Here is a 182,736-nt window from a genome sequence, read left to right as displayed (position 1 = left end):
CGACAAGGCCCGCGACCACATCCAGGACCTCGGCCTCAACCACGAGCGCAAGATGCGGTGCGACATCGTGGTCAACCTCGCCGAGGGCGACTACCGGGTCGCCGAGACCATCGAGTTCACCGAGATGGACTCCGGCAACAACGGCCACCAGGTGATCTACCGCTCCGCCGACGGGCCCGGCAAGGCCAACCTCGTCGGCGCCGAGCCCGTCACCGGCTGGGAGCCGTACCAGGACGGCATCTTTAAGGCCGACGTCGACGTCGACGTCGACGCACCGTTCTACACGCTCTTCGTCGACGGCGACCGCGCCACCACGGCGCGCCACCCGAACCGTACGAGCGAGGACACCCATGCCCCATATCTCTTCTCGCGGCTCATCGAGCCCGAGAAGGAAGGGGTGCGCGACCAGATCGGCTACAACCCGGGCGAGTGGGACGAGACCGCGGACCTCGGCTCGTCCACGAGCTGGCCGGCGCAGGTGACGATCTGGTCCGGGGGGTCCTGGAGCTGGTTCACCGACACGGTGCCCATCAAGAACGCGGACATCAAGGACACCGACAACAAGATCATCCTCGACCACTGGACCCGCTACGCGATGATCAACAGCCGCAGCGGCTCCCGGTACTTCCTGCAGAACTCGCTCGACTTCCTCGACCAGGCCGGGGAGTACTACCTCGACCACGAGGCGGGGGAGGTCTACTACAAGCCGGCCGAGGGCTCGATGGACGGGCTGACCGTCATGCGTCCGACGGTGACCCAGCTCGTGGACATCAAGGGCCGTTCCGCCGAGGACAGGGCGCACGACATCACGTTCGACGGCCTGGGCGTGCAGTACTCCGACTTCGTCGGCTGGTACCGCGCCGGCTGGACGAGCGCCGGCGACGCCGGCGTCCCGCACGAGTATCCCGAGTACGACCGCCAGATCGAGATGCCACGCAACCGGTTCGGTGCCGTCACCCTCGAGAACACCTCGCACATCACCCTCACGCGCATGCACGTCCGCGACACCGGGTTCACGGGCGTCTACGCGCTGTTCGCGAACGACCACCTGACGGTCGAGGACTCGCTGCTGGAGAACATCGGCGCGGACGGCATCAAGGTCGAGGGCGGCTGGCCCGGCGAGGGCGACCTGACCCACCAGCACACGTTCCGCAACCTGTTCATCGACCACGTCGGCGAGCTCGTGCCCGGCGACGCCTCCGGCATCGAGCTCATGGGCACGGGCGACAACACGGTGGAGCACGTCCACGTCAAGCACTCCGCCCGCTACGGCATCAGCCTCGAGTCGCGTCCGGAGGTGGTGGACGGCGAGCAGTACACCGACAACAACGCGTTCCGGTACATCCGCATCGACCAGGCGGGGCTCGACTCCGGCGACATGGGCGCCTTCTACACCTACGGGGTGGACAACCAGGAGCCCCACCCGGTGCAGAACACCGTGGACCAGATGGTGATCGGCGACGTGATCCCCGACCCCGCCGGAGCGATGCCCGACTCCGGCACCCGCGGCGTCCACATGGACGCCGGCGGCTGCGGCTTCGCCTTCTCCAACATCGAGGTCGGCGAGACCACCGACCAGTCCTACCAGTCGTACCAGTGCAACGAGGTCACCAACGGCAACTGGGAGGACGACTTCGACGCCTCGCAGATGCAGTACGACCAGATCGGCGTCACCGACGACTTCCCCTTCGACGTCGAGTAGTGCTCGGGGCCGTGCCGCGCACCACGCGCGGCACGGCCCCTCCCTTTCACACACCTTGTGAGCGCTCACACCGAGGAGCAGGCCATGACCGACCACCACCCCATCACCCGAGCACCACGCGGCGCCCGAACGCGCCGCCGCGTGCCCGTCGTCCTGGGCGCCGCGGCTGCGCTGCTCGCGTCCGTCGCGGTCCCGGCCGGGGGCGCGACAGGCGCGGACGGACCGCCCGACACCGACGTCGGGCTGCAGCGCCCCTTCGCCCTGCCCGGCTACGTCGAGCGGGACGACAACGGCGCCCTCCTCGTCGGGGAGGGCGAGAGCCGCTTCGCGCTCCGCGTCGACCTGCTGACCTCCGCCGGCCGGCTCGTCCGCGAGAACCAGGGCCTGCTCGCCCACGTCGCCCACGTCGGGCCCGTCACCGTGGACGGCTCGTACTACGAGGTCGAGATCAGCAGCGACGACCGGAGCATCACGCCGGACCGGCTCGGCGCGCTGCGCGAGATCCTCGCCCACCCCGACGAGTGGTCGGCCGAGCAGGTCGCGGAGGCCCGCGACCAGCTGCCCACCCTGCAGGCACGCTACGACCAGACGCAGCGCGACAAGCAGACGATCGTCCTGCGGTTCGCCCGCACCGCGCCGAACACCCTCGTGGGCTCGGTCACGGCTCGCGACGCCGACGCGACCGTCTTCCTCGAGGCGGCACCGCCGTGGGGCGAGGAGAACTCCTACGAGGTGACCGACCGCGGCGTCCGCGCCACGGGAGCCGGGCTGGACGACCCGTCCGCCGTCGGCCACTTCGCGCTGCTCCCCACGCAGGCGCCGGACGACGCCGGGGCGTACGCGTCCGTGGACGACATGGTCGCGGCGATGCAGGGCGAGGCGGGGGCCGACGGCGACGCCGCGGCTGCCCTGCGGTACACGCTGGAGGAGGACGAGACGATCACGTTCACGACGAGCGTGTCGGACGAGCCGCCGACGGCGGGCCCCGGCCACGGGGGCATCCTGCGCGCGCTGGCACGGGCCCGAGCGCAGGCCGACGACGACACCCTCAGCGGCAGCGGGCCGGCCGGTCGCGCGGCGACGGCGATGCGCACCGCCATGGCCCTCAACGCGAACTACGACGAGCAGTCGCGGCAGAGCTTCCTCGTGTGGGGCTGGGGCCGCGGCGGGGCGGAGAACGACTCGATCTTCACCGGCTGGGACTCCGCGTGGGACGCCGTCACCGCGCTCACCGTCGACCCCGACCTGGCGCGGCAGCACGAGCGGGTGCTGTTCGCCTCCGGCGGGCCGCGCTACGACCAGCTGCACGCGGGCCCGATGCACGCCTACGCCGTCAAGCGGATCTACGCCGCCACCGGCGACCGCGCGCTCGTCGAGCTGGCCTACCCGTCGCTCGTGGAGTTCTTCGACAAGCTGCCCGAGTGGGACGTGAACGACGACGGCCTGCTGGAGGCGCCGTACGACGGCGATCCGAGCAAGGTGGGCAACCACCTCGGCCTCGACGACCTGCCCGTCTACCTGGCCGCCGACCGCATCGCCAAGCAGGGTGGCAGCGGCGACGAGCGCGACAACACCGACCTCACCGACGTCGCGCTGACCTCGTACTACGCCCTGATGGCGGAGTCGTTGGCCGACCTCGCCGACGCGCTCGACCGGCCCGACGACGCGCGCCGGTTCACCGCCGTCCTGGAACGGACCAAGCAGGCCGCGAACGACACCCTCTGGGACGACGAGCGGGCCATGTACCTCGACCGGAACCTCGACGGCACGTGGGGGGACGTCATCACGCCGACGGTCTTCTACCCGCTGTTCGGCGGGCTGGCGACGCCCGAGCGGGCGCAGCGCACGGTCGAGGAGAACCTGCTCGACCCCGAGCAGTTCTGGGGCGAGTACGCCATCCCGAGCATCAGCCGGGACGACGCGGAGTACTGCGCGAACGGCGACGCCTCCGCGACGTCGTCCCCGGAGTACACGTACTACCTGGGCTGGGGCGAGGAGAACACCTGCGAGCAGTGGCGCGGCGCCGTGTGGCCGCCGATGAACGCCACCGTCTACGACGGCCTCAAGCGGTACGGGCTCGACGAGGCCGCGGGGACGCTGGCGGCGAAGAGCACGGACATGTACCTCGACAGCTGGGACGAGAACGGGTTCTTCCCCGAGTACTTCGACCCCGAGCCGGGCCAGGTCATCAACGCCTCGGCGGTGGACAGCGCATGGCGCTACTACACCTGGTCCAACGTGATGCCCCTGATGGCGGTGCACGAGCTCGTCGCCGAGGACGCGTGGGGCCGGCCCGGTGCCGTCACCTTCGGCTCCCTGGCCTTGCCCGGCCGCAACGCCGTCGACGACGTGCGCGTGGGCGGGCACACCTGGGCGGCGACGGTCAGCCCCACCGCGACCACGCTCGAGCGGGACGGGCGCACGGTCTTCCGCGCGACCGGGGGGCGCGTCGTCGTGCGCGACTTCGTGCTCACCCGCGGCGGCGCGTGCTTCGACGTCAACGTCGGCTCGGACGCACGCCTGCAGGTGACGCCGCGGCCCGGCACCACCCTGCGCACCACGGTGCGGGAGGGCAGCTCGCACGTCTGCCTGTGACGCCGTGCTCGTGCTGCGCCGGCGCCCGACCGTGACCACCCGTCACGGCCGGGCGCCGTCGTGCTCCGCGCCGTCGCCTGTCCTCTCGTCGTCGCCTGTCCTCCCGTCGTCCGCCGCGGCACCGTGCGCCGCGACGAGCTCCGCGCCCAGCCGGGCGAGCTCCGCCCGGACCTCGGGCGGGCCGACGACGTCCGCCTGCGCTCCCCAGCCGGCGAGGTGCCGCGCGAGGTCCAGCGGCGTGGGCGCGGCGACCCGCACGCGGACCCGCCCGGCGGCTGCGGCGCCGGGATCGTCGTCGTCCTCCGCCACGACCGTGTGCCGCCCGAACTGCGCGCGCAGGACTTCGACGTGCTCGGCGGCGACGCGCACGGTCGCCCAGGTCGCGGAGCGCTTGCTCTCGACCTCGCCGACGACGCGCTCCCACTCGGCCCCCAGATCGACGTCGTCGGGGACGACGGCGGCCTCGTCCGTGACCTCCAGGGCACCGATGCGGTCCACCCGGAACGTGCGCGGCCCGCCCGGCGTCCCGGCGATCAGGTACCACGCGCCCTCCTTGTCCACGAGGCCCCAGGGGTCGACGTCGCGCCGTGACGACCGCCCGGTGGCGCCCGTGTAGTCGATCCGCACACGACGCCGCTCGACGACGGCCCGCTGCAGCGCGTCCACCTCGGGGGGCCGGGCGCGCCCGACCGCGCTCCAGGCCTCGCGGTCCACGACCACGGCCGCAGCGGCCGCCTCCGCCTCGGCGCGGAAGGTCGCGGGCAACGCCCGTACGAGCTTGCGCAACGCGGACCGCGCGTCGTCGGACGATGCCACCCCGGGCCCCGCGAGCAGGAAGAGCGCCCGGGCCTCGGGCGCGGTCAGCCCGCTGAGGTCCGTGCGCGACCCGCCGAGCAACGACCACCCCCCGCCGCGGCCGGGTTGCGGGTAGACGGGCACGCCCGCGGCGGAGAGCGCCTCGAGGTCCCGGCGGGCGGTCGCCACCGAGACCTCGAGGTCCGCCGCGAGCTGGGCCGCGGTCACCCGGGGTCGGGACTGCAGGTGGAGGAGCACCTGGATGAGCCGGTCGGCGCGCATGCTCCGAGACTCCCACGGAAAGTGCTCAGTAGATGATCACTTTGACCGGAAGAGTGGTGCTCACGAGGTCACCGGACCTCGTGAGCACCGGCCACGACGGCCGCACCGAGCACGAGGAGCCGACATGCTGCGCGGACTGACCACCATCACCTACCTGGCCGACGACGTCGCCGCCGCCCGCGACTGGTACGCCGAGGTGCTCGGCACCGACGCCTACTTCGCCCGCGAGGCCGGCGGCGGCCTCGCCTACGCGGAATTCCGGATCGGCGACTACCAGCACGAGCTGGGGATCATGGACCGGCGCTTCGCTCCCCCGCAGCCCGACGGCGCCGCGGGCGCCTTCGCCTACTGGGCGGTCGACGACGTCCGCGGCGCCTGGGAGCGGCTGCTGGAGCTCGGCGCCACTGCGTACCAGGAGCCGATCGAGCGCGGCCCCGGCTTCGTGACCGCGGCCGTCGTCGACCCGTTCGGCAACGTGCTCGGCGTGATGGAGAACTCCCACTACCGCGAGGTGCTCAGCTCCCTGACGTCCTGACCGCTGCCGAGCCGCGAGCATCGTGCCAGCATGGTGTCGGCCCACGACGAGGAGGTCCGTGATGGCGGAATCGGCCGACGACCCGACGGACGACGCCGAGCTCGCGCGACGCGTCCTCGACGACGGTCGCTACCTGGTCCTCGCCACCGCGGACGGCGACGGGAACCCGTGGCCCACCCCCGTGTGGTTCGCCCGCGAGGGCCGGGAGCTCGTCTGGGTCTCCCGCCTCGGCACGCGCCACTCGTCCAACGTCGTTGCACGCTCCGCGGTGGGGGTCGTGGTCTTCGAGACCCCGGTGCCCGTCGACGGGCGGCCCCGCGCCGTGTACGCGGAGGCGTCGGCCGGCGAGGTCCCGGAGCCCGACCGCGAGCGCTGCCTCGCGATCTTCGACCGCCGCTCCCGCGCCGAGGGGCTGGGTCCGTGGCCCGTCGAGCGCGTCGTCGCGCCCGCCGAGCTGCGCCTCTTCCACGCCGTCGTGTCGCGGTTCTTCGTGCTCGAGCCCGATCGCGACGTCCGCCGCGAGGTCGAGCTCGACCTGTAGCCGGTCAGCGGCGGCGCCCGGGCAGCCGCATCGTGAGCAGCCCGGCGCGGGGTGCGAGCCGGCCGGCGAGGTCCAGGACGCCCTCGGTCCGGGCGCCGTCGGGGTCGATCACCGAGAAGAGGTTGGCACCGAGGTAGAAGGTGATCGCGGCGTTCGCCACGTCGCGCGCGGGCAGCAGGCGGGCGAGTGGGGTCCCGCCCACGACCCGTTCCCACTGCTCCTCGACGAACGCCACCCACGCCTCGGCACGGCCGCTGATCTCCTGGCGCAGCGCGGGCTTGGTGACGGCGGCCGCGACGAGCTCGCTGAAGGTCGCGAGATAGCCCTGCTCGACGTCGGTGCGATAGATCGTCGCCGCCGCGGCGGCGAGCTCCTCGAGCGTGCCGGCCCGCTCCGCAGTCGCACGGTGCCGCGCGAGCCGCACCTCGCTCGCGCGGTCGAGCGCGGCCAGCAGCAGCGGGTCCACGCCGCCGTAGTGGTAGAAGATCAGCGCCGGGTTCACCCCGGCCTCCGCGGCGACCGTGCGCGCCGACGTCCCGGCATACCCGTGGTCGCGCAGCACCCGGTCGGCGGCGTCCAGCAGTCGTCGCCGCGTCTCGTCGGCGTTCCGGCCGCGCCCGCCCGCCGCCGGGCCTGCTTCCACCATGGCGCGATCCTATGCTTTGATCGATCGACTTAACCGACTGATCAACATAGCGATCGGCAAGGAGCGCACGATGACCGTCCCCTCCCCCACGCCCGGACCCCGACGCGCAGTGGTCGCCGCCTGGACCGGCTTCCTCGGCACGGCCCTGGCCGCCGACCTCGCCCGGCGCGGGTACGACGTCGCGCGCGTCGGTCGGACCGGGCCCGACGCGCGGTGGGACGACGCCGCCGCGCTGGCCCGCGTGGTCGACGGCGCCGACGTCCTCGTGAACCTCGCCGGGAGGAGCGTCGGCTGCCGCTACACCGACGCGAACCGGGACGAGATCCTTCGCTCCCGGGTGGAGACCACGCGCGCGCTGCGCACTGCCGTCGCGGAGGCCTCCGCGCCGCCGCGCCTGTGGCTCAACGCCAGCACGGCCACGATCTACCGGTACGCCCTCGACCGCCCGCAGGGCGAGGACGACGGCGAGCTCGGCACCGGGTTCTCGGTCGACGTCGCGCGCGCCTGGGAGGCCGAGCTGTTCGCCGGCGACCTGCCCGGCACCCGCCGGGTCGCGCTCCGTCTGGCCATCGTGCTGGGCGGCCCCGCGTCCGACCTGCTCGCGCGCGTCGCGCGGCTCGGCGTCGGCGGGCCGCAGCTCGACGGCCCGTGGTTCGGCCACCGCCGGTACCGCGGCATCGGCGACGCGCCCACCCCCGCGGCGGCGGCGGCGCACCGCAGCCGGGGACGGCAGAAGTTCTCGTGGGTCCACGTGGACGACGTCGTGCGCGCGGTGCGGTTCGTCGACGAGCACGACCACCTGTCCGGACCGGTCAACGTCGCGTCGCCGCACACGGCTGACAACCGCTCCCTCATGGCCGCGCTGCGCCGCGCCACGCGAGCACCGTTCGGGCTGCCCGCGCCGCGCTGGCTGCTGGAACCCGCGATGCTCGTGCTGCGCAACGAGTCGGAGCTGCTGCTCAAGAGCCGGTGGGTGGTGCCGCGCCGGCTCGAGGACGCCGGCTTCACGTTCCGGTGGCCCGACCTCGGCCCGGCGATCGACGACGTCGTCGGCCGCCCCTGAGGGTCACGCCGTCAGCACGAGGACCCCGAGCGCGACGGCCAGCAGCACGTCGAGCACGCCGCAGAACTCCGCCAGGGACAGGCTGACCACCCGCCCGGTGCGGTGGTGGTGGAAGTCCCAGGCGGCGTGTCCGAGCAGCGCGACGGCGACGACCAGTCCGCCCGCGGTGGCGTCCGCCCGGACGGCGACGAGCGCTGCGGCGGCGAGGACGAGCATCGCCGCCGCCTGCAGCGGCAGCGACCATGCCGGCCGCGCTCGCCCGCGGGCGAGGCCCACGACCGCGAGGACCAGGGCCAGGGCCAGCAGCCACACCGTCGGGTCGAGGTCGGTGACCTTGGCGACGCCGATCAGCACGAACGTCACCCCGAACGCGGGCCACGCCGCGCCGGGGCGGCCGAGCGCGGCCGCGACCAGGTAGACGAATCCGGAGGCGGCGAGCACCGGGGCGACGTCGCGCGCGTCCGCGAGCCCGATCATCGTGCCCGCCGCGACGAGCACTCCCAGCGCCGCCGGCCACACCCGACCGAGCGTCGACCGCGCGGTGCCGCTCGTCCTCGAGGTGTCACGCACCTGGTCCTGGGTCATGGTCTTCTCGCTCCCCTGTGAGTGCGAACCGCCTGGGGCTACCGCTGACGCCCCAGCGCATAAACTGTACGTCGGTGTTCGAGTTATGGGAAGAGTGGCCGATGGAGACACCGATGAGAGGCGAGCTCCGGCCCGCGACGCCGGAGGACACGGATGCCGTCGCGCAGCTGTACCTCGACCGGGCCGCGCGCGGCGGCGGCCTCGGCGGGGCGCTGCTCCGCCGCGCGGAGCAGGCCGTGCGGGCGTCCGGCCACGCCCGCGCCTGGCTCGCCGTCGCGACCGGGAACACGGCCGGCCGGCGCTTCTACGCGCGGCAGGGCTGGGTCGACGAGGGCCGGTTCGCGCACCGGGCGCCCGTCGACGGCGGAACCGTCGAGGTCGACTGCCACCGGTTCCTCGGCCCGGGACGTTAACCTGGACATCCCTGTACAGGCTTGGAGGAACCTCGTGACCACGACACCGGCATCGACGGCAGCGGCGAAGCGGTCGGCCGGGGCGGCCGACGGCGGCCGGGACCGCGCCAAGCGCGCCGACGCCCTCCGGAACGTCGAGTCGATCGTGGCGGCGGCCACCCGGGTGCTGGCGACGGACCCCGACGCCAGCATCAACGAGATCGCGAGGGCCGCAGGCGTCGGCCGGGTCACGCTCTACGGGCACTTCGACTCCCGGGCGACGCTCGTGCGCGAGGTCGTCGACCGCGCCATCGCGCAGACCGACGCGTCGCTGGCAGAGGTGGACCTCGACGGCGACCCGCGCGAGGCCCTGGCTCGCATGCTGGAGGCCACCTGGCACCTCACCCACCGCTTCGGGGCGCTGGTGGTCGCCGGGTCGCAGGTGCTACCGCCCGAGGAGATGCGGCGCGCCCACGACGGACCCATGGCGCGCGCACGCGACGTGCTCGAGCGCGGCCGAGCGGCCGGGGAGTTCCGCGCGGACATGCCGGTCGAGTGGCAGCTCAGCGTGTTCCAGGCGATCCTCCACGGCGCGTCCGCCGCCGTGCACCGCGGCGAGATCACCGCCGACGACGCACCGGCCCTCGTGCGCGACACGACCCTCGCCGCCCTCTCCGCCTGACGGAATCACCCGCACGACCCTCTTGTCGTACACGCCTGTTCGAGTTAACTTACCCGAACAGGCGTGTTCGACTTATCCGGGATCGATCGATCGAGGGACCGTGCCATGACCTCACCAGAGAAGCCCGCTACGGCGAAGACCGCCCAGGACCGGTCCGCCGCGCCCGACCCCCGGCGCTGGCGCGTCCTCGCTCTGCTCGGCGTCGCCCAGCTCATGCTCATCGTCGACGTCACGGTGGTCGCGATCGCCCTGCCCGACATGGGCGCCGACCTGGGGCTCGACCGCGCGGGCCTGACCTGGGTGGCGAGCGTCTACGCCCTGGTCTTCGGCGGGCTGATGCTGCTCGGTGGCAAGGCCGCCGACGTCGTCGGCCCTCGCCGTGTCGTGCTCGCGGGCCTCGGGCTGTTCACCGTCGCCTCGCTGCTCGCGGGGTTCGCGGGCTCCGCGGAGCAGCTCCTGGCGGCCCGCGCACTGCAGGGCGTCGGTGCGGCGGCGATGTCGCCGGCTGCGTTGTCGGTCGTCGTGCGCACGTTCGCCGGCGCCGAGCTGCCCCGGGCGCTCGGCGTGTGGTCGGCGCTCGGCGGCGCGGGCGCCGCCGTCGGCGTCCTCCTGGGCGGGCTCCTCACCTCGGGACCCGGTTGGCCGTGGGTGTTCTGGGTGAACGTCCCCGTCGGGGTGGTCCTGCTGCTGACGCTGGTCCGGACGGTGCGGCCGTGGCCCGGCTCGGGCGGACGGCTCGACCTGCTCGGCGCCGCCCTCGCGACGCTCGCGACCGCCGCCGTCGTCTACGGGCTCGTCGCCGCCGGCGACCACGGCTGGCTCGGCGCGCAGACCCTCGTCGCCCTCCTGGTCGGCGTGGCGGGCTACGTGCTGCTCGCGCTGCGGCTGCGCTCGGCCGCCGCGCCGCTGCTCGACCCCGCGATGCTCGTGCGGCGGCCCGTGGCGCGCGGCCTCGCCCTGATCCTGGTCGCGACGGCGCTGATGATCTCCGTGTTCTTCCTCGGCTCGTTCACCCTGCAGCAGCTGCACGGCTTCAGCCCCCTGGACACGGGCCTGTGCTTCCTCCCCGTCGCGGTCGGGACCATGCTCGGGGCGAACCTCGCGGGTCGGGCACTCCCCCGGTGGGGCGTGCGCGCGATCTCCGTCGTCGGGCTGCTCGTCGCCGCAGCCGGGCTCGCGGCCGCCGCGGGGATCTTCTCGATGACGGTGCTCGTCGTCGGCATCACCGTCGCCGGGTTCGGCGTCGGCTCCGTGTTCGTCGCCGCCTCGGGGAGCCTGTTCTCGGCCGTGGCGCCGCAGGAGGCAGGCGTCGCCTCGGGCGCACTGAGCACGTTCCACGAGTTCGGCGCGGCGACCGGCGTCTCCGCCGTCTCGAGCGTGGCCGCCGCGGCCCTCCTGGACCCGAGCTTCGAGACGTTCGCCGCCGGGTACTGGTTCGCCGCCGCCGTCGCCCTCGTGGCCGGCCTCGCGTCCCTCGCCCCGGCCCGCGCCGCCCGCTGACCGCGCGGCCGCGGACCCGGCGGACCGGGTGATATCTCGCCCTTCCGATGGCCCGCTGCCGTGCCGAAGGGGACCCTGAGGTGCTGCCACGCCCGCCCTCCGCGGGCACATACTGGCAGGACCACACCCAGGCGGAGTCACCGATGAAGAGTGCACACGAGCCGGGGGCGCCCGACCTCGACGCCTCGACCCCGGGCCGTCGCGACCTGCTGTCCACGGTCTCGCAGGCGAAGCTGCGCCCGGCCGTCAACCCGGGGTACCTCGTGCCGCGACCCCGGCTCGTCGGGCTGCTCGACGACGCGGTGCAGGCGCCGCTCACGCTCGTCGTCGCACCGGCCGGGTCCGGCAAGACCTCCCTGGTGCGCGACTGGGCCGCCCGGACGACGCTCCCCCACGCCTGGCTGTCCGTGGACGAGCCCGACCGCGACCCGGCCCAGCTGTGGCGCGGGATCCTCGCGGCCCTCGAGGGGATCGCACCGGGGTGCTCCGACACGGCGTCCCGGGCGATACGGCAGCAGCGACCGCTCGCCGACGCCCTGGCGGTGCTGCTCGACGACCTGGAGGCGCGCGCCTACGACCCGCGCGTGCTGGTCGTCGACAACCTGGAGCTCGTCGACGACGAACCCGTGGCCGCGTCCTTGCGAACGTTCGTGCAGCACCTTCCCCGCTGGCTGCACGTCGTGCTGGTGAGCCGGCGCGTCCCGCAGCTCCCGGTGGACCGGCTGCGGGCCCGCGGGCTGCTCGGCGAGGTCCGGTTCACCGAGCTCAGGTTCTCGGACGAAGAGGCGTCCGCGATGCTCTCCCGGCTCGCGCCCACGATGCCGGCCGACCAGGTGGACGAGACGTCACGGCAGGCCGAGGGCTGGGCCGCGAGCATCCAGCTCGCCGCGCTCGCCGCCCGGGCTGCGGAGGCCCGGGCGGACGATGACCGGGCCGCCGAAGACCGGGCCGCCGAGGACCGAGTGGCACCGGACGCCCTGCGACACGACGACGGTGCCCGCTACCTCGAGGACTACGTGTGGCACGAGGTGCTCCGGGGCGAGGCGTCGGACGTCGTGGAGGTCCTGACCGACACCGCCGTCATCGACCGCGTCGCCCCGCACCTCGCCCAGGTGCTGGCCGACCGCGACGACGCCCCGGACCTGCTGGCGCGCGCCGAGGAGCGTGGCCTGTTCGTGGCCCGCATCGAGCCGGCGGGGTCCTACGAGCTGCACGGCCTGGTCCGGGGGGCCCTGGTCGCGCGGCTGCGTCGGCAGAGCCCGGAACGGGTCGCCCGGCTCCACCGGCTCGCCGCCCGGTGGTACGAGGAGGACGGGCAGCCGGTGAACGCCCTCGAGCACCTGCTGCTGGCGAGGGAGCACCGCGAAGCGCTGCGACTCCTCGCGTCCTGCGTCGCCGCCCTTCACGAGAGCGGGCGCGGGTCGACCGTGCTGCGCATGCTCGCCGCGATCCCGGAGGACGTCGCGCTGGCCGACCCGGCCGCCATGACCGACCTCGCGTGGTGCCGGCTCTACGTCGACCGGGCGAACTTCGTCCAGACGGTCGACGGGCTGGACGCCCGGGCCCACGACGCCGTCCCGGACGTCGCCGGCGGCGGGATCGAGGCGCCGGCTCGCGCCCGGATCGAGGTGCTGCACGCGGTCGTCGCCGCCATCCGTGGCGACTGGGCCGGGGGCGCCGGGCTCGCCCGGTCGGGGCTCGCCACGACGGGCGACTCGTGGCCGCTCGATCCCGTGGTGCGGTACGGCTGGAACCTGGTCGCCCGCGAGGTCGCGCTCGCGGAGCGGTGGGACGACGCCAGCGCCGAGGTGCGCAAGCTCGCGCTCACGATCGCCGCGGCACCCGAGCGGCGGCTCGCGCTCGAGGGGACGCGGGCGCTCGGCGCGGCGCTGGGCGGGCACCCCGTCGACGCCCTGCGCCTCGTCGCGGGCACGCGGAAGGCCTCCGACCAGGCCGGCATGACGATGCTCCGTACCGAGCTCCTGACCGCCGAGGGGATCGCGGACCGGGAGATCGGTGACCGGGCGGCCGCCCTCCCGCTGCTCGCGCGCCTCGCCGACGCGGACTGCGACCCGCTGCCGCACTGCCGCCTGCTCGCCTGCCTGGAGCTGACCCGGACGCACCTCGACCAGGGCGACCTCGACGCCGCAGGACGGGCGTTCGCCCGGGCCACCGAGATCGTGGACACCGACGTCACCGGGCCCGGCGGGCGAAGCCTCCTGGCGAGGACGGGCTGCCTCGTCGCGCTGGCCCGGGGCGGGACGGACGAGGCGCGACGCTGGGTGGCCCAGATCGACGACCCGTTCTGGTCCGCCGTCAAGGGCGCGCTCGTGCTCGTCGCGGAGGGAGAGCCCGGGGCCGTCGGCGACCTGCTCGAGGACGCCGAGCCCCGCAACCCGCGCCACCGCGTGGTGCGCGACCTGCTGCTCGGCCGCACCGCCGCGGGCCCGGCCGAGGCCGAGGAACACCTGCTGAGGGCCGTCGAGCTCGCTTCCGCGCACGGGCTCGTGCAGACCGTCGCGAGCGCGGGCCCCGAGGTCGTCGAGGCGATCGAGCGGCTGGCGTGGCGCGTGCCCCCGGCGTGGCTGGCCCGGCTGCGCCGCGTGCCCGTGAACGGGGCGGCCCTCTCGAACGCCGCGGTGCGCGAGCTCACCCGGTCGCTGACGGACCGCCAGCTCGGCATCCTGCGGATGCTCCCGAGCCGGCTCACCCTCAGGGAGATCGCCGACGAGCTGTACATCTCCGTCAACACCCTCAAGTTCCACCTCAAGACCATCTACCGCGAGCTCGGCTGCGGGTCGCGTGCGGAGGCGGCGGAGCTGGCACGCACGCTGATCAGCCGCGGGCGAGGTCACCCCTCGAGCACCCTGCGACGCTGAGCCTCGTACTGGTCGAACGTGAGGACGCCGCGCTCGACCAGCTCGGCGAGGGTGCGCAGCTGCGCCGCGGGGTCGACGGCGAGCTCGGGGTGGAGGCCCGTCGCCGGGCCGCGGACCAGCAGGTCGGCTGCCCCGCGGCGACCGGCGGCGGCCCCCGTGACGTCCCCGGCGGCGACGACGCGGACGCGGGCCAGCCGCTCGCCACCGACGATCCGTCCGCCGGCCGCGCGCGCGGCGGCGGCCAGCGCCGTGGCCCAGCGGTCCTCGATCAGCAGCAGGAGTGCCGCCGCGTCGGGCTCCACCGCCACGGCGGCCAGCGCGACGTCGTGTGCACTGAGCCGGACCCGGGGATCCTCGAGCGCGGCGAGCGGGGCCAGCTGCTCGACGTCCCGCAGGGTGTGAGCCGTGACCGACGCCTGGTCGGGCGCCCGGCGCAGCAGGACGACGTCGACCAGCCCGAGCACCCCTGACCGGACCAGCCGGGCGACCGACGCGACGACGCCGGCCAGGAGCTCCACCGCCGGGACGGCGATCAGGAGGTACTCGAGGAGGTCGTCGTCGGGCCCGTGCGCCGCGCTCGCCCCCGGCACGTCGGTCATCGGACTCCCTCCCGCGCAGTCGTGTCGTGCCCCGCCAGGCTGGCCCGGTCGCGGGTGGGCCGGCACCACCCCGCGACGGATGGCTCGCGCCCACCCGCACACGACGGATGCTCCGACACGACGGATGCGCCGACCACGACGGGTAGGGCGACCGCGCCAGGCGGTGCACGGCGGGCGGCCGGGAGAGGACGACGATGGCGGAGGGACCGGCGGCCGGACGCACCAGCAGCACCCGCGGGGTCGTGCTCCTCACCCTGGCGTCGGGCCAGTTCCTCATGACCCTCGACAGCTCGGTCATGAACGTCTCGATCGCCCAGGTCGCCGAGGACGTCGGGACCACCGTGACCGGTGTGCAGACCGCCATCACGCTCTACACGCTGGTGATGGCCACGATGATGATCACCGGCGGCAAGATCGGCACGATGATCGGGCGCCGCAGGGCGTTCGCCATCGGCTGCGTGATCTACGGGGTGGGGTCCCTCACGACCTCGCTCGCGCCCAGCCTCGGAGTGCTGGTCCTCGGCTGGTCGGTGCTCGAGGGCCTCGGCGCGGCGCTCATCATGCCCGCCATCGTGGCGCTCGTGGCGGCGAACTTCCCGCCCGCGGAACGACCCCGGGCGTACGGCCTCGTCGCCTCCGCGGGGGCGATCGCGGTGGCGGCCGGCCCCCTGATCGGCGGTGCGGTCACGACCTACTGGACGTGGCGGTACGTGTTCGCGGGCGAGGTGGTCGTGGTCCTGGCGATCCTGGTCCTGACCCGCCGGATCGCCGACGCCGAGCCCGCCGCCCGGTCGCGGATCGACCTCGTGGGGGTCGTGCTGTCGGCGCTGGGCCTGGGAGTCGCCGTGTTCGGCGTGCTCCGTTCGAGCGAGTGGGGCTGGGTCCGCGCCAAGCCCGGCGCCCCGGCCCTCGCGGGCGTGTCCGCCACCCTGTGGCTGATCGTCGCGGGCCTCGTCGTGATCCGGGTGTTCCTGTGGTGGCAGGGGCGGCGGGTGGCCCACGGTCAGGAACCCCTGGTCGACGTCACGCTGCTGCGCAACCCGCAGCTGGTGGGCGGCCTCGTCATGTTCCTGTTCCAGTTCCTGCTGCAGGCGGGCCTGTTCTTCACCATCCCGCTCTACCTGTCGGTGGCCCTCGGGCTCAGCGCGTTCGAGACCGGCCTGCGCCTGCTCCCCCTGTCGGTGGCGCTGCTCCTCGCGGCGGTCGCCGTCCCGAAGATCTGGCCCGAGGCCTCGCCGCGGCGCGTCGTCACGATCGGCCTGGTCGCGCTGCTGGCCGGCATCGTGTCCCTGGTCCTGGCTCTCGACGTCGGGGCCGGACCCGAGATCGTGTCGCTGCCGCTCCTGCTCGCCGGGATCGGGGTGGGCGCCCTGTCGTCGCAGCTCGGCGCGGTGACCGTCTCCGCCGTCCCCGATCGGCTCAGCGGCGAGGTCGGGGGCCTGCAGAACACGTCGACCAACCTCGGGGCGTCCCTCGGCACGGCCCTCGCGGGGTCGGTGCTGGTCGCGTCGCTCACCGCGAGCTTCCTCGCCGGGATCCGGGACGACCCCGCCGTGCCGGACGAGCTGGCCGAGACCGCCACGGTGCAGCTCGCCGCGGGGATCCCGTTCCTCTCCGACGCCCAGCTGGAGGCAGGGCTGGTCGAGGCCGGGCTCCCGGCCGAGCAGGTCGACGCCGTGGTCGAGAAGAACGAGGCGGCGCGCATCGACGGCCTGCGCACCAGCCTGGCGCTGCTGTCCGTGCTCGCCGCGGTGGCGGTGCTGCTGACCCGCCTCCTGCCCACCCGGGCGGTCGGCGCCCGGAAGCCTCCGGGATGACCCCGGCCCGGCCACCCCGCCGTCGGCGGCGGCGTCAGGCGCGTGTCCGGGGGCGACGCCGTCTGGACACCAGCTTCCACAGCTCCTCGACCACCACGAGGGAGAGGGCGAGGCCGGCGGCGACGCACCACTGCCCGAACGACAGCCCGGTGGTGCCGAAGATCCGCGCGAGCAGGTCCACACCCGTCACCGCGACGATCGCGAGCAGCGCCAGGCCGTACCGGCGCAGCTGGACCGCCCCGGGCAGGGCGTCACGGTCGAAGATCGTGCCCACCGGGTCGCGGGAGAGCAGGGCCCCGGCGAGGTGGAACAGCGACAGCGTCGTCAGGAGCATGGTCGTCGCGACGACCGGGCCGCCCTGCCGGTCGCCGACCTGGTAGGCGAGCAGGGAGCCTGCCGTCATGACGAGGCCCTGGGCACAGAGCCGTACCCACCCGGCGCGCGAGATCACCGGGGCGGACACGGGCCGGGGCGCCCTCGACATCAGCCCCGGCGCGGGCCGGTCGAAGCCCAGGGCGATCGCGAGCGGGATGTCCACCACCATGTTGAGCCACAGGATCTGCAACGGGTCGAGGGGTACCCCGCCCGCGATCCCGAAGGTGCCGGCACCGAGGAAGATCGCGATGTAGGCCACGAGGGTGGACATCTGGAAGCGCAGGTACTTGACCAGGTTGTCGTAGAGCGCGCGACCGTACGACACCGCTCCGACGATGGTGGCGAAGTTGTCGTCGGTGAGCACCATGACGGCGGCCTCCTTGGAGACCTCCGTGCCGGTGATGCCCATGGCGACGCCGATGTCGGCCGTCTTGAGCGCCGGGGCGTCGTTGACGCCGTCCCCCGTCATCGCGACCACCTCGCCCCGCTGCTGGAGGAGGCGGACCAGGCGGACCTTGTCCTCCGGTGCGACGCGGGCGACGACGCCGATCTCGTCGAGCTCGCGGAGCAGGCGCTCGTCGCTCATCGCCGCGAACTCGCCGCCGGTGACAGCCCGGCCCTCGATGCCGAGCTCCGCGGCGATCGCGGCGGCCGTCGTCGCGTGGTCCCCGGTGATCATCCGGACCCGGATGCCGGCCTCGCGGCACTCGGCGATGGCCGCCCGCGCCTCGGGGCGGGGCGGGTCGACGATGCCGACCATGGCCAGCAGGGTGAGGCCGTCCACGAGCTCGACGAGGTCTCGGCCCCGGAGCTCCCCGGGCTCCAGGTCGCGCTGGGCGACGACCATCACGCGCTCCCCCGCGGAGGCGATGGCGTCGTTGGCCGCGAGCGCGCGCCCCCGCTCGTCGTCGGTCAGGACGGTCGTCGTCCCGTCCGGTCGCAGCACGCCGGTGGACCTGGCGATCAGGACGTCCGGCGCACCCTTCACGTAGCAGCGGACGAGGCGCCGCCCGTCGTCGCCGGTCGCCTCGTGGAACGTCGCCATGAACTTGTATGCGGAGTCGAAGGGCACCTCCGCGACCCGCGGGACGGCCGCGCGCGTGCCCTCGACGTCGAGGCCGCCCTTCGCGCCGAGCACGATCAGCGCCCCCTCCGTGGGGTCACCCACGAGGTTCTCGCCGTCCAGGACGGCGTCGGCGCACAGCACCATCGGCAGCAGGTAGGGGTCGAGGTCGATCCGCTGCCCCCCGACGTGCCGGATCTCCCCGTCCGTGGCGTATCCCTCGCCGGTGACCGTGAAGCGACCGTGGCCCGGGACGACGAGCTGCCGGGCGGTCATCTTGTTGAGCGTCAGGGTGCCGGTCTTGTCCGAGCAGATCGCCGACGTCGACCCGAGCGTCTCGACCGCGGGCAGCCGCTTGACGATGGCGTGCCGGCGGGCGATCTCGCGGGTGCCCATCGACAGCAGGGCCGTGACCACGGCGGGCAGGCCGGTCGGGATCGCGGCCACGGCGAGCGCGACGCCGGTGACGAACAGCGTGTCGAAGGGCTGCCCCTGGGCGAGGCCGAGCATCACGACCAGCACGAGCGCGACGCCCGCGACCGACGCGATGATCCGGGACAGCGAGTCGAGCTGGCGCTGCAGCGGCGTCCTCGCGATCTCGGTGCCCGCCAGCATGTCGGCGATGTGCCCGATCTCGGTGCCCATCCCGGTCGCCGTCACGATCAGCTCGCCGCGCCCCCGGGTCACCGACGTGTTCATGAACACCATGCAGACCCGGTCCCCGAGGGGGACCTTTTCGCCGGGGACGGGGTCGACCGTCTTCGCGGCGGGCAGGCTCTCGCCGGTCAGCGCGGCCTCCTCGACCTCGAGCGCGGCCGCCACCCACAGGCGGCCGTCGGCGGGCACCCGGTCCCCGGCCTCGACGAGGACGACGTCCCCCGGCACCAGCTCGGCCGCGTCGATCTCGACCGCCTGGCCGTCGCGCCGCACCCGGCAGACCGTCCGCATCATCTGCGCCAGCGCCCGGACGCTCTCCTCGGCCTTGGCCTCCTGCCGCAGGCCGATCACGGCGTTGAACACCGTGAGGCCGGCGAGCACCGCGGTCGTCCCCGTGTCCCCGGTGACCACCTGGTTCACGGCGGCGGCGACCAGCAGCACGATCTGCATGAAGTCCTCGTACTGGCGCACGAACGCCCGCCAGCCGGGCTCCCGGGCCCGCGCCGCCAGCTCGTTCCGCCCGTGCGACGCGAGCCGCGACCGCGCCTCCTCGGCCGCGAGACCGCGGTCGGGGTCGACGCCGGTCGCGCGCGCCACGTCCCGGGCCTCGGCGGAGACCGGGTCGACCGAGGCCGGTCCGGGGTCGGTGCTCGTCATGCTCGGCTCCGAGGTCGGCGGGACAGGACGCGTGCACGGCGGTTGCCGTCGGGACCGATGCTGCGGGCGACCCGGGTGGGCACGCTCCACCCCGCCCGGGGTGGGGTGCGACCACCCGCCGCGGTGCCAGCCTGTGCATCGCGGCCGCACGGGCCGCGACCGACAGGCCCGCACCGTCGCAGGAGGACCCCGATGACCGCGCAGCAGGTGGGACCGATCGACTACCTCGTCCTGGAGTTTCCCGGTGCGAGGCTGCAGGGCAAGGGGCTGCCCGCGCTCCTGGACCTCGTGGAGCGCGGGATCATCCGGATCCTCGACCTGCGGGTCGCGAAGGTGACGGACACCGGCGTCGTCGGGGTGGCGCTCACCGACCTCGACGACGACGGGGAGCTGGACCTCGCGGTGTTCGAGGGGGCGACCTCCGGGCTGCTCGACGACGACGACCTGGCGCGCGGCGCCTCCCTCGTGGAACCTGGGAACGCCGTCGGGATGATCGTGTACGAGAACACGTGGGCGGGGCCCTTCGTCACCGCCATGCGCGAGGCCGGCGCCGAGGTCGTCTCCAGCGGCCGCATCCCGGTCGACGACGTCGTCGCGGCGCTCGACGCGCTCGAGTCCGCGCCACCCGCCTGAGGCTCGGAAGGCCACGGCGACGACGACTACAGGGACGACGACTACAGGGACGAGTTCGAGGAGGAGCGAGATGGGACTGCTACGTGGCGTCGCCCGGACCGCGGTGGTCGCGGGCACCGCGACCGCCGTGTCGAACCGGGTGTCACGACGCCAGGCCGGCCGCTGGGCGTCGCAGGAACAGCAGTACGCGCCACCACCGCCGCAGGACTACGCCCCGCCGCCGCCGGCGGCGCCCGCACCCGCGGCGGCCTCCGGCTCCGACGTGATCACGCAGCTGGAGAAGCTGGGCAGTCTGCGGGACAGCGGCGTCCTCACCGACGAGGAGTTCGCCGCGCAGAAGGCCCGCATCCTCGGGTCCTGACCCGGGTCGACGGGAGACGGTGTCGGGACGAAAGGGACCACGATGAGCTCCACGGACACTCCCCGGCCGGCCGTGGCCGAGACCCGGGCGAAACCGCCGGCGACGGCGTGGATCTCCTGGGTCGCGCTCGCCATGATGACCACCAGCTCGGTGGCCAGCCTGCGGGCCGCGCCGACCATGGCGGTCTACGGGCTCGCGTGCGTCTTCCTCTACCTGCTGCCCGCGGTCGTCTTCCTGCTGCCCACGTCGCTCGTCTCCGCGGAGCTCGCCTCCGGCTGGAAGGGCGGCGTCTACAACTGGGTCGCGCTCGGTATCTCCAAGCCGATGGGCTTCCTGGCGGTGTGGTGCCAGTTCGCGATGACGATCTTCTACTACCCGAGCCTGCTGGGCTTCGTCGCGAGCACCCTCGCCTATGTCTTCAACCCGGCCCTGGCCAGCAGCGGCGTCTGGACCGCGCTCGTCATCATCGTCGTCTACTGGAGCGGCGTCTGGGTGTCCGCCCGCGGCACCAAGGGGGTGGCCGGCCTCGCGAGCGGCGGCCTCATCATCGGCACCCTGATCCCCGGCGTCGTGCTCGTGACGCTCGGCGCCGTGTTCCTCGGCCAGGGCAACGAGTCGGCGGCGCCGATGACCGGCGACCACCTCTTCCCGGCCTGGGCCGGGCTCGCGAGCCTCGTGCTCATCGTGAACAACTTCCTGTCCTACTCGGGCATGGAGATGAACGCGGTGCACGTCTCCTCGCTGCGCCGCCCGGCCAAGGAGTACCCCAAGGCGATGTTCCTCGCCATGGGGATGGTGATGCTGATCTTCATCCTCCCGGCGCTCGCGATCAGCTGGGTGGTGCCCGCCGAGGAGCTGTCCCTCACCGCCGGAGTCATGCAGGCCTTCGACGCGGTGTTCGCGAACTTCGGCTCGCAGTGGCTGACCCCGATCGTCGGGGTCATGCTGGTCACCGCCTCGCTCGGCGGCATGCTCACCTGGCTCGCCGGCCCGTCCAAGGGCCTGCTGCTCATCTCACGGCAGGAGGGCTACCTGCCACCCTTCCTGCAACGGCTGAACAAGCACGGCGTGCAGCAGAACATCCTGGTGGTCCAGGGCGTGGTGACGACCGTGATCGGCCTGATGTACGCCCTGATCCCCGACGTCTCCAGCGCCTACTGGATCTTCTCGGTGATCACCACGCAGGTGTACCTGATCATGTACCTGCTCATGTTCGTGGCCGCCGTCGGCCTGCGCCGGCGGTTCCCCGACCACCCGCGCGGCTTCCGGGCACCGCTGCTCGTGTCGCTGTGCGGCGTCGGGTTCGCGGCCTCGCTCGCGGCCCTGCTGGTGGGCTTCGTCCCGCCGTCCCAGTTCGCGGGCGGCAACACCGGCCTGTACTTCCTGATCGTGGGCGGCGGGGCGCTGGGGCTCGGTCTCCTCGTCCCGTACCTCTTCTACCGGTTCCGCAAGCCGTCGTGGCGGCAGCCCGCGGTCCCGGGCGACGACGAGGGCATCGACGTCGAGAGCACGGGGGCGAACGAACCATGAGCACCGTCGACGAGACCCAGCCGCCCCGCGAGCGCCGCGTCCTGTACGTCGTCGTGGCCGTGGTCGTCGTCGCGCTCGTCGTCCTCGGCCTGATCTTCTACCGGTCGGGAGAGCAGACCCGGGACGCCGAGGCCAAGGCCGACCAGCTCGTCGCGGCCCTCGACGCCGCCGGCGCCCGCACGCCGTCCCAGGACCAGGTGATGCGGGTGCTCGCGGACGACGGCGGCGCGGTGTGCGCGAACCCGAACGACGCCCTGAGCAGGTCCGTCTACCTCGCCCAGCTCGCCAACGGGGCCACCGGGCCGGGCTCGCGGCCCGTGATCGCGGACAGCCGGGTGGTGCAGGGACAGCTGCTGATCATGGGGATCTACTGCCCCGACGAGCTGGCGGAGTTCCGGCAGTTCGCCGACAGGCTGACGACGGACGACCTGACCACGCCCTGACCGGCGGGCCTCCCGTCCGCCCCCGCCCCGACCCGCCGTGCGCCTCAGCTCAACGGCCTGCCGCCCCGCGCGCCGCGAGCTCCTGCAGGAACGTCGGGATCCGGCCCACGCCGAAGTCGTAGTAGCGCGCCCAGCGCGGCACGATCGCGATGCGCGCCATCCGGTCGTACAGCTCACGGCAGGCCTGCTCGAACTGCGCGGCTGCCTCGTCGTCCATGCCCTTGCGGGACGCGGCGAGGTATTCCTCCACGACGCCGTCGACGATGGTGATCTCGGCGCGCCCCCGGACCGACAGCTGGCGTGCGCCCGCCGGCCCGTCGCTCGCGTCGATCGTCACGGCGACGTCGGGGTGCGCCTGCAGCGCCGCGACCTTGGGGGCCGTCGCGGCCGTGGCGATCACGAGCTCCGTGCCGGTCCACAGGAAGCCCGCGGGGACCACGCGCGGTGTGCCGTCCAGCGCGGTGTAGGCGACGTGGAGGGCCGACGGCGAGGCCAGCAGCTCCCCCGCGTCGGTCAGCTCGCGATCGATGTCCAGCTGGTCCATCAGGGTGTCCCTCCGTCCGTAGCGGCGCCGGTCGCCGCCGTCGCCCCTGGGACGGAGCGGACCGCGCACCCTCGACATCGAATCGCACTCGGCGTCGCGCCGCGACCGACGGCGCGGCCGAGCTCCCACGGGGTGCCCTGGTGGTGCACGTCTCCCCAGGGACTTCCTCCCGCGCCGCCGCGGGCGTTCACTGGGACCTGAGCCGGCCCGACCGGGCCGCCCACCCTGCGGGAGGAACGACATGACGACACTGGCCATCATCGGCGCCGGCCCCGGGCTGGGGCTGTCGGTCGCGCGGCGTTTCGGCCGCGAGGGATTCTCCGTCGCGCTCGTCGCGCGGGACGCCGCGAAGCTCGACGCGCTCGCCTCAGCGTTGCGCGACGACGGCGTCACCGCTGCGGGCTTCGTCGCCGACGCCCGCGACCGCACCGCCCTGGGCGACGCCCTCGACCGGGCGGCCGCCGAGCTCGGCCCCGTCGAGGTGCTGCAGTACAGCCCGGTGCCCGCGCGCGAGTTCATGAAGCCCGTGCTCGACACCACCGCCGACGACCTCGTCGGCCCGCTCGAGATGTCCGTGCTCGGCCCGGCCGCCGCCGTGCAGCGCGTGCTGCCCGGGATGCGCGAGCTCGGCCGCGGCACCGTCCTGTTCCCGAACGGCGGCAGCGCCGTCCGCCCGCGCGGGGCCGTGACCGGCACGTCCGTCGCCTTCGCCGGCGAGAGCGCCTACGCCCGGCTGCTGCACGAGGCGCTGGCGCCCGAGGGCATCCACGTGGCGCAGCTCATCATCCCGCTCGGCATCGGTGGCGGGGAGCCCGACCACGAGCCCGACGCCCTCGCCCAGCGGCTGTGGGAGCTGCACACCGAGCGCGGCGAGTTCCGGACGTTCGTGCGCCCGCTGGACTGACGCCTCGCGGGCCGCCGGGCCGCAGGCCGTCAACCGCCGTTCCCGCCGTCGTCGCCGTCCGGGAAGGAGGAACTGACCAGCGGGTCGGAGTGCATGTGCACGATCCGCCAGCCGTCCTCGCCGCGCCGGTAGACCTTGGTGACGCGGCGCTCTCGGACCTCTCGTTCCCCGGTCGCGGACCGGGAGTGGATCTCCTCCACGTGCACCATCCAGGCCGTGTCCCCGTGGACGTGCTCGTCCAGCTGGTCGAGCCGCCGGTACACGCCGTTCCCGTACGTGACTGCCACGGCGGCGAGGCGGTCGCGCACCTCGTCCCAGCCGCGCGCGACGCCGCCGAACGCGCCCAGCAGCGAGACGTCCGGGGTGTGGTCCCACAGCTGCTGGAAGCCGTGCGGGTCGCCGGCCACCAGCGCGGCCAGGGCGGAACGCTGCGCGGCCTGGAAGCCGGCCCACGTCGACACCATCGTCCATGACCTCTCGGGGTGAGCGATGAGGGCCGCGGGGCGGTCGCCGGCGACCTCGGAGCCCCCACGTCACCACACCGGCAGCGGTGCTTCAACCCGTGCGCTCGCCCGGCGGCGGCGCAGCCCCGCACGACGCCCGCACGGTCGGCCGCGGCAGCAGGCTGAGATGCCGCGGCGGCCGGCGCCGGCCGCCGGATCCCCTGCTGGATCAGCCAGGACAGGAAGAACCAGAGCTGCCGGTGTCGTCGCTGAACCCGTACAGGGCCGGGTCGTGGGCCGTCGACCCGATCATTTCCGATCGCCGGGCAGGACGTACGACGTGCACCGATGACGTTGTCCACAGACTCCCGGGCAACCATCTGGCGATCTGCTCTACAGTGACGCCCGACGTCACCGCTGACAGGGAGCCCCGTCATGACCCGCAACCGGGCCATCCTCGCCGCCACCTCCATCGCCGCTGCTGCCGCGCTCCTCGTCGCCGGCTGCGGCGACGACAAGCCCGCGACCCCGTCGCCCGAGCCGACACCCACCAGCGCCAGCCCGTCGGCTTCCCCGTCGCCCAGCTCCACCGCCGTGGTCGTCGCGCCCGAGCGGCCGAAGGAGATGGACGACGACGGCCCCGCCGGCGCCGAAGCCGCGGCCGTGTACTTCCTCGAGCTCGACGACTACATCATGAAGACTGGCGACACCGCCGAGTGGGAAGCGATGTCGCACAAGAGCTGCGAATACTGCGCGAACCGTCTCGACCAAGCCAAAGAACTCGCTAGCAACGACCTCACCTGGCAGGGCGGCAAAGTCGCGGCACGCGTCACGCACACCTACGAACAGGACGCGGGTACGGGCATCTGGCCCGTCGACGTCAAGGCGACTATCTCCGCAGTGTCAGTGACCGATTCGTCTGGTGACGAGGTCTTCGCCGATCCGCGTACGAACACGAAATACCGGGTTGAGGTCGCTCGGGCTAACAACCAGTGGCGAATCGTCGGCGTGGCGGACCAGCCGAAGTCATGACTGTCATCAAGAGTGGATTCGCGTGCGCTATAGGAGCAGCTCTGGCATTTTCGGCTTCAATGGAGGCCGCAGCGGCACCTCCACCGACCACAAAGCCTCCGGTGACGATCACCGGAGCAGCCGACGATGGGCGTGACTCTGTTGGTGTCGGCGGTGATGGCACCGCCTGGCAACACGGTCCTGATGGACGTGAACCTGCTGACAACAAGCCAAAGGACCGCTACGTCCGCACCGACGCAGTGACCTGTGCGGAGCTGGGCGGCGAGCTGGACTCTCTCAGCGGGATCGTGACAGCACAGGGCGCGTGCCCGGAGGGCACGGACGTCGCCGAGATCACGATGCCGTGCGAGGAGGGCGAGTACGCGCTCGACGCACTCTGGGTCCAGCGCGTGCGGGACGACGGCTCGTACGACGAGGCGGAGCAGCTCACCGACGACGAGTGCATCACCCCCGCCGACCTCGCGGCCCAGGCCCGGCGCGAGTTCAAGACGATGAAGATCGAGGCACCCGTGGCGACGATGCAGGGCAACCCGCCCATGATCGTCAACGTCCACTACCCCGCCTACACGTCGGCCACGGCGCAGGACCGCACCGTCACGCTGCTCGGGGTGCCGGTCGTCATCCGCGCCGACCCAGCGGAGTTCACCTGGAACTTCGACGACCCGTACTCCGGCGGCGACACCCTCACCACCACCGACCCCGGTCGTCCGTGGCACGAGGGCGACCCGACGCCGGACAAGTCCTGGGTCGGACACACCTACAGCCGTCTCGGCACCCCCGGCGAGGACGCGGGGACCGCCGTCGACGACAACGGCAACGCCTACCGCACCGGCGTCGCCGTCGCGCTGACCACCACCTGGCAGGGCCGCTTCCGCGTGCAGGGCACCAGCACCTGGACCGACATCCCCGGCACCATCACCACGACCAGCACTACCGGGCCCACCACCGTCACCGAGGCCCGCACCCGCTTGGTCTGCGACGACCTCGACGGCAACACCGTCTGCTGACTTTGCGCCGGAGCATCGGCGCTCGTCACCCGACGGTGTCGCGGACCCGGCCTCCTTGCGGAACCTGATCGGCCGCCGCCAGACGGTGGAAACCATTGCCGCAGACCGCCTCGGCTTGGTTGGATGTCGACATCGTCGAACAAGGGAGTTCGTCATGCCGCAGCTGTCCCGCCGTCAGGTCCTCGCGCTGGTCCCCGCGGGAGCGTTCGTCGCGATCGCGGCGCCCCTGCGCGCCCGCGCGGACACCCCGTCGGATCACACCCGCCTGCTGGCAAACGCCCGGGCGATCTTCGCCGGCACGGCGGAGTCGAACGGCCGCCCCGAGGCTGCGGCGCGGCTGGCCGCGATCCACGCGGCCGCGCGCTCCCATCTGGCCGGTCTGGACGCCGCCGGCCCCGGCGAGCTGTTCGCCGGTGTCCCGCTGGGCACGAGCGACCCGAACCTCAGCACCTCGTTCCTCCGGCTGTACGAGATCGCCCTGGCGACCTGCACCCCGGGCTACGCGTCCGACCTGGTAGGGAACACCGCCGTCCAGCGCCGCGTGCTCGACGGGCTCGAGTGGCTCCACGCCCACCACTTCGGCGACCAGGCCGCCGGCTACTACGGCAACTGGTTCCACTGGGAGATCGGCATCCCCGCGAGCGTCAGCAAGACGTTCGCCCTCGTGACGGACCTGGCCGCGACGGAGCGGCCGGACCTCGTCACCACCTACGTCGCGTCGATGGACGCGTACCTGCGCAACGGGATGGACGGCGACGTCGACCTCGACTCCCGCTTCCACACCGGCGCGAACCTCGCCGACATCACGACCAACCGCGTGCTGCAGGGCGCCGTCACCGGCGACGACGCCCGCGTCTCCAAGGCGATCGCCGACCAGTCCACGGTGTTCGCGACGATCGACCCCTACGACATCCAGCACGGCAACACCGACGGCTACTACGCGGACGGCTCGTTCATCCAGCACCACTCGGTGGCCTACACCGGCTCGTACGGGCGCACGCTGCTGACCCGCGTCGTACAGACGATCAAGCTGCTCGACGGCACCGACGCCGCCCCCGGGACCGACCTGCCCGACGTCGTGCACGGCTGGGTCCGCGACGGGTTCGCGCCCGTGATCGTCGACGGCTGGATGATGGAGATCGTCAAGGGCCGCGCCGTGTCGCGCACCGGCACCGGGTACGCCGACGTCGCCACCGTGCTCGAGGCCGCCGTCGATCTCACCGACTACACGAGCGGTGACAACGCCGCCGCGCTGGGCGCGTACGTCCGCCATCTGGCGACGGCGTCGCCGACGCCGCCCGACCCCGCCCGCTTCGTCTCGCCCGTGAGCGCCGTCCGCTACGCCGACCTGCTCGCGGACGCGGGCGCGCCCGCCGCGGACCTCAACCCGCCGGCGCGCTCGGTCGCCTTCAACGCGATGGACCGCACCGTGCACCGCCGACCCGCGTTCACGTTCGCGCTGGCGCGCAGCTCGGACCGGATCAGCAGGTACGAGTACATGAGCGGCGAGAACCTCCTGCCGTGGTTCCAGGGCGACGGCGCGTTCTCCCTGTACCTCGCCGGCCAGGACCACACGCAGTCGTTCGGCGTCGACTTCTACACGACGGTCTCGCCGTACCGCCTGCCCGGCACCACCGTGCCGGTCGAGGAGCGGCGCACCGTCCCCGAGCTGTACGGGCAACCCTGGTACGAGAACCCCGGCCACCCGCTCGGCTTCACCTCGTCGTCCGAGTCGCAGAACACCTACGTCTACTTCCCGCGCGCCACGAACTCGTTCTCCGGCGGCGCGACGCTCGGCGCGTACGGCGCGGCGGGCATGGTGCTGTCCGACGACGTCCCCTACGTCGACGCGCAGGCCGGCGTCCTCCCCGACGACTTCGTGGTCTACGCGAACGCCCGCGCGGTGAAGTCGTGGTTCCTGCTCGACGACGAGGTCGTGGTGCTCGCGGCGGGGATCCACGACCAGCACGGCCGCGACGTCGTCACGACGCTCGACTCGCGCATCGCGTCTCCCGCTGATGGTGTCGTCGTGACCGGGCGCCGCCGCGACGGAGGCCCCTGGTCGTCGGACGGGGCGCCCGCCCGGCTCGACTGGCTCCGGTGGGACAACCCGGGGCAGGGCGTGGCCGTCGGGTACGCCGTCCTCGACGCCGGGCCGGTGACCGTGACGCTCGAGGACGTGACGCGCAGCCGCCGCACGGTCCGGACGTCGAACCCCGACACCGCCGCGACGAAGCGGGTTTTCACGGCCGCGGTCGAGCACGGTCGCCGCCGGTCGGCGCTCGCCTACGCGATCGTGCCCGGCGCCACCGAGGCGCGGCTCGCCGAGTACGGACGCCAGGGTCGGATCGCCGTGCTCGCGAACGACGAGCGCGTGCAGGCCGTTCGCCACTCCGGCCTCGGGCTCGTGGCCGCGACCGTGTTCGAGGGCCGGGCGCAGGTTCGGAACCTGGCGATCGACGGCCCGGCGTCGGTCCTCGTGCGCGAGGGCGACGACGGCCGCACGACCGTGGCGCTGTCCGACCCGACGATGCGGCGCGACGCCGTCACCGTGACCATCCGCGGCCGGCACCTCGACGTCGTCTCCGCGGACGACGGCGTCGAGGTGCGGCGCGTGCCGGGAGGCACCGAGGTGCGCGCCCGCACGCACGAGGCCTACGGCGCGAGCCTCACCGCGACGCTGCGGCGGCGCTGACGACGACCACGCCCGCGCGGGACCACGTCGACCGCGTTCTGCACCGCCCATGGACCGTGGTCGGCCGTGGTCGGTCGACGGTGCCAGGATCGGTCGATGACCACCACCGTCGGTGCCTCGTCCATGCCCTGGCTCACGGAGCTCTACGCCCTTGCGCAGGAGACTCTCGACCGCAACGTCGTCCGCGACGACGCCGGCCCGTTCATCCGCGCGGGCGGCGGCTACGCCGACCCGTGGACGCGCGACGCGGCGCTCAACTGCTGGGGTGCCGCCACCCTGCTGCGGCCCGACGACGCGCGCGCGACCCTGCTGCGCGTCTGCGAGCGCACGCCGGACGGGCGGCTCGTCGTCGCGCAGGACGACCAGTGGTGGGACCAGATCGTCTGGGTGCTGGCCGCGACCGACCACGCGTGGGCGACCGGTGACGACGAGTTCCTCGCGACCGCCTGGCAGGTGGGCCGCGACTCGCTCGAGATCCTGCACCGCGAGAGGTTCCGTCCCCGCTGGGGTCTCTACGCGGGCCCGGCGCTGATGCAGGACGGCATCTCCGGGCTGCCCGCGGGGCCCGCCACGGCGGACGAGCCCACCTCGTTCGTCCTCGACTACCCCGACGCGCACGAGGTCATGACGCTGTCGACCAACGTCGTCTACGTCGCCGCCCTCCGCTGCCTCGAAGCGGCCGCCCACCGGCTCGGCCACGACGCGTCGGCGCTCGCCGCCCGGGCCGACGACCTCGCGGCGGCGATCGAGGAGCACCTGCGCGACGGCGACAACTACGGCTACCTCCTGCACGGCTCCGGCCCGCGGGCGGGCACCCTCGACCGCCACCGCGAGGCCGCCGGCCTCGCGCTCGCCGTCGTCGTCGGCCTCGTGCCTCCGGAGCGGAGCCGGCAGGTGATCGCCTCGATCGGCCGCGGGCCGGCGGGCGTCGTCAACGTCGCCCCGCACTTCGACCGGTACGACGACGACCGCTCGGGTCGGCACAACGCGATGTGCTGGCCCATGGTCATGGGCCTGGCCGGGCTGGCGTCGGCCGTCTCCGGCGACCGGGCGGGCACGGTCCGGACCCTCGAGGACCTCCACCGCCTGGTGGGCGCCCGCGGCGGCCGGTTCGACGAGCTGTACGACCCCTCGACCGGCCTGGCGCACGGCGGCTGGCAGTGCGGCCACGTCTGGCCGAGCGAGCCCGACCAGACGTGGTCCGCGACCTCGCTGCTCCGGCTCGTCCACCTGGGGCTCGTCGGGCTGGTCCCGTCCGCCGAGGGTCTGCGGTTCTCGCCGGTCCCGCTCGACGTCGACGAGTCCGTCGAGCTCCGCGGCCTCCCCTACGGCGCGGCGACCCTGGACGTCACCGTGCGCGGCGTCACCGAGGTGCGCGGCGGCCCCGTCGTGCTGGTGGACGGTGCCGACGTCTCGGACGACTACGTCCACGTCCCGGCCGGCGCCACCGGCGCCCACCGCGTGGAGGTGCTCGTCGGCACGGCCGGCTGAGACGTCTGGGGTGCCCTGAGAGAGCCTCCCCCGCCCGGCGCGGAGCGCATACGGTGGTCGCCGCACCACCGACGAAGGAGAACTCTCTTGCGCACCGTCAACGCCTACGCCGCCCCGTCCGCGACCGAGCCCCTGGTCCCCACGACCATCGAGCGTCGCGACGTCGGCCCGAAGGACGTCCTGATCGCCATCCGCTACGCCGGGATCTGTCACTCCGACATCCACACCGTGCGCGGCGACTGGGGCCCGATCACCTATCCCCAGGTCGTCGGACACGAGATCGTCGGCGAGGTCGTCGAGGTCGGCTCCGCCGTCACCAAGCACGCCGTGGGTGACCGCGTCGGCGTGGGCTGCATGGTCAACTCGTGCCGCGAGTGCGAGAACTGCCGCGCCGGCATGGAGAACTACTGCCTCGCGGGCAACACCGGCACGTACGCCGGCACCGATCGGGACGGCACCATCACCCAGGGCGGCTATTCGACCCACGTCGTCGTCGACGAGGACTTCGTCCTCCGCGTCCCCGCCGCCCTCGACTACGCGGCGGCCGCGCCGCTGCTGTGCGCGGGCATCACCACCTACTCGCCCCTCGCGCACTGGAACGCCGGCCCCGGCAAGCGGGTCGCCGTCGTCGGCATGGGCGGCCTCGGCCACATGGCCGTGAAGATCGCCGCCGCCATGGGCGCCGAGGTCACCGTGCTCTCGCGCACGCTGGCGAAGAAGGACGACGGCCTCGCCTTCGGCGCGACCGACTACTACGCGACCGACGACGACGCCACGTTCGAGGCGCTCGCCAACCGGTTCGACCTCATCGTCAACACCGTCAGCGCGCCGCTCGACCTGAACCTCTACCTGCGGCTGCTGCGCCTCGACGGCACCATGGTGAACGTCGGCGCCCCGCCGGAGCCGCTGCCCATCCAGGTGTTCTCGCTGTTCAACAACCGCCGGTCGTTCGCCGGCTCCAGCATCGGCTCCATCGCCGAGACCCAGGAGATGCTCGACTTCTGCGCCGAGCACGGCATCGCCCCCGAGACCGAGCTCATCGGCGCCGACCAGATCAACGACGCCTACGAGCGCGTGCTCTCGAGCGACGTGCGCTACCGGTTCGTCATCGACACCGCGACGCTGTAGCGGCAGTCCGGAGCGCCGGCGACCCCGCTCCCGTCGGCAGGCGGGACGGGGTCGCCGTGCGTCAGAAGAGCGGCCAGGGCACGGCCGGCATGTCGCCCTCGGGCGACGGGAAGACGGCGGTGCGCAGCAGCCGCTCGCACCGCTCGGCCAGCGCGGCGAGCTCGGCGACGTCGAGCACCGCGGCAAGGCGGCCACCGAGCCCGCCGTCGCCGCGCTCCTCGAGGTCAGCGCGGATCCGTCGGACGCCGTCGAGCTCGTCGGCCTGCAGGGGTTGGCCGACCCAGCCCCACAGCACGGTGCGGAGCTTCGGCTCGACGTGGAACGTGACCCCGTGGTCGACCCCGAGGCGTCTGCCGTCGCTCAGCGGCAGCACGTGACCACCCTTGCGGTCGGCGTTGTTCACCACCGCGTCGAAGACGGCCATCCGGCGCAGCGACGGCGAGTCCTCGTGCACCAGGCAGACCGGCTCGTCGTCGGCGCCGCTGCCCTCCAGCGCCACGCGCCACCCGTCGCGCCTCGCGAGGTGGGACGGGACGACGTCGACGGGGTCCTGGTCGGGGTCCTGCTCCTGCCAGAGCTGGACCATGCCGGGGCCGAGCGGCCCGTCGCGCAGCCAGGTCCGGGGCACGAGACCCCAGCCGAGGGCTTCGGAGACGAGGTAGGCCGCGACCTCGCGACCGGCCAACGTGCCGTCCGGGAAGTCCCACAGCGGCTTCTCGCCGGCCACGGGCTTGTAGACGACGGTGGTGGCGCCGATCCGCCCGACGTATGTCGCGTTCGAGGCCGTCTGGATGCGGCCCACGACCTCGAGGGCCCCCGCCTCGAGATCGACCTGCTCCGTCACGGCGCGCCCGTCGGGCCGCTCGGTGGTGTCACGCGGTGACATCCGGGGGGCACTCGTGGCCGTCCTCGTCCATCGGCATGCCGCAGTCCGAGCAGGTCGGGCGACCCGACGCGACGACGCGGCGGGCACATTCGGCGAAGGCCCGCGCGGTGCCGACGGGGATCCGCACCACCAACATCTCGCTGGGCTCGGGCTCGTTCTCGCGCACGACGAGCGCATCGTCGTCGGCCGGCAGGTCCTCCTCGACGGGGAAGGCCTCGATCACCATCTGCGCGGTCCGAGGGTCCCAGCCCAGGCGCATCGAACCCGTCCGGAAGTCCTCCTCGACCGGCTGCTCCAGCGGCGCGTCGTCGACGAGCTCTGCCGGGGCCTCGGCGGGGATGGAGAGCGTGTCGTCCGCGGTCACCAGCTCGTCGAGCATCCCGTCGATCATCTCCGCGAGCACGGCCGACTGCTGCTTCTCCATGGCGATGCTCGCGGTCCGCTTCCCTGCGCGGGCCTGGAGGTAGAACGTGCGCTCACCGGGGCGGCCGACCGTCCCGATCACGACCCGGTCGGGCCAGTCGAACTCGTGCACCACAGTGGTCATGCCACCACTCTAGGAGGCACCCGGGCCGGCACCGCCGCCGACGGCCGCGTCACCGGCCGGCGCGGCGCCCCGCAGCCACGAGAGGTCGCCAGCGTCGGTGTTGACGGCCACCACCTCCGGTCGGTGCGGCCCGTATCGCACGATCGAGACCGACCCCGGCCCCACCGCGATGCGCTGGAAGAGGTCGAGGTGCATGCCGAGGGCGTCGGCGAGCACGGACTTGATGATGTCGCCGTGCGCGACCGCCGCCCAGACCGCGCCCTCGCCGTGCTGCTCCCCGAGCGCGGCGTCGTGACCGCGGATCGCCGCGACGGACCGCGACTGCATCGCCGCAAGCGACTCGCCGCCGGGGAACGTCACCGCCGACGGCTGCGTCTGCACCTGTGACCACAACGGCTCCTGGGCAAGGTCGCGCAGCGCTCGCCCCTGCCACTGCCCGTAGTCGCACTCGCTGATGCCATGCTCGACGAGGGTGGCCGCTGCGGCGCCATCAGCACCCCGCTGGTGCTCGATGACGACGCGAGCCGTCTGCCGGCACCGCTCCAGCGGGCTCGTCACCACCGCGGCCAGGGGCGCCCCCGCCAACCGCGTCGCAGTGCGCAGCGCCTGCTCGCGCCCGACCGCGTCCAGCCGCACCCCCGCCGTCCTGCCTGCGAGCACGCCCTGCACGTTCGCGGTCGTGCGGCCATGGCGGACGAGCAGCACGGTGGGCATGCCCGGAGCCTAGACCTCGCCACCTGGCCTTCGTCCTGGTGCGCGCACGTCGCCGCGCTGGTCCGAAGGCTTGCCCGACCACGCCCGGCCGGGCGTGTAGCTGCTCCGGGCCAGTTCATCGGTCGGAAGTTGATCGTGTAGTCCGAGGTCCCGGGATCGTTGAAATTCCGCGGTTGCTGCACGCGTTCCGAACCGGCGTGCAACCCGCGTGCCACTCGAAACGGGGGTGCGGACATGTTCGCGACATGTGTCCCGTCAAGGCTACGACAGCGCCGGTCACAGCACCCATCTGCCCCTCCCAACGAAGCAACGTCGGGCGCACACACCTCGCTCCGCCTACCTTGGTCTCGATGACGCCAGTGCGCCGCCCAGAGCGAATCACCCACGGATGCTGGGCACGATTAGGGCCTTTTCACCCGGTGATGGCCCGCTGGTGGCCTTTGTCCGAGGGACGGTCTAGATACGATGACCTGGCCGCTGACCTGGGGAGACTCGGCACCGGCTCATCGTTGTGCAAGGGCTGTCTAGGTCACCGCGGGTGTGAGAAACCCGGGGCGCGGCAAGGAGATGAAGGGCACGTGGCGTTCGGAGTTGGCAGCGTCGTCAGTGTCCGCTGTGTGAACGGGATCTTGCAGACCAAGGCGCAGCCGTGACTGAAGACGTGATGCGGTGCCCGCTCTGCGAGTCACCCATGCAGATTCGTTTCGCCACGCGCGGGGCGAACGCAGGCCAAACCTTCTGGGGCTGCTCACGCTACCCGCAGTGCCGAGGCCTGCGCGATGCGGATGGCAACGTCCCCAGTCCGCGCAAGCCGCGCGAGGCACAGACACCGAGGAAGTCAACCGCGAATGCGGCCGGGCCGCGCGGCAGGTCACTCGCGCGGGGCGATTTGCTGGTCTCGTCGGAGAACACGCTCGGCCCCGGCAAGTTGGTTGCTCGCGATGGCGAGCGGTTGGTCCTTGAGTACTTCGACTCGCCTGGACAGGCTCCTGATGAGCGATACCGCGAGGCCGTGACACGCGTCAACCTTTCACGGCTGACGCTCTCGCCAGAGTTGCGGGTCTTCTGGACGGACGCGCAGAACCGCTGGCGATCTGGTCGGATCCTCGAGACCAACCAGCACCACGACATCTATGTGCGCGGTCATGAGTGGGAGGGCTTCGTTGCGGAGGCCGACCTTCACGTCCGCTGGGGCAAGCCGCTCCTCGATCCTGTTGGCTTCGCCGAGGCAGGCATGCTGGAGTCGCCCCTACTCGCCGGACTTCGGCTGCCCTTCCTGCAGAGCATCCTGGAACAGCGGTCGGCGTCGCATGGAATGCGAGCTGCACTCTCGAGTTCCATCGAACTACACAGCCACCAGGTCGAGACCGCCTGGCGGGTACTCCAGGATCCGGTCCAGCGCTATCTCCTCGCGGACGAAGTTGGCTTGGGCAAGACCGTCGAGGCGGGCATCGTCATCCGACAACTGCTTCTCGACAAGCCGGATCTGACCCTGCAGTTGATCCTGCCACCGTTCCTCATCGAGCAGTGGCGCGGTGAACTCACACAGAAGTTCAGGATCGACGAGTTCCGGCGCGCCACCATCCGTTTCGGACGCGACGATGATCCGGCTTCCTGGAGACCGGCCGACCTCATGGTGGTCGACGAGGCACACAACCTCGCGCGCATGTCCACGAGTAACGACCCACTGCTGACCGCCCGCTTCGAAGGCCTCCGTACGGTGGCGTTGGCAAGCCCGCGCCTGTTGATGCTCTCTGCAACGCCGGCACTGCACAACGTCGACGCGTTCCTCGCCATGTTGCGCATGCTCGACCCTGCCGTCTACGCGACTACCACGGCAGATCAACTGAGGGAGCGCCTCGAGGCTCGCGCGGAACTTGGGCGGGTCTTCCTCGGCCTGCAGCCGAGCCTTCCCGGGGTCTTGCTCAAGGGTCGATTGACGCAAGTCGAGACGGCATATCCCGACGATGCAGATGTCGCGGAGATTGTTGAGCAGACCAGAGTTGCCATCTCGCGGCAGGACAAGCCGGAGGTTGCCTCGCAGATCCACGCCCTTCGTACGCATGTCGCTGAGGTGTATCGCGTTCACCGCCGCATGCTTCGAACGCGCCGAACTGCCGCACTCGAAGGCACGTACCGAGTCTCCGGGCGACGCGCGCCAGAGAGCATCAACTTGGCCTCGTCGAGTTCCGACGACGTCACCGACGCGCTTGAGAGATGGAGGGAGCACGTGCTGGCAGTCGCCGAGGGCGACACCGCGGCCATGACGTCGGCGGGTCGCGCATTTGCGGACGCCGTTGCGCTCACCCTGGATCCCGACGCTCTGCGGGTTTGGGCGACGGCCCGGGCCGCCTCAACCACAAGCACGGCAGAACGCACAGCGTTGCAACGCGTGCACGCGGACCTCGGGTTTGGTGATCGTCGTGGCACGGTCAGTGGGCCGTTCGCCGATGAACTCACGGATCTCATGACGCTCAAGGAACGTGCGGTCATCTTCTGCCCCACTGCGGCACTGGGCGAGGAAGTGGCGAGGGAACTCGAGGCTCGACTCGGCTCCGCCAGCGTCTTCAGACACCTGCACACGGCGCCCAGCGATCGGAACGAGCGAGCAGTGCGGTCGTTCGAGGCGGCGCGACGAGCCGCCGTTCTCGTCGCGGACTCCTCCGCCGAGGAGGGGCGCAACCTTCAGTTCGCCGATGTCCTCGTACACCTGGGGCTGCCGAGCAGCGCCAACCGGCTCGAGCAGCGCATCGGGCGATGCGACAGGTGGTCACCAGGTGACGCGACGCAGTGGCGCTCATACACCATCTCTGCCAGTGCGCAACGCACCTACGCGGACGCGTGGGCTCAAGTGCTCGCAGACGGCTTTGGCGTGTTTGACGCGTCCATCGCAAGCCTCCAACGAGTCGTCGATGTGGCGACCGATGAGGCCTGGACCCTGCTGCTTGAGCGAGGGCTCGACGGCACCGCCTCCGCCATCACCCGTGTACGGGAGTTACTGACGGCCGAGAGGGAGCGAGTACGCGAGCAGGACGCGCTCGACAGTCTCGAAGCAACGAGCGATGACCGATCCGTCTATGCACGCGTCGCGGCGGTCGAGTCCCGCGCTGCCGACTTCGCCGAAGTAAGCGATGCGCTGCTCACGGCGGGTCGTGTACCGGGAAATCTCCGCTTCGACCGAACCGGCGACCCGGTCATGAGCACGGGTGGATACGAGATCGTGGGGCGTCTCTCAGGCCGCCAGGCGCAAACGCCGCTCATCCCCACGACACGCCTACTTCGTGATTTCGTACCGCTCAAGGGACACCGCGGCTCGTTCGTTCGCGAGGTCGCCCTCCAGCAGGAAGGCGTCCGTCTCTATCGCTATGGCGACCAGTTCATCGATGCCGTCAGCGACTTCCTGTGGCATGACGACCGTGGACGGGCGTTTGGCATGTGGAGATGGCTTCCGGACTGGGAACGCGACGACACGCCTGTCTACCGGTTCGACTATGCGGTTGAGGCAAACCCACTCGAGGTGCCCACCGCTGGCGACCCTCGCGACGCGTTGCGTTCGTTGAGCGCAGGCTTTGACCACCTCGCCCTCGCCAGGCGGGCTGATGGCATCTTCCCGCCTCTCATCGTGAGCGTATGGATGACGGCAGAGGGGCACGAACTGAACTCTCAACTGCACTTGGATGCACTGCGCGCGCCCTACGCGAAGGCGAACGGTGCGGTCACTGGTGGTGACTTCTCGCTCAACCGAAAGCGAATCGAGCACGCCTACGAACTGATCCCCGCTCAGTCATGGGGAGGTTCGTGGCGCCACGTTGAAGGAGCCGCACAGCGCCTCGCACGAGGTCGAGAAGATGTCCTGACGGCGGTGCAGCGAGCGTCCGCGACGGCGGACCAGGACGCCGAGACTCGACTACGCCAACTACATCTGCGAGCTGCGCGCAGTTCGAGGTCGGAGGCGGCGGTGCTCGAGGACGAGATCCGGCGCGAGGAGGTTGTCGCACGGGCCATGGCAGCCGCGGTCGCGACGCCATCGCTGCGGCTCGACAGTACGGGACTTGTGGTGTTGTCGGGCCGACCTCTTTCGGCGGACGCATGACGAGTCAATGGGACCTTGCGACCGCAACCCTCGCGAGCACCGCAGATCACCGGACGACACTACGCGGTCCATACCGTCGTCTCGTGGACACGTGGTTCTCCAGCCATGACGGTCAGGCGATAGCGGGTGATCTTGGCGCTCTGCTGGGGCAAGTCCTTCGACACCGGCGCGGCGTCACAGGCCAGGGCAACCACTCGCTGGTGCTCTCACTGAATGATCGCGGCGTCCCAGAAGGCTCACTGCGAAAGGCGCACCTACGGGTGACGCGGTTCGGGCTCGACCAACATCGCATCGGACTCGGAGACGCCTGGGCACCCCCATGGCTTCGTGGCGATCCTCGCTGGGTTGACGTCGCCAGCACGAGTCCTGACAGCTTCATGGGGCCGGACGGACTGATCTCGACCTCGGCGCGACACAACATCGCGGTCACCGTGGATCCGGCGGTCGGCACGATTGCCGGCGTGGAGGCATACCGGTCGCGTACGCAGGCGAGCGCGTTGCGGGCGGCAGCCCTCGCAGTACCCGACAGCACGGTGCACGTTGTATTGCCGACGGGAACCGGCAAATCCCTCGTCGGCGTTGCACCCGGGCTGCTGAAGAACTCGGGGGTCACGGTCGTCGTGGTTCCGACGGTTGCACTCGCGCTCGATCAGGAGCGGCAGACGCGAATGCGGTTCGCCCAGCAACCGCTCCCCGCGGAGCTTGCGTACTACAGCGATCGACCCGAGTCTGAACGAGAGGCGATCAAGACACGGCTCCGTGACGGCACCCAGAAGGTCCTCTTCGCCTCGCCAGAGGCTGTCGTGACCGGCCTTGCCCACGCATTGCGGCAGTTGGCATCGCGAGGCCAGATCAGCCACATCGTGGTGGATGAGGCACACCTGGTTCGTTCTTGGGGCTTGAGTTTTCGGCCGGACTTCCAGGTGTTGGCCTCTCTGGTCTCCGAACTTCGCGACATTGCGCGCGCGCGGGACGTCGATCCCCCTCGTGTCGTAATGCTGACGGCGACCCTTTCTCCGCAGAGCCTTCTCCTGAACGACGAGTTGTTCGCGGGCTCTAGCCCTTCCCTGTTCGTCGGGTCGACGTTCCTTCGCAGTGAGTTGCGGTACTTCCTGGCACCCCCAGTTGCGGAGACCCACCGGCTAGATCGGGTCGTAGACGCCGTCCGCCACCTGCCGCGCCCGGCCATCGTCTACACGACAAAGAGGGAGGCAGCTGACCAGATCGCGGCGCGCCTTCGCGAGGAAGGCTTCGGCCGCACTGCCGTCTTTCACGGCGACGTTCAGTCCGACGAACGGTCGCGCATCCTGCGATCTTGGTCAGGTGACGGGGAACCGACGTCAATCGACGTCGTCGTCGGAACGAGCGCCTTTGGCCTCGGCGTGGACCAGAGTGACGTTCGCACCGTGATCCACGCATGCGTTCCCGCGTCGGTTGACCGCTTCTATCAGGAGGTCGGGCGTGGTGGCCGCGACGGTCACGCCGCTCTTTCAGTGTGGCTGCCGAGTACTACCGACGAGCAAGAAGGTCGGCGAATCGAGAACGCGACGGTTCTAGGCGACGCCAAGAGTTGGGGCCGATGGCAGGCCATGCGAACCGCTCAGCGTACCGCAGACCCCACACGTCGGGAGATGGTCCTCGACACCAGTACCGTTCCCCCGTGGCTCACCCATGCCTCCGATAGCAACAGACTTTGGAACCGCAACACTCTGGTTCTGCTGCAACGGGCGGGCCTCCTCGACATCATCGACACGCCTCCGCCGGCTCTCGAAAGACAGCCTGACGAGCCGGAAGCGCGTTGGACCGCCCGCCTTGAGACCGCATGGACCGAGTACGCGAAACTGGCGACCGTGCGCATCCGACCTGGCGTGGGCAATGTCTCTGAGTCCACGGTGAGTCAGGCAATTGAGACCGTGCGATCGGGGATCCGGGACGCAGAGGCGAGTTCACGGCGGCGCATCGAGAGGCTCTTTGCACTGAAGGAGTGCTGGGGTTCCGTACTTAGCGAGGAGTACGAGTACGCCGCCATCGGTGCAATGCATGCCAACCAGGTCGTTGCCCCAGCGTGTTCAGGGTGTCCGGCGGAAGGCCACGCTGCACTGCCGTCACTGCGAGCAGCGCAACCAACTGTCTCCGAGGCTTCGCTGCCTGACCTTCAGCGTTCGGTGAGTAGCACTCTAAAGGAAATGTCCAACGGGAGTCGCACTCTGGTCGTCACCTACCCCGAAGGCGGACTGAGGCTCCACCTTCCTGAACTCGTGACTAAGTCGGTAACTCACGGCATCCGGGGAATCCTCGCGTCAGCAAGCCTCGCAGCAACCCCAGCGGTAATCGGCGCAAGCCGCTCCGCACAAGAGGGATTGGTGACCCTGGATCCCATCGTGGCGAGACCGCCAACACCGATCTCGGTTCCTACGCTCATCCTTCTGGACCCCGCGGATCCGCCACGACTGACCTGGCTGCGCGGTGAGAAAGGAGCACTCCGGATCGTGGTCGTCCCGGAGGGGACTCCCGATCCCGAGTACCCAGATCAGGCCGTCAAGAACATCCGCGTCCCTCACTGGTCTCTGTCGTACTTCCTGAGGAGTCTGTAGTGGCAGTACTCAATCCACCCCGCACGCTTCCCGGTCTGGGCCGCGCAATCGTCAACCACCTCCTGGAAGCACGACGCGCTCCCACCGAGGACGAACTGCTTGCGACGTTCAAGCCCGAGGGCCTAAACCAGGGCGCTCAAGCGAGCGGTGGACTGCTCAACACGATCTCGTCGCTCCGCGCCATCAACGTCCTCAAAACCGCCGGCGACGGCACGCTTCAGCTCGGTGATCGCCTTCCCAGCACCAAGGTTCCCTTCGACAGAGCACAGTTCCGTCGGGTGCTCCAGGAGCATGTCTTTGATCTGCGTCGGGACGGTGACGTGTGGGCCGGTCAGCCAGGCGAGGGACACACGAGCGGTGCGCGGGACCTGAACCGTGCGCTGACGTGGGTGCTCGCGCAGGATGCGCTTGGCCAGCCGTTGTCGTGGACGGACAACGTGCAGACCCTTCAGGCTCAACAGTTCCTTACTGGCAGCAACGCGTCATGGGCGATCACCAACGACACACGATGGTTGGCAAACGTCCGATGGGCGCTGGCACTAGGACTCGCCACGACCTCAATGATGAAAGACAAGAACGGCATTGTGCCATTGCCCGTCGTTGCGGTCGCGGACGCGGTATCGCGCGTTCCCGCGGATCGGTACTCGGTGCACGACTTCCTGGTGAGTCTCGGCCGGGCTGTGCCGGTGCTCCATGGCGGGTCATTGCGCTCGGGGCTCGTCTCCGTCCTCGGCAGCGACCCTGACCCCGGTGTGACCGAAGACTGCGCGGACAGTTCCGTGGGCCAGTCACTGCGCATCCTCGAGGACCAAGGGCGACTGCAGTTCGAGACGCTGCCCGACGCGGAAGGCATTCGCCTCTCCCGTTCCGATGCGACACGCCAGACGCACGTGATCGTGAAGCAAGGGGGCAAGAAATGAGTTGGCGCGGAACGCTGCCGGCAACCTGTTGGGACGCCGGCGAGGCCTCTGCCATCATCCCTGTCGAGGCGGAGAGCACGTCCGTCGGCGTCTTCCTTGCTACGCACAGCACCATCCCGATCACGCAGCGCGACCAGGTGGAGAACGTCCGGGGCGGCATGGTCGTCGATGAGCGGGCCCTCCTTCGTGCCGTCCAAGACCAGCCGGCCGACCAGCCCATCATCCCCATCTTGGGCAAGTCTGGGACGGGAAAGTCGCACCTGGTGCGCTGGCTGCGTGCGAACCTCGAGACGAAGCCGTCCACGAGGCTGATCTTCGTTCCGAAGCACCGGATGTCTCTGCGTGGCATCCTTGAACTGATCCTGGAGCATGCAAGCGGTCCGCGGGCGGACGAACTCCGTGTGAAGGTAGCGACGGCAGTCGATGCCGCGGCCGATGAAAAGACCGCTCAACTCAAACTGCGCGCGGCCCTAGCAGTCAACATCGAGACGCGCGGGTCGCGAAGCGAAGGTACGGCCGAGGAGATAGAACTTCGCCAGTACCTTGCTTCGCCGGAAGGACTCCCCGCACTATTCGGCGACGACGTCTTCCGGAGCCGGCTCTTGACGGAGCACGGCCCCATCGCCCGACTTGTGCGAGAGAAACTATCCGGCAAGGGGGACGGCGACAAGGAGGATGCCTTCGGCTTCACTGCGGACGACCTGAACCTCTCAGTCGATGACGTCGCTCGTGCCGGCCACGCGGCCCGAGAGGTCGCCGGGGCCTTGACCAGCGAACCCAGCCTCCGCGAACTCGCGGCGAAGATGATCAACGAGCAACTCGGACCGTCCGTGAGCGAGGTATTCGGTCTCGGAGGTGACGACCTCAAGCAGATCCTGACCGACGTACGCGTCGAGATGGAGCAGCAGGGCCTCGAGTTGCTGGTCCTCATCGAGGACTTCTCAATCTTCCAGGGGATCCAGGGCGGTCTCATCGACGCGATTACCCTGATCTCCACGGAGACCCAGCAACTCTGCCCGATGCGCGTCGTGATGGCGGTGACAACGGGTTACTTCGTCAACCAGATGCCCGAGACTGTCTACACCCGAACCTACCAGGTGTTCGACCTCGATCTCCCCGAAGGCAGTGCGTCGGCCTTTGACCCAAGAGGGTTTGCGAGCCGCTACCTCAATGCGGTTCGAGTCGGCGCGTCGACATTGGACAAGGCTCACACGCAGGGGGACGAACTGGTCAACGCGTGCGAACAGTGCCCTGTCAATGCCGCCTGCCATCAGGCATTCGGCCAGGTCGACGGGTACGGACTTTTCCCCTTCAATGGCCCTGCCCTTGAGCGTGCGATTGCGAGCCAATCCGCCAATGGGGGCTTCGTAGCCCGAAACGTGCTCACACGCGTCATTCGACCGGTTCTGAGCCGCGATAATGCGGAAATCGAGAACGGCCGTTTCCCGAGCGAAGGTTTTGCCGACGATTTCCGGGCGGGAGTCGAGGACCGCCTGACCAGCATCGAGGAGCAGTTCAAACTCCGCTCCCCCGGTGACGACGAACTGAGCGAGCGCCGCGTGCGCCTAGTCAAGTTCTGGGGCACCGGCACCGGGGCGGAGAACCTCGCGTCGCCGATACATGACGCTTTTGGCGTGCCGCCGGTCGAGGGACTGACCCGCAGGAGCGAGCCTGCGCCCGTTCCGGTTCCTTCCCTCGAACCCGAACGGGACCCGACAACGCGGTCCGCGCAGGCCCGGCCGCCGTTGCCGACGCCATCTCCGCAATCGCCTGCGCCAGAGCCTCGCCTCGTCAAGGCCATTGACCGTTGGATTGCCACGCAGAACATTCTCCAGGGCGACCTCAACGAACTGCGCAATATCATATTCTCAGCGGTCCGACCGCGGCTCAACCTCGAGGATGGGTACGGAGGCGAGAACCTTTGGCGGAATGAGAAGGCACTGGCCCCTGGTTTTGAGGCCAAGTCCGTCGAACTCAACCAAGCGAACCTTGCAGCCGCGGCCGCTGTCTTGCCCATCGACCGCTCGAACCAACGCGACATGCGTGCGCTCAGAGCTCTCGCCTGGGCGAACCAGAAGGGCTCCTGGGCAGGCGTGCCGGATGGTGAGGCACTGCAGCGAGTCGCGGAAGAAGCGGTTGGCGAGTGGGCCCGGATCGTCGCGGCGAAGCTGCTCCCGTCATCGAGCGCGGAGGACGACCACGAACTGGCGCTTCTAGCTAGTGCGCTTCTTGAGGCGTCGCGAGCGCTGGGCATCGCCGACGCGTACAAGACGGACACGGCTAGTAAAATCAGGGCGTTGTTCGCCCCGGGCCCACCGCGTGTAGATGCGGTGGCCAGGCCTCAACTGCAGTCGCTTCACAACTACATTCTCGACGGCGCGCCCACTCGTGTGGGCCGCGCACAACTGCAGCAACGACTCCTTCGTCACGCGTCGTACACGCAGGGCGCGGGCGATCCCCTGGCGCTGAACGTCACGAAGTTGGCTAAGGCGATTCGAGCCGGCACAACTGCGGCACAATGGCCGGACTCGACTCCCGATCTAATCAAGACCTCGGTCGCGACACTGGGCAACCGGTTGACGTCGCTCGAACCGCAGTGGCAGGAGGCGCAGGCGCTCGTCCCCGACCTCGCTGATCTTGGCGGCGACATCAAGGACGTCGCAGCCGAACTCCTGGTGCTCGTCAACGAGCGATCGGCAGCAGGTGGATTGCCTGGGGGAATCAGCCCCGAGGCCCTGCGGGTTGCGGCAAGGGCCCTGAAGCAAGGGGACCAGCGCAGGGTCGACGAGGCGTTCGCGGATCTGAGCAGGTGGGATGACCTCAGTGGCGTTGAACGCCTCCAAGTCCTCAACGGTGACTGGTTTGAGGCCGCTCAGCGCGTCAGGACCTGGCTGGACGGCGCGACAAGGGCCGTCGCGTTGCTGCAATCAAGCCTTGGGCAGGGTGGGACAACGAGCGTGCAGGCCGAGTACGCCGTGGGCCGCGACCGGCTCGTAGGGAACCTGAACGCGGCAGCCGACTCCATCGCTGGCCTTCTCCCGACGGCACCAACCGCTGAGGACATCGCATGACGTTGCGAAGCACAATCCAGGGCCTTCGGGCGAGCGCCGAGGTGGCGAACGACGAGCACAAGGTCAAAATGCGCACGGGCGAGTTCGTGGAACTTGCCGACCAACTCGAGCCACTGCTCTCCAAGCTTCCCGACCTGAGGATCGGGCTAGCCGAGGTGAGAAACCTCGACGTCGGCCTTCCTCCGGGACTCGCGCAGGAGATCACGCTGTTCACCGCGGGCCTTCGCGCGCTCGCAACCGAGCTTCCCAGCGTCGGGGTCGATCACAACCTGCAGACGACCAAGATCCAGGTTCGCTCTGCGGTAGCCCAAGTCGCCGCCATTGAATCGCTCGTTGCGGACGCATGGCACGAGTTCAGGAGCCAGCAACCGCCGCCCGTCAACCGCGACCTCGTGGACACCTTGGCCCGCGGCGGCGTCGACGTCGAGGACATCCGCAAGGAACTCGAGACCGCTCAGGCACGGTTGCTCATTGCGAGCACCACACGAATTCCCTCGCTGGGTGCGGTCCAGCGGTTTCGAGAGGCGATCGAAGCCATCCGTCGCTGCGGCAAGCGCCTCGGTGAGGTCGTTGACGCCGACATCGCGAAGGGAATCGTCGGGTCACAGGAACCGTCCGGCGTGCCGCTTGCGTGGTTCACGCCCGATCGCCTCGAGAGGCTGCGGAGTCTCGGTGTTATCGATCGCTTCCAGGTGCATCTGCGATGAGCACCGAACTGGTTTTGAGGATCCTCGACCGTCTCGAGGCCTTGGAGGACCCACTACTGTGCTGGGGCGTCGTCGACGGTGGCTTCAGCACCGACGAACTGCGCCACGAAGTCGCGGATGAGTTGGTGCGGTCCCAGGTATGGGACCTCGAAGCGGACGACCTGATCGAGGAAATGTCGTCGCGTGGCCTGATTGTGCATGACTCGAGCGCGTCGCCGGCACGGTGGCGCACGCGCAATGGCGAGACGGTTCGACTGCTGGCTCGCCTCAAGCAAACCTTCCCGGGACAGAATTGGCGGTCGGGCACGAACCTGGTGTCCGATTTTCGGTATGCGCGACGCCCGCGGTTCTACCCAAAGCGCAACCATCACTGGGACTCGCCGCTTGAGGGGTTGGAGGGACCGTCAGCGTCCGCCTACCGCGGGGTCCTCGAGGTGATGACCTTGCGCGGCACCAACCACGACCTTCTCAGCGGATTCCAGGTGCGTGCGACGCGTCAGATCCTCACGGCCCTTGAAGCCCGTACCACCACGGCTACGGTCGTCGGCGCGGGCACCGGTAGCGGGAAGACCAATGCCTTCTACCTGCCGGCTTTCGCGTACCTCGCTAGCATCCGCGACCCCTCCGCTTGGACGCGAGCGCTCGCTGTCTACCCCCGCACGGAACTCCTCAAGGACCAACTCGGGACCGCATTCGCCCACGCGCGCCGCCTGGACGGAATGTGGACCACGCAGGTGGGTCGCCCCTTGACGATCGGCGCGCTATACGGCAGCACCCCCACTACTGCCAGGGATGTGCGCAAGCCCTACCGCGGTTGGAGCAAGCGCCCGAACGGGTTGGCGTCACCGCAGATGTGGTGTCCCGGCGACGGCCACGCCGAGTGCGGTGGCGAACTGGTTTGGGAGAACGCGGACATCGACAAGGGTGTCGAGCGCCTAACCTGCAGTTCCTGCAAGCGCGTCTTCGGCCCCGAACAGATCGTCCTCACCCGCCAGAGCATGCAGAAGACGCCGCCCGACGTCTTATTCGTCACGACCGAGATGCTCAACCGTGGCCTTTCGGACCTGAACCTGTCCCGACCCTTGGGTGTAGGAGCCGCCGAGCACCAGAAGCCCCGGATGATGCTCCTCGACGAGATCCACACCTACGACGGAACCACTGGTGCCCAAGCAGCGATGGTCCTGCGTCGCTGGCATCACAGCCTTCAGGCCCCGGTGACGTTCGTCGGACTCTCCGCAACGCTCTCGAACCCTGTTCGGCATGTGGCGGACCTCACCGGCGTTCCTGACGACCAGGTCACGAGCATTACTCCGGAACCTGCCGAGCTCGAGTACGAAGGGGCCGAGTACCTGCTCGCTGTCCGCAGCGATCCCACGAGCGGGGCATCCGTACTGTCGACGACCATCCAGGCGTCAATGCTGCTCCCTCGCACCCAGGATGTCGCGGACTCCCGCATCTCATCGGGCGTATACGGAACGAAAGCGTTCGTCTTCACCGACGACCTGGACGTCACCAACCGTCTGTTCTCCTACTTGCTGGATGCTGAGGGTCAGAGGTACGCCAAGGGACGCACCAACTCCGTGAAGCCACCGCTAGCAGCTCTGCGTTCCGCACCAACCGGCGGCGACACCACACTGCAACGGCGGGCTGGACAACTGTGGGACCTCCCGATCGCAATCGGACACAGGTTCACGGCAAGGGGAGAGGGGCTCCGCGTCAGCCGGACGACTTCCCAGGACTCCGGGGTCTCGGCTGACAGCCAACTCATCGTGGCCACCGCATCACTTGAGGTCGGGTTCGACGACCCGGACGTTGGCGTCGTCATTCAGCACAAGGCGCCTCGAGGAGTCGCCGCCTTCCTCCAGCGCAAGGGCCGCGCGGGACGAAAGCGCACGATGCGTCCCTACACCGCTGTCATCCTTTCGGACTACGGGCGCGACCGAGCCACATACGAAGCGTGGGACGCACTGTTCGACCCTGTACTGCCCGAACTCGTACTTCCCATCCGCAACCGAGCCGTGCTACGGATGCAGGCAACGATCGCGATGGTCGACTGGCTGACCGACCAACTTCGACGACAAGGAGTCCCTAAGACAACCGCTGCCTGGAGTGCCCTCGCCAAGCAACCGACAGGGGACTTCGCGAAAGCCGGCCGAGAGACGCAGGTCAAGGCTGCGGAGATTCTTGAAGAGGTCCTGCGGCGCCCGGAACGCCAGCGCAGCCTCCACACGTGGGTGCAGGGAGCACTGGGTCTGACGGCTGCGGAGACCAACGAGGTGCTTTGGCACCCGCCGCGCCCCCTTCTGTTGGCGGCGATCCCGACACTTCGCCGCCGACTTCTGTACGACTGGGCAGTCGCAGGGACGACTGCAGTCCGGCGGTTCGCAGATCGGATGGGTGGCAATCCCCTACCCGACTTCTTCCCGATGAACCTGTTCAGCGAACTCGCGTTGCCCGAAACGCAGGTGAGTCTTCCGCCTCAACTGGACTGGGAAAAGGATCGCGAACTGCAACCGATGGCTCTGGGCCAGATGCTCCGCGAGTACGCACCAGGCCGTGTGTCCCGCCGGTTCGCGACCCGCAACCTTGAACACCGCCACTGGATCCCGATTCCCCTGGAAGACTCTGAGCCCACCCTGGAACTCACAACCTTCCTGCCAGTCTTCGGCGTTGAGGAGTCCTGCACCGTCGAGGTCGACGGCCAACCCATCGTGACTACCGTCGTGCGTCCAGACGAGGTTCTCGTGACGCTGCCCCCAGACGACATCAAGGACTCGTCGAACGCAACGATGCAGTGGCGATCGCAGTTCGCCGAGACCGGTTCCGGGATGGCCATTCGCATGCCGATGGCCGACGCAGTGGGACGCCACATCAAGGACGCGCGCTTCTTCCTCCACGCTCAGAACGCACACGTCAACGTTCACCGCGCCGCCCTCAGCGCCGACGCGACGTTGACCATGTCCGATGGCTCGGAACGGCGCGCGCTGTCCAGTTTCACCCTGAATGGCGAGCGAGCAGCGCTGGGCTCGGCCTTCGACGTAGACGGACTCCGCCTGCAACTGTCACTGCCAAGCGAGATCGCCATCCCTGATCACCTGATGCCAGGCCTCCGGAGTGCCTGGTTCCGACACGTTCTGACAACAGACGGGCAGCTGCTTCGCCATCTCAACCGCTTCCGTCTTGACTGGCTGTACCAGTGTCTCGAAGCAATGCTCCTCACCACCGCGGTCCGCGATCAGGTGAGCCTTGCCGACGCCTACGGCTCGGTACACAAGTCCCTCGACCGGAACCTCGACGAGACCCTGGACGCCATGTTCAGGAGTTCGGACGTCGCTGAGTCCGACACTGGCACGATGACGAAACTCGGCGCACGCCTCAAGGCCGCCCTGAGGGAGCCCGAGATCGTCACTCGTCTCGATGCACTCGCACCGCAGTACTGGGAGCCGGATCAGGAGCCCTTCCTGCGGTGGGTCCGCCAGCGTGCCCTGTCGACGATCGGCCACGCCGTGCTCGCGGCTGCACGACAGATCTGCCCCGAGCACGACCCTGAGAGCGTGATCGTCGACGTCGAACCAGGTTTCGATCCCGCAGGCAACTCTCGAAGGGACGAGGTCTGGCTTTCAGAGAGTTCCGTCGGAGGTGGCGGCTTCATCGAAGCGCTCGCCGCTCGGGTGCGTCCTGATCCCCGACGCTTCCTTCGTCTCGTGGTGCGCGCGGTGCAGCCAAGCACCGATGAACTCGTCGATGTACACCTACAGCGCGTCATCGGGCTGATCAACACCGACGCCGCATGGACCACGCTGGTAAACGACTTCCGTTCGGCTTCGACCCAGACCGACCGGGTCGCCGCACTCGCGCAACTTCGCGGCGCACTCCGCCAGTCAGGCATCTATGGCGCGGAGCAGTCCGTGGTGACCTCACTTGCAAGTCGTGTTATGCGCCCCGGTTCAACGGCCGCGACAGACAAGACGCTATTTGCGGTGACGAATGGGTGGAAGGCCGAGGAGCAACGCCTCGGCGTCGAGATCCCTGCTCGGACGTGGGCGTACCTCATGCGGGGCCGATCCGACCTGGACTCAGGTCTCGTGCTCGCGGGCGGCGCCACCGAACGACAGCGGATGGACGCGATCCAGAGCCTGCTCTGGCCGCGTGGATGGCAGGTCGCCGCGGATCGCCTTTACGCCTGGAACCCCTTTGCGGAAAACCCGGCCGCAACCCCGGGGGTCCTGCGGGCTCTCGCAACGGACGGAGAGTCGCCACGAGCCGTCAGGGATGCCAGTCGAGTTCGGGACGAACTGGCAAGGCGCGGCTCGGTACAGGTGCTCGCGACTCCGGACGAGGCTCCCCACCTCGCGACACTTCTCGTCGACCTGAGCACCGAGCCTGTCGTTACGGAGTTCCTCAAGGTCTACCCGCGGGTCGCCGAGATCGATCACCGACCCAATGGCGATGTGATCGTAGCCATTGAACTCGCCGAGGTGTCGGAATGAGACGTATCACCACCGCTGGCCGTGGGCACACGCGCGTGCTCAACGACTTAATGCAGAACTTGCTCGTCACCGAACTCCTGGTGCCGTCAGATCAACTCTGGGTCCTATCGCCGTGGATCTCCGACATCGACGTCATCGACAACACAGCAGGTCAGTTCGCGGCGATCCTGCCGGGATTGCCCTCGCGAAAGGTCCGCTTGACCGAAGTACTGATCGAACTCGCGAGACGAGGCACCGAAGTGCGCGTCCTGACACGCGACGTCGAGAGCAATCTGGTTGCGCGTCAACGACTCGAGAACGTAAGCGGCCTCGGCGCACGGCCCACGGTGCGGACCCATGCCAACCTCCACGACAAGGGAATCTTGGGCGACCGCTTCCATCTTCAGGGTTCGATGAACTTTACGTTCTTCGGCCAAGCAGTCAACGCCGAGGGCGTGACGTTGACGAACGACCCACATGCCATTGCGGAGGCGCGTCTCACGTACAACACCCTCTACACGAAGGGGGTCGGTCATGGGAGCGCATGAGGAGTTCTTCGGCCCTGGTAACGACATTGACCCCACGAACCTGCCGCCAGAGCAGGAGACTTCGATCGAGTCTTGGCTCGACGACATTGGGAGGAAGCGGATCGCATTCCTTCCCCGCGCCGCCGGCGGCAACCTCTACTGGTACGCATTCGCGCCCACCGCGCGCGAGCAAAGGGAACTACTCTTCCTGCTCGACGCGTGGATTGGCCCGACATTCAGCGACCTGCCGCGAAGTCGCGGACGTCTCTACCCGCGTGACCGGTTTGACACCGCACTCGCGCAGAGTGAAGTCCCACCACTCCGGTTTGAAGTCCTTCCGCGCAAGAGCCCCTTTGCTCGTGACACGGTGCGCCAGACACTCATCGTTCTCTCGAAACTCGTACGGAAGCGTCCGCCGTCTGAGTTCGATGCGCCACGCACGACCGTCGAGATCCTCGACGACCTCGGACATGCCATCAGTGCCGGAGACCAGCGAGTCGCGCTGGATTGCCTGCGCGAACTGGAAACCATCGCCGACCTTGAGCCCGCTAACTTGGCGTTCCTGCGCATCCGCGTCAACGCAGGTCTTGGGGATGTCGACGCGATCCTTCACGACCCTGACCTCACACACGTCCTGCAAATGCGCAGGCCCGCGGGCGTCACGCGCCTTCTCCAAGGCGCGGTCTACAACCGATACCTCGTCGAGGCCGACCGGGCGCGTGACCCGGACGAGTTGGCGCGCGCTGCAGCCGCTATTCCGTCCCACCTCCGCTTGCTCACCGGTGTCGCGCAACCGACGGACCGCGCCTCGGTAATGGTCGAGTTCCTGCTGGCATTCCTCCGGAGCGGTCCGGCAGAAGCCCTTGCGCGGATGGCAGAGGAAGCGCGCTCCATCTCAAACGACCTCAGTGATCTGCTCGCAACCCTCGTGCCAGTGATCCCCGAGCCTGCGGATGACTCGACATCGACAGCGGAGCCCCAAACCGAACCGTCGAAGACTAAGGTCACGCCGGACGATCAGTTACACCAACTCATCGAGCAGGGCGAGTGGGCCAACGCTGTTGCCTTCGGACTCAAACTACCTGCTACACCTCCCGTGGCTGCCCTGTTGCTCTCGTGCGTCCGAGAATTCTCTGACGCGGCGACCGCCGCCGACGTCGCTGCGTTTGTGGACAACGCCGGACTTCGCGCCGACGTCGATGTGAACGACGCCGTCGTCCGTGCCGACCTGGAATGGCTCGAGCAATTCCTGAGCCCATCGCGAGCTCTGGGTTGGAACAGTTGGTTCGACGCCCTCGAAGCCGGGGACGCCACCGCGGCCGCCGCCGACTTCAATGTCACTGCGGACTGGGCGCAACTCGACCGCTCCGTCGTGGCCGAGCGCCTCGCGACACTCAGCGACGAGGCGCTAGCACGCATGGGCGAGCACGGTGGCGCGTTCCTTGCCGCACACTCCTCACTGTTCTCCGCTGCGGACGGTGCAGAACTGTGTGAGCGAGTCCTAGCTGGCTTCGCTGTAAGCGGCAAGAGTTCCCTGGGCGTGCGAGTCCAGACCGTTGCCCTGCTCGAGTACATGGCTGCCGGTTCGCCGTCCGCAGACGTCGTGGCGGCCGCGCTCGAGTGGACTCGGCTGATCGTCGAGGCCGCGACATCAGCTGTTACAGCGAACTGGGCCGTCGACGTGCTGCAAGCAGCGACAACAAGCCCACAGCCTCTGGCTCTCGATGCAAAGCACGGACTGCTTTTCGGAGCACTGGACGTACTCCGACCCCTGCAGTCAAGCCTTAGCCTCGCGGATCTCGAAGGGCTGCGCCTGGTAGCCGAGGAACTCGATACCGCACTTCCGGGTGACTTCGTTGTCGATGATGCACACGGCGACCCAGCGGCGCCCTTCCTCTACTTGAAGGATGCCGTCGTTGTGCTCTACTCCTTGACCGAGTCGGCGACGACCCGCGCGGCTCAGGTTCTTCGGCGCCTGATACCTGGCATTGACGTCCGTACGACGGCCGAACATGACGGGAGCCCACAACTCGCCGCACTCAGCGCGAACGCGGACATATTCGTCATGGTCGCTGCGTCCGCGAAGCACGCTGCGACCGAGTTCATCAAGGCAAACCGGAGAGGCCGACCCGTTATCCAGGTGAACTCTCGAGGGAGTTCCGCGATCCTGCGCGAACTCGCTGAAGGCTGAGATCAGTGACTTTGGGACGATCCTTCGGTTCGTTCGAGTGGGGGCTATACGACCCGTAATGCGCCCACCCGGACACCTTCAGGCGGCCGGCCAGACCCCCGATCGTCGCGTGCTCACGACGCAGTATGCCCGATCGCCCAAGCCACCGCACGCGTGGTGAAGCGGCATGGCTCCACGAGGCCGGGACCTGCTCGACGAATATTCCCCTCGAGGACGACGGATCCGGACGATCAGGTTGGGTTACATCAAGCACTTCTCCGCCGTGTCGAGGGAAGGTTTCGCAAGAGGAAGTTGGTGAGGCGCCGCACATCGTTAGGCGTATTCTGGAGCGAGTTCCACCTCGGCTGATCAGTCTCCGTGAATCGCCACGCGCCTTCGGTCCAGGCCGAAACTCGGCGGAGATGGAGGAAGGCATCGTAGTACCAAGGCTCATCAATAAATTCCTTGGCCGTGCGGTCCTCCGTCAGATTATCCATGACATAGCCCAGCGAGACGATCCCTACACCGTGCGTGAGACGTGATCGGCGTGGCGGTTGCTCCCACGCCAGTTCCCAGTTCGACTTCACAGTGCCCCAAAACACCTTCAAATGCAGCACCATCTTCTCAACATCTCCGGTACCAGTCGCCGGGTCGCGGTACTGATAGAGTGCACCCTCATAGAGACTGTTCTCGATCATCTTGAGAACACTATTGTCCTTGATGTATCCGTCTGGAGCCGTGGGCATTGAGATGCGCCCCGCAAATGGGCTGTCTGAGTCGGTGTTCAGCCGCATCATGATCTCCGCCGGCAACTTTCGCCGCGCATAACGCACCGGCAGTTCTCCGGAAGTTCCGGGGAGGAGTTCGTTGATCAGCCCTGACGGCAAGGGCTTAGTGTTGTTGACCAAGATGAACTGCGATCGCTGATCTTCCTGAGTGTGAGCGATGAATCCGACGGCCGCTACCGGGAACGACGAAAGTTCGGCGTCGCGAATCGCGGCCGAACGTTGCTGACCGTCGACGATCAACGCTGGCCGCTCGTCGTCCGCGAGGGCAGGGTTCACTGGAATGACCAGTTCGCCCATTGACGAATGGTCGTTTGCAGCGAAACGCTGTTCAAAGGTGACGCCGCGGTCGAAAGCGAACACGATCGCGTTCGGCAACATTGCATCGTCAGACTCCAGATACCGCCGAATAGCCCGGACATGAGTCAAGACCTCGGGGCGCTGATACCCATCTAGCCCATGCTCGTCCCGATGCACGCGCGACACAGCTGCGAAATCGTGGATCGTCTTGCCCTCGACGGCAAACGTGTAGATTCGGCGGGCACCTTGCATGATCTCGATTGCGGGCAGTCGGAGTTCATATTGGCCGCTCATTGGCGCTCCCAGTTCGGTGTCAATTCAACTTCCGCATCTTGCGCTCGAGCACCGAAAGATTGTGGAACCCTCGGCGCTTATTCCGCTCTGTCCCTCTAAAGATGATGATCTCAACCCCGAGCGTCGTACAAAGGGTGCAAGGACACGACCGCCACGGGGAATCGCCAAGCGTTCGAGCGTAGCGATCGATATAGGACTTCTTCTTGCTACCCGCCTGGCAGAGTGATTCGTACTCGTCGAGGGCCTGGAGGGCGTCGTCGGCGGTGTGGCTTCCGGCATCGAAGCCCCGCAATGCGATCAGTACCTCGCGCTCTGCCGCGACCGCGTCACGCCCCGAAACCTTGCCGGCGAGGATCGCACGCTTCAGTGTCGGGTTTCCGTCGACCTGCGGCACCCTGATTGCGACATAGGCATCGTCGTCAGTGTGGTAGTTCTTCCGATCGTCCATAAAGCTCTGCCGAAAGGGGCTCGTGCTGTCGAGGCTCGTGACGCCGTGCCGCGCGAACTCCGTCATCGCTTCAACGCGGGTTATCCCGAGGAGATGGATCTCAGTGCCCGGCGCACGGACATTGTCAATCTCATGGAGACACTCGAGGATATCGTTGGTCTTTAGCGGAACCATACCCCCTAAAGCGATGCGCTTGTAGCCCATCGACTGAAGTTCCTTAACAGAACGCGCGTAGCTCGCTGGGGACCAGCCTTGTGCCGCTCCCACGGGTTCGAACTCTGAAATGTACGATTGACTCGCGGCGAGAAACTTGTCGCCAAACTCCAGGGAGATCGATTGGCGTCGCTTCCACTCAGACTCGGCGGATATCTCTGTGGCGTCGCGGTCGTACGCCAGGATCACATGGTCGATGCTCACCCCGGCTTGGAACCCACAGCCGATGTAGAAGTCAAGGACCTCCTCGACTGTGTACGGAGGTTGGTCCTCGTCGACATAATTGAATGCCCCGCAGTCACCGAGTGTGACGACGTCTTCCGGGAGACGAAAGAATTTCTGGACGCCAAGTCGATATAGACGGTTCCGCTGGGACTCGCTGTACTTACCCGTCCCCTTCACCGACCCGTCGACGATCGCCTTGGATACCAGCATCCCATCGTAAGGCTTTTCGTCCAGGACTTCGTGGGCATATCGGTCGTCACGTTGCCGTACGCGAAACGGGCTGTACTCGTCGTGGATGAAGTCGTACGTCGGCGACACGAGGTCTTGACTGTCTGGGAAGTAGAACCTCATCGCTCCAAACTCCGGGACTCGAGGTACTTGCGAATGAGGAAGTTTGACAGAGCGGTGATGTGCCGCGGAACGTTCTGAAGTTCATCCCACTTTAGACCGAGTTCCTCCCACGATCCTTCGGTCCAGTGGCAGTACGGAGCAATCCGCTCCAACTCCTTGCGGATCTCAGCGCGCACTTCGTCGCTTTCGGGACGCACATGCGCCACCACTCGATCGAGCAGTCGTGACATGGACCGAATCCCGACTCCACCCATTAACCGCGACTCGGTCGCGGGCAGCCCCCATGCGTCCGGAAACAGGTCCTTGACCGCACCCCAGTACGCCACTAAGAGGTGTCGAATCGCCTCAGTGTCGGTGTTACCGGATGAGTAGTTGCGGTAGGCGAAGAGCGCTCCCGATGGTGACTCGAGCGACTCCCTGAGAGCCTCAACCAGGCCATTATCCTTCACCCGGGTCTTTGTATCCCCGGTCTCAGTTGAGGCCCGTCTGATCAATCCGAAGAACGGCGAAGCAGGATCTTGGTTGAGCATATCTACAAGCGCGGACGGGAGTTTGCGCGTTGCTAGGCGTGGGGACGGCGCCGCCACGATCTCCGGGAGCAGTTCCGTCACGAGGCTGCTTGGAAGGGGCTTGACGGTGTTCACGCGCAGGAACTGGTCGCGCTGCAGGTCAAGCGAGGGCGCCACGAAGCCAGCAACGAGCACCGGTAGGCGCGTGTGCCGTGTCTGGGCGAGCGCGAGGCTGCGCTGCTGTCCGTCGACGATCCATGCCGGTCGTGGAGCGTTGGGGTCGGTCGGGAGCGAGATCTCAAGGGTCCCGCTCGTTGCGAGTCCGTCCGTCGTGGCGGGGCCTCGCGAAGAGCGGAATTTGACTGTGTCGGGTAAGGCGAGGATGACGGCATTCGGGAACAGAACCTCGTCGGAGTCGAGATAGGCAAGGATCTGCTTCACATGCTGCCGGGTCTCGGGCCGTTGGTAGCCGATAAGTTTCCCGGCCTCGTCGCGGGAGATTCGCGCGACGTCAGCGACTTGTGCGAGTTCCTCTGCAGCGAGAGCGAACACGTAGAGCGGCACCTGCTCGCTCTGGTGGATCTTTAGGGCTCGCCGCTCAAGTACAAAGCCGTCGCTCATCGAGTTACCTCCATTGCGCGTGCGAAGAGCCTCCCGAACCGTGACTGCTCACACGCAAAGCCACTGCTACGCAGCGTACGGAGCGCCTCTGATCGAGAGAGCCGTGGGTTCGCTGTTCGCATCGACCGGATGGCTGTCATCACAGAATCATCCGACATCGGGCGACGATCCCAAACCTCGGGCTTTGCGACCTCGGCCTCCCAGGCATACCACTCAGGGAACGCGTCCTCGGCCAGCAGGTCGCGCCCATCGAGTCTCTCGAGCCACGCGGCCGCGATCCGCTGGTTGAGACTCATCATGGTGCCGCCGAGCTCGGTGCGTAGCGAACGGTTCCCTGGGAGACGACGAGCACCTGCTACCTCGCCCTCACCGCCGACGACGAGCACGTTCGGGTTCGACTGGGCGAGGCGCGAGATGTCTCCCCGAAGCGGGGCTGAGTAGGCCGCCGACATGACCACCATGGTCGGCGCGCTCGGAAGCTCAGCGATCGTCGTCGCTCCTGCATCAACGCAACGCTCCGCCCACCATCGCTCAGCGTCCAACCGCGTGCGCGCGACGGCGTCTTCATGCGTCAGCGTAAAGGTCGCGGCGTACCCGGGAGCCTCGGATTCAACGTGGCGGAGGCCGAGGCCAGCGCTCGCTACGTAGAGTGTCGGTCGGAAGCCCACCGAGGCAGCGTGGCGCTCCAGCAGGATCGAGCGCTTCCATGCATCGCCCTTGTACAGGTCACGCAGCCGACGGCGTGGCCCCGGCGCCCCGAGAACCCGGTCACGCCAGATGTCAGACCGTCGAGCAAGACTGACGCCTGGAAGGTCGCGAGCGCTCAACCCAGGGCCTGGCACCAACGTCTTCCGCCCGGTGCACGTCACGATGATCGACAGTTCCCGCAACCTGCACCTTCCTCGACCTGGAAACTACATCCCTCGGCGCGTTGAGTGCGCTCGCAGTTTCTCCGTAGACGTAGGGTACCGTAACTGCAGACCCACGAGGAGGCGCCATGACCAAGCCCGCAGTCGTCCTGCTCTCCGGAGGACTCGACTCCACCACGACTCTCGCCTTGGCGAAGGACCAGGGGTATGCCCCGTACGCGCTGTCCTTCAGCTACGGCCAGCGCCACGCCACCGAACTGGAGGCGGCCAAGAGAGTCGCTGCCGCTCAGGGCGTCGAACGGCACGTCGTCGCCGAAATCGACCTTCGTGTCTTCGGCGGTTCAGCCCTGACCAGCGACGTCGCCGTGCCGAAGCACGACTCCGCCGACGAGCTCGCGGCCGACATCCCGGTCACCTACGTGCCCGCCCGCAACACGATCTTCCTGTCATTTGCCCTCGCGTACGCCGAAACCGTCGGCGCCAGCGACATCTTCATCGGGGTCAACGCGCTCGACTACTCGGGGTACCCAGACTGCCGGCCAGAGTACATCCGCTCATATGAGGTGATGGCCAACCTTGCGACACGCGCAGGCGTCGAGGGTTCGAAGCTCGCGATCCACACCCCACTCATGGAGCTCACGAAGGCGGGCACCATCCGGGCCGGCCTTGCCCTGGGAGTTGACTACGGGCTGACCTCGTCGTGCTACGACCCCGACGCCACCGGTCACCCCTGCGGCCACTGCGACTCCTGCCTTTTGCGCCTGAAGGGCTTTGACGAAGCCGGCGCCGTCGACCCTCTCGAGTACCAAGCCTGAGGCCTCCAACGTGAGCTACAAGGTCAAGGAGATCTTCTACACCCTTCAGGGTGAGGGGACCCACGCTGGGCGCCCCGCCGTCTTCTGCCGCTTCGCCTCGTGCAATCTTTGGACGGGACACGAAAAGGACCGAGCACGGGCAATCTGCCAGTTCTGCGACACGGACTTCGTCGGCACTGACGGACCGGGTGGTGGCAAGTTTGTGACTCCCGCCGAACTCGCCGCCGCCGTGGCAGACAAATGGCCACTTGAGTCGCGAGCGAACCGCATGGTCGTCTGCACGGGGGGCGAGCCGCTTCTTCAGTTGGACGAGGCAGCAGTCGATGCCCTTCACGCAGAGGGTTTCTACGTCGCCGTCGAGACCAATGGAACCCAGGCGCCGCCCCCGGGGATCGATTGGCTGTGCGTGAGCCCGAAGATCGGGGCCCCGCTCGTCATCGACGGTGGGCACGAACTGAAACTTGTCTACCCGCAGGACGGCGGCGACCCTGCGCAGTTCGAGCATCTCGCGTTCGAGTCGTTCCGGCTCCAACCGATGGACAGCCCCGACGTTGCCGAGAACACGAAGGCGGCGGTCGGGTACTGCATGGCTCACCCAAACTGGAACCTCAGCATGCAGACCCACAAGTACCTAGGGATTCGGTGATCATGGAGCTCTTTAAGGAGTTCACCTTCGAGGCGGCACACCGTCTGCCGAACGTGCCGCCCGGGCACAAATGCTCACGACTCCACGGACACTCATACAAGGTGCAGGTCGAAGTCACGGGGCCCGTCGATACCGATCTGGGATGGGTCATTGACTTCGGCGACATCAAGGCTGCTTGGGGGGATCTCGACGACGCCCTTGATCACCGCTACCTGAACGAGGTCCCTGGGCTCGAGAACCCCACGAGCGAGCTCCTCGCTGTCTGGATCTGGGACCGGCTTTCCGCCGCACTCCCCAACCTCCTCTCTGCCGTCACGGTCAAGGAGACCTGCACCTCGGGGAGCACCTATCGAGGGACGGCATGAGGACGCAGCAATCAACGAACGTGGAGGCCTGAGATGACGGACCACACCAAGCCGAAACCTCGCGACGAAACCTCGACCGAACTCGCCCCTGGAGCCCGGAATTACCGCAGCGGGGTCGGCCTTGCGGTGGCTCTCATCGCTTACATTGGCGCGGTCGTGACCGCCAACGTTGTGACTGCGCGAATGGGTCTGGTACCTGTCGGATTCGGCCTCCTCGTTCCCGCGGGCACCTACGCGGCCGGAGCGGCCCTCCTCGCGCGAGATTTCGTGCACCGGCACGGCGGACGCCGCTGGGCCCTCGGTGCGATCGGCGTCGCGGCCATCCTGTCGTGGTTCATGTCTACACCCGAGATCGCAATCGCTTCTGTGGCAGCGTTCCTCATCGCCGAACTCGTCGACCTCGTGATCTTTTCTGCCGTGCGGCGCCGTGGTTTCATCCGCGCGGCGCTTACATCGAACCTCGTTTCTGCCCCCCTCGACACGATCGTCTTTCTCGTTCTTGCCGGCTTCCCGCTGACGGTGGACACGGTGCTGGGACAGATGGTGGGAAAGCTCTTGTGGGCGACTGCTCTGCCCCTCGCTGTCTATGCCCTTGTGCGCTGGATCCGTGAACGCCGCCAAGCAGTCTGAGAGGCGAACTAGCTGTGATGTCCAGGGAGGTTGTCCCGAACCCGTGATGACGACACGGAGTCGGGTTACCGGATGACGAAGGCCTCCGGTTGTGAAGTGGAGCTGTCGAGGAACCGCTTCGCACCAACCGGAGGCCTTCGTGTCCCACGCTAACGCCCTGCTCACCCCGAGAACACGACTGCGCCTGGCGCAACTGATCGTGGAGTCCGGCTGGACGTACTCAGCTGCGGCGAAGATGTTCATGGTCTCCCCGCGCACCGCGAGGAAGTGGGCCGACCGGTACCGGGCCGAGGGCGTGGCCGGGATGGCCGATCGCAGCTCGCGCCCGCATCACAGTCCGTCCAAGACGCCGCAGCGTCTCGTCAAGCAGATCGTGCGGCTGCGCTGGAGGCGCCGCCTCGGCCCGGTCCAGATCGCCGGGATCCTCGGCATGCTGGCCTCCACGGTGCACGCGGTCCTGGTGCGCTGCCGGATCAACCGACTGTGGCGCCCCCTACCGGCCGCAGACGAACGGGAAGATCGAACGGCTCCACCGCACCCTTGGCGATGGCTGGGCCTACGCCCGCTTCTACGCCTCAGAAGCCGAGCGCCGCGCCGCCCTGCCCGGATGGCTGCACTTCTACAATCACCACAGGCTCCACAGCGCGATCGGCAACCATCCGCCGGTCAGCCGGCTGACCAACCTCCCTGGACATCACAACTAGCTCCCCTGCCGCACCTCACGCGCTCCGGATTCTTCTAGGGATTGCAGGGTCTCGCTACTGCGGAGCGCACTGCCGTGCACGCACCGCGGCGCTACCCGTTTGATGATCTCAGGGCACGAACTGCCGAGCAGCTCCTCATTTCGGGGCGCGCACGTAATCGTGGGATTCTGCAATTTGCACTTGTTCTAGAGTGCAGGCCTCGGCAAGCGGCACGATGAACTCTGCTCCGACACCTGCAAGTTGGGCACATTTCACCCGACCATCTGGATCCAGGCTTGGAGCAGCCCAGGCAAGAGAGTCGGCGCTCTAGCACCTTCCGGAAAACCGGACGCGCGGGACCGTAAGGACAGGCACCCGCTGCCCCGAGGCGGATCGGATTAGGTTCACCCACTCGAGTTCAGCGCACGTTGGTCCGAACTCCCCTAGCGTTGTTACATGACGTTCGGGCATCTCTTCGTGGTCAACGGCCGGCTCGACTCGCTGAGCGCAGACGCCGTCGTCATTCCCACGGACGCGTGGTTCGCCGTCGGGAACTGGTGGCGCGACACCCTCGGCCTCGGTCCAGGCAACACCTGGGACGAGCTACGACCCGAGGGCTGGGCCCGCGGCGCTGCATTGCCCGCACGTCAGAAGCCGTCAGACGACTCCGTGCCCGAGGTGTGGTTCCTCGATGTCGTCGCGGGCTCGCCGTCCGAGGTGGGCCAAGCGGCACTCCGCGTCGTCGAGGCGATCGTCGAGCACTCGGGCGAGAGCCTGATCCGGTCCGCGTACTCGGCCGGTCGCGACCTGCCCCTCATCGCCATGCCCGTCGTCGGGACTGGCGCTGGGGGCCTCGGCCGGCGACGAGGACAGGTCATCGCCGCGCTGGTCTCCACCTTGCGCGACGCCGCAGACCGGCTCGGCGTCGATGTCGCCCTCGTCGCCTCAGAGCGTTCCGATTACGCGGCGCTACAACACCGGCGTCGAGACACCGGGGCCCCTGTGACCCTGATCGACGCCACGGTCGCCGAAGAGCTCGGGCAACGCGTCCGTCGGGGCGAGGTGGCGTTGTTCTTCGGTGCCGGTGTGAGCATCGCGGCGGGCCTCCCGTCGTGGAACGGGCTCCTGACCGAGCTCGTCCACCGGCTGGGCCTCGACGAGATTAAGGACAAGATCGAGAAGCTCGGCCCCCTCGAGCAGGCCGAGCTCGTCCAGGTGACTCTCGCGGCGGCCCGCGGGGCCGAATCAGCTGGCTCGCAGGCAGAGCTCGGCCGGCTGGTGGCCGATGTCGTACAGGACCACGCGGCACGGCCGAGCCTCGCCCACGCCCTGCTCGCGAGTCTCCAGGTGCGGGAAGCCGTGACCAGCAACTACGACCGGCTGTACGAACGCGCCGTCGCAGCGGCCCACGGGACCGGGACCGAAGACGACTCCGCCGTCGATGTTCTTCCGTGGGCCAGGACGTCGAGCGAGCGACCCTGGCTGTTGAAGATGCACGGCGACGTCGAGCACCCGGAGTCGATCGTCCTGTCGCGCAGCTCGTTCGTGCACTACGACAGTCGCTGGAAGCCGGTCGGCTCGCTCGTGCAATCACTCATGCTCACCAAGCACCTTCTCGTGGTCGGGGCGTCGATGACGGACGACAACCTGATCCGGTTCGCCTATGAGGTGGCGGGCCTCCGGGAGACGATCGAGACGACCGGTCACGGGCGGCCCGAGATCGGTACGGTGATCAGTCTCGCCATGGACGATGCGTTCAGTCGGCTGTGGGAGGGGCGGTTCAAGGTCGTCGCTCCCCAGCTGGGTGTTGGCGTCGATGGTCCGGAACCCGTACCGCGCGCCGAAGGACCGGCGAAGGCGCGCGAGCAGCGAGAAGCACTCGAACGGCGACGAGCCGCCCGCGCGCTCGCTGTCTTCCTGGACGTGATGGCGATGCACGCTGTCCGCGAGTCGCCCTACCTCCTGGACCATCGCTACGCCGACGGGCGGGACGACGAGACGGCGCGACTCGTCGACGACGTCAATGCGGTCGCCAGTCGTGCGAGGACACAGGTCTCTGACGACGCCTGGCGCCTGCTCGTGCAGGCTCTTGAAGCGTTCGGTGCTCGACACAGCGGCCCGTCCACACCCCGAGCGGCGTGCCCGCCTCCGTCAGGTACAGCGTGAACGCCGACATCTGCGGCTCGTTCCCGTCACCGTCACCGTCACCGTCACGACCGAAGCAGGTAGGCACACCCCCGCCCGGCCGAGGTCACCCGCAGCGAAATCGTCACACCTGACAGGTGTACGGCGGACACCACGAACGGTCCAGACGGGAGAGTCGCCGCCAATCTGTGCCGATCGGCCGCCTACGTCAGCCGGCGTACGCCGTCGCGGTGGCCCACCTTGTGCGGGGCTTCCACGGCATCTCGAGAAGAGAAGCAAACGCACCCCTCGCGCTGTCTTCCATGACCGTCCCGTCGGGCATCACGACTCGGTACGAGCGCACCTTGCGACCGGTTCCGACCTCGACCCGACCGGCCACTGCGGCATCGATGATCGTGAGGAACACGTTCACGCTCGACGGCGTCCGAGGGAGCTGCCACCCCGGGCATCTGTCGAGCCCCACGATGACGCCGTCCGCATCGTGCATCAGCCAGACTTCCACCGAGCCGTCCGTCTCAGATCGCACGGAGAAGCCTTCGACGTCGCCGTCGACGGTGGGGCCTGTGATCTCGGCCCTGGCGCCCAGGTCGCTGCGCAGTGCGGACACCAGTCGGTGCAGTTCAGTCGTCACCCGATCGTTGGGTACTTCGCCACCCCGCGCTCTTCATGGACGGAACGATGCCGCACCTGCGCCTGTTCGTGACCGCTCGATCTGGACTCGGCCCGCCTCGGGTGCCAGACGTGTAAACGCGGAGTCCTTCCTCGTAGGTCATCCGTCGAGGGATCGGCGGTCACGGCCGCTGGCGGAAGCTGATGCGCATCAGCCGACTGTCAGCCCAGTCGTCGAGCCGAATCGGCCGGATGGTGCCGGGGTCGTGGGGCTGGTTGAGGTCCGCGACGATCGCCGTCAGCACGGCCTGTCGCTCAGCGGGGTCGGTGACAGGCGTGGCCCGGGCGGGCAGGTCTGCGCGGATCCCGTTCTTGAGGTGGACGGTGAAGTGGGGATCGGCGAGAAGGTTCGCATGCCAGCCGGTCGCGGCACCGCCGGCGCCGCTGCACAGGTAGGTCGCGCCCGCAGCTCGGTAGAAGAAGATCTCGATGCGGCGCGGCCGGCCGGTGCGGCGCCCCCGCGTCGTGATGTCGATGATCCGCCCCCTGGTGCCCGCGGCGGGGGTGATCGCGATGGCACGCCGGACGTGGTCGGGCCGGTGGGACAGAGACGCGTCCCGTGCGGAGTCGTCCGACCCGATCGTGTCGGCGGAGCTCATGCGGCCTCGGCCTGGAGGGCCGGGCCGAGGAGGAGCCCGCCGTCGATGACGTACTCCGACCCCGTGACGAACGACGCGTCCGAGGACGCGAGGAACAGGAGGAGCCGGGTGACGTCGGCCGGCTCGCCGAGCCGGGGGACGGCGAACGGCTCGGGTGAGTAGAAGTCGGCGATCGCCGCGGTGGCGCCGGCTGCTGGTTCGTGGATGAAGGGGGTCGCGACCACGCCGGGGTGGATGGTGTTCACCCGGATGTTGTCGCGGCCGAGCTCGAGCGCTGCCGTGCGGGTGAGCCCTCGCACGGCCCACTTGCTGGCGACGTACGGCGCATAGTGCGCTGTGCCGCCGAGGGCCATGGTCGAGGCGATGTTGACGATGGCGCCACCTCCCGCGCGGCGCAGTGCGGGAGCAGCGACCTTGATCCCGAGGAAGGTCCCCGTGAGGTTGACGTCGAGGATGCGCGACCACGTGGCCTGGTCCGTGTCCTCGATCGTCGCCGGCGGGTTCTGCACGCCCGCGTTGTTGACGAGCACGTTCAGGGCGCCGAAGGCGCTCTCGGCGGCGTGCACGGCGGCGGACCACGAGCGCTCGTCCCTGACGTCGAGGCGCGCGAAGCGAGCGCGGGTCCCGAGCTCGTCGACCAGCGCGGCACCACGGTCGGCGTCGAGGCCGCCGATCACCACGTTCGCCCCCTCCGCGTGGAAGGCGCGCACGTGGCTCGAGCCCTGGCCGCCGGTCCCGCCGGTCACGAGCACGGTCTGGTTGTCGAAGCGAGGCATCAGATGGTCCTTCGGCACGGGGGTGGTCGACCGGGATCACCTGCGGTGAACCGCGGCCAGTGGTGAGTCGGTCGACTCGCCATCACGTCGACGCTAGGTCGGTTGCAGTGGTGAGTCAAGCCACTCACCTCGTAGGCTCGTGCCCCATGAGCCAGGTCGTGACGACGTATCACCAGCGCGTCGCCCAGGAGAAGCGCGCGCTGATCGTGACGGCCGCGACCGCGCTGTTCCTCGAGCTGGGCTACGACCGGACGTCGCTGGCGCGGATCGCCGAGCGTTCAGGCGTCTCGCGCGCCACCCTGTTCAAGCAGTTCCCGACCAAGGCCGCCCTGTTCGACGCCATCGTCACCGAGTCCTGGTCGACCGCCGACGAGGAGGATCCTCCGCCGGCAGGCAACCTCGTCGACGGGCTCACCGTCATCGGTCGCCGTTACGCCGAGCTGCTGAGCCGCCCGCAGATGAGCGACCTCTTCCGGATCGTCATCGCCGAGCTGCCGCGGTTCCCGGAGCTGGCCCAGGCGCAGTTCTCGCACGGGAAGATGCCCTACTTCGAGTCCGTGCGCAGATACCTCCTGGCCGAGCACGAGGCGGGAACGGTGCGGGTCGAGGACGTGGACCTCGCGGCCACCCAGTTCCTGGGCATGATCTCCAACTACGTCTTCTGGCCGGCACTCCTGGTGCCGGGCTGGGAGGTGAGCGCCGAACGCGTCGCCCAGGTGGTCGACGAGGCCGTCCGCACCACCGCCGCCCGGTACGCCGTCGCCGGACCAGGGGCGTCCGCCAACGGCTGAGTCCCGCCGTCGAGACCCCGCAGCCCACCACTGCGAGCGCTTGAGCCGGCCGACATGAATGGCGGATCGCGCGGGCCCGGTGCCCGCGCGATCCGCCTTCGCCGTGACCGGCTCACGCACGCTGCGTGCAGCGGCCGAAGAACCTGAGGGACTACGCCCCCGTCACCTCGCGCAGCACGCGCACGTCCCAGTCGCCGAGGGTCAGGTCGGTGCCGGCGGCGAGCACGGGCCGCTTGCCGCCGGCGCCGCGCTCGGCGAGGAGGTCCTCGACGTCGACGGGCAGGGTGACGGTCGCCGTCCCCCACGCCCAGTGGTGCACGAACCGCACGGGTCCGTGCGCGCCCTCGCGGTCGAGGCCGCCCGTGACGGTCACGGACTCGGGCCGGTCGGTCGCGGCGACCCAGGCGTCGGCGGCCCCCGCCGGCACGACCCAGCGCACGAGCGCCTCGCCCAGGGCGGGGTCCGGGTGCGTGCCCACCACGGTGATCCGCCCGTCGCCGTGCGCGTGGGTCGTCGCGGCAGGCCAGCGGCCGAAGTGCGGGTGCTCGTAGGACGCCAGCACCTCGGTGCCGTCGTCGACCACAAGACCGTCGATCCACCGGGTGGCGGTGGCGCCGTCGGGCAGGTCGAGGACGCTGCTGCGCACGGGCAGCGCATCGACGGTGGAGTACTCGTCGTAGGACACGCCCGCCGCGGCGGCGAGCCGTGCGGGCTGGCGGTCCTCGCGAGCGCGTGCCTCGGTGTCCGCGTACCCGGTGCGGATGCCGAGCACCAGGTGCCCGCCGGCGGCGGCGTAGTCCCGCAGCCAGTCGAGCTGCTCGTCGGAGGCCACGTAGAACCCGGGCACGACCAGCGCGGGCAGCTCCGCGACGACGTCGGCGGGCGTCCGCGCGAACAGGTGCCGCGGGTGGATGACCCGCGCCTGCCGCCTCGCGTCGAACGCCGCGCGGTACCAGGCGTCGACGATGCGCTCGTAGGAGCCGCGGTCGGGCTGTGTGCCGCCGAACGGCGGCTGGAACGCGAGCGCCCACTTGGAGTCGTTGGCGTAGAGGATGCCGAGGTCGGCCTCGGGGGTCAGCCCCACGACGTCGTCCCCCGCCTGCTGCAGGTCCTCGCCGAGCTCGGCGATCTGGTGGTACACACGGCCGGGCTTATTGCTGTGCGGCAGCACCCCGCCCCAGTAGGTCTCCGTGCCGTACGGGAGCGTGTGCCAGTGCCAGTACTCGATGGCGCACGCGCCGCGGGAGACCAGGGCCCAGGCGGCCTGGCGCCACTGGCCGTCGTAGGCGGTCTCGTGGAGGCTCGACCCCCAGATCGACGACGCGTCCGTCTCGGTGACGAGGAACGGCGCCTGCCGCGACGACCACATCCGGTCGGCCGACCGGTACACCGACCACGCGCCGGTGGTGAACCACTCCTGGTCGGTGCGCGCGTGCGCCTGGTCGGGCAGCGCGAGGTGGTGCTGCATCCGGTAGTACGGGTTGCCCGCGGTCACGTCGAGCCCGTCGGCCAGCGCGTCGTCCTCGAGCGCCGGCCGGGCGTACGCCATGCAGGTCGTGACGAACTGGCCGGGGCGCGCGTACTCGCGCACGACGTCGGCCTGCCACGCGATGAGCTCCGTCGTGAGGCGGGCCTGGAACCGGCGCCAGGCGAGGTCGTACTGCGGCTGGGCGTTGTTGTCGGGCGTCCACAGGTCGGCCCAGGTGGACAGGCGGTGCGACCAGTAGGTCAGGCCCCACTCCTCGTTGAGCCGCTCGACGGTGCCGTACTCGCGGCGCAGCTCGTCGACGAACCGCTGGAAGACGCCGTGGTTGTGGAACAGCTCGTTGCCGGGCTCGTTGTCCACCTGGTAGCCGATCACCGCGGGGTGGTCGGCGTACCGCTCGACGACGCGGCGCACCACGCGCTCCGCGTGGAAGCGGAACGCCGGGTGCGTGAAGTCGGCCTCCTGCCGCGCGCCCCAGCCGATCCGGTCGCCGGTGGACCGCTCCCCCGCGATCTCCGGGTACTTCCGCGCCAGCCACATCGGCACGGCGTACGTGGGGGTGCCGAGGATGACGGAGATGCCGCGCTCGTGCGCGCCGTCGAGCACCGGCTGCAGCCAGTCGACGTCGAACCGGCCGTCCTCGGGCTCCCACGTCGACCAGACGGACTCCCCCACGCGGATCACGGAGAAGCCGGCCTCGACCATGAGGTCGAGGTCCTCCTCCAGCCGCGGGGTGCGCTGGTACTCGAGGTAGTAGGCGGCGCCGAAGAGGACCTTCGCAGGCAGGTAGTCAGTCATGGTGTCCTTCGGGTCGGATGTGCGGGTGGAACAGCGGGAGCGGGGGCGTCAGCCCTTGACCGCCCCGGCGGACAGGCCCTCCAGGAGCTGCTTGCGCAGCAGGAGGAAGACGATGATCATCGGCACCGACGCGAGCACGGCGCCGGGCAGCACGAGGTCGATCGCGCGGTTCTCGGACGAGAACAGGATGTTCAGCCCGAGCGGCAGCGTGTAGTGGTTCACGTCGGAGACGATGACCAGCGGCCACAGAAAGCTGTTGTACGACTGCAGGAAGCTCCAGACGGCGAGCGCCCCGAGCGACGGGCGAAGCAGCGGCAGCACCACGCTGAGGAAGGTGCGGAACTCCGAGCAGCCGTCGATCCGCGCGGCCTCGAGGATCTCGTCGGGCACGGACTGCACGATGTACTGCTGCATCATGAAGATGCCGAAGGCGGGCGCCACCCAGGGCACGACCAGCGCGAACCACGGCGTGCCGAGCCCGGTCTTGACGAGCAGCACGAACAGCGGCACGAGGATGACGGCGAACGGCACGGCGAGCGAGCTGAACATCACCGAGAACAGCACCCGCTTGCCGCGGAACCGGTACTTGGCGAAGCCGAACCCGGCCAGGGCGCACACGAAGACGGAGACGACGGTGGCCACGGTGGCGACGCCCACGCTCATGGCGAACCAACTCCAGAACGGCTGGCTGCTCAGCAGGTTCGTGTAGTTCTCGAGCGTCACGGACGACGGGATTAGCCGCAGCGGCTCGCCGAAGATGTCGGCCCGCGGCTTGAAGGAGCCCGACAGCGCGAACAGCAGCGGCAGCACGAACACCGCGAGCAGCACGACGAGGACGCCGTACAGCGCGACGCGGCCCGGGGTGAGGCGGCTGGTGCCGCGCGGCCGGCGCCGACGGGCCGACGACGGCGCTCCGGCGGGCGTCGCCGGGCGGGCAGGGCTGGTGACGGTGGCGGCGGTCATGCGGCCCTCCCGATCTGCAGCGCCCGGTTGAGCAGCTGGCTGACGGCGAACACGAGGACGAAGAGCAGGACGCCGGCGGCCGCGGCGTACCCGAACTGCTGGCGCTCGAAGGCGGCGCGGTAGACGAACATCGCGAGCGAGAGGGTCGACTCGCCCGGGCCGCCCCCGGTGAGCAGGTACGGCTCGTCGAAGAGCTGGGCCGCGCTGATGAACGACGTGACGACGACGAACGCGGTGACCGGCTTGATCGCCGGGAGCGTGACGGTGGTGAAGCTGCGCACCGGCCCCGCGCCGTCGAGCTCGGCCGCCTCGTAGAGCTCGCGCGGCACGGCCTGCAGCCCAGCGAGGAAGAAGATGGTGAGGTAGCCGACCCAGCGCCACAGGAGCACGAAGCTCACCGACGCCCTGGCCCAGCTCGGGTCGGTGAGCCAGTCCACGCCGGGCAGGCCGAAGGCCGCGTGCAGGAAGCTGTTGAGCAGGCCGTACTCGGTGTCGAGCAGCATCGAGAAGATCAGCGCGACGACGATGGGCGAGACGACCATCGGCACGAAGTAGGTGACCCGGAACAGGTCGCGTGCCCGCAGCCCCCGGGCGTTGAGCGCCTGGGCGATGAGCAGCGAGCACGGGACCACGAGGACGACTGCGACCAGCACGTAGAGGCCCGAGTTGCCGGCCGCGGTCCAGAAGCTGGAGTCGCCGAGCAGGTTCCCGTAGTTGGCCAGCCCCACGAACTCCGGCGTCCCGAGCCCGACCCAGGAGGTCAGGCTGAGGAACAGCGCGGCGACGATCGGCACGATCATGAACAGCACGTACAGCAGGTAGAAGGGCGCGATGAACAGGTACGGCGCGCGCTGGGTCGCCGCGGACGGCAGGGTGCGTCGCGCGGCGGCGCCGGGCGGCGTCGTCGTGCCGCGGACGACGGCGGTCGGTGCTGCTGAAGCGAGAGACGACATCGATGTCCCCTATCGGTCGGCCTGGCTGCGGAACGTCTCGGCCGCCTCCGTCAGCGCCTGCGCCGGCGTGCTGCGGCCGCGGTAGGCGTCGACGAGAGCTCCGGCGAGGACGGTGTTGAGGATCTGGATGTCCGGGCTGAGGTAGACGGCGGGCGCCTCGTCGACGAGGTCGGCGAAGACCTCGAAGGCCCGTTGCCCGCCCAGGTACTCGTCCTCGAGCGTGAGGAGGCGCTGGTCCTGGTACGCCGACCGGCGGGTGGGTAGGTAGCCGAGGTCGGTGAAGCGGCGGACCTGCTGGTCGGGGTCGAGGTAGGCGGAGGCGACGAAGTCCGCGGACGCGGCGGTGTGCGGCGACCCGGTGACCGCGGCGAAGCCGGTGCCGCCGCCCACGCTGGTGCGCCCGCCGCCGCCCTCGAAGGGCGGCAGCGCGCCGATGCGCCAGGCGCCCGCCTGCTCGGGGACGTTGGGCTTCAGGCCGTAGGACTCGTACCAGCTGGGCATCGAGAGCCCGATGATCTTGCCCTGCTTGAGGGCCGCCTGCATGGCCGGCCCGTAGACGTCCGAGACGGTCGACAGGAAGCCCGACTGCACGCCGTCGACGAGGAACCTCAGCACCTCCTCCGCCTCCGGGGTCTCGATGCTCAGCTCGCCGTCGGCGTCGAACAGCCCGCCGCCGCGCTGGAGCAGCGGGATCCAGAACTGCTGCACGACCTGGCCGAGGTCGGTCCCGGTCACGACCGTGCCGAGCGACCGCCCCGTCTGGTCGTGGACCTTCGCGCCGATCCGCGCGAGCTCCTCCCACGACTCGACCTCCGTGGGGATGCCGAGCTCGGTGAACAGGTCGTCGCGGCGGTAGTACACGGCCATCGGCACGTCGGAGTCGAGGGCGTACAGGTGACCGTCGCGCGAGAACGGGGCGAGGCGCGCCTCGATGAGGTCGTCGCGCACGTCGGCGACGGCGTCGTCCAGCGGCTCCAGGAGCTCGGGCGCGAGGTCGCCGCGCAGCAGGCGGGCGAAGTTGCCGATCTCGAGGCCCGCGACGTCGGGCATCCCGCGGCCGGCGACCGCCTGCGCGATGAGCTTGGTGACGAGGTCGTCCGCCGCGATCTGCAGCGACCTGAGCGCGTACCGGTACGAGGTCGCGCGGTCCGCGAGCCCGACCGCGCCGGAGAAGAAGTCGATGTAGCCCTGGTCGTGGGTCCAGAACAAGAGGTCGACGTCCCCGGACCTGACCGAGGGAGCGGCGACGGAGCTCGTCGCGCAACCGCCCAGGGCCGGGCCGAGGGCGGCCGCGGAGCCGAGGACGAGCGCGCTGCGGAGCAGATCGCGCCGGGAGATCGTCATGTGGAGTCCTCCTCGTTGAGGCTGCCGTGCGATGGGGGTACCGCTGGGTGGTGCTCAGGTCGTGGGGTCGCCCTCCCCTCCCCGGCCGCCGGGCGCGGCGGCACGGGCCGGGTGCGGCGGGGCCGTCGACTCGCGCACCACGAGCTGGAGCGGGACGGCGGTCTGCCGCTCGGGCACGGCGCGGCCCTCGATCGTGGCGAACAGCAGGGCCATGCCCTGGCTCGTGATCTGCGCGAAGTCCTGCCGCACGGTGGTGAGCGGCACGTGCTGGTACGCGGCGGTGGCGACGTCGTCGAAGCCGACCACGCTCACGTCGCGCGGCACGGTGAGGCCGGCCGTCTCGAGCGCACGGACGACGCCGACGGCCATCTCGTCGTTGGCGACGAAGACGGCGGTCAGGTCCGGCACGTCCGCCAGGACGCGGCCGGCCTCGAAGCCGGAGGCGGGGCTCCAGTCGCCGCGCAGCACGTCGGGGAGCGGTCGGCCGGCGGCGCAGAGGGCGTCGGCCCAGCCGAGCCGCCGGTCGCGGGTGGTGCCCCACCCCTCCGGCCCCGCCACGTGCCAGACCGTCTCGTGGCCCAGCTCGAGCAGGTGCTCCACCGCGGCCCGCGCCCCCGAGCGGACGTCCGCCCCGACGAGGAGCCACTCGTCGGGCTCGTCGGGGCGGTGCTCGAGGGCGAGCACGGGGACGCCCGCCGGGGCGTGGCCGAGCGGGCGGAGGCTGTCGGCCGGCTCGGACACGACGATGCCGTCGACGCCGCGTCCCGCGAGCTCGTCCAGCGCCGCGCCCACCTCGGCCGGGTCGCCCGAGCGGGTGTGCACGACGACGACCGTGTACCCGGCCTCACGGGCCGCCTGCTCCACGCCCACGGCCATCTGGCTCGGCCCGTACAGCGCGCTGCCGGTGGACACGAAGCCGATGACGCGGGACCGGGCGGTGACCAGGGCGCGCGCCGCGCTGTTGGGGCGGAAGCCCAGCTCGTCGATCGCGGCCAGCACGCGCTCGCGAACCGCCGACGAGACGTTGGGCTCGCCGTTCACCACGCGCGACACGGTCTTCTGCGAGACCCCCGCATGCTGCGCGACGTCGACCATCGCCGGCGGGCGGTGCGCGCCTCGTCGTGCTCTCTCGGACATTCCTGGCTCCTTCGCCGGACGGCCTGACTACGTAGTCAACTCGCGGTCGGGAAGGAGCCTCGCACCGACTGACTACGTAGTCAAGAGGTCGAGCCACACCTTGGCCGCCATCGAGCGAGGACCGGGCCGCGGTTCGCCGCAGGACCCCGCGCCGGCCGCTAGGGTATTTCGCATGCGAAGTGACAACCCGGCGACGGTGGACTCCGACGAGCTGCGGATCCAGATCCCGGCGGGCGGATGGGTCGTCGGCACGGTGCGGAAGCCCGCTGACGAGTCGCCGCGCGGCGTCGTCGTGATCCACCCCGCGACGGCGGTGCCCGAGCGTCTGTACACGGGGTTCGCAGAGTTCCTCGCCGCCCACGGGTACGTGGCCGTGACGTACGACTACCGCGGCACCGGCCGGTCCGGCAGCCCACGCGAGCACCGCGGGCCGCGCATGCGGGACTGGATGGCAGACGACGTCCCTGCGGTCGCCGCGTGGGCTCGCCCGCGGTTCGGCGACGTGCCGCAGCTCGCCGTCGGGCACAGCATCGGCGGGCACGCGCTGGCGCTGGGCCACGGGTCGCGAGGCCTCGCCGGGTTCGTGACGATCGCGTCGCACGCCGGCGTGACGGCCACGATCCCCGCCCGCCGCGAGCGAGCGCGTGTCGCGCTGATCCTGCGGGCGCTCGGCCCCGCAGCGGCCCGGGTGCTGGGCTACGTGCCCGGCCGCCGCATGGGCCTCGGCGAGGACATGCCCGCCGCCGCGATGCTCGAGTGGAGCCGGTGGTCGCGGCTTCCCGGGTACTTCTTCGACGACCCGAGCATGAACGCCGCCGCGGACGCCGCGCGCGTCACCGGCGACGTGCTCGCCGTCGGCTTCACCGACGACCCGTGGGCCACGCCCGCGCAGATCGAGGCGATCACCGACCACCTGACCGCCGCCCGGGTCGAGCGCCGCACGTGGAGCCCGGCCGACGGCGGGGTGTCGACCATCGGCCACATGGGGTTCTTCCGCCGTGGTCTCCGCGACACGCTCTGGCCCCAGCTCCTCGACTGGCTCGACGCACGAGCCGAGAGCGCCCCCGCGCAGCAGGACGGGAACGTCAGCCTCCGCGCCAGGAAGCCGCGCCGATGACACGCCGTCCGCCGCGGCTCGTCTTCCTCACCACCGCGGCGGAGCGCCAGATGCGGCGATGGATCACGCGGCGCGACGGCGGGCAGACCGGCGGCGCCGGGAACGGTCACGGCATCGGCGCCCCCGCCGCCGGGGTGCTGCTCCACCTCGCCGACCACCCGGGCGCGACGATCGGCGAGGTGACGGCCGCGCTGGCGGCCTCCCCCGCCGGCGTGAGCGGACTGCTCGCGCGCATGGAGCGCGCAGACCTCGTGCGCCGTCGCGCCGACCCCGACGACCGGCGCACCGTGCGCCTGGACCTCACGGCCGTCGGCACCGCCGCGCTGGACGACGTCCGCGCCGCGCTGGCCGAGCTGAACGACCGCCTCACCGAAGGCTTCACCCACGACGAGCTCGCCACCGTGAGCCGCTGGCTCGAGCACGTGACACGTACCCTTCCCTAGCCGCTTGAGATATCTTCGGGATCGGTCGGACGGAGGCGGAGACCACACGGGTCCGCCAGATCCACAGAGACCTTCTCAGCACAGACGCGACCTGTAATCGAGCGATACGGTGCACGCCAAGGCTGGTTTGTTGAGAACGCGGAGGCATGCGTGGTCAAGGCGACGGAGACGAACTTCGCGGGCGTGCTGGAGGGCAAGAAGCAGTATCAGGTCCCCCTCTATCAGCGCACGTATGCGTGGGGGAAGAAACAGCTCGACCAGCTCTGGAACGACATCGTCGAGCTGGCTCAGGCGCGGCGCTCCGACCCGGCCGCGACGCACTTCATCGGGTCGCTGGTCCTCGCCGCCAGCCCGGACTTCGCCGTCGTCGGCGTCGCGAAGCTCCTCGTCGTCGATGGTCAGCAGCGGTTGACCACACTCACCTTGCTCCTTGCGGCGCTCCGCGACCATCTCATCGAGACAGGTGACCGGGACCGCGCTGACGGCGTGCACGCGCAGTATCTCGCTAACGTGTACGACAAAGGCAAGCCGTCAAAGGTCCTTCCGACACAGGCTGACCGCCCCTCCTACCTCGCCGTCGTGCACTCTGCGCCGGAGGCCGGTGGAGGCGACGCGGTGGGCGAGGCGTACAACCACTTCCGGGCCAAGATCGCGGCGGCCGATGACCCGGACGATCCTCACGACCTCGAAGAGATCGAGAACGCGGTCGTGCGCGGCCTTGCCGTCGTTGTCGTCACGGCAGAGCCCGGTGACAATGCGCATCGTATCTTCGAGTCGCTGAACAACACCGGCCTGCAGCTCAACCAGTCCGACCTCCTTAAGAACTACCTGTTCATGCGGCTCGGCGAGAGGGCAGACCTCGTCTACGAGAACGTGTGGCTGCCGCTGGAGAAGAAGCTCAGCGCCGACAACCTCGAGCTCCTCTTCTGGCTGGACCTCGTCCAGACCGACGAACGTGCCAAGCAGTCCGACACGTACGTCGGCCAGCAGAAGCGGCTCGAAAAGCTGAGGACGGCCCAGGAGATCGAAGACGAGGCCGTCCGTATCGCCAAGCTCGGCGAGGTGCTCGCGACCATCCTGGATCCCTCCCGTGAGGAGGACGCTGAGATTCGCCGGCGTCTTCACAGGATCAAGGCCTGGGGTTCGACGACGGCGTACCCGGTCGTGATGCGACTCCTCGACCGCCGCTCTACGGGGGCAGCGACCGCAGAGCAGGTGGCCCGCGCTCTGACCTGCCTTGAGTCCTATTTCGTGCGCCGCATAGTCATCGGGCGGGCAACGGCCAGCCTCAACCGCACGCTCCTGCAGGCGGTCGGTGCGATCTCGGGCGACCAGTCGGTCGACGCGGCCTTGCGTGACTATCTCTCCCGGGGACGAAAGTACTACGCCACCGACCGGCAGGTGCGAGACGCAGCCGGCATGGTCCCGTTCTACTGGCAGGGACGCGCCGCACAGAAGAAGCTCATCCTGCAGTGGATCGAGGAATCGTACGGCTCCAAGGAGCCCATCGATCCGACCAAGCTCACGATCGAGCATGTCCTTCCCCAGACGCTCACCGAGGCCGTCCGGGACGACTTCGCGGCGGGGCTCCCCGATGATGCCGATATCACCTACGAGCACGAACGCATCGTTCACACGTTGGGCAATTTGACCCTCAGTGGCTACAACAGCGAGCTCAGCAACAAGGGCTTCGCGGCCAAGCGACGGATGCTCGCTGAGAGTGGCCTGCGGCTGAACCGGGAGGTTGCGGCCCACAGCACGTGGGGCCAGAAGGAGATTCTGGCGCGCGGCGCGGCTCTTGCGGAGAGAATCATCGAACTCTGGCCCGGGCCGGACGAGAACCTCGTCGGTGCCGCGGAAGCCGAACCATCCACGACGAGGGCGGCGGTAGCGTCGATCGTCGCGGAGATCCCGTCAGGTAGGTGGACCACCTACGGCGAGGTAGCCATCGTTGCGGGGACCTACCCTCAGCCCGTCGCTGCCATCATCAGTGCGCACCCGATGGCCAACGCGTGGCGAGTCCTCCAGGCCGGGGGATCCGTCTCGCCTGGCTTCCGTTGGTACGAAGCGGAGCGCAAGGATGACCCCGTCGAGTACCTCAAGTCTGAGGGCGTGACGTTCGATGAGGCGGGTCGGGCCTCCGCAGACCAGTTCATCGCAGCCACGGAGCTGGCGGCACTCGTCGGACTCGACATCGACCAGGGCGGCCGGCGGGCCAATGGCCAGGCAGTCGGTGCTGCAGCGAACAGCGACCTGAGCGCTCAGCAGCAACGCTTCTTCACGCTCGTCCGCGACCTCGGCGAGGCCAACAGCACCCTCGTGCAGTCCTGGCCCAAGGCGCCACCGCGCTATTGGATGGACGTGAGCATCGGGTCAAGACGCGCGCACATCAGTTTGACGGTGAGCTCGCGGGCCCCGACTGCTGACTGCGAGCTGTACATCGTGCATGACAAGAAGCTCTTCGCCGCACTGTACGCCCGCAGAGCCGAGATCGAGGAGGCGGTGGGTTCACCACTCGAGTGGCTGGAACTCCCGACGAAGAAGGCGAGCAAAGTCATCGCGCGGGGCGCGGGGGACTTTCGCGACCCCGATCAGGCCCCGCAGCTCGCTCAGTGGCTCGTCATGATGGCGGAGAGGTTTGCGGCTGTCTTTCCTCAATACCTGTGAGGCTCCGAACGACGAGGGCCAGACCTCTTCCCCAGCGGTCACATCGTCCAGTCTGCGTGTGCCTCCATCGGTCCCCTGCACTCGGCCGTCCCGCCCACGCGCACCCAGCCGACGTCCACCTCCGTCCGGGCGAGCACGTCGCCGTCGTCGTCCAGCGCACGCAGCATGATCGAGCGCGGCGAGGAGAAGAGCGTGAAGGTCCACGTGTCGCCGTCGTGCGACGTCGGGATCGCGGGCACCTCCGCGTCCGGCGGATACGGCGGCTGCCACTGCTCGCCGTCGCGCACCTGGAGGACGGCCACCTCGGACGTGTCCACCTCGAGCGTCACCTGGAGCAGGCTGGAATAGCCGATCGCCGGGCATGCCTGTTGCAGTCCGGGCACGTCCGGGCGCACGACGGCGGCGAGAACCGTGAGTGCGACGATGCCCAGCGCAGCCACCGTCGCCCAGAGCGGCATGCGTACGAGACGCCGACGCTCTGGTGCCGGAGGCCGGTCACTGGCGGACGGCGGCATCGCTCAGCTCCTTCCGGTGCGGTCCGGTCACCGACATCATGTCGCCGGGCGAGGCGTTCTTGCAGCCGCCGCCCCTCCGCGCCACACACCGTTGACAGTTAGATCTCTAATGGTTAGAGTTCTCATCATGACCGAGCAGCGCATGCCCACCAGCCTCGAGCTCGTCCGCTGGATCGGCTGGGCGCAACGCAAGGCCGGCGAGGACTGGATCCGCGAGCGCGAGATCAGCCACGAGCAGGCCTTCGTGCTCGGCTACCTGGTGCAGAATCCCGGCACGATCCAGCGCGACATCGCCGCGGTGAGCCGCACCAGCGCCGCGAGCGTCACGAGCCTCCTCAAGGGGCTCGAGCAGCGCGGCCTCGTCGAGCGCCGCGCGGCACCCGACAACGCGCGCGTCAAGCGCGTCCATGCCACCCCGGCCGGCGCCGAGCTGGTCGCCGGCTTCCCCGACGCGATGGCCGCCCTCGACGACACGATCCTCGCCCCGCTGGACACGGCGGAACGCGCCACCCTGCAGCAGCTCCTCACCAAGATCGTCGCGGAGCTGCCGCAGCCCACGCGGGACTGACCCGACCAGCCTGACCTGACCTGACCCGACCGACCCGCGCACCCGCGCGTCGGCCACTCCCCCACACCCTGTTCCGCTCCGCCGCGCCGGCGTCCCGTCGGCGTGCGCTCGAGCCTGCCCGACAAGGAGCAGCCGCCATGAGCACCACCGACCTCACTCCCACCGCCCCGTCGTCCGCGGACGCCGTCGGCACCAACCGCTGGTACCTCGCCTCCGCGCCGATCGTCCGCGCCCTCGTGCACCTGTGCGTGCCGATGGCCGCGGCGATGATCGTCGGCGCGGTCTACAACGTCATCAACGCGGGCTTCATCGGCTCGCTCCACGACAACGCCCTGCTCGCCGCGGTCACGCTAGGCACCCCGATCCTCGGCCTCGTCATGGCCGTCGGCGGCGTGTTCGGCGTCGGCGGCGGGGCGCTCGTCTCGCGTCTCCTGGGCGCGGCCGAGAACGACCCCGCGCAGGCCGCCCAGGTCAGGCACGTCTCGTCGTTCGCCGTCTGGGGTGCGGTGATCACCGGCGTCGTGCTCGGCGTCCTCGGGCTGATCTTCCTCGGCCCGCTCGTCTCGCTGCTCGGCGCGGACGCCGCCGCGACGTCGGCCACCACGACCTACGTCGCCGTCATGCTCGCCTTCGTCCCCGTGCTCACGGCGGCGTTCTGCCTGGAGCAGCTCGTCCGCGCCGAGGGTGCCTCGCGTCAGGTCATGGTCGGGCTCATCGCCTCGACGGTGGCGAACCTGCTGCTCGACGTGCTGTTCATCCTCGTCCTGCACTGGGGTGTCGCGGGCGTGGCCCTCGCGACCGGGTTGGCCAACCTCGGCGTCGTCGCCTACTTCGCCACCTGGCTGACCCGGCACAGCGAGCACATGAGCCTCGCGCCGCGGTGGTTCACTCTGTCGGGCGACGTCATCAAGCCCGTGTTCGGCGTCGGCGTCGGCGAGCTGCTGCAGGCGTCGTTCCTCATCGTCACCTCGCTGGTGCTCAACAACCTCGCCGCCGCCTACGGCGACGGGCCGCTCGCCGCGATGGGCGTCGCCGTCCGCATCGCGCAGGTGCCCGAGTTCCTGCTCATGGGCGTGACGCTCGGCATCCTGCCCCTGCTCGCCTACGCCTACGGCAAGGGCGACCGCGGCCGCCTCACGGCCGCGCTGCGGGTCGCCGCCCTCACCGTGGGCGGCCTCGGGGTGCTGTTCTCCGCGGTCGTGATGCTGTTCCGCGACCGGGTGTTCTCGGCGTTCGTCGCGGACCCCGCCGTCCTGACGATCGGCGCGACGATCCTCACCGCACAGCTCGTCGCGATGATCGCCAACGGCTTCGCCGGGCTCATGACGTCGCTGTTCCAGGCGACCGGCCGGGCCACCCCGGCGATCGTCATGTCGGTCTCGCAGGGCGTGCTGTTCATCCCGATCGTGATCCTCGGCAACCTCTGGTTCGGGCTCGCCGGCATCGTCTGGGCGCTCACCGTCAGCGAGGTGCTCGTGTGCCTGATCGGCGCCGGGCTGCTGGTCGCGTCGCGGCGCGCGATCGAGAAGGGCCTCGCCGAGGGCAGCCCCGAGCGCGCCGAAGGGACACTCGAGCAGGCGGAGGCCTGATCACGAGCGTGCGACAGGCGCTGTGCCGTCGACGCCGGCCGGGCTGGACGCAGGGCAGGGCCCCTCGTCAGAACGAGAGCAGGACCTTGGAGGACGACGTGGGGTCGGCCGCGAGCGCGAAGGCCTCCAGGGCGCTGTCGACGGGCACGACGTGGCTCACGACCGACCCCACGGCCAGGGAGCCGTCGGCCATCGCGTCGAGCACGTCGTCGATCTCGTCGTTGAAGCGGAACGAGCCGACCAGGTCGAGCTCTCGCGTGACGACGAGGGACAGCAGCGCGGGCTGCGGCCCGCTCGGCATGAGCCCGACGAGGACGACCGTCGCGCCGCGCGCCGCTCCCCGCACCGCGGACTCCAGGCCCGGCGACGAGCCGGAGCACTCGAGCACGACGTCGGCCCCCACGGCCGCGATCCCCTCGGCCGCCGTCGCGGGCAGCACCTCGTCCGCGCCGAGCGCGCGCGCCGTCGACAGCGCGTGCTCGTGCAGGTCGACCGCCACGACCCGCGCGGCGCCGTGGTGCTTAAGCACGGCGACGGCGAGCGCGCCGATCGGGCCGGCCCCGACGACGAGCGCCGTCGCGCCCCGCACGTCCCCGGCGCGCTCGACGGCGTGCCAGGCCACGGCCGCCGGTTCCGCCAGCGCCGCCGTGCGCAGGTCGAGCCCCGCCGGCAACGGTCGGAGGAGCCGCGCCGGGATCGCGACGACCGACGCGAACGCCCCGTCGGTGTGCGGCACGTGCGCTGCGCTGCCCAGGTAGGAGGCCCCGGGCGAGATGTTCGGTCGGTCGTGCGGGTACTTCTCGGGACCGGTGCCACGGGTGGCAGGGTGCACGGCGACGTCGCTGCCCGCGGCCGGGCCGGTGCCGTCGGCGGCGGCGCGCAGCACCGTGCCCGACACCTCGTGACCGAGGCGCATGGGGGCGCGCAGCACCGACTCGCCGGCGGCGCCGTGCCGCCAGTAGTGCAGGTCCGAGCCGCAGATGCCGCCGTACGCGATCCGCACGAGCGCCTCGTCGGGCGCCGGGGCGGGCAGCGGCTGCTGCTCGACCCGGAGGTCCCCGGCCGCATAGGCGGTGACGGCGGTGGTCGTGGTGGGCAGGTCGGTCATGGTTCTCCTCCGGACGCCGGCTCAGGCGCGCGCGGGCGCGGGCTGCGGGACGTCGATGGCGTTGCGCGGGTCGGTGAGGTCGCGGTTCAGGGTCTCGGGCGCCTTGAGGGCGGCCACGAAGGCGAGCAGCATCGCGAGGGACATGTAGATGGCGACGGGCAGCCACGAGCCGGAGAACGCGGTGACGAGCGAGGCCGCGATGAGCGGGGCGAACCCGCCGCCGAGCACGGCGGCGAACTCGCGGCCGAGGGTGACGCCCGCGTAGCGGTAGCGGCTCCCGAAGAGCTCCGGGAAGTAGCTCATGGTGATCGCGACGCCGCCCTGACAGGCCAGCATGAAGCCGACGATCATCGCGACGTAGATCCAGCCGAGGTGGCCGGAGCTGAGGGCCATGAAGGTCGGGTAGGGGATGACCAGCAGCGCTCCGGCGACGGCGAGGAAGAGGCCGCGGCGGCCCCAGCGGTCGGACAGGGCGCCGAGCACCCAGGCGGCGATGCCGCCGAAGACGGCGCCGACGAGCAGGATCTGCGGGACCTTCGCGGCATCGATCTGGACGGTGTCCTTGAGGTAGGACGCCATGAACACCTGGTAGGTGTACGACTGCACGCTGAAGCCGACCGTCATGAAGGTGACGATGGCGAGCAGCCGCTTGCCGTTGCGGAACACCTCGCGCACCGGTGCGGCGGCCGTGACCTTCGCCTCCTTGGCCTCCTCGAAGACGGGGGTCTCCTGGAGCTTGCGGCGGAAGACGTACGCGGCGATGGTCACGAGGATCGACGAGGCGAAGACGGCGCGCCAGCCCCACGACATGAGCTGGTCCTCGGGCAGGAGCTGCACGAGCGCCCACGCCCCGGCACCCAGGACGGTGCCCGACGCGGCGCCGACCATGACGAACGATGCCATCCGCCCTCGCTTGCCCCGGGGCGCGGACTCGGTCAGCAGCGTCGCGCCGCCGGACTGCTCGGCTCCGGCGCCGAAGCCCTGACCGAACCGGCACAGGACCAGCAGGGCGGGCGCGACGATTCCGGCCTGCTCGTAGGTCGGGAGGAACGCGATGGCCAGGGTCGAGAGACCCATGAGCAGCAGGGTCGCGACGAGGATCCACTTGCGTCCGAGGCGGTCGCCGTAGCGGGAGAAGAAGAGGCCGCCGAGCGGCCGGGCGCAGAAGCCCACGGCGTAGGCGCCGAAGCTGGCGATCACGCCGACGGCGGGCGAGACGTTCGGGAAGAAGATCTGGCTGAAGACGAGCGCGGACGCCGTGCCGTACAGCACGAAGTCGTAGTTCTCGAGGGCCGTCCCGACCAGCCCGGCCATCGCGGCACGGCGCACCTGCGCGCGGTCGGGCTCCGGGGCCGGGGGCACGGCACGGGTCCCGTCGTCGGGGACCGGCGTCGTCGCCGGGGAGAGCGTGTGGTCCATGGTTCCTCCAGGTCGGGCTCCTCCTGCGGGAGCCTCACGTCGTCGTGACGACCGGTTCGGGTCAGTGCGTGTCGGTCAGTGGTCGGTGGAGCGGGCTCCGGTCAGGAGCGACGGGCGGCCTCGGCCGCGGCCTGTGCGGCGGCACACGGGCCGTGGGCCACGATGGTGCGCACCTGCTCGGCCACCCGGGCGACGAACTCGGGATGGTCGGCGAGCTCGTCACCGAGGAGCCCGCCGGGGGCGAGGACCGCCTCGACCAGGCCGTCGGTGCCGCGCGTCTGACGGGCGAGCTCCGCGAGGTGCTCGCGCGCCGGGTCGGTCATCGCGGCGGCGTGCGGTCCGGGGTCGAAGCCGTCGATCGGTGCGACGCAGCACAGCCACGCCGCGACGGTCAGGGCCAGGTGCTCGGGCACCGCGCCCTGGCGCAGGATCCGCAGCGCCGGGGCGGGCACGCGCTGCGGGAGCTTCACGGACCCGTCCGAGCCGACCTGGCTCGTGCGGTGCCCGAGGGCCGAGTTCGACCAGCGGTCGAAGAGCTGGGCGACGTACGCGTCGGCGTCGAACCCGTCCGGCAGCGTGATGCTCGGCAGGTACTCCTCCGCGATCACCGCCCGCGCGGCGCGCTCGACGAAGGACTGCGCCCGCGCGTCGGGGATGGTCTCCCGGCCGTCGAGGGCGCCGAGGTAGGCGATGAGGGAGTGCGTGCCGTTGAGCAGTCGCAGCTTGATCAGCTCGTACGCCTCGACGTCGTCGGAGAAGACCGCTCCCCCGTGCTCCCACGCCGGACGGCCGGCGGCGAACCGGTCCTCCAGCACCCACATGGTGAACCGCTCGGCGGGCACTGGTGCGGCGTCGGCGAGCCCGGTGAGGCGGCGCACCTCGTCCGCGTACCGGGCGGTGGTGGCGGGGACGATGCGGTCCACCATCGAGTTCGGGAAGGTGACCGATGCCGCGACCCAGTCGAGCACGTCCTGCTCGGCCCCGGACGCCGTGAGGAAGTCCAGGACGAGCGCGCGCGTCGTCGACCCGTTGGCCTGCAGGTTGTCGCAGGACAGCACCGTGACGGGCTCGCCGTGCCCGAGCGCACGTCGCTCGAGCGCGCGGGCGACCTGCCCGACCGTGGTCACGGGCGTGCCCGCCGTGCGGGGGTCGAGATCGTGCCGGACGTCGTCGGCGGCGAGGTCCAGCCGCCCCGTGCCGGGGGCGATGCGGTAGCCGTGCTCGGTGACGGAGAGCGTCACGATCCGGGTCGACGGCGCGGCCAGCGCCGCGACCACGGCCGCGGGGTCCTCGGCGGCGACGAGCGTGCCCGTGTGCACGCCCGGCACGGTCACGCTGCTGCCGGACGGGGAGATCTCGAGCACGGAGTACAGGTGGTCCTGGGCGCGCAGCGCGTCCACCACGCGTCGCGACCGGTTCGCGACCCCGAGGATGCCCCAGTCCCCGGGCTCGGCCCGCAGCGCCCGCGCGGTGTAGACGGCCTGGTGCGCGCGGTGGAAGTTGCCCAGGCCCAGGTGCACGATGCCGGTCCCCGCCGGCTCGGCGGGTGCGACGAGGAGGTCGGCGAGCGGGGCGCCGCGCCCGAGCCGGGTCGCGCGGGAGTCGATGGTCGTGGTCATGGGTGTCACCAGTCCGTGAGGGTGCCGTCGAGCCGGCGCGCGACGGGCAGGTACGCGGGCTCGTAGGGGTACTTCGCCGCGAGGGCCTCGTCCAGCTCGACGCCGACGCCGGGCGCGTCGCCGGGGTGGAGGTAGCCGTCGCCGTAGGACCAGGAGTGCGGGAACACCTCGTGCACGAGGTCGGGGTAGCCCATGTACTCCTGGATGGCGAAGGCGTACGTCGCCAGGCCCACGTGGACGCTCGCGCCGAACGACACCGGCGACACGTCGGACGGCCCGTGCGGCGCGCCCTTGACCTGGTACACCTCCGCCAGCGCGAGGATCTTGCGCAGGTGGCTGATGCCGCCCGCGTGCACGACGGCGGTGCGCACATAGTCGATCAACTGCTCGGTGATGAGCTGGTGGCAGTCGAAGACCGTGGTGAAGACCTCGCCGATCGCGAGCGGCGTCGTGGTGTGCTGCCGCACCAGCCGCAGCACCTCCTGGTTCTCGGCCGGGGTCACGTCCTCGAGCCAGAACAGGTCGACGGGCTCGAGCTCCTTGCCGAGGCGCGCCGCCTGCTGCGGGGTGAGGCGGTGGTGCGCGTCGTGCAGCAGGGCGAGCTCCGGGCCGACGTGGTCGCGCACCGCCTGCAGCGCCCGGGGCGCGTGCCGCAGGTACGCCGCGGTGTCCCACGTCTCCTCGACGGGCCCGGCGCCGCGCGACGCGGGCTCGTACCCCGCGACGTCGCGGTGCACCCCGTACACCGTGTCCAGGCCGGGCACGCCGGACTGGGCGCGCACGGCCCGGAAGCCCTGCTCGCGGCGCGCGTCGACGGCGTCGAGCAGGGCCGGCGTGTCCCACGCGGAGGCGTGGGTGTAGGTGAGCACCCGGTCGCGCACGGCGCCACCGAGGAGCTGGTAGACGGGCTGCCCCAGGGTCTTGCCCTTGATGTCCCACAGGGCGACGTCGACGGCGCCGATCGCCGCCATCGTTACCGGGCCGCGGCGCCAGTACGCACCGCGGTAGAGCAGCTGCCACGTGTCCTCGATCCGCGAGGCGTCCCTCCCGACGAGCATCGGGCACACGTGGTCGCGCAGGTAGGACGCGACGGACAGCTCGCGACCGTTCAGGGTGGCGTCGCCCCAGCCCACCACCCCGTCGGCCGTGGTGATCTTGAGGACGACGTAGTTGCGCCCGGGGCTGGTGACGATGACATCGGCCGCGACGATCGTGTCGGTCATGCGGAGGCCTCCTGCGGCTGCGGCGCGACGACGCGCTCGAGGGCCCGGCCCTCGGCCAGGTGGGTGATGTTGGCGGCGATGTCCTGGACACGGCCGAGGAACGTCTGGCGGGTGACGCCGGAGAGGTGCGGCGTCATGAGCACGTTCTCCAGCTCGTGGAACGGCAGAGCGGCCGGGCGGGCGTGGCCGTCGGGGCCCGGGTACGAGTACCAGACGTCGACTGCCGCGCCGTGGATCGTGCCGGCACGGAGCGCGTCGTAGAGCGCCTGCTCCTCGACGACCGGCCCGCGGGCCACGTTCACGAGCACGCCGCCGGGGCCGAGCAGTCCGAGCTCGCGCGCGCCGATCATGCCGCGGGTGCGGTCGTCGAGCGGCACGCTGACGACGACGACGTCGGACTCGGCGAGCAGGCGGGGCAGCTCGTCGGTCGTGCCGGCCCAGTCGAGCCCGGCGGCCTCGGCGTCGACGCGGCCACTGCCGGTCACGGCGCGCCCGGAGGCGCCGAACGCCGACATCGCCTGCCAGCAGGCCGACCCGATGTGGCCGAAGCCGACGAAGCCGACGCGGGCCGCCCCGAGGGTCTGGACCTGCGGCAGCCCGCGGTCGTAGACCGACGAGCGCCAGCGACCCTCGCGCAGCGCCGCGTCGGCGAGGCGCAGGTCGCGGCGCAGGTCGATCGCCGCCCACACGGCGTACTCCGCGATCGAGCCCTCGTGGTGGAAGGTGTTCGCGACCGTGATCCCGGGGCGCAGGGCGGCGGGGTCGACGCGGTCGGTGCCCGCCCCGGCGACGTGCACGAGGCGCAGCCCGGGGGCGGCCTCGGCCATCTCCGGGGTCAGCGCCGGGCCGACGAGGACGTCGGCGGTGCGCAGCGCGGCGGTCAGCTCGTCGGCATGGACCCCGACGGCCCACGACACCTCGGTGCCCGCCGGCAGGAGGCCGACGAGCTCGTCGCGGAGCGGGAGCAGGTTCGCGTCGGTGACGACGACGCGCAGGGCGGCGCTCATCGGCGTGCCCCCCGCGGGTCCCAGCCCGGGGCCGGCGCGGTGGACTGGCGCACGACGAGCTGCGTGGGCAGGTGCACCGTCCGCGGGCCGGTGTCGGGCTCGTCGTCCTGCGCGAGCAGGCCGTGCAGCAGGTCGATGCTCAGCACGCCCGCCCGCGACATCGGCACCTGGATGCTGGTGAGCTGCGGCTTGGCGACCGACGCGAGGGTCGTGTCGTCGATGCCGATCACCGACAGGTCCTCGGGCACGCTGAGCCCGAGCTGGGCGGCGCCCTCGACGATGCCCAGCGCGACCAGGTCGTTGTGCGCGATCACGGCGGTGGCGCCGGTGGCGACCACGCTCGCGGCGGCGGCGTTGCCGCCAGCCATGGTCTCGGCGTGCCAGCCGAGCACGTCGAGCTCGACGTCGTGCTCCTCCGCCAGGCGCCGTGCTGCCGCGACGCGGTGCTCGTTGGACCAGGAGAGCTGGTTGCCCTGCACGTACGCGACGCGCTCGTGACCGAGCACGCGCAGGTACTCGATCGCCTGGCGCAGCCCGTGCTCGGTGTCGGCGAGCACGCTCGGCACCTCGTCGGAGTCCCGGTTCACGAGCACCAGCGGGGAGTCGCCGCAGAGCTCGACGATGTCGTGGGCGGGCAGCCGCGGGGAGCAGGCGATGAACCCGTCCACGCGGCCGTGCAGCTCGCCGAGGATCTCGCGCTCGCGGTCGGGGCTGCCGTCGGCGTCGGTGAGGACCAGCGTCTGACGGCGGTACCAGCCGTGCGCCTGAGCGGCCTTGACGAACGTCGCGATGATCGGGTTCGCGAGGTCAGGGACGACCATCGCCACGGTGGTCGAGCGCGTCGGGCGCGTGGCGTTGCGCTGCCGGCGCGGCGAGGACGCGACGTAGCCGATCTCCTCGGCGGCCCGGACGACGCGCGCGAGCGTCTCCTGCGCGATGCGGTCCGGTTCGCTGAACGCACGCGAGGCGGTGGAGAGCGACACCCCGGCGCGTTGGGCGACCTCGGTGAGGGTGGGAGCCACGATGGTCCGTCCTTCGGTCGACGACGACTGACGAACCAACCTTGTGCAAGTTGTGCAACATTGTCAAGCCTTGCACAAGGCTCGCCCGCCCCGCCGTCGTCATGCTGGCCGGCTGGTCTCCTGGTGACGTCGGGGTCCTGCCCAACAGATCGGTAGGGCGAGAGCCTGGTGTCGCCGAGGGCGCGACCGGTCCGGGCCGAGATTTCACCCGTGTCCACCGGAACGGCGCAGCGCGCCGTCCGTGATGCTGTGGCCATGTCGAACACTGCAGCCAGGGACGGCCGGGCGACGGCGCCCACTCCCCACCGCGAAGGACACCCTGCGACGCGCGGTCCGCGAAGGCAGCCCGGGTCCGGAGGCGGTCGTCGCACGGCCCGCCTGACGGCGTCCGGCGCGGCCGGCGCGGCCGGCGCACTGGTGCTGGCCGGCCTGGTGGCGGTCGGCCCCTCGGCGACGGCGGCGCCCGCACCCGACTGTGCGCCACCGTTCCCGGTCTCCGACCTGGTGAATGGGGCACCGGTGAACGGGCTGACCGTGAGCAAGGGCACCACCCCGCAGGCTTTCACCGGCGAGGTGCTCGGCGTGCTGTCGGACGGCATCGGCCCCGACCTGGACATGATCGTCGCCGAGCTCCGCTCCCCGGCGATCGACGCGGCGGGCGGCATCTGGCAGGGCATGTCGGGGTCGCCGGTGTACGCCGAGGACGGTCGGCTGATCGGCGCCGTCGCGTACGGCCTCGCCTTCGGGAGCTCTCCCGTGGCCGGCATCACGCCGTACGAGGACATGCAGGGCTACCTCGGCGCCGCGAAGGCCGCCCCCGAGGTGGCGGTGGGCTCGCGCATGGCGACGCGGATCGCCGCCGAGACCGACGTGACGCGGACCGAGGCCTCCCAGGGCCTGCGCCAGCTGCCGATGCCGATGGGCGTCGGCGGGGTCGACCTGGCTCGCGCGCGCACGGCGGTCAAGGCCGTCGGCGGCAGCGAGCTGGTGACAGCGGACTCCTACCGGATCGGCCGGTCCAGCGGCAGGACGGCCGCCGGCATCGACACCGTGGTCGCCGGTGGCAACGTCGCGGCGGTGCTCTCGCACGGCGACATCACCCTCGCAGGCATCGGCACCGCGACCTCGGTGTGCGGCGACCGGGTGGTCGCGTTCGGCCACCCGATGTCCTTCACGGGCAAGGCGCGTCTGGGCCTGGCGGCCGCCGACGCCGTCTACGTCCAGAAGGACCCGCTGGGCGTGCCGTTCAAGGTGGCGAACCTCGGCGACCTCGGTGGGACCATCACCGACGACCGTCTCGCCGGGATCGCCGGCACCTTCGGCGCGTCCCCGACGGCGGCGCCGGTCAGGTCGACGGTGTCCTACGGCGGCAGGTCGCGTACCGGGACGACGCAGGTGCTGCACCCGTCCGCCCTCGGGGACGTCACCCTCCTGGCCGGCGTCGCGAACCACGACCGGGTGGTGGACGGGGTCATCGGCGGTTCGGAGACCCATTCCTGGACGATCACCGGCACCCGCAGCGGGAGCGCGTTCCGGCTGCGGTACGCGGACCGGTACCAGGCGGCCGAGGACGTCGGCGCCACGGGCGGCTTCGACCTCGCGAGCGTCGTCGCCACGCTGTCGTCCCTGTCGGACGTCAAGCTCACCGGGGTGACCAACGACGTCAAGGTCAGCGACACCGGCATGCGGCACCGGGTGGTGAAGATCCAGCAGCGCACGGGCGGGCGCTGGGTCGACGTGACCGGCAAGACCGCGAAGGTCCGTGCCGGCAAGACCCTGGTGCTGCGGACCCAGCTGCTCGGCTCGGACGGCATCACGCGGTCGGTCTTCCGCCAGGAGTTCACGATTCCCAAGAGCCTCAAGGGCAAGAGCGGTGTGGTCACGGTCGTGGGCGGCAACACGTACCAGGACGAGTTCTACGGCCCGACGTCGTTCGCCTCCGTCCAGAAGCTGCTGCAGGGCAACCTGCGCAACGACGAGATGGAGCTGAGCCTCGTCATCGGCGGCGGCAAGTCCGCCTACGAGCGGACCCGGACGTCCGACGTCCTGACCCGCGTCGTGAACGGGCAGAAGCAGCTGCGGGTCAGCGTGACCTCCTGAGGACGAACTGGCGTGGGGGCCGCTCAGACGACGGCCCCCGATGTGACGCGATGGCTCCCTGGAACGACGGACCTCGGATCGATGCCCGCCGCGGCGAGCGCGATCACCGCCCCTGCCAGCTCCTCGAGCTGCCGTGCGCGACCGATGCCCCCGATCCGGTGTGCGGTCGCTCCCAGGCTGCCGACGAGCCCTGCAACGGTCGGCACTGCGTCCTGGTCGTCGGTCGCGAAGGGCACCGTGACGCCCGTAGCAGGCCCAGACCACGTCTGCGCCGGGTGCAGGTTGAGCGCCTTGACGACGACGGCACCGGGCGCCGACGAGGCGATCGCCTGCGCCGCCGAACCGGCGGGAAGGAGGTGCTCGCCGACTCCGTGCGCTACGGGGTTGGTCGGGTCGATGACCACGGTGTCCGCGAGGGTGCCCCGTGCGGCGCCGACCGCGTCCAGGACCTCCGCGATGCCGGTCCAGGAGATCGCCAGGAGGACGGCGTCGACGTCATGGACCGCGTCCGACAGCGAGGTACTCGACGCGCGAGGGCCGAGTCGCGCGGCGATCTCGTCCACCTTCGGGCGGGAGCGTCCGCCCAGGACGACGTCGTGCCCCGCTGCCGCCCAAGCTCGTGCAAGCGTGCTCCCCAGCGCGCCCGTCCCCAGGATTCCGATCCGCATTCGACGGCCTCACGCTTCTCGATTCGACCGGCGCCGGGATGACGCCAGGACACGACCCTAGGAACGGCGTTGCGCACCGAACGGTGCGTCAGGAGGACGCAGAGTGGGCACATGACCACGGCGGACCACGATTTCGTCGCCGACTGCCGCGTGCGGGCGGCGACCGACGTCCTGGCTCACCGATGGGACCCGGTCGTTCTCGCTGCCCTCGGCGAAGGCCGAGCGCGGCGCGTCGATCTGAAGGACAGGATCGGCGGGATGCGGGACAAGCCGCTCACCGAGTCGCTCGCCCGCCTCGTTCGCTGGGGTCTGGTCGAGCGCGAACGCCACCGTGAGTCGCCGCCGAGGGTCACGTACGGACTCACCGCCCTGGGGTGGACCATGCACGACGGGCCTCTGACCGCCCTCGCCGCCTGGGCTGTCGAGCATGGCGACGAGCTTCTGCGGGGCGAGGGCGAACCCGTCGCGGACCCATAGCCTCGGCGTCCAGCCTCACGAAGACAGAGAAGAGGCCCGGACCTGCGAAAACTCGCAGATCCGGGCCCCTGACCAGGCGACCGGCCGATGACCGATGTGCCCTGACTACAGGTTGATCATGTGCCCCACGATGCCGTGGATGGACTCCTGGACGGACTCCGACAGCGTCGGGTGGGTGTGCACGTTGCGCGCGACCTCGTCGGCGGTGAGGTCCCACTTCTGCGCGAGGGTGAGCTCGGGCAGCATCTCGGAGACGTCGGGGCCGATCATGTGGGCGCCGAGCAGCTCGTTGTACTTGGCGTCGGCCACGATCTTGACGAAGCCGGTCGTGTCGCCGAGGCCGTGCGCCTTGCCGTTGGCCATGAACGGGAACGAGGCGACCTTGACGTCGTAGCCCTCGTCCTTGGCCTGCTGCTCGGTGAGGCCGAACGACGCGACCTGCGGGGAGCAGAACGTGGCGCGCGGCATCATCCGGTAGTCGCCCAGCGTCTGGGTCTCGGCGCCGCCGATGGTCTCGGCGGCGACGACGCCCTGCGCCTCCGCGACGTGCGCCAGCATGAGCTTGGCGGTGACGTCGCCGATGGCGAAGATGTGCGGCACGTTGGTGCGCATGTGGTCGTCGATGGCGATGGCGCCGCGCTCGGTGAGCTGCACGCCGGTGTTCTCGAGGCCGAAGCCCTCGACGTTCGGCGCGAAGCCCACGGCGGACAGGACCTTGTCGACGACGATCTCGCCGGGCTTGTCGTCCTTGACGCCCTTGTAGGAGACGGTGACGGACGAGCCGTTGTCCTTGATCGTCTGGACGGCGGTGGAGGTGAGGAGCGTGATGCCGAGCTTCTTGTACTGCTTGGCGATCTCCTTGGAGACGTCCGCGTCCTCGTTGGGCAGCGCACGGTCGAGGAACTCGATGATCGTGACGTCCACGCCGTAGTTCTTGAGGACGTACGCGAACTCCATGCCGATGGCGCCGGCGCCGACGATGGCGATCGACTTCGGCAGCTCGCGGGTCATGATCTGCTTCTCGTAGGTCACGACGTTCTCGGAGAGCTCGACGCCCGGGAGCAGCTTGACCTGCGAGCCGGTGGCGATGATCGCGTTGTCGAACGTCACCGTCTCGGTGCCGCCGGAGTTGAGCGCCACCTCGATCGTGTTCGCGTCGCGGAAGGTGCCGCGGCCGTCGTACTCGGTGACCTTGTTCTTCTTCATGAGGAAGTGGACGCCCTTGGTGCGCCCGTCCGCGACCACGCGGGACCGGTCGAACGCCTTGCCGAAGTCGAACGTCACGTCACCCGACATGCCGAAGAAGTCGGCCTGGTGGTTGAAGATGTGGGCGAGCTCCGCGTTGCGCAGGAGGGCCTTGGAGGGGATGCAGCCCACGTTGAGGCAGACACCACCCCAGTACTTCTCCTCGATGATGGCGACGGACTTGCCGAGCTGGGCCGCACGGATCGCGGCGACATAGCCGCCGGGGCCAGCCCCGAGGAGGACGACGTCGTAGTGGGAAGCCATGGGCCCAGCCTATTAGCGCGCGCCACCCCCTGCGGCGTGACGTCCGTCGCACCTGCTGCGCGGCGTCCTCAGCGCACCGAGTCGACGCCGAGGTTGGCGAGGGCGTCGGCGCGCTCGTTCCCCGGGTCGCCGGCGTGGCCCTTGACCCACACCCAGCGCACGTCGTGCTTCGTGACCTCGGCGTCGAGGGCCTGCCACAGGTCGACGTTCTTCACGGGCTTCTTCGCGGACGTGGTCCAGCCGTTGCGCTTCCAGCCGACGATCCAGGTCTTCATCCCGTTCATCACGTACGACGAGTCGACGTGGATCGTCACGGCGCTGGGCTTCTTGAGGGCGCGCAGGGCCTCGACGACGGCGGTGAGCTCCATGCGGTTGTTCGTCGTGAGCGGGTCGCCGCCGTAGAGCTCCTTGGTGTGCTCGCCGGCCTTGAGCAGGGCGCCCCAGCCGCCGAGCCCGGGGTTACCCTTGCACGCGCCGTCGGTCCACATCTCGATCACGGGCTTCTCGTTCTCGTCTGACACCCGCACACCCTACGTTTCCGCCGCGTGTCGGTGCCGGCCCGTAGCGTCGGGCGGACACCCTGTCCCTGGCGAAGGAGTCACTGCGATGTCGCGCATGAAGTTCGGGTTCGTCGGCAGTTTCGGCACCCCGCAGCAGAACGTCGCGCTCGCCCGCGAGTGCGAGGAGCACGGCTGGGACGGGTTCTTCAGCTGGGACGGGATGAGCATGGGCGACTGGGGCGGCGACGCGCTCACCGCCTGGGACCCGTTCGCGGTGCTCGCGGGGGCCGCGGCGGTGACGGAGCGCATCTCGCTCGGCGCCATGGTGTTCGCGGTGCCGCGGCACCGGGCGTGGGAGCTGGCCCAGCGCGCGCTGACGGTCGACCACCTGTCGGGCGGGCGGCTCGTGCTCCCGGCCGGCGTCGGGGTGCTCGACGACCGCGGCTTCACGTCCGTCCCCGGCCAGCCGACGGCGCTGCGCGAGCGCGCCCAGCGGCTCGACGAGACGCTCGCCTGGCTCGAGCGCTCCTGGTCGGGCGAGGAGTTCGAGGCCGACGGGCAGCAGGTGCGCACCGGCCCGTTCCGGTTCGCCGCTCCCCCCGTGCACGGCCGGATCCCCGTGTGGCCCGTCGGCGTCTGGGACGCACGGAACCCGCCGCTGAAGAATCTGCGGCGCGCGCTGCGCTGGGACGGGATAGTCGTGCAGGTGCGCGGCACCACGCCCGAGGAGGCGGAGGCCGGGCCCGACGCCGTACGGGAGCTCGCCGCCTGGATCGCCGAGCAGCGCGACGGCGACGCCGGCCAGGCCCCCGGGACGTTCGACGTCGTCGCGTCCGGCCTGCTCCCCTCCGACGCGGGCGAGGCCCGCGACCAGGCGCAGGCGATGGCCGACGCCGGGGCCACCTGGTTCATCGACTCCTGGTGGGACCCCACGGCGGCGACGCCCGAGCGCCTGCTGGAGCGCGTGCGCCAGGGACCTCCGGCCCTGTAGCGGGCTCCCCCGTCACACCACGCCGGCGTCCGACTGGTCCTCGCGCCGGGCGCGGGCGGCCTCGATGTCGGGAACGTGCTGCTCGGCCCAGAGCCGTACGGCGCGGAGCGGGACCAGGAGGGATCTCCCCAGCGGCGTCAGCGCGTACTCGACGTGCGGCGGGTTCGCCTCGTACTCGTGCCGGCTGACCAGGCCGTCGGCCTCCAGGGAGCGGAGGGTCTCGGTCAGCACCTTCGGGGTGATGCCCTGGATGTGCGCCTTGAGGTCGGTGAAGCGGCGCGGGCCGTCGGCCAGGGCGTTGACGACGAACACGGTCCAGCGGGCGCCGATGCGGTGGAGCACGGTGCGGCTCGGGCACGTCGCCGCCATCACGTTGTACGCCTTGCCCACGGGAACCCCCGGTTCCGTTGTAGATACCGGTATCAAATCCATACCGTGAGTCCCGATCCTACGAGAGGGAGTGACGACGATGGAACGGATCCTGGTCATCGGCGGGGCACGGGCGCTGGGGGCGGCGGTCGCACGGCGTGCGGCGAAGGACGGGTACGAGGTGGTGATCGGCGCACGCGACCTGCCGGCCACCGAGGCACTGGCGGCCGAGATCGGCGCGACCGCGATGCGGATCGACCTGCAGGACGAGGCGACCGTCGCGGCCGCGGCCGCGGAGCTCGCCGACGGGGTCACCCACATCGTGACGACCGGCTCCGCGCCGCACGACGTGCGGGCCACCGAGCTGGATCACGAGCGGCTGGTCACCGCGTTCACGGCGAAGGTGATCGGACCGATGCTCGTCGCCAAGCACTTCGCCCCGGTGCTGCAGCCGCACGGGTCGATCGTGCTGTTCTCCGGGGTCGTCGGGTGGCGGCCAGGACCGGGCTCGCTGGTCAAGGGGACGACCAACGGCGCCGTCGAGCACCTCGCCCGCCACCTCGCGGCGGACCTCGCCCCGGTGCGGGTCAACGCCGTCTCCCCCGGCGTCGTCGACTCCGGCGCGTGGGACCGCCTGGGCGACGGCAAGGCTGCGCTGCTGAGCAAGAGCGCCGCCGGGACGCTCGTCGGGCGCCACGGCGAGCCCGACGACGTCGTCGACGCGGTGATGTGGCTGCTCGGCGCAGGCTTCGTCTCGGGCGAGACGATCCACCTCGAAGGCGGCGCGCGCCACAAGACGGGGTGAGCGACCCGGGAACGCATCGAGCGTGCTGGCTTGATCCTCAATCTCGAGGTTTGAGGATCAAGCCAGCACGCTCGATGGTGCGGGCGGCGTCAAGCGACGGGGCGCGCCGGCTCGATCGGCACGTTCGGCAGGTGCTTGGCGGGCAGCGTCCGGGGCCGCCACGCCGCGCGCTGCGACTCGAAGGCGCTGATGTCGTCCTCGTGCTGCAGCGTGAGGCCGATGTCGTCGAGGCCCTCCAGCAGGCGCCAGCGCGTGTAGTCGTCGATCTGGAACGGCACGGTGACGTCGTCCGCGTGCGCGGTGCGCGCCTCGAGGTCGACGGTCACCTCGGTGCCCGGCTTCGTCTCGAGGATCTTCCAGAGGATCTCGATGTCCTCGGGCGCGACGATGCCGGCGACGAGGCCCTGCTTGCCCGAGTTGCCGCGGAAGATGTCCGCGAAGCGCGAGGCGAGCACGACCCGGAAGCCGTAGTCCTTGAGCGCCCACACGGCGTGCTCGCGGGAGGAGCCGGTGCCGAAGTCAGGGCCCGCGACGAGCACGGAGCCGGCCTTGTAGGCGTCCTGGTTGAGCACGAAGGACGGGTCGCCGCGCCAGGCCGCGAACAGCGCGTCCTCGAAGCCGGTGCGCGTCACGCGCTTCAGGTAGACGGCGGGGATGATCTGGTCGGTGTCGACGTTGCTGCGGCGCAGCGGCACCCCGACGCCGGTGTGGGTGGTGAACTTCTCCATGGGGGTTCTCCTCGAAAAACGCGGGGTGCTCAGACGAACGACGGGGCGGACAGCGGGGCCAGCGGGCTGCCGTCGAACGTCGTGAGGTCGACGTCGCCGTCGAGCTCCAGGTCGGACACGGACGACAGGGTGCCCCGGATGGCGGTGGCCGCGGCGACGAGCGGCGAGACCAGGTGGGTGCGCCCACCCTTGCCCTGCCGGCCCTCGAAGTTGCGGTTCGACGTGGACGCCGCGCGCTCGCCCGGCGCGAGCTGGTCGGGGTTCATGCCCAGGCACATCGAGCACCCGGCGTTGCGCCATTCGCCGCCGAACTCCTTGAAGATGACGTCGAGGCCCTCGGCCTCGGCCTGCAGGCGCACGCGCGCCGAGGCGGGGACGACGAGCACGCGCACGTCCTCCGCCTTGTGCCGGCCCTGGAACACCTTCGCCACGGAGCGCAGGTCCTCGATGCGGCCGTTGGTGCACGAGCCGATGAAGACCGTGTCCACCTTGACGTCACGCAGCGGGACGCCGGCCTCGAGGCCCATGTACTCCAGCGCGCGCTCGGCGGCGACGCGCTCGTTCTCGTCCGCGATCTCCGACGGGACGGGCACGGACGCCGATAGCGGCAGACCCTGGCCCGGGTTGGTGCCCCAGGTGACGAAGGGCTCGAGGTCGGCCGCCTCGAGGACGACCTCCGCGTCGAACTCGGCGTCGTCGTCGCTGCGCAGCGTCTTCCAGTACTCGACGGCGGCGTCCCAGTCCTCGCCCTCGGGCGCGTGGGGGCGGCCCTGGAGGTAGTCGAACGTCGTCTGGTCCGGGGCGATCATGCCCGCGCGGGCGCCGGCCTCGATGGACATGTTGCAGATGGTCATCCGCGCCTCCATCGAGAGCGTGCGGATGGCCTCGCCGCGGTACTCGAGCACGTAGCCCTGGCCGCCGCCGGTGCCGATCTTGGCGATGATCGCCAGGATGATGTCCTTGCTGGTGGCACCCGGGGGCAGCTCGCCGTTGACGGTGATCGCCATCGTCTTGAACGGGGCGAGCGGCAGCGTCTGCGTGGCGAGCACGTGCTCCACCTCGGAGGTGCCGATGCCGAACGCCAGCGCGCCGAACGCGCCGTGCGTCGAGGTGTGCGAGTCGCCGCACACCACGGTGAGGCCGGGCATCGTCAGGCCGAGCTGCGGGCCGACCTGGTGCACGATGCCCTGGTCGGCGTCGCCCAGCGAGTGGATGCGCACGCCGAACTCCTTGGCGTTGTTGCGCAGCGTGTCGATCTGCGTGCGGCTGGTGAGGTCCGCGATCGGCAGGTCGATGTCGAGCGTGGGCGTGTTGTGGTCCTCGGTCGCGATCGTGAGATCGGGACGACGGACGGGGCGCCCGGCGAGCCGCAGGCCTTCGAACGCCTGCGGGCTCGTCACCTCGTGCACGAGGTGCAGGTCGATGTAGAGGAGGTCGGGTGCCCCGTCGCTGCCACGGCGCACCAGGTGCGCCTCCCAGACCTTCTCCGCCAGCGTGCCGGCCATCATGTGCTCCTCGTCCGCCGCGTCCCCGCGGCCCGTCGTGCGTGTGCTGTGTCGGTCGACGTCTCGGTCCGTGTCCGGTCCGCGTCTCGGGTCGTGACCGCCCGTCGAACCCGGGATGCCCATGACCTGTGAGACCGTTCCGTCCCGTGAGATGCGGTCCTCGACTTGCAATCTCAGTGACTGAGACGTCAATATCGTCCTATGGACGATACTAGCGGAGTCGGCGTACTCGACAAGGCCGCGTCCGTGCTGGGCGCTCTGGAGGCGGGTCCCGCCACCCTGGCGCAGCTGGTCTCCTCGACCGGGCTCGCCCGCCCCACGGCACACCGCCTCGCCGTCGCCCTCGAGCACCACCGTCTCGTGGGCCGCGACATGCAGGGCAGGTTCGTGCTCGGACCGCGCCTCAACGAGCTCGCGACGGCGGCCGGCGAGGACCGGCTCCTCGCCGCGGCCAACCCCGTGCTCACGGCACTGCGCGACCACACGGGCGAGAGCGCACAGCTCTATCGCCGCCAGGGCGACCATCGCGTCTGCGTGGCCGCCGCGGAGCGGCCCGTCGGGCTGCGTGACTCGATCCCCGTGGGCGCCACCCTCACGATGCACGCGGGCTCTGCGGCGCAGATCCTCCTCGCCTGGGAGGAGCCGGACCGCCTGCACCGCGGCCTGCGCGAGGCCGTGTTCACCGCGACGATCCTCTCCGGCGTCCGCCGCCGCGGGTGGGCGCAGTCGGTCTCCGAGCGCGAGCTCGGCGTCGCCTCCGTGTCGGCGCCCGTACGCGGGCCGTCGGGCCGCGTCGTGGCGTCCGTGTCCGTCTCCGGGCCGGTCGAGCGCCTCACCCGCCAGCCGGGCCGCCTCCACTCGGCCGCCGTCGTCTCCGCCGCCAACCGACTTACCGAGGTCCTGCGCCGCGCCGGCGAGTGACCACCGCACCCGACCACCTGCACGGACACCGGGCCCGGCCCGCCGCCACTCGACGCGGCGCGCCGGGCCCGGTGCTGTCAGCCCCCCGCCCAGGTCAGTACGCTCCTGGCTGACGGGGCAGCCCTGCCCCGAGACCCGAGAGGCGTGAGGACCTGATGCCCGCGAAGGCCAAGACCCTGCTGATCTGGATCGTCGTGATCTTCTTGATCTACGCGATCGTGAGCAGCCCTGACCGTGCGGCGAACATCGTCACGGCGATCTGGGACTTCATCACCAACGCGTTCTCCAGCTTCGGGCAGTTCTTCGCGAACCTGACCGACTGACGAGCGTCCCGGAGACCGGCATGATCACCGACGAGAGGCGCGAGCGCGACGCCGTCCGCGCGCACGCCCACCTGCGTCGGTACGTGCTGCCGAACGAGCGGGTCATCGTGGCGACCCGGCACCACTGGGCGCAGCTCCTCGGGCCGATCGCGACGACGGCCGCCGCCTTCCTGCTCATCGGCACGATCGTCCTGTCGACGCCGATCGACGTGCGCGGCACAGTGCAGTGGCTCTGGGTCGCGTGGTTCGTCGTGGCGGCCCGCCTCGCCTGGAAGTGGCTCGAGTGGCGCTACGAGTGGTTCGTCGCCACCGACAAGCGGCTGCTGCTGCTGTACGGGCTGGTCGTGCACAAGGTGGCGATGATGCCGATGAAGAAGGTCACCGACATGGGGTTCTCGCGCAGCCCCACGGGCCAGGTGCTCGGCTACGGCCGGTTCGACATGGAGTCCGCCGGCCAGGACCAGGCCCTGCGCACCATCAAGTACGTGCCGCACCCGGACGCCACCTACCGGACCCTCTGCGACACCCTCTTCACGCCGGGCGGCCCTCGCCTCGACGACGACGACGCGCTGCCCGGTCCGGGGCGCCCCGCGGACACCGCCCCCGGCGGCCCGACCGTCGTGCCCGGGCGGGAGACCTCCGACGGGCCGCGCCCCACGACCCAGCCGATCGCCGTACAGCCGGCGCACCCGGCGCCCCGCCCGCCCGAGGCGCAGCCCAGCGCCGGGGCGCACCCCGTCACCTGGAAGCCCACGGGCGCCACGCACGACCATCCGCGCAGCGACGGCGCGATCGTGCCCGACCCGTTCCTCTGAGGCGTCGGCGGCCGCACCGCTGCGGCGGACCGCGTCGGACCGGCGTCGGGCCACGTCCCGACCAGGTCGGGCACGTCCCGGGAACGACGAAGGCCCGGTCCGTGCGGACCGGGCCTTGCGATGTGTACCCCCAGCGGGATTTGAACCCGCGTTACCGCCGTGAGAGGGCGGCGTCCTAGGCCGCTAGACGATGGGGGCCTAAAACCGGTCCGGGTGGCGAGACCCGGACCGTGGCGACCGTTCGTCGGAACGGACGATCGACGTACCCCCAGCGGGATTTGAACCCGCGTTACCGCCGTGAGAGGGCGGCGTCCTAGGCCGCTAGACGATGGGGGCCTATGACTCGGTGATCTCAGTCGATCATCCGTGCCGATGAGAACTCTACACACCGCACCAGGCGGGCGAAGAGCGCTGCGCTGGGGTACCAGGACTCGAACCTAGACTAAGAGAATCAGAATCTCTCGTGCTGCCAATTACACCATACCCCAATGGATCGGACCTTCCGAGCAAATCCGACATCGTCGGAGTGCCGGCGTCAGGCCCAACGTCGGAAAACATTACCGGACGGGGGGCCGTCGGCCAAAACGCGCACGGGGTGCCGTACGTCACGCCGCGGGGTGCTCGTGGCAGGCTCGTGCCGTGCCCGCTCCGACGCCACCTCAGCCCACGCCCCCGACCGGCCCCTCCGGCCGGGACCCGCACTCGCACGCCGACCGCGCGGCGTCGTTCGACCGCGACGCCGCCGTGTACGCCCAGGTCAGACCCACCTACCCGCGCGAGGCGCTCGCCTGGCTGCTGCCCGCCGGTGCGCGCGACGTGCTCGACCTCGCCGCGGGCACGGGCAAGCTCACCGAGCGAGCCGTCGACCTCGTCGACAACGGCACGCACGTCGTCGCCGTCGACCCCTCGGCGGCCATGCTCGCCGAGCTCGCGGCGCGGCTGCCCGGCGTCGCGACGCACCGTGGCACGGCCGAGGCCATCCCCCTGGGTGACGCGTCGGTCGACGCCGTCCTCGTGGGCCAGGCATGGCACTGGTTCGACGGCGACGCGGCCGCCGCGGAGGTCGCCCGCGTCCTGCGGCCCGGGGGCACGCTCGGGGTGCTGTGGAACGACCGTGACGGCGACGTCGACTGGGTCGCGCGGTTCGGAGCGATCCTGCACCAGGGCGACCGGCTCGAGCCCGATCCTGGCCGCCCCGACGGGCCGGAGCTCGGCGCGGCGTTCGACGGCGTCGAGGCGGGCACCTTCCGCTGGACCGACCGGATTCCCGCCGGAGCCCTGCGCACCCTGGCGGGGACCCGCAGCTACCTGCTCACCCTGCCGGAGGCCGAGCGGGAGGAACGCCTCGCCGAGGTCGACGCCCTCGTCGCCACCCACCCGGACCTCGCGGGACGCCCCGACGTCGACCTGCCGTACGTCACCTACGCCTACCGCGCCCGCCGGCGCTGACCTCGCCCGGTCGGGGGCCGCCGGCACCTCTCAGCGAGTGCCGGCGTCGCTCAGCGGGCTCCCGCCACGGCCGCCAGCCGCCGCGCGGGCGCGGAGAGCGACGCGCCGTCGCGCCACACCACCCGCAGCCGGCGCGAGAGGTCGAGCTGCGCGATCGGCACCGTCACGAGGTGGCCGGCCGCCACGTCGTCGGCCACGGTGAGGGCGGACAGCACGGTGACGCCGTCCCCGTGCCGCACGGCGGACTTCACGGCCGCCGTGGAGCCCAGCGCGGTGACGTGGGCGGGCAGCCGCACCCCCGCCTGGCCGAGCGCGTCCTCGAGCACGTCGCGCGTGCCGGACCCTGCCTCGCGCAGCACGAGATCTCCCGCGACGAGCCCGGCGGGGCTGACGGACCGTCGTCGTGCCCACGGGTGCGCGGGCGCGACGACGGCCACGAGCTCGTCGTGCGCCACGGTCCGCGACCGCAGCCCGCGGCGCACCGTCGGGCTCTCCACGAACCCCAGCTCCGCGGCGCCGTCGAGCACGAGCTCCATCACCTCACGGGAGTTGCGCACGACGAGCTCGACGTCGGGTGCCGTCCCGGTCTCCTGGCGCTCGCCCCGCGCGAAGGCGGCGAGCCAGCGCGGCGCCAGGTACTCCGCGATCGTCAGGCTGGCCGCCACCCGCAGCCCCGGGACGGGCGCGGACCGGAGCGCGGCGGCCGCGGCCTCGAAGCGGTCGGTGGCGTCCACGACGTCACGCGCCGCCTCCGCCACCTGGCGTCCCACGGCGGTGAGTGCCGTGCCGCGGGGCCCGCGGGACAGCAGCTCGAGGCCGAGGCGCCGCTCGAGGCGGTGCAGGCCGGCGGACGCCGTGGGCTGGGAGACTCCCGCGGCCCGGGCCGCGGCGCTGATCGACCCGTGCGCGTCGAGGGCGACCAGCAGCTCGAGCGCGGCCAGCGGAGGACGTTCTGCCATAGCGTCAGTCTATGGATCGATCGGCACCTGGCGCTTCCGGGTGCTCGGCGCGGCCGCGAGCCTGGTCAGGTGCCGACCGCTCCCCCGACCACACCCCGCGCCCCGACCCGCACGGCGACCCCGACGACGCGCAGCCTTGCCGCCACGGCGTCCCGCCTCGGGCCGGGTCTCGCCCTGGCCGCGGTGGCCACCGTCGTCCTTCTCGGCGCCAGCCGCCTGCTCGCGCCGGCGACGGGCGGAGCGGTCTCCCCGCTCGTCCTCGCCCTGCTCGTGGGCGCCGCGGTCGGCTCCGTGCTCGGGCGGGTGGTGCCGCGCGGCGGCGGGGTGGCACGCTTCGCCGAGCGCGTCGGACCCGGCACGGACTGGACCGCGCGCACCGTGCTGCGCGCTGGCGTCGTGCTGCTCGGCCTCCAGCTGTCGGTCCCGGACGTGCTCGCCCTGGGCTGGCGCGGGATCGCCGTCGTGGTCGTCACGGTCGCATGCACCTTCGCCGCGGTCCTCGCCCTCGGGCGGATGCTGCGGGTGCCGCGCGCGACCGCCCTGCTCGTCGCGACGGGCTTCTCGATCTGCGGCGCCGCCGCCGTGTCGGCCATGACGAGCGTGCTCGAGCGGGACCCGCGCGCAGGCGCCGGGGAGCCCGCGCGGCTGCGCGACGACGTCGCCGCGGCGCTGGCCCTCGTCACCGTCTACGGGACGGTCGCGATCGTCGCGCTGCCACCGATCGCCGGGGCGCTGGGGCTCAGCGACCACCAGGCGGGGCTGTGGATCGGCGCCAGCGTGCAGGAGGTCGCACAGGTCGTGGCCGCCGCCGGAACGATCTCGGCAGCGGCCTTGGCCACGGCGACCGTCACGAAGCTGGCCCGCGTCGTCCTGCTCGCCCCGCTCGTGGCGGGCGCCGGCGCCGTGCTCGCGCGTCGCGCCGCGCGAGCCGCGACCCCCGGGGGCGCCGCCCCCGACGACGTCGCGCCCAGCACGGCGCGCGGGCGCCGCGCGCCCCTCGTCCCCGGCTTCGTGCTGGGCTTCCTCGCGGCGGTGCTGGTCCGCAGCACCGGCATCCTGCCGGACGTGGTCACCGACACCGCCACCCAGGTCACGACCGTGCTCTTCGTCGCCGCGATGTTCGCGCTCGGCACCGGCGTGGACGTGCCCCGCCTGGCGCGCACCGCCCGCCGGCCGCTCGTGCTCGGCGCGGCCGGCGCGGTCGTCGTCAGCGGTGTCAGCCTGGCCGCCGTGCTCCTGCTCGTCCCCTGAGCGACGCGTCAGAGGCCGAGTGCGACCGCCAGCCCGGCGAGGCCGGGCAGCACGACGATCCCGTCGGCACGCAGGGCGTCCGCGTCCACGTGGTGCTCGTCGTCGCGGCGCGCCCCGGGACGGTCGAGCCAGACGCCGGTGAGACCGGCGTCGTGCGCGGCCCGGGCGTCGGTGGTGGGCTCGTCGCCCACGTAGGCCGTGCGCGAGACGGCGGTGCCCAGCCGGCGGGCGCCCTCGACGAAGACGTCGGGGTGCGGCTTGCCGTAGCCGAGCGTGTCCACGCCGACCAGCACGGGGACGTCCGCGAGCCCGGCCGCGCGCAGCTTGCGCTCCTGCAGCTCGGTGGCGGCGTTCGTCACGACGCCCACCGCGACGCCGGCGGACCGCAGTGCGTCGAGCGCGGCCGCGGAGTCGTCGAAGGCCGCCCAGGACCGCTCGAACGTGCCCCAGAACAGTGCGTCCCAGTCGGCGAACGAGTCCTCCGTGACGGGCTCACCGCCGAACGTCCGGTGCAGCAGGTCGGCCCGCAGCCGCCGCTGCGTGAGGGCGTCCGTCTCGCCGCGCGTGTACCGCCGGTAGTAGCCGCCCGGGTCGGAGCGCCAGTGCGCCAGCAGCTCGGGATACCGGTCCGCCGGCACGTGCGGCAGGTGCTCGACGGCGACCGCGGTGAGCGCCTTGGCGAATGCGCCCTTGGTGTCGACGAGCGTGTCGTCGACGTCGAGCAGGACCCCGTCGACCTCGCCCGTGACCGAGCCCGGGACCGGCGCCTCGACGTGCTCGACCGCCGGGGTGCGCTCGACCGTCTCAGCCATCGAGGCGCGCCAGGGCGGCGTCGACCCGCGCGAGGGTGCGCTCGCGGCCGAGCACCTCCAGCGACTCGAACAGCGGCAGGCCGATCGTGCGGCCGGTGACGGCGACTCGCACGGGCGCCTGCGCCTTGCCGAGCTTGAGGCCGTGCCGCTCCCCCACGGCGGTGACGAGCTCCTTGAGCGGCTCTGCCTCCCAGGTCCCGAGGTCCGCGAGCGCCGCGCGGGCGTCCTTGAGCAGCTCCGCGGCGCCGTCCTTCATGGCCTTGGCCCAGGAGCGCTCGTCACGGACGGGCTCGTCGAGGAAGAGGAAGTCGACGTTGTCGGTGATGTCGGCCAGGAGCGCGACGCGCGACTGCGCGAGCGGCGCGACCCGTCCGAACGCGGCGGCGTCGTACTGCTCCTCGGTCCACGGTGCCTTCGGGGCGTGCAACCACGGGTCGACGGCGGAGACGAACGAGCCCACGTCCATCGCGCGGATGTACTCGCCGTTGAACGCCGTGAGCTTCTTGACGTCGAAGAATGCCGAGGCGCTGTTGACGTCCTCGATGCGGAAGCGCTCGACGAGCTCGTCGAACGGGAGGATCTCCTCGTCGTTGCCCGGCGCCCAGCCGAGCAGCATGAGGTAGTTGACCATCGCCTCGGGCAGGTAGCCCTCGGCCAGGTAGTCCTCGAGCGCGACCTTGTCGCGGCGCTTGGACAGCTTCTGGCGCTTCTCGTTCACGATGACCGGCAGGTGTGCCCACCTGGGCGGCTGCGCGCCGAGGGCCTCCCACAGCAGCTGCTGCTTGGGCGTGTTCGGCAGGTGCTCCTCGCCGCGGATGACGTGCGTGATGCCCTCGTCCATGTCGTCCACGACGTTCGCCAGGAGGAAGACGGGCGACCCGTCCCCGCGCGCGACGACGAAGTCCTCCATCGCGGAGTTCGGGAAGGTCGGGTTGCCGCGGATGAGGTCGACGACCTGGGTCTCCCCCTCGTCCGGGGTGCGGAAGCGCAGCGCCCGGCCCGGCTCGTAGGTCAGGCCGCGGTCGCGGCAGTGGCCGTCGTAGCCGGAGTGCGCGTTGCCGGTGCGGGCGGCGACGTCCTCGCGGGTGCAGTCGCAGTAGTACGCGCGGCCGGCCCCGTACAGGCGGGCGGACGCCTCGCGGTGCTTGACGACGTTCTGCGACTGGAAGTACGGGCCCTCGAACGTCGGGTCCTCGGCGTGCATGCCGAGCGCCGCGAGGGCGTTCAGGATGCCGTCCACCCACTCCGGCTTGTTGCGCGCCGCGTCGGTGTCCTCGACGCGCAGCACGAACGTGCCGCCCTGCTGCTTGGCGACCGCCCAGTTGAACAGCGCCGAGCGGGCGCCGCCCACGTGGAACATGCCCGTCGGGGACGGGGCGAAGCGGACACGGACGTCGGAGGAGCCTGCAGCGGGGATCACGGGGTCCAGCGTAGTTCGCCGCGGACGGGGCACTGCCCCCGCCTCCGGACGCCCCGTCCGATTCCCGCCGGACGCCGCCGGGCGGCCGCCCTAGGGTCGAGCTCATGACCAGCACGGACACCGCCGGCATCCCGACCCCGCAGACCACCGGTCACGTCGCCGTCGACCCCGCGATCCTGTACTTCGGCACGCCCGTCGTGCTGCTCAGCTCGACCAACGCGGACGGGACGACGAACCTCATGCCTATGTCGTCCGTCTTCTGGCTGGGGCGCAGCGCCGTGCTGGGCATCGGCGCGCGCAGCCAGACGGCGTCGAACCTGCGGCGGAACCCCGAGCTCGTCCTGAACCTCGCCTCGCCCGCCAACGTGGCGCACGTCGACCGCCTGGCCCTCACGACAGGGCGGCCCGACGTCTCGCCGTGGAAGACCCGTGCCCGCTACGTGCACGTGGCGGACAAGTTCGCCGCCGCGGGGCTGACGCCGCTCGACTCGGCGACCGTGCGGCCGCGGCGCGTGGCCGAGTGCCTGGTGCACCTGGAGGCGGTGGTCCGGGCGATCAGGCCCCTCGGCACCCGTCCTGGGGACGACCCTGAGTCCGCGCGCCAGCTCACCGTGGAGGCGCACGTGACCCGGGTGTGGGTCGACCCCGCGATCCGGCTCACGGGCCACGCCGACCGGATCGACCCCGACCTGTGGCGGCCGTTGATCCTGAGCTTCCAGCGGTTCTACGGCCTCGGCGTCGAGGTGCACCCGTCGCGCCTGGCCGGCATCGACGAGGACCGCTACCGCGAGCCGCGGACGGCCTCCTGACCGGCACGCACCCGGGCCACGGCGAGCGCGACCATCGGAGCGAGGTCCGGGTTCGGCAGGTCGTCCACCGGCCACCACCGCACGTCGAGCGACTCGTCGCTCACCGCGTGCCGGGCGCCGTCGGGCGCGACGGCGACGAAGCGCACGTCCAGGTGGTGCGCCACGCCGTCGGACCCGCAGAACGGGACGGCGTGCTCGTCCAGGTGCACCGGCACGGGATCGAGGGCGACGTCCAGGCCTGACTCCTCGACGACCTCGCGACGCGCGGCGGCGAGCAGCGTGCCGTCACCCGGCTCGGCGTGCCCGCCGAGCTGGAACCACCGGCCCGCCTTGGCGTGCAGGGTCAGCAGCACGCGCGACGCGTCCGCGGAGAGCACCACCGTGGAGGCGGTGAGGTGGTCCGGTCGGCAGGTCCGCAGCACGCCGTCGGGACGGGCGTCGAGATGGGCCACGTACCGGTCGCGCAGGGCATGCTGGCCGTCGGACGCCGCGGGGAAGCCCAGCAGCACGTCGCGGGCGTCCGCGACGAGCGCGGCGACCGGGGCGGAGGAGGTCACGCTCAGTCGCGACGGAAGACGGGGTTGGCGAGGACGCCGATCCCCTCGACCTCGCACTCCACGCGGTCGCCGTGGTCGATGCGACCCACGCCGGCGGGCGTGCCGGTGAGGATCACGTCACCCGGGAGCAGGGTCATCGCCTTGCTGATGTACGACACGAGGAACGGCACGTCGAAGACCATGTCCGCCGTCCGACCGTCCTGCTTGAGCTCGCCGTTCACGCGCGAGCGCACGGCGACGTCCTCAGGGTTCAGGTCGGTGACGATCCAGGGGCCCAGCGGGCAGGACGTGTCGAAACCCTTGGCGCGCGCCCACTGGCCGTCGGTGCGCTGCGCGTCGCGGGCGGTGACGTCGTTGGCGACCGTGTAGCCCAGGATGTGCGACCGCACGTTCTCCGGCTCCACGTCCTTGGTGACCTTGGAGATGACGACGGCGAGCTCGGCCTCGTAGCTGACCTCGCGCGTGAACTCCGGCAGCACCACCGGGTCGTCCGGCCCGACGACGGCGGTGTTCGGCTTGAAGAACAGCAGCGGCGTGGCCGGCACCTCGCCGCCCATCTCCTTGGCGTGGTCGGCGTAGTTCTTGCCGACCGCCACCACCTTGGAGCGCGGGATCACCGGGGCGAGCAGCCGGACGCCGTCGCCCAGCTCGATCCGCTCCCCCGTCGGCATGGCCGGCATGTAGAGCGGGTCGCCGCCCAGCACGGCGAGGTAGGTGCGGTCGCCCTCGGACTGGACGAGGGCGAAGCGGGGGTCGTCTCCGGTGGTGAATCTCGCGATGCGCACGGGCTCAGGTTACGCGGGCCTCCCGGTCGGCACCGTCAGGCGCGGGCCAGGACCTCGCCGTGCAGGATGGCGAACCAGCCGTCGGGCGCCTGCGCCCATGCCTGCCAGTCCTGCGCGATCTGCTCGAGCGCGACGTCGTCGGCCAGCCCGGACTCCTTGGCCTGGACCGCGAAGTTGGACTCCACGCAGCGCTCCGCCCACAGCTCGCCCCACCACTGCCGGTCGGTCGGGGTGGCGTAGCACCACGACGACGCGGAGGGGACGATGCCGTCCATCCCGGCCTCCTGCACCCACGACATGAGGCGCCGGCCGGCGTCCGGCTCGAAGCCGTACGCGTGCGTGACCTCGTGGTACAGCTCGTTCCACTCCGTGAGGCCCGGGGTCTCCGGGTACCAGGCCATGCCCGCGTAGTCGGCGTCGCGCACCGCGACCATGCCGCCCGGCTTGGCGACCCGCTTCATCTCCCGCAGGGCGGCGACCGGGTCGGACAGGTGCTGCAGCAGCTGGTGCGCGTACACGACGTCGAAGGAGTCGTCGTCGAACGGCAGCTCGTAGGCGTTGGCCTGCTCGAAACGGACGTTGCCGTAGCCGAGGGCCGCGGCGTGCTCGCGCGCCGCCTCGAGCACCTTGGGGCTCGCGTCCACGCCGACGGCCTCGCCGCCGGCGAGGATCCGCCCGAGGTCCGCCGTCACCGTGCCGGGACCGCAGCCGACGTCGAGCAGGCTCATGTCGTCGCGCAGGTGCGGCAGGAGGAAGCCCGCCGAGTTCTGGGCCGTGCGGCTGCGGTGGGAGCGCAGCACCGACTCGTGGTGGCCGTGCGTGTACGACTCGGACTCCTTGCTGGGCACCGTGTGGTGGGTGCTGGGTGCCTCGATCGCGTCGTTGAGGTCGGCACCGGCGGGTTCGGGGTCGCCCTGGGGTGCGGGCTCCGCGCTGAGGTCACTCATGCTCCTACCGTAGTGACCGCGCGCCCGGCAAGCCGTGCCGTTCTCACGCACCGGGACGACGCGCGCCACCTGCGGTGGCATCATCACGCCATGACCGCGGCCACCGGCGCGTTGACCTCCCGCCTCCGCGCGGGTCTGCACCGTCTCGGGGGCGGCCCGGGGCGGGTCCCGGGCGTCGACGTGGCCCGGGGCATCGCCGTCCTCGGCATGTTCACCGCGCACGTCGGCGTCACGACCCCCGACGCCGGGCCCGCCTGGTGGCTGCTCGAACTGTCCCACGGGCACTCCTCGATCCTGTTCGCGCTGGTGGCCGGGATCTCGGTCGCGATCGTCTCCGGCGGGCCGCGCCTCCTGGACGGCGACCCGCTACGGCGCGCACGACTGCGCCTGCTCGTGCGGGCGGCGCTGCTGCTCGTGCTCGTCGCGCTGCTCGACCTGCTCGGCACGCGGGTGGCGCTGATCCTCGGCTTCTACGCCTGCTACTTCGTGCTCGCGCTGCCCTTCCTGCGCTGGCGCCCCCCGCGGCTCCTGGCGCTCGCGGCGGTGGTCGCGCTCGTCGGGCCGCTGCTCGCGTACTGGGGCCCGGAGGCGCTCGCGCGGGGCGGGCTGCGCCTGCCGCGTGACGGCTCCGGTGCCGTCACCGACTTCGTGCTCACCGGCCACTACCCGGCGATCGTCTGGATGGCGTACGTCCTGGCGGGGATGGCGATCGGCCGCTGCGACCTGCGCTCGCCCCGGCTCCGCCAGGGGCTGCTCCTGGGCGGCCTCGCCGCGTGGTGCGGCTTCTCCCTGCTGTCGGGGACGGTGGTCGGCGCAGCCGGCGGGGAGGAGGCGGTCCTCGGGCAGGTCATGGCGTGGCAGTCGGTGGACGGGGCGCCGTTCGCCTGGGACGACCCGTGGCCCGGCGTCGCGGGCCTGTTCCTCGACGGCCCGCACGACGACACGACGATCGAGGTGCTCGCGTCGGGCGGCTTCGCGGCGGCGGTCGTGGGCCTGTGCCTGTACGTCGGCCGGGTGGGGCGGTGGGTGCTGGCCCCGCTGGCCGCGGTCGGGTCGATGGCGCTGACCGTGTACGCGCTGCAGATCGTGGCGATCTGGCACGGGGACCTGCTGGGGTCCACCACCAACGGCCCGCTGGTCGTGATGGTGCTGGTCACGCTCGCCGCCGCGACCGCGTGGCGGTTCCTGCTGGGCCGGGGGCCGGTCGAACGCCTCGTCGGCACGGTCAGCGAGCGCGCTGCGGGGCCGCCGACCGGTCGGTCGTGAGCCCGGCGGGGTGCGCCTCCAGCGCCGCGAGGACGTCCGCCGCGTCGAAGGCCTCGGCCGGGGCGAGGGCGCCCGTGCCCCGGTGGCTCCCGTCCAGGAGCCGCACGATCCCCTCCGCGAGGATCGGGGCGGACACGGCGTAGATGTCCTGGCCCTCCGCGGCCGACCGGCGCACGGAGTCGCCGCGCCGCACGGCCACGTCGACGACGAACCGCTGCGCCGACCGTCCCCCGCCGGTCGGGGGCGGCGGCGTCCGCTCGTCGCGCAGCTCCTCGAGCGGCGCCGCGCTCAGATACGAGGTGAGCTCCCCGACGGCGAGGTGCCGCGTGACGGTGACGACCTCCGAGAACGGGAGCTGCACCACGGGCTGCGCGCCCAGCGGTGCCGGGAACGACCACAGGCCCGTCGGTGCGGGGACGGCGAGCGGCACGAGGCGGCCGCCGCGGACCACCAGCCGCGTCGCGGTGTTCCGCTCCCCCGTGACGCGGGTGCCGGCCGTGGGCCACCAGTGGTCCAGCCCGACGGCGACCTCGACCGAGTCGGCGTCACGCTCGCCCTCGAGGGCCGCGGTGACGAGCAGGTCGGCGAGCCCTCCGTAGAACGCCATGGCGGGCACGACGGCGACGCCGGCGGCGCGGGCGGGCGCGTCGAGCCGCTCGTAGAGCTGCTGCACGGCCGGCTGCTCGGCCGAGACGTCGAGGTAGTGCGCCCCGGCCGCCACCGCCGCGCCCGCCAGCGGCAGCGCGGTGTCGAGGAAGGGGCCCGCGCAGTTCACCACCACCGCGACGCCGTCGAGGGCGACCCGCAACGCCGCGGGCCCGTCCACCCCCACGACCCGGCGCTCGAGACCCGGGTGCCGCGCCCCGATCTCCGCGAGCCGCTCGGCGCTGCGGCCGGCGAGCACGGGTGCCAGGCCACGCCGGACCAGCTCGTCGACGACGAAGCCCCCCGTGTGCCCGCCTGCGCCGTAGACCATCACTGCCTCAGGTGTCTGCATGCGTCGATCCTGGCCGCGCGCCCACCCTTCGTCGAGCGTCTGGAATGACATCATGCGTACAGTTTCGGACATGCCCCGCCTCGCTCTCGCCATGCACGACTCCGCGATGCTGTACGAGGTGGCGATCGCCGCGGAGATCCTCGGGGTCGACCGTGCCGAGCTCTCGCCCGGCGGCAGGTGGTACGACTTCGTCGTCTGCACCCCCGACGGCGCCCCGCACCCCTGGCTCCCCGACGCGAAGACAGCCCCGTACTCCGAGCTGTGCCAGGTCGACCGCGTGGTCGTCCCGTCGACCGACGCCCCCGACGCCGACCCCGCGCCCGAGCTCGTCGACGCGCTGCGTGCCGCGCACCGCCGGGGCGTCTCGGTGGCCGCACTGTGCACCGGCGCCTTCGTCCTGGCGGCCGCGGGCCTGCTGGACGGCCGAGCCGCGGCCACGCACTGGATGCACGCGGACGACCTCGCACGCCGCTACCCGCAGGTCGAGGTGCGGGCGGACGTCCTGTACGTCGACGACGGCGACGTGCTCACCTCCGCGGGCAAGTCGGCAGCACTCGACCTCTGCCTGCACCTGGTGCGCCGCGACCTCGGCGCCACCGCCGCGAACGGCGTCGCACGCCGGCTGGTCGTGCCGTCGCACCGCAGCGGCGGGCAGGCGCAGTTCGTCGCGGCGCCGGCCGAGCCACGGGCCGCCTCCGGGCTCGCCCCGACGCTGGAGTGGGCCCGCGCCCGCCTCGACAGCCCGCTGACGGTGCGGGACCTCGCCGGGCACGCCGGCCTCAGCCCCCGACAGCTCGCCCGCCGGATGCATGCCGAGGTCGGCAGCGGACCGCTCGACTGGCTGCACCACCAGCGGGTCTCCCGGGCGCAGGAGCTCCTCGAGCGCACGGACGCCACCGTCGAACGGGTCGCGGCCAGCTCCGGCCTGGGCACCGCGGCCACGCTGCGACGTCACTTCCAGCGGACCGTCGGGGTGTCGCCGGCGGCCTACCGGGCCGCCTTCCGCCTGCGCTGACGACCGGTCGCACCGTGGCCGCGGTGCGGCGTCGTCAGGTGGGCCCGGCCCGGTCGCCCGCGTCGTGGACCAGCGTGAGCCACTCCTCGTCGCGGACGTACCCGAGGGCCTCGTTGACGGCGATGATGGCCCGGTTCTCGAAGGATCCGCCGGTGCGGAACCGGTGGACGCCCGCGCCGGCGAGGGCGCCGAGTGACAGGGCCTTGACGGCCGACGCGAGGCCGCGGCCGCGCCAGGCCCGGGCCACGACGGTGAAATGCGTCTCCGCGCGGTCGCCGTCGACGTCGACGAACGTCATCGCGACCAGCTCCTGACCGACGACGGCGCCGAACGCCCGCCGGCCCGGTGCCGGGGTCGGGGCGCCGGCCGTCAGCGGCCGGTGCGTGGTGGCCACGTCCCCGGGGTAGTCGGCCACCGTGTCCCGGTCGAGCCGGAGGATCGAGTCACGGTCGTCCGGCGTGAGCTCGCGCAGCACGGCCAGGCCGGCGACCGCCTCCCGGGCCCGCTCCCACACTCGCGCGTCGACCACCTCGACGCTGAGCCCGGCGCCCCACGACCGGGCGACGACCCGCGCGCCGGCGGCGAGCGCGGCGGCCGCCTCCGGGCTGCCGTCGCGCAGCACGACCTTCGACCCCATCAGATCACCCTCCGTCAGAGCGTCACGGTTCCCGCGACCGTCGTGACCGCGGCTCCCGCGACCCACACCTCGCCGTCGGCGTCCAGGCTTACGTGCACGCGGCCGCGCCTGCCGAGGGCGGTGCCCTGCGAGGCGACGTACGACGCGGGCAGGAAGCCGCCAGCCAACCACTGCCCCAGCCCCGCGTTGAGGCTGCCGGTCACCGGGTCCTCGGCGACGCCGATGTCCGGGACGAACGCCCGCACCTCGACGGCGGCGTCGGACTCGCCCGGCGCGTAGGGGCCGACGACGCCGATCTTGAGGTCCCCGAACGCGGGGAGGTCCGGCTCGACGGCGAGCACCGCGGCGGCGTCGTCCAGCCGCGCCGCGACCCAGCCCGGGCCGTTGTCCACCCAGGCGGCGTCGGCGATGTCGGCGACGCGCACGCGCAGGCCCCGCGCGATCCGTGCCAGGTCCTCGGGCCCGACCGGCCCGGAACGACGCAGCGGCGGCGCGGCGAACGCGAGCCGGGCCGTCCCGTCGTCGCCGGTGCCGCGCCGGACGGTCACGAGACCGACCCCACACTCCTGCACCACGCGCTCCGCAGATCGCGGCGTCCCCCCGGCCTCGAGCCAGGCGTGCGCCGTGCCGAGGGTCGGGTGGCCGGCGAACGGCAGCTCGCCACCGGGCGTCCAGATCCGCAGGCGGTAGTCGGCCCCGGGGTCGGTGGGGCGTAGCAGGAAGGTGGTCTCGGACAGGTTGGTCCACCGGGCGAAGGCGGCCATCTGCGCGTCGTCGAGGTCGTCGGCGTCGTGCACGACGGCGACGGGGTTGCCCGTGAGCGGGCCGGTGGCGAAGACGTCGACCTGACGGAAGGCGTGGGTGTGCGGCACGGGTCACACGCTATCCCCGGCCAGGGCGGGCCCGTCGCGCTCGTACCCTGGTGGGGTGCGTGCGGCGACCTATGACCAGCCGGCGGCCGCCCCGGCCGCCGGTGCCGTCGCGCCCGAGCTCCTCCGGCGACCAGCCTGGGAGCCTCGCGCAGCCGCGCACGCCGCGCGGGCCGACGCGCTGACCGCCGTCTGGCGCGACGCCCGCGACCGCGGCGAGAAGCACGCGATCGAGGACTTCCTGTTCACCTACTACCCGACGCGCGTGAGCCACCTGCGCCGGTGGCACCCTGGCCCGGGCGTGGCGCTCGCGGACGCCGCCGAGCACGCCGGGTGGCGCTGGTACCGCGAGGTCGACCTGCCGGGCGGGAGCGCGGGCGCGACGCTCGACGTCGCCGCCTTCCTCGCCGACCGCGCCGACAGCGTCCGCTACGTCCGCGCGCTCGTGTCCGCCACCGCGGGGCGCCCGGGGACGTTCGGCTGCTTCGGCCTGCACGAGTGGGCGATGGTGTACCGCGACCGGGCGGCGGGCCGCGACCACCGCCACCCCCTGCCGCTGCGCCTCGGCCACGACGGCACGGACGCCGTCGTCGAGGCGCACCGCGTCGGCTGCTCGCACTTCGACGCCTACCGCTTCTTCACGCCGGAGGCCGTCGACCGCAACCAGCTGCGCCCCACGCGCGAGCGCCAGCCCGCCATGGAGCAGCCGGGCTGCTTGCACGCCGGGATGGACCTGTACAAGTGGGCGCTCAAGCTCGGCCCTGCCGCGCCGGGCGACCTGCTGCTCGACGCGTTCGAGCTCGCCCGCGACATCCGGTACACGGACATGGCGGCCGCGCCGTACGACGTCTCGTCGTACGGCATCGACGCCGTGCCGATCGAGACGCCGGAGGGCAAGGCGGAGTACGTGCGGCGTCAGCGGGCCTTCGCCGCGCGAGGCCAGGAGCTGCGCGCGCGGCTCGTCACCGTCTGCGACACGCTGCTCGCGCGCCGAGCGATGTAGTCCGTCGCCTTCTCGCGGTCCTTCGACGACGAGGTACGACGCTCGGCGGGCCTCCGCCCGACGAGTCAGTGCGAGACCATCCCGCTGACCATCGCGCGCCAGGTCACGGGGCCGACGACGCCGTCCACCAGGACGCCGAACGCGGACAGGGCCTTCTGGAGCTCCCGGGCCGCGGCCTCGGTCCTCGCCCCGAAGACGCCGTCGACCACGAGGTCGAAACCGATCCGGGTATCGAGCTCGGACTGGGCACCGCGCACGGCATGGCCGCGGCTGCCGTTGCGGACGGTGACGACGATCGCACCCCAGGTCCTGGGGCCGACGACGCCGTCGGCCTCCAGGCCGAAGTCGCGCTGCGAGGCGCGCACGGCGGCCTCGGTGAGCGGGCCGAACGACGCGTCGGCCTCGAGGTCGTGGCCGTGCTCGTTGAGCAGGTGCTGCAGCGTGCCGACGGGGTGGAACCGGTCGCCGGGCCGGACGACCGGCCAGGGGTCGAGGGCCTTGCTCGTCGTGACGGACATCGCCGCCTCCTTCGTGGGGCCGGGCCGGGCGGGTCGTCGCCCCGGGTGAGCCTGGCGCCCTCGCGGGGGAGGGAGGGTCGCCCGCGTGGCCAGATACGTCGGCCGCCACGGCGGCGCTCAGCCGGACCGGCGGGCCCGCAGCGCGGCCTGCGCGTTGCGGTTGGTGCAGGCGGTGGAGCAGTACCGGCGCGAGCGGTTGCGCGACAGGTCCAGCACGAGCCCCTGACAGCCGGTGTCGGCGCACACGGCCAGGCGGGAGTGCTCGTCGTCGCGGATGACGTCGATCATCGCCATCGCGGTCTCGACGACGACCCGCGTGGCCAGCGGCGCGTCGTCGGAAGTCGCGTGCACGTGCCAGTCCTCGCCCGGGTGCCGCACGAGCCGCGGGCGGACCGGCACGCCGGCGAGCAGCTCGTTGACGAGGCCGGCCGCCTCGTCCCGTCCGGCGAGCAGCAGCGCCCGCAGTCGCGGCCGCAACGCGCGCACCTGGGCGAGCTCCCCGGCCGTGCCGTCGTGGCGGCCGGTGTACCCGTGCTCACGGAAGAAGTCGTCGAGGGCGGCGACCGTGCCGAGGGTCTCCGGCGGCTCGGCGGTGTTCACGAGGGCGACGGCCGCCCGGAGCTCGGCCGCGGTGTCATGAGCGAACGGCATGTTGACACATTACTCGAGGCGCCCGTAGCGTCATGAGCCATGGCAGAGATGACGCCTGACACCAGCGCGACGCCGCGCACCGGGCTCGGGGCGGGCCTCGCGCTCGCGGTCGTCTCCGCGGTGACGTTCAGCCTGTCCGGCCCGCTGGCCGCCGGGCTCTTCGCCACCGGGTGGAGCCCCGGCGCCGTCGTCCTGGTGCGGGTCGCGATCGGAGCCGTCGTCGTGCTGCCGTTCGGCGTCGTCGCCCTGCGCGGCGACTGGTCCCCTGTGCGCCGCAATCTGCGGCTCCTGCTCGCGTACGGCGCGCTCGGCGTGGCCGCCACGCAGTTCTGCTACTTCGCCGCCGTGCAGCACATGCAGGTGGGACCGGCGCTGCTCATCGAGTACTCCTCGCCGGCAGCCGTCGTCGCCTGGCTGTGGCTGCGGCACGGGCAGCGGCCCGGCCGCACGACGGTCGGCGGGATCGCGCTCGCCGCGGCGGGGCTCGTCCTCGTGCTCGACCTCGCCGGCGCCCGCCTCGACCCCGTCGGGGTGGCCTGGGCACTCGGCGCGATGGTCGGCGTCTCCGCGTACTTCCTCCTCAACGCCCGCACGGACACCGGGCTGCCGCCCCTGAGCCTCGCGGCGGGCGGGCTCGTCGTCGGCGCCGCCCTGCTCGGTCTGCTCGCCGCGGTCGGGGTCATGCCCGTGACGGGCTCGGCAGCGCCCGTCACGCTCGCGGGCGCCGTGGTGCCCGCGTGGGCGGTGCTCGCGGCACTGGGCGTCGTGACCGCCGGCATCGCGTACGTCACCGGCGTCGCGGCCGGGCGGCGGCTGGGGGCGCGCCCCGCGTCGTTCGTCGGCCTGCTCGAGGTGGTCAGCGCCGTGTTCTTCGCCTGGGTGTTCCTGGGCGAGCTCCCCCGCCCCGTCCAGCTGGTGGGTGGGCTGCTCGTGCTCGCGGGCGTCGTCGTCGTGCAGCAGGGCGAGGCCGCGACCCGGCGCACACCTCCGACGATCGAGCCGACCGTCGAACCGGCCGGAAAGCCGTAGGGCGCCAGGGCGACAGATGCGACGATCGGGGCATGTCCCGCGCCCTCGCCGCCGCCCCGTCCGACCCCGCCGTCGTGCCCGACCGCGTGTCGCTGCTCGCGGGCGACGACCACGTCACGCCGGTGTGGCGCAACGAGCTCGGGGGCCTCACGTTCCGCCTGGTGCCCCCCGGTCCCGCGACCGCGGTCGGGCTCGCCGACGGCGACCGGTACGTCAAGTGGGTGCCGGCGGGCACGCCGGAGCTCGATCTCGACGCGGAGGCGGAGCGCCTCGCCTGGGCCCGTGGCTACACGCCCGTGCCGCGGGTGCTCGACCGCGGCGAGGACGCCGACGGCGCCTGGCTGCTCACGGAGGGCATCGCCGGGCGCTCCGCCGTCGACCCGCGGTGGCTCGCCCGCCCCGAGACGGCGGTGCGGGCGATCGGTGCGGGGCTGCGCGCCCTGCACGACACGCTCCCGGTGGGCGACTGTCCCTTCTCGTGGAGCGTCGCCGACCGCGTCGCCCGCCTCTCCCCCGACGCCCGCGGCCGGGTCGGCGACGTGCCCGAGGTCGACCGGCTCGTCGTGTGCCACGGCGACCCCTGCGCCCCCAACACGCTGCTCGACGACGGCGGCCGCTGGACCGCGCACGTCGACCTCGACGCCCTGGGCGTCGCGGACCGGTGGGCCGACCTCGCGGTGGCGAGCTACAGCCTGGAGTGGAACTACGGCGACGGCTACGAGCCCGCCTTCTTCGACGCCTACGGCATCGCGCCCGACGAAGCGCGCATCGCCTTCTACCGCCACCTGTGGGACCTCGGCTGACCGCCGGGTCCGGTCCCGCGGGGCGCGGCCTGGGACAATGGCCGGACCATGACTTCCCCCACCTCCTTCGGTGCCGCCCCCGAGACCGCCCCCGCCCCCCGCCCGTCCGGCACGCTGCTGCCGTACCTGCCCGCCCCGACCGGCGGCGCGCCGGACCCTGACGTCCTCTTCGAGGGGTTCGGCGAGTGGGCCGCCGGCACGGGCCGGCCGCTGTACCCGCACCAGGAGGAGGCGCTGCTCGAGCTCATGACGGGCTCGCACGTGGTGCTGGCGACGCCCACCGGGTCGGGCAAGTCGATGGTGGCGATGGGCGCGCAGTTCGCGGCGCTCGCGAACCGCCGGTCGGGCCGCGGCGGCCGCACGTTCTACACCGCCCCGCTCAAGGCGCTCGTGAGCGAGAAGTTCTTCGACCTCGTCGCCGCGTTCGGGTCGCGCAACGTCGGCATGATGACCGGCGACTCCGCCGTCAACGCCGACGCCCCCATCATCTGCTGCACCGCGGAGATCCTCGCCAACCTCGCCCTGCGGCGCGGGGCCGACGAGGGCGGCGACGAGGACGACGCGATCGCCCAGGTCGTCATGGACGAGTTCCACTTCTACGGCGACCGGCAGCGCGGCTGGGCGTGGCAGGTGCCGCTGCTGGAGATGCCGCGCACGCAGTTCCTCTTGATGTCCGCCACCCTCGGCGACACGACCCGCCTGCGCGAGGAGCTCGAGGAGCGCACGGGCCGGCCCGTGGCGGAGGTCGCGGGCGCCGAGCGCCCGGTGCCGCTGACGTTCTCCTACGTCGTCGAACCCCTCACGGACGTCATCGCCGAGCTGGTCACCACGCACCGGGCCCCCGTGTACGTCGTGCACTTCACGCAGAAGGACGCCGTCGAGCGCGCCCAGGCGCTGCTGTCGACGAGCCTCGCCTCCAAGGACGAGAAGGCCGCCATCGCCGCCGAGATCGGCGCGTTCCGGTTCGGCACGGGCTTCGGCAAGACGCTGAGCAAGTTCCTGCGCGCAGGCATCGGCGTGCACCACGCCGGCATGCTGCCCAAGTACCGCCGGCTCGTGGAGCGACTCACCCAGCGCGGCCTGCTCAAGGTGGTCTGCGGCACCGACACCCTCGGCGTCGGGATCAACGTGCCCATCCGCACCGTCCTCATGACGTCGTTGGTGAAGTACGACGGCGAGCGCATGCGCCATCTCACGGCCCGCGAGTTCCACCAGATCTCCGGACGCGCCGGACGCGCCGGGTTCGACACCGTGGGCGAGGTGATCGTCATGGCGCCCGAGCACGTCATCGAGAACCGCAAGCTGCTCGCCAAGGCGGGCGACGACCCGAAGAAGCTCAAGAAGGTGGTGCGCAAGAAGGCCCCCGCCGGCACCGTGAACTGGACCGACTCCACCTTCGAGCGGCTGCGGGACGCCGACCCGGAGCCCCTGACCAGCCAGTTCCACGTCAACCACGCGATGGTGCTGAACGTGCTCGCGCGGGCCTCGTCGGTCGAGCCCGTCGAGGCCATGCGGCATCTGCTCACCGCCAACCACGACACCGAGGCGCAGCAGGCCAAGCACGTGCGCCAGACGTTCCGCATCTACCGCTCGCTGCGCGTCGCGGGGGTCGTGGAGAAGGTGCGGGTGCCCGACCCCTCGCGACCGTCCGGGTACCGTCCCAGCGTGCGGCTCGTCGTCGACCTGCCGCGGGACTTCGCGCTCAACGCCCCGCTGTCGCCGTTCGCCCTCGCCGCGATGGACCTGCTCGACGCCCCGGCCCCGCGAGACTCCTCGCTTCGCTCCGGGGACTCGCGGGGGCCCCGGGAGATCGTGAGCCCCACGCACGCCCTCGACGTCGTCTCCGTCATCGAGGCCACCCTCGACGACCCCCGCCAGATCCTGTACGCCCAGCAGAGCAAGGCCAAGGGCGAGGCGGTCGCGGCGATGAAGGCCGAGGGCATGGAGTACGAGGAGCGCATGGAGGCGCTCGAGGACGTCACGTGGCCGCGGCCGCTCGCCGACCTCCTCGAGCCCGCGTTCGTCACCTACAAGCGGTCGAACCCCTGGGTGGCCGACGCCGAGCTCGCGCCCAAGTCCGTGGTGCGCGACATGCTCGAGCAGGCCATGACGTTCGCCGAGCTGGTGAGCGTGTACGGGCTGGAGCGCACCGAGGGCGTGGTGCTGCGCTACCTCGCCGACGCCTACCGCGCGCTGCGCCAGGTGGTGCCCGAGGACCACCGCACCGAGGAGGTGCAGGAGGTCGTCGAGTGGCTCGGCGAGTTGGTGCGCGGCGTCGACTCCTCCCTGCTGGACGAGTGGGAGCGGCTGCAGAACCCGGTCGACGACGATGCAGACACGATCGTCGAGGGCGAGCTCGCGGAGGCCGGGGCGGAGGCGCCCGCCCGCCCGGTCACGGGCAACCCGCGGGCCTTCCGCCGGCTCGTGCGCAACGCGACGTTCCGCCGCGTCGAGCTCGCCGCCCGCGAGAGCTACGACGCGCTCGGTGCGCTGGACGGCGCGCACGGCTGGGACGGCGACGCCTGGGCCGCCGCGCTCGATCCCCTGTTCGAGGCGCAGGGCGACGACGCGGTCGGCATCGGCCCCGCCGCCCGCGCGGCCGGCCTGCTGTCGATCCTCGAGCCCGGCGCCGAGCTGCCCGGTGGTGCCACGACGACCACTCGTGACGGCGTCGAGGTCGCCGAGGTGCCCGCGGGCACGTGGTGGGTGCGTCAGGTGCTCGACGACGCGGACGGCGACCACGACTGGGCGATCACGGCCGTCGTCGACCTCGCCGCCAGCGACGAGGCCGGGGCCGTCGCGCTCACCGTCGTGGACGTGGGCCGGATCTGACGTGTCGGTGGCTGAGCCTGCCGAGACCCGGCGGGCTCAACCACCGAGATGGGCGATCCCCTGGGCGAGGGTCGCGGTGCCGCCGATGTAGGCGAGCACGATGAGCCCGCGCCGGACGGCGGCCGCGGGCACGCGCGGGGCCAGCAGGTCGCCGAGGACGAGGCCGACGACGACGGCACCCAGGACGACGGCCCACTGCCAGACGGCGAACGGCGGGAACGACGCGTCCGTGAGGGTCAGCTTGGTGATCAGCGCGGCGAGCGCGTTGGTGGCGAAGAAGGGCTGCGCGGTCGCGGCGAACGCCTTCGGGTCCCACCCGCTGAGCACGGAGTAGACCGCCACCGGCGGGCCGCCGATGCCCGCGGCCACGCTCCCGACGCCGCTCGCGATCCCGGTGACGAGCAGCGGCGTGCGCGCCTCCGCTCGCACGGGGTGGCGGCCGCCGCGCCGCAGCCGGGCGGTGACGACCGCGAGCGTCATCGCGGCGACGACGAGGGCGCCGACCGTGATCTCCAGCGCCGCCGTGCTCGCGTCGCGCAACAGCAGGGCGGCGGGAATCATCACCGCCACCGAGGTGGCGGCCAGCCAGGCGTACCGCCGCCAGTCCACGTCCCGCACGACGCGGCCCAGGATGAGCGCGGACGCGATCGCGCCGGCGAGGTTGACGAACAGCACGCCTTCCAGCGGGCCCGCGACGAGCACGATGAACGGGCCGGCGACGAGTCCGAAGCCCATCCCCGTGACGCGCTGGAGAGCCCCTCCCACCAGGATCGCGAGAACGAGGAGGAGGAGCACCGCACCACCCTACTCAGGCAGAATCGGCCCCGTGTCGAAGAAGAGGACGCACGCCTCGCACGGGACGCCCGCGGTGGTCGCGCTCGACCGGGCCGGGGTCGCCTACGGGCTGCACACGTACGGCCACGACCCGGCGTCGGAGCTGAGCTACGGCATGGAGGCCGCCGAGGCGCTGGGCGCCGACCCGGCGCAGGTCTTCAAGACGCTCCTGGCCGACGTCGACGGGTCGCTCGTGGTCGGCATCGTTCCCGTGGACGGCAGCCTCGACCTCAAGGCGCTGGCCCGCGCCGTCGGCGGCAAGCGGGCGGCGATGGCCGACCCGGCCGCGGCGCAGCGCGCCACCGGCTACGTCGTCGGCGGGATCTCCCCGATCGGGCAGAAGCAGCGGCACGCGACGGTGCTCGACGAGTCCGCCGCACGGTTCGACGTCGTCTACGTGTCGGGCGGGCGTCGCGGGCTCGACGTCTCGCTCGCCCCCGACGACCTGCTCCGCCTCACCGGCGGCCGGGCGGCGCCCATCGCGCGCGCCTGACGGCGCCCGGCCGGCGGGGCCGGTCAGTGCTGGTACGTCGGGTACCGGGCGTCGCTGGGCACGATGTCCTTGCCGAGCGGCAGCAGCGAGATCGGGATCATCTTGACGTTGGCGATCGCCAGCGGGATACCGATGATCGTGATCGCCTGGGCGATCGCCGTGGTGATGTGCCCGATGGTGAGCCCGATGCCGGCGAACACGATCCAGATGATGTTGCCGAGCACGGACCAGCCGCCGGCCTCCGCCTTGTCCACGACGGTGCGCCCGAACGGCCACAGCGCGTAGCCCGCGATCCGGAACGAGGCGATGCCCCACGGGATGGCGACGATCGTGATGCAGCACAGGATGCCCGCCGCGGCGTAGCCGAGCGCGAGCCAGAAGCCGCCGAAGACGAGCCAGATGATGTTGAGCAGGGCTTTCACCCGTCCATCCTCGCCTCACCGACCCGCGCGGCACCACCCGGGACAACCCTGAAACCGACCCTGGCCGGGCGGTTCGTAGACTGACGCCATGCCCACCGAGTGTCCCGGGATCCCCGCACGCCTGGCCGCCGTCCACGACCGCGTCGCCGACGCCGCCCGCGCGGCGGGGCGCGACCCGCGGGAGGTCCGCGTCCTGCTGGCCACCAAGACCCAGGACGCCGAGACCGTGCTCGCCGGCGTGCGGGCCGCCGTCGACCTCGCCGCCGCGGCGGGCGACGTCCGGCCGGTGCTGGTGGGCGAGAACCGGGTCCAGGAGCTCGTCGCGAAGGCGCCCGCCCTGGCGGACCTCGTCGGTGCCGGGAAGGTCGAGGCGCACCTCATCGGCCACCTGCAGAAGAACAAGGTCAACCAGGTGCTCGCTGCCGCCACCGCGGTCGACTCCGTGGACTCCCTCGCCCTGGCGACCGCCCTGTCCACCCGCTGCCAGCGCGACGGTCGCGCGCTCGACGTCCTGGTGCAGGTCAACGTCTCGGGCGAGGCGAGCAAGTCCGGCGTCGCGCCGGACGAGGCCGGCGCGCTCGCCGTCGACGTCGCCGCCCTGCCCGGCCTGCGCCTGGCGGGGTTCATGACGATCGGCGCGCGCTCCGACGACGAGGCGCTCGTGCGTGCCGGCTTCGCCCGGCTGCGCGCCGTGCGCGACGCCGTCCTCGCGAGCGGCGCGCCCGGGACCCGCGACGCCCGCGAGCTCTCCATGGGCATGACCGGCGACCTCGAGCTCGCCGTCGCCGAGGGGGCCACTGTCGTCCGCGTCGGCACCGCCGTCTTCGGGGCGCGCCCCACCCCCGCGAGGTAGTTCAAACCTTCGCGAGGTAGTGCGAGTCCTGACCAGATTGTTCGAATAGTCCGAACTACCTCGGCGCGGGTCGGACTACCTCGCGGAGATTCGGACTACCTCGGCGGGGCGGCGCCCAGCCGGGCGAGGGCTCCGCGGACGCCGTCGGGGCCGTCCAGCGCGGCGCGGGCGGGCGCGGCGTCGACCCCGGCGAGCAGCATGACCAGCGCGACCTGCACCTCCCCGCCCGCGTCGGCGAGGACGGGCGCGCACACCTCCGGCGCGAGCCCCGTCGCCTGGCCGAGCAGCCGCACGAGGCGGGCGCGCAGCTTCGCGTTGGTGGCGCGGACGTCGACCATGAGGTTCGAGTACGTCTTGCCGAGCCGGATCATGGTGGCCGTCGAGAGCGTGTTGAGCACGATCTTCTGCGCGCTGGCGGCCTTCATGCGGGTCGAGCCGGTGACCGCCTCGGGGCCGGTGTCGAGCAGGATCGCGACGTCCACCCGGTCGGCGAGCGGCGCGGCCGGGTTGGCGCTGACCAGCGCGGTGCGCGCCCCGCGCTCGCGGGCCACGTCCAGCGCACCCGCGACGTACGGCGTGCGACCGCTCGCCGCCAGCCCGACGACGAGGTCGTGCGGGCCCACGTCGTCGAGGTCGCGACGCCCGGCCTCGGCGTCGTCCTCGGCCCCCTCGACGGAGAGGGTCATCGCGTCGGGCCCGCCGGCGAGGTGCGCGTCGAACCACTCGGACCCGACGCCGTAGGTGGGCAGCAGCTCGACCGCGTCCAGCACACCCAGCCGGCCCGACGTGCCCGCACCGGCGTAGTGCACCCGCCCGCCCGCGCGGATCGCCTCGACGGCGAGCTCCACCGCCTGGGTCACGCGGAAGCGCTCGGCGCGCACGACGCTTGCGACGCCGGCGTCCTCGTCGAGGATCAGGCGCACCACCTCGGCCGCCGGGAGCAGGTCGATGTCGGTGGTGCGGGGGTTGCGCTCCTCCGTCGGCGAGACGAGGCGCGCGACGGCGAGCACGTCGTCCGTGCTTCCGCCGGGGTCGGGGACGGTCGCTCCGCTCATCGGATGCTTCCTCTCGGAGTCGTCAGGTGGTTCGGAGTCGTCAGGTGGCTCGGGGCCGCCAGGTCGCGTGGTGCCGTGCGCGGGCTCGGCGCCGTGGTCAGCACGAGGCGCCGCACGGGGCCGCGGACGGCGGCCAGGGGCAGAGGCGTGGGCGGGGTGAGGGACCCCAGCACCACGGGGCGTCGGGCCCCGGTGGCCTGCCGTCGGTGCGGGCCCGCCGCGGTGCCAGGGACCCCGTGCACGCCGAGGAAGCCGAGCAGCGCGAAGAGGTACGCCTCCTTGCCGTCCGCGGGCAGCCCCAGCTCGTCGGCGGTGACGAGGGCGGTCGTGGCCGGGAGCAGCGCGCGCAACCGGTCGCGCAGCACGGGGTTGCGGGCACCGCCGCCGGAGATCACCACCCGCTCGACGCCGCCGGGGGGCGCGTGGTCGGCGATCGACCGCGCCACCGTGGCCGCGGTGAGCTCGACGAGCGTGGCGACCAGGTCCGGGGTGCTCAGGCGGTCGGCCCGCACCCCCGCGGCGGCGAGGCGCTCCCCGACGTACTCGCCGTCGTAGAGCTCTCGGCCGGTGGAGCGCGGCACGGGCAGGGCGTAGTACGGGTCGTCGAGCAGCGCGTCCAGGGCCTCGCGGTCGACGACGCCCTGGGCGGCGAGCTCCCCGTCGCGGTCGAACGGCTCACCGGTGAGGCGCTGCACGGCGGCGTCCAGCAGGCAGTTGCCGGGGCCGGTGTCCCAGCCCAGCACGGGCTCGTCGCGCGAGCCGACGATCGTCACGTTCGCGATGCCGCCCACGTTGAGCGCCGCGGTGCTCGCCGCGCCGGCCGGGCCGTCGTGCCCGAGCCACAGCGCGTCCAGCACGCTCACGAGCGGCGCGCCCTGGCCGCCGGCGGCGACGTCGGCGACCCGGAAGTCGTTCACCACCGGGCGCCGCGACCGTTCCGCGATCCAGGCCGGGTTTCCGAGCTGCAGCGTGCCGCGCGCGCGGCCGGCCACCACCCAGTGGTGCAGGGTCTGCCCGTGCGACGCGACGAGGTCCGCGTCGCCGCCCGCGAGGTCGTCGACGGCGCTGCGGGCGGCCGCGCCGAACTCCTGCCCGACGAGCGTGTCGAGCTGGCACACCTCGCCCAGGTCCACCGCGGCGGGCGGCAGGGCGGCGAGGATCCGGCGGCGCAGGTGGTCGGGCCAGGCGTACTCGGCGTGGCCCAGCGGGCGCAGGTACAGGGTGCCGTCCGGGCGCAGGTCAAGGTCGGCGGCGGCCGCGTCGATCGCGTCGACGCTGGTGCCGGACGAGATGCCGATGACGATCATCGCCACACCTCCGTGTCGTGACCCGTGCCGACACGACCGGTGCCGACGTGACCGGCGAGGAGCGCGACGGCCGCCTCCGCGTTCGCCCGGCCCGTGCCGCAGGCGAGCACCGTGGTCGGCAGGCCGCCCGGGAGCGCGGCGAGCCAGCGCTCCCCCGCGTCCGGGACGCCCGTGTGCACGACGACCAGGTCCGGCCGCGCCGACTGCAGCTCGGCCAGCCGGGCGTGCTCCGCGCCGCCGGGGGCCGGCTCGCGCGTCACGACGACGAGCGGGCGCACGGCCCCGTCGGCCCCGCCCGCGAGCCCGCGCAGCAGCGCGGCGAAGGCCGCATCGTCGAGCACGGGGTGCTCTCGCCCGGGATGCAGCACGGCCCCCGCCCAGCGGTCGGCGACGGCACGCTGCACGTGCTGCGCGGTGCGCCCGGCGGCGTGGTCGAGCCGCAGCCGCAGGTCGACGACGTCGGGCGCACCCGCGAGCACGGGGGCTGGGCCGACGACGCGCACCGCCCGGCGGGCGACCTCGGCGCCCACGGCCGCGAGCGCCTCCCGCGCATGCTCGGCCGGGACGGCACCCGTGGTCGCGCCCACGGCCGAGCGCCGGTCGTGCAGCCGGCGGACCAGGGCGTCCGTACGCCGCCGGGACGCGGCGAGCCGGTCCAGGTCCACCCGCCCGGTGCCGACGGCGGCCACGAGGGCGTCGACGGCGGACCGGAACAGCGACTCGTCGTCGCGGCCCGTGGTCGTGCCCAGGCACAACAGGTCCGCGCCGCCCTCGACGGCGCGCACCGCGGCCTCGCCGACGTCCGCGCCGTCGGAGACGGCCCGCATGTCGAGCGCGTCGGTGACGATCGGGCCGGCGTGGCCGAGCTGCCGGGCGAGCGTCTCGACCGCCGGCTCGAGGGATGCCGGCGCGGGGCCGAGGGCGGGCACGACGACGTGCGCCGTCATCAGTGCGTCGGCCGCGGGCCCGCCGTCCGACCCGGTCTCGCCGGACCGGGCGTCGCCGGACCGGGCGTCGCCGGACCGGGCGTCCCCGGCGAAAGCGGCCGCGAACGGCACGAGGTCGCGCCCGCGCAGGGCCTCGAGGTCGGCGTCGACGACGGGCAGCGCGAGGTGCGAGTCGACCGTGGTGGACCCGTGCCCCGGGAAGTGCTTGGCGCACGTGCCGACGCCGCCGCGCTGCAGACCGCGGGCGAACGCGACGCCGTGCCGGGCGACGGCGTCGGGGTCGGGGCCGAAGGCGCGGACGCCGATCACCGGGTTGCCCGGCGAGTCGACGTCGAGCACCGGCGCCAGGTCGAGGTCCACGCCGGCGGCGGCGAGCAGCCGCCCCAGCGCCTCGCCGGCGGCACCGGTGAGGCGCTCGTCGTCCACCGCCCCGAGCGCGGCCGCGCCGGGCAGCGACGAACCTGCCGCGGCCTCGAGCCGGGAGACGTCCCCGCCCTCCTCGTCGGTCGCGACGAGGAGGGCCGGCGCGGCGGCGTGCAGGTGCGCCGTGAGGGCGGCCGTCGTCGCCAGGTCCGGCGTGTTGTGCGCGAAGAGGACCACCCCGCCCAGCCCGGACCGCGCGGCGTCGAGGAGCCAGCCGGGAGGCGTGGTGCCCGTGAAGCCGGGCAGCAGCACCCCGAGCACCGCCCGCCGGACGGCGTCGGCGTCGGCGTCCGTGTCGATGCCGTTGCCGGTGACCGGGTCGGTGGCGGTCATCCCTTCACCGCCCCGGAGGTCAGGCCGGAGGCGAGGCGCCGCTGCACGAGGATGAAGAAGACCATCACCGGCACCGTGATGACGGTCGACGCCGCCATGATCGCGCCCCAGTCGTTGGAGTGCTGCCCGAAGAACGACCGCAGGCCGATGGCCACCGTGTAGTTCTGGGTCTCGCCCCCGAGCAGGGTCATCGCGAAGACGAACTCGTTCCAGGCGGTGATGAAGCCGAAGATGCTCGTGGCCACCAGGCCCGGCGCGACCAGCGGCAGCAGGATCGACCGGAACATCCGGCCCCAGGTGGCGCCGTCGAGGTACGCGGCCTCCTCGAGCTCCACGGGCACGGCGGCCACGAAGCCGCGCAGCATCCAGATGCCGAACGGCAGCGCGAGCGCCACGTACACCACGATCAGACCGGTCAGGGTGCCGAGCAGCTCCAGGTTGCGCACCTGCACGAACAGCGGAATCACGAGCGCCTCGAGCGGCACCATCTGCACGACGAGCACCAGCATGAGCACCTGCGTGCGGAGCTTGAAGCGGAACCGCGCGACCGCCACGGACGCCAGCAGCGCGAGCAGCGACGAGATGAGCACGGTCGTGAGGGCCACGAGCAGGGAGTTGCGCAGGAAGACGTCGAACCCGCCGTCGGTGAGCACGAACTCGAAGTGCTCGAGCGTCGGCTCGGCGGGCACGAAGGACGAACCGCGCCCCGCGTTGCCGTCGAGCGCGCTGACGAGCATCCAGTACGCGGGGAAGAGGGTGAAGAGCAGGAGCAGCGCGACGGCCACCCCCTTGCCGACGCGGACACCGGCGGAGGGACGGCGGGAGCCGCGTCGGCGGGCCGCCGTGCCGCCAGCCGTCGACGTCCGGACGGGTCGTCGGTCGGTGCCGGTCGCGGTGCTCACAGCTCCTCCTCCTTCAGGATGGTGCGCACGTACACGACGGTGATGCCGAGCAGCAGCAGGGTGAGCAGCACCGCGATGGCGGAGCCGAAGCCGTACCGGTTCTGCCCGAAGGACTCCGTGTACGACCACACGCCGAGGTTGAGCACGTCGCGGTTGCTGCCGGCGCCGCCGGGCATGAGGTAGACCTGCGCGAAGATCTTGAAGTCCCAGATGGTCGACAGGATGATCACGACGGCGAAGATCTGCTTCAGCTGGGGCACGATCACCGCGAAGAACCGCCGCCAGGCGCCGGCGCCGTCGATCTCCGCCGCCTCCAGCAGCTCCTTCGGCACGCCGAGCAGGCCGGCGAGCACGGTGATGGCCACGAACGGGAAGCCGTGGTGCACCACGTTGAGCAGCACGATGGCGTAGAACGACCAGCGGTCGGTGAACCAGTTGACGGGGGCGTCCTGCAGCCCCAGCGCCTGCAGCACATGGTTGAACACGCCGCGGTCGGCGTCGAAGATCCAGACCCACACGTAGGTGCCGGTGACGGCGGGCATCGCCCAGGCCGCCATGATCGCGCTGGACACGATCGTGCGCCAGACGCGTCCGAGGGAGGCGAGCAGCACGGCCACCGCGGTGCCGAACACCACCGTGCACGCCACGGACAGCACCGCGAACACCACCGTGTTCGGCAGCACCACGGCCCACAGCTGCTCGGAGGTGAAGATCTCGACGAAGTTGGCGAAGCCGATCCAGTTCCGCTCGCCCGAGACGATCTCCTTCAGGCCGTAGTCCTGCAGGGAGAACAGCGCGACCCGCACCAGCGGCCACAGGAGCAGCACGGCCAGCACGAGCAGCGCGGGCGTCAGCAGCATCCACGGCCGCACCCGCGCGAGGACGGACTTACCGAACGGGCGACGCCCGCCGGGCCCGGGCGACTGCCCGGGCCCGGCGGGGGCCGCGACGGGGAGGGTGCTCGTCATCCGTCAGCTGCCACCGTTGAGCAGCGACGTCATCTCCTCGGCCGCCTTCGTGCTCGCGGTCGGGACGTCCTCGCTCCCGGACAGGATCGACTGCATCATCGTGCTGGTCGTCAGCTTGGCCTGCACGGCGCCGAACTCGGGCGAGACCGGCACGGACGCGCCGCCCTCGACGAACTGCTTCGCGAACGGGGCCACGAGCGGGTCGGTGCTCTTCAGCGTCTCGTCCAGCAGCGACTTCTGGCCCGGGAAGTACCCGGCCTGCTCGCCCCACTTCGTGGCGAAGTCGCCGGTCGTCATCATCTCGATGAACGCGAACGCGAGGTCCTGGTCCTCGGCCGTGGAGAACATGCTCAGGTGCGAGCCGCCCAGGACCGACGGCGACATCCCGCCGTCCTTGCCCGGGATCGGCACGGCCGCGAACTTGCCCTCCATGTCCTTGTTCGCCTCGACGATGGCGCCCGGCGTCCAGGAGCCCATGACCGCCATGCCGACGTCGCCCTGGGCGAAGGCGTCGAGCACGTCCGTCTCGCGCCACGTCGTGGCGCCGGCCGACGAGTAGCCGTCCTTCGCCAGGCCGGTCCAGAAGCTCAGGCCCTCCTGCGCCTCGGGGCTGTCGAGGCCCGAGGTCCACGTGTCGCCGTCCTGCGTCGCGACGTCGCCGCCGGCGCCCCACACCCACGGGTACACCGTGAACTCGGCGTCGCCCGGCACCGCGATCGCGGTCTTGTCCGGGAACTCGGCCTTGATGGCCTCGGCCGCCGACTCGATCTCCGCCCAGGTCGTGGGCGGCTCGACGCCGGCCTTCTCGAAGATCTCCGTGTTGTACACGAGCGAGCGGACGCCCGCGTACCAGGGCATGCCGTACAGCTGCTCGTCGTACGTGCCCGCCTCGACGAGCCCGTCCACCAGGTCGTCGCCCAGGCCCGCCTCGGCGACGAAGTCGTCCAGCGGCGCGAGCGCGCCGGCGTCGGCGAGCTCCGGGGTCCAGGTGGTGCCCGTCTCCGCCACGTCGGGCGTGGCGTTGCCCGCGATCGAGGTGACGAACCTGTCGTGCGCGTCGGCCCACTCGACGAACTCGACGTTGAGGTCGGCGCCCGTCTCCTCCTTGAACGCCGTGGAGACCTCGTCGAAGAAGGTGTCGGCGCTGGGGTTGGTGCCCTGCATGATCCAGACGTCCAGGGTCTTGCCCTCGCCGTCGACCGTGCCGTCGCCCCCGTCCGAGCCGTCGGAGCCGCTGCCGCAGGCGGCGACGCCGAGCGCCACCAGCGCCGCGGTGGCCACGGCCCCCACGTTCTTCCGGGTCCACATGTCTCGACGCATCGTCGTCCTCCCCCGGCGGCCCGCTGGGCCGCCCTCCGTGGTGCGCGGCGCCGCCGTTCTCGCGGTCGTGCGCCGTCCTCGCGGTCATGTCCTGCCGACGCCCTCGTCGTCCGGCGTGACGTCGTCGTCTCGCTGTCCTGCTGATCGCTGTGGTGATCGCTGCGTGCGGCGGCACCCCGGTCCTGAAAGGAAGTTCCGGGGCGTCGCTTCGTGGGGAAGATTACTGACCGAGCACGGATGACGAAAGCCACCGCCCCGATTCGTGACAGGACGGTGACCTCGACGGCGCGTCACGGTCGGCGCGCGGGGGGACGACGCGGGGGTCAGGGCACCCGGTTGATCCAGGTCGGGTTGCCGAACTTGGTCCGCACCAGCTCGTCGGCGCGCGCCAGCTCCTCGGGCCGCAGCTCCGAGTCGGCGGTGCGGTGGTGCGACCTGAAGTGCGCCTCGAACGCGTCGATGATCTCGTCGCGCGACATGCCGGTCTGCGACCGCAGCGGGTCCACCCGCTTGTTGGCACTGGTGGTGCCCTTGTCCGAGAGCTTCTCGCGGCCGATGCGCAGCACCTCGAGCATCTTCGCGCTGTCGATGTCGTACGCCATCGTCATGTGGTGCAGCACGGCCCCGCCGGCCAGCCGCTTCTGCGCGGAGCCGGCGAGCTTGCCCGCCGGCGAGGCGACGTCGTTCATGCCGGAGAAATAGGCCTCGACGCCGACGTCCTGCAGGGCACCCAGCACCCACGAGTCGAGGAACGCGTAGGACTGCTCGAACGACAGGCCGTCCACGAGCGAGGCCGGCACCACCAGCGAGAACGTCACGCAGTTGCCGGCCTCCATGAACATGGCCCCACCGCCGGAGATGCGCCGCACGACCGTCACGTCGTGCTCGCGCACGCCCACCGGGTCCACCTCGTTGCGCAGCGACTGGAACGACCCGATGAACACCGCGCGCTCGTTCCAGTCCCAGAACCGCAGCGTGGGGCCGCGCCGGCCCGCGGCGAGCTCCTCGGTGAGCACCTGGTCCAGGGCGGCGAGCGTCGCCGGGGGCAGCGGGCCGGGCCGCAGCACCTCGAACGTGTGGTCGTCCCACGTCGTGGCCAGGCCCAGCGCGCGACGCACCGCGACCGCGACCGCCCACGCGTCGAAGCCGACCATCGTCACGCCGCCCGTCACGCGGCCGTCCTCCTCGGCGACGCGCAGCCCCTCGTCGACGGCGCGGGCGAGCTCGCTCGTGGACGTCTCGCGCGGCAGGCCGACGAGCGCGTCGTCGATGACCTCGAGGGCGTCGTCGGGCTCCAGGAAGAAGTCGCCGCTGAGCCGGACGTCGGCGAGCAGCCCGTCGCGCACGTCGAGGTCGACCGTCACGAGCTTGCCACCGGGAACCTTGTACTCACCATGCACGTCTCCACGGTAGCCGTGCCGCGCCCGGAGGCGGAGGCGGCGTCGGTCACACCGGCCGCGCCCCGAGCGGGCGAGATTCTTTTTGTGAGGTGTCCAGCCTGAGAAAATCACTGCCACACTGGTTCCCGTGACCGGCCCCGACGCCCCGACCGCCGCTCCCGAGCACGTCGTCGCCGTGGACGTCGGCGGCTCCGGCGCCCGGCTGGTCGCCGTGCCGCGCCACCGCCCGCCCGCTGCCGACCCCGACGGAGCGCCGGGGCCCGCGGGCGCGATGACCCTCTCGGGCCGCCCCGTGCGCATCACGACCGCCGGGAGCGACGCGGCCGACGTGGTGGCCGAGCTCGTCGACACGCTCACCCGTCAGCGTCCCGGCCTGCGCCTCGCCGCCGCCGCCGTGTCGGTCACCGGCCTCCCGTCGCTCGTCCCGGAGCCCGGCGCCCTGCACGACGTGCTGCACGACGCGGGCGCAGGGGCGACCGCCGTCGCCGCCGACGCGCTCGCCGCCCACCTCGGCGCCCTCGGCGGACGGCCGGGCGCGGTCGCCGCCGTCGGCACGGGCGCGATCGTGCTCGCCACCGACCTGCGGCGGCGCTGGCATCGCGCGGACGGGTGGGGCCACCTGCTCGGCGACCTCGGCTCCGGCTCCTGGATCGGCGCGCACGGGCTGCGGGCGGCGATCGCCACGCACGACGGGCGACCCGGCCCCGCCTCGCCCACCCTGCTCGCCGCCGCGCTGGAGCGCTTCGGCCCCGTCGACGGCTGGCCCGCCGCGCTCTACGGGCGCCCCGACCGCGCGCACGTCCTCGCCTCGTTCACTCCCGCCGTCGCCGACGCCGCCCGCGCGGGCGACCTCGTCGCGACGCGCCTCCTGCACGACGCCGGCACCCACCTCGCGGAGAGCATCGCCGCCGCGCTGCGCCCCGGGATCCCGCCGCTCGCGGCCGTGACGGGCGGCGTGCTGCAGATCGGCGCGCCCGTGACCACGCCGCTCGAGGCACGCCTGTCCGCCCTGCGCCCCGACGTGCGGCTCGTGCCGGCGGACGGGAGCCCCCTCGACGGCGCCCTGCGGCTCGCCCGCTCCCTCCTCGACGAACGCCCCGGGGACGGCGCTCTCGTCGAGCCCCACGACACCTGGCTGACGGTCCGCCGGACCGCAGGCCCCGCCGGCACGATCCCGGCCAGCACCGCCCCCTCGACCGCCGGCGCCCCCGCCGGGAAGGAGACCCGCGCATGAACGGTGACGTCCTCGTCCGGCTCCGCCAGACACTGCCCACGCTCCGCCCCGCCGAGGCGCGCATCGCCGCCGTCGTCCTCGACGACCCGCCCGGCGTCGTCGGCGCCACCATCACCGAGCTCGCCGCCCGCGCCGGGACCTCGCAGGCGACGGTCGTGCGGTTCTGCCGGGCCGTCGGCTACGCCGGGTACCCCGAGTTCCGCATCGACCTCGCGCAGGCCACGAGCCGCCGCGCCGTCGAGCTCGAGCGCTCCGGCATCGCCGAGGGCGAGATCAACCGGACCGACACCGCCACCGACGTCGTGTCCAAGATCGCGTTCCACGAGGCCCGGACGATCGAGGAGACGGCGCGCATGCTCGACCTCGACGCGCTCGAGCGCGCCGTCGACGCCGTGGCGGCCGCCCCGCGCGTCGACGTCTACGGCGCCGGGTCGAGCGGCCTCACGGCACAGGACCTCGGCCAGAAGCTCACCCGCATCGGCATCGCGTGCTTCGCCCCCGTGGACCTGCACGGCCAGCTCCAGTCCGCGGCGCTGCTCGGCGAGGGCTGCGTCGCCGTGGCCGTGTCGCACACCGGCACCACGGTGGAGACCGTGCAGGCGCTCACGCTCGCGCGCGACGCGGGCGCCACCACCGTGGCCGTGACGAACTTCCCGGCCTCGCCGCTCGCCGAGCTCGCCGACGTCGTCCTCGCGACGACGGCGCGCGAGACGCAGTTCCGCTCCGGCGCGATGTCGAGCCGCATCGCCCAGCTCGCCGTCGTCGACTTCCTCTTCGTCCGCGTGGCGCAGCGCCGCTACGACCGGACCACCGCCGCCCTCAAGGCGACGTACGAGGCCGTCCGGCCCCACCGGCTCACGAGCGGCCGGAACCCACGGTAGGTCAGCGCGGCTCGACGCCCGCGTGCACCAGGCCGTACACGTACGCGTCGATGAGCGACTCCCAGGCCGCCTCGATGACGTTGGGTCCCACGCCCACGGTGGACCACGAGTGCTGCCCGTCCGTCGTCTCCACCAGCACGCGGGTGGTGGCGTCCGTGCCCTGCTGGGCGTCGAGGATGCGCACCTTGAAGTCGATGAGCTCGAACTTCTCCATCTGCGGGTACACGCGGGTCAGCGCGCTGCGCAGCGCCTGGTCGAGGGCGTTCACCGGGCCGTTGCCCTCCCCTGTCGCGACGACGCGCTCGCCGCCGGCGTGCAGCTTCACCGTCGCCTCCGCGACCGCGTCGGCGTCCCGGCTCGCGGCATCGTGGCCGGCCGTGCCGGCGGTCGTCTCGACGATGGTCCGCCAGCTCTCCACCCGGAAGTACGTCTGCCGCGTGCCGGTGAGCTCCTCGCGCAGCAGCAGCTCGAAGGACGCGTCGGCGGCGTCGAACGTGTAGCCCTGCGCCTCGGCGTCCTTGACGCGCGTCATGACGCGGGTGAGCAGCTCGCCCTGTCCGCTGAGGTCGTATCCCAGCTCGCGACCCTTGAGCTCGATGGATGCGCGGCCCGCCATGTCCGACACCAGCATGCGCATGTCGTTGCCCACGGCCGTCGGGTCGATGTGCTGATACAGGTCCGGGTCCACCTTGATGGCGCTGGCATGCAGCCCCGCCTTGTGCGCGAACGCGCTGGCCCCGACGTACGGCTGGCGCGCGTACGGGGAGATGTTGGTGATCTCGGCGACGGCGTGTGCGATGCGCGTCGCCTCCGCGAGGCCCTCGCCGGCCAGGGTGCGCAGGCCGTGCTTGAGCTCGAGGTTCGCGACGACGGTCACCAGGTCCACGTTGCCGGTGCGCTCGCCGTAGCCGTTCACGGTGCCCTGCACGTGCCACGCGCCGGACGCGACGGCGGCCAGGGTGTTCCCCACGGCGCAGCCCGAGTCGTTGTGCGCGTGCACGCCCAGGAGGTGGTCGCCCGCGGCGGCGTCGCGTCCGTGCGGCACGCCCAGCGCGCCGCGCACCTCGGTGACGACGTCGGTCACCCAGTGCGGCAGCATCCCCCCGTTCGTGTCGCACAGCACGACGACCTCCGCGCCCGCGGTGAACGCCGCCTCGGCCGCGGCCCGGGAGTACGCCGGGTCGAACCGGTAGCCGTCGAAGAAGTGCTCGGCGTCCACCACGACCCGGCGCCCCTCGCCCACGAGGAACGCCACGGTGTCGGAGATCATCGCCAGCCCCTCGTCGGGGGTGGTGCGCAGCGCGCGTTCCACGTGCCGCACGTCCGACTTGGCCACCAGGGTGACGACCGGTGCCTCGGAGTCGAGCAGCGCGCGCACCTGCGGGTCATCCCAGGCGCGCGTGCCCGCCTTGCGGGTGGCCCCGAACGCCGCGAGCACCGCGTTCCGCAGGGAGAGCTCCTTGGCGGCCCGCCGGAAGAACTCCGTGTCCTTGGGGACGGCCCCCGGCCAGCCTCCCTCGATGAAGCCGACACCCAGCTCGTCCAGCAGCGGCGCGATCGCCAGCTTGTCCGCCACCGAGAGGTTCATGCCCTCCTGCTGCGCGCCGTCGCGCAGGGTGGTGTCGTACACGTGGAACGGGGTGGCGGTCATGCGGGACTCCCCACGTCGAGAAGCTCTGGGCGTTCTGGTCAACAAAAAAGACCCCCCGGGGTACGGAAGGTCTGCGCGTCCGGCGGGTGTGCCGGACGCGCTACCGAATGATGAGCGAGCGACGCTGATGGGCGAGGCGTGTCATGGGCCACATGGTGCCACACCCTCGCGGCGGACGGACAGGCCGTCCACGCCGTGGCCCCGCACGTCCCGCGTCGGGCGGCCGTGCGACCGAGCCCGGGGTGTGGTCGGCTGGCACCGTCACCGAGGTCAGGAGGCAGCACCGATGACCGACCCGCGACCGACCGGGCCCACCTGGCCCACCGAGCCCGCCGGACCACCGCCCGGTATCTCGCCCGGCATCTCGCCCGGAGCCGGCCACGTCACGCACCCCGTGCCGACGGCGGAGCCCGTCGACGCCTGGGACGCACCACCACCCACGTCACGCGGGCTGCTCGCCCTGGACCGCCGCCGCTACTGGTCCGGGGCCGCCGTCACCGTGGTGGTGTGCGCCGTCCTCGGCCTCGCGGCATCGGTGGTCTTCGACAGCGCGTTCGACGTGGGCCTGCTCGGCCCGTCCCGGCTGGTGCCCGGCGCGCCCGCGCTGGCGTGGGCGCTGACCGGGGCCGTGTTCGCCCTGCTCGCGGCCGTGGTCCTCCAGCTGCTCGTGCGCGTGGTGCCGCGGCCACGGATGTTCTTCGGCTGGTTGGTCGCGCTGGTCACCGTGATCCTCGCCGCCCTCGCGTTCACGGGCACCGGCGACGCCGCCTCGGCGGTGGTGACCGCCCTGGTCTGGGTCGTGGTCGGGGTGGCGGTCTCCGCGATGCTCAACGGTGTGCTCGGCCGGACTCTCGTGCGGCCGGCTCGGCCGACCAGGTGATCTCGCGCTCGGGGGCGTCCGCCGCGGCGAGGTCGAGCAGGGCGCCCGCCTCCGCCTCCAGCGCGTCGCGGTGGTGCGCCCAGGCGTCACCGGTGAAGGGCTCGAGGTGCACGGTGGCGCGGCGCGCGTCGACGTCCAGGGACCACGTCCCGGCGACCCGGCCGTCCACCCAGAGGGTGGGGAGCACGTCGGCGTTGCGCCGGTAGACGCGGCCGACGTGCTCGGCGTCGACGATCCGCGACCGCTCGTCGAGCGCCACGAGCAGCTGGTCCCAGCGCGGCAGGAGCCGCACCGGCGCGGGCGTGTCCCCGGGCACCACAGCCGCGTCGGCCAGGTCGAGCAGCTCGCGGCCGTCGGGCGCGACGTACGCCCGCAGCTCCAGGAGCGCGAGCGCGCGCTTCATCGACCCGACGCCCCGGACGCCGATCCCCCGCGCGACGTCGCGCACCGATGCCGGCCCGAACGCGCGCAGGTACATCTCGACGACCCGGGCGCGGGCCTCGTCCGGAGGCACCACGGGCAGCGGGTGCGACACCCGGTCGGCCAGCCAGCGCGACCCGTCCTGGTAGCGCGCCGCGACGTGGGAGCCCCACAGGCCGCTCGGCGGCACGTGCACGAGGCCGCCACCCGCGCTCGCGAGGCGCCACCAGGCGCGGCTCACGCCGCCCGGGATCGCCGCCACGGCGTCGACGCCGGGGTACTGGTCGGCGGCGAAGGCCTCCACCTCGTCGAGGGTGCGGGGCTCGGCGCAGAACGCGCGCACGGCGGCGTTGAGCCCGGTCAGGTCGACCCCCGCCCGCCGGGCGCTCGCACGCCAGGCCGCCAACCGCTGCTCCGCGGAGACGGCGTCGAGCAGCGGCCAGTCCGCGCTCGGCACGACGTGCAGCGTGGACCTCATGACGGTCGCCTTCACGACGTCGCCGTCGGTGAGGGCGTCCTCGAGCGCACCGATCGTCTGCCCGGCCCGCCGCGCCCAGAGTGCGACGTAGGGCATGTCGGCGTGCTGGGCCTGCAGGCCGCCCACCCGCCCGACGACGGCGGGGACGTCGTCGTCGGAGCGGGCGAGCAGCTGCTGGCGCGCGAGCGTGGTGCGGTTGACCTCGTCGGCCGTGATCGGGGTCGCCATGCGGGGAGCCTCCGTCCGTGGTCGTGGCCGAGCCCGCCCGAGCTGCGTGCCGCGACGACCGCGGCGCGGCTCAGGCGAGCCGGCGCATCCAGCCGTGCCGGTCCGCGGCCCGACCGTACTGGATGTCGGTGAGCTCCTCGCGGATCGCCATCGTGAGCTCCCCCGGTTCCCCGCCCGAGACCTGCAGGTCGAACTCGTCGCCCGCGAGCCGGCCGACCGGGGTGATGACCGCCGCCGTGCCGCAGGCGAAGATCTCGCGCACCGTGCCGTCCTGGAGGCCGGCGACGACCTCGGCGAGCGGGAGACGACGCTCGACGGCCTGGTGACCGCGGTCCGCGGCGAGCTGCAGGATGGACGAGCGGGTGACGCCCTCGAGGAACGAGCCGGTGAGCTCCGGGGTGTGCACCGAGCCGTCCGCCATGACGACGAAGACGTTCATCCCGCCGAGCTCCTCGAGCGACGTGTTCGTCGTCGCGTCGAGGTAGCAGACCTGGTCGAAGCCCTTCTCGGCGGCGAGCTGCTGCGGCAGCAGGCTCGCCGCGTAGTTGCCGCCGTACTTCGCGTCGCCCGTGCCCCCCGGCCCGGAGCGGTGGTAGTGCTCGTCGATCCAGATCGACACCGGCTTCACGCCGCCGGCGAAGTACGGGCCGACGGGAGAGGCGATGACGAGGTACTCGGCCTCGGCGGTGGGACGTACCCCGAGGAACGCCTCCGACGCGAAGGTGAAGGGCCGCAGGTAGAGGCTGAAGTCCTCGCCGGACGGCACCCAGTCGATGTCGGCGCGCACGAGCGCCGCGATGGAGCCGATGAAGTCGTCGACCGACAGCGCGGGCAGCGCCAGTCGGTGCGCCGAGCGCGCGAACCGGGCCGCGTTGGCGTCCGGACGGAACGTCCAGACCGAGCCGTCCGCGTGCCGGTACGCCTTCATCCCCTCGAAGATCTCCTGCGCGTAGTGCAGGACGGCGGTCGCGGGGTCGAGCTGCAGCGGGCCGTACTTCTCGATGCGGCGGTCGAGCCAGCCGTCGCCCTGGCGCCAGCTGATGCGGGCCATGTGGTCCGTGAACACGGTGCCGAACTTCGGCGCCTGCAGCGCGGCCTCGCGCTCGGCGTCCGGGGTGGGGCTGTCCGTGGCACGGACGTCGAAGAGGGTGACGAGATCCTCGAGCTCGGCCGGGAGGATGCCCGACCCGTCGGCGCTCGCGGCGGAGGAGGTGGTGCTGGAAGTGGTCATGATCGGGGGCCTTTCACCGGGTGACCCCTGTAGTTTTCCACGACCGCGCAGCGCGTGGGCACCGGCGTCGTGCCGACCACAGCGGCCACCCGGACGATAGAGAGATCGTCGGGTGATCGACAGGGGACGACGGCCGGGGCGGGCGGTGGCTCGGACGACACGTCCGACGGCGCGGCGCAGGTGGCGCCGCGCCGTCCGGTGGCGACGCGCGGGGCGTCGTCAGCCGTTGACGCGAGCGGCGAGGTCGCGCCCGACCTCGGCCGTCGTGCGTACTCGGTCGCCGCGCTCGACGAGGTCGGCCGCGACCGCGGCCTCCACGCGCTTGCTCTCCTCGGTGAGGCCGAGGTGGTCGAGCAGGAGGGACACCGACAGCACGGTGGCGGTCGGGTCGGCCTTGCCCTGGCCGGCGATGTCCGGCGCGGAGCCGTGCACCGGCTCGAACATGGACGGCGCCGTGCGGTCCGGGTTGATGTTCGCCGACGCGGCGAGGCCGATACCGCCGGTGATCGCGGCGGCCTGGTCGGTGAGGATGTCGCCGAACAGGTTGTCGGTGACGATCACGTCGAAGCGCGACGGGTTCGTCGTGAGGAAGATCGTGGCGGCGTCCACGTGCAGGTAGTCCGTGGTGACGTCCGGGAAGTCGGCGTTGACGGCCTCGACCGTGCGGCGCCACAGGTGGCCGGCGTGCACGAGCACGTTGTGCTTGTGCACCAGCGTGAGGTGCTTGCGCGGGCGGGCCTGGGCGCGGGCGAAGGCGTCGCGGACCACGCGCTCGACGCCGAACGCGGTGTTGACCGACACCTCGGTGGCGATCTCGTGCGGGGTACCGACGCGCAGCGCGCCGCCGTTGCCGACGTACGGGCCCTCGGTGCCCTCGCGCACGACGACGAAGTCGACGTCGCCGGGGTTGGCCAGCGGGCTGGTCACGCCGGGGTACAGCTTGCCCGGGCGCAGGTTCACGTAGTGGTCCAGCGAGAAGCGGAGCTTGAGCAGCAGCCCGCGCTCGAGGACGCCCGACGGGACGCTGGGGTCGCCGATGGCGCCCAGCAGGATCGCGTCGTGGCCCTTGATGGCCTCGAGGTCGGCGTCGGTGAGGGTCTCGCCCGTGGCATGCCAGCGGCGCGCCCCCAGGTCGAACTCGGTGGTGGAGATCTTGACGTCCGAGCCGGCCACGGCCGCCTCGAGGACCGCCAGGCCCTGCTCCACGACTTCCGTGCCGATGCCGTCGCCGGCCACCACTGCCAGGTCGATGCTCCGCGTCATGGGGCCGAGCCTAAGCCCGCGGGGTCATGATGCGGACAGAGATCTCATTCCTCGGACGGACGGGGCCGTGACCTCGCAGGTCACGCGTGGTCAGCGCACGTGCCGGACCTCGGCGAGGTCCAACCGCTCGTCGACGAAGCGGGCGCCGTCGGGGACGAACCCGTGGCGCTCGTAGAACCGACGTGCCCGCGGGTTCTCCTCCACGACCCAGAGCTGGGCGGGCACCCCTGGCGGCACGACGGCGCCCAGCAGCGCCTGACCGATGCCCGTCCCGTGGTGCTCCGCCAGCACGTAGAGGAGCCAGAGCTCGCGGTCGCGCACCGGCGCATGGCCGCCCACCTCCCGCCCCCTGTCGGCAAAGGCGACGCCGACGACCCGCCCGTCGAGCTCCGCCACGACCGCCGTCAGCTCACCGGCGAGCCAGCGCCGCCAGGTCGCGGTGCGCGCCTCGAGCGTGTCGGTCTCCCAGTGCTCCGCGGGGAGCAGGCCGCCGTACGTCTCGACCCACGACGTGTGGTGCACGATCGCGCACCCCGGCGCGTCCTCGGGCGTGGCGGGTCGGATCGTGGCGGGCGGCAGCGGGGCGGGCGGCGGCGCGGCGGGCATCGCGCCATCGTGCCCGATGTCGGCCACCGGACGCACGCTGCCCCGACACCGGGACGCGGGTCAGGCGCGGAAGAGCACCTTGAACCGCTCGCAGACCACCGGCATCGTCGGGTCGAACTCGCGGCCGATCTGCGCCAGCGTGCGCCGCCAGTAGCGCTCGTGGCCCGCGCGCCAGTCGGCGAGGGAGCGGTCGCCCTCACCCTCCGCGGCGGCGTGCTCGGCGGTCACCTCCTCGAACGGGACGGTGTCGACCTGCGTGGTCCTGATGAGGAGGCGCGGCGCGCCCCCGCCGTCGAGCACGATGGACAGGTCACCCTTGCGCGGCAACGGCTCGTCGGCGGCCTCGTACTCCCAGACGGCGGCCGCGGTGCCGGTCTTCACCCCGTCGACCACGAGGGCCAGCAGCTCGTCGGCCAGCTCGGGCGAGTCCCCGAACGACCAGGCCGGCGGCGGCACCACGTTCTCCGAGCGCTCCCCCACCGCGCCGCCGTGGCTGGTGCGGCCGGCGCTCGGGCGCGCGACGTCCCAGAACTGCGTGATCAGGTCGGCCTGCTCGGCGTCCAGCCCGGGGTTCGCGTCGTCGGTCATGCGCGCCATCCTGCCAGGTCACGCCGCCCTCGTCAGGCGCCGCCTGTCAGGATGTCCGGATGTTCACGCGCATCGCCGCCTACGCCGTCGTGGTCGACGACGACCAGATCCTCCTCCCCCACTGGAACGAGGGCGGCGGGTCCGGCTGGACGCTGCCCGGTGGCGGCATCGACCCCGGCGAGCACCCGGAGGCCGCCGCCGTCCGCGAGCTGCGCGAGGAGACCGGCTACGACGTCGTGCTCGACGGCCTGCTCGGCGTCGACAGCATCGTCGTGCCCGCGGAACGCCGGTTCGCGGTGAACGGCACGCCGCCCACGGAACCGCTGCACGGGATCCGGATCGTCTACCGCGCACGCGTCGTCGGCGGCGAGCTGACCGTCGAGGCGGACGGCAGCACCGACGCCGTCGCCTGGCACCGGCTGCCCGACGTCGACGCCCTGGACCGGGTCGACCTGGTGGACGTCGGCCGCCGCATGGCGGGCCTGATCGGCTGAGCAAGCACTCCCTGCGGGTCGCCCCATGCCCCCGGGGGCGGACGCGTACGCTCGGCCGTCGTCATGCCGAGTAGAGCACCGTGAACCGCTCGCACACCACCAGCATCGACGGATCGAACTCGCGCCCGAGGGACTCGAGCGTGCCGCGCCAGGCCCGCTCGTGCTCGGTGCGCCACGCCTCCACGGTGCGGTCGCCTTCGCCCTCGAGGGAGGCGTGCACGGCCGTGACCTCCGCGAACGGCACGATCTCGACCTGCGTGGTCCGGATCAGCGCGCGCGGCTCGCCCTGGCCGTCCAGGACGATCGACAGGTCCCCGGCGGCAGGCACCGGATCGGCGACGTCCTCGAACTCGACGACCAGCGACGCCGCGGCCGTCTTGCGCCCCCCGAGCACCAGGGCGAGCAGCTCGTCGGCGAGCCCGGGCGAGTCCCCGAACGCCCACGCGGACGGTCGCTCGACGTTCTCCGACCGCTCCCCCGCCGCCCCGCCCTGGCTGATGCTCCCGGCGCTCGGGCGGGCGGCGTCCCAGAACTCCGCGATGCGCTCGGCGTGCGCCTCGTCGTGGATCGCCCCGCCCGTCCCGTCCTGCGAGTCGTCGGTCGGGGGCCGGGTCGTGTCGTCGCACATGCCGGACATCCTGCCTGGCGGGCTGGCTACAGCTCGCCCGGCCGGTCCGTGTCCGTGCGCGGCCCGCGGGAGGCCGCGCCGTCCCCGGACGCACGTGCGGCCGCCGGCCGGGGGTCTCCCGGGCGGCGGCCGCGCGCGTCGCTGCTGACGGTGTGGGTCAGCGAGCGGCGCTGCCCTCCGTGTAGTCGGAGTCAGCGGGCTTGATCCACGAGAACATCTTCCGCAGCTCGCGGCCGGTGGTCTCGATCGGGTGCGCCTCGCCCTTGTCGCGCAGCGCGGTGAACTCGGGCGCGCCGGCGTCCTGGTCCGCGATGAAGCGCTCGGCGAAGGCGCCGTTCTGGATGTCCGCGAGAACGGCCTTCATGTTCTCCTTGACGTGCGGGTCGATGACGCGCGGGCCGGAGACGTAGTCGCCGTACTCGGCGGTGTCGGAGACCGACCAGCGCTGCTTGGCGATGCCGCCCTCGACCATGAGGTCGACGATCAGCTTCAGCTCGTGCAGCACCTCGAAGTACGCGACCTCGGGCTGGTAGCCCGCCTCGGTCAGCGTCTCGAAGCCGTACTGGACCAGCTGCGAGGCGCCGCCGCAGAGCACGGCCTGCTCGCCGAACAGGTCGGTCTCGGTCTCCTCGGTGAACGTGGTCTTGATGCCGCCGGCACGCAGGCCGCCGATGCCCTTCGCGTAGGACAGCGCGAGCTCCCAGGCGGAGCCGGACGCGTCCTGCTCGACGGCGACGATGACCGGCACGCCGCGGCCGTCCACGTACTCGCGGCGCACGAGGTGGCCCGGGCCCTTGGGGGCGACCATGAGCACGTCGTGACCCGCCTCGGGCTTGATGTAGCCGAAGCGGATGTTGAAGCCGTGACCGAAGACGAGCGCCGCACCCTCCTTGAGGTTCGGAGCGATCTCGTCGCGGTACACGTGCCGCTGCACCTGGTCCGGCGCGAGGATGACGACGACGTCGGCCTCCTTGACGGCGTCGGCCACGGTCAGCACGCGCAGGCCCTCGTCCTCGGCCTTCTTCGCGGAGCCCGAGCCCTCGCGCAGGCCGACTCGGACGTCGACGCCCGAGTCGCGCAGGTTCAGCGCGTGCGCGTGGCCCTGGCTGCCGTAGCCGATGACGGCGACCTTGCGCTGCTGGATGATGGACAGGTCGGCGTCGTCGTCGTAGAACAGCTCAGCCACGGTGATGCTCCTCGGTTCTCGGTACTGCGGGTCGAAATTCGGGTCGGTACCGGGTCGGTACGTCGTTCGGTACTCGATTCGGTGGTCACCGGCAGGGGTGACGGTACGCGCTCGGCGTCAGGCCGTGCGCACGCGCTCCAGCGCTCGGTCGGTGATGGACCGCGATCCGCGGCCCACCGCGAGGGTGCCGGACTTGACGATCTCGCGGACGCCGTACGGCTCCAGGGCTGCGAGCAGGGCGGACAGCTTGGCGTCGGTGCCGGTCGCCTCGATGACGACGGTGTCGGGCACGACGTCCACGACGTGGGCGCGGAAGAGGTCGACGACCTCGAGCACCCCGGACCGCGTGGCCGCGTCGGCCCGCACCTTGACGAGCAGGAGCTCACGCTGCACGGACGACCCAGGGTCGAGCTCGACGATCTTGATGACGTTGACCAGCTTGTTGAGCTGCTTGGTCACGTGCTCGAGCGGGTGCTCCTCGACGTCGACCACCACGGTGATGCGCGAGATCTCCTCGTGCTCGGTGGGGCCCACGGCCAGGGAGTGGATGTTGAACGCCCGGCGAGCGAAGAGCGCCGAGACGCGGGTGAGGACGCCCGGCTTGTTCTCGACCAGCACGGACAGGGTGTGACGCGACATGGGGTGTGGCTCCGTCTCTGCTCGTCGGCCGGTCAGTCTTCGCGGTCCCACGCGGGCGAGATGCCGCGCGCGTACTGGATGTCGTCGTTCGGCACGCCGGCGGCGACCATCGGCCACACCATGGCGTCGCGCGAGACCTGGAAGTCGATGACCACGGGGCGGTCGTCGATCTCCTGGGCACGCTTGATCGCGGCGTCGATCTCATCCGCGCGCTCGACACGGATGCCCTCGCACCCGTACGCGTCGGCGAGCTTGACGAAGTCGGGGATGCGTCGGGTCCCGTGCCCGGTGTGCAGGTCGGTGTTGGAGTACCGCTCGTCGTAGAAGAGCGTCTGCCACTGCCGCACCATGCCGAGCGAGCTGTTGTTGATCAGCGCCACCTTGATCGGGATGTCGTTGATCGCGCAGGTCGCGAGCTCCTGGTTGGTCATCTGGAAGCAGCCGTCGCCGTCGATCGCCCACACCTCGCGGTCGGGCTCGCCCACCTTGGCGCCCATCGCGGCCGGCACCGCGAAGCCCATCGTGCCCAGGCCCGCGGAGTTCAGCCAGGTGCGCGGACGCTCGTAGCGGATGAACTGCGCCGCCCACATCTGGTGCTGGCCCACGCCCGCGGCGTAGATCGCGTCCGGCCCGGCCAGCTCGCCCAGGCGGGAGATCACGTGCTGCGGCGCCAGGTGCCCGTCGTCCGTGGGCGAGAAGCCGAGCGGGTAGGTCTCGCGCCACGTGTCGAGCTGGTGCCACCACGCCGCCAGGTCAGGCTTGCCCACCTTGGCGTGCTCGGCCTCGAGGGCCGGCACCAGGTCGGCGATGACCTCGCGCAGGTCGCCGACGATGGGCACGTCCACGGGTCGGTTCTTGCCGATCTCGGCGGGGTCGATGTCGGCGTGCACGACGGCGGCCTGCGGCGCGAAGCTCGACAGCCGGCCGGTCACCCGGTCGTCGAAGCGGGCGCCGAGCGCCACCACGAGGTCGGCCTTCTGCAGCGCGGCCACCGCCGGGACCGTGCCGTGCATGCCGGGCATCCCCAGCTGCTGCGGGTGGCTGTCGGGGACCGCGCCGCGGGCGGTCAGCGTCGTGACGACGGCCGCCCCGGACGTGTCGACCAGGCGGCGCAGCGCCGCGGACGCGCCCGCACGGACGACGCCGCCGCCCACGTACAGCACAGGACGGCGAGCCGTGGCGAGGAGCTTCGCGGCCTCGCGGATCTGCTTGGCGTGCGGCTTCGTCACCGGGTGGTAGCCGGGCAGCGAGAGCTCCTGCGGCCAGGAGAAGGTGGTGCTGGCCTGCATCGCGGACTTCGCGATGTCCACCAGCACGGGCCCCGGCCGCCCGGTCGACGCGATGTGGAACGCCTCGGCGATCGTGCGCGGGATCTCCGCCGGGTCGGTGACCAGGTAGGAGTGCTTGGTGATCGGCATGGTGATGCCGACGATGTCGGCCTCCTGGAAGCCGTCGGTGCCGATGAGCGACTCGGCGACCTGGCCGGTGATCGCGACCAGCGGGACGGAGTCCATGTGGGCGTCCGCGAGGGGCGTCACCAGGTTGGTCGCACCCGGCCCCGAGGTCGCCATCGTGACGCCGACCTTGCCCGTCGCGTGCGCGTAGCCCTCGGCCGCGTGGCCGCCGCCCTGCTCGTGCCGCACGAGGATGTGGCGGATCTGCTTCGAGTCCATGAGCGGGTCGTAGAGCGGGAGGATCGCACCGCCCGGGATGCCGAAGACGTCCTCGACGCCGACCGACTCGAGGGAGCGGACGATCGACTCGGCGCCGGTGACCTCCTCACCGGACACGGGTCGGTCGGTGGGGCGCGACGCGGTGCGGGCGGCCACCTGGGCGGGGGTCGGGTTCGGCTGGACCATCGGTCTCTCCTGCCGGTCGGTCTTGCGGGCGAAGGGTCTGGCGAGGGTGTCGCTGCAATGAAAAACCCCCCGGTCCCGGGATGACGGGACTGACGAGGGGTGAGCGCGCTGACGAAGCCTGGTGCGTGGGCCTAGTCGGCGCGCCCGGGAAGAAGTACTACGAGGATCGTCTGCACGGATCGAACGTTACGCCCGCGACTCCGCGATGTCACGTCGTGAGCCCGGTGTCCCACCATGCGGGACACCGGGCTCACGACGTGCAGCGCGACGGCGGGTCAGCTCACGTCGCGCCGCCGGAACACCAGCGCGGCGAGCAGCGTGAGCACGGCCGTGACCGCCAGCAGCGTGAGCCCGCCCTGCGTCGTGGTCACGACGTGGTCCACCGGGAGGCACTCGAAGACGCCGTCGGCGCTGGGCGTGCACCGCTCCGTGCTGAAGACCGAGCCGCCCTGCAGCCATGCCGTGAGCGCCGTCGTCGGCAGCCAGCGCTGCAGCTCCCCGAGGCCGAAGCCGAAGACCAGGGACCCCCACGCGACGACGCCGACGACGCCGACCGCCGCCGCCGCGTGCTTGAACAGCACGCCCAGGGCCACCCCCACCGCGGCGAGCGCCGCGCCGGCCGCGACCAGCCGGCCGGTGAACGCCGCGACCTCCAGCCAGACGGCGCCCGTAAGGCCGCCCAGCGTGCCGAACGAGGCGTACACCGCGTACGAGGCGGCGACCAGGAGCGCGAACCCGACCAGCACCAGCGGGACGGTGCCGAGGGCGGCCGCCGCGGCCTTGGCCCAGTACACCCGTTGCCGCCGCGGCTCGAAGGTGAGCCACATGCCCAGCGACCCGCTGTTGATCTCGGCCGTCACGAAGCTGACGCCGACGACCAGCGCGACGAGGACCAGCAGGACGGCCACGTCGTCGAGGGAGGCCAGCCCCGCCCACCCGTTCCACACGGAGCCGCGGATCTCCTCCACCGCTGCGGCCGTCGCGTCGTCGTCCGCGTCGACCTCCTCCGCGCCGAACATCAGCTCCTGCTGGGTCGCGTCGGGGACGAAGGTCTGCGTGGGCGGCAGGTAGTACTCCAGGCGGGGCGCCATCTGGTCGCAGCCCCACTCCTCGGGGGTGCGCCCCTCGGCCTCCGCGTCGGCCTCGCAGCTGGCGACCTGCTGCTCGCCGTCCGTCTCCCAGGCCTCCTGGTCGGCCGCGAACATCTCCTGGGCGTTCGCGACCTCCTGGGCGCTCGGCGGCGGCGCCGACAGGTACACCGCCAGGCCGCTGATCGCCGCCAGCGCCAGCACCCCGACGCACGCCCAGCGGGTGATCTGACGCGCCCACAGCCGGCGCAGCTCGACGCGGAGCAGGCGGCTCATGCCTCCCCCTCCGAGATCGGTGCCTGCGCCGCCGCGTGCGCGGGCTCCGGCGGCGGCCCGCCCCGCTTGGTGCGCCCGCCCTTGTGGGTGTGACCACCCGGGGTCTCGTGTGCGGTGAGGCCGAGGAAGACGGACTCCAGGTCGGCCTGGAGCGGGGTGAGCTCATGCACCCACACCCCACGCTCGCCGAGCGCGCGGTTGACCTGGGCGGCGTCGGCCGCGCCGTCGACGACGAGCGCGTCGTGCTCGCGGCGCACGAGCAGCCCGCCCGTCTCGAGCACGCTGGTGGCGATGGTGAGGTCGGGGGCGGCGACCCGCAGGCGCACCGAGCGCGCGGCGGAACCGGCGCCCACGAGGTCCGCCACCCGCCCCGCCGCGACAAGGCGCCCGCGGGCCACGATCGACACCGTGTCCGCGATCTGCTCCACCTCGGCGAGGATGTGGCTGGAGACGAGGACAGTCTTGCCCTGGTCGGCCAGACCGCGCATGGTCTGCCGGATCTCGCGGATGCCTGCGGGGTCGAGGCCGTTGGTGGGCTCGTCGAAGATCAGCAGGTCGGGGTCCTTGAGCAGGGTCGCGGCGATCGCGAGCCGCTGCTTCATCCCGAGCGAGTACCCCTTGTACCGGTCCTTGGAGCGCCCGGTGAGCCCGACCTCGTCGATGACGGCGTCCACGCGGCCCGTCGGCGCACCGATCGCGTCGGCGAGCAGCCGCAGGTTCCGCCGCGCGCTGAACGCGGGGAAGAACTTGGGGCTCTCCACGATCGCGCCCACCCGACCCACCACCTCCGGCAGCCGCCGGGGCACCTCGTGCCCGAAGATCGTGGCCGTGCCGCGGTCGGGCCGGACCAGGCCGAGCAGCATCCGGATCGTCGTCGTCTTGCCGGAGCCGTTGGGGCCGAGGAAGCCGTGCACCCCGCCCACCGGTACCTGCAGGTCGAGGCCCTCCACCCCGACCGACCTTCCCCGCGCGCTGCGGTACGTCTTGCGCAGCCCTCGCGTCTCGATCGCGAGGTCTCCGCCGCCTGGCACGCTCACCGCCACCTCCTCGTGGCCGCGGCGTCACCGGGGCCGGGTCTCGCCCCGGTCGCTCCGGCGCGCGCCCCGGAGCATAGCGGCAGGCCAGGCGGCATGGTGCAGGCGCACCGGGGACGACCAGCGAGGACCCAGGTCTCACCCGCGGGCCGGGTCGATCACCCGCCCCACGCCTCCGCGCGTCCCGGGACGACCGCGATGTCCACCTCGTTGCCCTCGGGATCCGCCACGGTGCGCCAGAAGGGCGCCTCGGCGTCCCGCACCACGGTGCCGCCCGCCGCGATCGCGGCCGCCACGCGGGCGTCGGCGACGTCGGCGGGGACCATGACGTCCACGTGGATCCGGTTGCGCTGCTCGCGCGGGGCGTCGAGCGGCTGGAGGAACACCGACGGGCCGCGCAGCAGCGGGTCGTACAGGTCCGTCGCCCCGCGCGTGGCGTACCCGAGTGCCGCCGCCCAGAACCGCCGCACCGCGTCGACGTCGAGCGCGTCGAACGTGAGCTGCACGTCGCGAAGCACCGCCGGGTCGGCGCGCAGCCCGAGGTCGCGGGCCGCGGACTGCACCCGCCTCGCCACCCCGAGCCGGGCGGCGTCGATCCAGCCGTCCTCGGGCGGCCCGACGCGCAGGGTCGCGCCCGAGTACCGCAGGTCGGCGAACAGGGGCACGCCCGCCTCCTCCGCGGCGCGGGCCGCCCGCGCGACCAGCTCGACGCCCGCGTCGAAGCCGCCCGTCGCGTAGTAGGCGCTGGCGCCCTGCAGCACCCGCCAGTCGTCCGCGCCGCCCGCCGCCCGGAACTCCTCGGGGGTGAGCAGGCCGTCGGCCAGGTCCTCGTCGAAACCCTCCCAGGCCACGACGTCGGCCTCGTTCCCCTCGTGGTCCGCGAGGGTCCACCAGTGCGGCACGAACTCCTCGGTCGTGACGCGGCCGCCGGCCGCGAGCGCCGCGTCGACGCGCGCCTGCCGCACGTCGTGGGGCACGAAGACGTCCAGGTGCAGGCGGTTGCGCAGCGGGCGCGGCTCGTCCATCCCCTGGAACCAGATGCCGGGCCACCGCCCGTGGGGGTCCACGAGGTCCTCGTCCTCGCGCCGGTGGCCGAGCACCGCGCCCCAGAACGGCATGACCCGCTCGCGGTCCGCGGCGTCGATCGTCAGCTCCACCTCCTGCACCCCCGCGGGGTCGGCGGCGAGCCCGAGGTCGGCCGCGGCGGCGGAGATCTCGCGGGCCAGGGCGACGTCACGACGGCAGAGGCCGTCGACGTCGTGCGACGACACGCGCACGACGACGCCGTCCGGGCGCAGGTCGACGTCCGGGTGGTGGTCCGCACCGTCGGCGAGCACGCGGACGCGCTCGAGGAGCACCGCGCCCTCGCCCGGCGCGCGGGTGCGGAACAGGGCGCTCGCCCCCAGGGAGAGGGCGCGCCAGTCGTCAGTACCAGGGGCGGCCTCGAACCCGGCCGCGGTGATCTCGTCGGACATGGCCCTCCCTCGTCCGTCGCCGGTGGCGTCGTGCTCGCCGCCCGAGGCGGTCAGTGCCGCTGCTCCTCCGCAGGGAGCTCCAGCTCACGGGCGGCGTCGCTGATCCGCCGGGCCAGGTCCACGTCGCGCGTCGTCAGCCCGCCGGCGTCGTGAGACGAGGTGCGGACCGTCACCGTGGAGTAGCGCAGGTCCACGTCGGGGTGGTGGTTCACCGCGTCCGCGATCTCGGCGATCGCGTCCACGAACCGTGCCCCGGCCGCGAACGACCCGGTGCGGAACACTGCCCAGGCGGAGCCGTCGTCGGCGTGCCAGTCGGCGACGCCGTTGGCGTGGGCGAACTGTCGCGAGGTGATCGAGTCGGTCATGCGCCCAGCATCGCCCGCCACGGCGCGCCTCGCCCGCCGGCGCTTCAGCCGGCGACCGGCGCCGGGTCCGGGTCGTCGTCGAACGCCGGGAGGCCGTCGATGCTCGTGCGGTTCTTGCGCCGCCGGTAGTCGGCCTGGCCCTCGGGTCCCTTGCGGTCCATGAACTGCGGCAGCAGGTCGCGCTCGCCCACGTAGTCGAGCAGCGGCACCCCGTAGCCGCAGGAGTCCGACACCCGGTCGACGTCCACCACGATCACCGCGCGGGCGCCCCGCCGCTCCGGAAACCGCTCCGCCCACGCCGCGAACTCGTCGTCGTACAGGGTCACGACGCGCCCCCGACCGTGCAGGCGGACGATGTTCGGCGGCCCGTCGAAGGCGCAGAACATCAGGGTGATCCGGCCGTTCTCGCGCAGGTGCGCGATGGTCTCCGCGCCGGACGCCGTGATGTCCAGGTAGGCGACGGTGTGCTCGTCGACCACCACGAACGACCCGTCGACGCCCTTCGGGGACAGGTTGACCCGCCCGTCGCCCGCCAGCGGGGCGGTCGCGACGAAGAAGACGTGCTGCGACTCGATGAAGGTCCGGAGGCGGCCGTCGACGGCCGGGTGCACTGTACCCATCCGGGCATCCTGCCCGGCGGCCGCCGGCACGGTCGACGGTGTTCGGCGCGTGGTCCGGTGCTCAGCCGAGCACGGCGCCTCGCGACGCCGAGCCCACGAGCTTCGTGTACTTGGCCAGCACCCCGCGCGTGTAGCCGTGGGACAGCGGGGCCCAGCCGTCGCGGCGGGCGTCGAGCTCGGCGTCGTCGACCAGCAGGTCGAGCGTCTTGCGGGCGACGTCGAGCCGGATGCGGTCGCCGTCGCGCACGAAAGCGATCGGCCCGGCGTCGACGGCCTCGGGCGCGATGTGCCCGACGCACAGCCCGGTGGTGCCCCCGGAGAACCGCCCGTCGGTGATGAGCAGCACGTCCTTGCCGAGCCCGGCCCCCTTGATCGCGCCGGTGATGGCGAGCATCTCCCGCATGCCCGGGCCGCCCTTGGGGCCCTCGTAGCGGATCACGACGACGTCGCCCGCGGTGATCGTGCCGTCCTCGAGCGCGTCGAGGGCGCCGCGCTCGCGCTCGAACACGCGGGCGGTGCCCTCGAAGACGTCGGAGTCGAACCCGGCCGACTTCACCACGGCGCCCTCGGGGGCGAGCGACCCGTGCAGGATCGTGATGCCGCCCGTCGGGTGGATCGGCCGGTCCAGGGCGCGCAGGATCTTCCCGTCGGGGTCGGGCGGGTCGATCTCCGCGAGGTTCTCGGCCACCGTGCGGCCGGTGACGGTGGGGCAGTCGCCGTGCAGCAGGCCCGCGTCGAGCAGCGCCTTCATCACCACCGGCACTCCGCCGATGCGGTCGACGTCGTTCATCACGTACCGGCCGAACGGCTTGAGGTCGCCGAGGTGCGGCACGCGGTCGGCCACGCGCGAGAAGTCGTCGAGCGTGAGCTCCACCTCCGCCTCGTGCGCGATGGCGAGCAGGTGCAGCACCGCGTTGGTGGATCCGCCGAACGCCATCACCACCGCGATGGCGTTCTCGAACGCCTCCTTGGTCATGATCTGCCGCGCCGTGATGCCTCGCCGCAGCAGCTCGACGACGGCCTCGCCCGAGGCGTGCGCGAACCCGTCGCGGCGGCGGTCGGCCGACGGCGGCGCCGCCGAGCCGGGCAGGGACATGCCCATGGCCTCGGCCACCGACGCCATCGTGTTCGCGGTGTACATCCCGCCGCAGGCGCCCTCGCCCGGGCAGATCGCCCGCTCGATGCGGTCGAGGTCCTCGGTGCTCATGAGCCCGCGGGCGCACGCCCCGACCGCCTCGAACGCGTCGATGAGCGTGACGTCCCGCTCGGTGCCGTCCGACAGCTTCACCCAGCCGGGCATGATCGAGCCGGCGTAGAGGAACACGCTCGCCAGGTCGAGCCGCGCGGCCGCCATGAGCATCCCCGGCAGCGACTTGTCGCACCCGGCGAGAAGCACGGAGCCGTCCAGGCGCTCCGCCTGCATCACCGTCTCGACCGAGTCCGCGATGACGTCGCGGCTCACCAGCGAGAAGTGCATCCCCTCGTGCCCCATCGAGATGCCGTCGGACACGGAGATCGTGCCGAACTCGAGCGGATAGCCCCCGCCGGCGTGCACCCCGCCCTTGACCGCGTCCGCGAGCCGGTCGAGCGAGAGGTTGCACGGCGTGATCTCGTTCCACGAGCTCGCGACGCCGATCTGCGGCTTCACCCAGTCGTCGTCGGTCATGCCGACGGCGCGCAGCATGCCGCGCGACGCGGTCGCCTCCATGCCGTCGGTGACCTGGCGGGAGCGGGGCTTGAGGTCCGGGGTGGCTGCGGCGTCGGCGCTCATGGACCCGAGCCTAGGCACGACCGGCGCCGGTGGCTCCCCGACGCGCGCGGTCCGACCACCCTGCTCAGGCCCGGGCGACGACCTCGCGCACGTACGCCGCCGCGGGCGCGGCAAGCGCGCCCTGCAGCGCGGCGAACCGCGCGACCCCCGCGGTCCCCGGCCAGGCCGCGGGCAGCACGTCCGGCGGCAGCCCCGGGTCGAGGTACGGCAGCGGGCGCCAGTCGTCGACGGCGCGCACCCAGCGGGCGAACGCGTCGCCTGACCCGACGCCCGACCCGACGCCGTCCGGGTCGGCGTGCGCCGCCAGGAAGTCCCGGTGCATCGCCGCGAGGCGCGGGAGGTCCCACCAGCGGGCGACGGCGTCCGCGAGCGACCCGGCCACGCGGGGCGTCCCCGCCACGAACACCGTCGCGACGTCGCGCAGGCCCAGCCCCTCGAGGATGTCCTCGACCTCATCGGCCAGGTGTCCCGGGCAGATCCACAGCCCGTCCGCGACGGTGCCGCAGCCGATGCCGGCCAGGTGCCGCCGCAGCTGGTGGCGCGCGTCGCGCCGCGCCTCGGGGATCGAGAACGACACGAGGCACCAGGGGTCGTCGGCGGCCTGCTGCCGGTAGGCGAAGATGCGCCGGTCGCCGCGCTCGAGCATGGCCGCCGCGCCCGGCGCGAGGCGGTACCCCGCCCGGCCGCCGGACTCCTCGCCGTCGAGCAGGCCCCTCCCCTTGGCCCGGGACACCGCCGACCGCGCGGCCCCGGGCGCGACGCCGGCCGCGCCGAGCAGCGCGACCAGGTCCGCAGCGGCCACCCAGCCGCCGAGGTCGCGGGCGTACAGCCCGACGACGGTCCGCAGCAGCGAGGTGGCGCTGCCCGGGCGGGCGTCCAGGTCGTCGAGAATCACGGCCGGGCCCCGCGCACCCCGGCCTCCCCGGTGACCTCGACCAGCGCGTCGCGCACCGCCTCGACGCCGACCCGCACCTCGCCGAAGGACGTCGACAGCGGCGAGAGGCCGAGCCGGAGGCCGTTCGGGCGACGGAAGTCGGGGATGACGCCGCGGGACCACAGCAGCGGCAGTGTGTCGGCGAACGCGTCGTGGTCGACCGTCACGTGGCTGCCCCGCCGCTCGTCGTCGCGCGGCGACGCGACCCGGACCCCGAGCGGCACCAGCAGGTCGTCCACCAGCTCGAGCGCGAACCGGGTGAGCGCCACCGACTTCGCCCGGACGACGTCGAGGCCGGCGTCGGCGAGGAGGTCGAGCGTGTCCTGCATGGCGAGCATGCCCACGATCGCCGGCGTGCCGGACAGGAACCTCCGCACCCCCGCGTGCGGGGCGTACGCGGGCCCCATCTCGAACGGCTCGGCGCTGCCCATCCAGCCCTGGATCGGCTGGACCAGCTCGTCCTGGAGGTCCGCGCGCACGTACCCGAAGGCCGGCGAGCCCGGCCCGCCGTTGAGGTACTTGTACGTGCACCCGGCAGCGAGGTCCGCGCCCCATGCGTCGAGCGCGACCGGTACCGCGCCCGCGGAGTGGCACAGGTCCCACAGCACCAAGGCGCCGGAGGCGTGGGCGCGGCGCGTGATCTCGGCGGCGTCGCTCACGTAGCCGGAGCGGTAGGCGACGTGGCTGAGCACGACGAGCGCGGTGCGATCGGTGAGCACGGCGGAGACCTGCTCGGGCGTCACGCCGCCGTCACGGTCGGGGGCGATCCAGCGCAGCGTGGCGCCGTGCTCGCGCGCCACCCCCTCCAGCACGAAACGGTCGGTCGGGAAGTTGCCGGAGTCGAGGACGATCTCGTCGCGCCCCGCCACCCGCGGCGACGACAGCGCGGCCCGCACGAGCTTGTACAGGATCACGGTCGTCGAGTCGCCGACGAACGTCTGGCCGGGCGCCGCCCCGACCGCGACGGCGCCGATCCGGTCGCCGACGCGCAGCGGCAGGTCGTACCACTCCTCGTCCCAGCCCCGGATCAACCGGGCGCCCCACACGTCGGGCGCGAACCGGGCGAGGCGCTCGGCCGACGCGTGGGTGGGGCGGCCGAGCGAGTTGCCGTCCAGGTAGGCGGTCACCTCGTCCGAGGCGACGAACGCCGCCCGGAACCGGGCCAGCGGGTCGGCGGCGTCGAGCGCGGCGGCGCGGTCGACGGCGGTGTTCTCGGTCATGCGGCTCCTCCGGGTGCGGCGGCAGGCGGGACGAATGCGGGGTCCCGCAGGTCGGCGAGGTCGAGCACGGTGGCACGGGCGAGCCAGGCGGCGTGGACGGCGCCGTCGTCGGCCCGCGCGGGGGCCGGACCCGGCACGAACGACACCAGGCCGGCCGGCGGGTCGTCGCCCACCAGCGCCGTGAGCAGCGATCGCCGGCCGAGCCCGGCGGCCGCGAGGGCGGCGAGCTCGCGGGCGTTCAGGCCCACCGGCAACGGGCCGTTGCCCAGGTCGGTGCCGTAGCGGACCCGGCCGCCCGCCACGGCGAAGCGGCCCAGGTTGTCGAGCGCGACGGCGTGCTCGGGCGTCGGGGTGCCCCAGCCGTGGATGTCGAGCGTGCTGAGCCACGTCATCGGCCGTCGCGTCGCCCCGCGGGCGGCCATGGCCGCGAGCAGCTCGTCGGGCAGGCGCTCGCTGAACGGGGCGTGCGCCAGGCGGTCGACGCCCGCCTCGAACGCTCGCGCCACCTGACCCGGCCCCTCGGCGTGCGCGACGACGTCGCACCCGCGCGCGTGCGCCCGGCCGACGACGGCGGCCAGGGTGGCGTCGTCGGGCACCGGCCCCGCCGTGCCGTGCAGGGCGACCTTCACGAACGACGCCCCCGCGGCGACCTGCCGGTCCACGGCCGCGGCCGCGGCGTCCGGGTCGGCGACCTCCTCGACCGCGCCTGCGGGTGCCCACGCCCGGTCGGACGGGTACCCGCCCGGCGCGGTGAGGAAGGCGCCCGCGTACAGGACGCGCGGGAGGGCGGGGTCGTCCGCCCACGCGGCGGCGGCCCCGGAGACCCAGCCGAGGTCGTGGACGGCCGCCACGCCGTGGGCACGCAGCGGCGCCGGGTCCACGAGACCCAGGTGCACGTGGGCGTCGGTGAACGGCGGCAGCAGGGTCCCGCACTCCCCCAGCCGGCGCCGCACCTCCGGCGGGACGTCGGCGGGGAGGGCGACCGGGGCGACGCCCGGGGGCACGACCAGCGGGCCGGTCACGACCGCGCGCCAGGCCCGGCGGTGGCGCCGATCTCCGTGCGCACGGCGAACAGCTCCGGGAAGAACGTCAGGTCGAGGGCCCGCTGGAGGAAGCCGACACCGCTGGACCCACCGGTGCCGCGCTTGGTGCCGATGATGCGCAGCACGGTCTTCATGTGGCGGAAGCGCCAGAGCTGGAAGTTGTCCTCGAGGTCGACCAGCTCCTCGCACGTCTCGTAGGCGGACCAGTGGCCCGACGGATCGGCGTAGATGCGGCGGAACACCTCGACCAGGTCGTCGTCGAGCGTGTGCGCGGTCGTGACGTCGCGGTCGAGCACCCGCTGCGGCACGTCGTGGCCGTGCCGGGCGAGGTAGCGCAGGAACTCGTCGTACACGCTCGGCTCGGCGAGCAGCCGCGCGAGCTCGGCGCGGGCCTCGGGCTCGGCGTCGAAGACGGCCAGCATGCGGGCGTTCTTGTTGCCGAGCAGGAACTCGACCGCCCGGTACTGCCACGACTGGAACCCGGACGCGTTCCCGAGGAACCCGCGGAACTGGGCGTACTCGCTGGGCGTGAGCGTGGCGAGCACCGACCACTGCTCGGTGAGCGTGCGCTGCACGTGTTTGACGCGCGCGATGCGCTTGAGCGCCGCCCCCAGCTCGTCCGCGGCGAGCAGGTCACGCGCGGAGACGAGCTCGTGCAGCACCAGCTTGAGCCACAGCTCCGTCGTCTGGTGCTGCACGATGAACAGCATCTCGTCGTGGTGCACCGGCGTGCTGATCGGCTCCTGGGCCGCCAGCAGCGTGTCCAGGTGCAGGTAGGAGCCGTACGTCATCCGCTCCCGCAGGTCGGTGACGATCTCCGGCTCGAGCTCGCGCTCGTTGGGCGAGTCGGCGCGCGCGGCGGCGGGCCCGGGCTGGTCGACCATGCCCGGAGCATATGTCACGAACGTGACGCCCGCCCAGATCCCGCAACACGGGTCCGGACGGGCGCCACGGTGACACTCCGGTCAGCGGCGCGCGATGAGCGACACGTCGCGCACGGCGCCGCGGTCGGCGGAGGTCGCCATCGCCGCGTACGCCTGCAGCGCCGGGGAGACGTACCGGTCGCGGTTCTCGGGCTGCCACGGGTTCTCCCGGGCCTCCATCTTGGCGCGACGCTCGGCGAGCACCTCGTCCGCGACGTTGAGCCGGATGAGCCGGGTGTCGACGTCGATCTCGATCTCGTCGCCGTCCTCGACCAGGCCGATGACGCCGCCCGCGGCCGCCTCGGGCGACACGTGGCCGACCGAGATGCCGCTCGACCCGCCGGAGAACCGGCCGTCGGTGATGAGCGCGCACACCTTGCCCAGGCCTCGGCCCTTGATGAACGACGTCGGGTAGAGCATCTCCTGCATGCCCGGGCCGCCGGCGGGGCCCTCGTAGCGCACGACCACGACGTGCCCCGGCTGCACCTGCTTGGTGAGGATCTTCTCGACGGCGTCCTCCTGCGACTCGCAGACCAGGGCCTTGCCGACGAAGTGGAAGACGTCCGGGTCGACGCCCGCCGTCTTGAACACGGCGCCGTCCTCGGCGAGGTTGCCGCGGAGCACGGCCAGGCCGCCCTCCACCGTGTACGCGTGCTCGAGGTCGCGGATGCAGCCCTCGGCGGCGTCGGTGTCGAGGCTCTCCCAGACGTTGGACGTCGAGAAGGCCTGGGTGGTGCGCACCCCGCCGGGGGCGGCGAGGAACAGCTCCTTCGCCCTGTCGGTGGCCTTGCCGCCGCGGACGTCCCAGTCGTCGAGCCACGCGCGCAGCGTGGGCGTGTGCACGGAGGTGACGTCGTGGTCGAGCAGGCCGGCGCGGTCCAGCTCGCCCAGCAGGGCGGGGATGCCACCGGCCCGGTGCACGTCCTCCATGTGGAAGTTCGGGTGGTTCGGCGCGACCTTGCTCAGGCACGGCACGCGGCGGCTGATCTGCTCGATGTCGGTGAGGTCGAAGTCGACCTCGCCCTCCTGGGCGCCCGCGAGGATGTGCAGCACCGTGTTGGTGGAACCGCCCATCGCCACGTCGAGGGCCATCGCGTTGGAGAACGCCGCCTTGGTCGCGATCGACCGGGGCGCCGCCGAGTCGTCCTCGTCGTCGTAGTAGCGCTTGGCCAGGTCGACGATGGTGCGCCCCGCCTCGAGGAAGAGCTCCTTGCGGGCGGAGTGCGTGGCCAGCGTGGAGCCGTTGCCGGGCAGCGACAGGCCGAGCGCCTCGGTGAGGCAGTTCATCGAGTTCGCCGTGAACATCCCGGAGCACGACCCGCACGTGGGGCAGGCGTTCTCCTCGACCTGGGCGAGCGCGTCGTCGGACACGTTGTCGTCGGCCGAGTAGTTGATCGCGTTGACGAGGTTGAGAGGAGTCTTCGCGACGCCGTCCGCGACGATCGCCTTGCCGGCCTCCATCGGGCCCCCGGACACGAAGATCACGGGGATGTTGAGGCGCAGCGCGGCGTTGAGCATGCCGGGCGTGATCTTGTCGCAGTTGGAGATGCACACGAGGGCGTCGGCGCAGTGCGCGTTGACCATGTACTCGACCGAGTCGGCGATGAGGTCGCGGCTGGGCAGCGAGTAGAGCATGCCGCCGTGGCCCATCGCGATGCCGTCGTCCACCGCGATGGTGTTGAACTCCTTCGCGACGCCGCCGGCCTCCTGGATCGCGGACGCGACGAGGTCGCCCATGTCCTTGAGGTGCACGTGCCCGGGGACGAACTGCGTGTACGAGTTCGCGATCGCGATGATCGGTTTGCCGAAGTCGCCCGCTCCCATCCCGGTGGCGCGCCACAGCGCGCGGGCACCGGCCATGTTGCGGCCGTGGGTGGACGTCCGAGAGCGCAGGGGACGGCTCATGTCAGCTCCTTCGACGAGTTCTGCCGCGCCGTCGCGGACGACGCGCACGGGCACGCTACGCCCGCCGTCCCGGATCGCGGGCACCCGTCCGCCCAGTGGTCGATTTGCCCGACGAAACGATCCGAAGGTCACGGACAGGTTGCGATCCCCGAGCAACCAGGGGCATGTTGTCCACGGTTCAACCAGTTTTGCGGACAAACCGGATCAACCGGAGGTCCACGGCGAACCGCATCACCAGCAGCGACCCGCCTCCGGGCAGCGCCGCCACGGAGTCACCGACCTCAGCACCACGCAGCGCACCACGATCAGGGAGCACACTCATGACCGCGACCGCCGCAGGCAGCACGATCGGCACGACCCCCACCGACCGCACCCGGACCGACGACGACGCGACGGGCGTCGTGACCCTGCCGGCCGCGCGCCGCGCGCTGGCGCTGTGTCGCATCCTCCTCGCAGGGGTGTTCCTGTGGCCCGTGGCCGACAAGACCTTCGGCCTCGGCTACGCCACCCCCGCCGAGCGCGCATGGGTGGAGGGCAGCTCCCCCACAGCCGGCTACCTGGGCTCGATCGAGAGCCCGCTCGCCGGCGGCTTCGCCACGCTGAGCGGCCCCGCCGTCGACTGGCTGTTCATGCTGGGGATGCTCGGCACGGGCCTGGCCCTGCTGCTCGGTATCGGGCTGCGCGTCGCGGCCGTGGCCGGCGGCATCCTCATGCTGAGCCTGTGGCTCTCGACCTGGCCCTTCGCGGCGGGCTCGCAGAACCCCGTCGTCGACCAGCACCTCGTGTTCACGGCGCTCCTGGCCGCCCTCGCGCTCACCCGCGCCGGCGACACCTGGGGCCTCGGCCGCGCCTGGGCCGCCTCGCCCGTGCCCGGCAGCGCCACCTGGCTGCGCTGACCGGGGCGCTGGGGCAGCACCCGCGGCGCCGGCGCGCTCAGGCGCCGGCGCTGTGGGTGTGCTCCATCTCGTCGGCGCGCCGGATGTGCCGCGTGACCCACGGGGCGAGCAGCAGCAGGAGCCCCGCGAACACCAGCGCCACGACGCCGATCCCCCCGAAGTAGGCGGTGTCCGAGACGCCCTCGGTCGCCTCGATCGTCTGCGCCGTGATCGCCTGCCCGGCGGCCGACGACAGGAACCACAGCGCCATCGCCTGCCCACGGAACGCCCGCGGGGCCAGCAGCGTCGTCGCCGCGATGCCCACCGGCGAGAGGCACAGCTCGCCGAGCGTCTGGATGACGTAGACGACCCCGAGCACCCACGGCGGGGCGAGCTCCTCGGCGAAGACCTCGGACATCCCCGCGAGGAACAGGAACGACAGGGCGGCCAGGGTCAGCCCCATGACGAACTTGTACGCGGTGGGCGGGCGGTCCCCCGTCCTGGTCCAGATCCACGCGAACACCGGCGCCAGGACGATGATCGTCGCCGGGTTGATCGACTGGAAGAACGCCGGCGACAGCTCGATGCCGAACAGCTGGAGCTCGGTCCGGTCCGCGGCGAACTGCGTGAGCGTGGTCGCCGCCTGCTCGAAGATCATCCAGAACAGCATCGCCGAGACGAACAGCGGCACGTAGGCCAGCACGCGGGGCCGCTCGGCGTCGGTCACCCGCTTCGAGCGGTACATCACGGTCAGCAGCACGACCGGGGTCGCCAGGGCCAGGTACGACACCGCGTCGATGAAGGTCTCGACCGCCCAGCCTCCGGCGAGGACGACGGCGAGCGCCGTCGCCAGGGCGATCGCCCCGAGGACGATGAGGCCGAGGCGGACGACGGCCGGCCGGTCCTGCGGCCGGATCGGGTTGGGGACGTCCGTGCCGGCGTCGCCCAGGTACCGGTAGCCGGCGACGAAGAAGACCAGCGCGATCGCCATGCCGACGGCCGCGACCGAGAATCCCGCGTGGTAGCCCCACATGCGCTGGACGAAGCCGACGATGAAGGGCGAGAAGAACGACCCCAGGTTGATCCCCATGTAGAAGATCGAGAACGCCGGGTCGCGGCGCGGGTCGTCGCGGGAGTAGAGCTCGCCGACCATCGAGGAGACGTTCGGCTTGAGCAGGCCGGTGCCGAACGCGACCATGCCGATGCCGAGCATCGAGAAGGCGTAGGTGGGCACCGTGAGCGCCACGTGCCCGGCGGCGATGATGATCCCGCCGTACAGCACCGAGCGCCGCGCCCCGATCACCCGGTCGGCGAGCCAGCCGCCCACGACCGACAGCAGGTAGACCGACGTGCCGTAGATGGAGACGAACGCGGCGCCCGTCGTCTCGTCCATCCCGAGCCCACCGTTGGCGACGGTGTCCGTCAGGTACAGCAGCAGGATCGCCCGCATGCCGTAGTAGCTGAACCGCTCCCAGGCCTCCGTCGTGGCGAGCGTCATCAGCCCGCGCGGGTGGCCGAAGAAGGCGCGGTCCCCCTCGTGCTCCGGGTGCGGCGCCGACGCTGCCGCCTGATCGGTCATGGACACGACTGTGACACCGGGGTCGGGGATCTGCGACCGGTGGTGGTGGCTTCCACCCGCCACGTCCGTCCTCGGCCGGGGCCGGAACGGGAACGTACGGTGGTCGGATGTCGACGACCGTGATCTGGTTCCGGCGCGACCTGCGCCTCGCCGACAACCCTGCTCTCGTGGCTGCCGTGGAGGCGGCCCGCTCCGACGGCGGCGAGGTCGTGGGGCTCTACGTCCTGGACGACGCCCTGTGGTCCGCGGCGGGAGCCAACCGCCTGGCCTACCTGACCGCCTCGCTCCGCGCCCTCGACGCCGCCTGCGACGGCCGGCTGGTGGTGCGCCGCGGCGACCCGCGCGACGCGGTGCCCGCCGTCGCCCGGACCGTGGGGGCCGGCGAGGTGCACGTGGCCGCGAGCCACGAGCCGTACGGCCGGCGCCGGGACGACGCCGCGGAGGCCGCCCTTGCCTCGACCGGTGCGCGCCTGGTCCGCACCGGTTCCGCGTACGCCGTCTCCCCGGGCCGGCTGCGCACCGGCGCGGGCACGCCCTACCAGGTGTTCACGCCGTTCCGCGGCGCGTGGCTGGAGCACGGCTGGCGGGCGCCGGCGCCGCGGCCGCGCGAGATCCCCTGGGCGTCGCTGCGCACGGACGACCTGCCCGACGCCGCGCCGACGGCGGAGCGCCTGCCCCGTGCCGGCGAGGACGCCGCGCGGCGCCGGTGGCACGCGTTCCTGCGCGACGGCCTCGCGGGCTACGGGACGAACCGGGACCGGCCGGACCTCGCGGGCACCTCGGCGATGTCCGCGCACCTGCGCTGGGGCGAGGTCCACCCGCGGACGCTGCTGGCCGACCTCGGCCGGGCGCAGGCCGGCGGGGCGCCCGAGGCCGACGTCGCGACGTACCGCTCCGAGCTCGCCTGGCGCGAGTTCCACGCCGACGTCCTGCACCACCGCCCGGACGCCCGGTCCCGCTCGCTGCGGGCCGTGGTGCCCGACGACTCCTGGGCCACCGGCGCGACCGGCGACACCGCCTTCGAGACCTGGGCCGCGGGCCGCACCGGCTACCCGCTCGTCGACGCCGGGATGCGCCAGCTCCTCGCCACCGGGTGGATGCACAACCGGGTCCGGATGGTCGTCGCGTCGTTCCTCGTCAAGGACCTGCACGTGCGCTGGCAGCGCGGGGCCGCGCACTTCATGGCGCACCTGGTGGACGGCGACGTGTCGCAGAACCAGCTGAACTGGCAGTGGGTGGCGGGCACGGGTCACGACGCGGCCCCCTACTTCCGGGTCTTCAACCCGGTGACCCAGGGGAAGAAGTTCGACCCGGACGGCGACTACGTGCGCCGCTGGGTGCCCGAGCTGCGGGACGTCGCCGGCCGCGCCGTGCACGAGCCGTGGAAGCTGCCCTCGCCGCCGGAGGGCTACCCGGCCCGGGCCGTCGACCACGCGCACGAGCGGCGCGTCACGCTCGACGACTTCGAGCGTGCGCGCCGCTGAGGCGCCGCCGGAGCGCCCGGGCCGTCAGCGGCGGTCGAGCTTCACCTGCCGGTTGACGTCCTTGTAGAGCAGGTAGCGGAACGGCTTCGGGCCGCCGGCGTAGCAGGCCTGCGGGCAGAAGGCGCGGAGCCACATGAAGTCGCCCTCCTGCACCTCGACCCAGTCGCCGTTGAGGCGGTAGACGGCCTTGCCCTCGAGCACGTACAGGCCGTGCTCCATGATGTGCGTCTCGGCGAACGGGATCGAGCCGCCGGGCTGGAACGTCACGATGTTGACGTGCATGTCGTGGGCGAGGTCGTCCGGGTCGACGAAGCGCGTGGTGGCCCAGGCACCGTCGGTGTCGGGCATCGGTCGCGGCGCGACGTCCTGCTCGCGGGTGACGAAGGTCTTCGCCTCGTAGCCGTCGATGCGCTCGTAGACCTTGCGGACCCACTGGAAGGCGGCCTTGGCGTCCGAGCGGTTGTGCAGCGACCACTGGTCGCCTGCGGCGAGGTACGCGTAGCCGCCGGGCTCGAGCACGTGCTCCGCGCCGCCCACCGTGAGCACCAGCGTGCCCTCGGTGACGAAGACGACCGACTGCACGGTCGCCTCGACCTCGCCGCGGTCGGCGCCCCCGCCCGGGGAGACCTCCACGACGTACTGCGCGAAGGTGGTGGCGAAGCCCTCGACCGGCCGTGCGAGCACCCACAGCCGGGTCTTGGACCAGCCGGGCAGGTTCGACGTGACGATGTCGCGCAGCACGCCCCGCGGGATGACCGTGTACGCCTCGGTGACGATCGCACGGTCGGTGAGGAGCTCCTCCTGGCCGGGCAGCCCGCCCTGCGGGGTGTAGTAGCGGGTGGTCTGGGTCATGGATCTCGCTCCTCGCTCGACGGTGACGCGATCAGTTCTTCCATAGTTTGGAATACTGTTTCTGCGATATGAAGTTAAGGCGCGGGCGGCGACAGTGTCAAGGACGCCCGTGGACGACGACGCCGGTGGCCGCGGGCGTGCGGTCACCGGCGTCGTGGCCGCGTCGTGGGCCGTCGTCGTGGGTGGTCGTCAGTCCGTGCCGGACCCGGCGCGGAACTCGTCCTCGAGGATGCTCATGACGACGGCGTCCGCCCAGCCCTTCCCGTCGCGGAAGGCGTCGCGCAGGCGCCCCTCCTCGCGGAACCCGAGCGAGTCGTACAGCGCGCGGGCCCGCGGGTTGATGCTGATCACCGCGAGGCTCACGCGGTGCAGCCCCGGGCCGGCGCCGCCGTCGAACGCGAACCGCAGCACCTCACCGATGGCCTCGCGCCCGTACCCCCGGCCCCGGTAGTCGGGCATCATCCGCAGGCGCAGGCTGGCCGACCGCAGCACGAGGTCCACCTGGTCGAGCGAGATCTCGCCGATCAGGTCGTCGCTGACGAGCTCCCCGTCGCGCACGGCGGCCGACGTGACCGCCCAGTCGTACCGGGCGGGGAGCTCCGCCGCGCGTGCGGCCCACGCGTCCACCTCGGCACGGGTCGAGGCGCCGCTCGTGCCCATGCCCGTCAGCCGCCCGCTGTCGGGGTCGCGCAGCGACACCCAGAGCCGGTGAGCGTCGCGCGTCTCGAGCGGGCGCAGGCGCACGAGCTCCCCGTGCAGGACGGGCGACCGCATCAGCCGATCCTCTCCAGCACCAGCTCGCGCACGCGCTTGGCGTCCGCCTGGCCCCTCGTCGCCTTCATCACCGCGCCGATGATGGCGCCCACCGGGCCCTGGTTGCCCCCGCGGACCTTCTCCACGATGTCGGGCTGGGCCGCCAGCGCCGCGTCGATCGCCTCGAGGAGCGGGCCGTCGTCCGAGACGACCTCCAGGCCGCGGGCCGCCACGACCGCCTCCGGATCGCCCTCGCCGGCGAGCACGCCGTCGAGCACCTGGCGGGCGATCTTGTCGTTGATGCGGCCGGAGTCGACGAGCTGCTGCAGCTCGCCGATCTGTGCGGGCGTGATCGCGAGATCCGCCAGCTCGACCTCGTCCTGCTTGGCCCGGCGAGCCAGCTCACCCATCCACCACTTGCGGGCCGCGGCCGGGGTCGCGCCCGCGGCGACGGTCGCCTCGATGAGGTCGAGCGCTCCCGCGTTGACGACGTCGCGCATCTCGGCGTCCGCGAAGCCCCACTCGTCGTGCAGGCGGCGGCGCCGGGCCTGCGGCAGCTCGGGCAGCGTCGCGCGGATCTCCTCGACCCACTCGCGCGAGGGCGCGACGGGCACGAGGTCGGGCTCCGGGAAGTACCGGTAGTCCTCGGCGTCCGACTTCACACGGCCGGGCGACGTCGAGCCGTCCTCCTCGTGGAAGTGCCGGGTCTCCTGGATCACCGTCCCGCCGGCGTCGAGGATCGCGGCCTGGCGCGAGACCTCGTAGCGCACCGCCCGCTCGACCGAGCGGAACGAGTTGACGTTCTTCGTCTCGGTGCGGGTGCCGAGCGGCGACTCGGGCGTCGGGCGCAGCGAGAGGTTGACGTCGGCGCGGACGTTGCCGCGCTCCATGCGGGCCTCGGAGACGTCGAGCACGCGGAAGATGTCGCGCAGCGCCTGCACGTAGGCGCGGGCCACCTCGGGCGCCCGCTCCCCCGCGCCGGTGATCGGCTTGGTGACGATCTCCACCAGCGGGACGCCGGCGCGGTTGTAGTCGACCAGCGAGTACTCGGCGCCGTGGATGCGGCCGGCCGAACCGCCGACGTGCGTGTTCTTGCCGGCGTCCTCCTCCATGTGCGCGCGCTCGATCTCGACGCGGTGCACCGTGCCGTCCTCGAGCTCGACGTCGAGGAAGCCCTCGAAGGCGATCGGCTCGTCGTACTGCGACGTCTGGAAGTTCTTCGGCACGTCCGGGTAGAAGTAGTTCTTCCGGGCGAAGCGGCAGGTCTCGGCGATCTGGCAGTTGAGCGCCAGGCCGATGCGGATCGCGTACTCGACGGCGGTGCCGTTGACGACGGGCAGCGCGCCCGGCAGCCCGAGCGACACCGGCGTGGTCTGCGTGTTCGGCTCGGCGCCGAACGACTGCTCGGCCGCGCAGAACATCTTGGTGCGGGTGCCGAGCTCGACGTGCACCTCGATGCCGATCACCGGGTCGTAGCGGCGCACGGCGTCGTCGTAGGCGACGAGAGCAGGGGTCCCATGGGTGGTCGTGGTCACAGCGGTGTTCTCCTGTTCTCCGCCGTCAGCCCAGCTCGGGCGCGCTGGCCAGCAGCGGGGCGCCCCAGGTGGACTCGAGGGCCGACTCGAGCGCGGCGCCGACACGGTAGAGGCGGTCGTCCGCCTTCGCCGGCGCGAGGATCTGGAAACCTGTGGGCAGGTCGGCGCCACCCTCCGACGACGCAGCAAGGCCGTTCGGCACCGAGATGCCCGGCACGCCGGCCAGGTTGGCCGGGATGGTCGCGACATCGTTGAGGTACATCGCCAGCGGGTCGTCCAGCTTCTCCCCCAGCTTGAACGCCGTGGTCGGGGCCGTGGGCGAGACCAGCACGTCGGCCTGCGCGAAGGCTGCGGCGAAGTCGCGCTGGATGAGCGTGCGGACCTTCTGCGCGCTGCCGTAGTAGGCGTCGTAGTAACCGGCCGACAGGGCGTAGGTGCCCAGGATGACGCGGCGCTTGACCTCGTCGCCGAAGCCGGCCCCGCGGGTGGCGGCCATGACGCGCTCGGCGGTGACCGGGCCGTCGGTGGGCTCGACCCGCAGGCCGAACCGCATGCCGTCGAACTTCGCGAGGTTGCTCGACGCCTCCGCCGGCATGATCAGGTAGTACGCCGCGAGCGCGTAGTCGAAGCTCGGGCAGGAGACCTCGACGACCTCGGCGCCGGCCTTCGTCAGCAGCTCGAGCGACTCGTGGAACCGCGCGAGCACGCCCGGCTGATAGCCCTCGCCCTGCAGCTGCGTCACGACGCCGACCTTGAGGCCCGACAGGTCGCCCAGCGCACCCTGGCGGGCCGCGGCGACCAGCGGCGGCAGCGGCTCGGGGATGGACGTCGAGTCGCGGGGGTCGTGGCCGCCGATGAGCTCGTGCAGCAGCGCGGAGTCCAGCACGGTACGCGTGACGGGGCCCGCCTGGTCGAGCGAGGACGCCATGGCGATGAGGCCGTAGCGCGAGACGCCGCCGTACGTGGGCTTCACGCCGACCGTGCCGGTGACGGCGCCCGGCTGGCGGATCGAGCCGCCGGTGTCGGTGCCGATCGCCAGCGGGGCCTCGAAGGCCGCGACCGCGGCCGCGGAGCCACCGCCGGAGCCGCCGGGGATGCGGTCGAGGTCCCACGGGTTGTGCGTGTCGCCGTAGGCCGAGTGCTCCGTGGAGGAGCCCATCGCGAACTCGTCCATGTTCGTCTTGCCGAGGATCGGCAGGCCCGCGGCGCGGAGCTTCTCGACGAGGGTCGCGTCGTAGGGCGGGATCCAGCCCTCGAGGATCTTCGAGCCGGCGGTGGACGGCATGCCCTTCGTCACGACGACGTCCTTGACGGCGATCGGCACGCCGGCCAGCGCGTGCAGCTCCTCGCCGGCCGCGCGACGGGCGTCGACGTCGGCGGCCGTGGCCAGCGCGTCGTCCTCGTTGACGTGCAGGAAGGCGTGCACGTCGCCGTCGACGGCGGCGATGCGGTCCAGGTGCGCGCGGGTCACCTCGACACTGGAGGCCTCGCCGGCGGCCAGCGTCTCGGCCAGGCGGGCGGCGCTGAGGCGGGTCAGGTCCGTCATCTCACTCCTCCCCGAGGATCTGCGGCACGGCGAAGCGCCCGTCCTGGGCGTCCGGCGCGGAGGCCAGCACGTCGGCCACGGGCAGCGCCGGCTGCGGCACGTCCTCGCGGAACACGTTGGTCAGGGGCAGCGGGTGGCTCGTCGCGGGGACGTCAGGGGTGGCGACCTCGCGCACGCGGGCGATCGAGTCGACGATGACGTCGAGCTCGCCGGCGAGCCGGTCGACCTCGTCGTCGCGCAGGTCGATCCGGGCCAGGGCGGCGACGCGCGCGACCTCGTCTCGGGAGATGGTGGACATGGCCGCCAGTCTAGTGGTCGGCACATGTCGGGGACGTTGTCCCCACGTGACGGCGCAGATGACGGACACCGATGACGAGACGGCCGGGACCACGTCACAGAACGTGGTCCCGGCCGTCTCGCTCCGGCGGTGCTCGGCGCCCCCGTCGCAGCCGAGCGTGCCGGTTCCTCAGTCCATCCGCTCGTAGGCGGCCGTCGTGAGGAAGTCGATGTACTCGTCGGCCACGGCGACCTCGAGGAACGTGCTGCGCGCCACGGCGTAGTCGGCGGCGTCGCCCGGGAGCTTGGCCACCTCCTCGGCGACGAGCCGGTCCACCAGCTCGCGGGTCACCCTCTCGCCCGTGTCGGCGAGGACGACGCCGTTGTGCAGCCACTGCCACACCTGCGACCGGGAGATCTCCGCGGTCGCGGCGTCCTCCATGAGGCCGAAGATGGCGACCGCGCCGAGCCCGCCCAGCCAGGCGTGCAGGTACTGGATGCCGACGGACACGTTGTTGCGCAGGCCCGCCTCGGTGACGGTGCCCGGCGTCTTGTCCACCGACAGCAGGTCGGCGGCCGTCACGCGCACGTCCTCGCGCTTGCGGTCGATCTGGTTCGGCCGGTCGCCGAGCACGGCGGTGAACGCCTCCTTGCAGGTGGCGACCATGCCCGGGTGCGCCACCCAGGAGCCGTCGAAGCCGTCGCCGGCCTCGCGCGCCTTGTCGGCGCTCACCTTGGCGTAGGCCTGCTCGTTGGCCTCGGCGTCCTTGCTCGGGATGAACGCGGCCATGCCGCCGATGGCGTGCGCGCCGCGCTGGTGGCACGTCGAGACGAGCAGCTCGGTGTAGGCCCGCATGAACGGCACCGTCATGGTGATCTGGTTGCGGTCGGGCAGCAGGTAGGCGGACCCGCTCTTGCGGAAGTTCTTCACCACGGAGAACAGGTAGTCCCAGCGGCCGGCGTTGAGGCCCGCGGAGTGCTCGCGCAGCTCGTAGAGGATCTCCTCCATCTCGAACGCCGCCGGGATGGTCTCGATGAGCACCGTGGCACGGATGGTGCCGCGCGGGATGCCGAGGGCGTCCTGCGCCAGGACGAACGCGTCGTTCCAGAGCCGCGCCTCGAGGTGCGACTCCATCTTCGGCAGGTAGAAGTACGGCCCGAGGCCCTTCTCGATCTGCCGCAGCCCCGCCGTCGCGACGTAGAGCGCGAAGTCGACCAGGGAGCCCGAGGCCTCCGTGCCGTCGACCAGCACGTGCTTCTCGTTCATGTGCCACCCGCGGGGGCGCATGATGATCGTCGCGAGCTCGTCGTCCGGCTTGAGCTCGTAGCGCTTGCCGTTCGCCTCGTTGGTGAAGTCGATCGTGCGGTTGATCGCGTCGAGCAGGTTGAGCTGGCCGCCGACCACGCTGCGCCACTGCGGCGTGTTCGCGTCCTCCTGGTCGGCGAGCCAGCACTTCGCGCCCGAGTTGAGCGCGTTGACGGTCATCTTGCGGTCCGTCGGGCCGGTGATCTCCACGCGGCGGTCGACGAGCCCGGGGGCCGGGGCGGCCACGGTCCAGGAGTCGTCGGCACGGATGTGCGCGGTCTCCGGGAGGAAGTCGAGCGTGCCCCCGTCGGCCAGCGCCTGGCGGCGACGCTGCCGCGCCTCCAGCAGCTCGAGGCGACGGCCGCCCAGCTCGCGCTGCAGGGTCACGATGAGGTCGAGCGCGGCCGGGGTGAGGACCTCGGTGTCGCGCTCACCGATCTCGGCGGTGATGGTCAGGCCGTCGGGGAGCTCCACGACAGTCCCTCCTTGTTCTTGTCCTGCTGGTTCGGGTGTGCTGCACGCTGCATGGCGAACCGATGCATAGCGGAATCCTGATTACGCCTGGTGGAAACCTCTGGGGGAACCCTAGCGGTTCACGCCCTCTCGGGCACCCACGAGCTGCGCGCGCAGCGCGGCCACGTGACCCGTGGCCTCGACGTCGTACTCGGCGGAACGGATCGACCCGCCCGGCTCGACGACGAAGGTGCAGCGGTGCACCCCGTCGAACGTCCGGCCGTCGATCGTCTTGGGGCCCCACGTGCCGTAGGCGTCGGCCACCGCGTGGTCCGCGTCGCTCAGCAGGGGGAACGTCAGGTGCTCGGCGTCGACGAAGGCGCGGATGTCCTCGACGGGGTCCGCGGAGACCCCGACGACGGCGTACCCCGCCCCCGCGAGCGAGGCGAGGTTGTCGCGGAAGTCGCACGCCTCGGTGGTGCACCCGGGGGTGCCCGCCTTCGGGTAGAAGTAGACGACCACGCCCTTGTCCGCGCCCGCGCGCACGTCCGCGAGGGACACGGTCGCGCCGGCGGCGTCGGGCAGGGTGAAGTCGGGGGCGGTGTCGCCCGGCTGGAGTCGCGTCATCGTGCGTCCTCGTTCGTTCGTGTCGTTCGTTCGTGTCGGTGGCAGGGAACCGTGGCGGGTCAGGACTCGCCGCGGCGCAGCAGGGTGCCGGCGGGCTCGTCGCCCACGGGACGACCACGCAGCAGCGTGCGTCGTACGACACCCGTGAGGTCACGGCCGGAGTACGGCGTGACCGGGTTCTTGTGGTGCAGGCGCGTCGGGTCGACGACGAAGGTCGCCTCCGGCGCGAAGACGGCGAGGTCCGCGTCCTTGCCGACCGCGATGCCGCCCTTGCGCTCCAGGCCGACCAGCGCGGCCGGGCCCGCGGACATCCAGCGCACCACGTCGGCGAGCGGGACGCCCCGACGACGGGCCTCGGTCCACACCACGGCGAGGCCGAGCTGCAGCGACGCGACGCCGCCCCAGGCCTCGGCGAAGTCGCCCGACGCCGGCTCCTTGAGCGCGGCGGTGGCCGGCGAGTGGTCGGTGACGACGACGTCGATCAGGCCGTCGCGCAGGCCCTGCCAGAGGCGGTCCTGGTTGTCCTGCTCGCGGATCGGCGGGCAGCACTTGTAGGCCGTCGCGCCGTCGGGCACGTGGTCGGCGTCCAGCGACAGGTAGTGCGGGCAGGTCTCGACCGTGAGGCGCACGCCCTCGGCCCGCGCGGCCGCGATCATCGGCAGCGAGTCGGCGTCGGACAGGTGCAGCACGTGCGCGCGGGCGCCCGTGACGCGGGCGGCGTCGATGAGCCCGGCGATCGCCGTGGACTCCGCCTTGGCCGGGCGGGAGGCGAGGAAGTGCTTGTAGGTGGGGCCGGGCTCCTGCGGGGCGTCCTCGAGCGTGCCCGGGTCCTCCGCGTGCACGATCATCATGGCGCCGAACGAGGTCAGCTCGGCAAGGTCCGTGCGCAGCTCCGCGTCCTCCAGGTGGCCGAACTCCGGCACGCCCGAGTCGGCGAGGAAGCACTTGAAGCCGAACACGCCCGCGTCGTGCAGGGGGCGCAGGTCCGCCGTGTTGCCCGGCACGGCGCCACCCCAGAACCCGACGTCCACGAACGCCTGGTCCACGGCGCGCTGCTTCTTGACCGCCAGGTTCGCGACCGAGGTCGTGGGCGGCAGCGAGTTCAGCGGCATGTCCACGATGGTCGTGACGCCCCCGGCCGCGGCGGCGCGCGTGGCGGTGGCGAAGCCCTCCCACTCGGTGCGGCCCGGCTCGTTGACGTGCACGTGCGAGTCGACGAGCCCGGGGAGCAGCACCTCGTCCTCGGCCAGCTCCAGCACCTCGGAGCCGGCGAGGCCGGTACCGAGCGGGACGACCGTCTCGATCCGGCCGGCGGTCACGCCGACCTCGACGGCGCGCTCACCGTCGGGGGTCAGCGCGCGGGCGGCGCGGACGACGAGGTCATGGGTGGCGGTGTCGGTCATGCGTTCTCCATCGGGGTCGTCGTCTCGGGCGGCACGGAGCGTGGCGTCACAGGGTCCCTGGGCGCAGCCGTCGGCAGGTGCTCGACGAGCCGCACGGCGAGGGTCTCGAGCAAGGGTCCCGCCTCGGCGAGGCAGCGGGCGACGTCGGGCTCGATGTCGGTGAGGGCGAGCACGGCCGCGAACCCGGCGGCGGCCGCCCGCTCGGGGTCGAGGGCCGAGCGGCCGCACACGGCGACCGTCGGGACACCCGCCGCGGCCACGGCCACGCCCACCGGCGTCTTGCCGTGCAGGGACTGCAGGTCGAGGCTGCCCTCCCCCGTGACGACCAGGTCGACCCCGGCGAGGCAGTCCGCGAAGCCGGTCAGGGCCAGCACCTCCTCGACGCCGGGGCGCCGCTCGGCACCGAGCAGCAGGCAGGCGAAGCCCACGCCGCCCGCAGCCCCGGCTCCGGGTTCCGCGGCGTACCCGCGGGCGCCGGTGACGCCGACGGTCGCGAGCACGTCGACCCAGGTTGCCAGGCCGAGCTCGAGCTCGGCCACGGTCCCCGGGTCGGCGCCCTTCTGCGGCCCGTACACCGCGGCGGCGCCGTGCTCGCCGAGCAGCGGGTTGTCCACGTCGCTCGCGAGGACGATCTCGGCCTCCGCGAGCGCCGGGTGGAGCCCGGAGAGGTCGACGTCGACCAGCTCGTGCAGGTGCCCCCCGCCGTCGGCGAGGTCGCCCGCGCCAGAGGTGAGGCGTGCGCCCAGCGCCGCCAGCATCCCCGCCCCGCCGTCGGTGCTGGCGGACCCGCCCACGCCGACGACGATCTCCCGGGCGCCGGAGTCGAGCGCGTGCGCGATCACCTCGCCGAGCCCGCGGGAGGACGCGACCAGGGCCGTGCCAGGGGTCGGGATGACCGTGGCGAGCCCGGTGACGGCCGCCATCTCGACGACGGCCGTGCCGCCGCGCCGGGCGTACCGGGTGGCGACCGGGTCCCCGAGGGCGCCGGCCGCCACCAGGTCCACCGGGGTGAAGCCGGCGGCGAGGGCGGCCTCGAGCGTGCCCTCGCCGCCGTCGGCCACGGGGAGCTCGCAGGTGACGACGCCGGGCACCGCGCGGCGCAGGCCGGCCGCCAGGTGGGCGGCGACCTCGCCCGCCGTCAGGGAGCCCTTGAACTTGTCCGGGGCCAGCAGCACGCGCGGCGCGCGCCCAGGCGCGGTCCGGGCCGTCGTCGGACGTGCCGTCGACCGCGTCGTCGTGGTCATCGCCGCTCCACCTCCCTGGTCCGTCCTCGTCATCGTCCCTCCCGTCGCCGTCCTCGGGTACCCGTCAGTCGAGCAGCGCGATCGCCGTGGGCGAGTCCTGCGCCGAGATGGCCAGGTCCTCGAACTCGTTCACGCCGTCGAGCTCGGCGCCCATCGCGATGTTGGTGACCCGCTCGAGGATGACCTCGACCACCACGGGGACACGGAACTCGGCCGTCATGGCCTGTGCCTTGGCGAACGCGGCGCCCAGGTCCTCCGGGTCCTTGACCCGGATCGCCTTGCAGCCCAGCGCCTCGGCGACCTTGACGTGGTCCACGCCGTACCCCTCGGTCTCGGCCGAGTTGATGTTGTCGAACGCGAGGGACACGTGGAAGTCCATGTCGAACGCGCGCTGCGACTGGCGGATCAGGCCCAGGTAGGCGTTGTTCACCACGACGTGCACGTACGGCAGGTGGTGCTGCGCGCCCACGGCGAGCTCCTCCAGCATGAACTGGAAGTCGTAGTCGCCGGAGAGCGCCACGACGTCGCCCTCGGGCAGGGCCCGCGCGACGCCGAGGGCGGCCGGGCCGGTCCAGCCCAGCGGGCCCGCCTGGCCGGCGTTGATCCAGTGCCGCGGGTGGTACGTGTGCAGCAGCTGGGCGCCGGCGATCTGCGACAGGCCGATCGTCGTGACGTAGACCGTGTCGCGGCCGAAGGCCTTGTTCATCTCCTCGTACACGCGCTGCGGCTTGATCGGCACCTCCGTGAAGTGCGTCTTGCGCTGCAGCGTGCGCTTGCGCTCCTGCGCCGACGCGGCCCAGGCCGCGTAGTCGGGCACCCGGCCGGCGGCCTTGCGCTCGGCGGCCACCTCGAGGGCGGTGCGCAGGAACGCGCCCGCGTCGGAGACCACGCCGTAGTCGGGCGCGAAGACACGGCCGATCTGCGTGGGCTCGATGTCGACGTGCACGAAGGTGCGGCCCTCGGTGTAGGTCTTCAGCCCGCCGGTGTGGCGGTTGGCCCACCGGTTGCCCACGCCGATCACGAAGTCCGACTCCAGGAACGTCGCGTTGCCGTAGCGGTGCGACGTCTGGATGCCGACCATGCCCGCGGTCAGCGGGTGGTCGTCGGGGATCGCGCCCCAGCCCATGAGGGTCGGGACCACCGGCACGCCGAGGGTCTCGGCCAGCTCGACCAGCTCCGCCTCCGCGCCGGCGTTGATGATCCCGCCACCGGCCACGATCAGCGGGCGCTCGGCTGCCAGCAGCATGTCGATCGCCTTGGCGACCTGCTCGCGGGTGGCCTCCGGACGCTCCACGGGCAGCGGCTGGTACGTCTCGGGGTCGAACTCGATCTCCGTCAGCTGCACGTCGATCGGCAGGTCGATGAGCACCGGGCCCGGACGACCGGAGCGCATCAGCTGGAAGGCGCGCTGGAAGACGCCCGGCACCTGCGACGCCTCGAGGACCGTCTTGGCCAGCTTGGTGACCGGCGCGGCGATCGACGCGATGTCGACGGCCTGGAAGTCCTCCTTGTCGAGCTTGGCCACCGGGGCCTGGCCCGTGATGCACAGCATCGGGATCGAGTCGGCCCACGCGGCATAGAGGCCCGTGATCATGTCGGTGCCCGCCGGGCCCGACGTGCCGATGCAGATGCCGATGTTGCCGCGGGCGGCGCGCGAGTAGCCGTCGGCCATGTGCGACGCGCCCTCGACGTGCCGGGCGAGCACGTGGTGGATGTCGCCGCTGCGACGCATGGCGTCGTAGAACGGGTTGATGGCGGCGCCGGGGAGGCCGAAGGCCTCGGTGGCACCCTCCTTCGCCAGGATGGCGACCGCGGCGTCGACCGCGCGCATGCGGGGCATGGTGCTCTCCTTCGAGTCTTCTGAAAAGTGGGGTCGGCTCAGCGGCCGGAGAGGCGCGCGACGGCGTTGAACAGGCCGGAGTGGTCGAGCGAGCCGTCTCCCTCGGCGCGGGCCGCGGCCATGAGCTGCGCGACGACGGCACCGACCGGGGCGACGACGCCCTGCTCGCGCGCGGCGGCCTGGAAGATGCCCAGGTCCTTGTGGTGCAGGTCGATCCGGAAGCCCGGCGCGAACTCGCGGCCGAGCATCTTCTCGGCCTTCTGGTTCAGCACGGCGGAGCCGGCGAGCCCGCCGCCGAGCACCTTGACGGCCGCCTCGGTGTCGACGCCGAACGCCTCGAGGAAGACGACGGCCTCTGCCAGGAGCGCGATGTTGCCGGCGACGATGAGCTGGTTGGCCGCCTTGACGGTCTGGCCGGAGCCGGAGGGCCCCACGTGCACGACGGTCTTGCCGACGGCGTCGAACACGTCGGACGCCGCGGCGAAGTCCTCGGGGGCGCCGCCGACCATGATCGACAGGGCGGCGTTCCGGGCTCCCGCCTCGCCGCCGGAGACCGGCGCGTCGAGGTACCGGAAGCCGGCGGCCCTCGCCTGCTCGGCCAGCGCGATCGTCACGTCGGGGCGGATCGACGAGAAGTCGATGATCAGCGTCCCGGGCTGCGCGTTCGCGAGGACGCCGTCGTCCCCGGTCAGGACGCCCTCGACGTCCGGCGAGTCCGGCACCATGACGGCGACGACGTCCGCGGCCTTGACCGCCTCGGCGACGGAGGACGCGGCGGTGCCGCCGGCCTCGACGAGGGGCTGGGCCTTGGCGGCCGTGCGGTTGTAGCCGACGACGGCGTGCCCGGCGTCCTGCAGGTGAACGGCCATCGGGCTGCCCATGATGCCGAGGCCGATGAAGGCGATGGTGCTCATTGGGGTGTTCCTTCCGGAAGGGTCGACGAGGTCGTGGTCGGGCCGCGGCTCAGCGACCGGATCGCTGCTCGCGCGGCAGCCAGGCGAACGGGTGCACGTCGGCGGTCTTGTACTCGAGGCCGACGGGGCCGGCGTAGCCCGCGGCCCGCAGGTCGGCGATCCAGCGCTGGATCGGCAGGTCGCCGCTGCCCGGGGCGCCGCGCCCGGGGGCGTCGGCCACCTGCACGTGGGCGATGCGGTCGCCGTAGGTCTTGAGGTCGAGGTCGACGTCCGAGCCGTTGACCGACAGGTGGTAGACGTCGAACAGCAGGCCGAGGTTCGTGGCGCCGTGCTCGTCGCGGACGCGGTCCAGGACGGCGACGGCGTCGGCCGACGTCGTCAGCGGGTAGGCGGGGGCGCCCGAGACGGGCTCCACCAGCACCGTGCCGCCGATGCGCTCGACCGCCTTCGCGGCCAGCGCGAGGTTCTCGGCGCCGAGCGCGTCCTGCGCGGCCGGCTCCTCGCGCTCCACGCGGTTGCCGTAGAGCGCGTTGAACGCGCGGCAGCCGGTGCGCTCGCCGATGCGGGCGACGACGTCGAGGTTGGCGCGCAGGTCCGCCGACCGCTCGGGCCACGAGATCAGGCCTCGGTCGCCGCCCGGCATGTTGCCGGCGTCGAAGTTGAGGCCGGTGAGCTGCACGCCCGCGTCGGCGAGGGCGGCGACGAACGTATCGACCTCGTCGGCCGCGGGGGTCGACGTCGCGAAGGGCCACCAGAACTCGACGCCGTCGAAGCCGGCCGCCTTCGCGGCCGCCGGGCGCTCCAGGAGCGGCAGGTCCGTGAGGAGGATCGAGCAGTTCACGGTGTAAGGGATCTGGTCCGTCATCGCTGACTCGCTTTCGCCAGATGGAAGATTGGTTCCTTGTTATGGAAACGCTACGTCGGCCCGGTGCGATCGGTCAACCCCTGCCCGGGCCCGTCCCGCGGTGCGGTCGTGATCCCGCCCACACGCCGACGGCCCGGCAGGACGTCGTCCTGCCGGGCCGTCGTGGCGGTCCGCTTCGCGCCGGTGCCGGGAGCGTCAGCCCCCGAGCGGGCGCGTCACCATCGCCGTGAGCGCGGCCGGCTGCAGGCCGACGCGCTCGACGATCTCCTCGGCGCTCAGCGCGCCGCAGTCGACACCGCGCTTGAGGTACCACGCGAGGGCCTTGGCGGTGGCGGGTTCGTCGAGCACCGCCCCCTCCACCCTGTTCACATAGTTCGCCAGCCGCTCGGTCGCGGGCTCGAAGCCCTCCCGGTAGAACGCGTACGTTGCCGCGAACCGGCTCGGGAGCTGGGCCGGGTGCAGGTCCCAGCCCTGGTAGAACCCGCGCTCCAGCGACCGGCGCACGAGGCGCCCGTGGTTGGCCCATGCGGCGCGCACCTGCGCGTCCTCACCCACCGGGAGCACGTTCGTCGAACCGTCGGACAACCGCACGCCCGTGCCGGCGGCCGCCAGCTGCATGACCTCCTTGGCGAGGTCCGCGGCCGGGTGCTCCATCGACTGGTACGCCGCGGCGATGCCGAGCGACGCGGAGTAGTCGTAGGTCCCGTAGTGCAGGCCGCTGACGCGCCCCGCCCCCGCGTGGATCATCCGTGCCACCGTGGCCGTGCCCGCGGCGTCGAGGATCGACTGCGGGGTCTCGACCTGCACCTCGAAGCGCAGGCGCCCCGCCGGGAGGCCGTTGGCCTCCTCGAGCCGCTCGCAGACGGCGACCATCGCCTCGACCTGCGCGACGGCGGTCACCTTCGGCAGGGTCAGGACGAGGCCGGCGGGCAGGTTCCCCGAGGCAGCCAGGGTGCTGACGAACACGTCCAGGGTCCGCAGCCCCCGGGCGCGGGTGGGCCGCTCGAAGCACTTGAACCGGATGCCGACGAACGGCGTCGCGCTCCCGGCGTCCAGCTCGGTGCGCAGCGCGGTGGCGGCCGCGGCCGTCACCTCGTCCTCGGCGGCGTCCGGGTGCGTGCCGTACCCGTCCTCGAGGTCGATCCGCAGGTCCTCGATCGGCTCCACCTCGAGCTTGCGATGCACCTGTGCGGCGACCGCCTCGCGCAGGTCGTCCCGCACGCCGACGGCGTCCAGGAGCGCGTCCGTGCCCTGCGCGTCGACCACGGCGAGGGCCTGGGCACCCCAGTCCTGCGCGAGCCCGGCCGCGTAGCGGTGCGCCGGCACGTACACGGTGTGCACCGGCTGCCGCGTGCCGTCGTCGCCCGGGTAGGCGCGCTCGAGGTGGGCGTCGTGCGCGGCGAGCCGCCGCTCGACGTCGTCGAGCGTCGCCTGGCCGAGGGAGGCCTTCATCGGGCCACCGCCGCGGCGTCCGCGTGCAGCACGCGGCCGAGGTGGGGGGCCAGGTGCTCGGCGTCCTCGGCGCGCTGCTCGGCCACCGCGACCTCCTTGAGCCCCTCGGCCCGCACGGCGTCGGCGACGGCCTCGGCCACGCGGTGGTCGAACACGCCGGGGATGATGAACGCCGGGTTGAGCTCGTCCTCGCTCACCACCGAGGAGATCGCGACGGCCGCCACGCGGAGCATCTCGTCGGTGATCTGCGTCGCACCCGCGTCGAGCAGCCCCCGGAACAGGCCGGGGAACGCCAGCACGTTGTTGATCTGGTTCGGGTAGTCGCTGCGGCCGGTGGCCACGACGGCGGCCGTCTCGCCCGCCGCGATCGGGTCGACCTCGGGCGTCGGGTTCGCGAGGGCGAACACGATGGCACCGTCGGCCATCGTCGCCACGTCGGCGCCCACGAGGATGTTGCCCGCCGAGACGCCGACGAAGACGTCGGCCCCGACCAGGCCCTCCTTGAGCGTGCCCGTGAAGCCGGACGGGTTCGTGCTCTCCACGATCCAGGTCCGGTTCTCGTCGCCGGCCGCCGACTCGGGGGTGAGCGCGCCGTGCCGGTCGAAGCCGATGATGTCCCGGGCGCCCTGCGCCAGCAGCAGCCGGATGATGGCCGACCCCGCGGCGCCGACGCCCGACACCGCGATGCGCACGTCCCCGATCTTCTTGTTCACGACCTTGAGCGCGTTGATGAGCGCCGCGAGCACGACGATGGCTGTGCCGTGCTGGTCGTCGTGGAAGACGGGGATGTCGAGCTCCTCGCGCAGGCGCTTCTCGATCTCGAAGCAGCGCGGCGCGGAGATGTCCTCGAGGTTCACGCCGCCGAAGCCGGGCGCGATCGCCTTCACGGTCCGGATGATCTCCTCGGTGTCCGTGGTGTCGAGGGCGAGGGGCCACGCGTCGACGTCCGCGAACTGCTTGAACAGCGCGGCCTTGCCCTCCATGACCGGCATGGCGGCCTGCGGCCCGATGTCGCCGAGGCCGAGCACCGCCGTCCCGTCGGTGACCACCGCGACCGTGTTCCGCTTGATGGTGAGACGGCGCGCGTCCTCGGGGCGGTCCGCGATCGCGAGGCACACGCGGGCGACGCCCGGGGTGTAGGCGCGCGAGAGGTCGCGGCGCGTCTTGAGCGGCACCTTCGGGGTCACGGAGATCTTGCCGCCGAGGTGCATGAGGAACGTCGAGTCCGACATCTTCAGCACGCGCACGCCGTCCAGGGCGTCGAGCGCCGCGACGATCCGCTCCCCGTGCTCGGCGTCGACCGTGTCGCAGGTGACGTCGACGACGATCGTGTCGGCGTGGGACTGGGCGATGTCGACGCCCATCACCGAGCCGCCGGCCGTGGCGATCTCGTGGACGATCTCGCTCGTCGCGCGCTGGGTCGCGGGCGCCTCGACGCGGAGGGTGATCGTGTAGCTGGGGCTGGGCATCGCCATGGCCTGGGTTTCCTTTCGTCCTGCTGATGTCATGAAGTTCCGAGATGTGGAAGGATGCTTCCTGGGACCGACCACGGTTCAGGGGAATGCGGAGTGCTCGCCGACGTGGGAGCACGCACGGACGGCCCGGCGGCGAAGCCGGGGCCGTAGGCGAAGGAGGACGCGACCATGGCGAACGGCACCGGAGTCCAGTCGGTGGACCGGGCGATCGACCTGCTCGAGATCATGACCGACCTCGGCGGTGACGCGGCCCTCAGCGAGCTCGCCGCGGCCGCGAACCTCCCGCTCCCGACGATCCACCGGCTCATGCGGACGCTCGTCGGCCGGGGCTACGCCCGCCAGCTCCCGTCGCGCCGGTACACCCTGGGCCCGCGCCTCATCCGGCTGGGCGAGAGCGCCGGGCGCCAGCTCGGCGCCAGCGCGCGCCCCCACCTGGAGCGCCTCGCCCGCGAGCTCGGCGAGAGCGCCAACCTCGCGATGATCGACCGCGACATGGTCGTCTACGTGGCCCAGGCGTCGTCGTCCTACTCGATGCGGATGTTCACCGAGGTGGGACGGCGCGTGTACACGCACTGCACCGGCGTCGGGAAGATGGTGCTCGCCGAGCTGCCGGACCAGACGGTCCGCGACATCGTCGGCCGCGTCGGGATGCCGCCCGCCACCGACCTGTCGATCACGGACGTCGACGACCTGCTCAAGGAGATCGGCACCATCCGCGAGCAGGGCTACGCCGTCGACGACGGCGAGCAGGAGATCGGCGTGCGGTGCTTCGCCGTCCCCGTCAAGGACGCGCCCACCCCGACCGCGCTCTCGGTCTCCGGGCCCGCGGCCCGCGTGACCTACGAGTTCGGCGAGGCCGCGCTCCCCCTGCTGCACGAGGTGGCCGACACCATCTCGAAGGAGCTTCTCGCCGCCTGACGGCAGCGCGCGACCCGAGGCGGGGTGCGAGGCGGGGCTCCCGCCTCGCACCCTGCGTCGTGACGGGACGGCCATCGTCGTCACCCGTCTCCCGCCTCGGCGCGGCCGGCGTGCACCAGCTCGCCGGGCGCGCGGGCCACGGGACGCTCGGCCACCGCCGCGCGTGCCCCCGCACGGATCTGCAGCACGTCCGGCACGCCGTCGGCGTCCAGGTCGATCGCCGACACGCAGCCCGACCGGCGGCCGTGGCCGTGGCGCACCCGTGCCCGCACGTCCGCGTTGAGGCGGGCGCGTCGACGTTCCTCCTGCCGTTCCGCGTCCAGGCGGGCGAAGTACTCCGCCCGGCGCTGCTCCTGCTCCTCCGTCACGACCAGGCGCGCCGAGGACCCCGCGGTGAACACCGACGGGTCCTTGCTCCGGCGGCCCCACCGGATCTCGTTGAACACGAGGTTGAGCAGGACGGCGACCACGGCTGCCGCCGCGATACCCGAGTGGAAGATCATGCCTACCCAGGTCGGGAACTGGTCGTAGAAGTCCGGGACGGCGATCGGGACGATGCCGAACCCCAGCGCGACCGCGACGAGCGTGAGGTTGAGGTTGCCCTCGTACTCGACGCGCGACAGCGTGCGGATCCCGGACACGGCCACCGACCCGAACAGGACGATGCCGGCGCCGCCCAGCACAGGCGGCGGGATCGCCGCGACCACGCGGCCCAGCACCGGGAACAGGCCCAGCACGAACAGGACGGCGCCGCCCGCCGCGACGGCGAACCGGGACCGGATGCCGGTGATCGCGACCAGGCCCACGTTCTGCGCGAAGGCGGAGGCGGGGAACGAGTTGAGGAACGGCGCCACCAGCGTGGCGGCCATGTCGGCCCGCAGCCCGTCGCCGACGCGCTTCGCGTCGACCTCGGTGTCGAGCACCTCGCCGATGGCGATCAGGTCGGCCGTCGTCTCCGTCATGATCACGAGGATCACGATCGTCATCGAGATGATCGCGCCGATCTCGAAGACGGGGGCGCCGAAGGCGAACGGCGTCGGCAGCTCGAACGCCGGCCCCTGACCGACCCCCGAGAAGTCAGCCAGCCCGAGCGGCACCGCCGCCACGGTGCCGATGACGATGCCGAACAGGATGGACAGGCGCGAGATCGTGCCCTGCAGGAACCGGCTGAGGAAGAGCACCACGGCGAGCGTGCCGAGCGCGAGGGTGATGTGGGGGACCGAGCCCCAGTCCGCCGCCTCCTCGTCGCCGCCCATCATCCAGCCGGCCGCCGTCGGCAGCAGCGAGACCCCGATGATCGTGATGATCGTGCCCGTCACGACGGGCGGGAAGAACCGCACGACCTGGGCGAAAAAGGGGCTGATCGCCAGCCCGACAACCGCCGCCACGATGATCGCGCCGAAGACGGCGGGCAGCCCGCCGTCCCCGCTCGCCACCGCGACCATCGTGGACACGGTGGCGAACGAGATGCCCTGCACCAGCGGGAGCTGAGAGCCGAAGAAGCGGATGCCGAGCGTCTGGAGCGCGGTGGCCAGGCCGCTGACGAGCAGCGCGGCCGAGACGAGGACCCCGATCTCCGCCCCGGTCAGCCCTGCCGCCTGCCCGACGATGATCGGCGGCGCGATCACGCCGCCGTACATCGTCATGATGTGCTGCAGGCCGTAGAGGAACGTCTTGCCGAGCGGGTACCGCTCGTCCTCCGGTCGACCGGCCTTCGACGCGGCCGGCCCCGCGGCCGCGTCGATCGTCGTCGTGCTCATGTCGATGCTCCTTCGAACCGACTCCACGGAGTCACGCTGATCAGCAGAACCCCGTGACGGTCGCCCACGCGCGCGGCTCCTGGTCCGCGCCCTCCCGCTTCACCTCCGCCTCGATCTTCCCGTACGGCCTGTCGGCGACGTAGAAGACCTCGTTCGGGTTCTCCAGCCCGAAGGGCTCGAAATCCACGACGAAGTGGTGCAGGTTCGGCATCGAGAACTTGATCTCGCCGATCTCCGGGTGCGCCTCGAGCACCCGCTTGCCCATCTGGTAGAGCGTCTGCTGCAGCGCGAGGGAGTGCACGTCCGCAAACGTCTCGAGCAGGATGCGACGCACGTCGTCATAGACGGCGTTGAAGTCGATGTCCAGCGTCGTGTAGCGCCACCGGGCCGTGACCGACGTCGCGAGGATCCGGTCCGTGGTCTCCTGGAGCGTCGTGAAGCGGTCCTTCGGGAAGCCGTGGAACTCGGAGCCCGTCGACTTGAGGACCTTGAGGTCCTCGAGACCGGAGACGACGAACACCTCCTCGCCCTCGCGCTGGACGACGGTGGTGCGGGTCTCCGTGCCGCCCTTGACGAACGCGTGGTCGTGCTCGCCGTCGGAGACGTTGGCGGTCAGGGAGGACGGGATGTGCTCCCAGGTGTACTCCTTGGCCTCCCAGCGGCCGCCCTCGATCCAGTCGAAGCTCGAGACGAAATGCTCGCCCAGGCGAAGGGCGAACTCCTCCGGCGAGGGGATGCCGTCCTTGGCGAGCGCGAACACCGTGTTCTTCTGCGTGTCCGTCGGGACCACGCGGCCCTGGTCGCCGTCGATGTGCGCGGCGGTGAAGTCGCCGCGCAGCTGGGAGGTCACCGAGAGCTCGGTGATGCGGTGGCGCGCCTGGTCGCGGTCGACCTTCATGACACGGACCTCGGCCTTGCCGTACTGGTTCTCGCCCAGCACGATCGTGCCCGTGGTGGCCTGGGCGTCGGTGGCGGTGGCAGTCATGGTGCTGACTCCTTCATCTGTTGTTGCGTTTGTCCGAGGCCGCCTCGCAAGGGTGGCCCGGGGGTACGTCTCCGATGACGATGACGCAGGCCGCGGCGCCTCTGCCGCGACTGGTGATGGGGGGCCTGGGCCTGTCAGCTCCCGCGGTACGTCGAGTACGCGAAAGGGCTGAGCAAACAGGGCACGTGGTAGTGGTCGCGCCCGGCCTCGACCGAGAAGTCGATCGTGATCGACGGGTAGAAGGTCGCGACCCCTCGGTCGGCGAAGTAGTCGCCGGTCGCGAAGGTGACGCGGTAGGTGCCCGGCTCGAGCACCTGCGGGCCGAGGTCCTTCACCCGGCCGTCGGCGTCCGTCGTGGCGTCAGCCATACGCTCGGCGCTGTCGGTGCGGACACGCCACAGGGAGACGGCCACGCCCGCCGCAGGCAGGCCCGAGACGGCGTCGAGGACATGGGTCGTGATGTGCGAGGTCATGCCAGCTCTCCTTCCAGCCGCAGCACGGCGATCTCCCGCAGCTGCTGGCCTGCGATACGACGCTCGGCGGCCGGGTCGTTCGCCAACCGCACCTCGAGCTGCGCCAGGATCTCATCGGCGGTTCGCCCCGCAGCACGGATGAGGAAGACGTGGCCGAACCGCTCCTCGTAGGCACGGTTGCCGGCACGCAGGCGTTCCTCGACCGACCCGCTCAGCTCGCCGAGCCCGGACTGTTCCCGGCGGGAGTGCGCCGCGTCGGCGTCGGCCCCCTCGGCCCGCTCCCCGATCCGCGGGTGACGGGCGAGCGCGGAGTCGATCTCTTCCTCGCTCCAAGGGTCGGCCACGGTGCGGGCAGCGGCAAGGGCCGCATCGACGTCCGGGTACGGCCGGCCCGCGACCACCGCGTCAGCCCACCGCGCCACGGCTGCGCACGACAGCACCTGCTCCCGCGCAGATGGGCTGTCTGCGGTGTTGAATGCCTCGAGACCAGCACTCATCATCGAGCGATCCTCCTCAGAGATTCCACCCACCGAAAGTGGGTTTCCGTTCAGTGAAGTCTGACTCTCTCTCGCGCGCGCTGTCAAGTGAGTCTGCGCTCATCGGGTGTGCCGCGCCCCCTGCCACCATCGCGGCAGTGGTCGATCTGACGTGTCGCCTCTGGTCACGCCGCCAACAGGCGCCCGCGGCAGGGCCGTAAAAGACCGTGGCGGTCACGCCGGCGCACCTGCACGGGCCGCCCGGAAGAATCGACGGCCGTCGCGGAGCGCGGCAGAGGCGGCGGACCATCACCACCAGGCGGGTGTTCGGATGCGCAGCGAGTGCGGCACAGCAGGTAGCAGCACGATCGGAGACGGACGCAGCCGGCGCGGCACGGCAATACCAGCACGGCCGGAACTCACACGGTCGAAGACGGCACGGCCGGCGACGTCACAGTCGGGCACGGCACGGTCGATGACTGGCGCGGGGACGAAAGCACTAACGGGCCACGAACAAGAACAGGACGACGGAATCACCGCGGCGGACGCCGGCCCTGACCCGGAACGCCGCGATGCGTTGGTCGCCGGGATCGGGCGGTGGGGTCGAGGGTTGGTCGCTGGGTTCGACTCCCGCGTGGGGGGTGTCGGGTGACTCGTGTGGGGTCTGTGCGGGGCTTGTTCTGGGTATGCGAAAGGCCCACCCCGGGGGGGTGGGCCTTTCGTGAATGGGTGTCCGGCGGCGTCCTACTCTCCCACCCCCTCTCGAGGGCAGTACCATCGGCGCTGAAGGGCTAAGCTTCCGGGTTCGGAATGGGACCGGGCGTTTCCCCCACGCTATGACCGCCGTAACAGTATCGAGTTTTCGGGTTGGTCCCCCCTGGTTTGCCCGCGCACTGGTGGTGCGCGGGGGTGGGGGTGGTGCCCGTTTCTCGGGAACCGCACAGTGGACGCGTAGCATGTATTGATCAACAGTGTTGATGTGTGTGTGAAGTTGTTGGCTTATTAGTACCGGTCAGCTCCGACAGTCTTGAGTCCTGTCTTCCACATCCGGCCTATCTACCCAGTGGTCTAGCTGGGTGCCTTCACCCCTTGCGGGGATGGAAACCTCATCTTGAAGCAGGCTTCCCGCTTAGATGCTTTCAGCGGTTATCCCTTCCGAACG

At 71.9% G+C, this 182,736-nt stretch carries 158 protein-coding genes, 3 tRNA genes, 2 rRNA genes and 2 pseudogenes; 65 read left to right on the top strand and 100 right to left on the bottom strand.

Going from position 1 to position 182,736, the window contains the following annotated elements:
• Both B5Y66_RS11730 and B5Y66_RS11725 read left to right on the top strand, forming a co-directional pair.
• The coding region (locus B5Y66_RS11730; protein WP_079575001.1) for a right-handed parallel beta-helix repeat-containing protein at positions 1-1,702 on the top strand (1,702 nt) is incomplete at its 5' end.
• Between the two features lie 84 nt (positions 1,703-1,786).
• Positions 1,787-4,297 carry an amylo-alpha-1,6-glucosidase gene (locus B5Y66_RS11725; RefSeq protein WP_079574689.1) on the top strand — a complete coding sequence of 837 codons (2,511 nt, stop codon included), beginning with the start codon at positions 1,787-1,789 and terminating at the stop codon, positions 4,295-4,297.
• A 42-nt stretch (positions 4,298-4,339) separates the two neighbouring features.
• On the opposite strand, the gene B5Y66_RS11720 is transcribed toward B5Y66_RS11725, so the two are convergent.
• Positions 4,340-5,374: a helix-turn-helix transcriptional regulator gene (locus B5Y66_RS11720; RefSeq protein ID WP_079574688.1), complete on the bottom strand. Its 1,035-nt coding sequence runs from the start codon at positions 5,372-5,374 to the stop codon at positions 4,340-4,342.
• Positions 5,375-5,498: 124 nt separating this feature from the next.
• Between B5Y66_RS11720 and B5Y66_RS11715 the strand changes: the two genes are divergently transcribed.
• Together B5Y66_RS11715 and B5Y66_RS11710 are read left to right on the top strand one after the other, a co-directional pair.
• Complete coding sequence (locus B5Y66_RS11715) at positions 5,499-5,909, top strand: VOC family protein (RefSeq protein ID WP_079574687.1); 411 nt, start codon at positions 5,499-5,501, stop codon at positions 5,907-5,909.
• A gap of 61 nt (positions 5,910-5,970) precedes the next feature.
• Positions 5,971-6,450 carry a pyridoxamine 5'-phosphate oxidase family protein gene (locus B5Y66_RS11710; protein ID WP_079574686.1) on the top strand — a complete coding sequence of 160 codons (480 nt, stop codon included), beginning with the start codon at positions 5,971-5,973 and terminating at the stop codon, positions 6,448-6,450.
• A 4-nt stretch (positions 6,451-6,454) separates the two neighbouring features.
• On the opposite strand, the gene B5Y66_RS11705 is transcribed toward B5Y66_RS11710, so the two are convergent.
• Entirely contained in the window at positions 6,455-7,096 is a 642-nt protein-coding gene (locus B5Y66_RS11705; RefSeq protein ID WP_079574685.1) for a TetR/AcrR family transcriptional regulator, read from the bottom strand.
• A gap of 70 nt (positions 7,097-7,166) precedes the next feature.
• On the opposite strand from B5Y66_RS11705, the gene B5Y66_RS11700 reads away from it, so the two are divergent.
• Entirely contained in the window at positions 7,167-8,159 is a 993-nt protein-coding gene (locus B5Y66_RS11700; protein WP_079574684.1) for an epimerase, read from the top strand.
• A gap of 3 nt (positions 8,160-8,162) precedes the next feature.
• Here the strand turns inward: B5Y66_RS11700 and B5Y66_RS11695 are convergent, their stop codons facing one another.
• Positions 8,163-8,744: a hypothetical protein gene (locus tag B5Y66_RS11695; RefSeq protein ID WP_079574683.1), complete on the bottom strand. Its 582-nt coding sequence runs from the start codon at positions 8,742-8,744 to the stop codon at positions 8,163-8,165.
• Between the two features lie 113 nt (positions 8,745-8,857).
• On the opposite strand from B5Y66_RS11695, the gene B5Y66_RS11690 reads away from it, so the two are divergent.
• The 4 genes from B5Y66_RS11690 (at position 8,858) to B5Y66_RS11675 (ending at position 14,197) form a co-directional block, all read left to right on the top strand.
• Positions 8,858-9,157: a GNAT family N-acetyltransferase gene (locus B5Y66_RS11690; RefSeq protein WP_217700791.1), complete on the top strand. Its 300-nt coding sequence runs from the start codon at positions 8,858-8,860 to the stop codon at positions 9,155-9,157.
• Positions 9,158-9,191: 34 nt separating this feature from the next.
• The gene (locus tag B5Y66_RS11685; RefSeq protein ID WP_079574681.1) at positions 9,192-9,818 is read left to right on the top strand and encodes a TetR/AcrR family transcriptional regulator; all 627 of its coding nucleotides are present in this window, start codon (positions 9,192-9,194) and stop codon (positions 9,816-9,818) included.
• A 105-nt stretch (positions 9,819-9,923) separates the two neighbouring features.
• The gene (locus B5Y66_RS11680) at positions 9,924-11,318 is read left to right on the top strand and encodes an MFS transporter (protein WP_079574680.1); all 1,395 of its coding nucleotides are present in this window, start codon (positions 9,924-9,926) and stop codon (positions 11,316-11,318) included.
• Positions 11,319-11,461: 143 nt separating this feature from the next.
• Entirely contained in the window at positions 11,462-14,197 is a 2,736-nt protein-coding gene (locus tag B5Y66_RS11675; protein WP_079574679.1) for a LuxR C-terminal-related transcriptional regulator, read from the top strand.
• On the opposite strand, the gene B5Y66_RS11670 is transcribed toward B5Y66_RS11675, so the two are convergent.
• Positions 14,170-14,796 (bottom strand): hypothetical protein, encoded by a 627-nt coding sequence (locus tag B5Y66_RS11670; RefSeq protein WP_079574678.1) that lies wholly within the window; start codon positions 14,794-14,796, stop codon positions 14,170-14,172. The genes B5Y66_RS11675 and B5Y66_RS11670 overlap by 28 nt on opposite strands.
• Before the next feature lie 194 nt (positions 14,797-14,990).
• Here B5Y66_RS11670 and B5Y66_RS11665 point away from each other — a divergent pair, with 194 nt between their 5' ends.
• Positions 14,991-16,613 carry an MFS transporter gene (locus B5Y66_RS11665; protein ID WP_079574677.1) on the top strand — a complete coding sequence of 541 codons (1,623 nt, stop codon included), beginning with the start codon at positions 14,991-14,993 and terminating at the stop codon, positions 16,611-16,613.
• A 34-nt stretch (positions 16,614-16,647) separates the two neighbouring features.
• Here the strand turns inward: B5Y66_RS11665 and B5Y66_RS11660 are convergent, their stop codons facing one another.
• Complete coding sequence (locus B5Y66_RS11660) at positions 16,648-19,365, bottom strand: cation-translocating P-type ATPase (RefSeq protein ID WP_079574676.1); 2,718 nt, start codon at positions 19,363-19,365, stop codon at positions 16,648-16,650.
• Positions 19,366-19,557: 192 nt separating this feature from the next.
• Here B5Y66_RS11660 and B5Y66_RS11655 point away from each other — a divergent pair, with 192 nt between their 5' ends.
• From B5Y66_RS11655 to B5Y66_RS11640, 4 genes are all read left to right on the top strand, one after another.
• Positions 19,558-19,998: a DUF6325 family protein gene (locus B5Y66_RS11655; protein WP_176168853.1), complete on the top strand. Its 441-nt coding sequence runs from the start codon at positions 19,558-19,560 to the stop codon at positions 19,996-19,998.
• Positions 19,999-20,068: 70 nt separating this feature from the next.
• Positions 20,069-20,359, top strand: coding sequence for an SHOCT domain-containing protein (locus B5Y66_RS11650; RefSeq protein WP_079574675.1), 291 nt, complete (start codon positions 20,069-20,071; stop codon positions 20,357-20,359).
• Between the two features lie 42 nt (positions 20,360-20,401).
• Positions 20,402-21,889 carry an APC family permease gene (locus B5Y66_RS11645; RefSeq protein WP_079574674.1) on the top strand — a complete coding sequence of 496 codons (1,488 nt, stop codon included), beginning with the start codon at positions 20,402-20,404 and terminating at the stop codon, positions 21,887-21,889.
• The gene (locus B5Y66_RS11640; protein WP_079574673.1) at positions 21,886-22,332 is read left to right on the top strand and encodes a hypothetical protein; all 447 of its coding nucleotides are present in this window, start codon (positions 21,886-21,888) and stop codon (positions 22,330-22,332) included. Before B5Y66_RS11645 ends, B5Y66_RS11640 begins: the two co-directional genes overlap by 4 nt.
• A 49-nt stretch (positions 22,333-22,381) precedes the next feature.
• Here the strand turns inward: B5Y66_RS11640 and B5Y66_RS11635 are convergent, their stop codons facing one another.
• Positions 22,382-22,876, bottom strand: coding sequence for a pyridoxamine 5'-phosphate oxidase family protein (locus B5Y66_RS11635; RefSeq protein ID WP_079574672.1), 495 nt, complete (start codon positions 22,874-22,876; stop codon positions 22,382-22,384).
• Positions 22,877-23,117: 241 nt separating this feature from the next.
• Between B5Y66_RS11635 and B5Y66_RS11630 the strand changes: the two genes are divergently transcribed.
• A complete protein-coding gene (locus tag B5Y66_RS11630; RefSeq protein ID WP_079574671.1) occupies positions 23,118-23,780 on the top strand; it encodes an SDR family NAD(P)-dependent oxidoreductase in 663 nt (220 codons plus the stop codon).
• A gap of 29 nt (positions 23,781-23,809) precedes the next feature.
• Here B5Y66_RS11630 and B5Y66_RS11625 read toward each other — a convergent pair whose 3' ends face one another.
• The gene (locus B5Y66_RS11625) at positions 23,810-24,244 is read right to left on the bottom strand and encodes a YybH family protein (protein ID WP_079574670.1); all 435 of its coding nucleotides are present in this window, start codon (positions 24,242-24,244) and stop codon (positions 23,810-23,812) included.
• A gap of 414 nt (positions 24,245-24,658) precedes the next feature.
• Here B5Y66_RS11625 and B5Y66_RS11620 point away from each other — a divergent pair, with 414 nt between their 5' ends.
• From B5Y66_RS11620 to B5Y66_RS11600, 5 genes are all read left to right on the top strand, one after another.
• Positions 24,659-25,255 (top strand): DUF6318 family protein, encoded by a 597-nt coding sequence (locus B5Y66_RS11620; protein ID WP_079574669.1) that lies wholly within the window; start codon positions 24,659-24,661, stop codon positions 25,253-25,255.
• 287 nt (positions 25,256-25,542) lie between these two features.
• A complete protein-coding gene (locus tag B5Y66_RS11615) occupies positions 25,543-26,262 on the top strand; it encodes a hypothetical protein (RefSeq protein WP_139820856.1) in 720 nt (239 codons plus the stop codon).
• 154 nt (positions 26,263-26,416) lie between these two features.
• Positions 26,417-28,957, top strand: coding sequence for a polysaccharide lyase family 8 super-sandwich domain-containing protein (locus tag B5Y66_RS11610; RefSeq protein WP_079574667.1), 2,541 nt, complete (start codon positions 26,417-26,419; stop codon positions 28,955-28,957).
• 96 nt (positions 28,958-29,053) lie between these two features.
• Positions 29,054-30,448: a glucosidase family protein gene (locus tag B5Y66_RS11605; RefSeq protein WP_079574666.1), complete on the top strand. Its 1,395-nt coding sequence runs from the start codon at positions 29,054-29,056 to the stop codon at positions 30,446-30,448.
• An 87-nt stretch (positions 30,449-30,535) separates the two neighbouring features.
• Positions 30,536-31,576 carry an NAD(P)-dependent alcohol dehydrogenase gene (locus B5Y66_RS11600; RefSeq protein WP_079574665.1) on the top strand — a complete coding sequence of 347 codons (1,041 nt, stop codon included), beginning with the start codon at positions 30,536-30,538 and terminating at the stop codon, positions 31,574-31,576.
• A 61-nt stretch (positions 31,577-31,637) separates the two neighbouring features.
• Here B5Y66_RS11600 and B5Y66_RS11595 read toward each other — a convergent pair whose 3' ends face one another.
• The 3 genes from B5Y66_RS11595 to B5Y66_RS11585 are packed head-to-tail and all read right to left on the bottom strand — an operon-like array spanning position 31,638 to position 33,723.
• Positions 31,638-32,462, bottom strand: coding sequence for an SCO1664 family protein (locus B5Y66_RS11595; protein ID WP_079574664.1), 825 nt, complete (start codon positions 32,460-32,462; stop codon positions 31,638-31,640).
• A complete protein-coding gene (locus B5Y66_RS11590) occupies positions 32,449-33,009 on the bottom strand; it encodes a DUF3090 domain-containing protein (RefSeq protein WP_079574663.1) in 561 nt (186 codons plus the stop codon). Before B5Y66_RS11590 ends, B5Y66_RS11595 begins: the two co-directional genes overlap by 14 nt.
• A gap of 9 nt (positions 33,010-33,018) precedes the next feature.
• A complete protein-coding gene (locus B5Y66_RS11585) occupies positions 33,019-33,723 on the bottom strand; it encodes an MSMEG_4193 family putative phosphomutase (protein ID WP_079574662.1) in 705 nt (234 codons plus the stop codon).
• A gap of 649 nt (positions 33,724-34,372) precedes the next feature.
• Between B5Y66_RS11585 and dpdE the strand changes: the two genes are divergently transcribed.
• From dpdE to dpdD, 8 genes are read left to right on the top strand one after another with little or no spacing between them, the layout of a single operon-like run.
• Entirely contained in the window at positions 34,373-37,816 is a 3,444-nt protein-coding gene (gene dpdE, locus B5Y66_RS11580; RefSeq protein ID WP_139820855.1) for a protein DpdE, read from the top strand.
• Positions 37,813-40,410 carry a protein DpdF gene (gene dpdF, locus B5Y66_RS11575; protein WP_079574660.1) on the top strand — a complete coding sequence of 866 codons (2,598 nt, stop codon included), beginning with the start codon at positions 37,813-37,815 and terminating at the stop codon, positions 40,408-40,410. The genes dpdE and dpdF overlap by 4 nt, the downstream gene beginning before the upstream one ends.
• A complete protein-coding gene (gene dpdG / locus B5Y66_RS22225; protein ID WP_139820854.1) occupies positions 40,410-41,330 on the top strand; it encodes a protein DpdG in 921 nt (306 codons plus the stop codon). Before dpdF ends, dpdG begins: the two co-directional genes overlap by 1 nt.
• Positions 41,327-44,401, top strand: a complete 3,075-nt coding sequence (gene dpdH / locus B5Y66_RS11560) for a protein DpdH (protein ID WP_079574657.1) — start codon at positions 41,327-41,329, stop codon at positions 44,399-44,401. The genes dpdG and dpdH overlap by 4 nt, the downstream gene beginning before the upstream one ends.
• A complete protein-coding gene (locus B5Y66_RS11555) occupies positions 44,398-45,108 on the top strand; it encodes a hypothetical protein (protein WP_079574656.1) in 711 nt (236 codons plus the stop codon). The genes dpdH and B5Y66_RS11555 overlap by 4 nt, the downstream gene beginning before the upstream one ends.
• Positions 45,105-49,598 carry a protein DpdJ gene (gene dpdJ, locus B5Y66_RS11550; protein ID WP_079574655.1) on the top strand — a complete coding sequence of 1,498 codons (4,494 nt, stop codon included), beginning with the start codon at positions 45,105-45,107 and terminating at the stop codon, positions 49,596-49,598. Before B5Y66_RS11555 ends, dpdJ begins: the two co-directional genes overlap by 4 nt.
• Positions 49,595-50,125 (top strand): phospholipase D-like domain-containing protein DpdK, encoded by a 531-nt coding sequence (gene dpdK / locus B5Y66_RS11545; protein WP_079574654.1) that lies wholly within the window; start codon positions 49,595-49,597, stop codon positions 50,123-50,125. The genes dpdJ and dpdK overlap by 4 nt, the downstream gene beginning before the upstream one ends.
• A complete protein-coding gene (gene dpdD, locus B5Y66_RS11540; protein ID WP_079574653.1) occupies positions 50,112-52,295 on the top strand; it encodes a protein DpdD in 2,184 nt (727 codons plus the stop codon). Before dpdK ends, dpdD begins: the two co-directional genes overlap by 14 nt.
• A gap of 245 nt (positions 52,296-52,540) precedes the next feature.
• On the opposite strand, the gene dbpB (B5Y66_RS11535) is transcribed toward dpdD, so the two are convergent.
• Genes dbpB (B5Y66_RS11535) through B5Y66_RS11520 form a run of 4 tightly spaced genes read right to left on the bottom strand, consistent with a single transcriptional unit; the run spans position 52,541 to position 56,688 of the window.
• Entirely contained in the window at positions 52,541-53,653 is a 1,113-nt protein-coding gene (gene dbpB / locus B5Y66_RS11535) for a DGQHR domain-containing protein DpdB (RefSeq protein ID WP_079574652.1), read from the bottom strand.
• 19 nt (positions 53,654-53,672) lie between these two features.
• Positions 53,673-54,890: a tRNA-guanine transglycosylase DpdA gene (dpdA, locus tag B5Y66_RS11530; protein WP_079574651.1), complete on the bottom strand. Its 1,218-nt coding sequence runs from the start codon at positions 54,888-54,890 to the stop codon at positions 53,673-53,675.
• Positions 54,887-56,020 (bottom strand): DGQHR domain-containing protein DpdB, encoded by a 1,134-nt coding sequence (gene dbpB / locus B5Y66_RS11525; protein WP_079574650.1) that lies wholly within the window; start codon positions 56,018-56,020, stop codon positions 54,887-54,889. Before dbpB (B5Y66_RS11525) ends, dpdA begins: the two co-directional genes overlap by 4 nt.
• Positions 56,017-56,688, bottom strand: coding sequence for a hypothetical protein (locus B5Y66_RS11520; RefSeq protein WP_139820853.1), 672 nt, complete (start codon positions 56,686-56,688; stop codon positions 56,017-56,019). Before B5Y66_RS11520 ends, dbpB (B5Y66_RS11525) begins: the two co-directional genes overlap by 4 nt.
• A gap of 329 nt (positions 56,689-57,017) precedes the next feature.
• Between B5Y66_RS11520 and queC the strand changes: the two genes are divergently transcribed.
• The 6 genes and pseudogenes from queC (at position 57,018) to B5Y66_RS11490 (ending at position 62,194) form a co-directional block, all read left to right on the top strand.
• Complete coding sequence (gene queC, locus B5Y66_RS11515) at positions 57,018-57,704, top strand: 7-cyano-7-deazaguanine synthase QueC (protein ID WP_079574648.1); 687 nt, start codon at positions 57,018-57,020, stop codon at positions 57,702-57,704.
• Between the two features lie 10 nt (positions 57,705-57,714).
• On the top strand, positions 57,715-58,350 hold the full coding sequence (queE, locus tag B5Y66_RS11510; protein WP_079574647.1) for a 7-carboxy-7-deazaguanine synthase: 636 nt from the start codon (positions 57,715-57,717) through the stop codon (positions 58,348-58,350).
• A 2-nt stretch (positions 58,351-58,352) separates the two neighbouring features.
• Complete coding sequence (queD, locus tag B5Y66_RS11505; protein ID WP_079574999.1) at positions 58,353-58,715, top strand: 6-carboxytetrahydropterin synthase QueD; 363 nt, start codon at positions 58,353-58,355, stop codon at positions 58,713-58,715.
• A gap of 33 nt (positions 58,716-58,748) precedes the next feature.
• Entirely contained in the window at positions 58,749-59,345 is a 597-nt protein-coding gene (locus B5Y66_RS11500; protein ID WP_079574646.1) for a VUT family protein, read from the top strand.
• Positions 59,346-59,484: 139 nt separating this feature from the next.
• A pseudogene (locus B5Y66_RS11495) lies at positions 59,485-60,049 on the top strand (integrase core domain-containing protein).
• 435 nt (positions 60,050-60,484) lie between these two features.
• Positions 60,485-62,194 carry an SIR2 family protein gene (locus B5Y66_RS11490; protein ID WP_079574645.1) on the top strand — a complete coding sequence of 570 codons (1,710 nt, stop codon included), beginning with the start codon at positions 60,485-60,487 and terminating at the stop codon, positions 62,192-62,194.
• A gap of 187 nt (positions 62,195-62,381) precedes the next feature.
• Here the strand turns inward: B5Y66_RS11490 and B5Y66_RS11485 are convergent, their stop codons facing one another.
• From B5Y66_RS11485 to B5Y66_RS11475, 3 genes are all read right to left on the bottom strand, one after another.
• On the bottom strand, positions 62,382-62,804 hold the full coding sequence (locus B5Y66_RS11485; RefSeq protein WP_079574644.1) for a hypothetical protein: 423 nt from the start codon (positions 62,802-62,804) through the stop codon (positions 62,382-62,384).
• Between the two features lie 160 nt (positions 62,805-62,964).
• Positions 62,965-63,441 (bottom strand): nitroreductase/quinone reductase family protein, encoded by a 477-nt coding sequence (locus B5Y66_RS11480; protein ID WP_079574643.1) that lies wholly within the window; start codon positions 63,439-63,441, stop codon positions 62,965-62,967.
• A complete protein-coding gene (locus B5Y66_RS11475; RefSeq protein ID WP_079574642.1) occupies positions 63,438-64,217 on the bottom strand; it encodes a glucose 1-dehydrogenase in 780 nt (259 codons plus the stop codon). The genes B5Y66_RS11480 and B5Y66_RS11475 overlap by 4 nt, the downstream gene beginning before the upstream one ends.
• A 146-nt stretch (positions 64,218-64,363) precedes the next feature.
• Between B5Y66_RS11475 and B5Y66_RS11470 the strand changes: the two genes are divergently transcribed.
• Entirely contained in the window at positions 64,364-65,008 is a 645-nt protein-coding gene (locus B5Y66_RS11470) for a TetR/AcrR family transcriptional regulator (RefSeq protein ID WP_079574641.1), read from the top strand.
• 151 nt (positions 65,009-65,159) lie between these two features.
• Here B5Y66_RS11470 and B5Y66_RS11465 read toward each other — a convergent pair whose 3' ends face one another.
• Genes B5Y66_RS11465 through B5Y66_RS11445 form a run of 5 tightly spaced genes read right to left on the bottom strand, consistent with a single transcriptional unit; the run spans position 65,160 to position 71,689 of the window.
• Positions 65,160-67,292 carry a beta-galactosidase gene (locus tag B5Y66_RS11465; RefSeq protein WP_079574640.1) on the bottom strand — a complete coding sequence of 711 codons (2,133 nt, stop codon included), beginning with the start codon at positions 67,290-67,292 and terminating at the stop codon, positions 65,160-65,162.
• 48 nt (positions 67,293-67,340) lie between these two features.
• Complete coding sequence (locus B5Y66_RS11460) at positions 67,341-68,255, bottom strand: carbohydrate ABC transporter permease (RefSeq protein WP_079574639.1); 915 nt, start codon at positions 68,253-68,255, stop codon at positions 67,341-67,343.
• Positions 68,252-69,208 carry a carbohydrate ABC transporter permease gene (locus B5Y66_RS11455; RefSeq protein ID WP_079574638.1) on the bottom strand — a complete coding sequence of 319 codons (957 nt, stop codon included), beginning with the start codon at positions 69,206-69,208 and terminating at the stop codon, positions 68,252-68,254. Before B5Y66_RS11455 ends, B5Y66_RS11460 begins: the two co-directional genes overlap by 4 nt.
• 9 nt (positions 69,209-69,217) lie before the next feature.
• A complete protein-coding gene (locus B5Y66_RS11450; RefSeq protein WP_079574637.1) occupies positions 69,218-70,552 on the bottom strand; it encodes an ABC transporter substrate-binding protein in 1,335 nt (444 codons plus the stop codon).
• Between the two features lie 54 nt (positions 70,553-70,606).
• Positions 70,607-71,689, bottom strand: a complete 1,083-nt coding sequence (locus B5Y66_RS11445) for a LacI family DNA-binding transcriptional regulator (protein WP_139820852.1) — start codon at positions 71,687-71,689, stop codon at positions 70,607-70,609.
• 172 nt (positions 71,690-71,861) lie between these two features.
• On the opposite strand from B5Y66_RS11445, the gene B5Y66_RS11440 reads away from it, so the two are divergent.
• The 3 genes from B5Y66_RS11440 (at position 71,862) to B5Y66_RS11430 (ending at position 75,916) form a co-directional block, all read left to right on the top strand.
• On the top strand, positions 71,862-72,806 hold the full coding sequence (locus B5Y66_RS11440; protein WP_079574635.1) for an alpha/beta hydrolase family protein: 945 nt from the start codon (positions 71,862-71,864) through the stop codon (positions 72,804-72,806).
• Positions 72,803-73,249, top strand: a complete 447-nt coding sequence (locus B5Y66_RS11435; RefSeq protein WP_079574634.1) for a MarR family winged helix-turn-helix transcriptional regulator — start codon at positions 72,803-72,805, stop codon at positions 73,247-73,249. The genes B5Y66_RS11440 and B5Y66_RS11435 overlap by 4 nt, the downstream gene beginning before the upstream one ends.
• A gap of 150 nt (positions 73,250-73,399) precedes the next feature.
• A complete protein-coding gene (locus B5Y66_RS11430; RefSeq protein ID WP_079574633.1) occupies positions 73,400-75,916 on the top strand; it encodes a DUF4268 domain-containing protein in 2,517 nt (838 codons plus the stop codon).
• A 38-nt stretch (positions 75,917-75,954) separates the two neighbouring features.
• Here the strand turns inward: B5Y66_RS11430 and B5Y66_RS11425 are convergent, their stop codons facing one another.
• Positions 75,955-76,374: a hypothetical protein gene (locus B5Y66_RS11425; protein WP_079574632.1), complete on the bottom strand. Its 420-nt coding sequence runs from the start codon at positions 76,372-76,374 to the stop codon at positions 75,955-75,957.
• Between the two features lie 184 nt (positions 76,375-76,558).
• Between B5Y66_RS11425 and B5Y66_RS11420 the strand changes: the two genes are divergently transcribed.
• Positions 76,559-76,999, top strand: a complete 441-nt coding sequence (locus B5Y66_RS11420; protein WP_079574631.1) for a MarR family winged helix-turn-helix transcriptional regulator — start codon at positions 76,559-76,561, stop codon at positions 76,997-76,999.
• 137 nt (positions 77,000-77,136) lie between these two features.
• Positions 77,137-78,588 (top strand): MATE family efflux transporter, encoded by a 1,452-nt coding sequence (locus tag B5Y66_RS11415; RefSeq protein ID WP_079574630.1) that lies wholly within the window; start codon positions 77,137-77,139, stop codon positions 78,586-78,588.
• Between the two features lie 67 nt (positions 78,589-78,655).
• Here B5Y66_RS11415 and B5Y66_RS11410 read toward each other — a convergent pair whose 3' ends face one another.
• From B5Y66_RS11410 to B5Y66_RS11385, 6 genes are all read right to left on the bottom strand, one after another.
• The gene (locus B5Y66_RS11410; RefSeq protein ID WP_079574629.1) at positions 78,656-79,696 is read right to left on the bottom strand and encodes a zinc-binding dehydrogenase; all 1,041 of its coding nucleotides are present in this window, start codon (positions 79,694-79,696) and stop codon (positions 78,656-78,658) included.
• A gap of 21 nt (positions 79,697-79,717) precedes the next feature.
• Positions 79,718-81,115, bottom strand: a complete 1,398-nt coding sequence (locus B5Y66_RS11405; protein ID WP_079574628.1) for an MFS transporter — start codon at positions 81,113-81,115, stop codon at positions 79,718-79,720.
• Between the two features lie 101 nt (positions 81,116-81,216).
• Entirely contained in the window at positions 81,217-82,734 is a 1,518-nt protein-coding gene (locus B5Y66_RS11400) for a mannitol dehydrogenase family protein (RefSeq protein ID WP_079574627.1), read from the bottom strand.
• Positions 82,735-82,739: 5 nt separating this feature from the next.
• Entirely contained in the window at positions 82,740-83,957 is a 1,218-nt protein-coding gene (gene manD, locus B5Y66_RS11395) for a D-mannonate dehydratase ManD (RefSeq protein ID WP_079574626.1), read from the bottom strand.
• Positions 83,954-84,964, bottom strand: a complete 1,011-nt coding sequence (locus B5Y66_RS11390) for a 2-hydroxyacid dehydrogenase (RefSeq protein ID WP_079574625.1) — start codon at positions 84,962-84,964, stop codon at positions 83,954-83,956. The genes manD and B5Y66_RS11390 overlap by 4 nt, the downstream gene beginning before the upstream one ends.
• On the bottom strand, positions 84,961-85,986 hold the full coding sequence (locus tag B5Y66_RS11385) for a LacI family DNA-binding transcriptional regulator (protein WP_079574624.1): 1,026 nt from the start codon (positions 85,984-85,986) through the stop codon (positions 84,961-84,963). Before B5Y66_RS11385 ends, B5Y66_RS11390 begins: the two co-directional genes overlap by 4 nt.
• 519 nt (positions 85,987-86,505) lie before the next feature.
• Between B5Y66_RS11385 and B5Y66_RS11380 the strand changes: the two genes are divergently transcribed.
• Positions 86,506-88,086 carry a SpoIVB peptidase S55 domain-containing protein gene (locus B5Y66_RS11380; protein WP_176168851.1) on the top strand — a complete coding sequence of 527 codons (1,581 nt, stop codon included), beginning with the start codon at positions 86,506-86,508 and terminating at the stop codon, positions 88,084-88,086.
• 23 nt (positions 88,087-88,109) lie between these two features.
• Here the strand turns inward: B5Y66_RS11380 and B5Y66_RS11375 are convergent, their stop codons facing one another.
• Positions 88,110-88,754: an NADPH-dependent F420 reductase gene (locus B5Y66_RS11375; RefSeq protein ID WP_079574622.1), complete on the bottom strand. Its 645-nt coding sequence runs from the start codon at positions 88,752-88,754 to the stop codon at positions 88,110-88,112.
• Positions 88,755-88,865: 111 nt separating this feature from the next.
• Here B5Y66_RS11375 and B5Y66_RS11370 point away from each other — a divergent pair, with 111 nt between their 5' ends.
• Positions 88,866-89,231 carry a winged helix-turn-helix transcriptional regulator gene (locus B5Y66_RS11370; RefSeq protein ID WP_079574621.1) on the top strand — a complete coding sequence of 122 codons (366 nt, stop codon included), beginning with the start codon at positions 88,866-88,868 and terminating at the stop codon, positions 89,229-89,231.
• Positions 89,232-89,336: 105 nt separating this feature from the next.
• On the opposite strand, the gene lpdA is transcribed toward B5Y66_RS11370, so the two are convergent.
• A complete protein-coding gene (gene lpdA / locus B5Y66_RS11365; protein ID WP_079574620.1) occupies positions 89,337-90,740 on the bottom strand; it encodes a dihydrolipoyl dehydrogenase in 1,404 nt (467 codons plus the stop codon).
• Positions 90,741-90,808: 68 nt separating this feature from the next.
• On the bottom strand, positions 90,809-91,261 hold the full coding sequence (gene rnhA / locus B5Y66_RS11360) for a ribonuclease H family protein (protein WP_456073096.1): 453 nt from the start codon (positions 91,259-91,261) through the stop codon (positions 90,809-90,811).
• 85 nt (positions 91,262-91,346) lie between these two features.
• Between rnhA and B5Y66_RS11355 the strand changes: the two genes are divergently transcribed.
• Positions 91,347-92,231, top strand: a complete 885-nt coding sequence (locus B5Y66_RS11355) for an LLM class flavin-dependent oxidoreductase (protein ID WP_322788697.1) — start codon at positions 91,347-91,349, stop codon at positions 92,229-92,231.
• 12 nt (positions 92,232-92,243) lie between these two features.
• On the opposite strand, the gene B5Y66_RS11350 is transcribed toward B5Y66_RS11355, so the two are convergent.
• Entirely contained in the window at positions 92,244-92,621 is a 378-nt protein-coding gene (locus tag B5Y66_RS11350; protein ID WP_079574619.1) for a winged helix-turn-helix transcriptional regulator, read from the bottom strand.
• Positions 92,622-92,700: 79 nt separating this feature from the next.
• On the opposite strand from B5Y66_RS11350, the gene B5Y66_RS11345 reads away from it, so the two are divergent.
• Positions 92,701-93,405 (top strand): SDR family oxidoreductase, encoded by a 705-nt coding sequence (locus tag B5Y66_RS11345; RefSeq protein WP_079574618.1) that lies wholly within the window; start codon positions 92,701-92,703, stop codon positions 93,403-93,405.
• Between the two features lie 89 nt (positions 93,406-93,494).
• Here the strand turns inward: B5Y66_RS11345 and leuD are convergent, their stop codons facing one another.
• Positions 93,495-94,133: a 3-isopropylmalate dehydratase small subunit gene (leuD, locus tag B5Y66_RS11340; protein WP_079574617.1), complete on the bottom strand. Its 639-nt coding sequence runs from the start codon at positions 94,131-94,133 to the stop codon at positions 93,495-93,497.
• A gap of 29 nt (positions 94,134-94,162) precedes the next feature.
• Positions 94,163-95,638, bottom strand: coding sequence for a 3-isopropylmalate dehydratase large subunit (leuC, locus tag B5Y66_RS11335; protein ID WP_079574996.1), 1,476 nt, complete (start codon positions 95,636-95,638; stop codon positions 94,163-94,165).
• Positions 95,639-95,839: 201 nt separating this feature from the next.
• On the opposite strand from leuC, the gene B5Y66_RS11330 reads away from it, so the two are divergent.
• The 3 genes from B5Y66_RS11330 (at position 95,840) to B5Y66_RS11325 (ending at position 97,697) form a co-directional block, all read left to right on the top strand.
• Entirely contained in the window at positions 95,840-96,559 is a 720-nt protein-coding gene (locus B5Y66_RS11330) for an IclR family transcriptional regulator (protein ID WP_079574616.1), read from the top strand.
• 155 nt (positions 96,560-96,714) lie between these two features.
• Positions 96,715-96,882: a hypothetical protein gene (locus tag B5Y66_RS22520; protein WP_176168850.1), complete on the top strand. Its 168-nt coding sequence runs from the start codon at positions 96,715-96,717 to the stop codon at positions 96,880-96,882.
• 20 nt (positions 96,883-96,902) lie between these two features.
• A complete protein-coding gene (locus B5Y66_RS11325) occupies positions 96,903-97,697 on the top strand; it encodes a PH domain-containing protein (protein WP_079574615.1) in 795 nt (264 codons plus the stop codon).
• Positions 97,698-97,822: 125 nt separating this feature from the next.
• Here the strand turns inward: B5Y66_RS11325 and B5Y66_RS11320 are convergent.
• The 3 genes from B5Y66_RS11320 to B5Y66_RS11310 all read right to left on the bottom strand — a co-directional run bounded on the left by B5Y66_RS11320 (position 97,823) and on the right by B5Y66_RS11310 (position 98,185).
• Positions 97,823-97,895: transfer RNA gene (locus tag B5Y66_RS11320), tRNA-Glu, on the bottom strand.
• A gap of 65 nt (positions 97,896-97,960) precedes the next feature.
• Positions 97,961-98,033, bottom strand: a tRNA-Glu gene (locus B5Y66_RS11315).
• Between the two features lie 80 nt (positions 98,034-98,113).
• Positions 98,114-98,185: transfer RNA gene (locus B5Y66_RS11310), tRNA-Gln, on the bottom strand.
• Positions 98,186-98,336: 151 nt separating this feature from the next.
• On the opposite strand from B5Y66_RS11310, the gene B5Y66_RS11305 reads away from it, so the two are divergent.
• Positions 98,337-99,146 (top strand): class I SAM-dependent methyltransferase, encoded by an 810-nt coding sequence (locus B5Y66_RS11305; protein WP_079574614.1) that lies wholly within the window; start codon positions 98,337-98,339, stop codon positions 99,144-99,146.
• A 50-nt stretch (positions 99,147-99,196) separates the two neighbouring features.
• Here B5Y66_RS11305 and B5Y66_RS11300 read toward each other — a convergent pair whose 3' ends face one another.
• Positions 99,197-100,105 carry a LysR substrate-binding domain-containing protein gene (locus B5Y66_RS11300; protein WP_079574613.1) on the bottom strand — a complete coding sequence of 303 codons (909 nt, stop codon included), beginning with the start codon at positions 100,103-100,105 and terminating at the stop codon, positions 99,197-99,199.
• Positions 100,106-100,174: 69 nt separating this feature from the next.
• Here B5Y66_RS11300 and B5Y66_RS11295 point away from each other — a divergent pair, with 69 nt between their 5' ends.
• Complete coding sequence (locus B5Y66_RS11295; protein WP_079574612.1) at positions 100,175-101,356, top strand: YeiH family protein; 1,182 nt, start codon at positions 100,175-100,177, stop codon at positions 101,354-101,356.
• A gap of 8 nt (positions 101,357-101,364) precedes the next feature.
• Here B5Y66_RS11295 and B5Y66_RS11290 read toward each other — a convergent pair whose 3' ends face one another.
• On the bottom strand, positions 101,365-102,168 hold the full coding sequence (locus B5Y66_RS11290) for an HAD family hydrolase (RefSeq protein WP_079574611.1): 804 nt from the start codon (positions 102,166-102,168) through the stop codon (positions 101,365-101,367).
• Positions 102,161-103,588 carry a glutamate--tRNA ligase gene (gltX, locus tag B5Y66_RS11285; protein WP_245807068.1) on the bottom strand — a complete coding sequence of 476 codons (1,428 nt, stop codon included), beginning with the start codon at positions 103,586-103,588 and terminating at the stop codon, positions 102,161-102,163. The genes B5Y66_RS11290 and gltX overlap by 8 nt, the downstream gene beginning before the upstream one ends.
• Positions 103,589-103,692: 104 nt before the next feature.
• Here gltX and B5Y66_RS11280 point away from each other — a divergent pair, with 104 nt between their 5' ends.
• On the top strand, positions 103,693-104,397 hold the full coding sequence (locus B5Y66_RS11280; RefSeq protein ID WP_079574610.1) for a flavin reductase family protein: 705 nt from the start codon (positions 103,693-103,695) through the stop codon (positions 104,395-104,397).
• On the opposite strand, the gene B5Y66_RS11275 is transcribed toward B5Y66_RS11280, so the two are convergent.
• Genes B5Y66_RS11275 through B5Y66_RS11265 form a run of 3 tightly spaced genes read right to left on the bottom strand, consistent with a single transcriptional unit; the run spans position 104,370 to position 106,686 of the window.
• Complete coding sequence (locus B5Y66_RS11275; protein ID WP_079574609.1) at positions 104,370-104,954, bottom strand: NUDIX hydrolase; 585 nt, start codon at positions 104,952-104,954, stop codon at positions 104,370-104,372. The genes B5Y66_RS11280 and B5Y66_RS11275 overlap by 28 nt on opposite strands.
• A gap of 2 nt (positions 104,955-104,956) precedes the next feature.
• Entirely contained in the window at positions 104,957-105,739 is a 783-nt protein-coding gene (locus tag B5Y66_RS11270) for a fumarylacetoacetate hydrolase family protein (RefSeq protein ID WP_079574608.1), read from the bottom strand.
• Between the two features lie 35 nt (positions 105,740-105,774).
• Positions 105,775-106,686, bottom strand: a complete 912-nt coding sequence (locus B5Y66_RS11265) for a methyltransferase domain-containing protein (protein ID WP_079574607.1) — start codon at positions 106,684-106,686, stop codon at positions 105,775-105,777.
• A gap of 90 nt (positions 106,687-106,776) precedes the next feature.
• On the opposite strand from B5Y66_RS11265, the gene B5Y66_RS11260 reads away from it, so the two are divergent.
• Positions 106,777-107,952: a heparan-alpha-glucosaminide N-acetyltransferase domain-containing protein gene (locus B5Y66_RS11260; protein ID WP_079574606.1), complete on the top strand. Its 1,176-nt coding sequence runs from the start codon at positions 106,777-106,779 to the stop codon at positions 107,950-107,952.
• Here B5Y66_RS11260 and B5Y66_RS11255 read toward each other — a convergent pair.
• Complete coding sequence (locus B5Y66_RS11255) at positions 107,912-108,949, bottom strand: saccharopine dehydrogenase family protein (RefSeq protein ID WP_079574605.1); 1,038 nt, start codon at positions 108,947-108,949, stop codon at positions 107,912-107,914. The two genes, B5Y66_RS11260 and B5Y66_RS11255, sit on opposite strands and share 41 nt — an antisense overlap.
• 70 nt (positions 108,950-109,019) lie before the next feature.
• On the opposite strand from B5Y66_RS11255, the gene B5Y66_RS11250 reads away from it, so the two are divergent.
• Positions 109,020-109,964 carry a GlxA family transcriptional regulator gene (locus B5Y66_RS11250; protein ID WP_079574604.1) on the top strand — a complete coding sequence of 315 codons (945 nt, stop codon included), beginning with the start codon at positions 109,020-109,022 and terminating at the stop codon, positions 109,962-109,964.
• A gap of 34 nt (positions 109,965-109,998) precedes the next feature.
• Here B5Y66_RS11250 and B5Y66_RS11245 read toward each other — a convergent pair whose 3' ends face one another.
• A complete protein-coding gene (locus B5Y66_RS11245) occupies positions 109,999-110,601 on the bottom strand; it encodes a GNAT family N-acetyltransferase (protein ID WP_079574603.1) in 603 nt (200 codons plus the stop codon).
• Positions 110,602-110,615: 14 nt separating this feature from the next.
• Complete coding sequence (locus tag B5Y66_RS11240; RefSeq protein WP_079574602.1) at positions 110,616-111,473, bottom strand: PhzF family phenazine biosynthesis protein; 858 nt, start codon at positions 111,471-111,473, stop codon at positions 110,616-110,618.
• A 55-nt stretch (positions 111,474-111,528) separates the two neighbouring features.
• Between B5Y66_RS11240 and B5Y66_RS11235 the strand changes: the two genes are divergently transcribed.
• On the top strand, positions 111,529-112,473 hold the full coding sequence (locus B5Y66_RS11235) for a 3-methyladenine DNA glycosylase (protein WP_079574601.1): 945 nt from the start codon (positions 111,529-111,531) through the stop codon (positions 112,471-112,473).
• Between the two features lie 65 nt (positions 112,474-112,538).
• Here B5Y66_RS11235 and B5Y66_RS11230 read toward each other — a convergent pair whose 3' ends face one another.
• Together B5Y66_RS11230 and B5Y66_RS11225 are read right to left on the bottom strand one after the other, a co-directional pair.
• On the bottom strand, positions 112,539-112,991 hold the full coding sequence (locus B5Y66_RS11230) for a peptidoglycan-binding domain-containing protein (protein WP_079574600.1): 453 nt from the start codon (positions 112,989-112,991) through the stop codon (positions 112,539-112,541).
• Positions 112,992-113,108: 117 nt separating this feature from the next.
• On the bottom strand, positions 113,109-113,642 hold the full coding sequence (locus B5Y66_RS11225) for a CGNR zinc finger domain-containing protein (protein WP_079574599.1): 534 nt from the start codon (positions 113,640-113,642) through the stop codon (positions 113,109-113,111).
• A 39-nt stretch (positions 113,643-113,681) separates the two neighbouring features.
• On the opposite strand from B5Y66_RS11225, the gene B5Y66_RS11220 reads away from it, so the two are divergent.
• The 3 genes from B5Y66_RS11220 to B5Y66_RS11210 are packed head-to-tail and all read left to right on the top strand — an operon-like array spanning position 113,682 to position 118,306.
• Positions 113,682-114,671 (top strand): EamA family transporter, encoded by a 990-nt coding sequence (locus B5Y66_RS11220; RefSeq protein WP_079574598.1) that lies wholly within the window; start codon positions 113,682-113,684, stop codon positions 114,669-114,671.
• 32 nt (positions 114,672-114,703) lie between these two features.
• A complete protein-coding gene (locus tag B5Y66_RS11215) occupies positions 114,704-115,474 on the top strand; it encodes an aminoglycoside 3'-phosphotransferase (protein ID WP_079574597.1) in 771 nt (256 codons plus the stop codon).
• Positions 115,475-115,522: 48 nt separating this feature from the next.
• A complete protein-coding gene (locus B5Y66_RS11210) occupies positions 115,523-118,306 on the top strand; it encodes a DEAD/DEAH box helicase (RefSeq protein WP_079574596.1) in 2,784 nt (927 codons plus the stop codon).
• A gap of 36 nt (positions 118,307-118,342) precedes the next feature.
• Here B5Y66_RS11210 and B5Y66_RS11205 read toward each other — a convergent pair whose 3' ends face one another.
• The gene (locus B5Y66_RS11205; protein ID WP_079574595.1) at positions 118,343-119,101 is read right to left on the bottom strand and encodes a sulfite exporter TauE/SafE family protein; all 759 of its coding nucleotides are present in this window, start codon (positions 119,099-119,101) and stop codon (positions 118,343-118,345) included.
• Positions 119,102-119,132: 31 nt separating this feature from the next.
• Here B5Y66_RS11205 and ybaK point away from each other — a divergent pair, with 31 nt between their 5' ends.
• Positions 119,133-119,633 (top strand): Cys-tRNA(Pro) deacylase, encoded by a 501-nt coding sequence (gene ybaK / locus B5Y66_RS11200; RefSeq protein WP_245807067.1) that lies wholly within the window; start codon positions 119,133-119,135, stop codon positions 119,631-119,633.
• A 23-nt stretch (positions 119,634-119,656) separates the two neighbouring features.
• On the opposite strand, the gene B5Y66_RS11195 is transcribed toward ybaK, so the two are convergent.
• Positions 119,657-120,055 carry a YccF domain-containing protein gene (locus tag B5Y66_RS11195; RefSeq protein ID WP_079574594.1) on the bottom strand — a complete coding sequence of 133 codons (399 nt, stop codon included), beginning with the start codon at positions 120,053-120,055 and terminating at the stop codon, positions 119,657-119,659.
• 88 nt (positions 120,056-120,143) lie between these two features.
• Between B5Y66_RS11195 and B5Y66_RS11190 the strand changes: the two genes are divergently transcribed.
• Entirely contained in the window at positions 120,144-120,908 is a 765-nt protein-coding gene (locus tag B5Y66_RS11190) for a YggS family pyridoxal phosphate-dependent enzyme (RefSeq protein WP_079574593.1), read from the top strand.
• A 95-nt stretch (positions 120,909-121,003) separates the two neighbouring features.
• On the opposite strand, the gene murQ is transcribed toward B5Y66_RS11190, so the two are convergent.
• The 7 genes from murQ to B5Y66_RS11155 all read right to left on the bottom strand — a co-directional run bounded on the left by murQ (position 121,004) and on the right by B5Y66_RS11155 (position 129,563).
• Positions 121,004-121,963: an N-acetylmuramic acid 6-phosphate etherase gene (murQ, locus tag B5Y66_RS11185; RefSeq protein WP_079574592.1), complete on the bottom strand. Its 960-nt coding sequence runs from the start codon at positions 121,961-121,963 to the stop codon at positions 121,004-121,006.
• Complete coding sequence (locus B5Y66_RS11180; RefSeq protein WP_079574993.1) at positions 121,960-123,270, bottom strand: anhydro-N-acetylmuramic acid kinase; 1,311 nt, start codon at positions 123,268-123,270, stop codon at positions 121,960-121,962. The genes murQ and B5Y66_RS11180 overlap by 4 nt, the downstream gene beginning before the upstream one ends.
• Positions 123,267-124,973 carry a glycoside hydrolase family 3 N-terminal domain-containing protein gene (locus tag B5Y66_RS11175; RefSeq protein ID WP_079574591.1) on the bottom strand — a complete coding sequence of 569 codons (1,707 nt, stop codon included), beginning with the start codon at positions 124,971-124,973 and terminating at the stop codon, positions 123,267-123,269. The genes B5Y66_RS11180 and B5Y66_RS11175 overlap by 4 nt, the downstream gene beginning before the upstream one ends.
• Complete coding sequence (locus B5Y66_RS11170) at positions 124,970-125,758, bottom strand: carbohydrate ABC transporter permease (protein WP_245807101.1); 789 nt, start codon at positions 125,756-125,758, stop codon at positions 124,970-124,972. The genes B5Y66_RS11175 and B5Y66_RS11170 overlap by 4 nt, the downstream gene beginning before the upstream one ends.
• Positions 125,759-125,871: 113 nt before the next feature.
• Entirely contained in the window at positions 125,872-126,843 is a 972-nt protein-coding gene (locus B5Y66_RS11165; protein WP_079574589.1) for a carbohydrate ABC transporter permease, read from the bottom strand.
• Positions 126,844-126,846: 3 nt separating this feature from the next.
• Positions 126,847-128,163, bottom strand: coding sequence for a sugar ABC transporter substrate-binding protein (locus B5Y66_RS11160; protein WP_245807066.1), 1,317 nt, complete (start codon positions 128,161-128,163; stop codon positions 126,847-126,849).
• Between the two features lie 323 nt (positions 128,164-128,486).
• Positions 128,487-129,563, bottom strand: coding sequence for a lipoyl protein ligase domain-containing protein (locus tag B5Y66_RS11155; RefSeq protein ID WP_079574587.1), 1,077 nt, complete (start codon positions 129,561-129,563; stop codon positions 128,487-128,489).
• A 127-nt stretch (positions 129,564-129,690) separates the two neighbouring features.
• On the opposite strand from B5Y66_RS11155, the gene B5Y66_RS11150 reads away from it, so the two are divergent.
• Together B5Y66_RS11150 and B5Y66_RS11145 are read left to right on the top strand one after the other, a co-directional pair.
• Positions 129,691-130,797, top strand: coding sequence for an N-acetylglucosamine kinase (locus B5Y66_RS11150; RefSeq protein ID WP_079574586.1), 1,107 nt, complete (start codon positions 129,691-129,693; stop codon positions 130,795-130,797).
• Positions 130,794-131,678, top strand: a complete 885-nt coding sequence (locus B5Y66_RS11145) for a MurR/RpiR family transcriptional regulator (protein WP_079574585.1) — start codon at positions 130,794-130,796, stop codon at positions 131,676-131,678. The genes B5Y66_RS11150 and B5Y66_RS11145 overlap by 4 nt, the downstream gene beginning before the upstream one ends.
• A gap of 1 nt (position 131,679) precedes the next feature.
• Here B5Y66_RS11145 and cimA read toward each other — a convergent pair whose 3' ends face one another.
• Positions 131,680-133,329, bottom strand: a complete 1,650-nt coding sequence (gene cimA / locus B5Y66_RS11140) for a citramalate synthase (RefSeq protein ID WP_079574584.1) — start codon at positions 133,327-133,329, stop codon at positions 131,680-131,682.
• A 286-nt stretch (positions 133,330-133,615) separates the two neighbouring features.
• On the opposite strand from cimA, the gene B5Y66_RS11135 reads away from it, so the two are divergent.
• Complete coding sequence (locus tag B5Y66_RS11135) at positions 133,616-134,209, top strand: DUF6069 family protein (protein WP_079574583.1); 594 nt, start codon at positions 133,616-133,618, stop codon at positions 134,207-134,209.
• Here the strand turns inward: B5Y66_RS11135 and B5Y66_RS11130 are convergent.
• From B5Y66_RS11130 to B5Y66_RS11110, 5 genes are all read right to left on the bottom strand, one after another.
• Positions 134,157-135,335 carry a winged helix DNA-binding domain-containing protein gene (locus tag B5Y66_RS11130; RefSeq protein WP_079574582.1) on the bottom strand — a complete coding sequence of 393 codons (1,179 nt, stop codon included), beginning with the start codon at positions 135,333-135,335 and terminating at the stop codon, positions 134,157-134,159. The two genes, B5Y66_RS11135 and B5Y66_RS11130, sit on opposite strands and share 53 nt — an antisense overlap.
• 70 nt (positions 135,336-135,405) lie before the next feature.
• Positions 135,406-136,566, bottom strand: a complete 1,161-nt coding sequence (locus tag B5Y66_RS11125) for a branched-chain amino acid aminotransferase (protein WP_079574581.1) — start codon at positions 136,564-136,566, stop codon at positions 135,406-135,408.
• A 219-nt stretch (positions 136,567-136,785) separates the two neighbouring features.
• The gene (locus tag B5Y66_RS11120) at positions 136,786-137,829 is read right to left on the bottom strand and encodes a 3-isopropylmalate dehydrogenase (protein WP_079574580.1); all 1,044 of its coding nucleotides are present in this window, start codon (positions 137,827-137,829) and stop codon (positions 136,786-136,788) included.
• A 90-nt stretch (positions 137,830-137,919) separates the two neighbouring features.
• Positions 137,920-138,435, bottom strand: a complete 516-nt coding sequence (locus B5Y66_RS11115; protein WP_079574579.1) for a GNAT family N-acetyltransferase — start codon at positions 138,433-138,435, stop codon at positions 137,920-137,922.
• 60 nt (positions 138,436-138,495) lie between these two features.
• Entirely contained in the window at positions 138,496-139,023 is a 528-nt protein-coding gene (locus B5Y66_RS11110; protein ID WP_139820850.1) for an ASCH domain-containing protein, read from the bottom strand.
• A gap of 59 nt (positions 139,024-139,082) precedes the next feature.
• Here B5Y66_RS11110 and B5Y66_RS11105 point away from each other — a divergent pair, with 59 nt between their 5' ends.
• Positions 139,083-139,517, top strand: a complete 435-nt coding sequence (locus B5Y66_RS11105; RefSeq protein WP_079574577.1) for an NUDIX hydrolase — start codon at positions 139,083-139,085, stop codon at positions 139,515-139,517.
• A 61-nt stretch (positions 139,518-139,578) separates the two neighbouring features.
• Here B5Y66_RS11105 and B5Y66_RS11100 read toward each other — a convergent pair whose 3' ends face one another.
• From B5Y66_RS11100 to ilvD (B5Y66_RS11030), 15 genes are all read right to left on the bottom strand, one after another.
• Positions 139,579-140,145: an ASCH domain-containing protein gene (locus tag B5Y66_RS11100; protein WP_079574576.1), complete on the bottom strand. Its 567-nt coding sequence runs from the start codon at positions 140,143-140,145 to the stop codon at positions 139,579-139,581.
• A gap of 157 nt (positions 140,146-140,302) precedes the next feature.
• Complete coding sequence (gene ilvC, locus B5Y66_RS11095) at positions 140,303-141,331, bottom strand: ketol-acid reductoisomerase (RefSeq protein WP_079574575.1); 1,029 nt, start codon at positions 141,329-141,331, stop codon at positions 140,303-140,305.
• Positions 141,332-141,448: 117 nt separating this feature from the next.
• On the bottom strand, positions 141,449-141,970 hold the full coding sequence (gene ilvN / locus B5Y66_RS11090) for an acetolactate synthase small subunit (RefSeq protein WP_079574574.1): 522 nt from the start codon (positions 141,968-141,970) through the stop codon (positions 141,449-141,451).
• 32 nt (positions 141,971-142,002) lie between these two features.
• A complete protein-coding gene (locus B5Y66_RS11085) occupies positions 142,003-143,829 on the bottom strand; it encodes an acetolactate synthase large subunit (RefSeq protein WP_079574573.1) in 1,827 nt (608 codons plus the stop codon).
• A gap of 275 nt (positions 143,830-144,104) precedes the next feature.
• The gene (locus B5Y66_RS11080) at positions 144,105-145,193 is read right to left on the bottom strand and encodes an ABC transporter permease subunit (RefSeq protein WP_079574572.1); all 1,089 of its coding nucleotides are present in this window, start codon (positions 145,191-145,193) and stop codon (positions 144,105-144,107) included.
• Positions 145,190-146,230 (bottom strand): ABC transporter ATP-binding protein, encoded by a 1,041-nt coding sequence (locus B5Y66_RS11075; RefSeq protein WP_079574992.1) that lies wholly within the window; start codon positions 146,228-146,230, stop codon positions 145,190-145,192. The genes B5Y66_RS11080 and B5Y66_RS11075 overlap by 4 nt, the downstream gene beginning before the upstream one ends.
• 155 nt (positions 146,231-146,385) lie before the next feature.
• On the bottom strand, positions 146,386-147,702 hold the full coding sequence (locus B5Y66_RS11070) for a VOC family protein (RefSeq protein ID WP_079574571.1): 1,317 nt from the start codon (positions 147,700-147,702) through the stop codon (positions 146,386-146,388).
• Between the two features lie 50 nt (positions 147,703-147,752).
• On the bottom strand, positions 147,753-148,067 hold the full coding sequence (locus B5Y66_RS11065) for a 4a-hydroxytetrahydrobiopterin dehydratase (RefSeq protein ID WP_079574570.1): 315 nt from the start codon (positions 148,065-148,067) through the stop codon (positions 147,753-147,755).
• Positions 148,068-148,111: 44 nt separating this feature from the next.
• Complete coding sequence (locus tag B5Y66_RS11060) at positions 148,112-148,687, bottom strand: pyridoxamine 5'-phosphate oxidase family protein (protein ID WP_079574569.1); 576 nt, start codon at positions 148,685-148,687, stop codon at positions 148,112-148,114.
• A gap of 61 nt (positions 148,688-148,748) precedes the next feature.
• Positions 148,749-150,458: a dihydroxy-acid dehydratase gene (ilvD, locus tag B5Y66_RS11055; protein WP_079574568.1), complete on the bottom strand. Its 1,710-nt coding sequence runs from the start codon at positions 150,456-150,458 to the stop codon at positions 148,749-148,751.
• Positions 150,459-150,522: 64 nt separating this feature from the next.
• Positions 150,523-151,353 (bottom strand): PaaX family transcriptional regulator, encoded by an 831-nt coding sequence (locus B5Y66_RS11050; RefSeq protein WP_079574567.1) that lies wholly within the window; start codon positions 151,351-151,353, stop codon positions 150,523-150,525.
• Positions 151,350-152,612 (bottom strand): kynureninase, encoded by a 1,263-nt coding sequence (locus B5Y66_RS11045; protein ID WP_079574566.1) that lies wholly within the window; start codon positions 152,610-152,612, stop codon positions 151,350-151,352. Before B5Y66_RS11045 ends, B5Y66_RS11050 begins: the two co-directional genes overlap by 4 nt.
• Positions 152,609-153,634 (bottom strand): amidohydrolase family protein, encoded by a 1,026-nt coding sequence (locus B5Y66_RS11040; RefSeq protein ID WP_176168849.1) that lies wholly within the window; start codon positions 153,632-153,634, stop codon positions 152,609-152,611. Before B5Y66_RS11040 ends, B5Y66_RS11045 begins: the two co-directional genes overlap by 4 nt.
• Complete coding sequence (locus B5Y66_RS11035; protein WP_079574565.1) at positions 153,631-154,539, bottom strand: tryptophan 2,3-dioxygenase; 909 nt, start codon at positions 154,537-154,539, stop codon at positions 153,631-153,633. Before B5Y66_RS11035 ends, B5Y66_RS11040 begins: the two co-directional genes overlap by 4 nt.
• An 81-nt stretch (positions 154,540-154,620) precedes the next feature.
• Positions 154,621-156,483: a dihydroxy-acid dehydratase gene (gene ilvD / locus B5Y66_RS11030; protein ID WP_079574564.1), complete on the bottom strand. Its 1,863-nt coding sequence runs from the start codon at positions 156,481-156,483 to the stop codon at positions 154,621-154,623.
• Positions 156,484-156,803: 320 nt separating this feature from the next.
• Between ilvD (B5Y66_RS11030) and B5Y66_RS11025 the strand changes: the two genes are divergently transcribed.
• Complete coding sequence (locus tag B5Y66_RS11025; protein ID WP_139820849.1) at positions 156,804-157,379, top strand: DoxX family membrane protein; 576 nt, start codon at positions 156,804-156,806, stop codon at positions 157,377-157,379.
• A gap of 37 nt (positions 157,380-157,416) precedes the next feature.
• Here B5Y66_RS11025 and B5Y66_RS11020 read toward each other — a convergent pair whose 3' ends face one another.
• Complete coding sequence (locus B5Y66_RS11020; RefSeq protein ID WP_079574563.1) at positions 157,417-158,937, bottom strand: peptide MFS transporter; 1,521 nt, start codon at positions 158,935-158,937, stop codon at positions 157,417-157,419.
• A gap of 107 nt (positions 158,938-159,044) precedes the next feature.
• Between B5Y66_RS11020 and B5Y66_RS11015 the strand changes: the two genes are divergently transcribed.
• On the top strand, positions 159,045-160,421 hold the full coding sequence (locus tag B5Y66_RS11015) for a cryptochrome/photolyase family protein (RefSeq protein WP_079574562.1): 1,377 nt from the start codon (positions 159,045-159,047) through the stop codon (positions 160,419-160,421).
• 24 nt (positions 160,422-160,445) lie between these two features.
• Here B5Y66_RS11015 and B5Y66_RS11010 read toward each other — a convergent pair whose 3' ends face one another.
• The 14 genes and pseudogenes from B5Y66_RS11010 to B5Y66_RS10945 all read right to left on the bottom strand — a co-directional run bounded on the left by B5Y66_RS11010 (position 160,446) and on the right by B5Y66_RS10945 (position 176,962).
• On the bottom strand, positions 160,446-161,273 hold the full coding sequence (locus B5Y66_RS11010; protein WP_079574561.1) for a bifunctional allantoicase/(S)-ureidoglycine aminohydrolase: 828 nt from the start codon (positions 161,271-161,273) through the stop codon (positions 160,446-160,448).
• A 189-nt stretch (positions 161,274-161,462) separates the two neighbouring features.
• A complete protein-coding gene (locus B5Y66_RS11005) occupies positions 161,463-162,047 on the bottom strand; it encodes a GNAT family N-acetyltransferase (protein WP_079574560.1) in 585 nt (194 codons plus the stop codon).
• Positions 162,047-163,561 (bottom strand): Asp-tRNA(Asn)/Glu-tRNA(Gln) amidotransferase subunit GatB, encoded by a 1,515-nt coding sequence (gene gatB, locus B5Y66_RS11000; protein ID WP_079574559.1) that lies wholly within the window; start codon positions 163,559-163,561, stop codon positions 162,047-162,049. The genes B5Y66_RS11005 and gatB overlap by 1 nt, the downstream gene beginning before the upstream one ends.
• A gap of 25 nt (positions 163,562-163,586) precedes the next feature.
• Entirely contained in the window at positions 163,587-165,107 is a 1,521-nt protein-coding gene (gatA, locus tag B5Y66_RS10995) for an Asp-tRNA(Asn)/Glu-tRNA(Gln) amidotransferase subunit GatA (RefSeq protein ID WP_079574558.1), read from the bottom strand.
• Between the two features lies 1 nt (position 165,108).
• Positions 165,109-165,405: an Asp-tRNA(Asn)/Glu-tRNA(Gln) amidotransferase subunit GatC gene (gene gatC, locus B5Y66_RS10990; RefSeq protein WP_079574557.1), complete on the bottom strand. Its 297-nt coding sequence runs from the start codon at positions 165,403-165,405 to the stop codon at positions 165,109-165,111.
• A gap of 168 nt (positions 165,406-165,573) precedes the next feature.
• Positions 165,574-167,163, bottom strand: coding sequence for a malate synthase A (aceB, locus tag B5Y66_RS10985; RefSeq protein WP_079574556.1), 1,590 nt, complete (start codon positions 167,161-167,163; stop codon positions 165,574-165,576).
• Positions 167,164-167,274: 111 nt separating this feature from the next.
• On the bottom strand, positions 167,275-167,769 hold the full coding sequence (gene bcp, locus B5Y66_RS10980) for a thioredoxin-dependent thiol peroxidase (RefSeq protein WP_079574554.1): 495 nt from the start codon (positions 167,767-167,769) through the stop codon (positions 167,275-167,277).
• A gap of 59 nt (positions 167,770-167,828) precedes the next feature.
• On the bottom strand, positions 167,829-169,172 hold the full coding sequence (gene allB / locus B5Y66_RS10975; RefSeq protein ID WP_079574551.1) for an allantoinase AllB: 1,344 nt from the start codon (positions 169,170-169,172) through the stop codon (positions 167,829-167,831).
• Entirely contained in the window at positions 169,169-170,416 is a 1,248-nt protein-coding gene (locus B5Y66_RS10970; RefSeq protein WP_079574549.1) for a glycerate kinase, read from the bottom strand. The genes allB and B5Y66_RS10970 overlap by 4 nt, the downstream gene beginning before the upstream one ends.
• 64 nt (positions 170,417-170,480) lie before the next feature.
• Positions 170,481-172,256, bottom strand: coding sequence for a glyoxylate carboligase (gene gcl, locus B5Y66_RS10965; RefSeq protein ID WP_079574547.1), 1,776 nt, complete (start codon positions 172,254-172,256; stop codon positions 170,481-170,483).
• A 38-nt stretch (positions 172,257-172,294) separates the two neighbouring features.
• A pseudogene (locus B5Y66_RS10960) lies at positions 172,295-173,173 on the bottom strand (2-hydroxy-3-oxopropionate reductase); the annotation flags it as partial.
• A gap of 46 nt (positions 173,174-173,219) precedes the next feature.
• Positions 173,220-174,023 carry a hydroxypyruvate isomerase family protein gene (locus tag B5Y66_RS10955; RefSeq protein WP_217700798.1) on the bottom strand — a complete coding sequence of 268 codons (804 nt, stop codon included), beginning with the start codon at positions 174,021-174,023 and terminating at the stop codon, positions 173,220-173,222.
• A 207-nt stretch (positions 174,024-174,230) separates the two neighbouring features.
• On the bottom strand, positions 174,231-175,487 hold the full coding sequence (locus B5Y66_RS10950; protein WP_079574538.1) for a DUF6986 family protein: 1,257 nt from the start codon (positions 175,485-175,487) through the stop codon (positions 174,231-174,233).
• Positions 175,484-176,962, bottom strand: coding sequence for an NAD-dependent malic enzyme (locus B5Y66_RS10945; RefSeq protein WP_079574535.1), 1,479 nt, complete (start codon positions 176,960-176,962; stop codon positions 175,484-175,486). Before B5Y66_RS10945 ends, B5Y66_RS10950 begins: the two co-directional genes overlap by 4 nt.
• Positions 176,963-177,130: 168 nt before the next feature.
• On the opposite strand from B5Y66_RS10945, the gene B5Y66_RS10940 reads away from it, so the two are divergent.
• Positions 177,131-177,880 carry an IclR family transcriptional regulator gene (locus B5Y66_RS10940; RefSeq protein WP_079574533.1) on the top strand — a complete coding sequence of 250 codons (750 nt, stop codon included), beginning with the start codon at positions 177,131-177,133 and terminating at the stop codon, positions 177,878-177,880.
• An 80-nt stretch (positions 177,881-177,960) separates the two neighbouring features.
• On the opposite strand, the gene B5Y66_RS10935 is transcribed toward B5Y66_RS10940, so the two are convergent.
• The 6 genes from B5Y66_RS10935 to B5Y66_RS10910 all read right to left on the bottom strand — a co-directional run.
• On the bottom strand, positions 177,961-179,640 hold the full coding sequence (locus tag B5Y66_RS10935; RefSeq protein WP_079574531.1) for a nucleobase:cation symporter-2 family protein: 1,680 nt from the start codon (positions 179,638-179,640) through the stop codon (positions 177,961-177,963).
• Between the two features lie 40 nt (positions 179,641-179,680).
• On the bottom strand, positions 179,681-180,625 hold the full coding sequence (gene pucL, locus B5Y66_RS10930) for a factor-independent urate hydroxylase (RefSeq protein WP_079574528.1): 945 nt from the start codon (positions 180,623-180,625) through the stop codon (positions 179,681-179,683).
• Between the two features lie 134 nt (positions 180,626-180,759).
• On the bottom strand, positions 180,760-181,098 hold the full coding sequence (gene uraH / locus B5Y66_RS10925) for a hydroxyisourate hydrolase (RefSeq protein ID WP_079574523.1): 339 nt from the start codon (positions 181,096-181,098) through the stop codon (positions 180,760-180,762).
• Positions 181,095-181,598, bottom strand: a complete 504-nt coding sequence (uraD, locus tag B5Y66_RS10920; protein ID WP_245807065.1) for a 2-oxo-4-hydroxy-4-carboxy-5-ureidoimidazoline decarboxylase — start codon at positions 181,596-181,598, stop codon at positions 181,095-181,097. The genes uraH and uraD overlap by 4 nt, the downstream gene beginning before the upstream one ends.
• 707 nt (positions 181,599-182,305) lie before the next feature.
• Positions 182,306-182,422 (bottom strand): 5S ribosomal RNA (rrf, locus tag B5Y66_RS10915).
• A gap of 134 nt (positions 182,423-182,556) precedes the next feature.
• Positions 182,557-182,736 (bottom strand): 23S ribosomal RNA (locus B5Y66_RS10910); the annotation flags it as partial.

This window comes from Krasilnikoviella flava (assembly GCF_900167525.1).
Lineage (GTDB): Bacteria > Actinomycetota > Actinomycetes > Actinomycetales > Cellulomonadaceae > Isoptericola > Isoptericola flavus.
This window is presented reverse-complemented; position numbering and strand designations above follow the sequence as displayed.

Bases quoted from the DNA above. Each gene is read 5' to 3' on its own strand.
- B5Y66_RS11670 (WP_079574678.1), bottom strand. From the start codon at position 14,796: ATGACCGACGTGCCGGGGGCGAGCGCGGCGCACGGGCCCGACGACGAC.
- B5Y66_RS11650 (WP_079574675.1), top strand. From the start codon at position 20,069: ATGGGACTGCTACGTGGCGTCGCCCGGACCGCGGTGGTCGCGGGCACC.
- B5Y66_RS11345 (WP_079574618.1), top strand. From the start codon at position 92,701: ATGGAACGGATCCTGGTCATCGGCGGGGCACGGGCGCTGGGGGCGGCG.
- B5Y66_RS11695 (WP_079574683.1), bottom strand. From the start codon at position 8,744: ATGACCCAGGACCAGGTGCGTGACACCTCGAGGACGAGCGGCACCGCG.
- B5Y66_RS11585 (WP_079574662.1), bottom strand. From the start codon at position 33,723: ATGCCCACCGTGCTGCTCGTCCGCCATGGCCGCACGACCGCGAACGTG.
- dbpB (WP_079574652.1), bottom strand. From the start codon at position 53,653: ATGAGCGGCCAATATGAACTCCGACTGCCCGCAATCGAGATCATGCAA.
- dpdH (WP_079574657.1), top strand. From the start codon at position 41,327: ATGAGTTGGCGCGGAACGCTGCCGGCAACCTGTTGGGACGCCGGCGAG.
- manD (WP_079574626.1), bottom strand. From the start codon at position 83,957: ATGACCGACACGATCGTCGCGGCCGATGTCATCGTCACCAGCCCCGGG.
- B5Y66_RS11405 (WP_079574628.1), bottom strand. From the start codon at position 81,115: ATGGACCACACGCTCTCCCCGGCGACGACGCCGGTCCCCGACGACGGG.
- B5Y66_RS11010 (WP_079574561.1), bottom strand. From the start codon at position 161,273: ATGACCCAGACCACCCGCTACTACACCCCGCAGGGCGGGCTGCCCGGC.
- gatA (WP_079574558.1), bottom strand. From the start codon at position 165,107: ATGACGGACCTGACCCGCCTCAGCGCCGCCCGCCTGGCCGAGACGCTG.
- B5Y66_RS11060 (WP_079574569.1), bottom strand. From the start codon at position 148,687: ATGGGTACAGTGCACCCGGCCGTCGACGGCCGCCTCCGGACCTTCATC.
- B5Y66_RS11415 (WP_079574630.1), top strand. From the start codon at position 77,137: ATGAGCACCACCGACCTCACTCCCACCGCCCCGTCGTCCGCGGACGCC.
- B5Y66_RS11440 (WP_079574635.1), top strand. From the start codon at position 71,862: ATGCGAAGTGACAACCCGGCGACGGTGGACTCCGACGAGCTGCGGATC.
- B5Y66_RS11080 (WP_079574572.1), bottom strand. From the start codon at position 145,193: ATGAGCCGCCTGCTCCGCGTCGAGCTGCGCCGGCTGTGGGCGCGTCAG.
- B5Y66_RS11110 (WP_139820850.1), bottom strand. From the start codon at position 139,023: ATGACCGACGACGCGAACCCCGGGCTGGACGCCGAGCAGGCCGACCTG.
- B5Y66_RS11690 (WP_217700791.1), top strand. From the start codon at position 8,858: ATGAGAGGCGAGCTCCGGCCCGCGACGCCGGAGGACACGGATGCCGTC.
- B5Y66_RS11370 (WP_079574621.1), top strand. From the start codon at position 88,866: ATGACCACGGCGGACCACGATTTCGTCGCCGACTGCCGCGTGCGGGCG.
- B5Y66_RS11475 (WP_079574642.1), bottom strand. From the start codon at position 64,217: ATGCCTCGCTTCGACAACCAGACCGTGCTCGTGACCGGCGGGACCGGC.
- B5Y66_RS11065 (WP_079574570.1), bottom strand. From the start codon at position 148,067: ATGACCGACTCGATCACCTCGCGACAGTTCGCCCACGCCAACGGCGTC.
- B5Y66_RS11015 (WP_079574562.1), top strand. From the start codon at position 159,045: ATGTCGACGACCGTGATCTGGTTCCGGCGCGACCTGCGCCTCGCCGAC.
- dpdJ (WP_079574655.1), top strand. From the start codon at position 45,105: ATGAGCACCGAACTGGTTTTGAGGATCCTCGACCGTCTCGAGGCCTTG.
- queD (WP_079574999.1), top strand. From the start codon at position 58,353: ATGGAGCTCTTTAAGGAGTTCACCTTCGAGGCGGCACACCGTCTGCCG.
- B5Y66_RS11100 (WP_079574576.1), bottom strand. From the start codon at position 140,145: ATGTGCGACGACACGACCCGGCCCCCGACCGACGACTCGCAGGACGGG.
- B5Y66_RS11180 (WP_079574993.1), bottom strand. From the start codon at position 123,270: ATGATCGTCATCGGCATCTCGTCCGGCACCAGCGTCGACGCGATCGAC.
- B5Y66_RS11450 (WP_079574637.1), bottom strand. From the start codon at position 70,552: ATGACGATCTCCCGGCGCGATCTGCTCCGCAGCGCGCTCGTCCTCGGC.
- B5Y66_RS11045 (WP_079574566.1), bottom strand. From the start codon at position 152,612: ATGACCGAGAACACCGCCGTCGACCGCGCCGCCGCGCTCGACGCCGCC.
- bcp (WP_079574554.1), bottom strand. From the start codon at position 167,769: ATGACGCGACTCCAGCCGGGCGACACCGCCCCCGACTTCACCCTGCCC.
- B5Y66_RS11675 (WP_079574679.1), top strand. From the start codon at position 11,462: ATGAAGAGTGCACACGAGCCGGGGGCGCCCGACCTCGACGCCTCGACC.
- queC (WP_079574648.1), top strand. From the start codon at position 57,018: ATGACCAAGCCCGCAGTCGTCCTGCTCTCCGGAGGACTCGACTCCACC.
- B5Y66_RS11480 (WP_079574643.1), bottom strand. From the start codon at position 63,441: ATGAGCTCCGCCGACACGATCGGGTCGGACGACTCCGCACGGGACGCG.
- B5Y66_RS11665 (WP_079574677.1), top strand. From the start codon at position 14,991: ATGGCGGAGGGACCGGCGGCCGGACGCACCAGCAGCACCCGCGGGGTC.
- B5Y66_RS11120 (WP_079574580.1), bottom strand. From the start codon at position 137,829: ATGACGCGGAGCATCGACCTGGCAGTGGTGGCCGGCGACGGCATCGGC.
- B5Y66_RS11630 (WP_079574671.1), top strand. From the start codon at position 23,118: ATGACGACACTGGCCATCATCGGCGCCGGCCCCGGGCTGGGGCTGTCG.
- B5Y66_RS11605 (WP_079574666.1), top strand. From the start codon at position 29,054: ATGACCACCACCGTCGGTGCCTCGTCCATGCCCTGGCTCACGGAGCTC.
- B5Y66_RS11470 (WP_079574641.1), top strand. From the start codon at position 64,364: ATGAGCCAGGTCGTGACGACGTATCACCAGCGCGTCGCCCAGGAGAAG.
- B5Y66_RS11145 (WP_079574585.1), top strand. From the start codon at position 130,794: ATGAACGGTGACGTCCTCGTCCGGCTCCGCCAGACACTGCCCACGCTC.
- B5Y66_RS11035 (WP_079574565.1), bottom strand. From the start codon at position 154,539: ATGGTCGACCAGCCCGGGCCCGCCGCCGCGCGCGCCGACTCGCCCAAC.
- B5Y66_RS11400 (WP_079574627.1), bottom strand. From the start codon at position 82,734: ATGACCACGACCATCGACTCCCGCGCGACCCGGCTCGGGCGCGGCGCC.
- B5Y66_RS10950 (WP_079574538.1), bottom strand. From the start codon at position 175,487: ATGAAGGCCTCCCTCGGCCAGGCGACGCTCGACGACGTCGAGCGGCGG.
- B5Y66_RS11390 (WP_079574625.1), bottom strand. From the start codon at position 84,964: ATGAGCGCCGCCCTGCGCGTCGTCGTCACCGACGCGAACCTGCTCCCG.
- B5Y66_RS11190 (WP_079574593.1), top strand. From the start codon at position 120,144: ATGCCCACCGAGTGTCCCGGGATCCCCGCACGCCTGGCCGCCGTCCAC.
- B5Y66_RS11645 (WP_079574674.1), top strand. From the start codon at position 20,402: ATGAGCTCCACGGACACTCCCCGGCCGGCCGTGGCCGAGACCCGGGCG.
- uraH (WP_079574523.1), bottom strand. From the start codon at position 181,098: ATGACCTCGCACATCACGACCCATGTCCTCGACGCCGTCTCGGGCCTG.
- B5Y66_RS11410 (WP_079574629.1), bottom strand. From the start codon at position 79,696: ATGACCGACCTGCCCACCACGACCACCGCCGTCACCGCCTATGCGGCC.
- B5Y66_RS11445 (WP_139820852.1), bottom strand. From the start codon at position 71,689: ATGTCCGAGAGAGCACGACGAGGCGCGCACCGCCCGCCGGCGATGGTC.
- B5Y66_RS11325 (WP_079574615.1), top strand. From the start codon at position 96,903: ATGATCACCGACGAGAGGCGCGAGCGCGACGCCGTCCGCGCGCACGCC.
- B5Y66_RS11420 (WP_079574631.1), top strand. From the start codon at position 76,559: ATGACCGAGCAGCGCATGCCCACCAGCCTCGAGCTCGTCCGCTGGATC.
- B5Y66_RS11460 (WP_079574639.1), bottom strand. From the start codon at position 68,255: ATGACCGCCGCCACCGTCACCAGCCCTGCCCGCCCGGCGACGCCCGCC.
- B5Y66_RS11215 (WP_079574597.1), top strand. From the start codon at position 114,704: ATGTCCCGCGCCCTCGCCGCCGCCCCGTCCGACCCCGCCGTCGTGCCC.
- dpdD (WP_079574653.1), top strand. From the start codon at position 50,112: ATGGGAGCGCATGAGGAGTTCTTCGGCCCTGGTAACGACATTGACCCC.
- B5Y66_RS11705 (WP_079574685.1), bottom strand. From the start codon at position 7,096: ATGGTGGAAGCAGGCCCGGCGGCGGGCGGGCGCGGCCGGAACGCCGAC.
- B5Y66_RS11700 (WP_079574684.1), top strand. From the start codon at position 7,167: ATGACCGTCCCCTCCCCCACGCCCGGACCCCGACGCGCAGTGGTCGCC.
- B5Y66_RS11635 (WP_079574672.1), bottom strand. From the start codon at position 22,876: ATGGACCAGCTGGACATCGATCGCGAGCTGACCGACGCGGGGGAGCTG.
- B5Y66_RS10935 (WP_079574531.1), bottom strand. From the start codon at position 179,640: ATGAGCACGACGACGATCGACGCGGCCGCGGGGCCGGCCGCGTCGAAG.
- B5Y66_RS11115 (WP_079574579.1), bottom strand. From the start codon at position 138,435: ATGCCCGCCGCGCCGCCGCCCGCCCCGCTGCCGCCCGCCACGATCCGA.
- B5Y66_RS11425 (WP_079574632.1), bottom strand. From the start codon at position 76,374: ATGCCGCTCTGGGCGACGGTGGCTGCGCTGGGCATCGTCGCACTCACG.
- pucL (WP_079574528.1), bottom strand. From the start codon at position 180,625: ATGACTGCCACCGCCACCGACGCCCAGGCCACCACGGGCACGATCGTG.
- B5Y66_RS11725 (WP_079574689.1), top strand. From the start codon at position 1,787: ATGACCGACCACCACCCCATCACCCGAGCACCACGCGGCGCCCGAACG.
- B5Y66_RS11280 (WP_079574610.1), top strand. From the start codon at position 103,693: ATGACCAGCACGGACACCGCCGGCATCCCGACCCCGCAGACCACCGGT.
- dpdA (WP_079574651.1), bottom strand. From the start codon at position 54,890: ATGAGGTTCTACTTCCCAGACAGTCAAGACCTCGTGTCGCCGACGTAC.
- B5Y66_RS11230 (WP_079574600.1), bottom strand. From the start codon at position 112,991: ATGTCCGTCACGACGAGCAAGGCCCTCGACCCCTGGCCGGTCGTCCGG.
- B5Y66_RS11375 (WP_079574622.1), bottom strand. From the start codon at position 88,754: ATGCGGATCGGAATCCTGGGGACGGGCGCGCTGGGGAGCACGCTTGCA.
- B5Y66_RS11105 (WP_079574577.1), top strand. From the start codon at position 139,083: ATGTTCACGCGCATCGCCGCCTACGCCGTCGTGGTCGACGACGACCAG.
- B5Y66_RS10940 (WP_079574533.1), top strand. From the start codon at position 177,131: ATGGCGAACGGCACCGGAGTCCAGTCGGTGGACCGGGCGATCGACCTG.
- B5Y66_RS11720 (WP_079574688.1), bottom strand. From the start codon at position 5,374: ATGCGCGCCGACCGGCTCATCCAGGTGCTCCTCCACCTGCAGTCCCGA.
- B5Y66_RS11500 (WP_079574646.1), top strand. From the start codon at position 58,749: ATGACGGACCACACCAAGCCGAAACCTCGCGACGAAACCTCGACCGAA.
- leuD (WP_079574617.1), bottom strand. From the start codon at position 94,133: ATGGAGAAGTTCACCACCCACACCGGCGTCGGGGTGCCGCTGCGCCGC.
- B5Y66_RS10945 (WP_079574535.1), bottom strand. From the start codon at position 176,962: ATGGCGATGCCCAGCCCCAGCTACACGATCACCCTCCGCGTCGAGGCG.
- cimA (WP_079574584.1), bottom strand. From the start codon at position 133,329: ATGACCGCCACCCCGTTCCACGTGTACGACACCACCCTGCGCGACGGC.
- gatC (WP_079574557.1), bottom strand. From the start codon at position 165,405: ATGTCCACCATCTCCCGAGACGAGGTCGCGCGCGTCGCCGCCCTGGCC.
- B5Y66_RS11660 (WP_079574676.1), bottom strand. From the start codon at position 19,365: ATGACGAGCACCGACCCCGGACCGGCCTCGGTCGACCCGGTCTCCGCC.
- ilvD (WP_079574568.1), bottom strand. From the start codon at position 150,458: ATGAGCGCCGACGCCGCAGCCACCCCGGACCTCAAGCCCCGCTCCCGC.
- B5Y66_RS11020 (WP_079574563.1), bottom strand. From the start codon at position 158,937: ATGACCGATCAGGCGGCAGCGTCGGCGCCGCACCCGGAGCACGAGGGG.
- allB (WP_079574551.1), bottom strand. From the start codon at position 169,172: ATGACCGACACCGCCACCCATGACCTCGTCGTCCGCGCCGCCCGCGCG.
- B5Y66_RS11490 (WP_079574645.1), top strand. From the start codon at position 60,485: ATGACGTTCGGGCATCTCTTCGTGGTCAACGGCCGGCTCGACTCGCTG.
- B5Y66_RS11625 (WP_079574670.1), bottom strand. From the start codon at position 24,244: ATGGTGTCGACGTGGGCCGGCTTCCAGGCCGCGCAGCGTTCCGCCCTG.
- B5Y66_RS11130 (WP_079574582.1), bottom strand. From the start codon at position 135,335: ATGGCGACCCCGATCACGGCCGACGAGGTCAACCGCACCACGCTCGCG.
- B5Y66_RS11455 (WP_079574638.1), bottom strand. From the start codon at position 69,208: ATGTCGTCTCTCGCTTCAGCAGCACCGACCGCCGTCGTCCGCGGCACG.
- B5Y66_RS11555 (WP_079574656.1), top strand. From the start codon at position 44,398: ATGACGTTGCGAAGCACAATCCAGGGCCTTCGGGCGAGCGCCGAGGTG.
- B5Y66_RS11640 (WP_079574673.1), top strand. From the start codon at position 21,886: ATGAGCACCGTCGACGAGACCCAGCCGCCCCGCGAGCGCCGCGTCCTG.
- B5Y66_RS22520 (WP_176168850.1), top strand. From the start codon at position 96,715: ATGCCCGCGAAGGCCAAGACCCTGCTGATCTGGATCGTCGTGATCTTC.
- B5Y66_RS11175 (WP_079574591.1), bottom strand. From the start codon at position 124,973: ATGACCGCCACCGACCCGGTCACCGGCAACGGCATCGACACGGACGCC.
- gcl (WP_079574547.1), bottom strand. From the start codon at position 172,256: ATGCCCCGCATGCGCGCGGTCGACGCCGCGGTCGCCATCCTGGCGAAG.
- B5Y66_RS11125 (WP_079574581.1), bottom strand. From the start codon at position 136,566: ATGACCACTTCCAGCACCACCTCCTCCGCCGCGAGCGCCGACGGGTCG.
- ilvD (WP_079574564.1), bottom strand. From the start codon at position 156,483: ATGAGCCGTCCCCTGCGCTCTCGGACGTCCACCCACGGCCGCAACATG.
- B5Y66_RS11715 (WP_079574687.1), top strand. From the start codon at position 5,499: ATGCTGCGCGGACTGACCACCATCACCTACCTGGCCGACGACGTCGCC.
- B5Y66_RS11655 (WP_176168853.1), top strand. From the start codon at position 19,558: ATGACCGCGCAGCAGGTGGGACCGATCGACTACCTCGTCCTGGAGTTT.
- B5Y66_RS11300 (WP_079574613.1), bottom strand. From the start codon at position 100,105: ATGGCAGAACGTCCTCCGCTGGCCGCGCTCGAGCTGCTGGTCGCCCTC.
- B5Y66_RS11025 (WP_139820849.1), top strand. From the start codon at position 156,804: ATGACCGCGACCGCCGCAGGCAGCACGATCGGCACGACCCCCACCGAC.
- B5Y66_RS11680 (WP_079574680.1), top strand. From the start codon at position 9,924: ATGACCTCACCAGAGAAGCCCGCTACGGCGAAGACCGCCCAGGACCGG.
- B5Y66_RS11085 (WP_079574573.1), bottom strand. From the start codon at position 143,829: ATGGTCCAGCCGAACCCGACCCCCGCCCAGGTGGCCGCCCGCACCGCG.
- B5Y66_RS11250 (WP_079574604.1), top strand. From the start codon at position 109,020: ATGCCCCGCCTCGCTCTCGCCATGCACGACTCCGCGATGCTGTACGAG.
- leuC (WP_079574996.1), bottom strand. From the start codon at position 95,638: ATGGCCGGCACGCTGGCGGAGAAGGTCTGGGAGGCGCACCTGGTGCGC.
- B5Y66_RS11435 (WP_079574634.1), top strand. From the start codon at position 72,803: ATGACACGCCGTCCGCCGCGGCTCGTCTTCCTCACCACCGCGGCGGAG.
- B5Y66_RS11005 (WP_079574560.1), bottom strand. From the start codon at position 162,047: ATGCGGTCGCCCGTCCTGCACGGGGAGCTCGTGCGCCTGCGCCCGCTC.
- B5Y66_RS11290 (WP_079574611.1), bottom strand. From the start codon at position 102,168: ATGGCTGAGACGGTCGAGCGCACCCCGGCGGTCGAGCACGTCGAGGCG.
- B5Y66_RS11210 (WP_079574596.1), top strand. From the start codon at position 115,523: ATGACTTCCCCCACCTCCTTCGGTGCCGCCCCCGAGACCGCCCCCGCC.
- uraD (WP_245807065.1), bottom strand. From the start codon at position 181,598: ATGATGAGTGCTGGTCTCGAGGCATTCAACACCGCAGACAGCCCATCT.
- B5Y66_RS11710 (WP_079574686.1), top strand. From the start codon at position 5,971: ATGGCGGAATCGGCCGACGACCCGACGGACGACGCCGAGCTCGCGCGA.
- dpdF (WP_079574660.1), top strand. From the start codon at position 37,813: ATGACGAGTCAATGGGACCTTGCGACCGCAACCCTCGCGAGCACCGCA.
- dpdK (WP_079574654.1), top strand. From the start codon at position 49,595: ATGAGACGTATCACCACCGCTGGCCGTGGGCACACGCGCGTGCTCAAC.
- B5Y66_RS11070 (WP_079574571.1), bottom strand. From the start codon at position 147,702: ATGTCCGACGAGATCACCGCGGCCGGGTTCGAGGCCGCCCCTGGTACT.
- B5Y66_RS11255 (WP_079574605.1), bottom strand. From the start codon at position 108,949: ATGCAGACACCTGAGGCAGTGATGGTCTACGGCGCAGGCGGGCACACG.
- B5Y66_RS11620 (WP_079574669.1), top strand. From the start codon at position 24,659: ATGACCCGCAACCGGGCCATCCTCGCCGCCACCTCCATCGCCGCTGCT.
- lpdA (WP_079574620.1), bottom strand. From the start codon at position 90,740: ATGGCTTCCCACTACGACGTCGTCCTCCTCGGGGCTGGCCCCGGCGGC.
- dbpB (WP_079574650.1), bottom strand. From the start codon at position 56,020: ATGAGCGACGGCTTTGTACTTGAGCGGCGAGCCCTAAAGATCCACCAG.
- B5Y66_RS11265 (WP_079574607.1), bottom strand. From the start codon at position 106,686: ATGAGTGACCTCAGCGCGGAGCCCGCACCCCAGGGCGACCCCGAACCC.
- B5Y66_RS11330 (WP_079574616.1), top strand. From the start codon at position 95,840: ATGGACGATACTAGCGGAGTCGGCGTACTCGACAAGGCCGCGTCCGTG.
- B5Y66_RS11245 (WP_079574603.1), bottom strand. From the start codon at position 110,601: ATGGGGTCGAAGGTCGTGCTGCGCGACGGCAGCCCGGAGGCGGCCGCC.
- B5Y66_RS10970 (WP_079574549.1), bottom strand. From the start codon at position 170,416: ATGACCACGACGACGCGGTCGACGGCACGTCCGACGACGGCCCGGACC.
- B5Y66_RS11260 (WP_079574606.1), top strand. From the start codon at position 106,777: ATGACCGCGGCCACCGGCGCGTTGACCTCCCGCCTCCGCGCGGGTCTG.
- B5Y66_RS11160 (WP_245807066.1), bottom strand. From the start codon at position 128,163: ATGCGTCGAGACATGTGGACCCGGAAGAACGTGGGGGCCGTGGCCACC.
- B5Y66_RS11610 (WP_079574667.1), top strand. From the start codon at position 26,417: ATGCCGCAGCTGTCCCGCCGTCAGGTCCTCGCGCTGGTCCCCGCGGGA.
- murQ (WP_079574592.1), bottom strand. From the start codon at position 121,963: ATGAGCGGAGCGACCGTCCCCGACCCCGGCGGAAGCACGGACGACGTG.
- B5Y66_RS11135 (WP_079574583.1), top strand. From the start codon at position 133,616: ATGACCGACCCGCGACCGACCGGGCCCACCTGGCCCACCGAGCCCGCC.
- B5Y66_RS11165 (WP_079574589.1), bottom strand. From the start codon at position 126,843: ATGACGAGCACCCTCCCCGTCGCGGCCCCCGCCGGGCCCGGGCAGTCG.
- B5Y66_RS11355 (WP_322788697.1), top strand. From the start codon at position 91,347: ATGTCGCGCATGAAGTTCGGGTTCGTCGGCAGTTTCGGCACCCCGCAG.
- B5Y66_RS11465 (WP_079574640.1), bottom strand. From the start codon at position 67,292: ATGACTGACTACCTGCCTGCGAAGGTCCTCTTCGGCGCCGCCTACTAC.
- B5Y66_RS11590 (WP_079574663.1), bottom strand. From the start codon at position 33,009: ATGACCACTGTGGTGCACGAGTTCGACTGGCCCGACCGGGTCGTGATC.
- B5Y66_RS11225 (WP_079574599.1), bottom strand. From the start codon at position 113,642: ATGCCGTTCGCTCATGACACCGCGGCCGAGCTCCGGGCGGCCGTCGCC.
- ilvN (WP_079574574.1), bottom strand. From the start codon at position 141,970: ATGTCGCGTCACACCCTGTCCGTGCTGGTCGAGAACAAGCCGGGCGTC.
- B5Y66_RS11220 (WP_079574598.1), top strand. From the start codon at position 113,682: ATGGCAGAGATGACGCCTGACACCAGCGCGACGCCGCGCACCGGGCTC.
- B5Y66_RS11595 (WP_079574664.1), bottom strand. From the start codon at position 32,462: ATGTCACCGCGTGACACCACCGAGCGGCCCGACGGGCGCGCCGTGACG.